Here is a 222,396-nt window from a genome sequence, read left to right on the forward strand (position 1 = left end):
GTCGCCCACGGCACCGCGGTCGCTGCCGCACACCTGCACGTGCGCGATGGCGGCGGCGGCCGCGCGGACCCCCTCCGCCCCCCCCCCCCCCCCGAACCCACGATCCTCTTCCTCCCCACCTGGGTCCCCCCCCGCTTCTCTCATTCCGAGAGCGGCTGCTTGGGGAGGCGGCGCACCTTCGCCCGCCGGCGACGACGCTCGGGGATCATCGAGCGCATCTCATCGAGCTTGCCGAAGCAGAACAGGCGGTCGTCGGCCTCGAGGACCACGTGCTTGCGCGGGTTCGGGATGACGCTGACCCCGCGGTGCAGCGTGAGCACCGTGATGTCGCGTTCCCACAGGCCCGCCTCCCCCAGCGTCTTGCCGACGAGGTCCGCGGCGCCGTGGACCATGAGCTCGGCGACGCCGTACCCCGTGGAGACCGTGAGGCGCTGCCGCACGTCGATCTCCGGGAAGGCGACCTGACCGGCGATGTAGTCGATGATCGCGCCCGCGACGTCGAGCTTGGTCGCGGTCTCGATGCCCTGCAGGCCCGGGGAGGAGTTGACCTCCATCACCAGGGGTCCCTCGTCCCCCTCCAGCATGTCCACGCCGGCGACGCGGAGGCCCATGATCTGGGCCGACCGCACGGCGGCCCGCTCGTAGACCGGGTCGAGCTCGATCGCCTCGACCGAGCCGCCACGATGCACGTTGGAGCGGAACTCGTCTCCGGCCGCCGAGCGGCGCATGGCCGCGACCACGCGGTCCCCGACGACGAGCGCGCGGATGTCCCGCCCCCGGCTCTCGGCGATGAACTTCTGGATGAGCACGTTCTGCTTGGTGGAGTGGAGCGTCTCGATGATGGCCTCGGCCACCTTCACCTGAGGCGCGAGGATGACGCCGATGCCCTGGGTGCCCTCGAGCAGCTTGATCACCACGGGGGCGCCGCCGACGCGCTCGATCGCCGGTCGCACGTCGGCGCGGTTGCGCACGAAGGCCGTCGGAGGCATCGCGATGTTGTGCCGGGAGAGGATCTGGTTCGCCCGCAGCTTGTCGCGCGCGCTCGAGATGCCGTTCGCCGTGTTGGGGGTGTAGACGTCCATCTGCTCGAACTGCCGCACCACGGCGGTGCCGAAGTACGTGATCGAGTTGCCGATGCGGGGCAGGATCGCGTCGTAGTCGCTGAGCTGCCGGCCCCGGTAGTGCAGGTCGGGCTCATCGGAGGTGAGGTCGATCGCGAAGCGCAGCGTGTTGAGCACCTTCACGTTGTGGCCCCGCTGCAGTGCGGCCGCGCGGAGGCGTTGGGTGGAGTACGCCTGCGGCGCACGGGACAGCACTGCGATCTTCACGGGGGATTTCCTGCCAGGATGTATCAGGTGAGTAGGTCTACCCATTCAAACACCCTTACGGGGTGGCGCGAGTGGGTGAGCCTGCCCGATCTCGGCGTCGACTGGATCAAAGCCAAGATCGACACCGGCGCCCGCACCTCGTCCCTGCACGCGTTCGACATCCAGGAGTTCGAGCGCGACGGCGAGGCCTGGGTGCGTTTCCGCGTGAAGCCCTGGCAGGACAGCCAGGAGGACGCGGTCGTCGTGGAGTCCCCCATCCACGATCGCCGGGCCGTCCGGAGCTCGTCCGGGCACGCGCAGGAGCGTCTCGTCGTGCAGTTGATAATCCGGCTAGTCGACCGCGAGGTGATGGCCGAGGTCACGTTGAGCAACCGGGACGAGATGGGATTCCGCATGCTGATCGGCCGGGAAGCGCTGCGTCGCGGCTACGTCGTGGATCCGGCGCGTTCCTTCCTCGGCGGTCGCGCGCCCCGTGAGGCACGTCGGCGCAACCGCGGCCGCGCCTGAGCGTCAGGCGCGGATGAGGACCGTTCCCACGGCCTTGTCGTGCAGGCCACGCTGATCCGGGTCCCACACCACGGCCGGGATCACGATCAGGAGCAGCAGCGTGCGCACGATCGGGCGCCACAGACCGACCCATCCGCCGTCGAGACGGACGACGCGCATACCGAGGATGCGGTGCCCGGGGCTGCCGCCCGCGGTCGGGATGAAGAGGATCTGCACGACCCCGAAGATGAGCAGCGTGGCGAACGGGTCGTACTGGAAGAACGCGACGGAGAGGATGACGGCTGCCGTCCAGTCGATCGCGAGGGCGCCGATCCGGCGTCCAGGGCGACCGATGCTCCCCGGTCCGGACTCCGGGAGTCCGAGTCGCTCACCGGGGTACGTGTTCACAGCATCCGTCACCCCTCCAGCCTACCGAGGCTGTGGATGCCCTCTGATCCTGCTCACGCTGTAACACGGACGAAACAAAGCGGATACCGTGGAGAAATCCCCCGTCCGTACTGTGCAGAGTGGCCCCGAAGCCATCGATCCGCATCACAGGAGTCGTACATGTTCAAAGATTCGTCCGAGGTACTGGCCTACATCAAGGAGAACGACGTCAAATTCCTTGACATCCGTTTCACCGACCTCCCTGGTGTGCAGCAGCACTTCAACATCCCTGCGGCGACGGTCGACGAGGCCTTCTTCACGGACGGACAGCTGTTCGACGGCTCCTCCATCCGCGGCTTCGCCAGCATCCACGAGTCGGACATGCAGCTCATCCCGGATGTGACGACGGCGTACATCGACCCCTTCCGCGAGGCGAGCACCCTCGTGATGATCTTCGACATCTACAACCCGCGCACCGGCGAGATCTACTCGAAGGACCCGCGTCAGGTCGCGAAGAAGGCGGAGAAGTACCTCACCTCCACCGGCATCGCCGACACCGCGTTCTTCGCCCCCGAGGCCGAGTTCTACATCTTCGACGACGTGCGCTACTCCGTGACCGCCGGCGAGAGCTTCTACAAGGTCGACTCCGAGGAGGCCGCGTGGAACACCGGCCGCGAGGAGGAGGGCGGAAACCTCGCCAACAAGACCCCCTACAAGGGCGGCTACTTCCCCGTCAGCCCGGTCGACAAGACGGCCGACCTGCGCGACGACATCACCCTCAAGCTCATCGATGCGGGCTTCATCCTCGAGCGCTCCCACCACGAGGTGGGAACGGCCGGCCAGCAGGAGATCAACTACCGCTTCGACACCATGGTGCACGCGGCGGACGACATCCTGAAGTTCAAGTACATCGTCAAGAACACCGCCGAGGAGTGGGGCAAGGTCGCCACCTTCATGCCGAAGCCGCTGTACGGCGACAACGGCTCGGGTATGCACACCCACCAGTCGCTGTGGAACGACGGCAAGCCGCTGTTCTACGACGAGGCCGGCTACGGTCAGCTCAGCGACATCGCGCGGTGGTACATCGGCGGCATCCTGGCGCACGCGCCGGCACTGCTCGCCTTCACCAACCCGACGCTGAACAGCTACCACCGTCTGGTCAAGGGCTTCGAGGCTCCGGTCAACCTGGTCTACTCGGCCGGCAACCGCTCCGCCGCGATCCGCATCCCGATCACGGGCTCGAACCCGAAGGCCAAGCGCATCGAGTTCCGCGCCCCCGACGCCTCGGGCAACCCGTACCTCGCCTTCGCCGCGCAGCTCATGGCGGGCCTCGACGGCATCAAGAACCGCATCGAGCCGCACGAGCCCGTCGACAAGGACCTCTACGAGCTCCCGCCCGAGGAGGCCAAGAACATCCCGCAGGTGCCGAACTCCCTGCTGGACTCGCTCGAGGCGCTCCGCGCCGACCACCAGTTCCTCCTCGAGGGCGGCGTGTTCACCGAGGAGCTCATCGAGACCTGGATCTCCTACAAGTACGAGAACGAGATCCTGCCGATCGCGCAGCGCCCGCACCCGTTCGAGTACGAGCTGTACTTCGGAGTCTGAGCCGACCGCGGATCGCGAGAGAGCCCGTCCCCATCCGGGGGCGGGCTCTTTCGCCGTCCGGGGGACTGCGCGACTACGGCAGCCTCATTCCTCCGTACTCGTTCGAGGTGATTTCATACACAGATACAGACTTTTCACTGTCCTTTGACTCCGTCTTCGCCTATGCTCGATCCCGCAGCCGGGGGGCTCGCAGGAAGAGGGCGGCATGTCGCAGGACTATGAAGTCGACACGGACGTGTTGCGGGCGATGGCGGCGAAGACGCGGCGCATCATCGCAGACGTCGGGTCGACCGACCTCGCCCCGCCGACGTGCGCCGGCCACGAGTGGGTGGTCGCAGCCTCTGAGCGGTTCGCCGAGGCCTGGTCTGCGGGCCTCGCAGCCCGGGTGACGGACTCCGACGAGTTCACCGAGCGTTTGGCGACGACGGCCCGGGTCTTCGACGAGGGGACGGATGCCGCGAAGGCCGAGGTCGACGCGATGATCTGGGAAGAGTGATGGAGCTCGGGCAGAACCGCTCCGCCGCCGCCCTCATTCCCGGCTCCCCCGGCGAGGTCCGGCAGACAGCCGAAAGGTGGAAGGCACACGGCACGGCTGCAGCACGCGTGCACGACCAACTCGCGACGCTCGACGACGAGGGCACCTGGACGGGCGAGGCCTACGACGCGTACCTGACGCGCTTCGATCGTCAGCTGTTGCATTGGTCGAACGCCGGCGACGGGCTCCGCGAGGGCGCTCACGCCCTGTTCACCTGGGCGGATGCGCTGGAGTGGGCGCAGGAGGAGGCCGCGCGCGCCATCACCCTGTGGGACGAGGCCGAGCAGCAGGCCGCCACGGCACTGGCCGCGCACCGCGCTTACGTCCGCGAGCTTCGGGTCGGGCAGGGCCTACGGCACCCGGAGGCGGAGGTGCCGTTCGTCGACCCGTCCGGTCCGGCGCATGAACAGCCCAGAGAGGTGCTGTTCAACGCCCGGGCGACGCTGGAGGTCTTCGCCCGGGACTGCGCAGTCCGGCTGGACCAGGCTGCAGAGGCCGCGCGCATGCCGCTCACCGAGGCTGAGGCCGCGACCGCAGCGCAGCATGCCGTCACCGAGACGGTGTTCACCCTTGCTGTCGTGCAGCCGTTCCAAGCCACGATGGACATGCTCGCCGTCTCCGCACAGACGCTGTGGGAGCACCCGGACATCATCCTCGAACTCCTCGGCGGGGCTGCAACCTTCATCGGAGGCGCCGCACTCGCTGTCGGTGGCGGAGGTCTGACGGTGACCGGAGTCGGTGCCCTCGCCGGCGCGCCCGCCATCGCCGCCGCAGGCGTCGGCGTCGCCGGCGTCGGTGCAGAACTCATCGGCGATGCAACCGGGCGGTGGTTCCGCGAAACCGACCGAGCCGCCGACTCCCGTAAAGGTGTCGATCGCGGGGATGGGCGCGACACCGGTGGGCGCTATGCGAATGGCCAGGAGATCAGGCCCTGGGTCGACAAGGAGAAAGTCGGACTCGACGAGTATGCCTCTGAGGCAGGGGTCGACGTGATTCGAAGGAAAGTTCACGTCACCTATGAGGGCGCCCCGCAAGCGAGCCGCTCGTACGACGGGTTGGTCAAGAATAATGACGGGTCGAACACCTATACCGGAATCGAGGTCAAGTCCGGCTCGGCTATCGATGAGTATGGCAGGGCATCGAGCACCCAGCGCCAGTTCGACGATGCCGTAAACGCAGGTACGCCCGCGCGCGGCAAACTAGACGGTGATGACATCATCATCACGCGAGTAGAGAGCAGGGATGTCCCATGAGAGCGCCATTTACGCATGGCGAAGAAACACCCAGCGGGCAGCGCGGCTGGATCACGGACAGCTTCCGCCCCATTCCCGCGCATCTGAGGCTCATGCTGGGCCACCTGGACGGCGAGCGAAAGCTGACCTACATAATCTGGCCCGGATCCGATCCCTCCAGCACCGTGGGCTTCCGCGAGCCTGCCGGGGATACCTTCATGCAGGCGGCAGGCTCTGCCGACGCAATGACGGTGGAGGTGAAACTGCCTGGACCTGACGGTGAGAGCCACTTGTATACGGTCGGGCGTGCCGAGCCCGTCGACGGGACGACGACGCTGATCCCGATCAGTCAGACCCGTGCGGTGCGCGTGTTCTCGAACGAGGTGTTCACCGCTGACGAAGCCGCGGTCATCTTCTACACGTACTACCTCACCGACGCCGTCGCTCAGCCGTACGTCCTCCGCGAGCTCGACCTCAGCCAGGAGCTGTCGGAGGAACGATGAGAGTCGCGGTCCGCCACGACGCCATTAGCGACACGGTCGCGCGTCTCGCTCTCACCGTCCGGCGATTCGAAGACGCGCTCGATGCCCTCGACGCGGAGGCCACCCTGCTGCGATCCTCATGGTCCGGTGAGGCCCATGCCGCATACGACCGCGCCCACCACGACTGGGACACCGCCATCCGCGGCATGAAGGCCGCCCTCGCCGAAGCCAATCGACGACTCATCACCGCCAACGCCATCTCCATGGAGACCGCCAGCACCGCCGCCCGCCTCTGGAAGTGACGCTCATACGGTTCGGGATGGAACCCCCGCCCGCGCCAAACCGGACGGCGAAGACATCGTCGTCACACGAGTAGAAACGCAGGTTGTGCCTTGACGTTCAAGCCCACCCACGCCTCGGCCTCTCCCTCGGGACTCTACGGATTCGTCACGGACGCGTACCGTCCCATCCCTGACGAGCTCTGCTTCATGTTGGGACGCCTCGACGGGGAAACGAAGTTCACGTGCAGCATCTGGCGAGCCGAGAACCCTGAGAAGGGATTCGTCACGCCGGAAGACCTGACCGGCTCCTTCATCCAGGCGGCGGGATCAGCCGATGGCATTACTGTCGAAGTCCGACTTCCTGGACCTGACGGCGAGCCCCATCTGTACACGGTCGGTCGTCCCGAGTCTGCCGATGGGACGACGCTGATCCCGATCAATCAGACCCGTGCGGTGCGCGTGTTCTCGAACGAGGTGTTCACCGCTGACGAAGCCGCGGTCATCTTCTACACCTACTACCTCACCGACGCCGTCGCTCAGCCGTACATCCTCCGCGAGCTCGACCTCAGCCAAGAACTGTCGGAGCAAAGATGAGAGTCTTGGAGACCGCCAGCACCGCTGCCCGCCTCTGGCGGTAACGGCGCCCCGGGCGGGGCCCGCGTCAGCGCTCGTCGGCGACGATCTCGGCCTTGAAGCCCGCGGAGTTCTCCAGCCATCCGGCGTAGTGATCCGGCCCACCGGCGTGCGGGTAGCGCTCCGCGTACAAAGGCCGCCAGCCGTGCTCGGGCGCCGCCGCCATGATCGCGTCCACTCGGTCCCGCGGGCCCGCAGCGAAGGCGAGATGGTTCACGCCCGGGGCACGACGATCGTGTTCACTGCCGCTGAGGTTCGGGGATGTCGTGAGGGTGACATACGCGCCACCCGCCTCCCAGGACTCGCCCTCGGGCCACGCGCTGGCGCGGACGAAACCCACCGCACCGAGCAGCCACCCCCACTCCGCTCGCGACGACACGAGGTCGGCGACCCAGACCTCCACGTGGTGAATCCCTGCCATCCGTCCAGTCTCTCAGCTCCCCGTGGATCCTCCATTGCAGGTGTCGGGCTCTACGTCAACCCCAACGCGTCGCTTTTTTTGCGCGGATACGGTGAAGACATCGTCGGGATACCCGGTCCCGCCAGTGGAGGACGCCGTGATCACCCAGGAAGCCCCGCCCACCGCCGCGCTTCTGGACGGCCGCTACCGCCTGGCGGAGGCCGTCGGCATGGGCGGGATGGCGACCGTGTACCGCGCGGAGGACATCGCGCTCGAACGCACCGTCGCGGTGAAGATGTTCCGCGAGTCCGACGATGCCGTACTGTCCGTGGAGCGGGTGCATTCGGAGAAGGCGCTCCTCGCGGGCCTCAACCACCCGGGCCTGGTCACGCTCCTGGACGCGCACCTCGAGCCCGGACGACCGAAATACCTCGTGATGGAGTACGTGCCGGGACCGACGCTGAGCAAGCGCATGGCCCGCGCGACGGTGACCCCGCGCGAGATCGCCACGATCGGGGCGGACATCGCCTCCGCCCTCCACGCCGTGCACAGCGCCGGCATCGTGCACCGCGACATCAAGCCCTCGAACGTCCTGCTCACGCCGCCCTTCGACACGAACGGCAGGTGGAGCGCGAAGCTCGCCGACTTCGGGATCGCCTGCGCCATCGACATGTCCCGTGTCACCACCCCCGGGATCGTCCTCGGGACGCTGACCTACATGGCACCCGAGCAGCTGCGGAACGGCGACATCCGTCCCGCGGTCGACATCTACGCGCTCGGTCTCGTCCTGTTGGAGGCGCTCACCGGCAAGCCTGGGTTCGCCCCCACCCTCAGCGTCGAATCCGCCCTCGCCCGTCTCCACATCGCGCCGGAGATCCCCGCGGAGTTGGGATCGGAGTGGGCCGCACTGCTCACCGCGATGACGGCGATCGAGCCCGAAGCACGGCCGCACGCTCTGGAGGTCGAGAGCGAACTGCGCCGGCTGATCGATCTCCCCGTCACCGAAGAGGTGGCAACGGATGTCACCGTGCCGCTTCCCGCGCCGACCGCAGGCGCCCTCCCCCGGACGCGCGCCGAGGCTCGCGCCCGCCGTCGCGCCGCCGCGGCGCACCCCGCCGCGTCCCCGGCACGGCGTACGCGCCGTCGTCGCGAGTCTCTCCTCATCGCCGCGGTGGTCGTGCTCGGCGTGGTGACCACCGCCTCCGCAGCACTGCTCGGACACGGCGAGCAGGCTCTCGCGAGCTCGGGCGCCGTGTCCGATGGCGCGTCGAGGATCGTCGAGGGCGTCGAGGACCTCGTGCCGGTCGAGCCGGCTCCCGCGGACACCCTCGTCGACTCGGAGCCGGCAGAGACCGTCGCCGTCGAGCCGGTGGCCGCGACCCCTGTGGCACCGACCGCATCGGTCACCGAGGCGGTGCCGGATGCGAGCCTGCCCGAGAACGCCGCACCGCAGGCTCAGGAGAACCGAGGCAAGAGCCCCGGCCGCGACGGCAACAACGGCAAGGGCAACAGCGCCGGCAACAGCGGCAAGGGCAACAGCAGCCACTGATCCGACGCTTCCGACGCCTGCCGAGCCGGCGGGTGTCGCTGAGCAGCGCGCGGGACCGGGTGGAGGATGATCGAGTGTCGAGTATCGACAGAGGGAGGGGACCATGCGTCGCAGGAAGTTGATCGCACCGCCGGATCAGGCACCCAGCGTGTCCGCGCAGCGACGGTCGCCGTCGAGCGTGGTCGCCGGCGCCAGGGCGAACCCGTTCATGTTCGGTCTCCTCGGTGCCCTCGGGGTTCTCGTCGCGCTCATGATCGGCGGCATCGTCGGCCAGCTCGCCACCGTGCTGGTCTACATCGGCGTCGCGCTCTTCCTGGCGCTCGGCCTCGATCCGATCGTGCGGTTCATCGAGCGCAAGCTCCCCCGTCCGGCGGCGGTCGCCGTAGTCGTGATCGGGGTTCTCCTCGCCTTCGCCGGGATCATCCTCGCCATCGTCCCCACCCTCGCGGAGCAGATCGGGAACCTGATCAAAGACGGTCCGAAGATGATCGAGGACTTCACGAACAGCGCCTGGTTCCAGGACGTCAGCGGACAGTTCGGCGGCACGATCAAGGACGCCGTCGACGGCGTGGTCGGCTTCGTGCAGAACCCGGACAACTTCCTCGACATCGGCGGCGGTGTCTTCGCCGTCGGCGCCGGAATCGCCGGCGGCCTGACGGGCATCACGATCGTGGTCATCCTCACGCTCTACTTCATGGCGTCGCTGCGCAGCATGAAGCGGGTGGCTGCCCGGTTCGTCCCGGCGTACCAGCGCGACACGTTCAGCGAGCTCCTGGAGGACGTCTCCAGTGCCGTCGGGCGCTACGTCATCGGTCAGGCGAGCCTCGCGCTCACCAACGGCATCCTGAGCCTCATCTTCCTGACCATCATCGGAGCGCCGGTGCCGGCGCTGCTCGCACTGATCGCCTTCATCGGCTCGATGATCCCGCTCGTCGGAACCCTCTCGGCGTCGATCATCATCTCGCTCATCTGCCTGTTCGTCTCGCCGACGACCGCGCTGATCGCGATCATCTACTACCTGATCTACATGCAGATCGAGGCGTACGTGCTCTCTCCGCGGATCATGAACAAGGCCGTCGACGTCCCGGGCGCACTGGTCGTCATCGCCGCAGTGGCCGGTGGCGCGCTCGGCGGGATCCTGGGTGCGCTCGTCGCGATCCCGGTGGCCGCGAGCATCATCATCATCGTGCAGAAGGTCGTCTTCCCCAACCAGGACAGGAAGAAGACGCCGCCCGCGGTGACCGTCGCCTGATCAGCGGACGAGGACGGCGCCCGGCTGCACGCGCACGGTGAAGGCGTCGATCTCGCCGACCTCCTCGCCGTCGATCTCGAACATCTGCGGCGTGGCGAGCTGCACGCGGATCCGCTCCGCCGACACGTGGGTGGTGGAGTCCGTGCTGACCGCCTGATCGACGTTCCCGATCATGCGACGGATGCCGTTGTCCCAGACGACCGAGCGGACGGTGTCGAGCCACTGCAGCGCGCCGTCGGAGCTGATGAGCAGCATGTCGAGGAGGCCGTCGTCGAGGACGGCGTCCGGAAGCAGGCGGATGCCGCCCTGGAGCATGCCGCAGTTGCCGACGAGCAGCGTGTGCCCGCGCACCTCCTCCGGCTCGTGGTCGTCGAGCTGCAGCGTGATGTCCGTCATCTCGGTGCCGGCCAGTGCGCGCCCCATCGCCTCGACGTAGGCGAGCCAGCCGGCGCGATCCTTGAGGTCGTCGTTGGTCTCCACGAGCATCTGCGCGTCGACCCCGAAGCCGACCATGACGGAGAAGGCATGCTCCTCGCCGTCGAACTCCACCCAGCCGAGGTCGATGCGGTGGGGCTCCGAGTCGCGGATGTGCTCGAGCGCCGGCAGCACGCCCTCCAGCGGCACACCGAGGTTGCGCGCGAGCAGATTGCCCGTGCCCTGCGGCACGATCCCGAGAGCGACATCGGTTCCGACCAGAGCTTCCGCGACGGCGCGGATCGTGCCGTCGCCGCCGACCGCGATGACGAGAGCGCAACCCTCCTCCACGGCCTTCGCCGCGACGCCGCGCCCGGGGTCGTCCGGGGTGGTCTCCCCCCAGCGCACATCGGCTTCCTCGCCGAACGCGAGGGTCACCGCTTCCCCGAGGACATCCCGGTCGGACTTCGTCGGGTTCCAGATCACGCCGATGCGAGGAGAGGTCATACGCTCACTCTGAGCGACGGAGGACGATCGTGCAACTCGACCGGCCGTCTAGCCGTAGAAGAGCTGCTCGAAGGTCCGCCGGGCGCGCCGCGTGACCGCCAGGTAGTCCTCCTCGAGTGGTGTCGCCGACCGGGGCGGATAGCCCAGCAGACGGGCCAGGGCATCCAGCTGACGGCGGTCGGCAGGCAGGACGTCGCTCGTCTGCCCCGTGAGCAGGGTGATGCCCGAACGGAGCCGGCTCGACAGCAGCCAGGCCGCCCGCAAGCGCTCGGCGTCGTCCTCCTCGACGAGCCCGGCTGCGACCGCGGCGTCGAGCGCGTGCAGCGTGGACGTGGTGCGGAGACCCGGGACGTCGGTCGCATGCTGCAGCTGGAGGAGCTGCACGAGCCACTCCACGTCGCTGAGAGTCCCCGGCCCGAGCTTGAGGTGACGACGGGGGTCCGTGCCCTGCGGCAGCCGCTCCCCCTCGACGCGCGCCTTGATCCGCTTGATCTCCCGGAGCCCCTGGAGGTCGACCGCCTCCGGGTACCGGATGCTGTCCGCGAGCTCCATGAACCGCCCGATGAGCTTCGTGCTCCCGGCGACACCGCGCGCCCGCAGGAGCGCTTGCGCCTCCCAGGACAGCGACCAGCGGCGGTAGTAGGCCGCGTAGGCGTCGAGGGACCGCACGATCGGACCGTTGCGCCCCTCGGGCCGCAGACCCGCGTCGAGGTCAAGGGGCAGGCGATGATCCGTCAGATGCTCGCGGAGCCCGGCCACGATCCGCGTCGCGAGCTTCTCCGCTCTGCCCGGGTCGACGCCGTTCGCGTCGTACACGTACAGCACGTCCGCATCGGACCCGAAGCCGAGCTCGGCGCCGCCGAACCGCCCCATGCCGATGACCGCGAAGTCGAGCGCCGTGTCCTCGGGCGGCACGACCTCGCGGAGGACGGCGCGGAGGCCGGCCTGGATCGTCGCATCCGTGATGTCGGTGAGCGCGGTGGCCACCTCCTCGATGGTGACGACATCGAGGACGGCCGCCATCGCCGTGCGCAGGAGCTCGCGACGCCGCAGGGCCCGGACGGCCCGCAACGCGTCGGCGACCGTCTCATGGCGCGTCTGGATTGCTCGGGCCTCGTCGTCGAGCGCCTGCGCGCTCCGTGGACGCAGTCGCTCGGCGCTGTCCAGCCACGCCACCGACTCCGGGATCCACTCCAGCAGCTCGCCGATGTACCGCGAGGACGACAGCAGTCGGGTGAGGCTCTCTGCCGCACCGGAGGAGTCCCGCAGCATGCGCAGGAACCACGAGGTATCCCCCAGCCGCTCGCTGATGCGGCGGAACGCGAGGAGGCCGTAGTCGGGGTCGCTGCCGTCCGCGAACCAGCGCACCATGACGGGCATGAGGTGCCGCTGGATCGTCGCCTTGCGGCTGAGTCCGCGTGTCAGCGCGCCGATGTGGCGCAACGCTCCCGCCGGGTCGCGGAACCCGATCGCGGCGAGCCGGTCGTGAGCCTGCTCCGCGGAGAGGGTGCGCTCCTCCTCGGGCAGTCCGGCCACGGCGCTCAGCAGCGGGCGGTAGAAGAGGCGGGTGTGGATGTCGCGCACCTCGCGGCGGACGCTCTCCCAGCGCGCCCAGACGCCCTCCCCCGTCTCAGCCAGCTTCGTGCTGCGCGCCAGGATGCGCAGGCCGGCCGGCGTCTTGGGCATGAGGTGGGTGCGGCTGAGGTCGCGCAACTGCAGACGGTGCTCCATGAGCCGCAGCACCCGATAGTCGTCCGCGAAGGTGCCCGCATCCGCCCGGCCGATGTAGCCGCCGGCGACCAGGGCGTCCAGGCTCTCCAGCGTGCCACGCGTGCGCAGCGACTCGTCGGTGAGACCGTGTACGAGCTGCAGGAGCTGCACCGTGAACTCGATGTCGCGCAGCCCGCCCGCGCCGAGCTTGAGCTGGTACGGGGCGTCCTCCGGGTCGATGTGCTCCATGACCCGCTCGCGCATGCGCTGGACGCTCTCGACGAACTCCTCCCTGGCGGCACTCGACCACACGCGCCGCTGCACCGCGTCGATGTAGGCAGCGCCCAGGTCGGGGTCGCCGGCCAGCGGTCGAGCCTTCAGCAGAGCCTGGAACTCCCAGCTCTTCGCCCACCGGTCGTAGTACGCGACGTGCGACGCGAGGGAGCGCACGAGGGCGCCCTGCTTGCCCTCCGGGCGCAGCGCCGCGTCGACCTCCCAGAGCGGCGGCTCGACCTCGATGGCGCTGAGGTTGCGCATGGTGTCCCTGGCCAGACGCGTGGCGATGTCGATCGCCTGCGGCTCGGAAAGCGCCTCTTCATCCGCCGTGCCGCCGACGAAGATGACGTCGACGTCGCTGACGTAGTTGAGCTCCCTCGCACCGGCCTTTCCCATGCCGATCACGGCCAGCTGAGTGGCAGCGACGGCGTCCCGACCGGCGGACGGCGCCTGGCGGGTGCGGGCGATCGCGAGCGAGGCCTCGAGCGCGGCGCCGGCGAGATCCGCGAGGGAAGCGGCGACCGCGGCGACGACCTCTTCGGGGCGCGAGTGACCGAGATCGAAGGCGGCGATCTCCGCGAGGTTCCGCCGATACGCGACGCGGAGCGCCACGACCGTCCCGTCGTCCGCCGCGTCGGCGAACCCGTCCTCCGCCCCGACGGCGGCGAGGAGGCGATCGCGCCACACGTCCGCCGTGGGGAGCACGTCGATCGGTGCGGCCAGCACGTCCAGCTCGTCGGGATGCCGCAGGAAGAACTCCGCCAGTCCTACAGAGGCACCAAAGACGCGCCAGACGCGCCGGCGCGTCTCCTCGTCGTCCGCGAGCGCCCGCAGCGGGGCAGGGTCTCGTCGAGCGACCCGCAGCATCCCGCGAACGGCCGCATCCGGGTCCGCCGCGACGGCCGCCTCGAGCAGCATCGCGCGCGGCACGCCGAGCAGGCTCTCGAGCTCCGCCAGCGACGCCGCGGCCTCGCTCAGCTCAGCGAACCCGAGCCGGGCGAGGGCCGAGAGCGAGACGGAGGCGTCGGGGCGAGCCATGCCGCGCTCAGAGGAGCTCGAGGTTGTTCTTCAGCTCCAGCGGCGTTACCTGGCCGCGGTACGCCTCCCACTCCTTGCGCTTGTTGAGCAGCACGTAGTTGAACACCTGCTCCCCCAGCGTCTCCGCGACGAGCTCGGAGGCCTCCATGTACTCCAGGGCGTGGTCGAGGCTGGCGGGCAGGGCGGAGTAGCCCAGCGCCCGGCGCTCGGCGTCGCTCAGCGCCCAGACGTTGTCCTCCGCCTCCGGCGGAAGCTCGTACTCCTCCTCGATGCCCTTGAGACCGGCGGCGAGCATGAGCGCGTACGCGAGATACGGGTTCGCCGCGGAATCGAGCGCGCGGTACTCGACGCGCGAGGACTGCCCCTTGTTCGGCTTGTACATCGGGACGCGGACGAGCGCAGACCGGTTGTTGTGGCCCCACGTGATGAAGCTCGGCGCCTCGTCGCCGCCCCAGAGCCTCTTGTACGAGTTGACGAACTGATTCGTCACGGCGGAGATCTCGTTGGCGTGCTTGAGCAGGCCCGCGATGAAGTGACGGCCCGTCTTGGAGAGCTGGTACTTCGCGCCCTCCTCGTAGAACGCGTTCTGATCGCCCTCGAACAGCGACATGTGCGTGTGCATGCCGCTGCCGGGCTGGCCGCTGAGCGGCTTCGGCATGAACGTGGCGTACACGCCCTGCTCGATCGCGACCTCCTTGATGACCGTGCGGAAGGTCATCACGTTGTCTGCGGTGGTGAGGGCGTCGGCGTAGCGGAGGTCGATCTCGTTCTGGCCGGGGCCACCCTCGTGATGACTGAACTCCACGGAGATGCCGAGGTCTTCCAGCATGCGGACCGAACGGCGACGGAAGTCGTGCGCCGTGCCCCCGGGGACGTTGTCGAAGTAGCCGGCGGAGTCGACGGGGACGGGCCCCTCAGGACCGAACGACGACGACTTGAGTAGGTAGAACTCGATCTCCGGGTGCGTGTAGAACGTGAAGCCCGCATCGGCGGCCTTCGCGAGCGTCCGCTTCAGCACGTGACGGGGATCGGCCACCGCGGGCTGTCCGTCGGGCGTGGTGAGGTCGCAGAACATGCGCGCGGTCGGGTCGATCTCCCCGCGCCACGGCAGCGTCTGGAAGGTCGTCGGGTCGGGCTGGGCGAGCAGATCGGACTCGTACGTGCGGGTCAGCCCCTCGATCGCGGAGCCGTCGAACCCGATGCCCTCGGCGAAGGCTCCCTCGACCTCGGCCGGCGCGATGGCGACGGACTTGAGCGTGCCGATCACGTCGGTGAACCACAGGCGCACGAACTTGACGCCGCGCTCCTCGATCGTCCGGAGGACGAAGTCCCTCTGCTTGTCCATGGCTACTCTGCGCCCTGGCCCTTCTCCGCACCGAAGCCGCTGGACGGCTTCGCGTCCCAGCCCTGCTCCGCGGCTTCTTCCTCGGCCCAGGCACGCGACCGCTCCTTGAGCACCTCGGGGGCGCGACGCGCCTCGGCCTCGGTGTCGAACGGGCCGATGCGGTCGATGGACGGCGACAGCATGCCGAACTCGACCTCGCCCGTGACGGAGTTGTACCAGTACTTGTGATCGCCGTCGGTCATGGCTGCTCCTTCTTCCCGCGAGCGGTTGGGGTGATGTCATCGATCCTACTGGCGTGCACCGTGGTCGCTAAGCTATCGGCCATGGCAAAAGCGATCGGCGTCGACATCGGCGGCACGGGCATCAAAGCGGGAATCGTCGACCTCGAACACGGCACCATGGCCTCGGATCGGGTGCGCGTGCCCACTCCGGCCGGCGCGGCACCGGAAGACGTCCTCGTCGCGGTGCAGACGGTCCTGAAGACGCTCGACGTGCACGAGTCGACCCTGCCGCTCGGCGTGGCGTTCCCCGCGATCGTCAAGCGCGGCAAGACCCTGTCCGCGGCGAACGTCTCGAAGGAGTGGATCGACTTCGACGCCGAGCGCTTCTTCCGCGACGGCCTCGGCCGCAACATCGTCTTCGTGAACGACGCCGACGCCGCCGGTGTCGCGGAGGCCCGCCACGGAGCCGCCCGCGACGTGCTCGGCTTCACGCTCCTGACCACGCTCGGCACCGGGATCGGCTCCGCGTTCCTGTACGACGGCGTGCTGCTCCCGAACACGGAGCTCGGCCACCTGAACTTCCGCGAGTACGAGTCCGTCGAGACCTATGCGGCCACCTCGGCGCGCGAGCGCGAGGGCCTGAGCTGGGAGGAGTGGGCCGAGCGCCTGCAGGCGTTCTACTCCCACATCGAGTTCCTGTTCAGCCCCGACCTGTTCGTGGTCGGCGGCGGCGTGTCGAAGAACGCAGGCGACTTCCTGCCCCTGCTCGACCTGAAGACGCCGATCGTCCCCGCGATCCACCGCAACAACTCGGGCATCATCGGCGCGGCCTCGCTCGCCGGCGACTGACCCTTCGACAGGCTCAGGGACCCAAACGAGGGAGGCCCCGATGACGGGAGTCATCGGGGCCTTCGGCGTTCGAGGCGAATGGGCCGACCTGTACGCCGGGTTCTGTTCCGGGGTTCTTCGCCCCTTCGACGGCCATCTCTCTCGGCGACACGTTGCCGTGCCGCTCCAGCGGTCTACCCGAGGACTCGGCGGGCCGCGTCATCATCCTCTGTCTGACCTTGCTCCGGGCGAGGTTTACCTGGCGGGCCGTGTCACCACGGCCCCCGGTGGTCTCTTACACCACCCTTTCACCCTTACCCCTCGCGGGGCGGTCTGCTCTCTGTGGCACTGTCTCGCGGATCACTCCGGGTGGGTGTTACCCACCGCCCTGCCCTGTGGAGCCCGGACGTTCCTCGGTGCGGTTGCCCGCCACGCGACCGTCCAGTCGACCCATTCGCCCCTCCAGTCTACGGGGCCTCACTTCTCGGCGGAGTCCGCAATGCGCAGATCGAGCGGCACGTCGATCGGGAAGGTGCCGAACAGGCGGGTGGTGGCGACGGCAGCGGCCTCGCGGACGGCGTCGGCCGCGGCCTCCGCGTGCTCCTGCGGTGTGTGCAGGATGACTTCGTCGTGCAGGAAGAACGCCAGGTGCGGCTCCCGGGCGAACGGCCCCGATGCCTCGGCCGCGCCGAAGACCTCGGGAAGCTGTGCCAGGCGGTGACGGATCTCGGCGAGCCAGATGAGCGACCACTCCGCCGCGGTGCCCTGGACGACGAAGTTCCGGGTGAAGCGCCCCCACTCCCGTGCGCGGCGGCGGGCGTGGGAGACAACGGCGGGATCGGCGTCGGCGCCCGTGGCATCAGCCTGCAGCCGCATCCACTCCGTGGGCGGACGCGGCGAGGAGCGACCGAGCCAGGTGGACACGATGCCGCCGTCCTCCCCGACACGCGCCGCGTCGTCGACGAGCGCCATGGCGCGGGGATAGACCTTCCGCAGCCGGGGAACGAGTCGCCCGCTGTCGCCGCTGGTGGCGCCGTACATCGCTCCCAGAACCGCGTACTTCGCCTCCTCGCGGGTCGCGACGGCACCCGACGCGACGACCCCCGCGTAGAGATCGCCGCCGCGTGCCGCGGCCGCCATCGCCTCGTCGGCCGCCATGGCCGCGAGCATCCGCGGCTCGAGCTGGGCGACGTCCGCGACGACGAGGGCCCAGCCCGGATCCGCACGCACAGCGGGGCGGAGGTTGCGCGGCAGTTGCAGCGCGCCGCCGCCGGCCGATGCCCACCGTCCGGTCACGACCCCTCCGGGGATGTACACCGGGCGGAAACGGCCGTCCTGCACCCATTCCGACAGCCAGGTCCAGCCGTTCGCGCTGAGCAGTCGAGACAGCTTCTTGTAGGCGAGGAGCGGTTCGATCACGGGGTGCTCGTGGGCGGACAGCTCCCACTTGCTCGTGGACTCCACCGACACGCCCACGCGGTGCAGCGCCCGCAGCAGCTTCGGCTGGCTGTCCAGGTGCAGCGTGGGGTCGTCGAGCAGGGCTCGAACCTCGTCGCCGCGCTCCACCATCCGTCGGGGCAGCCCGCCCGCGGCAGGACGAGCGCCCAGGGTCTCGGTGAGGATCGCGTCGTGCGCCCCGGCGTCCCACGGGAGCCCCGCGACGCGCATCTCCTCGGCGATCAGCCCGCCGGCCGACTCTGCGGCGCACAGCAGCGTCAGGCGTCCGTCGGCCGCCTCCGCCATCACGCTCCGCTGCGCGCGGTACTGCTCGAGTGCCGCGGTGACCGCGTCCTCACCGGACTCCTCGTCGAGGACGTCGAACAGGGAGGGGGTGGTGTCGACCGGGTCGCGGCGCTCCCACGCCGCGGCGGGTGCCAGCGGCGTGGACGCCATGGCTGTGTCGCGCAGGATCGCGTGACAGAGGACGAGGTCGTGGCTGCGCGTGATCCTGACGCCTTCGCTCAGGAGCAGCGCGTAGATCTCGGCCGCGCTGCGGATGATCCACCGCGGGGCGTCGGCGGCTTCGACCGCCGCCACCCATCCGGCGAGTTCCGCCGCGGGCAGGAGCGTGCGCTGCTGCTCCTCGCCGTGTTCGTCCAGCTCGATCGCGGCGTACTCCCCCGCACCGAGGCCGACCAGCGCGAGGGGTCGCTCCGGGCCCGACGCCGGCGCCGTCACGGGCGGTGCAGGCCGGATGCGCTCATGACGAGAGTCCCGACTCCTCGGTGCGCACGAGGATGCAGCCGCACTCGGGGCACGAGACGACCTCGTCCTCGGGCGCGCGACGGATCTCGTTGAGATCGGTGCCTGGCAGCATCATGCGGCAGCCTTCGCAGGTTCCGCGGGTGAGGAGGGCCGCTCCGGCGCTGTTCGCGGCGCGGCGATCGTACTCCGCGAGAAGCGGCGCGGGAACGGTGGCGGCGACCGCCTCCCGGTCGCGGGCGAGCTGGGCGCCGAGCTCAGTCGCCGCGGCGACGTCGGCCTTGCCCTGCGCGGTGAGGGCACCCCCCTCCGCGGTCGTCGCATCCAGCAGCGCCTGCTGGGCGGCCACGGCGGCGTCGGCTTCCTCGACCCGGCCCATGACGTCGAGCTCCGCGTCCTCCAGGTCGCTCAGACGCTTGGCGAGGCTGGCGAGCTCGTGCTCCAGAGCCTGCGCCTCCTTCGGGTTGGTGGCCGCCGCGAGGCGCTGGGCGTCGCGGTCGCGCCGCTGCTCGGCCAGCGCGACGTCCGATTCCAGCCGCGAGAGCTCGGTGCGGGCGTCGTCCCTGGCGCCGGTCAGGACCGTGAGCTCGCGGAGCTGCTCCTGACGGATGGCGACGAGCTCGGCGATCCGGCCCGCCTGGCTCGGCTGCGTGCGGGCGCGCTCCGCCTGCGCGATGCGCCGGTCGAGGTCCGCGATGTCGAGCAGGGTGCGCTGGTTCTCCGGGGTGGCGTTCACGCTCTCAAATCTAGTCGCTGCCGGGCCGAGGGCCGCATCATCGGATGTCGCCGTCCACGTAGAACCACGTCCGGTCCTCACGGACGAAGCGGCTGCGCTCGTGCAGCGATCCGCGCGTGCTGCCCTGCCGCCAGAACGCCTCGAACTCGACCACGCCCTCCGTGTCGAAAGGGCCGCCCGCCACGCGGTCCACGATCAGCAGACGCCGCCACTCCAGGTCCGCCTCGAAGGTGATCGTCTCCGGTCGCGTCTCCGGGTGCCAGGTGCGGAGCAGGTACGCCCCGTCCTCACGAAAGAACGCGGTGTACCGGGAGCGCATCAGCCGCTCGGCGGTCGGGGCAGGAGCGCCGCCGAGGAGGGGGCCGCAGCACGCGGCGACGGTGTCCCCCGAAGCGCAGGGGCAGCGGAAGGACGCCGTCATGGGAGCGCGACGATCAGGGTCATACCTGCCAGCATTGCGCGGAGGGCCGTGCGGCGCCAACTCGCCCTACGCTGGAGGCACGCCAACGCCAGGAGCACCGATGACCACTGTCCCCACCTTCCGCGCCCACAACGGCTTCGCCCTGCCGGCACTCGGCCTCGGCACGTATCGGCTGAACGGCGACGCCGGAGCGGATGCCGTCGCCCAGGCCCTCCGTGGCGGCTACCGCCTCGTGGACTCGGCGTTCAACTACGAGAACGAGGGCTCCGTCGGGCGCGGCGTCGCGGCCTCCGGCGTCCCCCGCTCCGAGGTCATCGTGACGACGAAGCTCCCCGGGCGGCACCATGCCCGCGCGACGGCGACCGCCAGCATCGAGGAGAGCCGCTCCCGCCTCGGCCTCGACGCGACCGATCTGCACCTCATCCACTGGCCGAACCCGAGCCAGGACGAGTACATCGAGGCGTGGGAGGCGCTCGTGGACGCCCAGTCGCGGGGCGTGGTCCGCCAGATCGGCGTCTCGAACTTCCTCCCCGAGCATCTCGAGCGCATCGAACGGGAGACCGGGGTCCGGCCGGTCGTGAACCAGATCGAGGTGCACCCGTACTTCCCGCAGGAGGAGCAGCTGGCCTACCACCGGGAGCACGGCATCCTCACCGAGGCCTGGAGCCCGCTGGGGCGTGCGCAGGCCCTCCTCGACGAGGACGTCGTCCGCGAGGTGGCCGCCGCTCACGACATCACGCCCGCGCAGACCGTCCTCGCCTGGCACGTGGCCAGGGAGACGGTCGCGATCCCGAAGGCGTCGTCCGCGGAGCACCAGGCCGCGAACCTCGCCGCCGCCGCCGTCGTGCTCGACGACGCGGAGGTCGCCGCGATCACCGCACTCGGACGCGCGGACGGGCGCCTGTTCGACGGCGATCCCGCGGTGCACGAGGAGTCCTGAGCGGGGAGGGCTCAGACGCTCTGCGTACCGAGCACGCGCAGGAACTCCAGCTTCCCGGCCGCCTCGCTCCCCGGCTGCGCCGTCAGGACGATGAGCGCCTGCGACTCGTCCTCGGTGAACAGCGCCTGGCAGTCCACCTCGATCTCCCCGAGCTCCGGATGCACGATCACCTTGTGCTGCTCGAAGCGACGGGCGACCTCGTGGGCCGCCCAGAGCCGCACGAACTCGGGACTCCGTTCCGACAGATCCGCCACGATCTCCCCCGCCCGCGACCGCGCGCCCATGGTGCCGTACGCCGCGCGCAACGCCGCCACCAGCGCCCGTGACTGCCGGGGGTGATCGACCTCCCGGTACCGACGCCGTTCCTCCTCCGGTCGCGCGAACCAGCGATGGATGCCGCTCCGGTCGAACCCGGTCAGACCGCTCGCGTCTCCGATCAGCGCCCGGGAGGCGTCGTTCTGCACCAGCACCTCGTCGAGAGCCGAGACCACGAACGCCGGGGTGTCGTGCAGACGGTCGAGCACGCGGAGGATGCCGCGACGGACGTAGTCGGTGATCACCGCGCGATCGGGAGCGCTGAGCCCGCTGAGCCGGTAGAGGTAGTCGCGCTCGTCCGAGGACAGCCGCAGCGCACGGGCGAGGGCGGCGAGGATCTGCGCGCTCGGCTGCGGGCCGCGACGCTGCTCGAGACGCGTGTAGTAGTCCGTCGACATGGTCGCCAGCTGCGCGACCTCCTCCCGGCGCAGCCCGGCCGTCCGCCGACGAGTTCCCTCGGGCAGACCCACGTCGGCGGGACGGAGCGCCTCCCGACGGCGCAGGAGGAAGTCGGCCAGGGCATCGCGATCCATCCGTGCAGTATCCCCCGGACACGGGACGGGATCCAGGGACCGCCGGTCCCCCGATCAGCCGTCTCTGGAACGGCGCAGGCGCAGCGCCGAGGCTGGGGCCATGGACATCACCGGAAACACCATCTTCATCCCTGGCGCGACGAGCGGGATCGGCCTGGCGCTGGCCCTCCAGCTGAAGGAGCGTGGCAACACCGTGATCGTCGGGGGACGCCGAGAGGACCGGCTGGCCGCGATCGCTGCCGCGCATCCCGAACTCCGCACGATCCGCATCGATACGGCCGACCCGGCGAGCATCGACGAGGCCGCGGCCGCGGTGCTCGCCGCGCATCCGACGCTGAACGTGCTGGTCACGATGGCCGGCATCATGCGGGCGGAGGACTGGACCACGCCGGCCGGCTTCCTGTCCACCGCCGAGGAGACCGTCACGACGAACATCCTCGGCCCGATCCGCCTCATCGCGGCCTTCATCGAGCATCTGCAGGCCCAGCCCTCGGCGACCATCATGACCGTCTCCTCCGGTCTCGCCTTCGCACCCCTGAAGGTCACGCCCACGTACAACGCGAGCAAGGCGGCGATCCACATGTTCAGCGAGTCGCTGCGGCTGCAGCTCGCCGGCACGACCGTCGCGGTGCAGGAGCTCGAGCCCCCGGCGGTGCGCACGGACCTCATGCCCGGGCATGCGGAGAACGAGGCCGCACTGCCCCTCGACGCGTTCATCGACGAGGTCATGACGCTCATCGAGACCCAGCCCGACGCGACCGAGATCCAGGTCGAGCGGGTGAAGTTCCTCCGCTACGGCGAGGCACGGGGCGACTACGACGAGGTCGTCGCGGTGCTCAACCGCACCGATCCGCACGGCCGGTGAGCCCCGGTGGGGCGGACCGCCGCCCCACCCGCCGTCACTCCTGCAGGGATGCGGCGACCGCGGTGAGTGCGTCGGCCGACTGCCGCAGCAGCTCGAGTTCCCGCTCCGAGAACGCCGTCGTGCGGATCGGGACGGCCCCGGCGGCGCTGACGATCGACGGCACGGACAGGGCGACGCCGTCGATCCCGTGGAAGTCGCGGAGAACCGTGCTCACGGGCATCACCGCATGCTCGTCCCGGAGGATCGCCTCCACGATGCGCGCGCTGGAGAGCCCGATCGCGTAGTTCGTGGCGCCCTTCCCCTGGATCACCTTGTAGGCGGCGTCCCGGACGTCGACGGCGATCTCGTCCAGCTCCTCCAGAGTGAAGCGCGGGTGCCCCGGGGTCTCCCAGTCGAGGATCGGGACCGTGCCGATCGTCGCCCGCGACCAGAGCGGGAACTCGGTGTCGCCGTGCTCTCCGATGATGTGGGCGTGCACGCTGGCCGTGGACACGCCCGCCCGCTCCCCCAGCTTCCAGCGCAGCCGAGACGTGTCGAGCACGGTGCCCGACGCGAAGATGCGCTCCGGCGGCAGTCCTGTCTCCTGCTGCGCGATGACGGTGAGCACATCGCACGGGTTCGTGACGATGACGTAGACCGCGTTCGGCGCGACCGACAGCAGCTCCGGCATCATGCGCCGGATGATGCCGGCGTTCACCCCGGCGAGCTCGGTGCGTGTCTGCCCCGGATTCTGCTTCGCTCCCGCCGTGATGACCACAACGTGGGAGCCGGCCGCCACCGAGATGTCGCTGCCGCCGATGATGTCGCTGCTGCCGGTGAACTGCGTGCCGTGCGCGAGGTCGAGCACCTCCGCCTCGACCTTCTCCGTCGCGATGTCGTACAGGGCGACGTGGCGGGCTGATCCCCGGATCAGAGCCGCATAGGCCACGCTCGATCCGACGCTTCCGGCGCCGACGACGGTGAGCTTCGAGTTCTCGATGATCTCCATGCGCCCATCCTGACAGCGCGGTCGCCGTCATGGCAGGGGCCTCGCCGGGAGAATCGCGTCGGCGTCAGACCGCCGCGGCCACCGCATCCGCAGCGGTGCGATGGGTGAAGCGGAAGCCGGACTGCTGCAGCGCCTCAGGCCGCACGTCCGCATCCGGGAGCAGCAAGGACTCGGCCGCATCGCGGAGGGCGAGGCGCAGGGCCCACCGGGGAGCGGGCACCCAGAACGGCCGGTGCATCCGCTGCGCGAGCGCGCGTCCGATGTCGTTCGCCGAGGCCCTCGTGGGTCCGGTGAGGTTGACGGGCCCCACGAGCTTCTCATCGAGGACATGCCGGATGCCGCGCACCTCGTCGTCCAGGGAGATCCACGGCCAGATCTGCGTACCCGGCCCCAGCGGGCCGGCGAGGCCGAGCTTCGTCAGCGTGATCATGGGTCGGAGCACACCCCGGCGGTGGATCACCGGTGCCGTCCGCAGCAGGGCGACCCGCGTGTGGTCCTCCGCTCGTCGCGCGGCCGTCTCCCAGCGCACGGTGAGGTCGGCGAGGAAGGTGCTCCCGGGGCCGGAGTGCTCGGTGAGCACCTCGCCGGGCGCCGATCCGTAGAAGCCCACGGCGGAGGCGGAGAGGAAGGCCGGCGCGTCGGTGCGCAGAGCGCGCAGGGCCGTGGTCAGGGTGTTCGTCGCGTCGAGCCGCGACTCGACGAGCTGACGGCGATATCCTCGCGTCCACGGGAGCCGGCCGACGCTCGCGCCTCCGAGGCCGACGACGGCCTCCGCTCCCGCGAGCGCATCCGGGTCGAGCGCGGTGTCCCCCGGCGACCATTCGATCTCGCCCTCCGCCTGTGGAGGACGCCGCACGAGGGTGCTCACCTCGATGCCGTCCGCCCGCAGGGAGGCGGCGAGGGCGGAACCGATGAGGCCTGAGGCCCCGCTGATGACGATGCGTCGCGCCATTGCCGCTCCCCGCTGCAATCGATACGGGTGGGCCCTGCCGGGATCGAACCGACGACATCCACGGTGGAGTCCCCACGCTTGGCACCCATCGTAAACCTCTTCGCAGCGAGGGCTGCATCGTGAGCGTCCACGCGAGATGCACTGAGCGTTGCCAGCGAATTGCGGGCCTGGTCGAGGCTCACGAGCGCGTGCGGGCGAGGCTCCGGGCCAAGAGGCTGGCCAAGTTGCGCGGCAAGCGCCCCCGGGTCCACACGGTCCCACGAGTGCTGCGTACACCGTAGCGGCCACCGGCTCCCGTAAACGACGCGCTCAGTGAATCGCCGTGATTCCTGGGCGCGTCGGTCGTCGCGCGCGTTTCGAGACGCTCCGTACGGTCATCTCACAGGCTCTGGAGGGGGCCTTCCAACCCGAGGAGAGACACATGCACTTCCAGGACATCACCGCTCTTGAGATGTTCATCGACTACCAGCGCGCGCAGAACCTCGCCGCGACGACGATCCGCAACCGTAGGAGCATCCTGACCACCTTCGCACGGCGGACCGGGACGCTCGTCGACTGTGACGTGTTCACCCTGCGCCGGTACATCGGCCGCGACGACGCCGTGAGCGCCGGCACCCGGCGCACCGAGCGCGGCGCGCTGATCGCGTTCTACACGTTCCTGCAGGACGAGGGCCTGCGCGCCGACAACCCCGCGGCGAAGTTGCCCGTGGTGCGCGTGCCGAAGGGTCAGCCGCGGCCGTTCACGCCCGAGCAGATCGACGCGATGCTGACCTCGGGCGCGTACGCGAAGACGCGCGCGATGATCCTCCTGGGGTACTACCAGGGCTTCCGCGTCTCGTCCATCGCCCGCGTGCACGGCCACGACATCGACCTCGACGGCCGGACCATCGCGACGCTCGTCAAGGGCGGCAAGGAGCGCCGCCTCCCGCTGCACGACGTCATCGCCGACCTCGCGCTCACGATGCCCCGTGACGGGTACTGGTTCCCCGCGCGCGGCGGGCAGGCCGGCCATATCCGGGCATCGTCGGTGACCGACCTCATCACGAAGGCGAAGGTGCGCGCCGGAATCACCGACCCGAAGCTCACGCCGCACTCGCTCCGCCACGCCTTCGGGACCGACCTCGTGGAGCAGGGCGTCGACATTCGCGTCGTCCAAGAGCTACTCGTGCATGAGCACCTGTCGACGACGCAGATATACACCGCGGTCAGCGAGCGCCGGAAGCAGGACGGCATCCGCACGCTCGCGCCGCGCGAGGTGCCCGCACGGTCCGGGAGGGGTGCCGCTAAGATCGCGGCATGACGAAGCAAACCCGCATCATCGTGATCGTCGGCTCGGCCGTGGCCGCACTCCTCATCGCCGCGATCATCGTGGGCGTCGTCATCCTGAACACGCTCCGCGCGCAAGCCGAGAATGAGGCCTACCAGGAGTGCATGGCCCGCCACGGTTACGCCGCGGACGCGCCCGCGCCCGCCGTCGCCGACGAGGACCAGGAGGAGTATCTCCAGGACATCGTGGCGGCGGCGGAGGCGTGCTCGCGCGACTAGCGGCCAGCGCCGGGGCGGTAGACGACGCCGACACCGCCGCCGACGATGCCCATGACTCCCGTCAGGACTCCGCCAGTGGCGAGCACCTGCGGGGCGAGGTCCGGGAACCAGACGCCCGCGACGCCCGAGACGAGCGCCGAGGCCGCCGCGACGCCGAGGGTGGTCCAGTACACCGCGTCGCGGACGCGCGCGGGCACGGCGGGCCGGTAGTCGACCTCCGGCGTTTCGGCGTCCGCGGCGAAGACGGTGGGGTCAGCGAGGTCGGCGATGAGCTTGGCGCGATGCGAGCGCCGCGAGGTGGTAGTCATAGTGTTGGGCCTTTCGTGTCGATGCGGTCGATGCGTGCGGAGAGGTGTCGATGGTCTTGGCGGATACCGCGGATCTCTTCGCGGATACCGCCGATGTCGCGTCGGAGCTCCCGGAACCAGCCGGCGGTTTCGGCGTGGCGTCCGTCGTTCTCCTCGCGGAGGTTCGTGGTGTGGTCGTTCTCGAGCTGCTCCCTCGCGACGGTCGTGTCGCGTCGGACCTTTCCGATGCGGACAGCGATCACGCCGACGAGTGCGACCGTGACAGCTTGGACGCACCCGACGATCGCGATGAGAACGGGGTCGCTCATTCGCCGTTCTACTTCGCGGTCTCGATGTCGTCGAGCGCGGTCGACGTCATCGTGATGTGGGGCAGCTTCTCGCCCGCGGCGGCGTGCGCGGCCTTGATCGCGTCCCAGGTACTCTTGGGGCGCAAGTGCCGCTTGGCGAGGTTGCCGGTGCGGGAGTCCCGAAAGATCATGAAGACGCGACCCTTCTGGGGCTTGGTCCCGTCGGACTGGGTCGCGTAAAACGTGGTGAGCATGTCGTCGTCCTCGTCTGTGAATGGGATGGGTGCGGGGGTGGGTATCGCGCTCCCGCCGGCCGGGGCGGGCGCGCTGATGGGCTGGTCGAAGATGTGATCGGTCCAGCCGAGGTACGGCCGTCCGACCAGGGCGGCACGCTCAGCGATGGTGCAGGTGCCGACGACGCCGTAGCGGGGCTGGTCGGTGGCGACGACGCGCCCACCGCCGAGGCTGATGACGACATCGCCCGCGTCGGAACTGGGCTTCGCGCCGAACCACACCGGCATACCGGCGGGCGGGTTAGCGTCGTAGTGCTTCCCCTCGGTGCGGTGCCAGGCGTCGAGGGCGTCGTAGGCGGAGCGGCTAGTCGCGGCTCCCTGCGCCTTGTACGCCTGCCACACGTAGTAGAGGCACGCGCCGTGATGCTGCAGCGGCCCTTGAGCGAGCAGCCACCGGGCGGCGGCGGTTCCGTCAACGGCCATCGCGGGCCTCCAGTGCGTCGAGGCGCTGCGCGAGCAGGTCCACCGCGTGGTGGAGCTGCGCGTTCTGCGCGATGAGGAGCGCGATGAAGTCGATGGACTCCGGCACCTGCTCGCCGTCGAACTCGCTATAGACGACGAACGGCTCCTGATCGACGTTCTCCGCCAGGCGCTCGGCGATGTAGCCGTACTTCCACGTTCCGTCGCCCTGCCGCATCTGGTAGCGGACGAGCTGCGGCCAGAGGTCGCCGAGCGCGTCCGGGTCGATGTCGCTGATGTACTTCTTGTACCGCTCGGACGACGCGCCCCGAGACAGCCGACCGTCACCGTTGATGTAGGCCACGGAGTAGGCCTGTGTCGCCGGGGCGGCGGCGGGCACGATCAGGTGCGCGCCGTCGATGCCGAGGTTCCCGGTCATCGTGTCGCCGGTCTTCGCGACGCGGCTGCTGAGGTCCGGTGTCGGGATCGCGGCGACCTTCGCGTCGACGTACTGCTTGTTGGCGGCGTGGAGGGGCGCGGTGGGGTCGTTCGTGGCGAGCTTGCCGGTGGAGTTGTAGCGCGGGATCTTGTTCGCGCCGTCGCTCGGATCGGTGTAGGTGTCGGCCTTCGCGACGGTCACCGCGCCATTGGCGATCTGCGCGGTTCCGAAGACGCGCGTCGCCACCATGTCGCGCGTCTTGTTGACCGCAAGGTGGCCCTGGTTGACCTTCTCGGTTCCGTCGAGGACGGGCAGGCCCGCCGCGGCCGCGGCGGTCCCCTCGGTCCCCGTGTAGCTCTCGGGCATGTCAGGATGCTCCAATCCAGGTTTCGGTGCTCGGTACGTCGATCCAGCGCTGCGTGCTCGGGCGGAGCACCCACGCGCCGGCAGGGGTGTCGGTGGTGCGGGAGGTCGCGGTCACGGTGTCCTCGGAGAGGTCGAACCGGATGCTCCCCGCGATGCCCGTCTGAATCGGGGTGCCCTCCAGGAGCACGCTGATCGTCTGGTCGGGGCGTTCGGTCCACGTCGGGATAGCGGAGACCGTGACGGTGCGCCCACGGCCCTGCGCGCGGCGGACGACGTTCTCGGCACGCCCCGGCCCGGGATACGGGGTGTTGGTCACCTCGACCCGGAGAACCTTCGTCGGGTTGGCGGTGAGCGCGAAGGCATCCAGGCGGCGCTGCGCGATCCCGTCCTTGTCCGTCCAGGTGTACTCGTACACGGCCGCGTCGAACCAGTCCTCGCCGTCTCGGGAGAGCTGCTCGTCAGCGGTCTCGATGTTCACGCCGTGGCGGTAGACCTGATCCCCGACCGCCCGGTAGTTCGCGGGGCGGAGGCTCCACCCGCGGCGCTCGTCGCACACGAGGCGGAGCCCGCTCGCGAGGAGCAGGGGGTGCAGGAACTCCATACCGGACACTCCGGCGCGCCACACAAGCGACTCCGGGTCTCGCTCGACGTTCGGCGTGCGGGTCGAGGTGGACGTATAGGGCGCGTCCTCGTAAGCGAACGTGTAGCCGCCGCCGTTGGTGGTCGACCCGTCGAAGAACGGCACAAGCTCCGCGCCCTCGTGGAGCATCATCGCGGAGACGTAGTGATTCTGGTTGGCGGCGTTCACGGTCGTGTTGACGTAGACGCTGACCGTCGTCGCGTTCGGCGGCACGCGCCGCGACCGGCTGATCCGCGTGGGCGCGTCCGTCGTGGTGGACGTGTTCACCGGGTCGGAGTAGGAGTCGAGGATCGTCGCGCCGCTCTGATCCTTGAACCGGAGCATGATGCGCGCCGGCCGCGACGTGCTCGCCGATGCCAGGTAGACACTCGCCGTGATGATCCGTCCCGGCGTCACGCGGACGTCCTGTGCGGGCGTGTTCAGAAAGGCGTTTCCGGCGCCGGTGGCGGTGTACCGGATCGTGGGGAGGCCGAAGATCGTGGGCGAGACGAACCGTGCGACACCGGTCGCGCCGGACCCGGCGACCCACCCGGCGGCGTCCACCCGGGCGGCCGGGTTCACTGCCAGGTTGGTAAGCGGCCAATACGCCGTCACGTCGGCATCGTCGGCCCCGGGCGTGAGCACGCGGTCCCGGTACGGGCCGACCACGGACGCCTGCTCCGTCACAAAGCCGGTCGCGTCGAGCCGAGCACCGACGGGCACGGTGCCGGTCACCCGGAAGATCGGAACCACACGCACCGCGAACGGCAGGCGGGCGACAGTGAGGCTGACCCGCGACCACACACCGGACGGCGCCGCCGCGCTCACGTCCGACGTGCCGAGGAGCACGCCCGCGGCGTCGTACTGCTGCACATACACGCGACCGAGCGGCGTCCCGATGGAAGAGGGCCGCACCCACGCCGAAATCGTGATCGCCGTCCCGAGCGGTTCGGCGAGGATGTTGTTCGCCGCGGTCCCTCGAATGTCGAGATAGGTGCTCGCGGCCGTCGCCTCAGCGCGTAGGAACGTGTCGAGGCCAACCCCGCCGACGTTCATACCTGGGGTGCTCGCCGGCGCCAGGGACGGGGTGCCTGCGGCGGACTGGCTCGCGCTCCACGGCCCCGCGCTCGTGCCTCGCGGGCTCTGAGCACGGTTCGGGGCGATGCCGCTCACGCGCCCGAGAACGTACTCACACACGGCCCGGAGCGAGGACTCGAACCCGCGGGGCCCGTTGTCGTCGACGAGCTGCGCGTAGTCCATGAGCAGCGCCTCGTCCGACGCGAGACGCAACGTCACCTTGCCCTGAGCACGGTCGGGAGTCGCCTCCCGGATGCCGAGGTTGAAAGTGCGCGAGACGGTCCCGCCCGGAAGCTTGCCGGTCACGTCGATCACGACCCGTCGACCGTCGCGCGGGTCGAGCCGGTCCAGGAGCATCGGGTCCTCCACCGCGACGGTGAGGCTTCCCTCGACGTGCGGGATACCCGACGAGTCGAGTCCGATCCACCCCTGCTGGTCCTCGTCCAGCGACAGGGCGACGTCGCCGCCGGCGTCGAGGACGCGGGCGGTGTAGATGTGCTCGGAGAGAGTCGTCATACCGACACCTCCTGGAAGGGCACGTCGAGGAGCCACACCGAACGGGTCTCATCGTCGAGGCGGGGCTCGAGCTCTCCCTCCGGTACGACGAACTTCATCCCGATTTCGGGGTTGTCGGAGTCATCGAAGGTGAACACCTGGCCGACGACGAGCACATCCACGGCCGCCCACGCTGCGGCCCGCGATGCGAACACGAGGGGAAGCGTGCCCGCCCGGAGCCCGGCGGGCCGGAAGGTGATGTCGGGGTCGCGGCGTCCGAGGATGGTGTGGACGCGGGTGCGGGTCTTGATGCGTGCCGCGTAGCCGTCTTGGACGGTGGGAGTGATAACGCCCGACGAGTGCGTGATGGTCGTGCTCATCGGTCCCACCCCATGTTCTGCGCGAACTGCTGGTTGAGGCGCGCGGTGATCGTCATCGTGCGCGGCCGCGTGAGGGCTTCCAGGTCGACGCGCACCTGGTTGAGCCCGTTCACGCGGGCGTTGATTTCCGCGTCGGGGACGTTGCGGGCGGCGTCGCCGACGCGCTGGATGTTCTCGGTCGCGGTCTGCGTGTGGGCGTTGACCGAGAGCTCCTTCTGATCCGGGAGCACGAAGATCGCGTTGCCGAGGGCGTCGACCTCGCCCGTGGCGGTGCCTACCGTCTTGGCGTACTCGTAGAGCGCTCGCTCGTTCAGGCGCGCGGCGTCGGTGCCGCTCATGTAGCCTTCCTCGGTCGCCTTGAGCACGGCCTCGAGTTCCCGGACACGCCCCGACGTGACCGCGGTGGTCATGCCGTTACTCGCGAAAGCTGCGGTGAGTCGGTCGAGCTTGTCGCCGCCCGAGGCCAGCGCGTCGATGACGTCCACCTGGTCCCACCCGGAGACCGTCACGAGGTCCAGGATCTGCTTGTGCTTCTCCGTCTCGCTGGTCCATTCGCGCAGTCGTTCCGTGTAGCCCGCGGCGTCGAGAGAGCCCGCGACGTCGTACGCGAGCTTGAACGCCGAGTCGCGCGCCTCGTCGGCGGCCTCCTGAACCTCGTTGAAGTGGTTCACCATGACGCCGGCCGCGGCGGCGACGGCGAGGCCCGCGGCCGCACCTGCCGGCCCGAAGTCGGCGAACGCGTTCGCGGCGACCTCTTGACCGAGTTCCGCGATGGACTCGAAGGACCCATCGAAGCTCGCCGCCGTCTCACGAGCGGACTGCATCGCCTCATCCTTGAGCCCCTTCACGCCCTCCTCAGCCTTCGCGAAACCGCGCGCTCCGGCGTCGCCGATGTCATCGAACGTGCGATCGGACTGCCGCTTCATGTCCTTGAGAGCGTCCTCGATCCCGTCGAGCGAGCGTTCCCCATCTCGGCCAACGTCCTTGAGCTCGTCGCCGACGCCCTCGACGGCGCGCTCCGCCTGCTTCGCGGAGAGCCCCATCGAGCGGAGGGCGTCCTTGATGTCGTCGTCCGACTTGCCCGCTTTGCGGGACGCTTCGACGAGCTTGGACGCGAAGGAGTCGACGGGGCGGCTGGAGCGGCCTGCCTCCTCGCCGACGCCCTCGACGGCGGCTTCCAGGTCGGAGAGGGCCTTCTGCCCGTCCTTCGCGCCCTTCGCGACGCCGGAGGCGTTCAAGCCGATATCGATCTCGAATCGCTTGCTCATGCTCCTGTGGCTTTCTCGATGGTCTCGGCGACCGTCCGGTAAGCGGTCTGTGCGTAGAGGGACCAGGCCCGCGGGATGAACTCGCGGAGCGCTGGGTAGACGACTCGACCGGCCTTGACGTAGTGCCAGAACTGCCGTTGCGTGCGGCGGGTGACCGAGCCGCGGCGGGTCTGGTAGGTGGCGTAGTCCTCGCGGTAGGCGCCGAACTCGGTCTCGCGGGGGAACTTGCCGTTCGCCCCGGCGATGAGCTTGGCGCCGCGGTCGGAGACGTACACGGTGGCGGGAGCCACGAGGCGCTTGTGAAAGATCGCCTCGCCGGGAGCTTTCTCGGCAAGGACTTTCTTCCACTCGGGGACGATGACGCGCTTGGTCTGCGCGCGGGCCTCCTTCGCAACCTCGCGCGGGATGGTGGCCATGACCTGGACGAGCGCCGTCAGCGTCGGGCTGCGCCGCACGTCGAGCTGCATGGCCACCACCGGCTTAGGCGCCGGTACCCGCGGGCACCGGGCGGGGACGACCCTGGACGCCGTGGGACACGGACGAAGTGGCTACCGTGTTCACCTGCCCACCGATCGAGCCCGGGGCGATGAAGACATCGACCTCCCAGCCGAGACCGCCACGCTTCGGCTCGAACAGGAGTGTGACCATCTCACCCTCGTGCTCGTAGAGGAACATGGAGAGCGAGTCCGCCGTCTCCCAGTCCTGCGCGTAGTCGAGCTGCGTCGCCCACGTCGTCGAGGTCGGGAAGTTGTAGGCGGCGTCGGGGCTCAGCCCGTTGAACGTCACCATGCCGGTGGTCGGCGTGATCGTGACGCCCGAGATTGCCTTCTCGAAGTCGTAGGTGGCGGCGCGGACGAGACAGTCGCGGAGGACGATGGGGGAAACATCGATCTGAGGCATGAGGGTTTACTCCTGAGTGGGGCCGGCCGGAGCCGGCGGGTCGGTGGCGGGGTTGGTCGTGACGACGGTGATGCTCAGCCGCCACCCGAAGTAGGCGTCCCAGAACACCGTCTTGCGGGCGCTGATGCTGTAGAAGCTGTGCGAGGAGAGGGCGGCCTCGTACACCTCGGCGACGGACTCGTCGGCGTCCGCTTCGCCTTTGCGCACGTCGGTGCGGTTCGTCGCGATACAGACGTCCACGGTGGCGGCGATCTTCGCGAGGGGCGCTTCCGGGAGAGGCTCGAACGCGGTGTACTCCAGCCACATGAGCGGTCGAGCGAGCGAGTGCATCTGACTGGGGATGCCGGGGTCGGTCTTCCAGTCGGTGGGCACCAGCGGCTTGAGGACGCCGAACACGTACTCACGGACGGTGGGGGTCTCATCGGACACGAGGGCCTCCGTGCACCGGGCGGATGATCTGCTTGATGGTCTTGTCGAGCGGCCGCGGCGTGAACGTGAACTGCTCCATCCCGGCGTCCCCGCCGCCGGACACGCGCCCGGCGTTCCAAAGGTTGGTGGCCTGCTGGAGCTGCGCGTACACGTAGTTGATCGGCGGGTCGGTCGGGTCGGCGTCGAGCAGCACAAGCACGTCGGCGAGGCGCTCGGCGAGGCCGAACTGGACGAGTGCCAGCTCGACCGCACCCGCGAGCGTGCCGGTCTCGGGAGCGTAGGCGAGGACCTGGACGCGGGCGGTCTCCAGGAGGAATCCGCACACTTCGAGGTTCTCGATGGGGGCATCCGGCCACGCGTCGACGAGACGCTGCTGTGCCTCGTCGCCCGTGGCGGTGTACCACTCAGCCATGCCTACGCTCCCGTCCGGTTCAGGCGTCAGCGACGCCGATGTGGACGACCGCCTCGGGGCGGACGATGAGACGCTGCAGGTAGCCGTGGATCGCCTTGTCGATGCCACCGCGGGCGAGGTCGATCGCGTCGATGTGGAGCGGGCCGTTGGAGAGCTCGTCGAAGTCGACCGCGTTCTTGGTGCCGACGATGACGGACGGGGTGTCCTCGATGCCGGTGTCGCCGACCACGATGCGCAGACCGTCCGCGGTGATGCCCTCGTCGGTGTTGGCACCGAAGTTCACGAACTCGGGCACGAGGTCCTTCGGCGTGTAGAGGATCTCCTCGTATGCCGCCTCGTTGGCGATGGCGAACGTCGGGACGTCGCGGCGGCCGTCGGCCTTCTTGCGCCGCACGGCGAGCACGCCCTGGATGAGCTGGCCCATAGCTCCGGCGTAGTCGTGGCCGTCGACGCCGGGGTAGACCTGGGGGGCGATGGGCGCGCCCGCGACCTGGACCCAGGTGTCGAGTGCGATCTCGTCGGACCAGACGAGGTGGTCCTCGACGATGAGGCGGAGGAACGCCTCGACGACCTCCGCTCCACCGGGCAGGTCGAAGAACTCGCGGGCGATGTCGACGCCGAACGCGAACCGGAACAGCTCCGAAGCGGCCGACTCGGTGAATCCGGTCCCGGACTTGATGGGCTGCTTGTTGCCCGCCCAGGTGCCGTCGAAGTGCTCGACTCGCGCACCGGCGGTGCCCCGCTCCAGGGTGTAGCCCTTCTTGCCGGCGGCGGTGATGTTCGTGCCGAGGTTGCCGAGGGTGATGTACTGCCGCTCGTACGGGATGCCCTGGTAGAGCGGGCCGAGCCAGTTCGGCTGGAGCACTTCGCCACCGGCGGGCAGGGAGCCCGCGCCGCTGATGGTGATGTCCGAGAGAGCGGCGAGGACCGCGGCGGCTTCGGCGGGCGCTTCGCCGCCGAGCTTGAAGGCGTCCTTCGCTGCCGCGAAGGCGGCGAACACGGGCTGGAGGTTCGCCGGCCGCGGCGTCGTGGTGGCGGCCGGGGCACCGTTGCGGTGCGTGGCGGGGATGGCGGTTGCGGACACTTCGTTCTCCTGTTCGGTTTCGACCTCGGCATCCGCTTCGGTCTGTTCCTCGGTGATGGTGGTGGTGATGGTGGTCTCGGTGCCGTTCTCGGTGGCCTCCTCCGTGGTCACGGAGTCGTACACACGGCGGTAGGTGCGACCGTCCTCGTCGGTGTAGATGACCTCGGAATGGTCTTCGGCGACGGTGGCCTCCTCGCCGGTCTCCAGCTCGACGGTCTCGTCGTCGATCTCGGCGTCCGCCGCGAGGACCTGAGCGGACGGGAACGCACCGCGTGCGACCTTGGCGGCGGCGGCGAGCACACCGCCCGTGGCGCGGCCGTTCTTGATGCCGGTCTTGAACTCGGCAGACAGGCACCGCCGGGTGGTGTCGGCGAGGGCGGCGTCCCCGGCGGCCGTGCGGCCGATTGCGAACGTGGCCATGATGCCGGCGGTGGTCTCCCACAGGCGCGTCGCGCGTCCGATGGGACGGAAGCGGTCGTGGTCCTCGTTGATGGACACGACCGAGGGGTCCTCGGGGATCGCGATGTCGCCGGCCATGACCGTGAATCGGCCGACGTTGGTGCGGCCCTCCTCGCCGTAGGGCAGGAGCAGGCCGGTCAGGGTGCGCTCGTCGAGGTTGGCGAGGACCTCGCCACCTTCGATCTGGATGTCGGGCATGGGTCAGTCCTCACTCGTGGGGTTCGTGTTCAGGGCGGGGATCGCGTTCTGCGCTGTCAGGTCGCCGCGGATGGACAGGCCCTCGTCGCACACGTCGTCGAGCGACATCCGCGCCTCGAAGGCGAGCATCATGCCGCGAGCCAGACCGAAGTCCCACAGGTCGGAGCGAGCCCCGCCGTTCGCGACGCCCTGGTAGCGCATCTCGGTGCCGCCTCCGCCGCCTCCCTGCCGGACCGCCTCCAGGATCGATGCGGGAAGCGCGGTGTGGTTCGCGATGTCGAGGCGGGCGGCGTTGCGCCCCGTCTCGTACAGGTCGACCTGCACCTGACCGGGCATCCCGACCTTCACGTAAGACGGGTGCACAGCGGTCGCATGCTTGGTACGGTTCCGGATCCACTGGTCGAGGAACTCATCGATCTCGGGGTCGTCCCACTGGTCGTACACGGCGCCGTCGACTTCGAGGGTCGTCAGCGGGATCGGGTTCTCCAGGCGCTGCTGGTAAACGGCCTCGACGTTGCGGGCCTGCCGGATGGTGTCCGCTCCATCGACCAGCAGACCGTTCTCTCCGTAGCCGAGGGGAATGGCGATGATCTTGGCGGTGTACTCGGCGGGCACGCGCTCGTCGGTGACCTCGATGATGCCGTGCTCGTTGATCTTCCACAGGCCGAACGGGATGTGCAGGCAGTCGGTCATGTCCTCGGTGAAGCCGAACGCGGCCCACCCGTTGAAGAACCAGTCCGACGCGGCGCCGTACATGCGGTGGTACGGGGCGACACCGGACTGCGAGTTCGTCAGCCACTCGGGCTGGTCGTCGGTACGGGCGTCGTTGTCCATCTGGAAGAACGGGATGGACGCGAGCTGCCGACAGATGATGCCGTGCGCGCGCTTCACGCCGGGGAGGCGGAGCGCAATCTCGCGGGTGAGCGGAAGGACGCTGCGGTCGAGGAGCCCGCCCAGGGCGTCGTCGACAGCCCAGGTAACGATGCTGTCCTGCGGCGACCACGGCGAGACGATCGACACCGGAGGCTTCGCGGGAGGCGTGAGCAGCTCGGTCGCGGCGCGCTTGGCGTAGACCTGCTCGATGTTCCGTCCGAAGATTGAGAATCCCACGTGATGAACGATCAGGCGGGTATCCCACAGCCGAAAATCAGACGGCGTGTCGGAGCTTACGGCGCAGCTCCGACAGCGCGTCCTGCGCCTGCGTGTCCCCGGGGTGAGCACGCTTCTCGTGAGCCGCGGCGCGCTCCCACGCCTCGAGCTTCGAGAACGCGAACGCATGCCAGACACCGCATGTCTCGCAGACGATCACGATGCTGATCTGCGTGCAGTCGAGACGAATCATCGGGTGCCTCCGAATCGGAACATGTCGCGCGGGCTCTTGGTATGGGGCACCTCGTCGAGGAACCGGAGCGCGAGCGCCGCCGCCTCGATAGGCGAGGTGTCCAGCTCCGGGTCGGAGTCCGGCGGGCCGAACCGGAACGTGCCGTAGTTGCCGAACTTCTGCCGCTTCACCGCCCGCGCCGCGCGCTCCAGAGCGGGGTGGTAGTAGATCACGAGGTCGTCGTCCTCCAGAGCTTTGAGCATCCCCACCGTGGACTTCGGGATGTCGGCCTGCCGGGTGCCCTCCATCACCGGCCGAGGGCTCGCCTTCGCCAGCGCCCCGGCCACCTGCTCGGTGTAGCCGAAGGCGTCGTACCAGAGCTTCGCGCCCGTGCGACGCAGACGGAGCAACACCTCGCGCTCCAGGTTCGTCGTGCCCTGCTGGTGCCACCACAGCGCGACCGCGCGCTTCCGCCGCGGCTCCTCCTCGCCCGCGATCTCCAGCGCCTCCGTCACCAGGTCACCCGGCTCGTGGTAGTCCCATGCGATAGCGAGCGACCCGCCCAGGCCGAGGTGGTGGACCTTCAGCGCGGCGGCGAACCGCTCGGGGAGCGCCTCGGGGAACGGGAGCTTGCGGAGCGCACGGTCGAGCTGCGCCGGTGGGATCGCGACGTCGGCCGCGCCCTCGGTCCCGAACTGGCCTCCGTACTCGATGAGGAAGTCGTCGAGCGGCCAGCGGTCGAACGACCGGCGCACTGCCTCGACGGGCGTGGTGAATCCGACGCCGGGGTGATGGAGCTCGATGAACTCCCGCATCCGGCCGCCCGTCGCTCCCGTCTTCGGGTGCGGCTGGTCCGGCTCCCACGACCCGAGCTGTGCACGGTCGACAGTCTCCGGGATGCCGTGCCACGCGACCGCCGCATCCTCATCGTGCAGCGCCTCCCACAGCAGGTTCCCGGTCCGCCACTTCTGCCCGGTCCCGGCGAGCACGAACTGGGCGCCGATCTTCGTGTCCATCGTCGGGATGACCGCGCGCGTCACGTCCTCGCCCTGCTCGATGTCGGCCTCCGCCGCCTCGTCGCCGAACGCCATGTCGAAACCGCCCGAACGGAAGCCCTCACCGTTCGGCGTGTACACGTTCAGGTAGGAGCCGGTCGCGGTGAAGTGCAGGTGCTCGGTGCCCTTGCCGACGTTGATCTGGACCGGGCTGTCGCGCCGCGACGGATACAGCCGATCGAGGTGCGACACGATGTCCTTTCGGAACCGCTCCCCCGCCTTCGCCCCGGTCGTGAACATCGTCCACCCCACCTGGTAGTCCTCGCGGTGCCAGCACCGACCGAGCATGACCGCCTGCACCCCCGTCGTCTTCGTGGACCGGCGCGGCTCGAAGATCGCGTTCATGAAGCGGCCGGCGGCGAGGAGGTCCGCCACCATGAGCTGCATCGGCGACGGCCCCTTCCCGCCGTCGCCCGCGCGCTGCCGCTCGTCCAGGCGGAGGAGCCGCGCCCCCGTGATGAATTCCCCGCGCGACTGCTCCGTCGTCACGAGGTCGTCGAGCCGGATCGCGCCGAGGTGCTCGATCTTCGACCGCCACTCCAGCCAGTTCGCTTCGGACCGCAGGTCGGCCAGGGTCGGCGTCGCGCTCATCGCCCGTCCACTTCGAACACGAGCTTGCCGTTGAGCGGCGTAGCCTTCCGGATCGCCTCGAACATATGCGGCACGAACTCGGGGGGAACGCACGCCTTGATCGTGATGGTGACAGTGACGTGGTCGTCGTTCATGAGGTTCTCCAGTTCAGGGGGGGATTTTGCTCTTGGAGCCGAAGGCGGGGGTTGCACGACGACTCAAAAAAAGACGGGCTCACCAGGGCGCGAGGCCTTCGCGAGACGTGGACCGGCGCGGCACCGGCATAGGTCGAGCGGCACGGCCGTTGGTGATCGCGGCACCACGCCGCCCGCCGTCCGAGCGGTTGCACGTCACGCACTCGGGCGCGAGGTTCGACCTCGCGTGTCCCCCGTCCGGGTCGAGGTGCCCCACGTCGAACGGGCGACCCGGCGCGAGCAGCTCGCCCCGTCGCCAGCAGTGGACGTCCTCGCCTCGCCGCCAGGCGGCGCGCACCTGGGAACGCACGATGCGGGCGTTCGCGAGGTACTCGGGGTCGCGGTGCTTGCTGGTCATGTGGTCCTCCCGGTCCAGGTGGTCCAGGCAGTTCGCCTATCTCTTCCTCTTCTCTCCTATGTGTGATGGGTTGGAGAGAGGGTGGACCGCCTGGACCAACCCGCGCCCCCACTGGCATCGCGCCTGGACCAGCGCCTGGACCGCGCCTGGACCCGGGGCTGGACCACCCGCATTCCATCGGCCGAAGGTCTCTAGATGAGGGGCGCGGGGAGCGGGCGCGGGTGGACCGCCCCGCTGCCTGGACCGCCTGCCTGGACCGCATCAGTCGACCGTCGAGAGGGTCACGGCGATGCCCTCGTAATGCCAGGTGCGCGAGGAACCGACGCGGGGGCGGGTGCGGGTGATGCCCATCTGCTTGAGTCGGAGCCCGAAGGGGCCCGACGCGAGCGGTGAGTAGCCGTTGCGGCGGCACCACCCGGAGTACTTGCGGTACACGTCGGCGGTGGGGCTCATGTGCTCAGGGCCGAGGAACACCGCCTCGTCCTCGTCGAGCCACAGCATGAGCGGGTCGGCGGCGTCGTGGAGGCGGGTGGTGGCTTCCTGAGCGGCTTGGGGCGGTGCGAACTTGCCGCGCTGCATGAGGCGGCGAAGGCCCTCCATTGCGTAGCGGAAGATGCCGGGGGCGTCGTCGAAGAGGAGCTGCTCGTCGAAGGGCCCGGAGCCGTCCACCTTCTGCACGAAGTCGATGACCTCCCAGCGTCGGCGCCAGCCGATGGAGTTGTCGGAGGTGCGGAAGAACTCGTTAGACGCGAAGATCGGGACCGCGTAGGGCACGAACTCGAAGGAGTGGCCGAACTTGCGGGATGCGCTGATCGAGTCGCCGCCGGTGATCTCCTTAAGGATCTGGGGGTCGGACAGGAACCGACTGGAGAGGTCGCCGCTGATGTTCGCGGTCTTGCCGTACAGGCCTGAGGTGGCGAAGCGGTCGTCGACGAGCTGGTGCATGCTGATGCTGGAGTAGTTCGCGCGGCCGAGGAGGTAGCGGATGACTCGGAGCATGGTGCCCTTGCCGTTGCCGCCCTCGCCGTACAGCAGGAAGATTTTCTGCAGCGGGTTGCCGGTCATGAGCAGGTAGCCGAGGACCTCCCACATGTGTCGGTGGAGCTCCGGGTCTTCGCCGAGCACCTGCTGGAGCCATTCGAGGAAGGTGTGAGGGATCGCGATGGGGTCATATGCGATCGGGAGCTTGGTCAGCGCTCCGAGGAGTTCGTTGTGCTCGGTGAGCCGGTCCTCTTGCCACCAGTAGATGCCGTTCTCCAGCACGATGTAGTCGAGGTAGCCGCGCGGAAGGTCGGGGAGGCCGACCTCGGGAAGGTCGATGTTGAGCAGGTGCGCTTGGACCTGCCCTAGCACGGTGGTCGAGAACTTGGCGCCGAGGGCCTTCGCGACACGCTTGGTGACGACGTTCTCATCGCGGATGTAGACGCCGTCGCGGTACTCGTACAGGTCGCCTTCGACACCGCGGCCGAGCCGTGTGGGCTCAGCCGCGATGTAGTCAGCGAGGAGGGTGGCGTCAAACTTGCCCGTTTCGGCGTCCAGGAACGATGGGGCGCTCATCCGTCACCTCCTCGGCAATCCTCACGAGGCATCTCGCGCACCGGATGCCGGCGACGACGACCATGCGTCCGCCTCGGACCTCGACCACGCGCACGCGCTCGGGCGAGTGAAGCCCGAACAGGCATCCGAGGCTCACCGGTCGCCTCGGGCTTCGGAGTGGTCATGGACCCAGCAGCCGAGGCGATAGGCGAGGTATGCCCCGGCGATGATGAGCAGGTAGACCCCGTTGACGATCACGACTCGTCCTCCGCTTCGTCGGAGAGGCGAAGGGCGAGCTGCCCCAGGAGCATGCGTGCGTCCTGGAGCTGCACCTGGACGGCCTCGTGGTCGATACCGAGGGTGTTCGGCTTCTCGGGCAGGTAGCCGAGGTAGAACTCGACCTTGCGAATGTTCTCCAGGCATGCGCGCAGGTCACCCCACATCGAGACGATGCGGTGTGTCGGCCGGAGCTTCATGATGCTCACCGCTGCCGCTTCCACGTCGCGGGTCACTTCGTCGTCCTCACGCCGTCCGGCCATAGCCATGCTCCGTTCTCGTCGAGCCCTTGGCTCGCGCGGTGGTAGAACTCCGCGAGTTCTTCGGGGGTGTAGTTCGCTTTCGCGTACCAGTGGTCGCGGTCGACCGTGACCGCGTGTAGCTCGTCGAGCAGGCGCTCCCGCTCGCCGATGAGCCAGAGGTACGCCTCGTGGGATACGTGCGGTCGCTCATGCGGCATCCCAGGGCCCCTGTGCGAGTCGCGCCTCGATGGACGCCTCCAGGTACCGGCGGTGGCTACCCTCGCCACCCGGGCGGATCGCGACGATGACGCCCTTGTCAGCGAGGCGGGAGAGGGTGCGGGGATCGACGCCGAGAGCAGCCGCCGCGACGCCGGGAGTGACCCATCTGTCCTGAGTAGGCTGATTCGTCATACCGGTGAGAGTACAGGACAAAACGGACTAATCAAGCACTTCGGTCAATTCACTTGCCGATGTGTCCGAAATGTCCATATGATGTCGACATGGAGACACAGCAGCAGAATCGAGTCCAGGCCGTCAAGCGTCAGATGGACGCCGAGGTCGGCCGCCGCGTCCACATGCTCATGTGGGACCAGCAGCTCACGCAGACCGCCTTCGGCGCGCGGGTCGGAATCGACCAGAGCGCATTGGCCAAGAAGCTGCGCGGACAGCGCGGCTGGAGCCTCGACGAGGTGGCCACCGTCGCCGCCGAGCTGGGCGTGAGCGTGTCCTACCTGTTCGGTGAGGGTGAGGGTGTGGGCCCTGCCGGGATCGAACCGACGACATCCACGGTGTAAACGTGGCGCTCTACCAGCTGAGCTAAAGGCCCTGGTGCGCTCAGTCTATCCGGGCGCGGATGCGCACCCGTGTCGTGGAAGAGGGATAGGCTGAGGTCGGCGCGCGTTGTGCACGGCCGACAAGGCTGCCCGTGTCGCTTCCCGTTTCCTTGGCATGACCTGCCAGCTTGACGAAAGGTTCCCCCGTGACCGTCCACGACCAGGATCCGTACTCTCAGGGCCCCCTCGACAGCGATCCGGAAGAGACCGGTGAGTGGCAGCAGTCGCTCGACGAGCTGGTGGACGCCAAGGGCCACGGCCGCGGGCGCGAGATCATGCTCAGCCTGCTCAAGCGCTCCAAGGAACTGCACCTGAACGTGCCGATGGTTCCGACCACCGACTACATCAACACCATCGCCCCGGAGAACGAGCCCGAGTTCCCCGGCGACGAGGAGATCGAGCGCCGCTACCGCGCCTGGATCCGCTGGAACGCCGCCATCACGGTGCACCGCGCCCAGCGCCCCGGCATCGGCGTCGGCGGTCACATCTCCACCTACGCGTCCTCCGCGGCGCTGTACGAGGTGGGCTTCAACCACTTCTTCAAGGGAGCGGACCACCCCGGTGGCGCCGACCAGATCTTCATCCAGGGCCACGCCTCCCCCGGCACCTACGCCCGCTCCTTCCTCGAGGGTCGCCTCACCGAGGACCAGCTCGACGGCTTCCGCCAGGAGAAGTCGCACGCGCCGAACGGCATCCCGTCGTACCCGCACCCGCGCCTGATGCCGGAGTACTGGCAGTTCCCGACCGTGTCGATGGGTCTCGGCCCGATCAACGCGATCTACCAGGCGATGTCGAACAAGTACCTCGAGAACCGCGGCATCAAGGACACCTCGCAGTCGCACGTCTGGGCCTTCCTCGGCGACGGCGAGATGGACGAGGTCGAGAGCCGCGGCCAGCTCCAGGTCGCCGCCAACGAGGGCCTCGACAACCTCACCTTCGTCGTCAACTGCAACCTGCAGCGTCTCGACGGCCCGGTGCGCGGCAACGGCAAGATCGTCCAGGAGCTCGAGTCGTTCTTCCGCGGCGCGGGCTGGAACGTCATCAAGGTGATCTGGGGCCGCGAGTGGGACGACCTGCTCGCCCGCGACACCGAGGGCGCACTGCTCAACCTCATGAACGTCACCCCCGACGGCGACTACCAGACGTACAAGGCGGAGTCCGGCGCGTACATCCGCGAGCACTTCTTCGGCCGCGACGAGCGCGCCGCCGCGCTGGTCAAGGACTACTCCGACGACGACATCTGGAACCTCAAGCGCGGTGGCCACGACTACCGCAAGGTCTACGCCGCTTTCAAGGCCGCGACCGAGCACAAGGGCAAGCCGACGGTCATCCTCGCGAAGACCGTCAAGGGCTACGGGCTGGGCCCGCAGTTCGAGGGCCGCAACGCGACCCACCAGATGAAGAAGATGACGCTGGACAACCTCAAGACGTTCCGCGACGCGATGCACATCCCGATCACGGACGCGCAGCTCGAGGAGAACCCGTACCTGCCCCCGTACTACAACCCGGGACCGCAGGACGAGACGATCCAGTACATGCTCGAGCGCCGCAAGGCCCTCGGCGGGTTCCTCCCGGAGCGCCGCTCGACGCACGTCGGCCTGTCCCTTCCCGAGGAGAACGCCTACGCGCTCCCCAAGAAGGGCTCCGGCACGCAGGAGATCGCCACGACCATGGCGTTCGTCCGTCTGCTGAAGGACCTGCTGCGCTCGAAGGAGTTCGGCCACCGCATCGTGCCGATCATCCCCGACGAGGCGCGCACGTTCGGCATGGACGCGTACTTCCCGACCGCGAAGATCTACAACCCCAACGGCCAGCACTACACCTCGGTCGACCGGGAGCTGCTGCTCGCCTACAAGGAGAGCCCGCAGGGACAGATCGTCCACGTCGGCATCAACGAGGCGGGCGCTCTCGCGGCGTTCACCGCCGCGGGCACGTCGTACGCGACGCACGGCGAGCCGCTGATCCCGATCTACATCTTCTACTCGATGTTCGGCTTCCAGCGCACCGGCGACGCCCAGTGGGCCGCCGGCGACCAGATGGCCCGCGGCTTCATCATCGGCGCCACCGCCGGGCGCACCACCCTCACGGGTGAGGGCCTGCAGCACGCCGACGGCCACTCGCACCTGCTCGCCTCGACCAACCCGGCGACGGTCTCCTACGATCCCGCGTACGGCTACGAGATCGCGCACATCATGCGTTCCGGTCTCGAGCGGATGTACGGCGGGCAGCACGAAGACCCGAACGTCATGTACTACCTCACGGTGTACAACGAGCCGATGGTCCAGCCCGCGGAGCCGGCCGACGTGGATGTGGACGGCATCGTCCGCGGCATCCACCGCGTCTCCGTCGGCGAGGGCGACGGCCCCCGCGCCCAGCTCTTCGCCTCCGGCGTCGGCCTGCCGTGGGCGCTCGAGGCCCAGGAGCTGCTGAAGAAGGACTGGGGTGTCGTCGCCGACGTGTGGTCGGTCACCTCGTGGACCGAGCTGCGCCGCGACGGCCTCGCCGCCGACGAGCACAACTTCCTCCACCCGGACCAGGAGCCGCGCACCGCGTACCTCACGCAGAAGCTCCAGGGCGCCGAGGGTCCCGTCGTCGCGGTCAGCGACTTCATGCACGCCGTGCAGGACCAGATCCGCCCGTGGGTCCCGAACCGCTTCGCCACGCTCGGCGCCGACGGCTTCGGCTTCTCGGACACCCGTGCCGCGGCCCGCCGCTTCTTCAAGATCGACGGACCGTCGATCGTCGTGCGCACGCTGCAGGCGCTGGCCGAGGAGGGCAAGGTCGACCGCGGCCTCTCCGCCCAGGCCATCGAGAAGTACCGCCTGCACGACGTGAACGCCGGCACGAGCGGCAACGCAGGCGGCGAAAGCTGAGCCCTCGGTGACAGCTGCCTCCGCCGCCGGCATGGACAAGGCCGCCACGCTCACCTGGCTGCGCCGGATCTCCGGTGACATCGCCACGGTGACGATCAAGCGGCTGGAGGACACCCTCCCCTGGTACGCCGACATGCCACCGGCCCGCCGCTCCGCGGTCGGGCTGGTGGCGCAGGCGGGCATCACCTCGTTCATCCAGTGGTACGACGACCCGACGTCCACCCCGTGGATCGCCGCGGACATCTTCGCCGCCGCTCCCCGTGAGCTGCTGCGGAGCGTGAGTCTGCAGCAGACCCTCCAGCTCATCCGCGTCACGGTCGAGGTGACTGAGGAACGGGTGGCGGGCAAGGGCGAGCACCTTCGCGAGGCCATCCTGCTCTACTCGCGGGACGTAGCCTTCGCCGCCGCCGACGTCTACGCGCGCGCCGCCGAGGCCCGCGGCCTCTGGGACGCGCGGCTCGAGGCGCTCGTCGTCGACTCGATCCTCACGGGCGAGGCCGACGAGGAGCTTCCCAGCCGGATCGCCGCTCTCGGGTGGCACGGCCACGGAGAGGTCGCGGTCCTGGTCGGCACCACGCCCCCGCAGTTCGACGTCGACCTCGTGCGCCGGACGGCGCGGAAGCTCGCGGTCGACGTCCTGATCGGCGTGCAGGGCTCTCGCCTCGTCCTCGTGCTCGGGCGCGCGCGGGTCGAGGGTCAGGAGGGCGAGGACGAGGAGCTCGGGTTCCAGGAGATCGCGGCCCGTCTGGAGCCGTCGTTCGGCCCGGGGTTCGTCGTGCTGGGGCCGGCTGTGGCTGCCCTCGTCGACGCCAGCCAGAGCGCGCGTGCGGCTCTGGCTGGATTCGCGGTGGCCCGCGCCTGGCGGAGCGCACCGCGGCCCGTCGAAGCCGACGACCTGCTCCCGGAGCGCGCCCTCGCCGGCGACCCTCTCGCGAAGCAGACCCTGATCGAGCGCATCTACCGCCCGCTGCAGGCGCACTCGACCGACCTCGTCACGACGCTCTGGAGCTATCTCGACAACGGCCGTTCCCTCGAGGCGACGGCCCGCGAGCTCTTCGTGCATCCGAACACCGTCCGCTACCGCCTGAAGCGGGTGAGCGAGGTCATCGGGTGGGACGCGACCGGGCCCCGCGAGGCGCTCATCCTGCAGACGGCGCTCATCCTCGGCTCCATCGGGGCCGCGGAGCAGGTACGCCGCCGTCCGCCGCTGCGCCGCCCTCCGCGCTGACCCACCCGGTGCATTCTGTGCGCCACACACAAGGGTTCCGCGCAATCTTGTGATGGATCATCCACCGTTCTGCCGCGATCGTTGGCAGACTGGGTGGGTGATTGTCGCCGTCTGCCCTGGACAGGGCTCGCAGACCCCCGGATTCCTCGCCCCCTGGCTCGAGCTCGACGGAGTGGAGGAGCGTCTCGCCGCCTACTCCGAGGCCGCGCAGGTCGATCTCCGCACGCACGGCACCGAGTCGGACGCGGACACCATCCGCGACACCCGGGTCGCCCAGCCGCTGATCGTGGCCGCCTCCCTCGTCGCCGGTGACGCCCTCGTGGCCGCCGCCGGTCGCCGCGCGGACGGCATCGCCGGGCACTCCGTCGGAGAGATCGCGGCGCTCGTCGGCAGCGGCGCGCTGGACGCCGCGACGGGCATGCGCCTCGTCGGCATCCGCGGGCGGGCGATGGCCGATGCCGCCGCCCAGACCCCGACGGGGATGAGCGCGGTCCTCGGCGGCGATGAGGAGACGCTCCTCGGCCGCCTCGCCGAGCTCGGCCTCGCGCCGGCGAACTTCAACGGCGGCGGGCAGATCGTCGTCGCCGGTCCTCTCCCGGCCCTGGCAGCTCTCGCCGAGGAGCCGGTCAAGGGCACCCGCGTGGTGCCGCTCCAGGTCGCCGGAGCGTTCCACACCGACTACATGGCCTCCGCCGTCTCGGCGCTCCGCGACGCGGTCGCCGACGTGCAGCCGTCCGACCCCGAGATCACGCTCTGGACCAACCGCGACGGCTCGGTCGTGACCGACGGAGCGACGGCGCTCGACTACCTCGTCGATCAGGTCTCCTCCCCCGTCCGGTGGGACCTCTGCATGACCTCCTTCGCCGACGCCGGGGTGACCGGCGTCATCGAGCTCGCCCCCGCGGGCGCCCTCGTCGGTCTCGCCAAGCGCGGCCTGCGCGGCGTGCCGACGGTCGCCGTGAAGACCCCCGAAGACCTCGAAGCCGCCGTCGCGCTGCTGAACGGAGAAGCCGCATGACCGCCTCCCTCGCCCAGATCGCCGGGCCCGCCTACACCCGCATCTACGCGTTCGGCGCGGCTCGCGGCGAGAACGCGGTGCCCAACGAAGACCTCATCGGGCCGATCGACTCCAGCGACGAGTGGATCCGTCAGCGCACCGGCATCGTCACGCGCGCCCGAGCCGACAAGGGGACGGACGCCATCGACCTCGCGACCGCGGCGGCAGCCGAGGCCATCGAGAAGTCGGGTGTCCCCGCCGACCAGGTCGACCTCGTCATCGTCGCGACCATCAGCAACCCGAAGCAGACGCCGTCGGTCTCGGCCATCGTCGCCGACCGCGTCGGGGCCAACCCGGCCGCGGCCTACGACATCAACGCGGCCTGCGCCGGCTACGCCTATGCGGTCGCGCAGGCGGACGCGCTCATCAAGGCCGGCGCCGCCCGCCACGCCCTCGTGATCGGCACGGAGAAGCTCTCCGACGTCGTCGACCCGACCGACCGCAGCATCTCGTTCCTCCTCGGCGACGGCGCCGGCGCCGCTCTCATCGGCCCCAGCGACACGCCGGGCATCGCCCCCGCGGTCTGGGGCAGCGACGGTTCCAAGGCCGACGCCGTCGGTATGAACGGCACCCTCACGGACTTCCGCGACGGCGTGGTGCCGTGGCCGACGCTCCGCCAGGAGGGCCCGACGGTCTTCCGCTGGGCCGTGTGGGAGATGGCCAAGGTCGCCCGCGAGGCGCTGGACAAGGCCGGGATCGAGGCCTCCGACCTCGCCGCCTTCATCCCGCATCAGGCCAACATGCGCATCATCGACGAGTTCGCCAAGCAGCTCGGTCTGCCGGAGACCACCGTCATCGCCCGCGACATCGAGACCACCGGCAACACGTCGGCCGCCTCGATCCCGCTCGCCAGCCACCGCCTCATGGCCGAGCACCCGGAGCTCTCCGGTGGCCTCGCCCTGCAGATCGGCTTCGGCGCCGGCCTCGTCTTCGCAGCCCAGGTCGTCGTCCTCCCCTGAAGACGCGTCGACCTTCCCTAGACTGTTCCACGGTTCCGAATACAACCCGCAAGAAAGAGGAAGACCACCATGGCTTTCACCAACGATGAGGTCCTCGCCGGCCTCGCAGAGCTGATCACCGACGAGACCGGCATCAACGCCAGCGAGGTCGCCCTGGAGAAGTCGTTCACGGACGACCTCGACATCGACTCGATCTCGATGATGACGATCGTCGTCAACGCCGAGGAGAAGTTCGGCGTCACCATCCCGGACGACGAGGTCAAGAACCTGAAGACCGTCGGCGACGCCGTCAACTTCATCGTCGCGGGCCAGGAGTAATCCCGGCAGGATGCCACCCTCGCCCCGCGCGGGGCGTGGCATCCTCCGGCCCTGCCCATCCCCCGCACGGACTCGTTTCGACAAGGAACCACACCTCATGACCAAGCGCATCGTCGTCACCGGCATCGGCGCCACCTCCGCCATCGGCGGGACGGCTCCGGAGAACTGGGACAACCTTCTCGCCGGTGCCTCCGGCGCCCGCACGATCGAGCACGACTGGGTGCAGGAGTACGATCTGCCCGTCACGTTCGCCGCCTCCGCGAGCGTCCGCCCGGAAGAGGTGCTGCCCCGCCACGAGGCGAAGCGTCTCGACCCCTCTTCGCAGTTCGCGCTCATCGCGGCGCGCGAGGCCTGGGAGGACGCGGGCTCGCCCGAGGTCGCTCCCGAGCGCCTCGGCGTCGACTTCGCGACCGGGATCGGCGGCCTCTGGACGCTGCTCGACGCCTGGGACACGCTGCGCGAGAAGGGCCCCCGCCGGGTCATGCCGCTGACCGTGCCGATGCTGATGCCGAACGCGGCCGCCGGCAACCTGTCGCTGCAGTTCGAGGCCCGCGCCTATGCGCAGACCGTCGTCAGCGCGTGCGCCTCCAGCACCGAGTCGATCATCCACGCCTTCCACCACCTGCAGGAGGGGCTGGCCGACGTCGTCATCGCCGGCGGCACCGAGTCGGCGATCCACCCGATCACGATGGCCGCGTTCGCGTCCGCGCAGGCGCTGTCGCGCCGCAACGACGACCCGGCCCACGCCTCCCGACCCGGCGCGATCGACCGCGACGGCTTCGTGATGGGCGAGGGCGCCGCGGCCCTCATCCTCGAGACCGAGGAGCACGCCAAGGCCCGCGGCGCGAAGATCTACGGCTACGTCCTCGGCGGTGGCGTGACCGCCGATGCGTACCACATCACCGGAAACGACCCGGAGGGCAAGGGGGCGGCGCGTGCCGTGATCCAGGCACTCGAGGAGGCCGGCATCACGCCCGACCAGGTGACGCACATCAACGCCCACGCGACTTCGACCCCGGTCGGCGACCCCAACGAGTACGTCGCGCTGAAGAACGTCTTCGGCGACCGGATCGACGAGATCCCTGTGTCGGCCACCAAGGCGTCGACCGGACACCTGCTGGGTGGGACCGGCGCGCTGGAGGCGATCTTCTCCCTCCTCGCGCTGCGGGACCGCGTGGCCCCGCCGACGATCAACATGACCGAGCCGGACCCGGAGGTGCCGTTCCGTCTGTCCGGAGAGGCGGCTCCGCTCGGCGACGGCCCGCAGATCGCCATCAGCAACTCGTTCGGCTTCGGCGGACACAACGCCGTGCTCGTGCTGGGCGGCGTCGACTGACCGTTTCCGCGTCCACGATGAAGGCCCCCGGGATGTGATCCCGGGGGCCTTCATCATGCGCGGTCCGCTCCGGCCCTTCGACGGGCTCAGGGACCCAGGGACGCGCTGGCCCCGACGGCGAGGCGCTGCGAACGCTCCCGGCGGCGGCGCTCGATCCGCGGGAGGAACCAGCCGATCAACGGGCCGACGCCGAAGGCGAACAGTACGGTGCCGACGCCCACCGGACCGCCGAGCAGGAAGCCGATCAGCAGCACGGACCCCTCGATGACCGTCCGCGCCAGCCAGACCGGCCATCGGGTCACCCGGACGAGCCCCGTCATGAGTCCGTCGCGCGGTCCGGGGCCGAAGTCCGCCGCGATGTAGAGCCCGGTCGCGAACGCCAGCAGCACGAGTCCGAAGACGAACATGGGCGCCCCCACCCACACGGAGGGCGGAGCCGGCAGCACGAGGAGGGTGAGGTCGGCGAACGGGCCGATGAGCAGCGCGTTGAGCAGGGTGCCGAGACCCACCCGTTGACGGAGCGGGATCCACAGCAGCAGGACGACGATCGAGATCAGCACCGTGACGACCCCGTACCCGAGTCCCGTCCAGCGTGCGACACCCAGCGAGAGCACGTCCCAGGGCGCGACGCCGATCCCGCCGCGCACCATGAAGCCGAGCGCGACGCCGTAGAGGAAGAGCCCGCCCACGAGCTGCGCCAGCCGCTCGGCCAGGTCTCGGCGGCTGGTCGCGGTGAAGGGCAGGAAGACGGCACGGAAGAGCATCTCTCCATCGTGGCCCGCACGAAGGCCGGACGAGGCCGACCACTGAGCGAAAAGTGGTCTGCACATGGAAGGCCACTTTGCGGCAGGCTGGAGGCATGGCCTCCCGTCTCGTCACCCAGCTCGGCACCCAGGACATCGACGACGCCTCAGCGTCGGGCCTGGCCGACCGCATCAGGGCCCTCATCCTCGACGGACGCCTCACGGTCGGCGAGCGACTGCCGAGCGAGCGCGCCCTCGCGCTCGAGCTGCGGCGGTCACGCTCGACCATCACCCGCGCCTACGGCGTTCTCGAGGCCGGTGGCTACGTGTCCCGGCATCATGGCGGAAGCACCAGAGTGACCCTCCCGCACGGCCCGGCGGCCGCCGCCCCCGACGCGGACGACGCGGCGATCGACCTGTCGATCGCCGCGATGGACTCGACCCCCGGCCTGTACGACGCGACCGTGCGCTCCCTCCCCCGACTGGCGGCCCTGCGCGGGACGAGCGGCTACTCGCTGCAGGGCCTTCCCGAGCTCCGAGAAGCCGTGGCCCGCCGATTCACCGAACGCGGCGCGGCGACCTCGGCCGACGAGATCATGATCACCTCGGGCGCCCTGAACGCCGTCAACCTCATCCTCACGGCGATCGGCCGCCGCGGCGAACGCGCCCTCGTGGAGCAGCCGACCTTCCCGCATGCGCTCGAGGCTCTGCACCGGCACGGCTACCGTCTGGTGCCGACGCCGGTCGACACCGATGGCTGGGACGCCCGCCACCTCACCGACACCCTGCGGACAGCGCGCCCGCACGTCGCGTACCTCATCCCGGACTTCCACAACCCCACCGGAGCGACGCTGCCGCAGGAGGAGCGGTCCCGGATCGCGACGACGGCCCGCAACACCGGCACGCACCTGATCGTCGACGAGACGACGGCGGAGCTGGACATCGACCGGGGATGGGCCCCGACGCCGATGGCAGCCGAGGGCCCGAACGTGATCACGGTGGGATCGATGTCGAAGATCGCGTGGGGAGGCATGCGCATCGGCTGGATCCGCGCCGAGCGCTCGGTCATCGCCCGGCTGCTGGCCGTCCGCCCCTCGTTCGAGCTCGGCACGGCCCTCCTCGAGCAGTGCATCGCCGTGGAGCTGCTCGACGACGTCCCGGCACTGACCCAGCACGTCCGGCGACGCCTCACGGCCGGACGGGAGGCCGTAACCGCGGGAATCGCCGGGATCCCGGGGATGCGGATGCCGGAGACGCCCGGCGGCCTCTCCGCCTGGATCGATCTCGGCGCTCCCCTGTCGACGACCCTCTCCCTCGCTGCCCGCGAACGGGGACTCATCCTGCCGCCCGGACCGCGCTTTACGACCGGCGGCGTGCTGGAGCGGCGACTCCGGATCCCGATCACGCTCCCGCCCGAGCGTGCGACGGAGGCGATGACGCGCCTGGCGCAGGCCTGGGCGGACGTGCGCGGCGGTGGAGTGAACACCGTCGACGACCTCGCGCACGCGGCCGTGATCTGACCGGCGCAGACGAAGACCCCGCCCGGTCTCCCGGGGCGGGGTCTTCGTCGAGCGGAGCGCGGATTCGTCTTCTCAGCGTCCGGGATCACTCACCGGAATCCGATACTCACGCCTCCGCGCTCCCGGTATCGACGGTCGGTCAGCCGACCTTGTGGAGCCAGACGACGCGCGCGTCGTCGCTGGCGTGACGGAAGGGCTCCAGCTCCTCGTCCCAGGCGGAGCCCAGGGCGATGTCGAGCTCGCGCTGCAGCTCGACGGCGTTGCCCGCGGCGATCTCCATCGCGTAGCGGATGCGGTCCTCGCCGATGACGATGTTGCCGGCGGCATCGGTCTGGGCGTAGTGGATGCCGAGGTCCGGCGTGTGCAGCCACCGACCGCCGTCACTGCGCGGCGTCGGGTCTTCCGTCACCTCGAATCGGAGGTGCTCCCAGCCCCGGATCGCGGTCGCGAGGGCAGCACCGGTACCGACGGGACCGTCCCAGTAGAACTCGGCGCGGCGCGCGCCGGTCAGCACGGGCTGCTCGGTCCAGTCGAAGTTCACCGCACGCCCGATAGCGCGACCCACCGCCCATTCCAGGTGCGGGCAGAGCGCGCGAGGCGCCGAGTGGATGAACACCACTCCGCGTGCGTAAGCCGTCGCCATGTTCTCTCCGTTTCATCAGGTGCGTCTTCCCCTACGACCTGAACCACGAAGTGGCGAGAGTATGCGGTTGTGCGCCCATTCTCGCCGAGTTCCCGCGAAATCACAAGCGTGTGATTCGACGACGAAGGCCCCGGTCCGTGGACCGGGGCCTTCGGGCGCTTCGACGAGCTCAGCGACCCAGCTCAGGCCTCGCTCATGGCCTGCTTGACCTGCTGGCCCTTCGCGGCGTAGTAGGCCGCGCGAGCGGCGTCCTTGCGGGCCTGCTCGGCGTAGCCGAACTCGAGCACGTCCTGCGGGACCTCGACGTTCGGGACGTCGTCGGTGCCGTGGTACTTCTCGATGTAGGCGTCGAGCTCGGGACCGGAGGTCCACGAGGTGATGAGGCAGTAGCGCGGGTCGGTGCCGTTGTGCGTGGCCGCGTGCCACAGGCGCTGGGTGTCGACGATGAGCTGCGCACCCGCCGGGAGGGCGATGCGGTACTCGATGCTGGGGTCCGTGCGGTTCTCACGCAGGACGAAGTAGCTGTCCTTGTCGTCCGTCAGGTTGAAGAACCCGCGGACGACCCAGCCGGTGCCGTCCGGGTTCAGGCGGTTGTTGTCATCCTGGTGGAGGTTGTAGAGGCAGTCGCCGTACGGGGTCGGCTGCAGCTCGATGACGCGGCAGCGACCGACGTTCGCACCGGGCTCCTGCGCACGACGGGTGAGGTTCGGGGCCTTGGCGGTCTGCTCGTCGATCCAGACGCCGTCCTTGTCGGTGCGCGGCGGCTTGTGGTTCCAGAAGCCGTTGCACTCGATGTCGCCGAAGGCGCTGGCGAGGGGCGCGAACCGGGTGTCACCCGAGGACTTCCAGTCGACGTACTCGATGTCGAGCCATTCCTTGGGGTCGGCCTCCTGGTCGTAGCTGTCGAGGACGACGAAGCCCTTCTCCTCCAGCGCTGCGGACTTGATGTATCCCATGATCGAGTCATGTTCCTTTCATCGGGGGCCAGCACGTTTTAACAGGCCCTGATAAGGCAAGGCTAACAGCGGGACCTGGCCCTCCCCCGGAGGGTCGCCGTGGATAAGCGAATAGACTGGGCGGGGCACCCGGCGCGTCCGTGGCGCCTGTCGCTACGGGAGGACGAGACACCAGCATGAGCACCGCGACCAACGTCGAGGCGACGGCAGTCAACACGATCGAATGGCTCGCGGCGGGACGCACGACCATCGTCGTCCCGGTCTACCAGCGGCAGTACCGCTGGGACATCGGCGGCTGCGAGCGGCTCCTCTCCGACGTCAGGGCGGTGGCGGCGGAAGACGACGCGCATCGCCATTTCATCGGTTCGATCCTCTCCGCCGAGGACGGCTCCGGTCCGGACGCCGACCTCATCCTCATCGACGGGCAGCAGCGCCTCACGACGCTCATGCTCCTCGTCGCCGCGCTGCATCACTCGGTGCGCGACCGCGATCCGGAGCTCGCCGCCGACCTCGCCCGCGTGCTGGTCCGCCCCGACGATCCCGAGCGCACGAAGCTCCGTCCGCACGACGCCTGGGCCGATCTCTACGAGTCGGTCGTGCTCGACCGCCGGGATGACGTCGACCGCGAATCGCGCTTCGACGACAACTACGCGTTCTTCCGCAGCCAGATCCATGCCGACGAGGTGCCGTTCATCTGGCAGGGGCTGCAGCGACTCGAGCACGTCTCGATCACGCTCGGCGCCCAGGCCAACGCGCAGCAGATCTTCGAGAGCCTGAACTCCACCGGCGAGCCGCTGCGGGATCACGAGCTGATCCACAACTACATCCTCATGGGGCTGAACCACGCCGAGCAGATGGATGTGGAAGCGCGGTTCTGGCTGCCGATCGAGCAGCACACGGGCGAGGCGATCGGCGCGTTCTGGCGCCACTACCTCGTGCTCGTGACGGGGCGTGAGGTGGCGGCGAACGGCGAGCACGGCGTGTACAGCGCCTTCCGCCAGTCGTTCCCGCGCGTCGACGTCGCCCACCTCCAGGCCGACGCCGAGACGTGGCGGCACTATGCGGAGATTTACGGCATCCTCCTCGATCCGACGAAGGAGCAGGACCCGGAGATCGCGCGGCAGCTGAAGTACGTGAACACGTTCGGACGCTCCTCCTCCCCGCTGGTCATGAGCGCCTACAGCGATCACGCGCGTGGCCTCATCGACCGGAGTCAGCTCCTCGAGACGCTCGAGTGGCTGCAGGCGATGTTCCTCCGTCGCGCGCTCGTGAACCTTCCCGCCGAACGCCTGATCGCCCGGCTCTGCCGTGCCCGCCGCGACGGACACGACGCCCTCGCCCGCGCCATCGCGCGCATCACCCCGTCGGACGAGCGGGTCAGCGCCGTGCTCAAATACAGCGAGCTGCCGTATCCGGCCTACGTGCTCGGCCGGCTCGAGGGCGTCGACGACGTGGACGGCTTCGACGTCGAGCACATCGTGCCCGCCGTGCCCGGCGACGCCTGGTCCGGCGACGGCGTGCGTCCCTGGAGCGAGTACTCCGAGGACGAGCAGAACAGCCACCGCGCCCTCGCACCCACCCTCGGCAACCTCACGCTCCTGGAGCAGGGGCTGACGGAGCGGGTGTTCGGCGCTTCCTTCCCCGCCAAACGCGATGAGGCCTACGCCCGCAGCGCGGTACCGGCCACCCGCGCCCTCGCCGCGGAGGAATCCTGGGGTACGGCGGCCATCACCGCACGAACAGTGGCGCTGACGGCCGACCTCGTCCGCGTGTGGGCACGACCGGCGCTGCCCGAGATCGACGACGACGGCCTCACCCCGATCCTCGACGCCGTGCGCCGCCGCGGCTGGCCCGCGGGGTGGGAGCGCGAGTTCGACTACGTGGAGTACCGGGGCGAGCGGTGGGAGGTGTACGACGTCAAGCACCTGTTCAACCGCGTGTTCCGTCGCGCCTGGACCGACACGACCGAGGCCGCTCTAGCGTACTGCGCGACCCACGGCGGCCCGATCTACCGCGACAAGGCGTGGAAGGGGCAGTGGGACGACCTCGATGACACGCACTTCCTCTACATGGGCTGGGACTCGAACTACATGATGACGGCCGTCCAGGGCGTCCTCGACGAGTCCGGCATCGCCGCCGAGGTCTTCGTGAAGTACTCCTACATCGGGAATGTGATGTGACCATGACCACTGTCATCCGCCGCCGCCTGCTCGACCTCGCCGTCGAGGAGCACACGCTCACGGTCCCCCTCGTCTGGGACGACCCGGCAGACACCCGCACGATCGACGTGTTCGCCCGCGTCGTCGCACGGGAGGGCGGCGAGGCGCTCCCCTACCTGGTCTTCCTGCAGGGCGGGCCGGGCCACGAGGCGCCGCGCCCCTTCCACTCCTCCACGGCGCCGGCCTGGCTGGATCAGGCCCTCGCGCACTATCGGCTCGTGCTCCTGGACCAGCGCGGCACCGGCCTCTCCTCCCCCGTCGGCGACGGCGACCTCGCGCAGGGCGCCGAAGCCGTCGCCGAGTACCTGACGCACCTGCGTGCCGATGCCATCGTGCGCGACTGCGAGGCACTACGGGAGCATCTGGGGGCATCGACCTGGAGCGTCCTCGGGCAGTCGTTCGGCGGGTTCACGACGCTGGCGTACCTGTCGACCCACGCGGATTCCCTCGACGACGTCTTCATCACCGGCGGTCTCAGCACGGTCGAGCGCGATCCGGACGAGGTGTACGCGCTCTGCTACGACAAGATGCGCACGGCCTCCGAGCGGTACTACCGGCGCTTCCCGGAGCACCGCGACGTCATGCGACGCCTGATCGATCTCGCGGACGCCGGTGAGCTCATCATCCCCGACGGCGAGGTCGTATCGCGTTCCCGCCTCCGCTCCGTCGGCTCCGCTCTCGGCACCGACGACGGCTGGCAGACGGTCTGGTCGCTGCTGGAGCGGGATCCCGCGTCCAACGCCTTCCGGCACGACCTCCAGCACGCCATGCCCTTCGCCGGCCGCAACCCGCTGTACTACGCCTTCCATGAGTCGAGCTATGCGAACGGACACACCACGCGGTGGTCCGCCGAGCGCGTCGAACCGACCGATTTCCGCGACGATCCGACGCTCTTCACGGGCGAGCACATCCGCCGCGAGTGGGCCGACACCGTCCCGGCGCTGCAGCCCTGGCGGGAGGTGACGTCGATCCTGGCGGAGCACCCCTGGCCGCGGATCTACGACACCGCCGCCCTCGCCGCCTCCGGGGCGACGGGCGCGGCCGCCGTGTACGTGAACGACGTGTATGTGCCCGTGGAGTTCTCGCTGGAGACCGCCCGTCTCCTCCCCGGTGTGACACCCTGGGTGACGAGCGAGCACGAGCACAACGGCCTGCGGACGGGGCCCGTGCTGGAGCGGCTGATCGACCTCGCCCACGGACGCCGCCTCCGCTGACCTCCGCCCCGCGACGGGTGCCACCGCCGCGCTCCGCGATCTATCCTGGGGCCATGGAGCATCTGCTCGGGTGGACCACGATCGTCCTCGTGCTCGGCACGGGGCCGGTGCTGTTCTTCGTGGGCATCCGGCATTCCCTCTCCCGTCGTCCGGTCGAGGAGAAGTACGGGCAGGCCGGCTCGGGAGGGCTCGTCGGCGTCTTCGACGCGGTGTGGTCCCCCACCGCGCACGAGGCCGGCCAGGAGCGGGACCGGCAGACCCGGCGCACGGCCCCGGCGCCGACCCCCGGAGATCCGCCGGGCCGCATCGAGCGCGGACGCATCGTCATCGACGTCTGAGCGACTCGTCCACCCCGGACATGACGAAGGCCCCGCACTCCGAGGAGTACGGGGCCCTCGTGGGCGGTCTTACTTGGAGGAGCCGCCGAAGCCCTTGAAGCGCTGGTTGAACTTCTCGACGCGGCCGGCCGAGTCCATGATGCGCTGCTTGCCCGTGTAGAAGGGGTGCGAGGCCGAGGAGATCTCGACGTCGATCACCGGGTACTCCACGCCGTCCAGCTCGATCGTCTTGTCGCTCGTGACGGTGGAGCGGGTGAGGAAGGTCTCGCCCGAACCCAGGTCGCGGAACACGACAGCCTTGTACTCGGGGTGAATGTCAGTCTTCATGGGATTCCTTTGTTGCTGCCCTGGATTGTGCCAGGGACGAGGGAAGTCTGTGGTGCCGAACGCACCAAGGATCGATTCTACCAGTACTTCGACAAGCTCAGTAACCCATCGGGACCGAGCTCAGCGACCCACGGGGACCGAGGTCAGGAGGCGGCGCGGGCGGAGTAGCGCCCGTCCTCGCTGCTGAGCGCGATCGGCATGCCGAAGGTCTCGCCGAGGGCGTCCGCGGTGAGCGTCTCCGCGATCGGGCCCGCGGCGACCACGGCGCCGTCGCGGATCAGCAGCACGTGCGTGAATCCGACGGGGATCTCCTCGACGTGGTGGGTGACCATGAGCATCGCGGGCGTCGTCGGCGCCGACGCATAGCCGCCGAGCAGAGCCAGCAGCTCCTCGCGCGACCCGAGGTCGAGCGAGGCCGTCGGCTCGTCGAGCAGCAGGAGCTCCGGGTCCGTCATGACCGCCCGGGCGATCTGCACGCGCTTCTGCTCGCCGTCGCTCAGCGTGCCGAAGGTGCGGTCGGCGAGGTGCGCGAGACGCCAGTCGCCCAGCACACGCAGCGCACGCCGCTCGTCGATGTCCTCGTAGCTCTCGTTCCAGCGCCCGAGCACGGAGTACGCCGCCGTGAGGACGGTGTTGAGCACCGTCTCGTCGCGCGGGATGCGCTTGGCCATGGCCGACGACGCGAACCCGATCCGCGGACGGATCTCGAAGACGTCCGCGCGTCCGAGCGTTTCGCCGAGGACGGTGACCGTGCCCGAGGTGGGGTGCATCAGCGTGTCGGCGAGCTGCAGCAGGGTCGTCTTCCCCGCACCGTTCGGCCCGAGGATCACCCATCGCTGATCGTCAGAGACCTGCCAGGTCACGTGATCGATGATGTTGCGCCCCTCTCGGCGCACGACGACGTCGGTGAACTCCAGAGCGATCGGCATACCGAAAGCCTATCGGCTCAGGCGGACAGCTCTGCGTAGAGCGCGCGGGTCTCGTCGGCGATCGCGCCCCAGCTGAACTGCGTGCGGGCCCGCTCCCGACCGGCCTCGCCGTACTCCCGCGCCCGCGCCGGATCCGTGGCGACCTCGGTGAGGACTGCCGCGAGATCGGCGACGAAGCGGTCGGGGTCGGTCGGTGTGCCCGTGCCGTCCTGCACCTGCTCGATGGGGACCAGCCGGCCCGTCACGCCGTCGTCGACGACCTCGGGGATGCCGCCGGTCGCGGTTCCCACAACGGCCGCTCCGCACGCCATGGCCTCGAGGTTCACGATCCCGAGCGGCTCGTAGACGGAGGGGCAGACGAAGGTGGTCGCCGCGGCCAGGATCGCCGACAGCTCGTCCCGCGGCAGCATCCGCTCGATCCACACAACGCCCTCTCGGGTCTGCTGCAGCAGCCGCACCCCCTCCTGGACCTCCGCCATGATCTCCGGCGTGTCCGGAGCACCGGCGCAGAGGATGAGCTGGACCTCGGGCGGCAGCAGCCGTGCCGCCTGCAGAAGGTAGGGCAGCCCCTTCTGCCGTGTGATGCGTCCGACGAAGACGACCGAGGGGCGGTCAGGATCCATGCCGATCGAGGAGAGGAAGGCCGGATCCTGCACCGGACGCCAGCGCTCCACATCGATCCCGTTGTGGATCACCCGGACCCGCGCGGGGTCGACCTGCGGATAGCTGCGGAGGATGTCCGCGCGCATGCCGGCGCTCACGGCGATCACCGCGGCGGCGTTCTCGTAGGCGAGCTTCTCGATGCCGCTCGACACGGCGTAGCCGCCCCCGAGCTGCTCGGCCTTCCACGGCCGCAGCGGCTCGAGGCTGTGCGCCGTGAGCACGTGCGGGATCCCATGGAGCTGGGAGGCGAGGTGTCCGGCGAAGTTGGCGTACCAGGTATGGCTGTGCACGACGTCGGCGCCCGCGATGGCCGACACGATCTCCAGGTCCGTTCCGAGCGTCTGCAGCGCCGGGTTGGCGGCGGAGAGACTCTCGGGAGCGCGGTAGGCGAAGGTGCCCTCCTCGTCGCGCGGCGCGCCGAACGCACGCACCGTCACATCGATGTCCCGACGCAGTGCGGAGACGAGTTCGGCGACGTGCACACCCGCGCCTCCGTAGATCTCCGGCGGATACTCCTTGGTGATCATCTCGACTCGCATGCCTAGACGCTATCGAGCGGGTTGTCCAGATGCTAGTTCCCCGCGCCGAACGGGATCTATGGTGGACCCATGTCCGCTCCAAAGAAGGTCTTCGGGATCATCCTCGCCGGCGGCGAGGGCAAGCGACTCATGCCGCTGACGGCCGACCGCGCAAAACCGGCCGTCCCGTTCGGCGGCCAGTACCGCCTGATCGACTTCGCCATCTCGAACCTCATCAACTCCGGGCTGAGACAGATCGTCGTCCTGACCCAGTACAAGTCGCACAGCCTCGACCGGCACATCTCGCAGACGTGGCGGATGTCGGCGCTGCTCGACTCGTACGTCGCCTCGGTCCCGGCCCAGCAGCGGCTCGGCAAGCGGTGGTTCTCCGGATCCGCCGACGCGATCCTGCAGAGCATGAACCTGATCAACGACGAGAAGCCCGACATCGTCGTCGTGATCGGCGCCGACCACGTCTATCGGATGGACTTCCGCCAGATGCTCGAGGCGCACATCGAGTCCGGCGCGAAGGCGACGGTCGCGGGCATCCGTCAGCCGCTCGCCCTGGCGTCCCAGTTCGGGGTCATCGACGCCGATCCGGAGTCCGGACGCATCCGGCAGTTCCTCGAGAAGCCCACCGACGCCACGGGTCTGTCGGACTCCCCGCACGAAGTGCTGGCCTCCATGGGCAACTACATCTTCGACACCGACGCCCTCATCGCGGCGGTCGAGGCCGACGGCGAGCTGCCGACGTCGAGTCATGACATGGGCGGCGACATCGTCCCGTACTTCGTCGACCGCGGCGAGGCCGGCTACTACGACATGAAGCAGAACGAGGTCCCGGGGTCTTCCCCGCGCGACCGCTCGTACTGGCGCGACGTGGGGACGATCGACTCGTTCTTTGACGCGCACCGGGACCTGATCTCGACGCTCCCGATCTTCAACCTCTACAACATGGAGTGGCCGATCCACTCGCAGGCGGTCAACTCCCCGCCGGCGAAGTTCGTCCGCGACTCCGTAGGGCGGATCGGCAACGCGATCGACTCGATCGTCTCGCTGGGGTCGGTGCTCTCCGGCACGCACCTCGAACGCAGCGTCGTGGGGCCGTGGACCCTGGCCGGCGGCGGCTCGACCATCACGGACTCCGTGGTGTTCGATCACGTCCACGTCGGTCAGGGCGCCCGCGTGCACCGCGCGATCCTCGACAAGAACGTCGTGCTTGCCGACGGCGCCACGGTCGGCGTCGACCGCGAACGCGATCTCGCCCGCGGGTTCACGGTCACGGAGTCGGGGATCACAGTCGTGGGCAAGGGCGTGTTCATCGAACGCTGACGCGTCATGCGGCGTGGGCTCCGGTCCCCCGGTCGCTAGGCTCGGGGGGTGACCACCGCGCGATTCCTCGTCGTCCTCGATGCCGATTCCACGCTCATCCGGAACGAGGTGATCGAGCTCCTCGCCGAGGAGGCCGGCCGTCGCACCGAGGTGCAGGCGGCCACGGAAGCCGCGATGCGCGGGGAGATCGACTTCGCGACCAGCCTCCGCTCCCGGGTGGCTGCCCTCGCGGGCGTTCCCGTCGAGGCGTTCGCCCGCGTTCGCGCCCGCGTCGAGCCGACTCCGGGCGTCCGCGACCTCACCGCCGCCGTGCACGCACGGGGCGGCGTCGTCGGCGTCGTCTCCGGCGGGTTCCACGAGATCCTCGACGAGGTCGCGCCGGGACTCGGTGTGGACCGGTGGCGCGCGAACCGCCTCGAGGTCGCGGACGGCGCACTCACGGGGCGGGTGGACGGTGACATCGTCGACGGCGCGGCCAAGGCCTTCTGGCTGCGCACCTGGGCCGAGGAGCTCGGCGTGGCGCCGCACGCGACCATCGCGATCGGCGACGGCGCCAACGACCTCCCGATGATGGCGGTCGCCGGCCTGGGGCTCGCCTTCAACGCCAAGCCCGCCGTCCGCGAGTCCGCGAGCCTGGTCATCGGCCCGGTCGACCTCGGAACGGTCATCCCGCTCCTCCCCTGACCCTGGCCGATGTCCGGGGCCGGGTCCACGGTCGGGTCATGGACATCATCCTCATCCCCGGCCTCTGGCTCGACGCCTCCAGCTGGGACGACGTCGTGCCTGCCCTCGAGCGCGCCGGCCACCGCCCTCATCCGCTGACCATGCCCGGGCTCGACGCGTCTGCGGAGACGGCGGCGGGTATCGGGATCGACGACTGGGTCGCCGCCGCGGCCGCCGCCGTCGATGCCGCGGAGGGCGACGTGGTGGTCGTCGGACACAGCGGCGGAGGCAACGTCGCCTGGGGCGTCGCCGACGTGCGACCGGACCGCGTGACCCGGGTCGTCTTCGTCGACACCGTGCCGCCGCCCCCGGGCTCGGGCATCAGCGAGTTCCCGGTGCAGGACGGCGTCGTCCCGTTCCCGGGCTGGGGCTTCTTCCCCGACGAGGACGTGCACGATCTGGACGACGAGAGCCGCGCGAGGACGGCCGCGCTCACCCACAGCGTGCCCGCGCGCGTGCCGACGGACGAGCTCGCACTGAGCGACCCGGCGCGGTACCGCATCCCGGTCACCCTGCTGATGGGAGGGCTGGACCAGGACGCCTTCGACGCGGTGATCAGCCAGTGGGGTCCGTACGCCGAGGAGTATCGGGCGATCGGCGACGCCGAGGTCGTCCGGATCGGCTCGGGACACTGGCCGCAGTTCTCGGCGCCCGAGCGTCTCGCGGAGCTCCTCGTGCGCGCGATCGATCGCTGACGAGGACCGCTGGGGTCAGTGCCCCATGCCGAGACCGCCGTCGACCGGGATGACGGCGCCCGAGATGTAGCCGGCGTCGTCGCTCGCCAACCAGGTCACGACGCCCGCGACCTCATCCGGCGTCGCGAACCGCCCCGCGGGGATGTTCGCCTTGTACTGCTTCTGCGTCTCCTCGGGGAGCTCCGCCGTCATGTCGGTCTCGATGAAGCCGGGTGCCACGACGTTGGCCGTGATGCCGCGCCCGCCGAGCTCGCGCGTGAGCGAGCGGGCGAAACCGACCAGCGCGCTCTTGGAGGCGGCGTAGTTCGTCTGCCCGGCGGAGCCGTACAGGCCCACGACGCTGGAGATGAGGATGACCCGTCCGAACCGTGCCCGCAGCATCGCCTTCGACGCACGCTTGACGACGCGGAAGGTGCCGCCGAGGTTCGTGGCCACGACGCTGTCGAAGTCGTCCTCGCTCATGCGCATGAGCAGGGTGTCCTTGGTGATGCCGGCGTTGGCGACGACGATCTCCACCGGACCCAGCTGCTGCTCCACCTCGGTGAAGGCCGCGTCGAGAGCGGCGGCGTCCGTGACGTCGGCGCGCACCGTCAGGGTGCCTTCCGGACCCTCTCCGCTGCGAGCGGTCACCGCCACCCGGTAGCCCTCCCGCACGAAGCGCTCGGCGATAGCGCGGCCGATGCCGCGGTTGCCTCCGGTGACGAGGACGACGCGCTCCGCGCTCATGGGACACTCCTGGGTCTGGGGTCGAGGGCCGGGGTTCCGGGCCGTGATCGATCCTAGCGACGTTGCCGTGCCGCCTTCACGACGACGGTTTGACAGACCGGGAGCCTCCTGGGACTCTGAGGGCGACGAAAGGCACCAGCGTGAGCGATCCCCGTATCTCAGGTTCGTCCGGCGAGCAGCCCCCGGCCTTCCCCCCGGCTCCCGGTTCCGCCCCGGCGTACCCGGGGTTCCCGCCGGCACCGCCGGCGAACGCCGCCACGCAGTCGTCTTCGGCGCCTCAGCAGTACTCGGCGCCTCAGCAGTACGGGGCCCCGCAGCAGTACGCGGCCCCGCAGCCGTATGGAGCCGCGCCTGCGCGGCCGTCCAGCGGACTCGCGATCACCTCCCTCGTCTGCGGCATCGCCGGTGTCGTGCTGTTCTGGGCGATCGTGCCGATGCTCGCCTCGATCGCGGCCGTGATCACCGGTCACATGGCGCTCGGACAGATCCGTCGCACTCCCGGTCTCGGCGGCCGCGGCATGGCGATCGCCGGGCTCATCCTCGGCTACGTCATGATCGGCGTGCTGGTCTTCACCATCGTCTCGACGATCATCGGCCTCGTCGTCTTCGGCGCCTTCACCCTGCCGTTCGTCTTCGCGAGCTGACGCCTCGCCCGGGCATGCCGATGTCGCCACGGCGGCGTAGGCTGGAACCATCGTGAAGAACGCACGTCGAGTCCCGGCCGTCACCTCACTGCCGCAGTCCCCGCGGGATGAGGGAGACCATCGTGTGCGCCGGTACGCCCTGACGATGACGATCCGCATCGTCTGCTTCGGGCTGATGTTCTTCGTGCAGCCGTTCGGCTGGTGGACCTGGGTGTTCGCGCTGGCCGCCGCCGTGCTCCCGTACATCGCCGTCGTCTTCGCGAACGCCGGCAGCGACAGCACGGAGACCGCCGCCGAGTCGCCGATGCGCGAGATCGACGCGCCGCCCGCACCGTCGCTCGCTCCGGAGACCGCCCCCGACGTCATCACCATCCGCGAAGGCCGCACCGACCGATGAGCGCGCTCATCTGCTCGCGCGCCGGCTGCCGGAGCGCGGCCACGAGGCAGGTCGTCTGGCGCAACCCGCGTATCCACTCCGCCGATCGCGAGAAGATCTGGCTGGCGTGCGAGGAGCACGTCGGCTTCCTCCACGACTACCTCGCCGCGCGGGACTTCCCGGTGACGGTGCGAGACGGGGCGCCTTCATGAGCAACCGCCTGACCCGCTGGGGCGTGTACGTCCTCATCGCCATCGGCTTCGCGATCGCCTGCGTCTTCCTCTCCAACTGGCAGTTCGAGAGGAACGAATCCCGCGCTGAGCAGATCGCGCTGGTGGAGCAGAACTACAATGCCCCGGCCGTCCCTCTCGCCGACGTGGTCGACGACGAGCTCGACCCCGCGGACGAATGGCGCCCCGTCACGCTGCAGGGCGAGTACCTCGCCGACGAGCAGCTCCTGGTCCGCAACCGTCCCCACGGCGGAACGAGCGCGTTCGAGGTGCTGGTCCCCTTCCGCGACACGGACGGTCGTGTGCTCATCGTCGACCGCGGCTGGGTGGCACCGGGCGAGGGCGAGCTCCCGGACGCTGTCCCCTCTCCACCGTCCGGCGAGGTCACGGTGACCGTCCGCCTGCGTCCCGGCGAGCCGCTTCCCGGGTCCGGACGCGGGGCTCCGGAGGGCCAGGTGCCCACGATCCACCTCCCGTCCATCGCCGACCTCGTCGGCGACGAGGTGATCACCGGTGCTTACGGACGCCTGGTCGAGGAACAGCCCGCCGCGGATGCCGCGCTGGGCGGCTTCGAGTCCCCCACCGATGACCCGGGTCCGCACCTGTCCTATGCGATCCAGTGGATCCTGTTCGCCATCATGGGCTTCATCTTCATCGGGTACATCATCCGCACGGAGATCGTGAAGCACCGCGAAGAGGTCGAGGGGAAGCCGGCACCGGCGAAGGCACCGAAACGCCGCGACCGCGACGCGGACGCCGAGGACGAACTGCTCGACGCGCGCTGACGCACCCGCCGAGCGTCACGCGAGCGCGAGAACGCGCCGGACGCTGCGCTGCCCGGCACCCTTTCGATCCCGGACGGACCGCCCGGCCGACGCAGGATGGGAAACGGGCCTCTTGGACCGTCGGCAGGCACCATTTCGATCCCCGCCTACGGGGCGCCTCCGGTCGTTCTCGATGTCTAGCGCTCGCGAGCAGAGCCCGTGACGGCATGCCGCCATACGCGGCCGACGACGTCATAGACGATCCGGGTGTGGTTCCGGTCGGACGCCCCCTGCCAGAACTCGACCCGCGTCGGAACCACCCGCCACAGCACCCAGTCCCCCGGTCGGAGACCCGCGCGGGCGCTCTCGGAGCGGGCCGCGAGGTCGGCGTCGCTCTCGGCCGCCGACGCCTCGTGCACGGTTCCCCGTACGCGCACGGCACGCCGCTGCGGCTGCCACCAGAGGTTCAGCGCCGCAGCAGGATGCGCGTCGAGCTGCGCGGCCTTCCGGGAGGACCGGGCCCCGGCGAACGCCCAGCCGCGCGCGTCCACGTCCTTGAGGATCAGGGTGCGCGCGTCCGGGATGCCGTCCGTGTCCACCGTCGCCAGCGTCGCCGCATGCGGTTCGGGGACGCCGGCCGCGGCCGCCGCGCGGAGCCACTCCCGGAAGAGCAGCACCGGATCGTCGGGAAGGTCGTCGAGGTGCAGCGGCGGCGCCGTCCCGGTGAGGGTGGGCTGCGCACGCAACCACGCCGCGAGTTCCGAGGGAGGAAGGATCGGGTGCGCCGCCATCCTCCGACTATGCCACGTCCCGCTACGCGAGCTCGATGAGGTCCTGGTACTCCTGGCTCCAGATGTCCTCGACGCCGTCGGGCAGGATGAGGACACGCTCGGGGTTCAGCGACTGCACCGCGCCGGGGTCGTGCGACACGAGCACCACCGCGCCCTCGTAGTGGGCCAGTGCCCCGAGGATCTCCTCGCGGGAGGCCGGATCGAGGTTGTTCGTGGGCTCATCGAGCAGGAGGAGGTTCGCGGACGACACGACGAGCGTCGCCAGCGACAGCCGGGTCTTCTCGCCACCGGACAGCACGCCCGCCGGCTTGAGGACGTCGTCGCCGGTGAACAGGAAGGAGCCGAGGACCTTGCGGGCCTCCGTCTCCGTGATGTGCGGAGCGGCCGACACCATGTTCTCGAGGACCGAGCGGCTGACGTCGAGGTTCTCGTGCTCCTGCGCGTAGTACCCGACCTTGAGACCGTGACCGGGCTCGAGCTGCCCGGTGTCCGGCTTGTCGACACCTGCCAGCATGCGCAGCAGCGTCGTCTTCCCCGCACCGTTGAGACCGAGCACGACGACCTTGGAACCGCGGTCGATCGCGAGGTCGACGTCGGTGAAGATCTCCAGCGAGCCGTACGACTTCGACAGCCCGGAGGCCATGAGCGGGGTCTTGCCGCAGGGGGCGGGCTTCGGGAACCGCAGCTTCGCGACGCGGTCCTCCTGACGCACGTCCTCCAGCCCGGAGAGGAGCTTCTCGGCGCGCGCGAGCATCTGGTGCGCTGCTGCCGCCTTCGACGCCTTCGCTCCGAACCGCGCCGCCTGCTGCTGCAGGGTCGTCGCCTTCTTCTCGGCGTTGGCCCGCTCCTTCTTGCGACGCTCCTCGTCCGCGGCGCGCTGCCGCAGATAGTTCTTCCAGTTCATGTTGTAGATGTCGATGACCTGGCGGTTGGCGTCGAGGTAGAACACCCGGTTGACGGTCTCGCCCACGAGCTCGACATCGTGGCTGATGACGATCAGCCCGCCCTTGTAGTTCTTGAGGAACTCGCGCAGCCACACCACGCTGTCCGCGTCGAGGTGGTTGGTCGGCTCATCCAGGATCATCGTCTGCGCGTCGGAGAAGAGGATGCGCGCGAGCTCGATGCGACGACGCTGGCCGCCGGAGAGGGTCGACAGGGGCTGGTCGAGGATGCGGTCCGGCAGCGAGAGGTTGTGCGCGATCGACGCCGCCTCGGCCTCGGCCGCGTAGCCGCCCTGCGCCTCGAACTTCTCGGTGAGCGCGGCATAGCGCTTCATCGCCTTGGCGGCCACCGCGGGGTCGTCGGAGCCCATGGCGAGCGAGGCCTCCGTCATGCCGAGGTTGAGCTGACCGAGGCCGCGGGCATCGAGGATCCGGGTACGGGCGAGGTCTTCCGGATTGCCCGAACGGGGGTCCTGCGGCAGGTAGCCGAGCTCACCCGACCGGGTGACGGTGCCACCCGAGGGCAGCACGTCGCCGGCGAGCACCTTGGTGAGCGTGGTCTTGCCCGCACCGTTGCGTCCGACGAGGCCGATCTTGTCGCCGTCGGACACACGGAACGAGACGTTCTCCATCAGCAGGCGCGCGCCAACGCGGATCTCGAGGTCGTGCACGGCAAGCACAGCGGACGTCCGTTCGTTCGGGAGGAGGGTGATGGCCGAGCGGCCAGCCAACCAGTATATGCCGCCGCGCCTGTGGCGACGCCCGCCACGGATATCCCTCTCCAGGGTGACCGAGGCGATACCCCGGAGTGATGTCCCTCTCCCCACCCGCTGCTTACGGTGCCGGAGTGGACATCCTCAACGATCTCATCCTGCAGGCGATCGCCTCCCCCTGGCTGTACGCCGTGCTGTTCGCGGTGACCGTGATCGACGGGTTCTTCCCGCCGGTCCCGAGCGAGACGGTCCTCGTCGCCGCGGCGGCGGTGGCCGCGTCCACCGGTGACGGCGACATCGTGCTGCTGGGTGCCGTCGCCGCCCTGGGCGCCGCGATCGGCGACAACATCGCGTTCCTCATCGGCCGCCGACTGGGCACGACGAGATTCGCCTGGATGCGGCGCCCCCGCGTCGCCGCCGCCTTCGCCTTCGCGCAGCACGCCCTCGACCGCCGCAGTGCCACGCTGATCCTCGGCGCCCGCTACATCCCGATCGGACGCGTCGCGGTGAACATGTCCGCCGGAGCGCTCGGGTTCCCCTGGCGGCGGTTCCTCCCGCTGAGCCTCATCGCCGGTGTGAGCTGGAGCGTGTTCAGCCTCGCGATCGGGCTGCTCGCCGGCGCCTGGCTGCACGACCAGCCCGTGCTCAGCGCCGCAATCGGCATCGTCGTCGCGTTGCTCGTCGGTGTGATCATCGACCGGATCGCGGCGCTCCGCCGACGCCGTACGCCGGTCGCGCACCTGGCAGGATGAGACGCATGGCACGCCGCCGAGAGCGCACCCCGCGCCCGCCACGGATGAGCCGTCGCACCGGCGCCCTCGTGGCGCTGACTGCGGCGGTCGTCGTGCTGTACGCGCTCCTCGTCTCCCTGCAGACGGTGCTCTCCGGCACGCCGCTGCCCCTGTCCTTCCTGCTCGGCGCCGCCGTGTGCGGCGCTCCCCTCCTCGTCCCCTCCCGGCCGCGGACGGCGATCGTCGTCTTCGCCGCCGGCGCCTTCCTGCTGCCGCTCCTCGTCGAGCCGGCGCGCGCGATCCACTCCCCCTGGCCCTGGTCGGTACCGGCGCTCCTGGCCTTCGTCCTCCTCGTGGGCGTGATGTCCTTCGTGCAGGGAGCCCGCCTCGGAGGCCTCACCCTCGTGATCGGCGCACTGACCTCGCTGACGGCGCCGCTGCTGCGCCCGGACATGGTCGCGACGCCGGCGAGCTCCGGCAGCGCCACCGCCAATCTCATCGTGACGACCTCGGTCGCTGCCGCGATGCTGCTCATCGCCGTCCTCGTCGCCGGTCGCGTGCGTGTCGCCGCGGAGCTCACGAGGGAGAAGGAGCACAGCGCGCTGGAGGAATCCCGGCGCGCTCTCGTGGAGGAGCGCACCCGGATCGCCAGGGAGCTGCACGACGTCGTGGCGCACAGCATGTCGGTGATCCAGGTGCAGGCGTCGACCGCACGCTACCGGATCGCGGACCTCGACGCCGAGGCCGCCGCCGAGTTCGACGACATCGCCGCCACAGCGCGCACGTCGCTCACCGAGATGCGGCGCATGCTGGGAGTGCTCCGCACCGAGGACCAGCACGCCGAGCTCGCACCGCAGCAGGGACTGGACGACGTTCCGGCCCTCGTCGACACGATCCGCCGGGCAGGGGTGGAGGTCGGCCTCGTGCTGGAGGGGATGGAAGCGGCCTCCGCGGCGGGACCCGGCGTGCAGATCGCCGCCTTCCGCATCGTGCAGGAGGCGCTGAGCAACGCCGTCCGCCACGCGCCTGGTGCCCGCGTCACCGTCCGCCTCCATGCCGACGCCGATGCCCTGCACATCCGTGTGCACAACGCCGCACCGCCGCAGGCGACCGAGAGCCCCTCCGGCGGCTACGGCCTCCGGGGAATGCGCGAGCGCGCCGAACTGCTCGGCGGAAGCCTCGCCGCCGGGCCCTCCGACGACGGCGGCTGGACCGTCGAGGCCGCCCTGCCGCTGTCTGCAACGGCCGTACCGCCCACCCCGACCGCCTCAGCGGAAGACAAGGAGAACCCGTGACGATCAGCGTGCTCATCGCCGACGACCAGGCGATGGTCCGCGCCGGTTTCGCCGCCCTGCTGGACGCGCACGAGGGGATCCGCGTGGTGGGCCAGGCGGCCGACGGCGCGGAGGCCGTGACGCTCGCCGCGCGGCTCGATCCCGACGTCATCCTCATGGACGTCCGCATGCCGGAGCTCGACGGCATCGAGGCCACCCGCCGCATCCTCGGTCCGTCGTACCCTGCCGCGCACGTGCCGCGGATCCTCATGCTCACCACCTTCGACATCGACGACTACGTCTACGACGCCCTCGCCGCCGGGGCCAGCGGGTTCCTCCTCAAAGACGCTCTGCCGGAGGAGCTCGTCCATGCGGTCCGCGTGGTGGCCGGCGGCGATGCGCTCCTCGCCCCCAGCGTGACCCGGCGCATGATCGAGCAGTTCGCCGGACGGCGGCCGGCCTCGCGGCGGTCGGCGACGGCCCTCGCCGAACTCACCGACCGCGAGCGGGAGGTCCTCGTCCTCATCGGCAAGGGCCGGTCGAACACCGAGATCGCCGGCGACCTGTTCATCGCGGAGCAGACCGTGAAGACCCACGTCGGCAAGGTGCTCGCGAAGCTCGGCCTCCGGGACCGCGTGCACGCCGTCATCCTCGCCTACGACACCGGCCTGGTCGAGCCCTCCGCCTGAGTCACCCCTGCGTAGGGGTCAGGACGGCACCACGGAGTGATGTCCCGCCCACCACCGCCTCCATAGCCTCCGAGGACACCGTTCCCAGGAGGACTCATGGTCATCGCCGCGGCTCCACGCCTCAGCACCCCCGCCCCCGCCCCCGCCCCCGCTTCATCCGGCCACGCGGGTCACCGCGACACCGGCATCGACGTCGTGCGCGCCCTCTGCGTGCTCGGTGTCGTCCTGCTGCACGCCGTCATGGTCGGGGTCACGGTGTCCGAGACCGGACCGGTGTTCGAGAATGCGAGCGACGGCACGAGCTGGATCGCCCCGCTGAGTTGGCTGCTGCAGGTGATGCCGCTCTTCTTCGTGATCGGCGGATTCTCCGGGCTCCTCGCGTACCGCCGCCTCCGCGCCCGCGGCGGGAGCGCGACCGCCTTCGTGGCCGGTCGGGTGCACCGGCTCCTGCGCCCGGCCCTGTTCACGGTCGGCGCGGTCGGGGTCGCGCTCGCGGTGCTCACCGTCCTCGGTGTCGCGCCGGATCTCATCGCCGTCGCCGGCTTCCGATACGGACAGCCGCTGTGGTTCCTCGGGGTCTTCCTGCTGTGTCAGGCGCTGCTCCCCGCGCTCGTCGCCCTGCACGAGCGCGCGCCCCTGCGCACGATCACCGTCCTCGCCACCGCGGCCGTGGCGGTCGATGTCCTGCGGGCCGTGACCGGGACGGACGCCGTGGGCTTCCTCAACCTCGCTTTCGTGTGGTTGACGATGCAGCAGCTCGGATTCCTCCTCGCCGACGGCCGCGTGGACGCCCTTCGTCGCCGGACCCGCGTCACGATAGGCATCGGCGCCCTCGGGGTGCTCGTCGTCCTGTTCCTCATCGGCGCGTACTCCCCCGACCTCATCGCCAACATCAACCCGCCCACGTGCGCCCTGCTGCTGGTCGGGCTGATCCACACGATCCTGTTCTCCCTGTACCGGCCGCACATCGGGCGCCTCAGTCTTCGCCGTCCGGTGGCCGCGTTCACCGCCTTCGTCACCCGGCGGACGATGACGATCTACCTCTGGCACATGCCGGTGCTGCTGGCGATGGCCGGGGCGACGGCCCTGGTCGCCCTCCTCGGCGGATTCACTCTGCCCACGCTCGACAGCGCGGAGTGGTGGGCCGCCCGCCCGCTGTGGCTCCTGACGGCTGTCGTCCTCACCGCGCTGGTCGCGGTCCGTGTCGACCGGTTCGAGAATCACCCCTCGCCGCAGGCCACGTCCTCGCGGCGCCGCCTGGCCGTGGGAACCGTCCTCGGTCTCGCCGGAGTGGTGCTGCTGCTCGTCCTCGGCACGACGGTCTCCACCGCCGCCCTCGCGGTGCTGCTCCTGGTCGCGGCGCTGCGGCTTGCTGGTCACACCGGACGCCCCGTCCTGGCGTGACCGTCAGCCGACTCCGCGGGCCGCGAGGGCATCGCCGACCTGATCCGCGTGGCGCAGCGTCAGCACGAGCAGCGGCACCACGCTGCGCACGCCCAGGCGGACTCCTCGTGCGCGCTCCGCGTCCCGCACCCGCTGCGCGAGTCCGGCCACGACGGGAACCATGGTCAGCGTGAGCGACACCGCCATCGACCCCGCCTCCGGATCGACCCCGACGCGCCGCAGCGGACGCAGGAGGCGCTGCAGCACGGCCAGGAGATCGGCCATGCGCGTGGTCAGGGTGAGGAGGGCGGCGAGCAGCAGCAGCACGGCGACCCGCCCGGTGCTCACCCAGGCGGCGACGGGAGACACGAAGACGGCGAGGGCGATCGCGAGCACGAGCAGGACCGCACGCAGCCGCCACAGCTCCGTCACCGCGGCGGAGAGCGGCACCCCCGCGATCGGGTAGAGCGCGAGCACGGTCGCGAGGCAGACCGCGATGATGAGCGGCCCCTGCGGGAACAGCGTCAACGGGAGCGCCGCGATGGCGAGACCCGCCAGCTTCGGACCGGCCGGCACCCGATGCAGCAATCCCGCACCGACCGGGGACGGCACGATCATGCGCACAACCGACGGTAGCGTGCGATGACCGCCTCGGGCTCTCCCTGATCGACGACGCGCCCGCCGTCGAACAGGACGGCGGTGTCGCAGCGGGCCGCGAGCTCGAGATCGTGGGTCACGATCAGCACCTGCGCCTCCTGCGACAGAAGGAGGTCTCCGATGCGCCGCGCGTTGCGCAGGTCGAGGAGCGTCGTCGGCTCGTCCGCCACGATCAGCGCCGGCTCGGCGAGGAGCACCGCGGCGAGGGCCAGCATCTGCTTCTGTCCTCCCGAGAGCGACGACGCCGGGATGTCGGCGTGGGCACCGAGACCGTGGCGCTCCAGGGTCTCCTGAACGCGGGCGGCGATCTCGTCACGGGGCCGCCCTCGGAGCGACAGCGCGAGATCCTCGGCCGGAGTCGGCATCAGGATCTGGGCATCCGGATCGGTGAAGACGAAGCCCACCCGGCGGCGCACGGCGGTCCGCTCCCGGAGCGCGTCGAGGCCGTGGACGGTGACCGTTCCCGTGGTCGGCGTCATGAGGCCGTTCAGCAGCCGGGCGAACGTCGACTTCCCCGAGCCGTTCGCTCCGATCACGGCGATGCGCGGTGCGGTGAGCTCCAGCGTCACGTCGTCGAGGAGCACGCGGTCGTCGACGGTCACGCCCACGCCGTCGAGACGCAGCGTCCCCGGCTCCGCGATCGTCGTCGCGTCCCGCTCCCGCCAGCGCATGCATCCCCCTGAACACCGTTCACCTGAACGCCGTTCACTATAGTGGGGGCATGAGTCCCGAGACGAATCCCGCCCGTCACGATCGGGAGAGCGTCGCACGGACCGCCCTCGCCCTTCTCGACGAGGTGGGGCTGGCCGATCTCTCCATGCGCCGCATCGCGGCCCGGCTCGACGTGCAGCCGAGCGCCCTCTACTGGCACGTCGCGAACAAGCAGGAGCTCCTCGCCGACCTCGCCGATCGGATCACGGCGACCGTCCCAGACGGAGCGGAGGGCGTCCTCGCGACCGCCCGCGCGCTCCGCGACGCCCTCTTCGCCTACCGGGACGGCGCCGAGCTCGTCCTCAGCACGTACGCGCTCCAGCTCGGCTCCGCGCATGCCCGCGACGCCCTGGTCGCCGCCCTCCACGCCGAGGGCGCCACTCACGCCGAGGATCGCGGGGCGGCGATCCTGCACTTCGTGCTCGGCCATGCCACCCTCGTCCAGCAGCGGATGCACGCCGACAGCCATGGCGCACTCCCGGCCTCCGGCGAGGTCGACGTCACCGCGGGCCTGGACCGGGTGTTCGACCTCGGCGTCCTCGCCCTGGCCGGCGAGCTCAGCGCACGGATGACTCCGCGGCGTGCCCGAGCCTGAGCCCGGGGATCACCGCGAGCAGCACCAGCCCGACACCGAGGACGAACACGACGGCGAACGCGTCCGCGCCGCCGCCGAGGGTGGCGACGGCGAGCCCCGCCAGCGCGATGGCCACCGCCGAACCCGTGGCATCCGAGATCGACAGCGCCGAGGAGTTGAATCCCTGGTTCGTCTCGTCCGAGTAGGCCAGCGTCAGCACGGTGAGCCGCGGATACAGCAGCCCCATGCCGCCCCCGGCGAACGCCCACCCGACGATCACGAAGACCGGGGAGGCATCGAACGCCGCTGCGGCCAGGACGCAGAGCATCGCCACGAGCAGTGCGCCGAGGCTGAGCGCCGTGATGCGGTGATTGCCCAGCCGCTCACCGTAGCGGCCCTGCGCAGCCGACGCCCCGGCCCAGGCGAAGGCCGCGAGCATCAAGGCGACTCCGGCCCAGGTCGCGGAGAAGTCGAACTTCCGCATCAGCAGGTACGGGATGTAGGCCTCGGCGGCGAAGAACGCCCCGGCCGCCACCCCACGCATGAGCACGACGCTGGGAAGCCCGGCACCGGCTCGGAGGGTCCGTCGTGGCAGGAGCGGGAGCACGACGACGCCGATCGCGAGCACGGCCCCCAGTGCCACCGGCCACCCGATCGCCGGATCGAGCTCGGCGGACAGTCCGATCACCACCGCGAGCACCGCCACGACGACGGCCAGCAGCAGCCGGGTGAGCAGCGCCCGGCGGTCCTGCGGCTCCCCGCGGCCGAGATCGACACCCCGCAGACGGATCGCGATCATCGAGAACGCGATCGCGGTCAGGACCGCCACGCCGAGGAAAGCCCAGCGCCAATCGAGGTACTCCGCCACCGCTCCCGCGAGGAAGGGCCCGATCATCGACGGGACCACCCAGGCGGCGGCGAACGCCGCGAACACCCGGCCGTGCAGGTGCGGCGGATACAGCCGCGCGACCACGACGTACAGGGCCACTGTCTGCCCACCCGCGCCCAGCCCCTGCACCAGTCGTCCGATCAGGAACTGGGGCATCGTCGTCGCGAACCCGGAGATCAGCAGCCCCAGGATGAAGAGGGCGACGGCGGCGTACAGCGCGCCGCGCGGACCACGCGTGTCCGACCAGGACCCCGCCGCGACCATCCCGATCACGCTGGTCGCGAGCGTGCCGGCGAAGGCGACCGCATACAGCGACTCCCCGTCCAAGGCGTCGCTGACGATCGGCATGACCGTGGTCACCGCCAGGGCCTCGATCGCGGCGAGGAAGATCAGGGCGACGGCACCCAGGGTCACCCAGAACCGGCTGCGGTCCCAGATCGTGGCGGTGGGATCCGCCGCCGTCATCGCTCGACGAGCGCGGCGATGCGCTCGATCGCCTCGGTGAGGACCTCCGGGCTCGTGCCGAAGTTGAGTCGCACGTGCCCGGCCCCTTCTTCGCCGAAGGCCGGGCCGAAGTGCAACGCCACCTTCGCCTCGCGGAGGATCTTCCGGGCGGGGTTGTCTCCCCAGCCGAGGGCGGAGAGGTCGATCCACGCGAGGTATCCCGCGTCCGGAAGGCGATAGCGGGCGGCGGGGAGGTGACGGGCGAGCAGGTCCTCCAGCAGGACACGGTTCTCGTCGAGCGTGCGCAGGAGGCCGTCGAGCCACGCGTCGCTCTCCTCCGAGAACGCGGCGACGGCGGCGAGCAGACCGAACTGCCCCGTCCGCCACTCCACCTCGACCGGCAGGTCGCGCACGACCGCGGACGTCTCCTCCGCGGCGGTGACCATGAGCGCGCACTTCAGGCCCGCGAGGTTGAACGCCTTGCTCGCGCTGACGACCGCATAGCCGATGCGGGCCGCCGCGTCGCTCACGGCGAGGAACGGCGTGAATCCCGCGCCCGGCTGGGCGAGCGGCGCATGGATCTCGTCGGAGACGATCGTCGCGCCGTACTCCTCGGCCAGTTCGGCCAGCGCGGACAGCGTCTCCCGATCGTGCACGGTGCCGGTCGGGTTGTGCGGGTTGCAGAGGAGCATGGCCGTCGCGCCGTCCTCGAAGGCGGCGCGGATCCCGTCGAGGTCGAGCTCCCAGCCGGTCCCCGTGTCGCGCAGCGGGACGCGCTGCACCTCGGCACCGGCCTCGGCGACGAGGTCGTAGAAGGGCGGGTAGACCGGGGGCGTGACGACGACGCGCTCCCCCGGCTGCGTGACGCGACGGAGGATCTCGACGATGCCCATGCTCACGTCCGCCGTGCTGCGCATCCGCGCCGGGTCGGGGCGCCAGCCGAAGCGACGCTCCGCGAAACCCGCATACGCCTCCGCCAGCGGTGTCCGCGAGGCGATGTACCCGGTGTCCCCGAGATCCAGCGCCCGCTGCAGTGCGGCGGTGATCGCCGGGGCGAGCGGGAAGTCCATCTCCGCGACGAAGAGGGGCAGCACGTCCTCGGGATACTCCCGCCACTTCTCGCTGGTGCGCTCGCGCAGCTCCGACAGCGGCAGGGCCTTCACCGACAGCATTCATCCTCCGATTCTCCCCGCGTCGATGCGGAGACGTCGAAGCGGGCGTGCCCGGCACGCCCGCTTCGTCTGGTGGTCAGGTGACCGGAACGCTCAGATCGCGAAACCGAGCGCACGCATCATGTCGCGCCCGTCGTCCGTGATCCGCTCGGGTCCCCACGGCGGCATCCACACCCAGTTGATGCGGAAGCGGTCCACGACGTTGTCGAGGGCCTGCGCCGTCTGGTCTTCGAGGACATCCGTGAGCGGGCAACCCGCGCTGGTCAGCGTCATGTGGATGACGAGAGCGTCGTTCTCGTCATCCCAGGCGAGGTCGTAGATGAGTCCGAGGTCGACGACGTTGATCCCGAGCTCAGGATCCATCACGTCCTTGAGAGCCTCGGTGACCGCGTCGTACTTCTCGTCCGTCAGGGTCGCTGTCATGCGATCAGCCTACGCCTCGATGGGAGCGGAGGGGTCGAGGAATCGGTCGTAGCCCTCGTTCTCCAGACGGTCGGCGAGCTCGGGGCCGCCCTCCTCGACGATCTTGCCCGCGACGACCACGTGCACGTAGTCGGGGCGGATGTAGCGGAGGATCCGGGTGTAGTGCGTGATGAGCAGCACACCGAGGCCGGTGGACTCCTTCGCGCGGTTGACACCCTCGGAGACGATCTTCAGCGCGTCCACGTCGAGGCCGGAGTCGGTCTCGTCGAGCACGGCGAACTTCGGCTTGAGCACCTCGAGCTGGAGGATCTCGTGGCGCTTCTTCTCGCCGCCCGAGAAGCCCTCGTTGACGTTGCGCTGCGCGAACTTCGGGTCCATGCGGAGGTTGGCCATGGACTCCTTGACGTCCTTGGTCCACTGCCGGATCGAGGGCGCCTCGCCGTCGAGCGCGGTCTTCGCGGTGCGCAGGAAGTTCGTCACGGTCACGCCGGGGATCTCGACCGGGTACTGCATGGCGAGGAACAGACCGGCGCGGGCGCGCTCGTCGACGCTCATCGCCAGGACGTCCTCACCGTCGAAGGTGATGGAGCCGGAGGTGACCGTGTACTTCGGGTGGCCGGCGATCGTGTAGGCCAGGGTGGACTTGCCGGAGCCGTTGGGGCCCATGATGGCGTGGGTCTCACCGGTGTTCATGGTGAGGGTGATTCCGTTGAGGATCGGGGTGGTCCCCGCCTCGGTCTCGACCGTCACATGCAGGTCGCGGATCTCGAGAACAGACATTCTTCAGACTTCCTTCGTCACAGCGGGATCGATGAGCACGTCGTCGCCGTCGATCTCGACGACGTAGACCGGGACGGGCTCATATGCGGGGAGATTCTGGGGCTTGCCGGTGATCAGGGAGAAGGCCGAGCCATGGGCCCAGCACTCCACCGTGTCACCTTCCACGAAGCCCTCGGACAGCGAGATGTCGCCGTGGGTGCAGGTGTCGCCGATGGCGTGGATGACGCCCTCGCCGTCCTTGATGACCGTGATCGGCACACCGTCCGGCTCGACGCGCAGCGGCGTGTCCTGCTCCAGCTCGGAGACGCCGCAGACGCGCTGCGCGGTCACGCGTCCACCTCGGCGAGCTCGGCCTCGATGGCGGCCAGCAGCTCCGACTCCAGGTCGGGGATGCCGAGGCGCAGCACGATGTCGGTGAGGAAGCCGAGCACCACCAGTCGGCGGGCCTCGTCCTCCGGGATGCCGCGGGCCTGGAGATAGAAGAGCTGCTCGTCGTCGAAGCGGCCGGTGGCACTCGCGTGCCCGGCGCCGACGATGTCGCCCGTCTCGATCTCGAGGTTCGGGATGGAGTCGGCGCGTGCGCCCTCCGTGAGCACCAGGTTGCGGTTGGCCTCGTAGGAGTCGGTGCCGGTGGCCTCCGCCCCGATCAGCACGTCGCCGATCCACACGCTGTGGGCGCTCTCGCCCTGCAGCGCGCCCTTGTAGAGCACGTCGCCGGTCGTGTGCGGGCCCTTGTGGTGCAGGTACACCTGGCTCTCCAGGTGCTGACCGGAGTCGGCGTAGGAAAGCCCGTAGAGGTAGCCCTCGGAGCCGGCGCCGGCGAGCTCGACGCTCGGGTTCACGCGCACCACGCCGCCGCCGAAGCTCACGACGAAGTGCTTGAGGGTGGCGTCGGCCGCGACCCGCGCCTGGTGGGCGGCCGCGTGCACGGCGTCGTCGTCCCACTGCTGCACGGAGACGACGGTGAGCTTCGCCCCGTCGCGGACGATGATCTCGACGTTCTGGGCGTACTGCGCCGAGCCCTTGTGCTGCAGCACCACCGTGGCGGCGCTGTGCTCGAGGGCCTCGATCACGATGTGGGCGTCCGCCCGGCGGTCGGCACCGGCGCCCGTGAGCGACAGGAAGATCGGCGCCGCGACCTCCTCCTCGCGCGGGATGCGGATGTGCAGGGCCTCGGAGGCGCCCTGCCACGCGACGGCGGCGGTGATGTCCTCGGCGAGGAAGACCTCACCGCGCGGAGCGGTGCCCGCCGTGAGCGGTGCGGCGACGTACTGCTCGCCGGACGTGAAGGAGTACTGCACGCCGTCCTCGCCCTCCGCAGTGCGGAACAGCGGCGTGAGCGCGGCCACCGGCGTGTGCTTCCAGTTCACCTCGCGACCGGTCGGCGTGCCGAAGTCGTCCGGGTCGAACGAGTGCGGACGCTCGGAGCGGGTCTGCACCGGGACGAATCCGGCGTCCGCCACCTGGGCGGCCGGGTCGATGTGCGCGTTCGTGTGCTGCGCCTCGCTGGGCGCTGTCGTCGAGGCCGCCATTTAGCCGACCGATCCTTCCATGCCCATCTCGATGAGCTTGTTCAGTTCCATCGCGTACTCCATCGGCAGCTCGCGCGCGATCGGCTCGATGAAGCCGCGCACGATCATCGCCATCGCCTCGTCCTCGGGCATGCCGCGGGACTGCAGGTAGAAGAGCTGCTCCTCGCTGACCTTGGAGACCGTGGCCTCGTGGCCGAGCTGCACGTCGTCGACACGGATGTCGATCGCCGGGTAGGTGTCGGACCGGGACTTGGTGTCGACGAGCAGCGCGTCGCAGCGGACGGTGTTCGCCGAGTGATGGGCGGCGGCGTCGACACGGACCTCGCCGCGGTAGCCGGCACGGCCACCGCCGCGGGCGATCGACTTCGAGACGATCGACGACTGCGTGTACGGCGCCATGTGGATCATCTTCGCGCCGGCGTCCTGGTGCTGGCCGGGGCCGGCGAAGGCGACGGAGAGGGTCTCGCCCTTGGCGTGCTCACCCATCAGGTAGATCGACGGGTACTTCATCGTCACCTTGGAGCCGATGTTGCCGTCGACCCACTCCATGGTCGCGCCCTCGTGCGCCACGGCGCGCTTGGTGACCAGGTTGTAGACGTTGTTCGACCAGTTCTGGATCGTCGTGTAGCGCACGCGGGCGTTCTTCTTCACGATGATCTCGACGACGGCCGAGTGCAGGGAGTCCGACTTGTAGATCGGGGCCGTGCAGCCCTCGATGTAGTGGACGTAGCTGTCCTCGTCGGCGATGATCAGGGTCCGCTCGAACTGGCCCATGTTCTCGGTGTTGATCCGGAAGTAGGCCTGCAGCGGGATCTCGACGTGCACGCCCTTGGGGACGTAGACGAACGAGCCGCCCGACCAGACGGCGGTGTTCAGCGCGGCGAATTTGTTGTCGCCCGCGGGGATGACCGTGCCGAAGTACTCCTCGAAGAACTCGGGGTGCTCGCGCAGGGCGGTGTCGGTGTCCATGAAAATGACGCCCTGGGCCTCCAGGTCCTCGCGGATCTGGTGGTACACGACCTCGGACTCGTACTGCGCGGCGACGCCGGCGACGAGGCGCTGACGCTCGGCCTCGGGGATGCCCAGGCGCTCGTACGTCTCGCGGATCTCCTCGGGGAGGTCTTCCCAGCTCTGCGCCTGCTTCTCGGTGGAGCGGACGAAGTACTTGATGTTGTCGAAGTCGATGTCGCTGAGGTCGGCACCCCAGGTCGGCATCGGCTTGCGGCCGAAGAGCTGATAGCCCTTGAGACGGGTCTTCAGCATCCATTCCGGCTCGTTCTTGAGGGCCGAGATCCCGCGGACGACCTCTTCCGAGATCCCGCGTTTCGCGACGGCACCCGCGGCATCCTCATCGTGCCAGCCGAATTCGTACACCCCCAGACCATCGAGCTCCGGGCGGTCGATCAGCACATCCGACATGCAACACTCTCCTCACAGGTCCCAAACGGTGTCATCCGCCCCGACACACCTGATCCCCGTCGAGTCTGCGGGAGCGGGTGCCGTTGGTGGGGCCCTCATCACGGGCGCTTCCATCGCGCCTAAACTGTTGACGATGCTTCAGCGCTGTCAGCGCTCATCGCAACAATCCGATTCTACAGGTTCCGCCTGACGGACGGGCCGTGCGCCACGTCTTCGACGGGCCGGAGGACTTATGCCCGAGACGACCATCCCCGCCCCCTCGACGACCGGGGCGACCGCCTCCCCCCGCTCCGCGGTGTGGGGTCGTGCGCTCACCGTCTTCGCGTGGCTGTCGTTCCTCAGCGAGACGATCATCATCGGCACCGGCGGCGCCGTGCGGCTGACTGGATCCGGCCTCGGCTGCACCGAGTGGCCGCTGTGCACGCCCGAGTCGCTCGTCCCGATCGTCGAGGTGCAGGGCATCCACGGGATGATCGAGTTCGGCAACCGGCTGATGACCGGCGTCGTCGGGATCATCGCGATCGCCGTCGTCCTGCTCGTCCTGCACACCATCAGCGGCCGCCGGGCGCTCATCGACGCCCTGTGGTTCGCCGTCGGCGGTCTCGCCGGCGCGGCCGTCGCCTTCGCCCTGGTCTCGCTCACCGACTTCCCGGCGTTCCCCGTCGCGTCCGCCGTCCTCCTGGTCGCGGTGATCGCGGCGGCGGTCCACTCGGTGCGCACGACGCCCGCCCGGCGGGATCTCGTCCTCCTCGCCTGGCTCGTGCTGATCGGCGTCGTCGCACAGGCCCTGGTCGGCGGCATCACCGTGCTCACCGGCCTGAACCCCTTCATCGTCGGGTTCCACTACACGTCGTCGCTCCTGCTCGTCTGCATCACCGCCGCGTTCCTCGTGCGGCTGGCGACTCCGGAAGGACCGCGCGAGCGGGCCGTCCCTATCTCGTTCGCGATCGTGACGCACGTCACCGGCCTCGCCCTCGCCGTGACCATCCTGTTCGGCGTGCTGACGACCGGATCGGGCCCGCACTCGGGCGACGCCGACGTGCTTCGCCGCGGCTTCGACGCCACGGTCCTCGCCCACGTCCACTCCTGGCCGGGCTACATCCTGGCCGCCCTCGTGCTCTTCCTGACGGTGTCCGCCTGGGTCCTGCGCCTCGAGCCCCGGCGGTGGCTGCTCGTGCTCGTCATCGCGATCCTCGTGCAGGTGGCCGTCGGCGTCTGGCAGGCGCGGGAGGGGCTGCCGCCCGTGCTCGTGGGCATCCACATGGTCCTTGCATCGCTGTCGGCCGCGACCTACACGGTCGTCGTGCTGCACCTCAAGCGCACCGCGTCCGTCGTACCCGCCCCCGTCGATTGACCTGCCGCACAGACGATCCATAGCGCGCGCACCGGGCGCTCATCACCGCATCGACCATCGTGGTCGACATGAACAAGACACTCACCCGCAGCGCCGGGTTCTGGCTCCTCATCGTCGTCTCCCTCGCCGCGGTCGGGGTCGGCGGCTGGATGATCGCCGGACAGGTCGGCACGATGACCACGACCCTGATGGACGGCACCGCCACCGGTGTCGAGGTGTACGTCGGTCAGTCGCTCGTCGTCGTCGGCGCGGTCGTCCTCGGCGCGGGCCTGGTGGGCCTGCTCCTGTCGCTCGGCCTCGTCGCCGCGCGCACGCTCGTCGCCACCCCCGTCACCGCCGCGCCGGTCGTCGAGCACGAGGCGCCGAGCATCCAGGACGAGACGATCGAGACGGTCTCAGTCCCGCGCGACGAGCCCGCTCTCCGGACCGCCGATGCCGAGTTCGCAGAGCCGCAGGTCGATGCGGAGCCTCAGGCTGACGAGCCCCAGGCCGACGAGGATCAGAAGGGCAGCAGCGGGTCGATCGCCACGGCGACGAACAGCAGCGTCAGGTAAGTGATCGAGGCGTGGAAGACTCGCATCGGCCGCGCCTCGGTCCCCCGCACTGCCTGGTTATACAGGCGGTGCGACTCATAGATGAACCAGCCGCCGAACACCAGGGCGGAGACGGTGTAGACGAGGCCCATGCCGGCGATCGGCACGAGCAGCAGCGAGCAGGCGACCGTGGCCCACGCGTACAGGATGACCTGCAGGCCGACCTGCGACGCGTTGCGGGTGACGCCGAGCATGGGCACGTCGACATCGTCGTAGTCGTCCTTGTACTTCATGGACAGCGGCCAGTAGTGCGGCGGCGTCCAGAGGAAGACGAGCAGGAAGAGGATGAAGGCCGGCCAGTCGAGCGAACCGGTGACGGCGGACCAGCCGATGAGGACCGGGAAGCACCCCGCGATTCCGCCCCAGATGATGTTCTGCTCGGTGCGGCGCTTGAGGATCATCGTGTAGATCACGACGTAGAAGAAGATCGCGGAGGCCGACAGGATCGCCGTGAGCGGGTTCGTGGTGAACCAGAGCCACACGGTCGACACGATCGCGAGCGTCCACGAGAAGATCAGGGCGCCACGCGGGCTGACCTCGCCGGTCACGAGCGGCCGGTTCTCCGTGCGGTGCATGTGCGCGTCGATGTCGCGGTCGAGGTACATGTTGAACGCGCCCGCCGAACCGGCGCTCATCGATCCGCCGATGACCGTCGCGAGGACCAGCCAGAGATCGGGCAGTCCGCCCTGCGCGAGGAACATGACCGGAACGGTCGAGACGAGGAGGAGTTCGAGGACCCGGGGCTTCGTCAGAGTGACGTAGGCGCTCACCGTGCGACCGATGGACGACTTCCGTACGGTCTGATCAGACATCGTCGAGATCTCGATCGCCTCCTCCGCGCGCGTTACCGGACAACCTCTCCAGTGTATGACACGCCGTGACGCGTTCCGCGCCTTCCACCCCTCAGTCGCCGGGACCGTCCCCGCTATGCTGAGAGCACTCGCGCGCCCGGTGCTGCGCACAACCCCGCCCGTCTCCCGGACGATGCGGGATGCGCCAGGGAAGTTGCGGATGCGCCAGGGAATACCGGCGCCCTCGAAACTGTCGGAAAGGGCATGAACGTGTCGGAATTGCAGTGGGACGAGATCGATCGACGCGCGGTGGACACCGCCCGGATCCTGGCGGCCGATGCGGTCGAGAAGGTCGGCAACGGTCATCCCGGCACGGCGATGAGTCTGGCTCCCGCCGCCTATCTGCTCTACCAGCGGGTGCTGCGGCATGACCCGACCGACACCGACTGGCTCGGCCGCGACCGCTTCATCCTGTCGGTCGGCCACTCGTCGCTGACGCAGTACGTGCAGCTCTACCTGGGCGGTTTCGGGCTCGAGCTCGACGACCTCAAGGCACTCCGCACCTGGGGCTCGAAGACCCCCGGCCACCCCGAGTACGGCCACACCAAGGGCGTCGAGATCACCACGGGCCCGCTGGGCCAGGGCCTCGCCTCGGCGGTCGGCTTCGCGTACGCCGCCCGGTACGAGCGCGGCCTCTTCGACCCCGAGGCCGCAGCGGGCACGAGCCCGTTCGACCACTTCGTCTACGTGATCGCGGGCGACGGCGACCTGCAGGAGGGCGTCACCAGCGAGGCCTCCTCGCTCGCCGGCCACCAGCAGCTCGGCAACCTCATCGCGATCTACGACTCGAACCAGATCTCCATCGAGGACGACACGAACGTCGCCTTCACCGAGGACGTCGCCGCTCGCTACGAGGCCTACGGCTGGCATGTGCAGACCGTGGACTGGAAGAAGACCGGCGAGTACGTGGAGGACGTCGCCGAGCTCCACGCCGCGATCGAGGCGGCCAAGGGCGAGACCGACAAGCCGTCGCTCATCATCCTCAAGACCATCATCGGCTGGCCGGCTCCCGGCAAGCAGAACACCGGGAAGATCCACGGATCGGCGCTCGGAGCCGACGAGCTCGCCGCCACCAAGAAGGTCCTCGGGTTCGACCCGGAGCAGACCTTCGTCGTCGCCGACGAGGTGCTGGAGCGCACGCGCGGCCTCGCGGAGCGCGCCGCCGAGGCCCGCGCCGCCTGGCAGGAGTCGTTCGATGCCTGGGCGGCCGCCAACCCCGAGCGCAAGGCCCTGCTCGACCGTGTCGAGGCCCACGAGCTCCCCGCCGACATCGCCGACGCGCTCCCCGTCTTCGAGGCCGGCAAGGACGTCTCGACCCGCGCCGCGTCCGGCCAGGTCATCAACGCGCTGGCCGCGCAGCTCCCCGAGCTCTGGGGCGGCTCCGCCGACCTCGCCGAGTCGAACCTCACGACGATCAAGGACGCGCCGTCGTTCATCCCCGCCGAGTGGTCGACCCACGAGTGGTCGGGCACCCCGTACGGCCGGGTGCTGCACTTCGGCATCCGTGAGCACGCCATGGGCGCGATCGTCAACGGCATCGTGCTGCACGGGCCCACGCGCGCCTTCGGGGGCACGTTCCTCATCTTCAGCGACTACATGCGTCCGGCCGTGCGCCTGGCCGCGCTGATGAACGTGCCGAGCGTCTTCGTCTGGACGCACGACTCCGTCGCCCTCGGCGAGGACGGCCCGACGCACCAGCCGATCGAGCAGCTCGCGACGCTGCGCGCGATCCCGAACCTGGCCGTCGTCCGCCCGGCGGACGCCAACGAGACCGCCGCCGTGTGGCTCGAGATCCTCCGGCGCCACGAGGGCCCGGCCGGCATCGCGCTGACCCGCCAGAACATCCCGGTGTTCCCGCGCGGCGAGGGCGAGGCCTCGGGCGACACCTTCGCCTCCGCCGCCCAGGCCGCCAAGGGCGCCTACGTCCTGGCCGAGGCGCCGAACGGCACTCCGGACGTCATCATCGTGGCCACCGGCTCCGAGGTGCAGCTCGCGGTGAACGCCCGCGAGGTGCTCGCCGGCGAGGGCGTGAACGTCCGCGTGGTCTCCGCCCCCTCGCTGGAGTGGTTCGCGGAGCAGGACGAGGCCTACCGCGAGAGCGTGCTGCCGTCGTCCGTCACCGCCCGCGTCTCGGTCGAGGCCGGTTCCGTGCTCACGTGGCGCGGCATCGTCGGCGACCGCGGCCGGTCGGTCGGCATCGACCACTTCGGCGCCTCCGCCGACTACAAGACCCTCTTCGAGAAGTTCGGCATCACCACCGAGGCCGTCGTCGCGGCCGCCCGCGAGACCATCAAGGAGAACGCATGAGCACCCCCACCGCCCAGCTCGCCGCCGCCGGCGTCAGCATCTGGCTCGACGACCTCTCGCGCACCCGGATCTCCTCCGGCAACCTCGCCGAGCTGATCGCGTCGCGCAACGTCGTGGGCGTCACCACGAACCCGACCATCTTCGCGAACGCGATCACGGACAAGAACGACACGTCCTACGACGCGCAGGTCACCGAGCTCGCCGCGTCCGGAGCCTCGGCCGAGGACGCGGTGTTCGCCGCGACGACCCAGGACGTCCGTGCCGCGCTCGACGTCTTCCGCCCGGTGTGGGAGGAGTCCGGCCACGTCGACGGACGCGTGTCGATCGAGGTCTCCCCCGACCTCGCCCACGACACCGACGGCACCGTGGCGCAGGCCAAGGAGCTCTGGGACCGGATCGACCGCCCCAACCTCCTCGTGAAGATCCCGGCGACCAAGGCGGGGCTCCCGGCCATCACCGAGGCGATCGCGAACGGCATCAGCGTCAACGTGACCCTCATCTTCAGCCTGGAGCGCTACGCCGAGGTCATCGAGGCGTACCTCACGGGACTCGAGCGCGCCAAGGAGGCGGGCATCGATCTGTCCACCATCCACTCCGTGGCCTCGTTCTTCGTCTCCCGGGTCGACACGGAGACGGACAAGCGCCTGAGCGCGATCGGAACGGACGCGGCCGCCGCACTGAAGAGCAAGGCGGGCCTCGCGAACGCCCGACTGGCTTACGAGCTCTTCGAGAAGACGTTCGCCGAGAAGCGCGCGCAGGATCTCCTCGCCGCCGGCGCCAACGTCCAGCGCCCGCTGTGGGCGTCCACCGGCGTCAAGGACCCGAACCTCCCCGACACGCTGTACGTGACCGAACTGGTCGCGGACGGCGTCGTGAACACGATGCCGGAGAAGACCCTCGAGGCGACGTTCGACCACGCCGTCGTCACCGGAGACACCATCACCGGCGGCTACGAGGAGGCCCGCGAGGTCTTCGCCGGGCTCGCCGAGGTGGGCGTCGACTTCGACGCCGTCACCGAGGTGCTCGAGAAGGAGGGGGTCGCGAAGTTCATCGACTCCTGGCACGACCTGCTGGCGCAGGTCACCGAGGCTCTGGAGGCACAGCGATGACCTTCGCCATCCATGCATCGGGCGCGGCGCGCGTCGCCATCGAGGAGACCGTGCCGGCCCTGGTCCACGACCTCGTCGCCTCCCGCATCACCGGTGGCGACGCCACGCTCTGGGGTCCGGCCGCCGAGGCCGAGGCGTCGGTCCGGCTCGGCTGGGTCCAGGCTGTCTCGGTCTCCCGCCCGCTGGTCGCGGAGATCGTCGCACTGCGCGAGGAGCTCGCGGCGAAGGGCGTCACGCGCGTGGTCCTCGCGGGGATGGGCGGCTCCTCGCTCGCTCCCGAGGTGATCGCGCAGACGTCCGGCGTCCCGCTCACGATCCTCGACTCCACCGCCCCGGGACAGGTCCTCGCCGCGCTCGACGAGGGTCTCGCCGAGACGGTCCTCGTCGTGTCCTCGAAGTCGGGCTCCACGGTCGAGACCGACTCGCAGCGCCGCACCTTCGAGGCCGCCTTCCGCGACCTCGGCATCGACCCCACCGAGCGGATCGTCGTGGTCACCGATCCCGGTTCGCCGCTCGACGCCTCCGCGCGCGAGGCCGGCTACCGGGTCTTCAACGCCGACCCGAACGTGGGCGGCCGCTACTCGGCGCTGACCGCCTTCGGCCTCGTGCCGTCGGGACTCGCCGGCGTCGACATCGACGAGCTCCTGGACGAGGCCGAGGCCTCCCTGCTCGAGGTGGCCGTGGACTCCGCCGACAACCCCGCGCTCCGTCTCGGGGCCGCGATCGCCGCCACGAGCCCCCGCCGCGACAAGCTGGGCCTGATCACCGACGGCACGCACATCAAGGGGCTGCCGGACTGGATCGAGCAGCTGATCGCCGAGTCCACGGGCAAGGAGGGCACCGGCATCCTCCCGGTCGTCCTGCTCCCGGTCTCGCCGGAGCTCGACCCGGTCCCCGCCGACCTCCAGATCGTGCGCCTCGTCGACGACGCCAACGAGTTCCACCTGCACGAGCGGCACGAGGGCGAGATCCTCGTCAGCGGCACGCTCGGCGCGCAGTTCATCGTCTGGGAGTACGCGACGGCCATCGCCGGGCACCTCCTCGGCATCAACCCGTTCGACCAGCCCGACGTCGAGTCGGCCAAGGTCGCCGCCCGGGGCCTGCTCGACGCCCGCCCGGAGCCGACGGCGCCCGCGTTCGTCGAGAACGGCGTCGAGGTGCGGGTCTCCGATCCCGCCCTCGCCGTCTCGGGCACGGTCGAAGGCGTGCTAGACGCCCTCTGGGCCCAGCTCCCCGCCGACGGCTACGTGTCCATCCAGGCCTACGTCAACCGCCTCGAGGTGCCGCAGCTCCAGGGCCTGCGCGAGCTGGTCGCCGCCGACTCGGGGCGTCCGACCACGTTCGGATGGGGACCGCGCTTCCTGCACTCCACGGGCCAGTACCACAAGGGCGGGCCCGCACAGGGCGTGTTCCTGCAGATCCTGGAGCGCACGGACGTGGATCTCGAGATCCCCGACCGCCCGTTCACGTTCGGGCAGCTCATCCAGGCGCAGGCGGCCGGTGACGCGGGTGTGCTCGCGGATCACGGACGGCCCGTCGTCTCGCTGACGATCACCGAGTCCTCGGATGACGTGCTCGCCCTCTTCGAAGCCGCACAGAAGTAACCGCAGGAGAGCCCCCACCGATGTCTGTACCCATCTCGCGCGGGCACAACCCGCTGCGCGACCCCGACGATCGTCGTCTCAACAGGATCGCGGGGCCCAGCGCCCTCGTGATCTTCGGCGTGACGGGTGATCTGTCCCGCAAGAAGCTCATGCCGGCGGTCTACGACCTCGCGAACCGGGGGCTCCTGCCTCCGGGGTTCGCGCTCGTGGGCTTCGCCCGCCGCGACTGGGAGGACCAGGACTTCGCCCAGGTCGTCTACGACGCGGTGAAGCAGCATGCCCGCACGCCGTTCCGCGAGGAGACCTGGACACAGCTGCTCCAGGGCATCCGGTTCGTCTCCGGCGAGTTCGACAACCCCGACTCCTTCCGCAAGCTGCGGGAGACCGTCGAGAAGCTCGACGTGGAACGCGGGACCATGGGCAACCACGCCTACTACCTCTCGATCCCACCGAAGGACTTCCCGCTCGTCGCGAAGCAGCTCAAGGACTCGGGGCTCGTGGGCGAGGACGCGGACGACGACGAGCGCTGGCGGCGCGTCGTGATCGAGAAGCCCTTCGGGCACGACCTCGAGTCGGCGCGCGCTCTCAACGCGGCCCTCGAAGTGGCGTTCCCCGCCGACTCGATCTTCCGCATCGACCACTACCTCGGCAAGGAGACGGTGCAGAACATCCTCGCGCTGCGCTTCGCGAACGAGCTGTACGAGCCGATCTGGAATCGCAACTACGTCGACCACGTGCAGATCACGATGGCCGAGGACATCGGCGTCGGCGGTCGTGCCGGATACTACGACGGGATCGGCGCCGCACGCGACGTCATCCAGAACCACCTGCTCCAGCTCCTCGCGCTCACGGCGATGGAGGAGCCCATCAGCCTCTCCGCCGAGCATCTGCGGGCCGAGAAGGAGAAGGTCCTCGCGGCGGTGCACGTGCCGGAGGATCTCTCCCTCGCCACGGCGCGCGGACAGTACGCCGGGGGCTGGCAGGGCGGCGAGAAGGTCACCGGCTTCCTCGACGAGGAGGGGATGAACCCCGAGTCGACGACGGAGACCTACGCGGCCATCAAGCTGGAGATCGACACCCGTCGCTGGGCGGGCGTGCCGTTCTACCTGCGGACGGGCAAGCGCCTCGGCCGTCGCGTGACGGAGATCGCGGTGGTGTTCAACCGTGCGCCGCAGCACCTGTTCGGCCGCGGCAACGCCTCGGAGCTGGGGCAGAACGCCCTCGTGATCCGCGTCCAGCCCGACGAGGGCGTCACGATCCGCTTCGGTTCGAAGGTGCCGGGCAACGGCACGAACGTCCGCGACGTGACGATGGACTTCGGCTACGGCCACGCGTTCACGGAGGCGAGCCCGGAGGCGTACGAGCGTCTGATCCTCGACGTCCTCCTGGGCGACCCGCCGCTGTTCCCGCGGCATGAGGAGGTCGAGCTCTCCTGGAAGATCCTCGACCCGGTGGAGAAGTACTGGGCCGCCCAGGGCGGTCCGGTGGAGCAGTACGCGCCCGGCTCGTGGGGACCGGCCTCGGCCGACGACCTGCTGGCCCGCGACGGACGAGTCTGGAGACGCCCGTGATCATCGACCTTCCCGACACGACCGTCAGCCAGGTCGCCAAGCAGCTCGTCAAGGTGCGCGAGGAGGGCGGCGCCGTCGCCCTCGGCCGCGTCCTCACCCTGGTCATCGCCGCGCGCAAGGGCGTCGCGGAGGCCGCGATCGACGCCGCGAACGATGCGTCGCGCGAGCACCCGATGCGCGTGATCGTGCTGACCACCGGCGACGGCGAGTCCCGTCTCGACGCGCAGATCCGCGTGGGCGGAGACGCCGGAGCCAGCGAGGTCGTCGTGCTGCACGCGCACGGCGACGCCGCGAGCAACGAGGAGAGCCTGCTGACCGGCCTGCTCCTCCCCGACGCCCCGGTCGTGGCCTGGTGGCCGGACGAGGCCCCCACCTCTCCCGCGACCTCCCCGCTCGGCCGCATCGCCCAGCGCCGGATCACCGATGCCGCCACCTCGCCCGACGTCCGCGACCGGCTCGCCCTCCTCGGACGCACGCACGCCCCTGGTGACACCGATCTCGCCTGGACGCGCCTGACGCACTGGCGCGAGCAGCTCGCCGCGGTGCTGGACCAGCCGCCGTACGAGACCATCACCGCCGTCGAGGTCCGGGGCGGGAGCGCCTCGCCCTCCACCGCGCTGCTCGCCGCGTGGCTGCAGATGGCACTGGACGTCCCGGTGCGGTGGTCGTACGAGGACCCGGAGCACTGGCAGGAGGGCATCAAGTCGGTGCGCCTCACCCGGGAGTCCGGCGACATCCTCCTCGAGCGCCCCTCGCCCGGCGTCGCCGTGCTCACCCAGCCGAACCAGCCCGACCATGACCTGCACCTGCCGCGGCGGACGCTGCGCGAGTGCCTCGCGGAGGAGCTGCGCCGGCTCGACCCCGACGTCCTGTACGGTCGAGTGATCACGGAGGGCTGGGAGAAGCTCGGTCCGCCCGAGACAGGAGAGTGATCTCGATGCCGGGATCGTCCGCAGAGAAGCGAGTCGTGGTCGAAGCCACCCCGACCGCCCTCGCCCTCCGGGTCGCCGATCGCTTCCTCACCCGCGTCCGCGCGCGCACGCGCAACGGGCGGTTGGCCCACATCGCGCTGACGGGCGGGTCGATGGGCGGTGCCGTCCTGCGCGCCGTCCGGGACAACCCGCGGTCCGCCGAGATCGACTGGTCCCTCGTGCACTTCTGGTGGGGGGACGAGCGGTACGTGCCGCGGAACGACGCGGACCGCAACGCCCTCCAGTCCCGGGAGGCACTGCTCGACCACATCGACGTCCCCGCGGAGAACGTGCACGAGGTCGCCGGCTCCGACAGCGGTCTCGAGCTCGATGAGGCCGCCGCGGCGTACGCCGCCGAGCTCGCCCGTTTCGGCACCGACGACCACCCCTGGCCGTCATTCGCCGTGTGCTTCCTCGGCGTCGGACCGGACGGCCACATCGCCTCGCTGTTCCCGGACCGCGAAGAGGTCACCGTGACCGATGCCGCGGCGCTCCCGGTGCGGGACTCCCCCAAGCCCCCGCCCGAGCGGGTGACCCTCACCCGCCCGGTGCTGAACGCCTCCAAGCGGGTCTGGCTCGTGCTCACGGGCGCCGACAAGGCGTCGGCGCTGGGCCTCGCCCTCGCCGGTGCCAGTTACACGAGCGTTCCCGCGGCCGGCGCCAAGGGGCGCAAGCGGACGGTCTTCTTCGTCGACGAGGCCGCGGCATCCGAGGTCTCCCCCGACCTCATCGACCAGGCCTACTGAGCGTCGGGGTCGCGCCTCTCGGGCGTGTCCGGGTGCTCCGGCGCGCTCGGCGCCGGCGAGGTCGGAGGGGCCACCGGGTCGCTGCCCCGGGTGATCCCGAGGTCCTGGCTCTCGCTGAGGACCTGCGGATGGAAGCGGGCGAGTCCGACCACACCCCAGACCGCGATGCCGCCGGCGACGCCGAAGATGATGAAGACCCACCAGGGCGCCGCGGCGGCCTCACCGAGCACGAGCATGCCGATGAGAACGGCCACCATGGGGTCGACCACCGTCAGGCCCGCGATGACGAGGTCGGGCGGACCGGAGCTGTATGCGGTCTGCACGAAGTACGCGCCGACGGCACCCGCCGAGAGCAGCGCGAGCAGGCAGACCGCGGTGATCCACTCGAACTGGCCCGCCTCGATGCGCTTGATGATGACCTTCGCGAGGGTGGCGACGAAGCCGTAGAGGATGCCGGCGCCGATGATGTAGAACAGCGCGCGCATCCGATGCCGGAGGATGAGCCAGCACGCCCCGAGCACGATGATCACGACGAGCAGGATCGCGAGGATGACGAACAGCTCGCGGTCCGTGACCTCCTTCTCCGTGGCGTAGATCGCAGCGAAGAACACGAAGAGGAAGATGCCGCCGACGCAGGCGATGATCGCGGTGAGGGACTGCCTCGTGGGGGCGTGACCGGAGATGCGGGCGTTGAGGAGCGTCGTGATGACCAGGGCGATGGCGCCGAGCGGCTGCACCACGATCAGCGGCGCCTTGACGAGCGCTGCGAGCTGGCAGACGATCGCGAGGCCCAGCATGAGCGTCCCGATCACCCAGGACGGTCGCGTGAACAGGCGCTTGAGCTGATCGAGGCTGAGACCGGCCGCGCCGTCGGAGCCGCTGAGCCGCTCGACCTTCTCCACGCCCCGGTGCTGGTACTGCGCGCCGAGCGACATGAACACCGCACCGGCGAGGGCCAGCGGGATCCCCAGGAGGAGGCCGGGGTTCTGGAACGCTCCGACCAGCTGGTCGCCGACGTCCTCGACCGTCCCCATCCACACCCCTGCGCTCACAGTACGACCCTACCCGGAGAGTGCCGCCGACTAGGGTTGTGACGTGGCTGTCCTTCCGATTCGCATCATGGGCGATCCCGTCCTGCACTCCCCCGCCTCCCCCGTCGAGGCGATCACCGACGAGATCCGCACCCTCGTCGCCGACATGTTCGAGACCATGGATGCCGCGCCCGGCGTCGGCCTCGCCGCCCCTCAGGTCGGCGTGCCGCTGCGGATCTACACGTACTCCTACGTCGACGACGACGACCAGCCCTGGCGCGGTGTGCTCATCAATCCGGAGCTGTGGATGACGCCCCCGGAGCCGGGCGCGCCCGACCCCGAGCTGGAGTCGGAGGGCTGCCTGTCCTTCCCGGGCGAACGGTTCCCGTTGCGTCGCTCCGATCGCGTCCGCGTGACGGCGACCGATCTGGACGGCGGCCCGGTCACGCTGGAGGTGGACGGCTGGCGCGCTCGCATCATGCAGCACGAGTTCGACCACCTCGACGGCGTGCTCTACATCGATCGCCTCTCGGACTCCGACTGGAAGACCACGCAGAAGATCGCCCGCAAGCGGGGCTGGGGGCGCCCGGGGGCCAGCTGGCTGCCCGGCGTCGACGACCTCGAAGGCTGATCGCGTTCAGCCGGCGCACAGCATCCTTCAAGTTGCATCATAGACTCCGGGCACTATAGCGTGTTCGCGGCGGGGATATTCAGCATGCCCCGCGTCACGCTCTGAAGGGGAAATCCATGATGAAGTCGCGCACCCGTCGCGCACTCGTGCTCACCGGTTCGGCCGTCGCCGTCTCGCTCGCTCTCACCGGTTGCAGCGCGATCAACAGCATTCTCGGCGGCGGTCGCGCCGACGCCGACCGCGACGAGGAGACCGGCCAGGTCACCGAGAGCGCGAACATCGACGTCTTCTCCGTGAAGCTCGGCGACTGCATGCTCGAGACCGGCTCCGGGATGCTCACCGACGCGAACGTCGTGCCGTGCTCCGAGCCGCACGACGAAGAGGTCTTCTACGAGATCAAGATGGACGACGGCGAGTACTCGGAGGACGCCATCAGCGCCGCGTCCGAGGAGTGCATCGGCGACGCGTACACGTCCTTCGTCGGCGTCTCGTACCAGGACTCCGCTCTGGACGTGACCACGCTCACCCCCAGCCAGGACTCGTGGGAGCAGGCCAACGACCGCGTGATCCAGTGCATCATCGTCGACCCGGCCGGCCAGGTCGAGGGATCGCTCAAGGGCGCCGCGCGCTGATCCGACCGCGTCTCCACGAAGGGCTCCGCCGCAAGGCGGGGCCCTTCGTCGTCCCGGTGGCTCGTCAGCCGTCGGAGGCGCGGAGGGCGAGCCACGCGGCGACGCGGTCGTCCGGATCGGAGAGGGAGAGCCCGGTGAGATCCTCGATCCGTCGGACGCGGGTCGTCAGCGTCTGTCGGTGGATGCGCAGCCGCGCCGCGCTCTCGCTCCACGCCCCATTGCACGCGAGGAACACCCGGAGGGTGTCGAGGAGCTCGGCGGGCCGCTCGGCCGCGCGCAGGGGGTCGAGCAGACGCGCGAGGCGAGTGGTCTGATCCGGGTCCAGCGCCCCGAGCACGAACGACACCGTCGGAATGGCCTCGTAGCGGACCACGCGTTCGCCGCCGGTGCGCGCGGCCTCGCAGGCGTGCCGCGCCTCGTCGATGCTGCGGGCGAGGGCATCCGTGCCCGCCGGTCGGCCGAGACCGAGATAGAGCGTCGATGCGAACGCCCGGGCGCGATGCGCGATCTGCTCGGCGTGGTCTTCGCGAACGACACCCTGGACGATTCCCCGTTGTGACGTGAAGACGTGCTCCGCACCGAGCTCGTCGAGCCAGAGGCCGAGCAGATGCTCGACGTCGACACCGCTGGTGCGGGAGGCGAGGGCGAAGCCCACCAGCACGCGCTCGTGCACGCCCCAGCGGCGGAGCAGACGAGCGGCCTCCTCCCCTCCCTCGCGCACGGTCTCGAACATCATGGAGCGGCCGAGGCGCTCCAGCTGACTGCTGTCCCGGGTGCGCATCAGGAGATCGAGCAGCGCCGCGGCCTGCGAGCTCAGTTCCCGACCACGGCCGGAGCTGTCGTTGCGCGGAGCGGTCACGAGCTGCGCGGTGATGTCCTGGCCCGGACCGACCGGGTGCACCTGCAGAGCGCGATGCCGCACGCGCACCGGGCGGCCGACGGCGACGGCGATCGCGTCGTCGATGTGCAGGCTTCCGGCACCGGCCGTGGTGATGACCTCGCCGTGCCGATCCAGGAGCACCGCCCACCCGTCGATGCGGTGCGCCAGCTCCGCGATGACGCCGGTGATGCCGCTGCGCCGCGCCGCCAGGGTGAGCACCCGCATCGCCGAGGTGATCGCGCGGGCCTCCGCCGCCTGATCGACCGCGAGGAGCGAGGTCAGCGTCGGGACGAGCAGCGACGGCGGCATCGGCGCCCCGACGATCGCCGTGATCCCCGCGTCCCGCACGGCTTCGCGAAGACGGGGGCCGTCGTCGCTGGTGACCACCACGGTCTCCCCCAGCGCGGCACCGCGGTCGCCGTCGACACCGAGGAGCGCGGCCTCTTCGGCCACGACGAGCGTCGCATGGAGCGGATCCACCGGCGGACCGAAGTCGTCGAGGGGAAGGACCGCGTTGACCGGCCGCGCTCCGGGGACAGCGCCCGGCAGCAGTTCCGCACGGAGATACCTGGCCACGGAGGCGACGTCACGAGCCACCTTCCGATCATACAGATTGTCGAAGAGCGCTCACTCTGTTCACCCTTCTGTCGGATGCCGAGGGCTTCCGCTCTCTCCTAGCATCGTGCGCATCCCCACTTCCCGAAGGATGTCATGAAAGCTGTTGTCTTCCGCGACCCCCAGTCGCCCATCGAGTTCGTCGACGTCGACCTCGCTCCGCCCCGCGCCGGTGAGGTGCGCGTGCGCATCGCCGCCGCCGGTGTCTGCCACTCCGACCTGCACGTCAAGCGCGGCGAGTGGGATGCCGCCGCTCCCCTGGTCATGGGCCACGAGGGCTCCGGCGTCGTCACCGAGCTGGGCGAGGGCGTCACCACGCTTGCTGTCGGCGACTACGTCGTGCTGAGCTGGGTGCCGCCGTGCGGCGAGTGCCGCTACTGTCGCGCAGGTCACGAGGCGCGCTGTCAGAAGGTCGCCACCGTGGTCGCTCCCCTCGGCGTGCTCTTCGACGGCACATCCCGGCTGAGCCGCGACGGCGAGCAGCTGCACCACTACCTGGGCGTCTCGTCCTTCGCGGAGGAGGTCGTCGTCCCCGCATCCGGAGCCGTGAAGGTCCGCGACGACGCGCCCCTCGACGTCATCGCCGTGGTCGGCTGCGCGGTCGCGACCGGTGTCGGCGCCGTCCTGAACACCGCCGCCGTGGAACCGGGGTCGACGGTCGCCGTCATCGGCTGCGGTGGCGTGGGCCTCAACGTCGTCCAGGGCGCACGGCTCGCCGGTGCCGAGCGCATCGTCGCGATCGACGTGCGGCCGGAGAAGACGCAGATGGCCCTGCAGTTCGGGGCCACGGACCGCATCGACGCCTCCCAGGGCGATGCCGTGGCCCAGCTGCGCGAACTCATCCCGGACGGCGTCGACTATGCCTTCGACGCGATCGGACGCACCTCCACGACCGAGCAGTCCATCCAGATGCTCGGACTCGGCGGCGCCGCCGTCATCGTCGGGCTGCCGCCCACGGGAGCCCGTGCCTCGTTCGAGCCGCTCGTCCTCGCCGAGGCCGACCAGCGCATCCTCGGCTCGAACTACGGCTCGGTGCGGCCGTCGATCGACGTCCCCGCGCTCGTGGACCGCTACATGGACGGGCAGCTGAAGATCGATCCGCTGATCTCCGGTCGCCGTCCGCTCTCCGAGGCCGCCGCCGCCCTGGACGACCTCGACGGCGGCTCGGCACTGCGCACCCTCCTCATCCCTTGACCGCCACGCGCGGCCCCCATCCCTGAAACCCGAATCCAGGAGAACCATGTCAGACACCGTCGTCGCCCCGCCCGGCGCCCCGCAGGATGCCGGGCTCCGCACCGGCGTCATGAGCGGACCCGAGCTCGCCGCCCAGGCCATCGCCAACATCGCCCCCAGCGCCGTCATCGCCTTCACGGCCGCCGCCATCTTCCTCGGCGCCGGGAACGGCACCATCTACGCCTTCGCACTGGCCACCATTGTGATCCTGTGCGTCGGCTACTGCGTGGTGGTGTTCGCCCGCAAGCACGCCTCCGCAGGCTCGCTGTACACCTACGTGTCGAAGGGCCTCGGCCCGTTCGGCGCCTTCCTCGCCGGCGTGACGCTGCTGATCGGCTGCTTCGGCATCGCGGCGGCCTCCCTCAGCGGCTCGGTCAGCTACATGGGGCAGTTCCTGAGCATGCTGGGCCTCCCCGCCCAGGGACTCGGCTGGGACATCGGCCTGGCGATCGTGCTCGGCGGGCTGGCGACGCTGTTCACCATCCGCGGCATCCGGCTCTCCGCCCGGGTCTCGCTCGTCCTCGAGCTGCTCTCCGTCGGCATCATCCTCGTGCTCCTCATCGCGGCGCTCGCGTGGGCGGGCCCCTCCGCCTGGGACCCCGCGCAGGTGCTCGCGACCGGCTCGTCGTTCCAGGGCATCGCGTCCGGCATGGTCCTGGGCATCCTGGGCTTCGTCGGCTTCTCCTCTGCGGACGCCCTCGGGCGCGAGGCCAAGGAGCCGTACAAGGCGATCCCCCGCGCCATCATGTGGAGCGCCCTCGGCGTCGGCGTGCTCTACGTCTTCGCCGCCTACACGCAGATCGCGGTCCTCGGCGACGACCTCGCCACCGCCGCGAGCCCGCTGGAGAGCATGTCCGCCCTCATCGGCATGCCGGGCTGGTTCGCGGCCGTGCTCACGTTCGGTGTCTCGGCGTCGTTCTTCGCGGTCGTCGTCGCCCCGCTCAACGTGATCGGCCGCATCGTCTACGTGATGGGCAAGGAAGGCGTCGTTGCGGAGCGCTTCGGCCGCACGCACGAGCAGCACCTCACGCCGCACCGCGTGCTCATCCTCGCGGGCGCCGCGGCGATCACCGTCGACATCGTGCTGCTGGTGGCGGGGGCGGCGACGGGCGACATCCTCGTCTGGGTCAACACCTGGGGCACCTACGGCTACATGGTCGCCTACGCCCTCGTCGCCATCGCCTGCGTGGTCTACACGCAGCGGGCGAAGATGCGGAACGGCCTCGTGAAGGTGTGCGCCACGGTCGCGGTCGTGACGATGGCGTACGTCTTCTTCGCGAACGTGTGGCCCGTGCCTGCCTTCCCCTACAACGTGATCCCGTACGTGTTCCTCGTGACCGTCGCTCTCGCGCTCACCCGCTACGCCTACCTCGCCCGTCGTCGCCCTGACGTCATCGCCCGGATCGGCAACACCGAGACGAGCGCCATGGAGGGCGTCGGCTGAACCGTCCTCCCCGCCAGGAAGAGCCCCTCCGCGAGGAGGGGCTCTTCCTGTGTCCCGCGGCGCAGACGAGCGGTTCGGGAACGAGAGAAGCCCCCTCCGTGGAGGGGGCTTCTCTCGTTGGCTCCCCGGCTTGGACTCGAACCAAGAACCTGCCGGTTAACAGCCGGCTGCTCTGCCAATTGAGCTACCGAGGAATGTGCGCCGCGGTGCGGGCAACTCGTCAAGCTTAGCAAACTCGAGACGCTGTTCGTGACACCGGGGCGCCTTCCGCGACCGTCGGGCGTGTCGCGCTCAGCGGCGGGAATCCGACTCCGCATTCGGCACCCAGAGCAGGTCCTTGCCGACGCCCCGCGCGACGACGTGACCCCCGCGCAGCATGAGCGTCTCCGCGTTCAGCTCGCGGATGAAGTCCGCGTCGTTGGTGACGAGGAGAGCCGCCATCCCCTCCTCCTTGCGGCGCCGGGTGATGGCGTCGAAGACGACAGGTCGAACCTCCAGATCGAGGTTCGCGAGGATCTCGTCGGCGATGAGCACCCGCGGCTCCAGCACGAAGGAACGGGCGATCGCGACGCGCTGTCGCATGCCCGCGCTGAGCTCGTAGGGGAACTTCGCGGCGGTCCCGAGCGGCAGGTGGAGCTCGTCGAGGAGCGTCGCCACCCGGATGGAGAGCGCCCGGGTGTTGACGCGCTTCTCCCGGATGAGGATCGGCTCGGCGATGACCTCGTTGACCGTCAGCTGCGGCGGCAGGTCCGCCCCGGCACCCTGCGGCACGAAGCCCGTGCGGTAGGTGAGGATGCGGTGCTTGCGACCCGGACGACGGATGTCGATGCCGCAGACCTGCGCCCGGCCGCCGACGACCCGCACCGAGGGATCGGTGGAACCCGCGAGCGCGGCGACGAGGGTCGACTTGCCCGAGCCGGTCGGCCCCGCGACGCAGATGAGCCCGCCGGGGGCGAGCGAGAACGTCACGCCGTCGACCGCGCGATTGGGCGTGCCGTGGCCGATCCGGTCGATGACCAGATCGGAGCACTCGATCGCATTCGAGGATTCGGGCGTGCGGGGCATATGTCCATCCTGCCGTCTCGTCCGGGACCGTTCCGGTTACGACTCGGCGAAGAACCGCTGCCGCTCCACGTCGATGTCCCGCAGCCGTACCCGCAGCGCGCGCCCGCCATCGGAGTCGGCAGGGACGCGCTGGACCGCACCCAGCAGCTCCTGCTTCTCGTGCTCGAGCTGCCGCACCACCAGTCGTCGGGCGAGATCCGTCGCCGACGCCACCGCGCCGGCCTCGTCTCGTGCCGGGAACGGCGTCATCAGCAGCTCGCCCGCGAGCGAGCGGTACGGCTCGCGCACGCTGTTCACCGCGTCCGTCACCCAGCCGGGACGGCTGCGATCGGGGGCGGCGGCGACCGCCTCGCGCACGGCATCGAGGCCGGGGGTGCGGAACGGTTCCGCGAGCGCTCGCGTCAGCAGCGCCGCATCGATCTGGTGACCGTACTGCAGGGCGCCCATGAGCGCATCGCGCTCCACGGCGACGTCGGGTGAACGGGGCAGGCTGGCGAGCGTCACGGCCGCGACGACCGGCCCGCCCGTGGCGGGATCGACCCGCGGCGCGGCCTCCCGACGCGCCTGAGGAGCGGCCGCCTGCGCACCGCGCGCGGCGCGCTCGACCTCCCCATGCACCTCGGTCGGGTCCATGCCGAGTCGGCGTGCGAGTACCCGCTCGTAGCCGGGGCGCAGCAGGCGGTCGCGGATCTCCGCCACGATCGGGGCCGCGGCACGGAGGGCGCCGACCCGGCCCTCGACCGTGGAAAGGTCGAAACCCGCGAGCTTGCGGTCGATGGCGAACTCGAACATCGGCTGCTTCGCGTCCATGAGGCCGCGCACCGCCGCGTCCCCGCGCTGCAGCCGGAGGTCGCACGGGTCGAGGCCGTCCGGGGCGACCGCGACGAAGGTCTGCGCGTTGAACCGGTCGTCCTCCGTGAACGCCCGCAGCGCGGCCTTCTGTCCCGCCTCGTCGCCGTCGAAGGTGAACACCACCTCACCGGACGCGTTGTCGTCGCCCATGACCCGGCGGAGCACCTTGATGTGCTCGGCGCCGAACGCGGTGCCGCAGGTCGCGACCGCGGTCGTGAGCCCGGCGAGGTGGCAGGCCATCACATCGGTGTAGCCCTCGACGACCACGACCCGGCGCGGGTCGCCGCGGGCGATGTCGCGCTTGGCGAGGTCGAGCCCGTAGAGCACCTGGGCCTTCTTGTAGATCGGGGTCTCGGGGGTGTTGAGGTACTTGGGCCCCTGGTCGTCATCGAACAGCTTGCGGGCGCCGAAGCCGATGGTCTGCCCCGACACGTCCCGGATCGGCCAGACGAGGCGGCCGCGGAACCGGTCGTACACACCGCGCTGTCCCGTGGAGACGAGTCCTGCGGTGCTCAGCTCCTCGCGCGTGAAGCCCTGGGCGGTCAGCGCCTTGAGCATGCCGTCCCATCCCCGAGGGGCGAAGCCGACGCCGAAGTGCGCAGCCGCCCCGGCGTCGAAGCCGCGCTCCCCGAGGAACCGGCGGGCCGCCTCCGCATCCGGCGACAGGAGCTGGGATCGGAAGAACTCCGCCGCGGCCGTGTTCGCCGCGTACAGCCGGCTGCGGCCACTTGTCTCCGGCGCCGCCCCTCCGTCTTCGTAATGCAGGGTGTAGCCGATGCGGCCCGCGAGCCGCTCGACCGCCTCCGTGAAGCTCACGTGGTCCATCGCGCGGAGGAAGGAGTACACGTCGCCCGACTCCCCGCAGCCGAAGCAGTGGTAGTAGCCGACCTGCTGACGCACGTGGAAGCTGGGGCTCTTCTCGTCGTGGAACGGGCACAGTCCCTTGAGGGACCCGACCCCCGCCGATTTGAGGGCGACGCGCTCCCCCACGATGTCCGCGATGTTGGTGCGGGCCTTGACCTCGTCGACGTCGGCCTGCCGGATGCGGGGCATCAGCGGGCGCCTTCTGCGACGGGCCGCCTCTCGACAGGCGTGCGCGCGCCGGGGCGCGCATGACGCGGCGTCCAGATGCCGACCTCCGCCGGGTCGATCTCCCCGACCAGGCGGTTGTGCCAGTCGATCGCACTCTGATCGGTCAGGCTCGCGATCTGATCCACGACGACCCGCGCCCGCTCCGCGTCGCTCTCGGCGGCGACGAAGTCGGCGGCGAACGCGGGCTCCAGCACGTCGGCGCCGGCCGACCACAGGGTGTCGGTCGACCACAGGGCGTCGGCCAAGCGCTTCAGCACTCGGCGCTGCTCCTTGTAGACGCCCTTCCTGGCATCGATCGTGACGATCGCCTGACCCATGATCCCCTTGAGAACCGCGATCTCGACCTCGACGACGCGAGGCACGATCACGTGCGCGTTGTAGCGGACCAGGCGCGTGCCCCCGAAGGCCTCCCGGGTGGCCGCGACCGCCGCGCGCGCGAACCGGCCGATGAGGTCGCTGGTGAGGTTCTTGAGCCGGGCGAGATCCTGTCGGGAACGATCGAAGGACGCGAGCCACATCGGCTGCGAGGCGAGCCGGTAGAGGGCGTCGGCGAGTTCGTCGCGCGTGAAGTCGTAGCCGACCCACTGCTGGATCCGGCTGAGCAGGGCCTCGTGCGCCGCCGGGTCGGCGAGCTGCGCGACGTCGACGTAGCCGTTGACGATCGCGTCCTCGAAGTCGTGCACCGAGTAGGCGATGTCGTCGGAGAGGTCCATGATCTCGGCCTCGATGCAGCGCAGCCGCCCTGGTGCTCCGTCGCGCATCCAGCGGAACACGGCCTCGTCCTCCGGGTACACGCCGAACTTGAGCCGACCCCCCGGGTCGGGGACGGGGCTGTCGACGGTCCACGGATACTTGCAGGTCGCGTCGAGACTCGCCCGCGTGAGGTTCAGGCCGACGGAGGAGCCTTCGGCGTCGAGCACCTTCGCCTCCAGCCGGGTGAGGATGCGCAGCGACTGGGCGTTGCCCTCGAAGCCGCCGATGGCCGCCGCCCACTCGTTCAGCGCCCGCTCGCCGTTGTGACCGAACGGCGGGTGGCCGAGGTCATGGCTCAGACACGCGGTGTCCACCACGTCCGCGGAGACCCCGAGCGCCGCGGCGAGCTCCCGGCCGACCTGCGCGACCTCGAGCGAGTGGGTCAGACGGTTGCGGGCGAAGTCGGCCGTGCTGGCGGGGCTGAGCACCTGCGTCTTCGCGGCGAGCCGCCGCAGAGCCGCCGAGTGCAGCACGCGCGCGCGGTCGCGGGCGAAGTCGTCCCGCTCGGAACGATGGGTCTCCGCGATGAAGCGCTCCGCGTCGCGCGGGTCGTAGCCGTCGGCGCGCGCGCCGACCCGGGGGTCATCCGCCACTGTTCTCGATCTCCGCTCCACGCATCATCTCCGACGCCGACGAGGCGAGCTCGCGCGACTCCAGCCACTTCTCCGGAAGAGCCGTCTTCTTCGGGTGTCCCGCGCGGCCGCGCTGCCCTTCGGCGTCCGCGCCGGGGTACGGAGCCGCACGGTCGAGTCGGCCCAGGAGGTCGTCGATCTCCTGCAGGCTCGACGCGGTGGCGAGGCCCGTGCGGATGTCGCCGCCCACCGGGTAGCCCTTGAAGTACCAGGACACGTGCTTGCGGATGTCGCGGCAGCCGCGGTCCTCGTCCTCGAAGAACTCGACGAGCAGCTCCGCGTGCCGGCGGAAGGCGTCGGCGACGAAACCGAGGGTCGCGTCGACCGTCTTGCCCTCTCCCCCGAAGGCGAGAGCCAGCTGTCCGAACAGCCACGGGCGGCCCAGGCACCCGCGGCCGACGACGACCCCGTCGCAGTCGGTCTCCGCCATCATGCGCACGGCGTCGTCGGCCGACCAGATGTCGCCGTTGCCCAGCACGGGAATGCTGGTCACGGCCTGCTTGAGCTCACCGATCGCACTCCAGTCGGCGTGACCGGAGTAGAACTCGCTCGCGGTCCGGGCGTGCAGAGCCACGGCGGCGGCTCCGGCATCCTCCGCGGCACGTCCGGCGTCGAGGAAGGTGAGGTGGTCCCGGTCGATGCCCTTGCGCATCTTGACCGTGAGCGGGATGTCGCCGGCGGCCTTGACGGCCTGATCGACAATGTCGGCGAAGAGCTTCGACTTCCACGGCAGCGCCGCACCGCCGCCCTTGCGCGTGACCTTGGGGACCGGGCAGCCGAAGTTGAGGTCGATGTGATCGGCGTGGTCTTCCGCGACGATGATGCGGACGGCCTCGGCGATGGTCTTCGGATCGACGCCGTAGAGCTGGATGGAGCGTGGCGTCTCGGACTCATGGTGCCGGATGAGACGCATCGTGGTCTCGTTGCGTTCGACCAGCGCGCGCGAGGTGATCATCTCGCTCACGTAGAGGCCGGCCCCGTACTCCCGGCACAGGCGTCGGAAAGCCGTGTTCGTGATCCCGGCCATCGGCGCGAGGACGACCGGCACGTCGAGGTCGATCGGGCCGATGCGGAGGGGGCGGGCGGGGGCGGTGGCGACAGTCATGGCGTGTCCATTCTCCCAGACCCGGAGCCGGTGGGGATGCGGCGACCTAAGCTGTGCATATGACCGATCCCGCCCTCCGTTCCATCCCCTTCACCGACGCCCAGGGCCAGCAGAAGACTCTGGACGATCTCGGCGCCGACGTGGTGCTCGTGGTGAACGTCGCCTCGAAGTGCGGGCTCACCCCGCAGTACGAGCAGCTGGAGGAGCTGCAGCGGCGCTTCGGCGACCGCGGCTTCACCGTTGTCGGCTTCCCCTGCAACCAGTTCTTCGGCCAGGAGCCCGGTTCGGTCGACGAGATCCTCGAGTTCTGCTCCACGACGTACGGCGTCTCCTTCCCGGTGAACGACAAGGTCAAGGTCAACGGCAAGAACGCCGCCGAGCTGTACAAGGCTCTCAAGGAGGCGCCGGATGCCGGCGGCAAGGCCGGCCGCGTCGAGTGGAACTTCGAGAAGTTCCTGGTGCTCCCGGACGGGGATGTGCTGCGCTTCCGCCCGAAGCAGAAGCCCGATGCGCCGGAGATCGTCCAGGCGATCGAGGCCGCGCTCCCCCGCTGAGCGTCGTTCACCTCCGCGTCACGCGCGCACCGCGTCCCGGCGCTCGACGAGGCCGCCGTCGTTCACCGTCCGGTCTCTCCGCGGACATCTGGCGTCCCTAGTCTCACCGCGGCGACACGCGCCGAAGACGAAGGAGACCACGAATGCCCGACCGACTGCCCCTCAGCCGGCGAACTGTCCTCACGGCCGGAGCGCTCGGCGCGCTCGGCACCGCCCTCCCCCTCGGAGCCGCTCCTGCCGCCGCCGTGACCGTCCCGGCATCGCCCGGCGCGGCCCACGCGCGCAACCTGCGCTTCCGCGCGGACGGCACCTTCAAGGTCGTGCAGTTCAACGACACGCAGGACGACGAGCTCACCGACCGCCGCACCGTCGAGCTGATGGAGAAGGTGCTCGACCAGGAGAAGCCGAACTTCGTGGTCATCAACGGCGATGTGATCACGGGCGGGTGCGAGACGCGGCTGGCGGTGAAGCAGGCGATCAACAACGTCGTCATGCCGATGGAGTCCCGTCGCATCCCGTGGGCGGTCACCTACGGCAACCACGACGAGGACTCGCTGCCGCAGTCCGGCGTCGATGAGGCGGGGATGCTGCAGATCTACCGGTCGTACGAGTACAACGTGAACGCCGAGAACACGCGCGGCGTGACGGGCACGAGCAACACGATCGTGACGATCGGCTCCGCCGCGAAGAAGAACCGGGAGGCGTTCGCGCTCTGGCTGATGGACTCGGGCCGCTACGCGCCGGACGCCATCGACGGCCAGGACTTCGCCGGCTACCCGGCATGGGATTGGCTGCGCATGGACCAGGTCGCCTGGTACCGCGACCAGTCGCAGCGGCTGGAGCAGCGCCGAGGGCGCAAGGTCCCGGGCCTCATGTTCCTCCACATCGCCCTGTGGGAGCACCGCTTCATGTGGTGGGGCGGTGTGGACACCCGCACGGCGGCCGATGCCGCCCGTGGCAGGGCCCGCCACGGCATCGTCGGGGAGCGCAACGAGGACGAGTGCCCCGGGCCGTTCAACTCGGGGATGTTCAACGCGATCCTCGAGCGCGGCGACGTGAAGGGCGTGTTCGTCGGCCACGACCATGTCAACGACTACATGGGCGACTACTACGGCGTGATGCTCGGATACGCTCCCGGCACCGGCTTCGGCGCCTACGGTCTGGCCGGCGCGGAGCGCAATCGCCTCCGGGGCGGCCGGGTGTTCGAGCTGACGGAGGCCGGCGAGGAGGTCACGATCGCCACGCGCGTCGTCTATGCGCGGGACCTCGGCATCGACCTGACGGCCAACGATCAGCCGATGGAGCCGCTCCCCCTCGGACCGCGCCAGCAGCGCCTCTGAGCCCGGGCAGCAGAACGGCGGGGACCCCGACCCGGGGTCCCCGCCGTCGTCTGTCGATGCGGGTCAGGCCTCGACGGCCGCGCTGCGCTGCGCCCAGAGATCGCGGATCACGTTCTCGAACGCCGCCGGTGGCTGCGCGCCGCTGATGCCGTACTGACCGTCGACCACGAAGAACGGCACCCCCTGGATCCCGTAGGCGCGAGCCTGCGCCTGGTCCTGCCGGACGTCGGCGAGGTACTGCTCGCTCTCGAGTGCGGCGCGGGCGCGATCGGCATCGAGGCCCACCTCGGCGGCGAGGGCGACGAGATCGTCGATGCGTCCGACGTGCTTGCCCTCGGTGAAGTAGGCGGACATGAGCCGCTCCTCCATCTCGTGCTGGCGGCCCACGGCCTTCGCGAAATGCAGCAGCTCGTGCGCCTTCACGGTGTTCGTGTGCTGCAGCAGGTCGAACCGGTACTGCAGGCCCGCGTTCGCGGCGACGTTCGTGACGTTGGCGAGCATCTGCTCGACCTGCGTGCGCGGCATCCCCTTGTGCCCGGAGAGGAAGTCGATCTCGTCGCCGTCGAAGTCGACCGGGGTGTCCGGGGAGAGCTCGAACGAGTGGAAGGTGACCGTGACCTGCGGAGCGTCCTCGTCGGCGGAGACCGCCTCCAGCCCCTTCTCGAGGTTGCGCTTGCCGATGTAGCACCAGGGGCAGGCGATGTCGGACCAGATGTCGATGGAGATGGGTTCAGTCACACCGTGATCAACCGCTCGGGCGTCCGACGTATTCCGTCAGTAGAATCCTCGGATGCTCTCCGCCGACGATCCCCTGCCCTTCCGGCCCGCTCGGGTGCTCGTCGCGGGCGTCACCGGGTCGGGGAAGACGACTCTGTCCCGACGGCTCGCCGCCCTCTGGGACCTCCGTCACGTGGAGATCGACGGCCTGTTCCACGGGCCGGACTGGACCCCGCGGGCGGAGTTCCTCGACGACGTGCGCGCCTTCGCCGCGGAGGAGCGCTGGGTGACCGAGTGGCAGTACACGAGCAAGGGCACCGACGAGATCCTGACCCCGAGAGCGCAGCTCGCGCTCTGGCTCGACTACCCGTACCGCGTGGTGCGGTCGCGTCTGCTCCGGCGCACCCTCAGCCGCAGCATCCTCCGCACCCGGATGTGGAACGGCAACGTCGAGAAGCCGATCTGGCGGATGCTGGGGGCCCCGCCGGAGGAGAGCATCCTGGCCTGGCAGACGAAGACGCTGCGAACCTGGTCCGAGCGCTTTCCCGCGGTGCAGGCGCGCTTCCCCCACCTCACGATCGTACGACTCACGCATCCGCGCGAGACGGAGCGCTGGCTGCGGGCTCAGGCCGAGGTCGGGGTGTCCACGGCGCCGCCGAAGCGTCGGTCGCGGGAGAGGTAGACCCCGATCGCGCGCCAGAGCTCCTCGCGCGAGAAGTCCGGCCACAGGGTGTCGAGGAACACCATCTCGGCGTAGGCCGACTGCCACAGCAGGAAGTTGGAGGTGCGCTGCTCCCCCGAGCTGCGCAGGAACAGGTCCACGTCCGGCATGTCGGGCACGTAGAGGTGACGACGGATCATCTTCTCGCTGATCGCGTTGGGCTTCACCCGCCCGGCCGCGACATCGGCTGCGATGGCCCGCATCGCGTCGACGAGTTCGACCCGACCGCCGTAGTTGACGCACATGGTAAGGGTGAGCACGTCGTTGTCGCGGGTGAGCTGCTCGGCGTACTGCAGCTCCTTGATGACGCTGCCCCACAGGCGCGGCTTGCGCCCCGCCCACCGCACACGCACACCCCACTCGTTGAGCTGATCGCGGCGGCGGTGCAGCACATCGCGGTTGTACCCCATGAGGAAGCGGACCTCCTCGGGGGAACGGGCCCAGTTCTCGGTGGAGAACGCATAGACGGAGAGGTGCTTCACGCCGGCCTGGATCGCGCCGGCGACGACGTCGAGCAGCACCTCCTCCCCGGCCTTGTGGCCCTCGATGCGGTTGAGGCCCCGGCGGTTCGCCCAGCGCCCGTTGCCGTCCATGACGATGGCGACGTGCTCCGGGACGGCCGGGAACGCGGGCGGGTACACGCCGGTCCAGTCGATCGGCCGATACGGCACGGCGTCTTTGTGCGTGTAGGGCTTCGGGCTCACCGTGCTCCTTCTCCGGGGGTGGACGACACGTGCGCGAGCGAGCGGATGCCCCGCTCCAGGTGCCACTGGGCGTACGCCGCGACGAGACCCGAGGCGGCGGCGGTGTCAGCGTGCGGCGCCGCGTCGATGAGGTCCCAGTCGCCGCGGATCAACGCGCGCAGCAGTGTCAGGGTCTTCTCGGCGATCCGCGGGCTCCCGGCGGGTGCATCGGCGTGGCAGACCAGGCCGCCCAGCTGGGCGACGAAGACGGAGTGCGGCCCCGGAGCTCCGCAGCGCGCGCAGTCCTCGAGGGACGGCGCCCACCCCGAGAGGGACATGACCCGCAGCAGGTACGAATCGAGGATGCTGCGCGGGGCGTGCTCGCCGCGGGACAGCGCCCGCAACCCTCCGACGAGCAGGAGGTACTGCTCCGGGGTGGCCTCGGCGTCGCTGAGCCGATCCGCCGTCTCGACCATGGCGTTCGCGGCGGTGAACCGGTCGTAGTGTGCGGCGATGTCCGTGCCGTAGGCTCCGAGCGACTCAGCCTGCTGCACGATGTCGAGCGAGCGGCCTTCGTAGAGCTGCACGTCGGCGACCATGAACGGCTCGAGGCGGGAGCCGAACTTCGACGAGGTGCGCCGCACGCCCTTGGCCACCGCGCGCACCTTGCCGTGCCGCCGGGACAGCATCGTGACGATGCGATCCGCCTCGCCCAGCTTGTGGGTGCGCAGGATCACCGCTTCGTCTCGGTAGGTGGGCACCCTTCGATTATCCTCCGTGCGCGACAATGGACGCGTGACCGAACCGCTCTTCACCATTCCGCTGTGGGCGGACCTCCTCGGCGTCGGCCTCGGCGGAGTGCAGGGCGCGATGTTCGCCGCCGGATTCCAGGGCCAGCGCCGGCTCGACTGGCTGGGCGTCGCGATCATCGGGATCATGATCGGCATGGGCGGCGGTCTCATCCGCGACATCCTGCTCGGACAGACGCCCGCCACCCTGCAGAACCAGTGGTACCTGGTCACGGCCGCGGGTGCCGCCCTGCTCGGCATGCTGCTGGCCGGACTCTTCACGCGGCTCAACACCGCGATCGTGGTGCTGGACGCCGTTGTGATCGGCATGTTCGGCGCCTTCGGGACGAGCAAGGCCCTCGCCTTCGGCATCCCCGAAGTGCCCGCGGTCTTCATCGGGGTCTGCGCCGCGGTCGGCGGGAGTGTGCTCCGCGACATGCTGATGGGCCTGCCGACGGCGATCATGCACGTCGGCTCGCTGTATGCCGTGGCCGCGGCCGCCGGATGCACGTTCATCGTCGTCGCGAACGCCGTCGGGATGCCCATCCCCCTCGCGGCCGTCATCGGCATCGTCGTGACCGCCGTGATCCGGATCCTCGCCGTGACGTTCGACGTCTCGCTTCCGGAGCAGCGCCGTCTCTACCGCCGCAAGGTCGCCGCGGAGACCGGTGCCATCCCGATCGTGAAGCCCCAGGACTGACTTCGAATCGCCCGATTGGCTCCATCCCGCCGCTGAATACGACCAATCGCGCGATTCGAACGACGATCAGGTGGCGGCGAGCCCGTCGATCACGCGCGCGAGGCCGAACTCCCACGCTGTTCGAGCGTCATAGGGCGCGCCCAGGGCTTCCCCGGCAGCCTGGCCCACCGACCGGGCGAGCGGCAGGTCGTCACCCAGGTAGGCCGCCAGACGCGGTGCCGCTTCCGCCCACGAGGCGGCGAACGACTCCGCACTCTGCTGCTCGCGCATGCGCGCCGCCGCGGAGAGGGTGAAGTCCAGCACGAAGCTCAACGCCGCGTCGCGCTCCACGGCGCCGAGGCCGAGGCCGTCGAAGGCGTGGAGCTCCCGGTCGTACTTGGCGATGGTGCCGGGGCCGAGTGCGACCCGCGGATCCCGGACATCGATGAGCCACGGGTGGGTGCGGAAGAGGCGCAGGTTGTCCTCGGCGATCGCCCGAACCGCCGCACGCCATCCGGAGGCCTGCGCAGGCGCGACCAGCATCCTGGCGTGCATCGCGTCCGCCATCAGGACGAGCAGGTCGGCGCGGCTGTTGACGTGCGTGTAGATCGACATCGGCGTCAGGTCGAGGCTCTGCGCGAGAGACCGGATGGTCACCGCGCCGAGCCCGTCGGCGTCAGCCAACACGACAGCGCGGTCGACCACGTCATCCGTCGAATGACGCGCCTTCGGTCCGCGCTGTGGGGTCGCGGGAGCCACGGGGCTGTGCCGCCAGAGCAGATCGACGAGGTTCTTGGTCATCGGGAATAGCCTAGACCGCTCGCGCCTTAACACTGTACGCTGTACAGACTTTCGATAAGGAGAACCGTGAACATCACGCAGACCGCCCTCTCGCTCAACGTCCCCGACGTCGCCGCCTCCGCCGCCTTCGCCATGACGCACTTCGGGTTCGAGGAGGCGATGTCCGCGGAGGGCTTCGTCTCGTTGCAGCACCCGGGGCCGGTGCCGAACGTCATCTTCCTCGAGACGGGGCTGTCGACGTTCCGCCCGGAGGAGATCGCCGGATCCGCCGGTCAGGGAACTCTGATCGTCTTCGTCGTCGACGAGATCGACCAGGAGTTCGCCCGGATCGCCGCCGCGGGCGCTCGCGTGGTCACCCCTCCCGAGACCGAACCCTGGGGCGAGCGGTACTGCCAGTTCGCCGACCCCAACGGCCTCATCTGGCAGCTGGTGCAGTGGGTGGACTGACCCTCCACTTCGAATCGCGCGATTGGCCCCATCCGGCGGCCGGAGACGACCAATCGCGCGATTCGAACGAGGATCAGACGGCGGCCAGCTCCTGCTGACGGCTGCGGATCGACCGGTTCACACCGGACACGATCGCCTTGAGCGATGCGGTCGAGATGTCGCCGTCGATGCCGACCCCCCACAGGCGCTGATCGCCCACCTGCAGCTCGACGTAGGCCGCGGCCTGCGCGTCCCCACCGGCACTGAGAGCGTGCTCCACGTAGTCGTAGACCGTGATGTCGAAGCCCTGACCACGCAGCACCTCGACGAACGCGGCGACCGGACCGTTGCCGTTACCCGACACGGAGACCTCCTGGTCGTCGTCCCGCAGCACGACGTCGAGCACGACGTCGCCGGACATGTCGCTCCGGGTCTGCGTGGCGAGCAGTTCGAAGCGCCCCCACTTCGCCTCGGTGTCCACGGCGGGCAGGTACTCGTCGGTGAAGATCGACCAGATCTGCTCGCTGGTGACCTCTCCGCCCTCGGCATCCGTCTTGGCCTGCACGACCCCGGAGAACTCGATCTGGAGCTTGCGCGGCAGGTCGATCGCGTGGTCGGACTTGAGCAGGTACGCGACGCCGCCCTTGCCCGACTGGGAGTTCACGCGGATGACGGCCTCGTAGGAGCGACCGAGGTCCTTCGGGTCGACGGGCAGATACGGCACGGCCCATTCGATCTCGTCGACCGTCACGCCCGCCGCCTCGGCTCTGGCGGCCATGGCCTCGAAGCCCTTCTTGATGGCGTCCTGGTGCGAGCCGCTGAACGCCGTGAAGACGAGGTCACCGGCCCACGGGCTGCGCTCGGGCACCGGCAGCTGGTTGCAGTACTCGACCGTACGCTTGACCTGGTCGATGTCGCTGAAGTCGATCTGCGGATCGATGCCCTGCGTGAACATGTTGATGCCGAGCGCGACGAGGTCGACGTTGCCCGTGCGCTCCCCGTTGCCGAAAAGGCACCCCTCGATGCGGTCGGCTCCGGCCATGTACCCCAGCTCGGCCGCGGCGATCGCGGTACCGCGGTCGTTGTGCGGGTGGAGCGACAGGATCACGTTCTCGCGGTGGTTCAGGTGACGACTCATCCACTCGATGGAGTCGGCGTAGACGTTCGGCGTCGCCATCTCCACCGTCGCGGGGAGGTTGATGATGACCTTGCGGTCCGGCGTGGGCTCGAAGATCTCGATGACCTGGTTGCAGACGTCGACCGCGAACTCCAGCTCGGTGCCGGTGTAGCTCTCCGGGGAGTACTCGTAGTACACCTGCGTGTCCGGGATCGTCTTCTCGAACCGGCGGCACAGCCGGGCGCCCTCGAGCGCGATGTCGATGATGCCCTGCTTGTCGGTGCGGAAGACGACCTCGCGCTGCAGAACGCTCGTGGAGTTGTACAGGTGCACGATGGCCTGCTTCGCACCGGCGATGGCCTCGTAGGTGCGGGCGATCAGGTGCTCGCGCGCCTGCGTCAGGACCTGGATCGTGACGTCATCCGGGATGAGGTTCTCCTCGATCAACTGACGCACGAAGTCGAAGTCGGTCTGGCTCGCCGAGGGGAAACCGACCTCGATCTCCTTGTAGCCCATGCCGACGAGCAGCTCGAACATGACGCGCTTGCGCTCGGGCGACATGGGGTCGATGAGAGCCTGGTTGCCGTCGCGGAGATCGACCGCGCACCAGCGGGGCGCCTCGGTGATGCGGGCGTCGGGCCAGGTGCGGTCAGGCAGGTGGACGGCGATCTGCTCGTGGAACGGCCGGTACTTGTGGATCGGCATCGCGGACGGGCGCTGGGTGTTCTGCATGATGGGGCTTCTTCTCTTCGTCACAATGAACGGGCCAACACAAGCGCCGCGACGAGGAAGGCCCTAGCTCTAGGACTCGTCGCGGCAGCTAAGAAGAAGCAGACCGCCGAAAGGCATGTGGTCATGCTAGCACCTGAGACGATCCGTGCACGCGCGACACTGGTCGGTATGAGGTCCTTCCGCGATCGCTCTCCCCTCGTCGTCGGCGTCGCGACGGCTCTGCTGCTCCTGGCCGGCTGCACCACCGCGCCGGGAGCGTCCGCACCGCCGACGAGCACGACGGTGCCGTCAGACACGCGCTGGGAGGAGGCGGAGCCCGCGCCACCGACAGGACCCGTGGTCGGCACCGGAACCGTGCTCGACGAGTCCGGGGATGTCCGGCTGTGCCTCGGCGCGATCCGCGAGTCGTATCCCCCGCAGTGCGACGGTGTGCCGCTCGACGGGTGGAGCTGGGACGGCGTTGACGGCCGCGAGACGTCCGGAGAGACGCAGTGGGGGGCCTATGCGGTCACCGGTGCCTGGGACGGCGAGCGGTTCACGGTGACCGGGCCGCCTGCTCTCCTCGCGCTCTACGATCCGATGGCGCCGGAGGACCCCACCGGCGGCGTGGACGGCACCAGCACGGCGGAGGAGCTCGACCGCGTGCAGAACGACATCGCCGGCCGCCTCGGTGCGGAGGCTCTCGCACTGTCCATCGATCGCGGCTACGTCTGGCTCCAGGTCGTCTGGGATGACGGTTCCATGCAGAACGTCGCGGATGAGGAGTACGGCGAGGGCGTCGTCATCGTGACCTCGGCACTGCAGGAGATCGGCTAGCCCTCGGGGATCAGCGCGAGCTTGCCGCCCGGGTGCCCGGTGGCGAGGAGGCGATGGGCCTCCGGCGCCTCGGCCATCGGGTAGGTCTGTGCCACAGGGACCACGAGGTCGCCGTTCTGCGCCAGAGCGAGGAGTTCGCTGCGCACCTCGTCGCGGAACCGGGCGCTGTCCGGCATCGACCCGGCGATCGCGAGGAAACCCTCGGCGGACGCCCGTGACGGGTTCGCGATCGTGACGATCCTCCGGCGGTCCGCCACCAGGCTCAGGGAGACGTCGACGGCTTCGTCGGTCCCCACCGCATCGAGAGCCGCGGCGACCGGACCGTCCGCCAGCGCGCGCACCCGCTCCGCGAGCCCGGCACCGTAGGCCACGGGGATGCCGCCGAACCGCCGCACCTCGTCGAAGCGCTCAGGGCTCGCCGTACCGATCACCCGGACGTCCCGCAGCCGGGCCTGCTGCAGCACGCTGACCCCCACCGCACCGGACGCTCCGTGCAACAGGATCGTCTCCCCCGGGGCCGCCCCAGTGACGGCGAGCATCTCGGCAGCGGTCGTGCCGACGAGCAGGAGGTTCGCCGCCTCGGGGTGCGCGAGCGTCGTCGGCTTCGCGAAGACCGTGGCAGCCGGCACCGTGAGCTCCGTCGCGTACCCGCCCCGGACGCGGAAGGCCACGACCTCGTCGCCGACCCCGGCGTCGCCCGAGCCGATGCGGGTCCCGGGGCCGATCGCCACGAGCTCACCCGAGACCTCGTACCCGATGGCGACCGGGAACTCGAGCCCCGGCCGAGCGGCCGCCACATGCTTCGCGTCGGCCGGATTCACCCCGGCGGCGCGCACCCGGATCGTGACCTCGCCCTGGCGCGGCGGCGCGGGCACGTACTCCTCGAAAGCCCACGACTCGGGAGGCCCGGCCGTCGTCGCCACCCAGTGCTTCGCCATGCCCTCGCCCCTCATCGTCTCCTGTACCGGCCCGCCCCGGCTCTCAGAGGAAGCAGCGGATGTTGGTCGCGGAACCCGAGACGTTGCCCCAGGCATTGGCGTTGACGGTCGCGAGCACCGAGGCCCCGTTACGCACCTGCATGTACCCCGAGGTCCGCGCGTTCGCCGCGGAACGTGTGGCGAACGACGACGGGATGGTGATGGTGGTGCAGCTCCCCCAGCTCAGCATGCCACCGCCGAGGTTGGAGGCGTTGTACGCGCAGATCCGCCCGGTCGCGCAGGAGCCGACGGAGCGCGCCGCGACCCGCGACGACGCCGGGGCCGGTCGGTACTCCATGTCGAGTTTCGGCCAGACGGCGCTGCCGCCGTCGGTCACCACACCGCCGGGAACCTCTTCGAGCAACTGGGAGAGCTGGGGATCGACGGGCTCCTCGGCTGCCGCGACGGTGGGGCCGCCGGTCACGACGAGAGCCAGGGCCACGAGAACCGCGGTCAGCGGGCGCGAGTGCTTCATTGCACGACCTCCTCAGGGATGTCCCACATCCGGTAGTCCACGACCGCACCGGCCGGGAAGACGCCGTCGTCCTTCAGGACGGTTCGCTCGATGCCGACGATGCGGCCGGTGTCGAGGGACACCAGAAGGTCGTCGCTCACGATGCCGTCCGCGGACAGCACGCGGATACCGGCGACAGGACGCCCGAGGCGGTCGGTGGACTCGCCGAGCGCCTGCGCTCCTCCGGAGGCCTCGATGAGCGTCAACACCTCGGCGTGCTGCGCGTTGGTGAGCGTCCACTGACCGAAGACCGAGGTGAGGGCGGTCACCACCTCGAAGGCCGTCGGGTCGTTCGGCATGTCGAATGCCTCCAGGAGCGCCCGCACGTCGGCGGCGGACTCCCCCGGCGCGGCGACGACCGGGGTCTCGAACTCGCCGGGGGCGAAGGTCACGCGCGAGGCCACCTCGCCGCTGCTCACGATCTCGGAGTCGCCGTTCGCGACCGCGTCCTCGGGATCGTAGGGGACGCCGTTGATGGCGAGGGCTTCCCCGGAGAGGTCTTCCCGCCAGGTGAACGTCGAGAACTGCGGCATGACCTCGGTGCGCCCCGTGTCCATCTCCGCGTTGAACGACCAGGACGCGGTCCGCACCGAGCGCTCCGGGTCGGCGGGCGGCGCGAACACCGTCAGCTCGGTCTCCGCGTCGGCCACGATGTCGCTCAGCGAGCCGGTGCTCTCGAAGACCAGCGGCGACGGAGTACCCGCGACGGCGGACTGCGGCGGAGTGAGGGCCGCGAAGGCGATGGCGACCGCCGCGGCGGCGGCGGTCAGCCCTGCGGCCCAGCCGATCGTCCGGGTCCGCCGGCGGCGCTGCGGCGCGGGAGCGGACCGGATGATGCGGTCGCGCGCGGCGATCGCGCGCGCGTCCGGCTCGGCGTCGCGCGGCGTGCGCGCGGGATCGGCCTCGACGAGCACGCGCTCGAGCAGGGCATTCTCAGGCATCACGCACTCCCCGTCTCCTCCAGTCCTAGCGTGGCGCGCAGCCGTTCCTCGGCCCGCGCCAGCGTCTTCCGCACCCGGGACTCCGAAGCGCGCAGCAGCTCCGCAATCTCCCCCACCGCGAGTCCATCCCAGTACGTGAGCATGATGATACGCCGTTGCCCGGGAGTGAGGACACCCAAAGCTCGGAGGACTTCGCTGCGGCCGAACCCGCCGAGGGTCTCCGGGTCGCCGGAGAGCCCCGCGTGCACGGCATCGATCGCACCGTGCGCGGTGGGAGAACGCCGAGCGCGGGCACGAAGGTGGCGGTCCGTCTGTCGGAGCAGCCAGACCTTCCCGGGGGGACGGGTCGGGCGCAGTCGTGACCACGCGACGAGGAACACCTCCGACACGATCTCACTGACCTCGTCGTCATCGGGGACGACGCCCTCGATGTGGTGGCGCACCGTCGCCCAGTGCTCGTCGAACACTCGTGTGAAGACCTCGTTCCGCAGCGAGCTCGGGTCTTCGCCGCGGCCGATCATGTCGGTGGGGTCGGCGGTCGGCCCGCCGCCTCCGACGTCCTGCTGCCCGGCATGTCAGAACCCGAGCCGCCCGAGCTGCTTCGGATCGCGCTGCCACTCCTTCGCGACCTTGACATGGAGCCCGAGGAAGACGCGGGTCCCGAGCAGTTCCTCGATGCCGGCGCGGGCGCGCGCTCCCACGTCGCGGAGGCGCTTGCCCTTGTGGCCGATGATGATCGCCTTCTGGCTGTCCCGCTCCACGACGATGGAGGCATGCACGTCGGTGAGGTCGCTGTCCTCGCGCGGGGCGATGTCATCGACGACGACGGCGATCGAGTGCGGGAGCTCGTCGCGCACGCCGTCGAGGGCGGCCTCGCGGATGATCTCCGCGATCCGGTCCTCGGCGGACTCGTCGGTGGTGACGCCCTCGGGGTAGAGCGCGGGCCCCTCCGGCATGAGCTGCAGGATCTCGTCCGCCAGCACCTCGAGCTGATCCCGCGTCAGCGCCGACAGCGGGATCACCGCCGCCCAGTCCTCGCGGAGGGAGTCCACCTCCATGAGTCGTTCGGTGATCTCATCGCGCCCGGCAGCATCGGTCTTCGTGACGATGGCGATCTTCTGCGCCCGCGGGTAGCCGTCCAGCGAGGCGGCGATCCGGCGGTCGCCGGGACCGACCTTCTCGGTGGCGGGCACGCAGAAGCCGATCACGTCGACGTCGCCCAGGACCTGCTCGACAAGATCGTTCAGCCGCTCGCCGAGGAGTGTGCGCGGCTTGTGGATGCCGGGGGTGTCGACGATGACGAGCTGCCCGTCCGGACGGTTGAGGATGCCGCGGATCGCGCGGCGCGTGGTCTGCGGCTTCTCGCTGGTGATGGCGATCTTCTCGCCGACCAGGGCGTTGGTGAGCGTGGACTTGCCCACGTTCGGCCGCCCGACGAAGGTCACGAACCCGCTCCGGGTGTCTTCAGTCATCGCGCCGCTCTCCTTCATCCTGCACTTCTTCGGGCTCTGCTGCCCTTTCCACGAACACCGTCGCGATCCCGCGCCCCCGGCCGCGCGACGCGCCTCCGGTGAGCACGAGCCCGTGGACGGTCGCCGTCGCACCGGGCTGCGGGACCTGGCCGAGCGTCTTGCCGAGCAGGCCGCCGATGGAGTCGACGTCCTCGTCCTCGAGCTCCAGACCGAACAGATCGCCCACGTCCTCCAGCGAGAGCCGGGAGCTCACGCGATAGCGGCCGTCGCCCAGGTCGACGAACTCGGCGGACACCTGATCGTACTCGTCCGAGATCTCCCCCACGAGCTCCTCGATGAGGTCCTCCAGCGTCACCAGGCCGGAGATCCCGCCATGCTCGTCGATCACGAGGCAGACGTGCACGGCGTCGCGCTTCATCTGCTGCAGCAGCGTCTCCGCGCGCATCGACTCGGGGACGAACGTGGCCGGCCGGGCGATCGGACGGATGGAGGCCGCGCGCCAGGCGCTGTCGTCCCGGTACGCGAACTGCACGAGGTCCTTGAGGTACAGCACCCCGACGACGTCGTCGGCCTCATCGTCGACGACGGGCATGCGGGACACCCCGCGATGAAGGAAGAGCGACATGGCCTCGTCAGTCGTCGCCTCCGCACCCACGGTGACCATCTCGGTGCGCGGCACCATCACCGCCCGGACGAACTGGTCGGTGAAGTCGAACACCGAGTGGATGAGGTCGCGGTCGTCCTCCTCGATGAGGTCGTTGGACGCGGCCTCGTCGACCATGCTCAGCAGCTGGTCCTCGCTGGAGAACGAACTGCGTCCGGTCCCCGGCGTGACACGGTTGCCGAGGACGACGAGCCCCTGGGCGATGGGGCCCAGGATGATCCGGAGTCCGCGCACGATGGCCGCGCTCCCGCGGATCATGCTCTCGGCGTGCTGGTGACCGAACGTCCGCGGACTCGCCCCGACGAGGACGAAGGTGATGCCGGTCATCAGGATGGCGGCGGCGAGCATCGCCCACCAGATGTTCTCGAAGACGATCGTGAACGCCACGGTGACGAGCACGGCGGCCGTCACCTCCGCGAGGACACGGATGAAGGCGACGGCGTTGACGTGCGCGTCGAGGTCGGCGGCGATGCGCCCGAGGGCCTTCGCACGGCGTCCCTCGGTGGCCATGTCCTCCAGCCCAGCGCGCGAGGTCACGCCGTATGCCGCGTCGATCGCGGCCATGAGGCCGCCGAACGCCACCAGCAGCACCGCGGCGACGAGCAGCAGCAGCTCCGTCATCGCCGACGGCGCTCGGACGCGGCGAAGCCCTGGATGAGCTGCTTCTGCAGCCCGAACATCTCCCGCTCCTCATCCGGCTCGGCGTGGTCGAACCCGAGCAGGTGCAGCAGTCCGTGCGTCGTGAGCAGGATGAGCTCGTCCATGAGGGTGTGGCCGGCGGCCTGCGCCTGCGTCTCCGCGACCTGCGGGCAGAGGACGATGTCGCCGAGCAGCCCGGGAGGCGTCGGACGGTCCTCGGTGCCGGGCCGGAGCTCGTCCATCGGGAAGCTCAGGACGTCGGTCGGCCCCGGCTCGTCCATCCACTGCACGTGCAGCGCCTCCATGGCGCCCTCGTCGACGAGCACGATGGCCACCTCGGCGTCCGCGCTGACGTGGAGCTGCGCGAGGTTGAAGTCCGTCAGCCGCTGCAGCACGGTCTCGTCGACATCGATGGCCGACTCGTTGTTGATCTCGATCATGAGAGCCCTCGTTTCGGCATGCGGTCGCGTGGTCCGGGTCGCTGGGCGCCGCGGCGCTCGGCGCGGTTGGCGAACTCGTGCGCCTGCTCGCGCTCGGCCCGCTGCGCCACGCGCCGCTCGTCGTACTCGCTGTAGGCGTCGACGATGCGCCCCACCAGGGAGTGCCGGACCACGTCGTCGCTGGTGAGACGGGAGAAGTGGATGTCGTCGATGCCGTCGAGCACCCGGGTGACCAGGCGGAGGCCGGAGGCGCCCTGCGGAAGGTCGACCTGGGTGATGTCGCCGGTGACGACCATCTTCGTGCCGAACCCGAGACGCGTGAGGAACATCTTCATCTGCTCGGGCGTGGTGTTCTGCGCCTCGTCGAGCACGACGAAGGAGTCGTTGAGGGTGCGTCCGCGCATGTACGCGAGGGGCGCGACCTCGATGGTGCCCGTCGCCATCAGGCGCGGCACGATCTCCGGATCCATCATCTCGTTGAGCGCGTCGTAGAGCGGCCGCAGGTACGGATCGATCTTGTCGGTGAGCGTGCCGGGGAGGAACCCGAGGCGCTCCCCCGCCTCGACCGCCGGACGGGTGAGGATGATGCGGGTGACCTCCTTGCGCTGCAGCGCCTGGACGGCCTTCGCCATCGCGAGGTAGGTCTTGCCCGTTCCGGCCGGACCGATGCCGAACACGATCGTGTTCTCCTCGATCGCGTCGACGTACTCCTTCTGACCGAGGGTCTTCGGCCGGATCACCTTGCCCCGCGTGGAGAGGATCGCCTCGCCCAGCACCTCGCTGGGCCGCGGGCCGCCGTCCTGACGCAGCATGCGCGCCGAGCTGGACACGTCGCTCGGGGCGAGATCGTGCCCGGCCTTGGTCATCGTGAGGAGCTCGTCGACGAGGGTCTTAGCCTCGGCGACGGCCTCGCGCGCGCCCGTGAGCGTGATCTCGTTGCCGCGGACGAGCACCTGCACGTCGCGGTGCTCGCGCTCGAGCATCCGCAGCAGCCGGTCCTGCGGACCGAGCAGCTGCACCATCGCGACGCCGTCGGCGTAGAGCCGTTCGGTGACGTTTTCCTGATCGTCAGAAGCCAACGAGCTTGTTCTCCTCGAGGTTGCCGAGCACATGGGCGTGCACGTGGAAGACGGACTGCGCGACGCTCGCGCCGTTGTTGAAGATGAGGCGGTACTCGCCGTTGGCGTGTTCCTCCGCGATGCGCTTGGCGGCGGCGACCATCTCGGCCAGCAGCGTGGGATCCCCGGCCGCGAGCTCGGTCACGTCGCGGTACTCCTCGGTCTTGGGGATGACGAGCACATGGAGCGGCGCCTGCGGATCGATGTCGCGGATCGCGAAGACGCGGCCCGTGTCGAGCAGGATCTCCCCGGGGATGTCCCCGGTGAGGATGCGCGTGAAGATCGAGGGTTCGCTCATGCTCTCAGCTTACTGGGGGGACGCGCGGCGCGGCCGGTCACCAGCGCCCGAGGGCCGCGGAAAGCACAGCGATGGCCGCGGGGCCCGCCGTGGACGTGCGCAGCACGGTGTCGCCGAGCAGCACGCGTTCGGCGCCCGCGGCGGTGAGCTTCTCGAGCTCCTCCGGAGCGATCCCGCCCTCCGGACCCACCACGAGCACCAGGTCACGGTCATCCGGCACCAGGGCGGAGAGCCGCGCGGTCGCGGTCGGGTCGAGCAGGAGCACGCGCTGCGTCGCCGCGCGGGTCGCGAGCTGTGCGGTCGTCTCCGGGGCGGCCACCTCGGGCACCCAGGCACGGTGCGCCTGCTTCGCGGCCTCGCGGACGATCGTCGCCCACCGCTCACGTCCCTTCACCGCCTTCGGCCCCTCCCAGCGCGACACGCTGCGACCCGCCTGCCACGGCACGATCTCGTCGACGCCCAGTTCGCACGCGGCCTGCACGGCGAGCTCGTCGCGGTCGCCCTTCGCGAGCGCCTGCACGAGCACGAGGCGCGGGCTCGCCGGCTCGTGCTCGACGCGCGCGGTGATCCGGACATCGACGCGCGACGGCGACACCGCTTCGGCCACGCCGGTCAGCCAGATGCCCCGACCGTCACCGACCGTGACGGCCTCGCCGACGCGCAGCCGCCGGACGACGGCCGCATGCTTCGCCTCGGTCCCGGTCAGGGAGACGAGGCCGGCCACCGCGGCATCACCCGCGGATTCGACGAGGAAGTGCAGCGCCACGATCAGTGGGCGCGGAACCGGTCGCGCAGCTTGGAGAACAGGCCCTGCTGGAACTGCGCGAGCTGCGGGCCCGGCGCCTTGTTCTTCTTGGCGAAGTCCTCGATGAGCTTGCGCTGCGCGGAGTCGAGCTTGGTGGGGGTGACCACCTGCACGCCGACGCGGAGGTCGCCGCGCTGGGTGCCGCGCAGCGGCGTGATGCCTCGGCCCTTGATGGTCAGCACGTCACCGGACTGCACGCCGGCGCGGATCTCCAGGTCGACCTCCCCGTCGAGTCCCTCGATCGAGGTCTCGGTGCCGAGGATGGCGTCGGTCATGGACACCTCGAGCGTGGCGAGCAGGTCGTCGCCGTCACGGCTGAAGGCGGGGTGCGGGTTGACCGTGACCTCCACGTAGAGGTCGCCGTTCGGGCCGCCCGCGCGGCCGACCTCGCCGGAGCCGGGGAGCTGCAGCCGCAGTCCGGTCTCGACGCCCGCCGGGATGTCGAGGGACACCGTGCGGCGCGAGCGGACGCGTCCCTGCCCGCCACAGGTGCCGCAGGGGTACGGGATGGTCGTGCCGTAGCCCTCGCAGGTGCCACATGGCTGGGAGGTGACGACGTTGCCGAGAAGGCTCCGCACCTGACGCTGCACGTGCCCCGTGCCGCCGCAGATGTCGCAGGTGACGGGCGACGTGCCCTCCTGGCAGCACGAGCCCTGACAGGTCTCGCAGAGCACGGCCGTGTCGACCTCGATGTCGCGGTGCGCACCGAAGACCACATCGCCGAGATCGAGGGTGACCCGGACGAGCGCGTCCTGACCGCGCTCTCGCCGCGATCGCGGACGGGCGCCGCGTCCGCCACCCTGTGACGCGCCGAAGAACGTCTCGAAGATGTCGCCGAAGCCTCCGAAGCCGCCGAAGTTGTTCGCGCCGTCACCTCCGCCCATGTCGTACCGGCGGCGCGACTCCTCGTCGCTGAGCACGTCGTAGGCGTGCGTGACGAGCTTGAACTTCTCCGCAGCCTCCTCCCCCGGATTCACGTCCGGGTGGAGCTGCCGCGCCAGGCGCCGATACGCCTTCTTGATCTCGTCGGTGGAAGCGTCCCGGGACACCCCGAGAACCTCGTAGTGGTCCGCCACAATCGCCTTTCTGCGTGTGATTTCCGTGGGGCCGCGTCAGCGGCCGGCCTCGTCGTCGTCGAGCATGCGCGACAGGTAGCGGGCGACCGCCCGCGCTGCCGCGAGGTTGCTCGGATAGTCCATCCGGGTCGGTCCCATGACGCCGACCCGTGCGGTCCCCGAAGGCGCCGCGTAGTTGCTGGCGACGATCGACGCCTCGCCGAGCCCGAAGGAGGCGTTCTCGGTGCCGATGCTCGCCGCGAGGCCGTGCTCGTCCGGCACCATCTCGCTCATCAGCCGCAGCAGCGTGACCTGCTCCTCGATGGCCTCGAGGAGGGGGTGGATGCTGCCGCGGAAGTCCTGTTCGCGCCGCGCCAGGGTCGCCGCTCCGGCCATCACGAGCCGCTCCTGCCGGAAGCCGCCGAGTTCGTCGATCACGACGCCGGCGAGGGTGCGGAGCACGCGATCCTGCGGCGTCTCCTCCGTGGCGAGCAGCGCCTGAAGCCGGTCGGAGGCCGCCGCGATCGCCTGCCCCGTGATGAGGGCGGACAGCCGCGCGCGCAGCACGGCGAGGTCGGCCTCGTCGATCGCGTCCGGCAGAGCGGTGATCCGCTGCGACACCCCACCGGCGTCCGTCACCAGGACCGTGAGGAGCCGGTTCGGGGCCAGCGTCACGAGCTCCACGTGGGCCACGTGCGCCCGCGCGAACGACGGATACTGCGCCAACGCGACCTGGCCGGTGAGCTGCGTGAGGACGCGGACGGTCCGGACCATCAGGTCGTCGAGGTCGGCCGGGTCGGCGAGGAACGACTCGATGGCGGAACGCTGAGCGGTGGAGAGAGGACGGAGCTGGGCGAGGTGATTGACGAACACCCGGTAGCCCTTGTCCGTGGGGACGCGCCCGGACGACGTGTGCGGAGCCGTGATCAGCTCCTCGTCCTCCAGCTGCGCCATGTCGTTGCGGATGGTCGCGGCCGAGACCCCGAACGAGTGCCGGTCGACGATGGAACGGCTGCCCACGGGCTCGTGCGTCTCGACGTAGTCCTGCACGATCGCGCGGAGGACCTGCAGCCCTCGCTCTGTGACCATGGCTTCCCCTTCCCGCCGACCGGATGCTGGCACTCTGCTGCCCTGAGTGCCAATCCTACCTCCTGCGACCGGGAGATCTCCGAAGGCGGGCAGCGCCGGTGGAGCCGCTCAATCCGTCAGTTCGCGCACGACGGCGTCGGCGAGGAGGCGGCCGCGGAGCGTGAGCTGCATGCGCCCGCGGATCGCCGCCGGCGCATCGATGAGCCCGTCGGCGATGAGGCCGGCGATGCGGTCCCTGTTCCGCTCCGGGACGTCGGTCACCGCGATCCCCTCACGGATGCGGCTGAGGAGGAGGATGCGCTCCAGGGTCCGCGCCTCCGGGTCCGGACGTTCGCGCCCGGCCGCCGGCGAGGACGAGGCGGCCAGTCGCTGCGCGTAGGCCGCCGGGTGCTTGACGTTCCACCACCGGAGTCCGGCGACGTGGCTGTGGGCGCCGGGGCCGAAACCCCACCAGTCGCTCCCCCGCCAGTACGCGAGGTTGTGCCGCGACCGCTGCCCTTCGCTGCGGGCCCAGTTGCTGACCTCGTACCACTCGAACCCGGCGGCGGCGAGGCGCTCGTCCGCCAGCTCGTACATGTCCGCCTGCAGGTCGTCGTCCGGGGTCGGCACCTCACCGCGACGGATCTGTCGCGCGAGCTTCGTGCCGTCCTCGATGATGAGGGCATACGCGGAGACGTGGTCGGACTCCAGGGCGAGGGCGGCGTCGAGCGAGGCCTCCCAGTCGGCGAGGCTCTCCCCCGGTGCGCCGTAGATGAGGTCGACGCTGACTGCGAGTCCTGCCTCCTTCGCCGCGGCGACGGCGGTGCGGACGTTCTCGGGCCGGTGCGTCCGGTCGAGCGCGGCGAGGACGTGCGGGACGGCGGACTGCATGCCGATGGACAGCCTCGTGACCCCCGCTTCGGCGAGGATGCGCGCGACCTCCGGGGTCACGGTGTCGGGGTTGGCCTCGACCGTGACCTCCGCGCCCGGTGCGAGTCCGAACGCCGCGGTGGCCGCTCCCAGCATGCGGGCGAGGTCTCCCGCGGGAAGCAGCGTGGGCGTGCCGCCGCCGAAGAACACCGTGTCCATCGGGCGCAGCGCCCCGGCCTCGTCCAGCACCGTACGCGCGAGGGCGATCTCCCCGATGAGGGTGGACGCGTAGTCCTCCTGCTTCGCCCCGCGGAGCTCACCGGACGTGTACGTGTTGAAGTCGCAGTAGCCGCAGCGCACGCGGCAGAACGGGATGTGCAGGTAGGCGGAGAACGGCGTCTCGGCGGAGATCGGGAGATCGGCGGGGAGTCGCCCGTCCGCGGGCGCCGGCTCCCCGAGCGGAAGTAGTCCCGCCATCACACCGGAGTCGCGTAGAGCGGGGAGATCGCGCGGAGGTAGCGCGCGAACAGCTCGCGACGGCGGCGCTTCATCAGGGCGGGGACGAGCCGATAGAGCAGCGTGTTCGGGGCGTCGAAAGCCCGGACCGTGAACCAGACCTCGTCGTTGTCCTCGCGCCAGTCCACGTCGAACGACTCCTCGCCGCTCACAACGGAGCCCCCGACCGTGCCCAGCACGAAACCGATTCGCCGGGTCTCCTCGGTGACCGAGATCACACGCAGCTCGGAGTCGGCGCGCATGCCGCCGACGCGACCGCGGAGGTGGAGTGTCATGCCCGCGCCCACGAAGGGCATCCCCTCGGCGTCGTAGCGCGGCTCCACATCCCGCTTGCTCGGCGCGATCGGATTGCCCTCGGCGTCGAAGCTCACGCCCGCATAGGCGGGGCCGGGAGCAGGGCGGACGTCTTCCACGGACAGCCCGGCCGCACGCTGCGCCGTCCACGACAGCAGGGCTTCGCCGGCCGTCTGGAAACGCTCCTCGCCACTGCCGATCCGCCAGGATTCCTCCGCCGGGATGCTGCGCTCCGGCGGGTACTGCATCAGATCGGGGGCGTGGGTCGCACCCACGGCCGCATAGTCCACCGTGTCGTCTCGGAAAGTCCCGCGCCGCATGAGATCCAGCCTACTTCGGGTTCCCTGAGCGAACACCCCCCGCGCCGCACGCCGTCACATCCCCGGGAGGGCTGGGCCCCTGATGCTGGGTCCCTGAGCCTGTCGAAGGGTGGGTCCCTGAGCCTGTCGAAGGGTGAGTCCCTGAGCCTGTCGAAGGGTGGGTCCCTGAGAACCGCGCGCTTCGACAAGTTCAGCGGGGTGGGCTACTTCTTGTCCTTGGTCTCGACGTCGCCGGAGAGCGCGGCGATGAACGCCTCCTGCGGAACCTCGACGCGGCCCACCATCTTCATGCGCTTCTTGCCCTCCTTCTGCTTCTCGAGGAGCTTGCGCTTGCGGGTGATGTCACCGCCGTAGCACTTGGCGAGCACGTCCTTGCGGATCGCGCGGATCGTCTCCCGGGCGATGATGCGCGCACCGATCGCGGCCTGGATCGGCACCTCGAACTGCTGGCGAGGGATGAGCTTGCGCAGCCGCTCCGCCATCATCGTGCCGTAGGCGTAGGCCTTGTCCCGGTGCACGATCGAGCTGAACGCGTCGACCTTCTCGCCCTGCAGGAGGATGTCGACCTTGACCAGGTCGGCCTCCTGCTGCCCCGACGGCTCGTAGTCCAGGGAGGCGTAGCCCTGCGTCTTGGACTTGAGCTGGTCGAAGAAGTCGAACACGATCTCACCGAGGGGCATGTTGTAGCGCAGCTCGACGCGCTCCTCGGAGAAGTACTCCATGCCCAGCAGCGTGCCGCGCCGTGACTGGCACAGCTCCATGACGGTGCCGACGTAGTCCTTGGGAAGCAGGATCGCCGCCTTCACCATCGGCTCGGACACCGAGCCGATACGGCCGTCGGGGTACTCGCTCGGGTTCGTCACGGTCACCGTCTCGCCGGTGTCGCTCGTCACGACCTCGTAGATCACGCTCGGGGCGGTGGTGATGAGGTCGAGGCCGAACTCGCGCGAGAGGCGCTCGGTCACGATCTCCAGGTGCAGCAGGCCGAGGAAGCCGCAGCGGAACCCGAAGCCGAGCGCCACGGAGGTCTCCGGCTCGTACTGCAGCGAGGCGTCGGAGAGCTTGAGCTTGTCCAGCGCCTCGCGCAGTTCCGCGTAGTCGCTGCCGTCGATCGGGTAGATGCCCGAGAACACCATCGGCTTCGGGTCCGTGTAGCCGGGAAGCGCCTCCGCCGCGGGCTTGCGCGCGTTCGTGATCGTGTCACCGACCTTCGACTGCCGCACGTCTTTCACGCCGGTGATGAGGTAGCCCACCTCGCCGACGCCGAGCCCCTTGGTCGGAGTGGGCTCCGGGCTCGACACGCCGACCTCGAGGGCCTCGTGGTTCGCGCCGGTGGACATCATCTGGATGCGCTCGCGGGGCGAGAGGCTGCCGTCGACCATCCGCACGTAGGTGACGACGCCGCGGTAGGCGTCGTACACGGAATCGAAGATCATGGCCCGCGCGGGTGCGTCCGCATCCCCCACCGGAGCCGGGATCTCCTCGACGATCCGGTCGAGCAGATCCTCGACCCCCATGCCGGTCTTCCCGGACACGCGCAGCACGTCCTCCGGCTTGCCGCCGATGAGCGAGGCGAGCTCCTTCGCGTACTTCTCGGGGTCTGCGGCGGGGAGATCGATCTTGTTGAGGACCGGGATGATGTGGAGGTCGTTCTCCAGCGCGAGGTAGAGGTTGGCCAGCGTCTGGGCCTCGATGCCCTGCGCGGCGTCGACGAGGAGGATGGCGCCCTCGCACGCCGCCAGCGACCGGGACACCTCATACGTGAAGTCGACGTGACCGGGGGTGTCGATCATGTTGAGCGCGAAGACCTCGTCCGGGCCCTGTGCCTGCCCCAGAGCCCACGGCATCCGCACCGCCTGGCTCTTGATCGTGATGCCGCGCTCCCGCTCGATGTCCATCCGGTCGAGATACTGGGCGCGCATGTCCCGCTCCGCGACCACGCCGGTGATCTGGAGCATGCGGTCGGCCAGGGTCGACTTGCCGTGGTCGATGTGGGCGATGATGCAGAAGTTACGGATCTGCGCAGCCGGCGTCGCGGCAGGCTGAAGCGGGGTGAGAGCGCGTGGGGACATGTCCCGTCGATTCTACGGTGAGGGTCCTCATAATCCCCATTCGTGCGTATCGGTGATAGTCTCCCGAAGTTGCCCGGGATCAATCCGTGACACCGGATCCCGTAAGCGATACGACTCCGTCACAGACTCCGTGAGGGCTGTCGCGTCGCGCGGAACGGCGGATGAAACCCGATCATCCGCCCGGCTCAGCGTTGCGTCGGCAGACCCCGAGCGCGTCTGGAGAAGAGAAAGACAAATCCCCCTTGATCAAGTACCTCGCGCGCCGTGCCCTCGGCTGGCTGCTCATGATCGTGGTCGCGACGAACCTCACCTACTTCCTCGCGTGGGGCTTCCTCGATCCGCGCAGCAACTACGTGGGTCGTCGCCCTCCGCTCACCGAAGAGCAGATCGTGAACACCCTCGCTCCCCGCAACCTGAGCGACACCGTCCCGCTAATCGAGCGGTGGTGGACGTGGCTCACCGGCATCCTGCTCCGCTGGGACTGGGGCGTGAGCCCGACGGGCGGATCCGTCAACGAGCAGGTCGCCTACCGCATGTGGGTCAGCGCGGAGCTCGTCCTCGGCGCGACGATCCTCACGACGGTCCTCGGCATCGCGCTCGGCGTGTACACCGCGTCTCGGCAGTACAAGCTCGCCGACCGCATCGGCCAGGCGACGAGCATCATCACCCTGAACATCCCGATCGTCGTCGCGGCGTTCGCGATCGTCCTGCTCGCGATCGGCCTGAACAACGCCACCGGCACCCGCATCTTCTACGTGACCGGTAACGCCAGCCAAGGGGTCGAGGGCTTCTTCCCCACCCTCATAGACGTGCTGCAACACCTGACGCTGCCGACGATCGCGCTGGTGCTCACCGGGTACGCGAGCATCCACTTCCTGCAGCGGTCGCTCCTGCTGGACAACATCAACGCCGATTACGTCCGCACGGCCCGCGCGAAGGGCCTGACCAAGCAGCAGGCCATCCGCAAGCACGCGCTCCGGACATCGCTCATCCCCGTCGCCACGCAGGTCGCCTTCACGATCCCCGCGATCTTCACCGGAGCGGTCCTGACCGAGACGATCTTCGCGTGGAACGGCATGGGCCGGTACTTCATCGAGACCATCACCAAGAACGACATCCACGGAACCGTCGCGATCGCCGCCTTCGGTGCGGTCCTCACGGCGATCGGCGCCATCCTCGCCGACATCGCCGTCGTCGTCCTCGACCCGCGCGTGAGAGTGAGCTGACATGAGCACCGACATGCTCGACCCGACCATCCACCCGGAGCCGGAGACCGCCGGCCCCGAGACCACCCGCGTCGCCACCAAGCGGCTGTCGAAGTGGACGCTGTACTGGCGACGCTTCTCCCGGAACCGCGGAGCCCTCATCGGCCTCGTGATCTTCGTCGTCCTCGTGCTGTTCGCCATCGTCGGGCCCTTCATCGCCCGGTACGACCACATCGAGCTCGACTTCCTGAACCTCAGCACTCCCCCGTCCGCGGAGCACTGGTTCGGCACGAACAACGCCGGAAACGACCTCTTCGCCCAGGTCGCCGTCGGCTTGCAGCGGTCGCTCATGATCGCCATCACCGTCTCCGTCGGCGTCACGATCGTGTCCGCGCTCGTCGGCACGGCCGCGGCCTACTTCGGCGGCTGGACGGAGCGCATCTCGCTCCTGGTCATCCACTTCATGATGGTGATCCCGAGCTTCCTCATCCTCGCGATGATCTCGAACAAGGCCGGCGGCGACTGGCGCGTCATCGCCCTCATCATGATCTTCGTGATCGGGTGGTACTTCCCCGCCCGCGTCATCTGGACGATGGCCCTGTCGCTCCGCGAGCGCGAGTACGTCAGCGCCTCCCGGTACATGGGCGTCGGCGGCATGCGCATCGTGCTCCGCCACCTCCTGCCCAACATCGGCTCGCTCCTCGTCATCAACTTCACCCTCGGCGTCGTCAACGCCGTGGTGACGGAGACGGGCCTGTCCTTCCTCGGCTTCGGCGTCAAGATCCCCGACGTGTCGCTCGGTGCCCTCATCGGCGCCGGCTCGAGCTCGCTGACCACCGCGCCCTGGCTGTTCTACTTCCCGGCGGCGGCGCTGACCCTGCTCACCGTGTCGATGGCGCTCATCGCCGACGGCCTGCGCGACGCCCTCGATCCCACCTCGGCTGCTGGAGGCCGCGCATGACCAACGTCCTCTCCGTCCGCGACCTCAAGGTCAGCTTCGCCTCCGAGGCCGGCCGCGTCGACGCCGTCCGCGGCGTCTCCTTCGACCTGGAAGCCGGCAAGACCCTCGGCATCGTCGGCGAATCCGGCTCCGGCAAGTCCGTGACCTCGCTCGCGATCATGGGTCTCCTCGACGAGAACGCCAAGGTCACCGGCTCGATCACGTACGACGGGCAGGAGCTCGTCGGCATGAGCGACAAGCAGCTGTCGGTCATCCGCGGCAACGGCATGTCGATGGTCTTCCAGGACCCGCTGACCTCGCTCACGCCGGTCTACACGGTCGGCGATCAGCTCATCGAGGCCCTCACGGTCCACCGCGGCCTGTCCAAGAAGGACGCCTGGGACCGCTCCGTCGAGCTGCTCAAGCTCGTCGGCATCACCGAGCCCGAGCGCCGGATGAAGTCCTTCCCGCACGAGTTCTCCGGAGGCATGCGGCAGCGTGTCGTCATCGCCATCGCGATGGCCAACGATCCGAAGCTCATCATCTGCGACGAGCCCACCACGGCCCTCGACGTCACCATCCAGGCGCAGATCCTCGACCTCATCGAGAAGGCGCAGGACGAGACCGGCGCCGCGGTGATCATGATCACGCACGACATGGGCGTGGTCGCCCGCACCGCCGACGACGTGCTCGTGATGTACGCCGGCAAGCCCGTGGAGCACGCGCCCGTGCGCGAGCTGTTCCACAAGACCCGCATGCCGTACTCGATCGGTCTGCTCGGCGCCATCCCCCGCGTGGACAAGGCCGAGAAGGAGCCGCTGACCCCCATCAAGGGCAACCCGCCGCTGCTCATCAACCTGCCGGACGCCTGCCCGTTCGCCGACCGCTGCCCGATCGTCATGGACGCCTGCCGCGCCAAGGAGCCGGAACTGCTCCCCGTGCCGACGGGCTCGGGCGACCTGCACCAGGCCGCCTGCATCCGCGCGCACGAGATCGAGGACGGCGGCCTCCTCGGGGGCCTGCCCGTCTACCCCGTCCGCCCCGTCCCGGAGAGCGACCTCACACGGACGCCCCGCGAGGAGCGGCCGATCACGCTCGAGGTGAAGAACCTCCGCAAGACGTTCCCGTTGGTGAAGGGCGCGTTCCTGAAGCGCAAGGTCGGCGAGGTCCAGGCGATCACGGGCATCAGCTTCGACGTGCGCGAGGGCGAGACGATGGCCATCGTCGGCGAGTCGGGCTCGGGCAAGACGACGACGCTGCTGCAGATCATGGACATGGTCAAGCAGACCGACGGCGACATCGTCATCGCCGGCACCAGCGTCAACGACATCCACAGCCGCAAGGTCGAGCGCGCCCTGCGCCGCGACATCCAGATCGTCTTCCAGGACCCGATGGGAGCCCTCGACCCGCGCATGACGGTGGCCGACATCATCTCGGAGCCGCTCTTCGCGATCGGCACGCCGAAGGAGGAGGCGCACCGGCGGGTGGACGAGCTCATGGACCTCGTCGGGCTCAACCCCGCGCACAGCGACCGCTTCCCGCAGGCGTTCTCCGGCGGTCAGCGGCAGCGCATCGGCATCGCCCGGGCCCTGTCCACGAACCCCAAGATCGTCGTGCTCGACGAGCCGGTCTCCGCGCTCGACGTGTCGATCCAGGCCGGCGTCATCAACCTGCTCGACGAGCTCAAGACCAAGCTCGGGCTGTCGTACCTCTTCGTCGCGCACGACCTCTCGGTGGTGCGTCACATCGCCGACCGGGTGGCCGTGATGTACCTCGGCGAGTTCGTGGAGCACGGCGACGTCGACCAGGTGTTCGACGACCCGCAGCACCCGTACACGAAGGCGCTGCTGTCGGCGATCCCCGTGCCGGATCCCGACATCGAGCGCACCCGCGAGCGGGTGGTCTTCGACGCTGAGACGATGTCGACGAAGCCCGCGACGGTCTGACCCGGATCCCATGCGCGCGTTCCTGGTCACCGTCCGATAACGGTTAGGCGGCATTCACCGCAGCGCCGTGTTCCGGGATACAGCGCGAACTAGTCTTCCCTTTATGAAACGCCGAAAGGCGAAAGGAGCACCATGAAGAACAAGAAGTTGCTGGGGGCGGTCGCGGTCGGCGGCGCCCTCGCACTCGCCCTCGCGGGTTGCGCGAGCGGTTCCGGGAACAACGGCGGCGGAGACAACGGCGGCGAGAAGGTCGAGACCAAGACCGCCGACTACAACCCGCAGGACCGCAGCAACCTCCAGGAAGGTGGCGAGGTCAACTTCCCCATCAACGAGATCCCGGAGCAGCTGAACGGCTTCAACAGCGATGCCAGTGCTGACACCGCTCGCCTGTGGTCGTGGTACATGCCGCAGATCCTCCTGGTCTCGCCGGAGGGCGAGGTCACGAAGAACGACGCCTACCTCGACGCGTACGAGATCGGCGAGGAGGATGGCAACACGACCATCACCTTCACGTTCAAGGACGAGGCGCACTTCAACGACGGCACCGACATGGACTGGACGTCCATCGACGCCACGTGGAAGGCCAACCGCTCCTACGACGAGGGCTTCAACCCGAACGCGACCGACGGCTACAAGCAGATCAAGACCGTCGAGCAGGGTGACACCGCGAAGACCGCCGTCGTGACGTTCGACGGCATCTACGCCTGGCCGTCCATGGCGTTCCTCACGGGTGGCGTCCTGCACCCGGACATCGCCGACCCGGCCGTGTTCAACGAGGCCTTCATCGGCAACATGCACCCCGAGTGGGGCGCCGGCCCGTACACCGTCGACACGTTCGACGCGAACGGCGGCTTCGTCTCGTTCAAGCCGAACCCCGAGTGGTGGGGCAACGCGCCGCTGCTCGACACGGTCACCTTCACGGCCATGGAGCCCGACGCCTCGATCAACGCCTTCAAGAACGGCGAGATCGACATGGTGGGCGCCAACACCAACGACCGCCTGAAGCAGGTCCAGGAAGTGGACGACACCGTCGTCCGCCGCGCACAGCAGACCGCCAAGACGGTCCTGCTCGTCGACGCCGACAAGCCGCAGTTCGAGGACATCGACGTGCGCAAGGCGTTCTTCCTCGGCGTGAACGTCGACCAGCAGAAGCAGATCGCGTGGAACGGCCTCGGCTACGAGGAGCCGGTCGCCGGTTCGCTCAACCTGTACTCGTTCCAGGACGGCTACAAGGACTCGTTCGCCGAAGCCGGTCTGAAGCACGACGTCGAGGGCGCCAAGAAGCTCCTCGACGACGCCGGCTGGACCGAGGGCGAGGACGGCATCCGTGAGAAGGACGGCGAGAAGCTCTCCGTCACCTTCCCGATCTTCGGTGAGGACCCGACCATCGAGGCCCTCGCGAAGTCGCTGCAGGCGCAGCAGAAGGAGATCGGAATCGACCTCAAGATCGATGTCCGTGCCTCCGCCGACTTCTCCAGCGACTTCACCACGAAGAACTGGGACGTCGTCTCGCTCCGCTTCACCGACTCCGACCCGTTCGGCCCGGCCTGGTTCTGCCAGCTCTACTGCTCCGACAGCGGTCTGAACCTGTCGGCGACCGGCACGGAGGAGATCGACCAGCAGATCGCCGACGAGGTCGAGAGCCAGAAGGACGCGGAGTCCTGGACCACCGCGGCGATGGACCTCGAGCCGAAGATCATCGAGCAGACCTGGGGCCTCATCCCGCTGTACAGCGGCCCCTCGATCTACGTGGTCAAGAACGGCCTGGCGAACCTCACGCCGGAGCCCTACGTCGGTCTCGACCTGTTCGGCGTCACGCCGGTCGAGAACGTCGGCTGGGAGAAGTAACATCCTCTGACACCTCGTGTCGAAGCGGGGTCGGTGGTCCATCCACCGGCCCCGCTTTCCTTATGCTGAAGGCGTGACCGTCCAGACCGTCCTCGTGCACGGCATCCGCACGTCGGCCACCATGTGGCGGTCGCAGATCGAGTACCTGGGGGCACGCGGGCTCCCCGTCACCGCCGTCGACCTCCCCGGCCACGGCAGCCGGATGGACGAGGACTTCACCCTCCACGAGGCGCTGCACACGATCGATGCGGCCGTCCGCGCCGCGGCCGAGACGGGCCCCGTGCTGCTGGTCGGCCACTCCATGGGCGGGCTGCTCTCGCTCGCGTACACCGGTGGCGCTGAGCCTCCGCCCGTCGACGGACTCGTCGCCGCCGCATGCACCTCGCTTCCCCGCGGCGCCGGGCTACGCGCGTACCGCCTGTTCGCCCGGGCGGTCGACTCCCTGCCCGACCGTGGCATGTGGCTGACGCAGCGCATGCTCGCCGCGACGATCCCCGAGGAGAATCGCGGAGACTTCGCCGCCGGCGGGTACGCCCTCGACATCCAGGACCAGACGCTGCGCAGCCTCGCCGCCCTGGATGTGGCGGCCGCCGTCCCCCGCATCCAGGTGCCCCTCTGGTTCGTGAACGGCCAGTACGATCAGCTCCGGCTGAACGAACCCCTGTTCCGGCGCCTGGCCCCGGAGGCGGAGCTCATCGTCGTGCCACGGACCACGCACCTGATCACGGCCATGCGCCCGCGGGTGTTCAACGCCGTCCTCTCCCTCGCGATCGCGACGATCGAGCAGCGCACGGCGTCAGGCTGAGAGCACCCGAGGCCGCGCGGCGGCGGTGAGCGCTCCGCCGACGAGCGACAGGACGGCTGCCACGAGGAAGACGAGCCAGAACCCGCCGGCCAGCGCGACGAGCCCCGCCCCGAGCACGGGACCGATGAGCTGTCCGAGGGCGGCGGTGACGTTCACGATGCCGAGGTCGCGCGCGTGATCCTGCTCATCCGGGAGGAGATCGGCTGCGAACGCGAGACCGACCGTCGAGAAGGCGCCGTAGCCGACGCCCATGAGCGCGGCGGCGACCATCGTCATCTCGAAGGTGGGCAGAGCCACGATCACGACGCCCGACGCCGCCTGCACGATCGTGGCCCCCACGGCGAGCCGGCGCCGCTCCCCGGTGCGGTCGGAGATGATCCCGGTGATCACGGAGGCGAGCACCACGAAGACCGTGTAGACGACGATCAGCAGGAGGAGGTTGTCCTGTGCGGTCGTGCTCTCCTGTCCGAGACCGTGGAGGAGGAAGAAGAGGAACAGCGCCGTGCCGAGGGCGTTGCCGATGTTGGTGACGAGCCGGCCCGAGAGCATCCAGGCGAAGTCGCGGTCGCGGAGCGACGCCAGGCGGGGCCGCCCGATGCGCTGGGGACGCAGCGCCTCCGTGCTCGGGGGGTCCGGCAGCAGCAGCGCCGCCGCGACGCCCACCACCGCGATGATGCCGGCGAGGAGCAGATACCCGGCGACGATGCCGAGGCCGAGCAGCACGACCAGCCCCACCCCGAGCACGATCCCGACCGCCTGGCTCGACCCGACCGCGGCGGATGCGGCACCGCGCTGCGTCGTCGGGAGCTGGTCGGCGATGAGCGCGGTGAACGCGGCGGAGGAGACGGCGACGCCGATCGAGACGCCGACCCAGCCGGCGCCGACCGCCCACGGGCCGTCGGCGAATCCGGTGAGGACGAGACAGGCGGCCGTGAGCGCGACCCCTCCCAGAGCCCACGGCCGCCGCCGGTGTGCGCCGGCGCGGGCGCGGTCCGAGAGCGCCCCGGCGAGCGGCCCGGCGACGACGCCGGCGAGGCCACCCACTCCGAGCACGATCCCGGAGGAGACGACGCCGCGGATCCAGTCGTCCTCCGGAGTGTCGAGCTGCAGCGGGAGGAGGAGCTGGACCGGGGTGAGCTGGACGGTCCAGATCGCGAGCCAGGCGAGGGTGAACAGCGACATCCAGCGCAGGCCCGCTCGGTGGGTGCCGAGGCCCGGGGTCGCGCTCATGCGCGTGCCGCCTCGGCGTCTTCGGCTGCGCGCGCACCCGCGATGAGGTCGCGGTACCAGCCGTAGGAGGCCTTCGGGGTGCGCTCCCCCGTCGAGAAGTCCACGTGCACGAGGCCGAACCGCTGCGTGTAGCCGTCCGTCCACTCCCAGTTGTCGAGCAGCGACCAGACCGTGTACTCCTCGACGGGGACGCCGGCGTCGATGGCCTCGCCCACCGCGTCGATGTGCGCGGAGAGGTAGGCGATCCGATCCGTATCCTCCACAGGGCCGGCGACGTCGGGCTCCGGGAAGGATGCCCCGTTCTCCCCGATGATGATCGAAGGCATGCTCGGGTGGCGGCGGTGCAGATCGATCAGGAGGTCGCGCAGCGCGGACGGCATGATCGGCCACTCGGGACCGAACCCGGTGACGGGCACTCCGGGAGTCGGAACGATCTCGAACGGGATGTCGTCCTCGGCGGCGGCGGCGGTGACCGTGGTCGGGTTGTAGAAGTTCACGCCGTAGAAGTCGATCGATCCCGCGATGCGTGCGAGGTCGTCACCGAGGACGGGCAGCGGCGGGAGCCCGAGGACCTCCAGGTCCGGTGTCGTCCCGGAGAGGAGCGGCTCGCTGAACAGCCGGTTGTGCAGGAGGTCGTACACCGCGGCCGCGGCCTGATCCTCCTCGGTGTCCCGCAGCGGCAGGACCCAGGTGTGGTTGTTGACGAGTCCCACGCTCGCCGCGCCACGGGCATGCAGCGCCTCGGCGGCTCGGGAATGGGCGAGCAGCTGGTGATGTGCGGTCGGAAGGGCGCCGTAGAGGAGCTGCCTTCCGGGTGCGAGCGCGCCGACGGCGTAGCCCTGCAGAGTGGTCATCGCGGGCTCGTTCAGCGTGTACCAGGACGACACCCGGTCTCCGAGGCGTGCGGCGACGAGGGCGGCGTACTCGCCGAAGCGCTCGACGGTATCGCGGGCCAGCCAGCCGCCGTCGGCCTCGACAGCGCTCGGCAGCTCCCAGTGATAGAGGGTCGGGAACGGGGTGACGCCGGCCGCCAGCAGACCATCGACGACGCGCGCGTAGTGGTCCAGCGCCGCGACGTTCCCGGGGCCGCGTCCGTCCGGCTGCACGCGCGCCCAGGGGATCGAGAACCGATACCGATCGAGCCCGAGACCGGCCACCAGGGCGAGGTCATCCGCCACGCGGCGATAGCTGTCGCAGGCCGGCTCCGCCGTCGAGCCGTCCCGGATGCGTCCCGGCTTGGCGATCTCGTCGTCCCAGATCGACCGGCCCGCGCCGTCGGCGCGGCGGGAACCCTCGATCTGGACGGACGAGGTGGCGGCGGACCAGCGGAGCCGCGCACGCGCGGCCGGGTCGGTGCTGAGGGGGGTCATCGGGCTCCTGACGTCGTCGTCGTTGTGGATGATTCTGCACCCGGTCCCACCTCCCGCGCGACGGCGTCTCGCCCGAGTGGCGTCGTTTCGCACGATCCCGCCCGGTACTGGTAGACTCGACTCTTGGCTTGCGTGTGGGTTCTTCCCTCACGACCGCCGTGCAGCAGCCCTCTTCTGCTGCCGGCACTCCGAATCACTCCTGTACAGAAAGCGTCCACACGTGGCAAACATCAAGTCGCAGATCAAGCGCAACAAGACCAACGAGAAGGCTCACGAGCGCAACAAGGCCGTGAAGAGCGAGCTGAAGACTCTCGTCCGCCAGACCCGCGAGGCCGTCGCCGCCGGCGACAAGGCCGCCGCCGAGAAGAGCCTGAAGAAGGCCTCGGTCAAGCTCGACAAGGCCGTCAGCAAGGGTGTCCTGCACAAGAACCAGGCGTCGAACCGCAAGTCGGCGATCGCCAAGCAGGTCTCGGCTCTCTGAGCTTCTGACTTCCGAAGGCCCGTCTCCTCGTGAGGCGGGCTTTCTGCTTTCCCGGGAGGCGGGTGCCCTAGCCTCCGAACGGCTCACGGGTGGCGATGACCGTCACCATGCGCTCGAGCGCGAAGATGGGGTCGCGCGCCGCACCCTTGACCTCGGCGTCGGCGCGCGCGGTCGCCTGGATCGCCATCCCCAGGGAGCGCTCGTTCCAGCCCGCCAGGTCGCGACGCGCGCGGTCGACCTGCCAGTCCTTCATTCCGAGGCGCTGGGCGAGCTGTCTGCTGGGCTCACGGTTGCCGGCGACGCGCGCCATCGTGCGCAGCTTCATCGCGAACGCGGCGACCATCGGCACCGGGTCCGCGCCGGAGGACAGGGCATGGCGGAGCGCCACGAGAGCCTCGCCGTAGCGTCCGGCGATGGCGGTGTCGGCGACGACGAATGCCGACACCTCGACCCGGCCGCCGTAGTACTTCGTGACGACCTCTTCGGTGATGTCGCCCTCGACGTCGCCGATGAGCTGCTGACAGGCGGCGGCGAGCTCGGTGAGGTCGTCGGCGAAGGCCGAGACGAGCGCTCGGAGTGCCGGCGGGGCGATGCGCTTCTTCGCCGCCTTGAACTCCCCCGCCGCGAAGTCGACCCGGTCGCCGTCGCGCTTGATGGCGGGGCACGCGATCTCGATCCCGCCGCCCGTCCCCGCGCGCAGCGCATCGAGGAGCTTCTTCCCGCGGACGCTGGCGCCCGTGTGGCGGAGCACGACCGTGGCCCCCTCCTGCGGGTTCTCCAGATACCCGATGGCCTCCTGGAGGAAGGCGTCAGAGCACTTCTCCACGCCGGACACGCGAACCAGGCGCGGTTCTCCGAACAGCGACGGCGAGGTCAGGGAGAGCAACGTGCCGGGAGCGTAGTCGTCGGCACGGACGTCGCTGACCTCGAGCGCCGGATCCTCCGCACGGAGGTAGTCGCGCACCCCGGCGATCGCGCGCTCGGCGCAGACCTCTTCCGGGCCCGAGACGAGCACCAGCGGCGCGGGGTGCGGCTCCCGCCACGACACCTGCGGGATCTTCGTGGCCTTCGCGCCGCCGCGGGAGGGAGGACGGGAAGCTGCCATGGGACCAGCCTACCGGCGGTGTCGGACACCCGACTCAGGGCGGCGCGACATCGGTCCAGACGCGGAGGGCATGGTCCTCGATGCCGAGCAGGGTGCGACCGTCGCGGTCGGTGCGGTAGACGTGCGCGCCGAGAGCCGACAGCAGCTCCAGGGTCTCCCGACGCGGGTGTCCGTAGTCGTTGCCCGCGCCGACCGTGATGAGCGCCACGCTCGGCTGCAGAGCCTCGTACAGAGCGGGCTCCTGATCAGTGCTCCCGTGGTGGGCGACCTTGACCACGTCGTATCGTGTCAGCGGCGTATCGCGGAGCAGCGCGCGTTGCGGGGCCGCGGAGAGGTCGCCCAGCAACAGGGCGCGCGGCACTCCTCCCCCGGCGAACTCGGTGACGACGCTCGCATCGTTGCCCGGCGGGAAGGCGACGCTGTCCTTCCTCGGCCAGAGCACCCGCCACGATGCTCCGCCGAGAGTGCCCCGGTCTCCGGCACCGACCGCGCGGAGGGCCGCGCCCGCCCGCGCCAGGCCATCGAGCACGCGCGCATCGGCATCGTCGGCGGGTGGTCCGTGCAACACGGTGTCCACTCGCCCTTCGAGCACGGCCGCACCACCGACGTGGTCCGCGTCGAAGTGCGTGAGCACGAGCAGGTCGATGCGGTCGATGCTCAGCGAGCGGAGGCAGGCGTCGAGCGCCCCGGGGTCCGGACCGGTGTCGATGAGGGCGATCGCGTCCTGCGAACGCACCAGGATCGCGTCGCCCTGGCCCACGTCGCACGCGGCGATCGCCCACCCGTGCGGCGTCACCAGCGGGGCGAGCGGACCGTCGACCAGCACGCGGGAGGCGCCAATGGACGCCACGGCGATGAGAACGCCGGCCGCCACGCATCGGACGATGGTGAGGACGCCGCCGGACATCGAGGGCCCCGGCCGACGAGACCACACCGTCACGACGTCCGGGCGCGTGACGTCCCGTAGGCGCGGCCTTCCGCGGCAGCACACGATGGCGATCGCGACGCTCACCAGCGCGACCAGGGCAGCGCTGCCGAGCCCCGCGGGGAGGAGCACCTGAGCGCCGGGGAGCCCGGAAGTGACATGCGCGACGGTCGCGATCCACGCAGATGGCAGCCAGGCGCACGCGGTGAGCAGATCCGCGACGGGTGGGAGAGGCGCAGCGAGACAGGCGACGAGCCCGATCACCGTGGCGACCGGCGCGGCCGGCTCGGCGAGGAGGTTCGCGACGACCGAGACGAGCGACTGCTGCCCCGCGAACAGCGCGATGACGGGCGCGCACGCGAGCTGCGCCGCCAGAGGGACGGCGATCGCGAGGGCCAGCGGACCGGGCAGCCAGCGAGCAATTCCGTTCGCCAGCGCCGGGGCGAGCAGGATGAGGGCCCCGGAGGCCACGGCGGACAGCGCGAACCCCGGCGTCGATGCGAGCCAGGGATCGGCGACGAGGAGCGCGCCCACGCACAGGGCCAGGATCCCGGCGCCTGCGCTCGGCCGCCCGACGAGGATCGACAGCATGCCTGCCGCGGCCATCGTGGCGGCCCGGATGACGCTCGGCTCCGGCGTCACGAGCACGACGAAGGCCGCCAGCGCGAGGGCCGCGAGCACGACCCGCAGCGCTCGCGTCCCGCCGCTCAGCGCCGCGATCGCGAACACCGCGGCGACCACGATCGCGCAGTTCGCCCCGGACACGGCGGTGAGGTGGCTGAGGCCGCTCGTACGCATGTCGGCGTCGACTGCGGCAGGCACAGCGGTCGTGTCGCCCACCGCCAGCCCCGGAAGGAGCCCGGCGCCGGGTTCCGGGAGCCGCGTCGCGCGCTCCACGAACGACCGGCGGAGGTCGGCAGCGAATCCGAAGACGCCCGGTGCGGACCGTTCCACCGTTCCCGCGGTGACGAAGACGACGAGGGCCGCCCGCTCCCCCGCATCCGTTTCCGCACTCTCTCCGGTCACCCGCACCTGCGCACCGAGGACGAACCCCTCCCCTTCCTCGATGCCGATGCGCACCGGACCGGCCGCCGGCGCCACGGCCCCGGGCGCACCGATGCCGCTCAGCTGCACGTCCATCCACAGACGCCCATCGCGTCCCACGGACGCCGACGACGCGACTTCACCGACCGCTTCGACGGCTCTGCCTCCCCACGCGTGCACGGCGTCACGGCCCGCGGACTGTGCGAACACGGTGAACGCCACGGCCGCCGCCGTCGCGAGAACCACGATGACCAGTCCCCCGATCGTCGCGACTGCGCGGCGCCGGATCGCCAGAGCGGCGCCGATGATCCCCGCGGCCGCCAGGCATCCACCCGCCACCCACGCCGCCGCTCCCGGCACGAACACGCAGACCAGGGCCACACCCCAGGCACCGACCGCCACCGGCAGTAGGCGCAGATCGCCCGTCACGCCGATCCCTTCTCGGGCCCCAGGGACGAACGCTGCCTCTCATGCATCGGATCACCCTAGAGTCGCGCCGGCGCCCACTCCGCCCGCCGCGACCGCCGCCGCACGAGCGGAGGACAACGACCCCGGAGGTCAGGGTGTGGAGGAGCACTTCTCCGATGAGGAGACCGCCGGCGTCGGACGCGGTGACGACCTCGTCGGAAGCGATTGAGTAGCCTGGGTACTGGCGCGCGGCGGACGCTGCCGCGACGAGGAGGAGAGCGTATGAGTGTCCCGGCTGGGTGGTACGACGATGGTTCCGGGCGCCAGCGGTGGTGGGACGGAGCACGGTGGACCGACGCCTACGCTCCCCCTTCGGCTCCGACGAATCCCTCGCTGCCTCATCCCGAGGCGCCGACATACGGGTCGGCCGCCCCGGCGCAACAGGTCCCTGACGCTGCTTCTCGGCCGACGCCGGTCCTCGGGTTCATCGGGCTGGGCCTGGCCGTCCTCGGCGCCGTTCTCGCCTTCATCCCCGTGTTGTTCGTGGTCGGCGCGGTGATCCTGTTCGCCGGGTTCGTCGTGTCGCTGATCGGGTTGTTCACGAAGAACCCCGCGAAGTGGCCGTCGATCGTCGGCATGGTCGTTTCGGTCGTCGGCGCCGTGATCGGGGTCATCGTGCTCATCGTGTCGCTCGTGCTGGCCTCGTCGGCGCTGAACGACTCGTTGCCCGCCGAAAGCGCGCCCCCGGCCAGCGCCCAGCCATCGGACCCGCCGAGCAGCGCCAGTGAGAGCCGTCCGACACCTGAGGAGATCGGCGCGTCCGCGGAGGAGATCAACCGGTCGAACGGCCTGACCACCTATGACGATATGCCGGACTTCTATCCCTGCGTCGGGCAGTACGTCTACGACTCCGCGTTGTCCGATGAGAGCGTCCAGCTCCTGGTCGACGGACGCGATCCGCTCGAGTCCGAGCGGGAGCTGGCGACCCAGGTGATCACGGATGCCACGCTGACCTGCGATCCCCAGGGGTAGGCGACTCTCACACGCGCACCCCGTCTCGCAGCCCCTCCAAGACCTTCTCCCCGATCCCCGGCACCGCCAGGAGATCGTCGACCGTGCGGAACCGACCGTTGTCCTCGCGCCACGCGACGATGCGCTCGGCCAGCGCCGGTCCGATTCCCGGGAGCTCTTCCAGAGCCGCCTGATCCGCGGTGTTCAGATCGACGGTCCCGTCTCCGGATGGCGGCGCCGACGGGTCGGCGACAGCACCCACGACCGGAACCAGGATCTGCTCACCGTCCTCGACCCGGCGGGCGAGATTGACCCCCGCGAGTTCGGCGGCGTCCGTCGACCCGCCGGCGGCCGCGAGAGCGTCGACGACCCGGGAGTCGGCGCGCAGGACGTACAGGCCCGGGCGCTCGACCGCCCCGAGCACATGCACGTAGATCTCCGCGGGCGCGGGCTCGACCGACGCCGAGCTCTCCGCGAGCGGAACCGCCTCGACGGACGACGGTTGACCCCGCACCAGCCCGAGGCCGACGGCCGTGGAGAGCGCGACGATCGCCAGCACGACCGCCGCGCCGAGTCCGAGGCGGAGCCTCCGACGGGGCGGAGGAGGTGGAGGCGGGGACGAGGTCATCCGGTCACCCTAAGCTCCGCGCCCACCGCCTCCCGGCTCCGGACACAGCGACCGTGGAGAGACGCTCAGACGGGACTCGTCGTGGAGGACGGCCGTTCCCGGTCGCGACGTGATCCGGGCATCATCCCTTCGCACCGGGGGAGGCGGAACCGCGGAGCACGCCGAGGACTCAGCCCTTGACGACGATGCTGACGATCTTCGGGGCCCGCACGACGACCTTGACGATCTCCCGATCGCCGATCGACCGGATGACGCGCTCATCGGCGCGCGCCAGCGCCTCGAGCTCGGCCTCGCCGATGCGTGCCGGCACCTCGAGCTGCGCGCGGACCTTGCCGCCGATCTGCACGACCGCGGTGACGGTGTCCTCGACGAGCAGCGCCGGATCGGCGGAGCGCCACGACACGAGGCCGACGGACGGCTCGTGTCCCAGGATCTCCCACATCTCCTCCGCGGTGTGCGGGGCGATGAGGTCGAGCATGACGGCGATGGTCTCCGCCGCCTCACGGACGGCGGGGTCGGCAGCACCGGCAGCGCCGTCGATCGTCTTCCGGGTCACGTTGACCAGCTCCATCAGACGGGCGACGAGCACGTTGAACTTCGTCTGCTCGACCAGCGCGGGCGCCTCGGCGAGCAGCTTGTGCGTCGCACGGCGCAGCGCCGCGTCGCCCCCGTCGAAGACGACGTCGACGGGGCTGGCGACCTCGTGCGCGATCCGCAGGGCGCGCGCGAGGAACTTCTGCGCACCGGTGGTCGACACGTCTGCCCAGTCCTTGTCGTCCTCCACCGGACCGGCGAAGGCCAGACCGACGCGGAGCGCGTCGGCACCGTGGGCGTCGAGCTCCTCCTGGAACAGCACCAGGTTGCCCTTGCTCTTCGACATCTTCTGTCCGTCGAGCAGCACCATGCCCTGGTTGATCAGGTTGGAGAACGGCTCGGTGAAGTCGATCAGCCCCATGTCGAAGAGCACCTTGGTGATGAAGCGTGCGTACAGCAGGTGCAGGATCGCGTGCTCGACACCGCCGATGTACGAGTCCACCGGGGCCCAGCGCGCCGCCTGGGCCGGGTCGAACGCCACCGTGTCGCTGTTCGGCGACAGGAACCGGAGGAAGTACCAGGAGCTGTCGACGAAGGTGTCCATCGTGTCCGGATCGCGCAGCACCGGGTCGCCGGTCTCCGGATCCGTCGTGCGCACCCAGCTCTCGGCGCCGCCCAGCGGGGACGTCCCCTTCGGCTTGAGGTCGAGGCCCTCGACGCTCGGCAGCTTGACCGGCAGCCGGTCCTCCGGCACCGGGACGATGCGGCCGTCCTCGGTGTGGAGCATCGGGATCGGCGTGCCCCAGAACCGCTGACGCGAGATCAGCCAGTCGCGCAGGCGGTAGTTCTTCGCCGCCCGGCCCGTCCCCGTGGCCTCCAGCTGCTCGATGGCGCGTGCGATCGCGTTGCGCTTCGACAGTCCGTTCAGCGGACCGGAGTTGATCATGCGCCCCTCCCCGGTGAGCGCGACGCCGGTCTTCGCCGGGTTCTGCTCGTCGAGCGCGGCGTCGGCGTCGATCGGGACGCCGTCCTCGTCCACCTCGATGACCGGCATGGCACCGGTGACCGGAGCGGTGGTGTCGACGACGACCTTGACCGGCAGGTCGAACGCGCGTGCGAAGTCGAGGTCGCGCTGGTCGTGTGCCGGGACCGCCATGACGGCGCCGTGCCCGTAGTCGGCCAGCACGTAGTCGGCCGCCCAGATCGGCAGCTTCTCGCCGTTGACCGGGTTGATCGCGTAGCGGCCCAGGAACACGCCCGTCTTGGGACGGTCGGTGGACTGCCGATCGATGTCGGTGGTCTTCTGCACCTCGGCCAGGTAGGCCTGGAAGCGCTCGCGCACCTCGGGCTCAGCGTCCGCCGCGATCTCGGCGGCCAGGTCACCGTCGGGCGCCACGACGAAGAACGTCGCACCGTGCAGGGTGTCGGGGCGCGTCGAGAACACCGTCACCGGCTCCTCGCGCCCCTCGATGCGGAAGTCGACGTCGGCGCCGACGGAGCGGCCGATCCAGTTGCGCTGCATCTGCAGCACCTTGTGCGGCCAGAACCCCTCGAGCTGGTTCAGGTCGTCGAGCAGGCGGTCCGCGTAGTCGGTGATGCGGAAGTACCACTGGGTGAGCTTCTTCTTGACGACCTCGTAGCCGCAGCGCTCGCAGCGCCCGTCCACGACCTGCTCGTTGGCCAGCACCGTCTGGTCGTTCGGGCACCAGTTGACCGGGCTCTTCTTCCGGTACGCCAGGCCCCGCTCGTACATCTTCAGGAACAGCCACTGGTTCCAGCGGTAGTACTCGGGGTCGGACGTGTGCAGCACCCGGCTCCAGTCGAACGAGACGCCGTACTGCTGGAAGCCCACCTTCTGCTGCGCGATGTTCTGGTACGTCCACTCGCGCGGGTCGGCGCCCTGGCGGATTGCGGCGTTCTCCGCCGGCAGCCCGAAGGAGTCCCACCCGATCGGGTTCAGGACGTTGTGGCCCCGGTGACGCCAGAAGCGGGCGACGATGTCGGAGTAGAGGTAGTTCTCCGCGTGCCCCATGTGCAGGTCGCCGGAGGGGTACGGGAACATGGCCAGCACGTAGCGCCGCGGCCGGGTGTCGTCGTCTCCGCCCGTGAGGAACGTCTCGTGCTCCGCCCAGTACTTCTGCCACTTGGCCTGGATGGCGTGCGGCGAGGAGAACTCCTCGTCGACGGGAGCGGTGGACATGTTCTCGGACAACGAACGCACGACCAATCTGAAGGGAAAAACGGGATCAGTTCAGGATATCGGAACGCCAGGTGGCGGGCATTTCCGCGCCCAGCGCCGCGAGCGGGGCTCGGGCCTTCGTGGCGACCTCACGCACCTCGGCCGCGGGCACCGATCCCCACGTGATCCCGCCACCGGCGCCGACGAACGCCGCCTCCTCGTCCACGACGATGCTGCGGATGACCATCGCGAGATCAAGAGCACCGTCGACGCCGATGTAGCCGAAGCAGCCGGCGTAGATGTCGCGAGGGGCGCCCTCGAGGTCGCGCAGCTGTGTCATCGCCGACAGCTTCGGTGCTCCGGTCATGCTCCCGGCGGGGAACGCCGCCTCCAGCAGCGCCCCGACCGTGATCCCCTCCGCGGCCGTGCCGCTGACCGTGCTGACGAGCTGATGCACGGCCGGATAGCTCTCGACCTCCCAGAGACCGTCGACCCGGATCGACCCCGGGACGCACACCCGGGAGAGGTCGTTGCGCATGAGGTCGACGATCATGACGTTCTCGGCCCGCTCCTTCGGATCCGCGGCGAGCTCTGCGGCGAGCGCGGCATCGGTCGCGGCATCGGCGCCCCGAGGACGCGTGCCCTTGATGGGACGGGTGCGGATGACCCCACCGCCGGCGTGGAGGAACTGCTCAGGGCTGGCACTGAGGAGCGCACGTCCCCCGATCCGCAGGAATCCCCCGTGGTGCGCCGGCGTCGCCGCCCGGAGCCGCTCGTACACGGCGACGGGGTCGTGGGCCCCGGGCACGGTGAACCGCGTCGTGAGGCAGAGCTGGTAGGCGATCCCGGCGTGGATGAGGTCGCGGCAGCGGTCGATGAGCTGCTCGTACGCGGCGGGTGTATGGCGGGCCTCGGCGACGTGTCGGTCTTCCACCGCCCGCGGCGCCGGCACCTCGGGGCCGGCGTCGCGAAGAAGAGACTGCAGCCAGCGCTCCGCCTCACCGGTCTCCTCCTCCGGCGCCAGCAGCCACAGGCGGTGCGCGGCGTGATCGACCGCCACGGCCGTGGTCACGCGCAGCCACGTCCGGGCTTCCGGCTCCGGGTCGATGGCGACCGGAGCTCCCGCGCGCGCGGCTCCGCTCTCGTAGTCGCGCCAGCCGACCCATCCCCCGCGGAACGGCGGCATCCCGGCCTCGACGGACCCGGCATCCAGGCGCACGTCCTCCGGAAGCGGTTCCGCGACCCCGGTGCCGAGGAAGCTCCATCCCTCGACGGCGTCAGCGCCCGCATCGAGCCAGAACACGTCCGCCTGCTGCTGCGCGAGCACCCGGAAAAGTCGCTCCGGCGCCGCCCAGGACGGCAGGGCTCGGGGGGTCAGGCGGTCGGGCACCTTTCCAGCCTAGGACCGGGCTGCTCCCGTATCCTCATGGGGTGGACGACCTCCTGCTCTGGCTCCTCGACACCGTGCAGTCGATCGATCCGGTCACGCGCACCTTGGTCGCAGGTCTCGCCGTCATGCTGGAGACGAGCATCCTCATCGGCCTCATCGTCCCCGGCGACACGATCGTCATCATCGCCTCGATGGGCGTCGCCACTCCCCTCGAGGGCATCGCGATGGGCGTGGCCGTCGTCGTCGGCGCCCTCATCGGCGAGAGCGTCGGCTTCTGGCTCGGCCGCTGGCTGGGCCCCTACATCCGTGCCTCCTGGCTCGGACGGCGGATCGGCGAGCACAACTGGGTGCGCGCGGAGAACTACCTGGCCCGACGCGGCGGCATCGCCATCTTCCTCTCCCGTTTCCTCCCCGTCCTCCATTCCCTCGTCCCCCTCACGGTGGGGATGAGCGAGTACCCATACCGGCGCTTCCTGGCCTGGACGACCCCGGCCTGCATCATCTGGGCCTCGGCGTACGTGAGCGTCACCTCGCTGGCGGCCGGGAGCTTCCGCGAGCTCGTCGACCGCGTGCACTTCGCGGGCTACCTCTTCGTCGGGGTCATCGCCCTGTTCCTCGTGCTCGCCTACCTGGGCAAGCGGCTGCTGCACCGTCTCGAAGCTCGTCATCTGGAGGCCCCGGCGGCGGAGTCCGACGCCGACGTGAAAGACTGAGGCAATGGCCCCCGCACCCCCGGCGCCCAGGATCCACTGGTTCGCCCGTCTCGAGCACCGCCTGCACGTGTGGCGCGAGGGACGAGCGCGCCGCCGCGGCCGGAGCGCCACCGTGCTGCCCTTCCCGGGCTACGGCGGCCCCGGGTGGGTCCGTGTGCTCGGTCGCGTGCTGATCGTCCCGCCGCAGCGCCGAGGCCGCGACGGGGAACCGGCGAGCATCCGCGGCTGGCGCAGCTTCGTCGGCATCCCGGTGGGTTTCGCCTCGGTCGACGTTCATGTCGGCGACAGCACACATCGGGTGGTCGCCGACCGCGGCGGCGTCATCGACACCGTCATCCGCGCCGACCTCGAACCCGGCTGGCAGACCTTCACGATCACCGTCGAGGGACAGGAGCCGATCGAGGCGCGCGCCTTCGTCGTCGCGGAGAGCACCCGGTTCGGCGTCGTCTCCGACGTCGACGACACGGTCATGGTCACGGCGCTCCCCCGGCCCTTCATCGCCTTCTGGAACTCGTTCGTCGTCGACGAGCACGCCCGCATCCCGGTCCCGGGGATGGCCGTGCTGCTCGACCAGCTGCTCCGGCAGCACCCGGGGGCCCCGATGGTCTACCTTTCCACCGGCGCCTGGAACGTCGCCCCCACGCTGTCGCGGTTCCTCGGTCGTCACCTCTTCCCCGCCGGCTCGCTGCTACTGACCGACTGGGGCCCCACGCACGATCGCTGGTTCCGCAGCGGGCGCGACCACAAGCTCACGAACCTCCGGCGACTGGCCACCGAGTTCCCCGACGTCAAGTGGCTCCTGATCGGCGACGACGGCCAGCATGACGAGGCGATCTACACGCAGTTCCAGGAGGAGCACCCGGATTCGGTCGCGGGTGTCGCGATCCGGCGGCTGCTGCCTGCCGAGGCGGTGCTCGCCGGCGGCCGTGCCGAGATGGAATCCCATGACGCGGACGAGGTGCCGTGGGTGAGCGCCGAGGACGGCGCGGGCCTGCGCGACCAGCTCGGCGACGCCGGCATCCTGCACTGACATGATCCTCACCCGTGACGACTGGCTTCGGCGCGAGGACGCGCATCGGGAGCGGGCCGACGCGCTGACCGCCTCGCACCGAGACCGTGTGGCGCGCGGCGAGAAGCACCCGGTGTGGGACTTCCTCTTCACCTACTACGGCTACAAGCCCGCGCAGCTCCGCCGCTGGCATCCCGGAGCGGGTGTGGAGCTGGCGGACGCGTCCGAACGAGCGGCCTGGCGCTGGTACGCCCCCGGGACGACACCGGACGGCGTGACGCCGGATGCCGAGCGCTTCGCCGCCGAGAAGCCCGAGCTCGCTCGCCTCGTCTCGCTGATGCTGCGCCGTACCGGTTCCCGGCCCGGGCAGTTCGGCTGCTTCGGTCTGCACGAATGGGCGATGGTCTACCGCGCCGCAGAGCATCGGCATGCCGTCCCCCTCCGGCTGGGGCAGGCGGGCACGGATGCCGTGGTGGAGGCGCACGATCTCCGCTGCACGCACTTCGACGCCTTCCGGTTCTTCACTCCGGAGGCGGTGCCTCGCAACCGGGCGGCGTTGACGAGAGAGGATCAGCCCCTCCTCGAACAGCCCGGCTGCCTGCACGCCGGCATGGACCTGTACAAGTGGGCGATGAAGCTCGGCCCGCTCGTTCCCGGAGAGCTGCTGCTGGACGCGTTCGAGCTGGCGCGCGACATCCGGCTGCTCGACATGCAGGCCGCCCCGTACGACCTGTCGGCGTGGGACGTCGAACCGGTACGCATCGAGACGCCGGAGGGCAAGGCCGAGTACGTCCGGCGCCAGCGTGGTTTCGCGGACCGCGGCGCCGCCCTCCGCGCTTCCCTCCTCACCGCCTGGCTCGGCCCGGACGAGCGCGCCGCCGCCTGAGCGTCAGCCGGCGGCGCAGTCCCCGCAGACGCCCCACGACGACGACGCTGCGGCGAGCTGCAGACGCAGGGTGAGCACCCGGGTCGCCGCGTCCTCCAGCCGCTCGGCGGGCAGCGTCCCGGCGTCGACCGTCGCGGCGATCCCCGCGGCCATGTCGGTCGCGGTCTGCGCGGTGGACCCCGCGATCATGAGCACGAGGTCGTTGCCGGCCGCGACTGCGGCGACACCGTTCGCGACCGGGTCGGCGTACGCCGGGTCCCCCGAGGACAGCAGCATGCCGAGGTCGTCCGTCACGGCCACGCCCTCGAAGCCGAGCTCCTCCCGCGCGATGCGATGCCACTCCGCGGAGAGCGACGCCGGTCGGGAGTCCACGGCGGTGTACGCGAGATGGCCGTACATGAGCACCGAGGCACCGGCGTCGATACCGGCGGCGAACGGGACGGCGTCCGTTTCGCGCCAGGCGGCCTTCGTCATGCCGGTGCTCGGGATCGCGTGATGGGAGTCGCCGGGCGCCGCTCCGTGCCCGGGGAAGTGCTTGAGCGTGGACGCGACGAAGCGCTCCTGGGCCGTGGTCGCCGCCGCGGTGCGGTCGGCGGCATTCTTTGGATCGGTGCCGAGTGCCCGCCCGAAGATGAACGAGCCGGGGTCGGAAGGGACGTCGGCGACCGTGCCGAAGTCGACGGTGATCCCCGCGCGGGCGACGAGCGCGCCGCGGGCCGCGAAGGCTGCCGAGGTCTCGGCGACCGGACGGCTCTTCAGGGTCGTCGACGCCGGGAAGGTGTCCCAGGGCAGGCGCGAGACGATGCCGCCCTCCTGGTCCACGGCGATGAGCGGCGGGAGGGCGGGGTCGACGGTCAGCGCGGCCGTCAGCGCGCGGAGCTCTTCCTCCGTGGCCGGGATGTTCCCGCCCATGAGGATGAATCCGCCGAGCCCCGACTGCATATAGGCACGCAGCACCGCCGGATCGGTCCCGCCGATGTGTCCCATCACGATGGACGATGCCTGCTCCGCGGTACTCATGTCCGCGACGAGAGCGGCGGCCTGCTGTCGGAGCTCGCCGGGCTCTGCGGCCTGCACCGATACCGCCTCAGCGGGCTCCGTGCTGGACTGGGCAGCCGCCGACGCGCAGGCACCTCCCACGAGGACGATCAGGACGAGCGCGGCGGCGGCACCTCGCCGTGCCCGGCGCCCGAGGGACCGACTCCACTTCATCGCCCTCAGCGCGCGAGCGCCTCGGCGATCGGCACCGAGGTCTCCTCGTCGCCGTTGCCGAAGCGGATCGTGCGCCCGATCGTGCCCGGGTCCTCCAGGGTCGCGACGATGACCGCCGCGACGTCGGCGCGGGAGACCTCGCCGCGCCCCTCCGGATCGATGCGGATGCGACCGGTCGGGTCATCGAAGGTCAGCGTGCCGGGGCCGAGGATCGTCCCGTCGAGGTCGGAAGCGCGCAGGTGCTCGTCTGCGGCCCACTTCGCGTCGGCGTACGGGAAGAAGGAGTCGTCCTCCGGGACGCCGTGATCGGCCGTGGAGCCGATCCACGACACCATGACGTAGCGCCGCACGCCCGCGCGCTCCGCCGCGTCCATGGTCCGCTCCGCCGCGTCGCGGTCGACGGCGTAGGTGCGCTCCGGGCTCCCGCCTCCGGCACCCGCCGACCACACCACGGCATCGTGTCCGCGGATGATCTCGGTGAGGGCGTCGACGTCCATGGTCTCGATGTCGGCGACGAGCGCGATCGCGCCGCCGTCCTCCACCTCCGTCACGTGATCGGGGTTCCGGATCACCCCCGTGACCTCGTGACCGCGGGCGACGAGGAGCGGGGCGAGCAGCAGGGCGATGCGGCCGTGGCCGCCGAAGACGAGGATGCGCGACATGTCTTCACCCTACGCGCCCCGACTGACGTCAGCCCGGGCTCTGCGAACTGTCGATGACGAAGGCCTGCGGATGCGAGGGGAGGTACCGCACGACGACAGGCGTCCCGGTCGGGATCCACGCGTCACGGTCCGGGTACACGGCGGGGGTGAAGAAGTCGCTCTCCAGCGTGTACTCGGTGCCGTCGGCCGCCGTGAACGTCACCCAGTCCCCGTCGACCGTGCCCGTGGTGGGACGACCGTTCTCGTAGATGTACGCGCGGGTCACCGGGACACCGGTCAGGCTCAGGATCCCGATGATGAGGGAACCGAGCATCACGAAGGCCAGCACCCGGAAGAACACGCGGATCACGGAGCCGCCGATGTTCCCCCTGGATCGCGTGCCCGCCGAAACAAGGCCTTCCCGCTCACGGACAGCCCGCAGCGAGCCGCCTCCGGTCGTGCCTCGCGCGGAGACCGCGAACAGCCCGAGGATCGAGAACGCCGCGATGAAGACCATCGCATAGCCGTGCGCGGCGGGGAAGTTCACCAGCCACATCAGCGTGTCGAGGGGGTTCATCGTGCCGCCTCCTTCTCGATGGTGACGGCGACCGTGTGCGGGTCCTCCCGCCGGTAGAACGCCCAGATCGGTGCCCCGACCTGCAGGCGCGACACGGCCTGCGGGTAGACGAACACGGTGGTGTCGGCCTCCCACGGCTCTGCTCCCTCGGGGGCCACGAGCACCTTCAGCGCGAGTTCGCTCTGCCCCTCACGGCGCCGTCCGGTCGGACGCACCTCGACGACGGACGCGGGCACCTGGGTCCCCGTCGTACGCGCGCGGACCTGGGACGGGTCGATGAGGCCCCGGCCGATGCGCCACTGGAGCATCGCCTCTCGGACGCTCGGGTCGCTGAGGTCGGCGAGCTCGACCGTGTCGGGGTCGTCGACGTTGTAGCGGACCGGGACGGGCTGCCCCACCTGCAGCGCTCCGACGTCACCGGCGTCGAGCAGCATGCGCAGCTGTCCGATGAAGTCGTCGCCAACGCTGGGGCTGACCCGGATGAACAGGTCGTACTGGGGCACGTCGTTCACGGTCACGCCGGTGCGCGACATCTCGACGACGGTGCCGACGCCGATCTGCGTCGGCCCGCGGACCTTCTTGCGCCGCGCCAGACCCGACATCGATCCGCCGAAGGTGAGCAGCAGGCCCCAGGCGACGCCGATCACGATCGGTCCGCCCAGGCCGTCACCGCTCGCGAAGGGGAGGATCGACTCCCGCTGGTTCACGCCGAACAGGCCTTCCCCCACCCACACCACGAGCCACGCGGAGAGCAGCAGCCAGACGACGGTCAGGACGATGCGCAGCATGCCTCCCAGCGTATCCACAGGAAGCTCCGGACGACGAAACGGTCAGGACGAAACCACGGCTCCCGTCTTCGCGAGCGCCCGGACGACACCGGCCGCAGCGGCCCTCCCCGCCCGGTTCGCGCCGATGGTGCTCACGGAGGGGCCGTACCCGACGAGCTGCACCCGGGGGTCGGCCACCGCCGTCGTACCGCGGCCGCCGCGGTCGAGCTGGATCCCACCCGCGGCACTGCGCAGGTGGAGCGGGGCGAGGTGGCCGATGGCCGGCCGGAACCCCGTCGCCCACAGGATCACGTCCACCCGCTCGAACGATCCGTCGACCCAGCGCACGCCGTCGGGCTCGATGCGCTGGAAGAGCGGTCGACGGTCGGCGTACGCGCCCAGGCGCTCCGCTTCCCGTTCCTGGGGGCGCAGCATGAGACCCGTGACACTGACCACGCTCTCCGGGGGCAGCCCGGCCGCCACCCGCTTCTCGACGAGCGCGACGGCGGCGGCACCGGCCTCCGGTGTGAAGTCGTCATCGCGCCAGACCGGCGGGCGTCGGGTGACCCACAGGGTCTCGGTGAGGGGAGCGAGGGCACCGAGGAACTGCACGGCGGATGCACCGCCGCCGACGACCAGCACCCGCTTGCCGCGGAAGTGCTCCGGACCCGGGTAATCGACGGTGTGGAACTGCTCCCCGAGGAACGTCTCCATCCCCGGATAGTGCGGGAGGAAGGGCTGCGTCCAGGTGCCGGTCGCGTTGACGAGGGTGCGGGTGCGCCACTCCCCCTGGTCGGCCTCGACGACCAGGACGCCGTCGTCATCGTGGACCCGGCGGACGTGCACCGGCCGCAGCACCGGCAGCTCGTGGGCCTTCTCGTACGCGGCGAAGTACTCCGGTACCGCGATGTTGGCCCGCCGCTCGTCCCGCGGCGGCGCGGTGTCGCCCGGGAGCTCGGCGACCCCGTGCACGTCGCGCATCGTGAGGGCGTCCCATCGGTGCTGCCACGCTCCCCCGGCGCGAGCATCGGCATCCAGGACGACGTGCTCGATCCCGCGGCGGCGCAGGTGGAACGACGCGGACAGCCCGGCCTGGCCGGCGCCGATCACGATGCTGTCGAGAGTGCTCACGATGGATCGAACGCCGTCGCTCCTCCGGATGTTCCTCGCGCCCCGACGCGCCCGGGCGGCCCGTCCCGATTGGTGCGGATGCGGATTCGTGTAGTAGTGTTTTCACGTTGCCCGGAGCACTCCGGAACAGCGTCTGGGCCTGTGGCGCAGCTGGTAGCGCACCTGCATGGCATGCAGGGGGTCAGGGGTTCGAGTCCCCTCAGGTCCACGAAAAACCCTCGGTTCGCCGGGGGTTTTCGTGTTTCCGCGGCGTGCTGCATCACGCGGGATCAGGCGCCCGCGCTCCATCAGGCATTCACCGCCCTCCCTGCCTGATGCCGCGCCATCGCCTGACGGAGGAGCATACGAAGACGAAACAGTCGTCACGGTAGCGTGTTACATATGCACGCTTCCGTCGCGCGACGCCGTCGCCGCTTCGCTCCCGTGATCCTCGGTGTTCTCGCCGTCCTCGCGCTCGGGATCGGCGGGGTGATCGCCTGGCGCCTCCTCGCTCCCACCCCGTCGGACTACGAGGGCCTCGACGCCACCGACAAGGAGATGCTCACGCAGCTGTCGGAGCAGTACGACGTCGCAGCCGCACATGCGGCGGAGATCTGGACGGACGCCTACCGGTATGAGGACCAACCGCTGGTTCTGCTGCGCACGGACGGGGAGAAGAGCTCCTTCTGGTCGCACGCGATCCTCGTCAACATGAGCGGTGTCACGGACACCTCCGGCATGACGAAGCTCGACGTTCCCGGGGCCACCCACCTCGATGACGTCCGCATCAGCCGGACGTTCGCCGTCGGGGACGCGCTGCTGTACGCCCCGTCCAACTTCGGTGTGATCGAGGTGGGCGGCGATGATGTCCTCGCGTTCAAGTACAACCAGACGATGCTCGACACCGAGACCACGACCTCGCAGGGTTTCGCGCGCTTCTCCCTGCACGAGAACTTCCACGTCACGAAGCAGGGGCTCGATCCGGAAGCGCCCGACGCCTGGCCCTGGGTGGCCGGTGGGCTCATCCCCGACTACCCGCACACGGAGGCGCAGTACGAGCTGCTCCGCGTCGAGGCGCGGATCTTCGACAAGGTCGAGACCGAGACGGACCCGCAGGCGCTGGCCACCCTCGCATCCGACCTCGCCACGGTGCGCATGGCGCGCCACACGACGTGGCCGACTCTGGAGTTGGAGATCGAGGTGGAGGCCATCGAAGGGACGGCGACCTACGTCGAGCGGGCTTTCGACAAGGCACGAGGCCTCACGCCCGTACAGACCACCTTCACCGACGGCCTCGACGCTCTGATCGACGACCCGGATCAGCAGACCGTCCTGGAACGCGACTACTCCTACTTCACGGGTGCCCAGCTCGGCCTCCTCCTCGACCGCATCGCTCCCGACTGGAAGACGCAGATCGAGCCGGCTCCCGTCGGGTCCGCGTCGACCCCGTTCGCGACGCTGCAGCGCGTGACCGGCGTGACCACGGCACCCGACGAGGCACAGCTCCGCACGATCGTGGACCGCTATCTCCCCTGATCCCGCTCAACCTCAGGCATTCGCGCGACAACAGGCTCCGATGTGCGAGGTCGCCTGATCCCCCGGGCGGGCCTGAGGCGGCGTCCCGGACGTCGCCCGGAAAAACATGGTGTGGCGTGGCCGCGGCTCCATCGTCATAGGAAGGACATCGACAGATCATAGGGCCGCCACCGGTCCCCTTCCTACCGTGGAGGCATGAACACGACATCCTCTCCCGCACAGAAGCGCCTCGCCTGGCTCTCGGGCCTCGTCCTCGCGGGCGGCCTCGTCTTGAGCGGCTGCGCCGCAGCCACGACCGCCGAACCGACGACCTCTGCCTCGTCGTCCGCCTCGGCTTCCGCCGCCGCCTCGACGGATGCCGGAACGACCGCGGGGACGATCGCCGACACGTCCGCCGCCGCCGAGGCTTTCCTCGCAACGCTGACCGACGAGCAGAAGGAGACCGTGCTCTACGACTTCGACGACGAGACGAAGACGACGTCGTGGTCGAACTTCCCGGTGACCTTCGTGCAGAGGGCAGGACTGAACCTCACCGATCTGACCCAAGAGCAGCGGACGGCGGCGCTCGCCGTGCTGGAGGCTCTACTGAGCGACGAGGCCTACGCCACCGTCACCGGGATCATGGGGGGCGACGAGTACCTCGCCGAGAACAGCAGCAGCACCGAGGATTCCCTCGGGCAGTACTACATCGCCTTCTTCGGCGATCCGACGGCGACCGACAGCGCCTTCGAGGTGCAGTTCGGCGGGCACCACCTCGGGATCAACGCCACGCTGGACGGCAGCACCGACGCGATCACGTTCGCGCCCACGCACCTCGGCGTCCAGCCCGCCGTCTACACGAACGAGGACGGCGAGGAGGTGCAGCCGTTCGACGGGATCTACACGGACGCCTTCGCGTTCTTCGAAAGCCTCACCGCCGACCAGCAGGCCACGCTGACCTCCGGCGATGTGAGCATGTGCGCACCGGGCGACACGTGCGATTTCGTCAGCGGAGCCGGGCTGTCCGGGGCCGACCTCTCCGACGAGCAGCGGGACCTGCTGCTCCAGCTCATCGCGAACTGGGCCGGGATGAGCGACGAGGAGACCACGGCGTCCACGCTGGCCGACATCGAGGAGACGCTGGATGACACCGTCATCGCCTGGTCCGGGGCGACGACGTACGACATGAGCACCGGGAACGGCATCGACTTCTCGATCTCCGGCCCGAAGGTGTACGTCGCGTTCCAGGCGCAGCAGGGCTCTGCGGGCGCCGACGTCGACGGCGTGACCACGTCGGGCTGGGGGCACGTGCACACCATCTACCGCGATCCGACCAACGACTATGCGAACAGCGTCACCCAGCAGGCCGCGTCCGGCATGGGCGGCCCGGGAGGCGGCGGCACGCCCCCTGCTTCCTGAGGTCGGAGCCGGCTCCGTAGCCGCCCCCGCCACGGCCCGTCAACGGTCTCCCCAGGGTGCGCATGCCGGCGTAGACAGAGGGCATCCGACGAAAGGAGACGACATGTCCAACACGACTCCCCCGATCCCGCCTCTCCCGCCGATCGCCGACGGGGACGCCGACGACGTCCCGACGCGCGAGGTGGACGGCGAAGAAGTGCTCGACGAGGATGCGGACGACGCCCAGATCGACAGTGCGGAGGCCGACCGCGCCGCCGTCGCCGGCGACGACGACTGATCCGGACACAGGAAAGGGCACCGCCTCCTCACGGAGGGGTGCCCTTTCTCACGCGGAGCCGGCTCAGGTGGCCAGCAGCGGCGGTCGATGCGGGATCGCGATGGGACGCGTCGCCCGGCTCGCCCCCTGCATCCGCTCGACCTCCTCCAGCACCTCGAACGCCGTGCCGTATCGGATCGCGAGCGGAAGATCGCGCAGCCACGTCACCTCGACTTCGGTGTCGGCGAGCTCGTACACGCAGGCGACGACATGGCGCGGGTCGTTCGGGGGATAGCGCAGATCGTTGATCACCCACTCCGACGGCGTGATGCGGTGAAGCACGAAACGGGGATCAGGAACTTCTGACATCAGTCGGCCCTCCAGGACTCTCTGATGACGAGCCTCCGATACCCCGCCAGGGAAGGGAAGGGCCTTGACACCCTCACGAGGAGGTGCAGGAGAATGGTGTGATCGGCTCGTTCAGCCTTGGGGACGCACCGTGAGATCCGTGAGGTGGGCGTCCCGCGGCAGGTCGAGCGCGGTGAGGATCGTCGTCGCCACCGCCTCCGGCGTGATGAACCGCGTCGCGTCGTACTCCTGGCCTTCCTGCCGGTGCACCCGCTCCTGCATGGGCGTCGCCGTCCGCCCCGGATACACCGAGGTCACGCGGATACCGTGCTCGGCCTCCTCCTGCCGCAGCGCGTCAGCGAGAGCCCGCAGGCCGTGCTTCGAGGCCGCGTAGGCCGACCACCCCGGGCTCGCCCGGAGCCCGGCGCCGGAATTCACGAACACGACGTGCCCCCGCGAGACCCGGAGCACGGGCAGCAGGAGACGGGTGAGCTCCGCCGGGGCGACGAGATTGACGGCGAGCTGCTGGTCCCAGAGCGCCGGGGTGAGCTCCCCCACCGTCCCGAGATCGACGACGCCGGCCGCGTGCACCAGGGAGTCGATGCGATCCGGCAGACTCTGCTTCGAGAGCGCCCACGAGAGGCGTCCCGGCTGGGCGAGGTCGCCGACCAGGGTCGAGACCCCCGGCAGCTCCTCGGCGATCTGTCGCGCGCGTCCCGCGTCGCGCGCGAGCACCACGACGTCGTCGCCGCGCTCCACGAGCCGTCGGGCGAGGACCGCGCCGATGCCCGACCCCGCACCGGTCAGTAGGTGCGTGGCCATGTCAGGCGTTGTCAGCCGACGCTTCGGCGACTTCGAGCGGGATGACCGGGCAATCCTTCCACAGACGCTCCAGGCCGTAGTAGACCCGCTCCTCCTGGTGGAAGACGTGGACGATGAGGTCGCCGAAGTCCAGCAGCACCCAGCGCGCCTCGGCACGCCCCTCCCGGCGCACGCGCTTGTGTCCGGACTCGACGAGACGGTCCTCGATCTCGTCGGCGATCGCGGCGACGTTCCGCTCGCTGTTGCCGGTCACGAGGAGGAAGATGTCGACGAGCGGAAGCGGCTCGGAGACGTTCAGTGCGACGAGGTCCTCACCGCCCTTGGCCACGGCGGCGTCGGCGGCGATGCGCAGCATCTCTTCGGCGGTTTCGGGTGATTGCATCAGAAGACGTTTCCTGTGAAGGCGATGACCAGGGCCGTGCCCAGGCCCAGCGCGAGGGCGCCCGCGACGATGGCGGCGATCAGCATCAGCCGGTTGCCCTTCTCGGGTGCCGGCGGACGGATCACCTCGCCGGCGGGCTTGATGGTGCTGACCGCGGAGCTCGCCGCGATCGGAGTCGGGGACGACGCGGGCGGGAGTTCCCCGTCGATGAGGACGGCGTCGACCTCTTTGCCGTCCGTGGTGCCGTGAGCGTGCCCCTGCGAACCGAGCCCCTTGGGCAGTTCGTAGGACCCCGTGACGAGGATCTCGCCCGTGGAGGCCACCGGCCCGGACAGCGAACCCTCGCCGGCCGACGGCGTGAAGATCAGGGCGTTCGGTGCCGAGTGCTGGGTGCCCCCGGAGTCGTTCGAGGTGAGCAGCTCGTCGAACGAGGGACGGAACGGCGCGGGCTCGGCGGGTGCATCCTCCTGGAGCACCCCCTCCCCGAACGTCGGGCTCACGGTCGGGCGCTCGCCCGCCTCGATGTCGTCGTCGACCTCCTCCTCGAGGAGATCCTCGTCCGAGGCCTCGTCCTCCGCGGAGACGCCGAGTACCTCCGACAGATCCTCCGGAGCCGACTCCGTCTGCGCACCCTCGTCCTCGACGAGGGGCACCGTGCCGACGGTATCGGCGACGTCGGCGGCGCTGACGGGCTCCGCGGCGACCTCGTCATCGACGACGTCGTCCTCCTCCGTCGGTGCCGCCGGCTGCTGATCCGCCGCGACGTCGTGCCCGGCCTGATCCTCCGCGCCGTGGACCGGGACCGAGGCGGTCTTGATCTTCTCCTGCTCCCGCGCCTGGCGGCGGGTCAGCGGAGCGGCGCCGGGCTCGACGGGGCCTTCGGCGACCGGCGCCGGGGGGACGACGACGGGCTCGGCGGCGCGGGGCAGCGGCTGGGCGGGAGGAGCGGACTCCGCGGCGGCCTTGGCCTCTTCCTCGCTGATGATCGGGGTGGATCCCGTCAACCGGATCTCCCGCAGCTGCTTCCGCGTCAGCGGACCTCGCTGATCCGATGTGCTCATGCCTTGCTCCGATACAGATGATGCTTCGCGATGTACTGGACGACCCCGTCGGGGACGAGGTACCAGACCGGTTGATCGTCACGGACACGCTCACGACAGTCCGTCGACGAGATCGACAGCGCCGGCACCTCGAGCTGGCTGACGTCGTCGCTCGGGAGGCCGTCGATGCTCAGAACGTGTCCTGGGCGGGAGACCGCGACGAAGTGGGCCAACTCCCACAGTTCATCATGGTCTCTCCAACTGAGAATTTGCGCCACGGCATCGGCGCCACTGATGAAGAACAGCTCGGCGTCCGGACGCTGGGCCTTGAGATCGCGGAGGGTGTCGATCGTGTACGTCGGTCCCGCGCGGTCGATGTCGACTCTGCTCACTGTGAACTGCGGATTGGACGCCGTGGCGATCACGGTCATCAGGTAGCGGTGCTCGCTGGGCGTCACGTCCGCCTTCTGCCACGGGCGACCCGTCGGGACGAACACCACCTCGTCGAGATCGAACGAGTGCGCGACCTCGCTGGCGGCGACCAGGTGGCCGTGATGGATCGGATCGAAGGTGCCGCCCATCACGCCGATGCGCGGTGCGCGCGTGGTCGCGGTGCTCATGAGGGCCTAGTGGCCGTGTCCCGCCTCGTGGTCCTTGCCGTGCTTGGCCGCCCAGGCCTCGGCCTTCGCCGAGTGACGGTTCGCGACGTTCTTGTACGACAGCGTCACGATCCCGAGCGCGGCGAACACGATCGCGGCGATGACTCCGAAGATCAGGGTGTCGAGGGCCACGTTGCCGTGGTGCTCGGTCTCTGCGGCGGCCATCGCGATCTGTGCGACGAGGTTCATCCTGACTCCGTTCGTGGCGTGCTGTCTCGGGGGTCCTGTGGGGATACAGCGTCCCCCAGTCTAGCCCTCACCCGCGCGTCTGACCGGCCCCACGCGCGAGCCATTTCGTACTGGTCAGTTCGGCGAGCCCCATCGGACCGCGCGTGTGCAGCTTCTGCGTCGAGATCCCGACCTCGGCGCCGAAGCCGAACTCGGCCCCGTCGGTGAACCGGGTCGAGGCGTTGGCCATCACGACCGCGGAGTCGACTTCGGCCAGGAAGCGTTCCGCGTTGCGCGCGTCGGTGGTGATGATCGACTCCGTGTGACCCGTGCTGTAGCGGCGGATGTGGTCGAGAGCGTCGTCGAGGCTGTCGACCACCTTCATGGCGACGTCGAGGCTGAGGTACTCGGTGGCCCAGTCCTCCTCCGTGGCCGGGATCACGTTGGCGACGAGGCCCGCCACGACATCGTCGCCGTGGATCGCCACGCCCTCGCTCATGAGCGCGCTCGCGACGAGGGGGATCAGCCGCGGGGCGGCCTGCCGGTGCACGAGGACCGTCTCGACCGCGTTGCACACGCTCGGCCGCTGCACCTTGGCGTTCACGACGATGTCGCAGGCCCAGTCGTCCGGGGCGCTCTCGTCGAGCAGGATGTGCACGTTCCCCGCACCCGTCTCGATGACCGGCACGGTCGACTCCGTCACGACGGTCTCGATGAGACCGGCGCTGCCGCGCGGCACGAGCACGTCGATGAAGCCGCGGCCGTGCATGAGCGCCTTCGCCCCGTCGCGCCCGAAGTCGTCGACGGTCTGGATCGCCTCCGGCGTCACGCCCGCCGTCCCGACGGCGGCGCGCATCACGTCGACGAGCACCGTGTTCGAATCGCGCGCGGCGCTGCCTCCGCGCAGGACCACGGCATTGCCGGATCGCAGCGCGAGAGCCGCGATGTCGACGGTCACGTTGGGACGCGCCTCGTAGATCGCGCCGACCACCCCGAACGGGACGCGCACCTGCTCGAGGGCCACGCCGTTGGGCATCCGATGGCCACCCACCACCCGGCCGACGGGATCGGGCAGCGCGGCCACCTGCCGGACGGCGGCTGCGAGAGCCGACACCCGCTTCTCGTCGAGGCGGAGCCGATCGATGAGGGACTCGCCGATGCCGTCGTCACGCCCGCGCGCGACGTCGCGCTCGTTGGCCTCGATGATCCGGGCGGCGTTCGCCTCGAGGGCGACGGCGACGGCTTCCAGCGCCCGCGCCTTGTCGTCGCTGGTGAGGGCGGCGGTCTCCCGCGAGGCCTCCTTGGCCCGCTCCAGGCGCGTCTGAGGGGTGAGGTCGGTCATCCGCCCAGTCTAGGAGGTGGCCGGCTCGAACCAGGTTCCGATGTCGGCACCCGCGAGCGCCTGGGCGACGAGGTCCGCGCTGGTCACGAGGACGCCGATGCCGGAAGCCGCGGCCAGCCGGGCGGCGGAGACCTTCGTGGCCGCTCCCCCGGTGCCGACGCTGTTGACGACGGTGGCGCCGAACTCCAGCCCGGAGAGATCGGCGTCGGGGGCCACGATGTCGATGGGCTCCGCGCCGGGATCGCTCGGCGGGCGCGTGTACAGCGACTCGATGTCGCTGAGGAGGATGAGCGCGTCGGCCTCGATGAGCTGGGCGACGAGAGCGCCGAGCCGGTCGTTGTCGCCGAAGCGGATCTCCTGCGTCGCGACGGTGTCGTTCTCGTTCACGATCGGCAGGATGCGCAGCCCCAGCAGACGCTCCATGGCGCGACGCGCGTTCGACCGCGACGTCGGGTTCTCGAGGTCTCCGGTGGTGAGCAGCACCTGACCGGCGACGATGTCGAAGGGCCGCAGGGCCTCCTGATACCGGTAGACGAGGATGTTCTGGCCGACCGCGGCCGCGGCCTGCTGCGTGGCGAGGTCGGTGGGCCGCGCGTCCAGGCGGAGGAAGGGGATGCCGGACGCGATCGCTCCCGACGACACGAGCACGACCTCTGCTCCGCGGGCGTGCGCCGCGGCCAGCGCCTCGACGAGCACCGGGATGCGCCAGGACGACTCGCCGCTGATGGACGACGAGCCCACCTTCACGACGATCCGCGTCGCCGTCGCGAGGTCGGCGCGCGTGCGTGCGGTCACGCCTCGTCCTCGCGGTAGGTGGCCAGGCGCTCGGCCTCCAGCTCGGCGCGCGCCTGCGCCTTGGCGTCCATGCGCTCGTAGTACTGCTCGCGCCGCTCGGACGTGGTGCGGCGGGCGTTCGGCGCCAGACGCGGGTCGGTGCCGCGGGGCGCGGTCATGAGCTCGGCGGCGGAGCTCATCGTCGGCTCCCAGTCGAAGACGATGCTGTCGCCTTCGCCGATGACGACGGTCGAACCCTGCACGGCGCCGAGGCGGAAGAGCTCGTCCTCGACGCCCAGCTTCTCCAGGCGGTCGGCGAGGTAGCCCACGGCCTCCTCGTTCTGGAAGTCGGTCTGCTGCACCCAGCGCACCGGCTTCTCGCCGAGGATGCGGTAGATGTTGCCGTAAGTGCCGCCCTCGACGCGGATCGTGAACGGCTTCACGGAGCCCTTCGGCCGGATGACGACGCGCTCGCGCGGCGCCTCGACCGCGGTCTCCTTGCGGTGCTGCTCGACCAGCTCGCCGAGGGCGAGCGTGAGGGGGCGCAGGCCCTCGTGCGAGACCGTGGAGATCTCGAACACCCGGAAACCACGGGCTTCCAGGTCAGGACGCACGAGGTCGGCGAGGTCACGGGCCTCCGGCACGTCGACCTTGTTCAGCGCCACGAACTGCGGGCGCTCCAGCAGCGGCGTCTGCCCCTCCGGCACCTCGTACGCGGCCAGCTCGGCGAGGATGACGTCGAGGTCGGAGATGGGGTCGCGGTTCGGCTCCAGCGTCGCGCAGTCGAGCACGTGCAGCAGGGCGGAGCAGCGCTCCACGTGCCGCAGGAACTCGAGTCCGAGCCCGCGGCCCTCGCTGGCGCCCTCGATGAGGCCGGGCACATCGGCGACGGTGTAGCGGAAGTCCTCCACCTGGACCACACCGAGGTTCGGGTGCAGCGTCGTGAAGGGGTAGTCGGCGATCTTGGGCCGTGCGGCCGAGATCGCGCCGATGAGGCTCGACTTGCCCGCGGAGGGATAGCCCACGAGGGCCACGTCGGCGACGGTCTTGAGCTCGAGCACGACATCGCCCTCGAAGCCCGGGGTGCCGAGCAGAGCGAACCCGGGAGCCTTGCGCTTGGGGGTCGCCAGGGCCGCGTTGCCCAGTCCGCCCTGACCGCCCGCGGCCACGACGAAGCGCTCGCCCGGCTCGATCATGTCGATCAGGACGTCGCCGTTCGGGTTCTTGACCACGGTGCCGACCGGGACGGGAAGCTCCAGGGTCTCGCCGTCGAAGCCGGAGCGGTGGTCGCCCATTCCCGGTCCGCCGTTGCCCGACGAGCGGTGCGGCGAGTGGTGGTACGACAGCAGCGTGCCGGTCTGCGTGTCGGCGACGAGCACGATGTCGCCGCCGTCGCCGCCGTTGCCGCCGTCCGGACCGCCCAGGGGCTTGAACTTCTCCCGGTGCACGGAGACGCAGCCGTTGCCGCCCTTGCCTGCACGCAGGTGCAGAGTGACGGTGTCGACGAACGTGACCATGTGCGAGTCCTTCGGTTGCTCAGGGTGCCTGACGGCAGATACACGGACGGGGCGAGCCGAAGCCCGCCCCGAACCGGATGTTTAGCGTGGTGCTGTGATCACTCAGCAGCAGCGACGATGTTGACGACCTTGCGGCCGCCCTTCGCGCCGAACTCGACCGCACCGGCGGCCAGAGCGAACAGCGTGTCGTCGCCACCACGGCCGACGTTGGCGCCGGGGTGGAAGTGGGTGCCGCGCTGGCGGACGATGATCTCGCCGGCGAGGACCTGCTGACCGCCGAAGCGCTTCACGCCGAGGCGCTGTGCGTTGGAGTCACGACCGTTACGGGTGGAGCTTGCGCCCTTTTTGTGTGCCATGTCCTGGTCTCCTCGGTCTTACTTGATGCCGGTGATCTTGACGCGCGTGAGCTCCTGGCGGTGGCCCTGACGCTTCTTGTAGCCGGTCTTGTTCTTGTACTTCTGGATGACGATCTTCGGGCCGCGGAGGTTGCCGACGACCTCAGCCGTGACGGTGACCTTCGCCAGCGCGTCGGCGTCGGTGGTCACCGTGGAGCCGTCGACGAGCAGCACGGCGGGCAGCTGGATCTTGTCGCCCTGGGCAGCCTGAACACGGTCGAGCTGAACGATGGTGCCGACCTCGACCTTCTCCTGCCGGCCACCGGCGCGCACTACTGCGTAAACCACTTCATACCTGTTTCGTTGGGGAGCACGCGGCTCCGAGAATCTCACGGGAAGACTGTTGCTTGCATGCGTCGCTGGTACGACGGGCGCGAATGCAAGACTCTCCGCTTCGGCCGTCGAGGACGAGGCGGCATGCGCACCAAGGGACTACTTTACCGGATGCCGGACGACCTCGCAAAGTGAGCCGCGTGACGGGGCCGGTCGTAGGCTGACGGAGTGACCGTACTCGTCGACGACCCCCGCTGGCCCGCCCACGGACGCCTGTGGGCGCACCTGGTCAGCGACGACAACCTCGACGAGCTGCACGCGTTCGCGCGCAGCCACGGGATCCCGGCGCGGGCCTTCGACCTCGATCACTACGACGTCCCTGAGGACGCGGTCCCCCGGCTCATCGCCGGCGGTGCACAGCACGTCTCCGGCAGGGAGCTGGTGACCCGCCTGATCGCGTCAGGCCTCCGGGTCCGCGGACGCGACCGGCGCCGCTGACGCCTCCGAGCTCACGGACACCGGCGTGCCGGACAGCGCGGCAGTGGTGACCCGACGCCGTCCACGACCCTGACCCGGCGCCTTGGGCTCCGGGAGCGCGTCCAGGACCGAGTCGAGAAGCTCCTCGGTCGGCGTCTTCGGCCCCTTGCGGTCGCCGCGCTTCTTCCGGGCCTTCTTCGGGCGCTCGGACGCGGGAGCCGGTGCGGGCTCGGCGGCGGGAGCCTCGGCGACCGCGTCACCGGCAGGCGCGATCGTGGATGCGGCGATCTGCGCGAGGGCCGACTTGGCCCCCTCGGTGATGCTGTGGGTCACCGGCGGGGCGGCGGGGGCGGAGTGGTTTCCGCCGCCGTTCCCGTTGCCGTTGCCGCCGTTGCCGCGCTGGCGGCGTCCGCCGTTGCCGTTGCCGCCGTTGTTGTTGTTGTTGCCGTTGCCGTTCGCGCGGTGCTTCACGACCGGGTCGTGGTGGACGATCACGCCGCGACCCGCACACACCTCGCACGCCTCGCTGAAGGTCTCCAGCAGGCCGAGGCCGAGCTTCTTGCGCGTCATCTGCACGAGACCGAGCGAGGTGACCTCGGCGACCTGGTGCTTCGTCCGGTCGCGGCTCAGGCACTCGATGAGTCGACGCAGCACGAGGTCGCGGTTGGACTCCAGCACCATGTCGATGAAGTCGACGACGATGATGCCGCCGATGTCCCGCAGACGCAGCTGGCGGACGATCTCCTCCGCGGCCTCGAGGTTGTTCTTGGTGACGGTCTCCTCGAGGTTTCCGCCAGAGCCGACGAACTTGCCGGTGTTGACGTCGACGACCGTCATGGCCTCGGTGCGGTCGATCACGAGCGAGCCGCCGGAGGGCAGCCACACCTTGCGGTCCAGCGCCTTCTCGATCTGCTCGGTGATGCGGAACGCGTCGAAGGGGTCGACGTCGTCCTCATAGGCCTCGACGCGCTCGAGCAGGTCGGGCGCGACGCTCTCCAGGTACGCCCGGATCGTGCGCTGCGACTCCTCGCCCTGGATGAGCATCTTCGTGAAATCCTCGTTGAAGACATCACGGACGATCTTCACGAGCAGGTCGGGCTCGGCGTGCAGGAGCGCGGGGGCCTGCTGGCTCTCGACCTGCTTCTGGATGTGCTCCCACTGCGAGGTGAGGCGCTGCACGTCGCGGGTCAGCTGCTCCTCGGTGGCGCCCTCGGCCGCCGTGCGGACGATCACGCCGGACGACTCCGGCAGCACCTCCTTGAGGATGCGCTTGAGTCGCGCGCGCTCGTTGTCGGGCAGCTTGCGGCTGATGCCGTTCATCGAGCCGCCGGGCACGTACACCAGGTAGCGGCCGGGCAGCGAGATCTGGCTCGTGAGGCGGGCGCCCTTGTGACCCACGGGGTCCTTGGTGACCTGGACGAGCACGCGATCGCCCGGCTTGAGCGCCAGTTCGATGCGACGGGGCTGGTTGCCGGTCTCGACGCCGTCCCAGTCGACCTCGCCCGAGTAGAGCACGGCGTTGCGGCCGCGACCGATGTCGACGAACGCGGCCTCCATGCTGGGAAGCACGTTCTGCACGCGACCGAGGTAGACGTTGCCGATCAGCGAGGCGTCCTGGTTGCGGGCGACGTAGTGCTCCACGAGCACGCCGTCCTCCAGCACGCCGATCTGCGTGCGGCCGTTCTTGGAGCGCACGACCATCTTGCGGTCGACGGACTCCCGGCGTGCGAGGAACTCGGCCTCGGTCACGACCGGACGACGACGACCGGCGTCGCGGCCGTCACGACGGCGCTGCTTCTTGGCCTCGAGGCGCGTCGAGCCCTTGATCGCCTTCGGCTCGGTGATGTACTCGACGACGCGCTGACGCTGCCGCGGCTCGTCGCGCTGCTGGTCGTCGCCTTCGGAGCCGCCACGGCGACGACGCCCCCGGCGGCCTCCCCCGGACTCGTCCTGGTCGCGCTCCGGCGCACGGTCGTCGCGACCGGGGCGAGCAGGAAGCGGGACGATCTCCGGTGCGTAGAAGTGCAGCTGGGTCGACACCTGCGACACGAAGACCTCGGGCAGCAGTCCGAGCGACACGGCGGTGACCGGCGCGGGCTTCTCCGGCTGCGCAGGGACCTCGGGCTCGGCAGGAGTTTCGGACTCCGCGGGAGTTTCGGACTCCGCAGGAGCCTCGGACTCCGCAGGGGCCTCGGGCTCGGCAGGAGCCTCAGACTCCGCGGGAGTTTCGGACTCCGCAGGGACGTCCTCGGACAGAGCCTGCGCTGCGGGAGCCTCGCTCTCCGCCTCGAGCTCTGCGGCGTCGGTGGGCGCCGTCAGCGGCTCCGCGGCATCAGCCGGGGCGTCGAGGGCGGGGGCGTTGTTGTCATTGTTCTCATCGGCCATCTCTGGCGTGCTCCCTGGCACGGTCCACTGCGTGTCCCGTGAAATCTCATGCGGCACCCGCGGGTGCCGCGAACTCAATCGGCCTGCGACCGGCTCATGGCTCTGGTCGCGTGGGGCATGGGCCCCGAAGTCTGCTCGACGCGTGTCGCGGCAACGCCGTTCATCGCATCACAGGTCATTATCGCACCAAGTCGGTCCGATCGCGGCATCCCGTCGCTCACCACCCGTTTTCTCCGGGCGGTTCTCGCCCTTTCCATAGCCGTCGCTGGGATAATCCTGAGCATGAGCGAGCAGCGCACCCGCCCCGTCGTCTATGCCGTGTGGTTGATCATCGCGAGCGTCATCGGCTGGTACGCCGCCTTCCAGCTCACCGTCGAGAAGTTCGCACTGCTGGAGAAGCCGCAGGAAGCGCTCGGGTGCGATCTCAGCCCGTTCATCCAGTGCAGCGTCAACCTGCAGTCGTGGCAGGGATCGGTGTTCGGCTTCCCGAACCCGATCATCGGTCTCACCGGCTGGATGGCGCCGCTCGTCGTCGGCGTCGCGATCCTCGCCGGGGCGCGGTTCCCGCGGTGGTTCTGGGCGGCGTTCGGGGCGGGCATCACCTTCGCCTTCGGCCTCGTGTGCTGGTTGATCGCGCAGAGCCTGTACAGCCTCTTCGTGCTCTGCCCCTGGTGCATGGTCACCTGGGCCGTGACGATCCCCACCTTCTTCGCCACGACGGTCCATCTGGCCCGCAACGGCACCTTCACAAGCAACGCGAAGGTCCGAGCGCGCGCCGAGAAGCTCATGCCGTGGGTGCCGCTGGCGACCGTCATCGCGTACGCGCTCATCATCTTCCTCGCGCAGCTGCAGGGACTCGACTTCCTCGGCGAGATGGCGAAGATCCTCTTCTGATCTCTCCGTGAGAACGACGAAGCCCGTCCGCCATTCCGGCGGACGGGCTTCGTCGTGAGGATCGGGATCAGTCGAACCAGATGCCCAGCTCGCGGGCGGCCGACTCGGGGCTGTCCGAGCCGTGCACGAGGTTCTGCTGCACCTTGAGGCCCCAGTCGCGACCGAAGTCACCACGGATGGTGCCGGGCGCGGCGGTCGTGGGGTCGGTCGTGCCGGCGAGAGAGCGGAAGCCCTCGATGACACGGTTGCCGGCGAGACGGATCGCCACCGAGGGGCCGGACATCATGAACTCGAGCAGGGGCTCGTAGAACGGCTTGCCCTCGTGCTCGGCGTAGTGTGCGGCGAGCAGGTCGCGGTCGGGCTCGACGAGGCGGATGTCGACGAGCGCGTAGCCCTTCGCCTCGATGCGAGCGAGGATCGTGCCGGTGAGGCCGCGGGCGACACCGTCCGGCTTGACGAGGACGAGGGTTTCTTCGGTGGCCATGTCATTCACTCTCTGTGTCTGCGTTCTGCGCGGTCGGAGCCCCGCTCGGGCGTCGTGCGTCCAGGCGGGCCCCCATGATGGTCGCATACGCCCACATGCCGCCGAAAATCAGGACGACGAGAAGCACCGCAGGGACGGCGATGGCCGACAACGCGACCACGATCTGCACGATCCACCCGGCGGGGATCGCCCAGGGCTTCGTGATCATGCCCGCGATGACGACGCAGGCCACGGCCACGACGGCACCGCCCACGATCCCCCACCACTGCTCGATGCCCGCCGGCAGAGCCTTCAGGCCGAAGATGGTGAGGCCGACGAGGAAGACGACGATCGCCTCGAAGCCGAGCACCACCGGGGCGAGCTTCTGCACGAGGGTGCGCGGGGCGCGCGGTCGACGCGGGGCGGCGGCACTCATGCGCGCCACCCCGACTTCCAGTCCTCCTCTTCGGAGAGCGCGATCGCCTCGCCCGCGAGCACGACGGAGCCGGCGATGACCACGGCCCGACGATCCGACGAGGCCGCCCATTCCCGGGCCGCGTCCGCGGCGTCTGCGAGGGACGGGTGCACGGTGGCGCGCTGTCCGGCCTGTTCGACGAGATCGGCGATGAGGTCGGCATCGCTGGCGCGGTCCGACTCCGGCGCGGTCGCGAAGACGTGAGCGGCGGCCGGCGCGAGCCGCGCGACGATCCCCGCCGCGTCCTTGTCCGCGAGGACGCCGAGCACCAGGCCCCACTCGTCGAAGTCGAAGCTGTCGTCCAGCGCCTGGGCGAGCGCCGCGGCGCCGTGCGGGTTGTGCGCGGCGTCGACGATGACGGTGGGAGCGATGCCGAGGAGCTGCAGGCGGCCGGGAGACGTGCTGCCCTGGAGTCCGTCGGAGATCACTCCGCCGGCGATCGCCTGGCCGGCGCCGCCGATGAGCGACTCGACGGCGGCGACGGCCAGCGCGGCGTTGTGGCCCTGGTGCGCGCCGTACAGCGGCAGGTACTCCTCCTCGTACTGCCCCGCGAGGCCCCGGATGGTGAGGAGCTGACCGCCGACGGCGAGCTTCTGCTCGGCGAGCCCGAAGTCCTCGCCTTCGAAGGCGATGGTGGCATGGCGCTCCGCGGCTACGCGGCGCAGCACCTCGGCGGCCTCGGCCGGCTGCTGGGCGGAGACGACCGCGGCGCCCTCCTTGATGATGCCGGCCTTGACCTGGGCGATCTCGGCGATCGTGCTTCCCAGGCGGTCCGCGTGGTCGATGTCGATCGGAGCGAACACCGCCACGTCGCCGTCCGCGGTGTTCGTCGAGTCCCACTCGCCACCCATGCCGACCTCGAGGACGAGCACGTCGACGGGCGCGTCGGCGACCGCGACGAAGGCGAGGACCGTGAGCAGCTCGAAGAACGTCAGGGGGGCCTCCCCTGCCGCCTCGAGCTCGGCGTCGACGATCCCCACGAAGGGCTCGATCTCGTCCCAGGCGTCGGCGACGGCCTCATCGGAGATCGGCTCGCCGTCGATCATGATGCGCTCCGTGAAGCGCTCCAGGTGCGGGCTCGTGAACAGGCCGGTGCGCAGGTCATGGGCACGCAGCAGGCTCTCGATCATCCGCGCGGTCGACGTCTTGCCGTTGGTGCCGGTGATGTGGATGACGCGGTAGGTGCGCTGCGGATCGTCGAGGTACTCGAGGATCCGCGCCGTCCGCTCCTTGCGTGGCTGCACCCAGCGTTCCCCGGCACGGCTCAGCAGCGTCTCGTAGACGGCGTCGGCCCGGTCTCTCGCACTCATGCGCCCACCTTCTCCAGGTTCGTGTCGATCGTGACGAGGAGCGGCGCCTTCCCGGCCCCGAGGGCCTTCGCCCCGCTCCGATGCACGCCGTCTCCGGGGCTGGTGACCTCGTCGACGAGCCGGTCGAGGTCGTCGGTCGGCTGCACGGCGAACGCCACGGCGAGCGTCTCGGCGGCGATGAGGTCGGCATGGGTCTCCAGCGCCGCCGCCTCCGCGGGAGCGGCGTTGAGGGCCAGCACGATCCGGTCGCTGACGTCGAGCCCGGCGTTCTTGCGCGCCTCCTGCACGACGCGGATGGCGTCGCGGGCGATGCCCTCGGCCTCCAGCTCCGGCGTCGTGTCGGTGTCGAGCAGGACGAACCCTCCGGAAGGGACGATGGCCAGGGCCTCCCCCTCGGGGCGACCCGTGGTCTCGAGGACGAGGTCGTACTCGGCGGGCTCCAGCGCGATGCCGCCGGCGGTCACGACGCCGTCGGTCTCGGACCAGTCACCCGAGCGCGCGGCCTGGATGGCCTTCTGCACGTCCTTGCCGAGGCGCGGACCCGCGGCGCGGGCGTTCACGCTCAGCCGGTGGCTGATGCCGTACTCCCCGGCTGCCTCATCGGTCAGCGGGACGAGCTCCACGGTCTTCACGTTGAGCTCTTCGCGGAGGATGTCCTCGAACTGACCGAGGTCGGCCGCGAGCGGAGAGACCACCGTGAGCCGTGCGAGCGGCAGGCGCACGCGCAGCTTCTCCTTCTTGCGCAGCGCGTTGCCGACGCTCGACAGCTCACGGACGGCATCCATGGCGTCGCGGATCTCGTCGGCGGCGGGGAACTGATCCGCATCCGGCCAGTCCTGCAGGTGCACGCTGCGCCCGCCGGTGAGCCCCTGCCACACGCGCTCGCTGATGAGCGGGACGAGCGGCGCGGCCACGCGGCACAGCGTCTCCAGCACGGTGTACAGGGTGTCGAACGCCTCGCGGCTCTTCGGGTCGTCCGTCACGCCCACCCAGAACCGGTCGCGCGAACGGCGGATGTACCAGTTCGTCAGCACCTCGGCGAAGTCGCGCAGTCGCGCGGACGCGGTGGTCGAGTCCAGACCCTCCAGATCGGCCCGGACCTCGCGGACGAGGTCGCCCAGCCGCGCGAGGATGTACCGGTCGAGGACGTCGGTCGAGTCGGTGCGCCACGATGCCTCGTACCCGCCTCCCTGGGTTGCTGAGCCTGCTCCTCCCTGGGTTGCTGAGCCTGTCGAAGCATTCGCATACGTCGCGAAGAAGTACCACGAGTTCCACAGCGGCAGCAGGAACTCCCGCACGCCGGACCGGATGCCCTCCTCGGTGACGATGAGGTTGCCGCCGCGGAGCACTGCGCTCGACATCAGGAACCAGCGCATCGCGTCAGACCCGTCGCGGTCCAGAACCTCGGACACGTCGGGGTAGTTCCGCAGCGATTTCGACATCTTGTAGCCGTCGCTGCCGAGCACGATGCCGTGGCAGCTGACGCCCGTGAACGCCGGGCGGTTGAACAGCGCCGTCGAGAGCACGTGCATGACGTAGAACCAGCCGCGGGTCTGGCCGATGTACTCCACGATGAAGTCCGCCGGGGAGTGCGAGTCGAACCACTCCTGGTTCTCGAACGGATAGTGCACCTGGGCGTACGGCATCGAGCCGGAGTCGAACCACACGTCGAAGACGTCGCCGATGCGCCGCATCGTGCTCTTGCCCGTGGGGTCGTCGGGGTTCGGCCTGGTCAGATCGTCGATGTAGGGGCGGTGCAGGTCCACCTCGCCCTCCGGGTTGCGCGGCAGCGTGCCGAAATCGCGCTCCAGCTCCTCCAGCGAGCCGTAGGCGTCTACGCGCGGGTACTCCGGGTCGTCGCTCTTCCAGATCGGGATGGGCGAGCCCCAGTAGCGGTTGCGGCTGATCGACCAGTCGCGGGCGCCCTCGAGCCACTTGCCGAACTGCCCCTCCTTCACGTTCTCCGGCACCCAGGTGATCTGCTCGTTGTTCGCGAGGAGGTCGTCCTTGATGTCGGTGACCCGGATGAACCAGCTCGACACGGCCTTGTAGATGAGGGGGTTCCGGCAGCGCCAGCAGTGCGGGTAGGAGTGCTCGTAGCTCTGCAGCCGGACCAGACGGCCGTTGTCGCGGATGATCCGCACGAGCGGGGTGTTCGCGTCCATCCACAGCTCGCCCGCGACATCCGTGACGTTCGGGAGGAAGCGCCCGCCGTCGTCGAGCGACAGGATCGTCGGGATGCCCGCGGCGCCGGCGACGCGCTGGTCGTCCTCACCGTAGGCGGGTGCCTGGTGGACGATGCCGGTGCCGTCGGTGGTGGTGACGTAGTCGTCGACGAGGATGCGCCAGGCGTTCCCCGTGCCGTAGGTCTCCTCGTCCGCGTAGTAGTCGAACAGGCGGTCGTAGGTGACGTCCGCCAACTCTGCACCGCGCAGCGTGGCGTCGACCGCGGCGAGCGCGTCCTCCGGGCTCTCGTAACCGAGGTCCTTGGCATACCCGCCGAGCAGATCCTTCGCGAGCAGGTAGCGGTGCGCGGAGGCCTCGACCGCGAGCTGGTCGGCCGAGGGAGCGGCGCGTCCCTGGTGCACGTCGGAGGCGCCGGCGGGACCGGCGGGCAGCACGACGTACTCGATGTCCGGCCCCACGGCGAGCGCGAGGTTGGTCGGCAGGGTCCAGGGGGTCGTCGTCCAGGCGAGGGCGCGCACGCCGGTGAGCCCGAGCGCCTCGGCCTTCGCGCCGGTGAGCGGGAAGGTGACCGTGACCGACGGGTCCTGTCGCATCTGGTAGACGTCGTCGTCCATGCGCAGCTCGTGGGCGGACAACGGCGTCTCATCGCGCCAGCAGTACGGGAGCACACGGTACCCCTCGTAGGCGAGCCCCTTGTCGTACAGGGTCTTGAAGGCCCAGAGCACGCTCTCCATGTAGCCGAGGTCGAGCGTCTTGTAGCCGCGCTCGAAGTCCACCCACCGGGCCTGGCGGGTGACGTAGTCCTCCCACTCCCGCGTGTACTTCAGGACCGAGGAGCGCGCCTTCTCGTTGAAGACGTCGATCCCCATCTCCTCGATCTCGCTCTTCTCGGTGATCCCGAGCTGCTTCATCGCCTCGAGCTCGGCGGGGAGCCCGTGGGTGTCCCATCCGAAGACGCGGTCGACCTTGTGCCCGATCATGGTCTGGAAGCGCGGGAACACGTCCTTCGCGTAGCCCGTGAGCAGGTGGCCGTAGTGCGGCAGACCGTTCGCGAAGGGAGGGCCGTCGTAGAACACCCACTCGGGGGCACCCTCGCGCTGCTCGATGGAGGCGCGGAAGGTGTCGTCGGTCTTCCAGAAGTCGAGCACCTCCTCCTCGATCTGCGGGAAGCGGGGGCTCGGCGCCACAGTGGTGGCCTGGTCGGCAGCGGGGCCGAAGGAGGAGCGCGGGTAGGTCATGGTCTCTCGCAGTGGTCGTCGTGGCGGATGCTGCTGCGAGGACGATCCTCGCGGACCGCGGTACCACCTCGCGTGCCCCTGCGTCCCCTCGACAAGCTCAGAGACCCACGGACCACTCTCACTGCGGCTGTGACGGGCCTGCCCCGCTCGGTTCTACTGAGTCCGTCGCCGGACCGTTCTTCCGAGAGCTCCCCGGTGATGGCCGGATCGATGCTCGTGTGCCCATTGTACGCGTGCTCCTCCTCCCGCGGATTCTCTTCGACGTCGCAGGATCTGGAGACATCCCTGCGACCCGGGGCGGGATCTGCGACATCACGCCGTGCGAGCACGATGCAGTCCCTGGGCGACGGCGCGCATGAGGAGGTCCTGCACCGCGGGCCACTCGTCCATCACCTGGTGATAGCCCAGACGGATGACGTGGTAGCCGCGCAGCTTCAGCTCCGCATCGTGACGGTTGTCCTGGTCGCGCTGGGCTCCGACATGCGTGCCGCCGTCGATCTGCAGCACGAGCCGCTCGCCGATCAGGGCGTCCACTCGGTGCCCGGCGATCCACGTCTGGAAGCGCAGCGGCAGCCGGAGCCAGCGCAGTCGCACGCGCAGGTAGGTCTCGAGCCCCGCATCCGCGAACGGCAGCGCCTCGGCCAGGAGCCGCCGCCCGCGCGGTCCCCAGCGGAGTCGGAGCAGCCTCTCTCGGTCGACGAGCCCCTTGTTCAATGCCGACTCCCAGGTCGCGAGCGCCTGTTCGTACGGCTCGCACGTGGAGACCAGGCTCAGCACGTTCTCGATCGGGTCCTCCAGGGCATCGGGGTGTCGCGGGACCAGGGGCCGAGCCCAGTGCACGCGGGCCTCCGGCGGCTTCCCGCCCCGGCTGCCCGGGCTGGCCGCGAGGTGAAGGCGCGGTCTCTCGTCGTGCACCCAGATGCCCAGCCGCCGCGCCTGCGTCACGCACGTCAGCAGAACACCGTGCTGCGCCGCGGTCACCCGACGCGGATCGGCATCGGGCAGCGCCACCCACCCGACTCGCACCCGCTGGATCATCCGCTCCGCGACCGCCATCTCGAGGTCGTATCGGCTGACCCCGCGATCCCGCAGCCGCTCGACCCGTGCGACTCCGTCGACCTCGCGCATCGCCTGCAGCAGCCGTGCCCGCCTCATCCCGTTCATGCCCTCGATGCTGCTCCCCCCGCCCCTCCCTCGTTCCCCGACTCAGCCGGCTCCTCCCACCCTCTGTGCACAACTCCCCCACTCCCTCTCCTGTGCAGCCCGAGTCCCTCTGCTCCGTACCCCCGCTCGATGTCGCAGATTCACGCCCCCGTCGGAGGAACCTGCCGAGGGCCTGCGACGCGGCGCAGATCAGCGATCTCTCGCAGGCTGAGGCCCGGAGCCACGGAGCTGGGTCAGGGCCGGGGTGGGCCGGGGCCAGGTCGCAGATTGGGACTCCTGTCGCAGGGGCTGCGCGAGAGGGGGCGACATGGTGAGGATCTGCGACCTGGCACCGGAGCAGGAGCACGGAGGGGCGGGGGTGTCGGAGGGAGGACATAGCCTCGGAGGATGCCGAACTCCCCGACCGCACCCCGTGTGTCCGCGCCCGACCTCCCGCCCGTGCTGGAGCCGCGTGAAGCCGCGCGCCGCGCCGACCTCCTCGCCGCCGCGCTGGAGCTCACGGGCACCGTCGACCTCGCGTACGCCACGCTCGAGCAGTGCGCGGTCCAGGCGGACGCCGACAGCATCGACCTCACCGGGGCCACGCTCCTCGACGTCGACCTGCCCGAACCGCGCATCGCGTCGCTCCGGCTGCGGAACGCGAGCATCCGTCGACTCCGGATCACGGGCGGCCGCATCGGGACCCTTGACCTCGGTGACGCCCGCGTGGCCGAGCTCGAGCTGCGGGACGTGCGCATCGACTACCTGAACCTGGGCGCCGCCCGCGCTGAAGACCTCGACGTCGTGGGATGCGCCATCCGCACGATCGACATCCCGCAGGCCGAACTGACGCGCGTCCGGTTCCAGGCCTCGCGCAGCGACGAGGTCGACCCCCGGGGCCTGCGCGCGAAGGACGTGGACCTCCGCGGCCTCGACGCGCTCTCCTACCTCGACGTCCAGAGCCTGCGCGGCACCACGCTCTCGTCGGTGCAGGTGCAGCAGCTCGCCCCGGTGATGGCGACGGGCCTCGGGATCACCGTCACGGACTGACGGGGCCGCTGGCCGCGAGCAGCTCCCGGGTGAACGGATGCTGCGGCGCCGCGAACACCGCCGCCGTGGGCCCCTGCTCGACGATCCGGCCGTCCTGCATGACCAGGACGTCGTCCGCGACGGCGCCGACGACGTCGAGGTCGTGGGAGACGAAGACCATCGTGAGCCGCCGCTCCTCCTGCACCCGCGCGAGGAGCCGGAGCACCCGCTCGCGCACGGAGGGGTCGAGGGCCGAGACGGGCTCGTCCAGCACCAGCACGTCCGGGTCCGCCGCGAGCGCTCGCGCGAGGGCCGCCCGCTGCCGCTGCCCGCCCGACAGCGCCGCCGGCCGTCGCGCCGCCAGACTCGCATCGAGCCCGACCTCCGCGAGCAACGCCGCCACCCGCGTCCGACGGGCACCACGCGGCACCCCTCCCGCCTCCAGCGCCTCCTCCAGCGACCGCCCCACCGTCCACCGCGGGTCGAAGGCGCCGAGCGGGTTCTGGTGCACGAGCTGCACGCGCGGCGTTCCGGTCCAGCGCAGCACTCCGGTGTCCGGCCTCTCGACGCCCACCAGCATCCGGGCGAGGGTCGTCTTGCCCGATCCGGATTCGCCGACGATGCCCAGCGTCCGACCGGCAGACACCGTGAACGAGGCGTCGACGACGGCGGCCACCCCGCCGAACGCCTTGGACACCTCCTCGGCGACGACCACGACGTCCGAGGACGCCGCACGCTCCTCCCGCGGCTCATGCATCGTCGCCGCGATGAGCTGCCGCGTGTACGGGTGCTGGGGGGCGGCGAGCACCTCCGCGACCGGGCCGGACTCCACGATCCCGCCGTCCTTCATCACGAGCACGCGATCCGCCACCCGCCGCACGGCCGCGAAGTCGTGACTGATGAACACCACGGCGGTGCCGTCGTCGGCGATCTCCCGCAGCAGCACGAGGATCCGGGCCTGCACGGTCGCGTCCAGGGCCGTGGTGGGCTCATCCGCGACGAGCACCGCGGGGTTCCCGGCGAGTGCCGAGGCGATGAGCGCGCGCTGCCGCAACCCTCCGGAGAGCTCCTGCGGACGCTGCCGTGCACGGCGGTCGGGGTCGGGCATCCACACCCGTCCGAGAAGCTCCCGCACCCGCGCAGCGAGGGCCGCGCGTCCGCGCACGAGGCGGTGCAGCCGCAGCGGCTCGGCGATCTCGTCCGCGATCCGTCGCAACGGGTCCAGTGACACGAGGGCGTCCTGCGAGACGAGGCCGATCCTGGTCCCCCGGAGCCGCCGCCAGCCGCGCTCGGTCAGGGGGGCGGCGTCCACCCCGTCGATGCGGAGCCGGTCGACGGCGACGTCTGCCGTCGACGGCGTGAGGCCGAGCAGAGCGCGGGCCGAGAGCGACTTCCCCGCCCCCGACTCCCCCACGATCGCCACGCACTCGCCGGCGTCCACCGTGAACGAGACGTCCTCCACGACGGGAGTCCCCGCGAAGGCGATCTGCAGTCCCTCGACCTCCAGCGCCGCACTCATGCGTCCCTCCCGTCCGCCCGCGCCCGGAGGATGCGTCCGACCACCGTCGCGCACACCACCGTCAGCGTGATCGCGAGTCCGGGGAAGACCGACACCCACCAGGCCTGTCCGAGCACATTGCGCCCGCCGGCGAGCATGAGGCCCCACTCCGGGGTCGGCTCGGACGGCCCGAGACCCAGGAAGCTCAGTCCGGCCGCGGCCAGGATGCTCGACCCGATGCCGATGGTCGCCAGCACGCTCAGCGCACCCAGCACCCCGGGCACGACATGGCGTCGGAACGCCCGCAGCGGCGGCACGCCGAGGATCCGGGCGGCCTCGACATGCTCGGCCACGCGCAGCGTCCTGGTCTGCACGCGGGCGAGGCGCACGTACACGGGTGCGGCGGCCAGCGTCACCGCGATGGTGATGTTCACCGTTCCCGGACCCAGCACGGCCACCACGACGAGCGCCACCAGGAACTCCGGGAACGCCATGAGCACGTCGTTGATGCGCATGAGCGTGACGTCCACACCCCGAGGCGACATGCCGGCGAGCGCCCCCACGAGCAGGCCCGCGGCGAGGGCGATGGCGGTGGCGAGAAGCCCGATCCCGACCGAGCGCCCCGCGCCGAACACCACGCGGGAGTACACGTCGCGGCCGCTCTGATCGGTGCCGAAGAGGTGCTCGACACTCGGCGGCAGCAGAGCGGCCCGGACCTCGGTCTGCAGCGGATCGTGCGTGGCGAGCAGCCCCGGCCACAGGGCGGCGACGGCGACCACGACCAGCACGACCGCGGCGGAGCCCAGCAGGATCCGCCGCCCCCGACTCATCGGACGACTCCGGGTCGGGAGGAGGCGGCGACACGGGGGTCGATCAGCGGATGCACGAGCTCCACCACCACGTTGATGACGACGAACACGAGAGCGCTCAGCAGGATGATCCCGGTGAGGACGGGGAGATCGCGGTCGTTGATGGCGGCGAGGGTGACCCGCCCCAGGCCGGGCCGGGCGAACACGGTCTCGACGAGAACCGCGCCCCCGAGGACCGAGCCGGTGAGATAGGCCGCGAGGGTGACCGCCGACGCGGCGCCGTGCCGCACCCCGTGCCGCAGCGTGAACCAGGTCGGCCCGGCGCCACGCGCACGGACCGTCTCCGCGAACGGCATCCGCTCCGCCTGCATCAGCCCATCCCGCAGCACCTGGCTGAGCAGCGCCGCCACCGGGAGGGCGAGCGTGATCGCCGGCAGGACGATGGTCGCCGGATTGCGGGTGCCCGAGACGGGGAACCAGCCGAGACCGAACGCGAAGACGCTGAGCAGCAGCAGCCCGATCCAGAACACCGGCGAGGAGAGCACCACGAGCTCGACGCCGGCGGCCACCGTGCGCCCGACACGGCCCCGCACGAAGACCGCGACAACGAGGGCGAGGACGACGGCGATCCCCAGCGCCAGGGCCGAGAGCTGCACGGTCGCGCCCAGTTGCCGTCCGATGACCTCGGTCACCGGCAGCCGCAGCTGGTACGACTCGCCGAGGTCACCCCGGGCGAGCTGCCCGATGAAGCCGACGTACTGCTCCAGCGGCGGGCGGTCGAGACCGAGATCGGCGCGGATGCCGTCCTTCACCGCCTCGCTCACCTGCGCCTGCGGCCCCAGCATCACCGAGACCGGGTCGCCGGGGATCACCCGGAAGGCCAGGAACGCCACCGTCGCGGCGCCCCACAGCACGATGACCACCGAGGCGAGGAGCCCGAGGGCGCGGCCGAGCACCGCTGTCACGGTTCGATCACTCCGCCCGCTCCCTCGAAACGACGGCCGCCGGATGTCAGCCGAGGCTCACATCGTAGAAGAGCGGCCGCCCGTAGAGGTCGTAGTCCAGACCCTGCACGCGCTCGCCGACCGCTGTGATCGCCGAGGGGCTGTAGAGCGGGACGATCGCGGTGTACTCCGCGTTCCACTGCTGCAGCTGCGTGTAGAGCTCGTTGCGGGCGTCCTGATCACTCGACGCGACGGCCTCTTCCAGGAGCGCGTCGATCTCCGGGTCGCTCACCTGCGAGGCGTTCTGGAAGCCGTCGGTGTGCAGGTGCGCACGGAGGAAGTCGGCGTCCACGCCGGAGAAGCCCCAGTCGGTGAGGTCGAACGTCTTGGGCTCGTACTGGGCGTTGTAGGCACCGGGCTCCAGCTCCTCGCGCTGCACCTCGAAGCCGATGGCCTTGAGATCCGACTGGATCGCGTTGGCCAGCGCCGCGCGGTCGTCGGGGACCGGGGTCCAGGCGATCCATCGCACGGACAGGCGCTCGCCGTCCTTCATGCGGATGCCGTCCGCGTCGCGCTCCGTCCAGCCGGCCTCGTCGAGCAGGGCGTTCGCGGCGTCCTGATCGAACGGCCAGGAGTCCTCCAGCGACGCGTCGTAGCCCGGGGTCGTGCTGCCGAGGACGCTCCACGCCCGCGGGAACTGCCCGAAGTAGATCTCCTCGACCGCCGCGTCGACGTCGATGCCGCGGGCGAACGCCTGCCGCACCTTCTCGTCGGCGAAGACGCCGTACTTCTCGTTCAGGTAGAGCGAGTAGGGCAGTCCGGGGTACTCCACCGAGTCGACCGTGACGCCGGCGTCGTCCAGACCGGCGACCTGGTTCGGCGGGATGTTGCTGGCGAGGTCGGCTTCGCCGCTCTCGATCACTCCGGTGCGCACCGACGCCTCCGGCTGGATCTGCACGCGCAGCGTCTCGAACGCCGGCGCCTTCGTCTCGTGCGGACCCCAGGCGTAGTCGTCGTTGCGCGTATAGACGATCTCCTGGTCGGCGGTGTACTCGGTGAGCACGAAGGGTCCGGTGCCGACCGTGACGTCGGGGCCGCCCGCCTTGAGCTTGTCGGCCGACTCGGCGAGCACGGCCGGCGAGTAGAAGCCGAGCTGCGGGGTGCTGGCCGCCTGCAGGAACGGCGCATACGGCTGCGTGAACGAGACCTTCACCGTGTGGTCGTCGACGACCTCGGTTCCGGCGTAAAAGTCCGCACCGAGCATGCTCGCCGCCTGGGCCGAGGCGGTCTCCGGGTCGACGATCCGGTCGAAGTTCGCCTTCACGGCCTCCGCATCGAACGACTCGCCGTCGGTGAAGGTCACGTCGTCGCGCAGCGTGAAGGTGTACTCCGTGCTGTCCGGCGAGACGTCCCAGCTCTTCGCGAGCCACGGGCTGAACGTGCCGTCATCCTCCTGGAACACCAGGGAGTCGAGCACCGCGCGCTGCACCATGCCGGAGACGTCGAGCTGGCTCACCTGCGGGTCCATGTGCCCCGCAGACAAGTTCGCGCCCTCGATCGACCACACGAGCTCACCGCCGTCGCTCTCCGTGGACGGGCCGGCGCACGCGGTCAGCACCAGGGCGGTGGCGGCGGCGAGCGCGGCGAAGGGCAGGAGGCGACGCACAGGGGTGGCGGGCATGGGGATTCCTCAGAACGGACGGGTCTGGATGTCTCCATCCTAGGGCGGTTTTTTGGACCCGGTCGATCTGTGCGACCCGGGATCAGGGCGACGGCAGGATGATCCGGTGTCGCTCTGCGGCCCCGACCCCTTCCCCCTCGACACGCGTCTGTCCCGGCGCGACCACCGCCGCGCCCAGCCCCTGTACCCGAGGCTCCGGAAGCCCGACCAGCCGCATGTCGACGAGGAGGTCGCCGCGGTTCCCCACGATCCGCCAGCGCAGCTCGGCCTCGGTCGCCGCGGCCACCACGCGGTCGGGGAACGGGTCCTGGTCCGCGCGGAATCCGCCGATCTCCTGGACCTGTGCCTCCAGCCGGGCATCGCGGACGTCGGCCGGGATGTCGTCGAGCACATGGTCGGCGAGGAACGGGTACGTGGCGGCGGGCCGTCCCGAGCGGATCGCGGCGTCGAGAGCCTGCGCGGCGGCGACCGTCTCCGCCCACGGGTGCAGGACCGCGGAGGGGGCGTCCGTCCGTTCGAGCAGCTGCTGGAGCGCGGCGCCTGCGATCCGCCGGGCGCCGAACTCGTCGGAGTTCCCGAAGGCGACGACGCCGATGCCGCTGGCCGCGTGCCAGCGCATGTGCGCCGAGAATCCGGGAAGACCGCCGGAGTGCTGCACGATCCGCCCGAACTGCCGGTCGTCCTCCACGAAGAGGCCGTAGCCGTAGCCGGCCCCCGCGAGGTCGCGCCCGTCGAACATCGCCGACGGCACCGGGATGGGGGTGCGGGCCTGCTGCAGCTCCCGTCGCGACGCCGGAGCCAGCACGGCGGGCGCCAGCGGGTCGTCGGTGAAGGCCGAGCCGAGGAACCACATCCATCTCGCGATGTCGTCGACGGTGCTGAACATGCTGCCGATGCAGCCGAGCGCGCCGGACCCCACGAACGGCTCGGGGCGGAACGTGGTGCCGTCGTCGAACGTCCGGAACCCGCCGGCCAGCGTCTCCGGCGCGTAGCCGTCCGACACGTGCGCCGTCCGGCGCAGCCCGAGGGGCTCGAGCAAGGTCTCCCGGATCACGTCCTCCACGGCCCGGTCCGTCACCGCTTCCACGACGCGGCCGAGCAGCGACTGGCCGAGGTTGGAGTACTGGTAGACGGTTCCCGGCGCGGCCGCGAGGTGCACCCCACCCGCGAACAGGGCGGCGATCTCCGCACGGGAGGCGCCGAGATGCCGGTCCACCCAGGCGTTGTCCTCCCCCAGACCGGACCGGTTCGAGAGCAACAGGTCGCCGGTGACCTCGACGTCCGCACCCCGATGCCGCAGCCGGACCTCCGGCAGATAGGTGCGGATCGGCGCGTGGAGGTCGAGCAGGCCGCGGTCTCGAAGGGAGAGCACGGTGGCGGCCAGGAAGCTCTTGGACATCGAGGCGATGCGGAAGACCGTGTCCCGCGTCGTCGGGGCCTCATCGGCGCGAGGATGGCCGTGGGTGAGCACTGCGCGGACCCTTCCCCGTTCGGCCACCGCGGCGATGGCGGCCGGAGCGGCACGACGCGCGCGCTCGTCCAGGCCGTGGCGGAGTGCCTCCGCGGCGGACTCGGCCATGACGAGGAAATCCGCATCCTGCCCGGTCATACGGGGACCCCGGCGCGCACCTCGTCGGCGAAGGCCTCGATGAGCGCGCGGCTGGCCGCGGTGTTGTGGTCGTGCACGCGCTCGGCGGCGGCGATGAGGGCGGGAAGCGAGCGTCCCTCTCCCCGCAGTGCCGCGTCGTCCCAACGGGCGAGGTCGGCCGCGGAGGCCTCGGGATGGAACTGCACCCCGCGCACCCGCGCCCCCAGCCGGAAGGCCTGGTTCTCGACGGCGGCGCTCGTCGCCAGCAGCACCGCCGCGGATGGCAGCCGCGTGATCATGTCCTGATGGTTCTCGATCATCGGAGCCTCATCGCCGAGGGCCGCGAACAGGGTGTCGGCACGTCCCGCCGCAGTGGGGCGGATGGGGGTCGCGCCGCGTTCGATGGGTCCGGTCTTCTCGGCGACCTCGCCGCCGGCCACGTGGGCGAGCAGCTGACCGCCCAGGCAGATGCCGAGGGTGGGGAGGTCACGGTCGATGGCCTCCGCGGCGAGCGCCCGCTCTGCCGCGAGCCACGGCGCGCGGTCATCGTCGTCCGGCATGAGCCCGCCGCCCAGCATGACGAGTCCGGCGTATCCCTCCAGGGAGGCGGGCAGCGGCTGCTCGGCTCCCACGACCTCGTCGACGTCGATCGCCTTCTCCCGTAGCCAGGTGCCGAGGCGGCGCGGGCCGGAGCTCGCGGAGTTCACGATCACGAGGACGCGCGGGTTCACAGCGCCCCCTCCCGCGCCGTCGTGTCGACCGCCGGCACGAGCGCGGCCGCGGCGGGCTCTCCCGCGCGGCCGGCGAGGAAGGCCTCGTGGTCGGGGTCCGACGCCTCCAGCACGCGGAGGACGTTCTCGTGCGCCGCCGCCCGGAGGTCGTCCTCCGACCAGCCGCGATGCCGCAGCTCGGCGAACAGCGCCGGGTACCCCGAGACGTCGCCGAGACCGTCCGGCATCGCATCGGACCCGTCGTAGTCGGCACCGATCCCGACCGCCTGCGCGCCGGCCACGCGACGCACGTGGTCCAGGTGATCGGCGACGTCCGCGACGCCGACGCGCGGCGCCTCTCCCTCTCCCCCGGCCTCCCACCAGTCGCGGCGGGCCTGCGAGACGAACGTGGGGACGAAGGGCACCATCACGACGCCGCCCTGCGCGCCGATCGCGGCGAGCACGTCGTCCGGCACGTTGCGGGGGTGGTCGCACAGAGCGAGGGCGCCGGAGTGGCTCACCATCACCGGGCGGGTCGTGACCTCCAGGGCATGCCGCATGGTCGTCGGAGCGACGTGCGAGAGGTCGACGAGCACGCCGATGCGGTTCATCTCGCGCACCACCTCGCGTCCGAAGTCCGTCAGACCACCGTGGCGCGCCTCGTCGGTCGCCGAATCCGCCCAGGCGATCGTCCGCGACCAGGTGAGGGTGAGATACCGCGCGCCGAGCCGCGCGAACTGCCGCAGCACGGCCAGCGATCCGCCGAGCTGGTCGCCGCCCTCGATGCCGATGAGCGAGGCGATCCTCCCCTCCGCCATCGCCGCACGCGCGTCGGCCGCCGTCCGAGCGATCGCGAAGCGCTGCGGGTGGGCGTCGACGAGGCGGTGCACGAAGTCGATCTGCTCGAGCGTGGCCACCACCTGCTCCGCCCCTTCCAGCACGGGATCGACCCAGACCGACCAGAACTGGCCGGCGACCCCGCCCGCGGTCAGTCGCGGCAGATCCGTCTGCGTGGCCGCCACCGGGCCGGAGAGCTCCGCGACCCGGTAGCCGAGCAGCGTCCTGCTCGCCCAGGCGAGGTCGTTGTGGCCGTCGATCACCCGATCGATCGGCAGGTCCGCGTCGACCATCTCAGTCCTCTCGTCCATCCAGCACCGTGTTCATCCGCGCGGTGAGCACCGGGTCCATGGCGCGCGCGACGCCGTCCAGCTCCCGCACGGGCACCGCACCGCGGGTGCTGGAGCAGAGCCAGAGGGCGTCCGCCCGCTCCAGATCGTCCCGCATCATCGGACCGACGCGGGAGGGCACCTCGGCGAGTCCCGCGAAGACGTCGGCCTGGGTCGTCCCGGGGAGCACCCCGTACTCGGGCGGTGGCGTGACCAGCGCCCCGTCGAGCCGCGCGATCAGCGTCGACCGCGGCCCTTCGAGGACGAACCCGTCGGCGCTGACGAAGACGACATCGTCCGCACCCCGGCTCCGTGCCTCCCGCAGGGCCGCCTGGTTCACGGCGTAGGCGAGGGACTTCGCTCCCTGCAGCAGCCAGGGCGCCGTCTCCATGACGTCGTGCCGGTACCCGCGGTCGAGCACCACCGCGGAGACGCCCCGCGCGCGGACGGCCTCCGGGTCCTCTCCCGCGAAGCCGAGCACCCACCCCGTCGGTCCGGCCGGGTCGATCTCGTCCCCGCGGGTCATCGCGAACTTGATCGAGGCGATCTCCCCGTCGCGGAGCACTCCGGGGCGGGAGACCTCGGCGGCCGCGCGGCGCACCGCCCGCGCCCACCGCTCGCGGCCTGGCGCGGGCAACCCTAGGAGCTGCGCCGAACGCTCCATCCGCACGAGATGCGCCTCCAGGGCCTGCGGCCTTCCTCCGCGCACCACGGCGGTCTCGAAGACGCCGTCGCCGCGGGTGACGCCGAGGTCCGTCGCCCGGATGATCGGCTCCCGCGGATCGACGGCATGGATCCCGTCCTCCGCCGCCTCGGCGGCGAGATCGAGCCGGTACAGCAGCAGTGCGCGCATGGGATTCCGCTCTCGCAGGGTTCGGGGGCCGGTCAGCCCGCGGTCAGGACGGCCTCAGGGGCCTCGGCCGCGGAGGAGTCGAAGACGCGGGACGCGTCACGGGCGATGCGCTCGGCGAGCACCTCGTGTCCGATCCCCGGTCCGGTGGGGACCGTGACGCGACCGGCGACGGCGGTCACCGGAGGCGCGATGATGTCCGACTCGTAGTACTTGTCCGAGCCCGACACATCCGACGGCAGCAGGAAACCGGGGAGCGAGGACAGCGCGACGTTCGCAGCCCGCCCGACGCCGAACTCGTGCATCCCGCCGCACCACACGGGGATGCCCGCGTCCCGCGCCACGTCGTGCGCGGCGCGGGCGACGGTGAGCCCGCCCATCCGCGACACCTTGATGTTGAGGACCCGCCCCGCCCGCAGCCGGATCATGGTCCGCAGGTCGCCGAGGTCGACGACCGACTCGTCCAGGCACACGTCCGTGCCGAGCCGCGCCTGCAGATCGGCGTGGGCCACGAGATCCCGCGGCGCGAAGGGCTGCTCGATCATGGTCAGCGCCTCGCGATCCAGGCGTGCGAACACCGCGGCCGCCCGCTCGTCATCGGCATACGCGCCGTTCGCGTCCACGTGAAGGTCGAGGTCGGGGTAGGCGCCGCGCACCGCACGCACCGGCTCCACATCCCAGCCCGGAGCGATCTTGAGCTTGACGCGGGGGTAGCCGGCGGCGCGCTGCAGCTCCACCTGGGCCAGCAGCTCATCGATCGACGGCTCGATGCCCAGCGACACCCCCGCGACGACCTCGTCGCGCGTCCCGCCGAGGGCCGCGGCGAGCGCGATCCCCCGCCTCCGGGAGACCAGGTCCCACACCGCGCCGGAGAACCCGGCCTTCGCGAACTCGTGCCCGCGGACCCGTGCCCACGACGCCTCCAGCTCCGCCGGCTCCTCCCCCTCGGCGCGGAGCAGCGCGGGCACCAGGTAGCGGGTCGCGATCTCCCACGCGGTGACCGTGGTCTCCGCTCCGTAGAACGGATCGGACGGCGACGCGATCTCCCCCCACCCCGTCTGGCCGTCGGCATCGGTGACCTCGACGAGCACGTGCTCGATGCCGGACTTGCGGTGCGAGCTCGTCTCGAAGCTGTGACGCAGCGGCTGACGCAGGGCGAACAGCCGGACGCGGACGACCCTCACGCGTCCTCCTCCGGGCGGGGCCGCGCGGTCTCGGGGCCGTAGAGACCCAGGCGCGCCACCAGCCGGTCGCGTTCGGCGAGCCGCCGTCGCGCTCCCTTCGCGCTCGCCGTGGTGAGCGCGCTCAGCAGGTGGCACACCGCCGCGACCGGGGTCGGCGAGTCGGCGTACGACGCCGATCCCGTGCGCACCCGGATGAGCGAGGTCGCGATGGATGCGAGCGGGGCGTCCTCGCTGTCGGTGATCACGACGAGCTGACCGCCCGCCTCGTGGAAGAGCCGCCCGAGCCGCACGGTCTCCTCCCGGTAGCGCCGCAGGGAGAACGCGATGAGCACGTCGCTGGCCCGGACGTCGGTGAGCACGGTGAGCGGCTGCAGCGCGTGCCCGTCCACGAGGAAGACGTTCGACAGCGTCGCCGAGAGATCCGCGTTGAGGAGCTGCGCGTACGCCGCCGCCTTGCCCTCGCCGGCGACGTACCGTCGCCGGGCACCGAGCAGCAGCGCCGCGGCCTGCGGCACCTGGGCCGAGCGGCTGAGCTCCTCGAAGGTCTGGGCGAGCGTGCGCTGCTCCGTCTCGATGATCCGCGCCTGGATGCTCTCGGCGGAGAGGTTGGTGCGGATGCGCTCGCCGTAGCGGTCCCGCGGAGAGACGAGGTCGCGATCCTCCTGGTCGTGGTCGTTCATGCCGTGCCCTCCCGAGGTGTCGCGCGGTAGACCGCCGTGTCGTGGTCGAGGCGCGTGGCCCCGACGAGGACGTCTCCGCGGCGGAATGCCGCGGTCATCGTCCGCTCCAGATCCCGCCGCAGCACCGCGCGCTCCTCGGCGTCGAGGGCGCCGGGTCGCGTCGGGATCGCGATCCAGGTGCCGCCGTCCGCCGCCACGGCCCGCCCCCAGTCGTCCGGCCCGAGCACGGGAGGGACGGGGAGCGACCGACGGGTCGGACGATCGGCGACGTCCAGGTCCCAGGAGACCACCAGACGGTCGGTGTCGGGGCGGGCGTAGTAGTCGCGCTCGTACGCGATGCCGACGGCCCCGAGAGAGCTCAGGTTGAAATGGGCGTTGCGCGAGAGCAGCGGATCGAACGTCCACCGCATCGTCCGCTGCCCCCAGCGCAGGGCCACGGCACGCTGCGCGAGCTTGAGCGCCTGGCCGACGCCGCGTCCCTGGTGCGCGGCATCGACGGCGGCCGCCTGCGAGTAGTGGAAGGACGCGCCGGTGGTGTCACAGCCGGCGAACCCGTACGCGAACCCGATCAGCTCCCCGTCGTCGGCGAAGGCGCCGACCGCGGAACCGCCGTTGCGGGCGAGGGCGGTGAGCAGGTTGGCGTTGAGGGCGTACTCGTTCTCCGTGTACGCGAAGACGCGGGCGTACAGCGCGGCGGCCTCACGGAACTCGGTGTACCGGGTGAGTTCGCGGCAGCCGTGGGCGACACCGGCGGCCACCGAAGAATGAGGCACGATACGTTTCCTAAGATCGAGGAGTCCTGCTGCTGAGAGCGATGCTATCGGCGGGTTGCGGGGTGATCAAGGGGCAAGATACGGTTCGTAACCGTGACGACTCTCTCGGCAGTGCGCGACGGGGACCATCCTTCCGACGACATCATCGCACTCGTGCGCGAACTCGTGCTGATCGAGACGCCGAGCCGCGACACGGAGGCGAGCGCCCGCATCGCCGACCTGCTGTCCGCCTGGTTCGCCGGCGTCGGCGGCAGCGTCCAGCGGATCCCGCACGAGCTCGGGACGGATCTCGTCATCGACGTCCCCGGTACCGGAGACCCGGTTCTCCTCGTCGGCCACACCGACACCGTCTGGCCGGCGGGCACGCTGTCGGACGACCTGCCGTGGGCCGAGGACGGCGATGTCGTGCGCGGCCCCGGTGCCTACGACATGAAGGCCGGCATCGTGGTGATGCTCGAGGCCCTGCGGCACCTGCAGTCCGTGCCGCTCGCACAGCGGCGCGCCGTGCGGATCGTGCTCGTCGCGGACGAGGAGATCGGCTCCCCCGTCTCGGGCCCCCAGCTCGCGGAACGGGCCAGGGGCGCGGCCTGCGCCATCGGATTCGAGTCCCCGCATCCCGACGGCGCCCTCAAGGTCGGCCGCCGCGGCAGCGCCCGGGTGCGCATCGCCGTCACCGGCCGCGCGGCCCACGCCGCCCTCGACCCCGAGCATGGCGTCTCCGCGATCGACGAGCTCGTCGACCAGCTCCTCCTGGTCCGCACGATCGTGGCCGACCCGGAGCTTCCGAGTCCGGTGCTGTGCAACGTCGGCGTCATCGACGGCGGCGCGAGGACCAATGTGGTGCCGGCGCACGCGGCCGCCGAGATCGGCCTCCGCTTCCAAGACCCGGACAGCGAGCAGCGCGTCCTCAGCGCCCTCCAGGAGCTGGCACCGGTGCGCCCCGGCGCCCGCCTCGACGTCGCCGTGCTGAGTGCCCGGCCCGCCTGGCAGGCCTCGGCGGAGGACACCGACCTCCTCGCCCGGATCGCCGCGGCCGGTGCTGCGCTCGGCCAGCAGGTCGACGGCCGCCCCGCGGCCGGCGCGGGCGACACGAACCTCCTCGGCGGACAGGGTCTGCCGACCGTCGACGGCTTCGGCCCCCGGGGCGGCGGTGCGCATGCGCTGGACGAGCACTTCCTGCGCTCCTCCCTGCACGAACGCATCGCGCTCCTGCGTGCCGTGCTCACCGTCCCGGCGGAGTGACGATACGATTCCGGTTCCCGTGCCCGACCCGAACCGGCCCGAGATACGTTCCGGATGTCCGCGTCGAGGTGTCATCCTTTGCTCCCCTCGTTCCGATGCGCGCATCCTGGCATCCGCGTGTTTCCGCCGTGTTACACCCGCTCGACGGCCGGCGATCTTTCCGGTCTGCGCGATTTTTCTTCCGCGATACGCATCGAATGTCTTGACCACGGGGCCGTCTTCCGCTTGCATGGTCAGCACCGACCCGGCTTCACTGTGGATCCGGGCGGCGCCCGAAGGGACCTTCCATGCGTCTTGCCCCCCGCTCCAGAACCGTGCGAAGTCTGACCGCCGCCGCGATCGCCTCCGCGCTCCTCCTCGCCGCTCCGGTCGGTGCCGCTCAGGCGCAGTCCGTCAGCGCCGCCACCGAATCGCCGGCCTCCGACACGACGCTCCGGATCGCCACCTCCGGATTCGTGGACACGTTCAACCCGTTCATCTCGATCTACCTGACGCCGACGAACATCATCCGGTACGTCTACGAGTCGCTCGTGCAGAACGACGCCGAGGACGGCTCCCCCACGAAGGGCCTCGCCGACAGCTGGGAGGCGACCGACGGCGGCCAGACGTGGACCTTCACCCTCCAGGACGACCTCGTCTGGTCGGACGGCGAGCCCATCACCTCCGCCGATGTGAAGTACACGTACGACCAGATGATGACGGTTCCCGCGCTCGGTACCGCCAACGGCAACCTCGTCTCCAACTTCGACACCGTCGAGACCCCGGACGACAAGACCGTCGTGATCACCCTGAAGACCCCGCAGGCCCCGAACCCCGGCTCGGAGATCCCGATCGTCCCGAAGCACATCTGGGAGAAGGTCGACGACCCGACGACCTTCACCAACGACGCCGACGTGGTCGGCTCCGGCCCGTTCGTCCTCGACAGCTACTCGGCCAACCAGTCCATCGTGCTGAAGGCGAACGAGAACTTCTGGCGCGGCGCCCCCAAGATCGACGCGATCCAGTACGTGTACTACACGAACTCGGACGCCCAGGTGCAGGCGCTCAAGGCGGGCGACGTCGACCTCGTCACCGGCCTCACCCCCACCCAGTTCTCGGCACTCGAGGGCGTCGACGGCATCACCACGCACTCCGGTGAGGGCCGCCGCTACCACTCGATCAGCATCAACGTCGGTCAGCAGACCCGCGACAACGTGCCCTACGGCACCGGCAACGCCGCGCTGAAGGAGCTCGAGGTGCGCCAGGCCATCCGTCTCGGCACCGACACGGCCACCCTCCTCGACAAGGTCCTGGACGGCGAGGGCACGCTCGCGACGAGCTTCATCCCGGCGTCCTTCCCGAAGTGGCACCTGTCCGACGACGACGACGTGATCGTGGGCTTCGACCCCGAGGCTGCGCAGGCGAAGCTCGACGAGGCGGGCTGGGTCCCCGGCGCCGACGGCATCCGCGAGAAGGACGGCCAGCGCCTGAGCCTGCGCCTGCTGACGGACGCGGACGACGCGAACGAGCAGTCCATCTCCGACTTCTTCGTCCCGTGGATGAAGGACATCGGCATCGAGATCACGGTCGAGTCCACCGACTCCGACACGATCAGCGCGAAGGCCACCTCCGGCGACTACGACCTGTACTTCAGCGGCTGGTCGGTCAACCCCGACCCGGACTACCAGCTGGGCATCAACACCTGCATGAACCTGCCGACCGCGACCGACGGCACCGGCGGCACCACGCAGGACGGGTACTGCAACCCGGAGTTCGACGAGATGTACGCCGCGCAGCGCTCCGAGATCGACGCCGAGAAGCGTCAGGAGATCGTGCACGACATGCTCGCGCTGAACTACACCGACACCGCGCAGGTCGCCACCTGGTACGCCAACTCGCTGGAGGCCTACCGCTCCGACCGCTTCACGGGCTTCACGCTGCAGCCGAAGGACGGCGGCATCATCGCCAACCAGGCCGGCTACTGGGGCTACCTCACCGTCGAGCCCGTCGAGGGCGCGACCGCCGGCGGCACCGGCACGAACACCGGACTCCTCATCGGAGGCATCGTCGTGGGGGTGGTCATCATCGGAGGGCTCATCTTCTTCCTGATCCGTCGCCGCAACATCGCCGACGTCGAATGAGTCCGGCGAGACGCCGCGGGTGGCGGGCCTCCGCCCCCGCGGCGTCTCCCGGTCCGCTGTAAGGAGACCCCATGTCCAACGCGGTACCCCCGTCCACCTCCGCCATCGCGACGAGCGCCGCGGCCGAGGAGCAGCCGAAGGGCGTCGGCGCCCTCCGCTACTTCCTGGTCAAGCTCGGCGGCGCGGCCATCAGCCTGGCGATGGTGATCCTCCTCGGATTCTTCGCCTTCAAGATCCTGCCGGGCGATCCGGTGGCCTCGATCGCCCGCGAGCGCGGGATGAGCGCCGAGCAGGCCGACCAGCTGCGCGAGCAGCTCGGTCTGAACAAGCCCCTGTGGCAGCAGTTCATCGACTACCTCGGCAACGTCTTCACCCTGAACTTCGGCACGAGCTACGTCTACCGCACGTCGGTGTCCGACCTCATCGGCCAGTACTTCTGGAACACGATCCTCCTCACCGGCACGGCGGCGATCATCGCGATCGCCCTCGGCCTCTGGCTCGGACAGAAAGCGGCCTGGAAGCACGGCTCCACCTTCGACCGCGTCGTCTCCGGCACGTCGCTCGTGTTCTGGTCGGTGCCGACCTTCTGGCTGGCCCTGCTGCTCCTGATGGTCTTCGGAGGCACGCTGCACTGGTTCCCGACCGGAGGCATGGTCTCCCCCAACCCGCCCACCGATCCGGTCGGCGCGGTCCTGGACGTGATCTCGCACATGGTGCTCCCGGTGATCACGATGGTCGCGGTCGTGTACGCGCAGTACCTCATGGTGATGCGCAGCTCGCTCCTCGAGGAGATGGGCGCCGACTACCTCACCACCGCGCGGGCCAAGGGCCTCCGGGAGGACCTCGTCCGCCGTCGGCACGCCGTCCCCAACGCCCTGCTGCCGACCGTCACCCTCGTCTTCATGCACATCGGCGGTCTCATCGCCGGGGCCGTCACGGTGGAGACGGTGTTCTCCTGGCCCGGGCTCGGGAAGCTCACCTTCGAGGCCATCTCCGGCCCCGACCTCCCGCTCCTGCAGGGCACGTTCGTGGTGTTCTCCACGATCATCATCGCGATGAATCTCATCGCGGACCTCATCTACCGGCAGCTCGACCCGAGGGTGAGGCGCGCATGACCACGGCATCCCCGACCATCCGTTCCCCCCGCGCCCTGGCGTGGCACCGCCGCGGCACGGCCTTCGTCGACTTCTGCCGGCAGTTCGCCCAGCACCGAGCGGGCATGGTGGGCCTCGTCTTCCTCGTGATCGTGGCGCTCATCGCGATCTTCGCCCCCGTGATCGCCCCCGCTACCATGCTCGACGTCACGAACCTCGTCGACGTGCAGCGCTTCGCCCCGCCGTCCTGGGAGCATCCCCTCGGTACCGACCATCAGGGTCGCGAGATCTGGGTCCGCATGGTGTGGGGCGCCCGGGTGTCCCTGCTCGTCGGCCTCGCCGCCACGGCGATGTCGATGATCATCGGCACCCTCGTCGGTCTCTCGGCCGGCCACTTCACCGGCTTCTTCGGCGGGCTGATGATGCGCATCATCGACTTCTTCCTCGTGCTGCCGTCGCTGATCCTCGCGATCGTGCTGTCGTCGGTGCTGAGCCGCGGCGTCTGGACGATCATCATCGCGATCGGCCTGACCTCCTGGGCCGGCACCGCCCGCGTCGTCCGCGCGCAGACCCTGTCCGTCGAATCGCGCGACTACATCGAGCGCTCGCGGGCCCTCGGCGCCGGGCACTGGCACATCATCATGAAGCACCTCCTCCCCGGGGTGCTCCCGCTCGTGCTCGCCAACACGACCCTCACGGTCGGCTCGGCGATCATCTCCGAATCCACCCTGGCGTTCCTCGGCCTCGGCGACACCACGCTGCAGTCGTGGGGCTCGATCCTGAAGAACGCGATGGACGTCTCCGCCGCGACCAGCGGTTACTGGTGGTACGTGCTCGTGCCCGGCATCGCCATCGTCCTCGTCGTGCTGTCGTTCACCCTGATGGGCCGCGCCGTCGAGAACATCACCAACCCGACGCTGAGGAGCCGCTGAGATGCCCGATCTGATCTTCGACGACGTCTCCATCACGTACCGCACCTCGGGGCGGTCGGGTCGGGACGAGGTGGCGGCCGTGCGCGACGTCTCGCTCACCCTCCCCGCCGGGCAGACGCTCGGCATCGCCGGCGAGTCCGGCTCCGGCAAGTCCACTCTCGCCATGAGCGTCCTCCGGCTCCTGCCGCGCAACGCCCGGCTCAGCGGCCGCGTGCTGCTCGGCGACCGGGACGTCGCCACGTTGTCCTTCGGGCAGCTGCGCGCCGTGCGCTGGGCGCAGACGTCCATCGTGTTCCAGGGCGCGATGCACTCGCTCAACCCGGTCCGCACGGTGGGCTGGCAGCTCCTGGAGGCGCTGGAGCTGCACGCCTCGGACCGATGGAAGGGCGAGAAGGCGCGCAAGGAGCGGGTCCGGGAGCTGCTCGACATCGTCGACCTGCCGCAGCAGAAGAGCGAGTCGTACCCGCACGAGCTCTCCGGCGGCCAGAAGCAGCGCGTGATGATCGCGATGGCCCTCGCCTGCGATCCCGAGGTCATCATCGCGGACGAGCCGACCACCGCGCTCGACGTGATCGTGCAGAAGCAGATCCTCGACATGATCTCGCGTCTGGTGGCGGAGCGCGGCATCTCGATGCTCATGATCAGTCACGACCTCTCGGTGCTCGCCACGGCGTGCGACCGGATCGCCATCATGCGCGACGGCGAGCTCGTCGAGGTCGGCGAGAGCTACGCGGTCTGCACGACCCCGCAGGAGGCGTACACGCGACAGCTCGCCGACGCCTTCCCCACGATCGGCGACCCCGCCTCGCGGATGGCCCCGGTGACGCGGCACGGCCGCGATGCGGACGAGGTGCCGGAGATCACCCACGGCGACGAGGTGCTGCTGGAAGCGCGCGGAGTCAACGTCACCTACCGCTCCGGCGGGCGCCCCGTGCATGCGGTCCGCGACGTCGACCTCTCGGTGCGTAAGGGCGAGATCGTCGCGCTCGTCGGCCAGTCCGGCTCCGGCAAGTCGACCCTCGCCCGCGCGCTCATGGGACTCCAGCCCGCCGACCCCGGGTCGCAGATCCTCTTCGATGGCGCACCGATCCCGTCGAAAGGTCGCGACCTCGCGCGGTTCCGCTCGCAGGTGCAGCTCGTGCTCCAGGACCCGTGGGCCGCCCTGAACCCCAAGCACAGCGTCTACGAGTCCGTCGCCGAGGGGCTGCGCGTGCAGCGCTTCCCCGGCGACGAGCGCGAACGCGTGGCACAGAGCCTCGCCGACGCGGAGCTCACCCCGCCGGAGCGCTACTTCGGCGCCATCCCGCAGGAGCTCAGCGGCGGGCAGCGGCAGCGCGTCGTCATCGCCGGTGCGCTCGCCGTGCAGCCGCAGCTGCTCATCGCGGACGAACCCGTCGCCTCGCTCGACGCGTCCGTGCGCGGAGAGATCCTCGGACTCCTGCTGGAGCTGCGCCGCCGCCTCGGGCTCTCCGCCCTCGTCATCACGCACGACCTCGGTCTCGCCTGGAACATCGCCCACACGGTCGCGGTGATGTACCACGGACAGATCGTCGAGCACGGACCCACCGAAGAGGTGCTGCTGAACCCGCAGCACGAGTACACCCGGCACCTGCTGTCCGCGGCGCCGCGCATCGAGGAGAAGACGGCATGAGCACCCTGACGGAGGCGGCGGTGTCGCCGTATCTCGACACGGCTCCCCTGCAGCCCGGCGACACGGTGGCGATCGTCTCGCCGTCCGGTCCCGGCAACGAGGAGAACACGCAGCGCGCCGTCGGCTACTACGAGTCCTGGGGGCTGAACGTCCGGGTGGGTGAGCATGTCCTCACGCCCCACCCGCGCGCGTCGTACCTCGCGGGGCCGGACGACCTCCGCCGCGCCGACCTCGTCGACGCCTGGCTCGATCCGGACGTGGACGCCGTCGTCACGGCTCGCGGCGGCTACGGTGCCCTGCGCCTCCTCGACGGCATCGACTGGGCCGACATGCGCCGCGGGGCGCTGCGCCGGGACGGGCGGCCGAAGCTCCTCACGGGCTCGTCCGACGTGACCGCCCTGCACGAGACGTGGCGCGCGCACCTCGAAGTCGCGACGCTCTTCTGCCCGATGGCAGGGAACAACGTCTTCCGCGATTCGGAGCAGGTGCGCGACGACGTGCAGCGCTGGCTCTTCGAACCCTGGCGCGGGCGGGAGCTCATCGGCCCGAAGACCGAGATCATGACGCCGGGCCGCGCCGAAGGGCGCTTCACGGGCGGCAACCTCAGCCTGCTCGCCGCCGGACTCGGCGCCCCGGAGGCGGACGTCCCCTCCCCCGGCATCCTGTTCCTGGAGGACATCACCGAGGAGCCGTACCGCCTGGACAGCTTCGTCACGCAGCTCCGGCGCGCGGGCCGTCTCGCCCAGGCGACGGGCATCGTGCTCGGCTCCTGGCACGAGTGCGGCGACCTCGACCTCGTCCACGCGCTCATGCGGGACGAGTTCCAGGACGCCGGGGTCCCCGTGCTGTGGGAGCAGGGCTTCGGCCACGACCCGCACGCCCTGACCATCCCGCTCGGTGTCGACGGGGTGCTGGACGCGACCGGCGACGAACCCCGCCTCACGGTGGGACGGCCATGATCGCCCTTCCGCCCCTCGATCCCCGCGTCACCTGGTCGATCCGGCTCGTCGACGCCGGCACCGGGGAGACCCTGGCCGAGCACGAGCCGCACACGCAGTGCGAGACCGCGAGCATCGGCAAGATCTTCCTGCTCCTCGAGGTCGCTCGACGGCTGGAGGCGGGCGCGCTCGCCGAGGACGACCGGATCGAGATCCCGGACGAGCACCGCGTCGAGGACTCCGGGCTGCTGTACCGCATGCACGATCAGCGCATCACGGTCCACGACGCGGCGCTCCTCGTCGGGGCGGTGAGCGACAACCTCGCCACGAACGCCCTGATCCACCTCTGCGGTCTGGAGGAGGTGCGGGCCGTCGCTCCGGCACTCGGATACCGCGACACCGCCCTGCACGACTACATCCGCAACGAGCGCACCCCCGACCTGCCCTGGACGCCGTCGTTCGGCACCGCGGCCGAGCTGTCCGACGTGATGCGCCGACTCGGGGCGGGCGAGGCGTTCTCCCCCGCGGTGAGCGCCCGGGTGCTGGACTGGCTCGCCGCCGACACCGACACGTCGATGACCGCCGACGCCTTCCTCCTCGACCCCCTCGCCCACGTCGAGGCCGAGTATCAGGGCATGGTGCTGCGTCACAAGACCGGCAGCGTGAGCTTCGCCCGCGTCGACGTCGGGCTGCTGCGGGGCCCGAGGGCCGCCGTCGCGTATGCGGTCGCGGCGAACTGGAAGGACTCCGCGGCCGATCTCCGCGCGCCCGTGCTCGACGGCATGCGCGCGGTCGGCGAGCTCATCCGCGCGCACGTCACCGGACGCGCACGAGACGAGGAGGACGCATGAGCGCGATCGACGTGGAGCTCCCCGACGAGAACGGCACGGTGTGGTCGATCCTCGTCCAGGACATCGACTCCGGCGAGGTGCTGCTGCGCCATGACCCGGAGACGGTGCAGGACACGGCGAGCGTCGGCAAGATCTTCCTCCTGCACCGCCTCCTCGCCGAGGTCGACGCTGGCACGCGGACTCTCGACGAGCGCGTGACCCGACGGCCGGTCGAGGCGATCGAGGACTCCGGCCTCTGGTACCTGCTGCAGGCGTCCGAGCTGTCGCTGTACGACGTGGCCGCGCTCATCGGGGCCGTGAGCGACAACGCCGCGACCAACACGCTAGGCCGCGTCATCGGCATCCCGACCGTGCAGGAGCACACGCGCGCGCTCGGCTACACGGCCTCGGCCCTCGACGACATCGTGCGGTGGCCGATCCCGCCCGGTGCCCCGAAGACGCTGTCGCACGCGAACGCCGCGGAGCTCGTGCTCTTCATGTCGCGCCTGGCCGACGGGACCGATCTCTCCCCCGCCTCGGCCGACACGCTGCGCCGCTGGCTGGGCGCGGGCATGGACCTGTCGATGGTCGCGTCGGCCTTCGACCTCGACCCGCTCGCGCACTGGGGCTTCGATCGCGGCGTGTGGCTGCTGAACAAGACCGGCACGATCTCCCGCGTCCGCGCCGACACCGGGATCGTCATGTCCCCCACCCGCCGGATCGCCTACGCGGTCTTGGCGAACTGGGACCGGGGCGCCGACGGACGCGGACCGGTGCTGGCCGCCATGCGCCGCATCGGCGAGGGCATCCACGCCGCGCTCGCCGACTGACCTCGGTTCACAACTCAGGACATCCGGCGGCGGTCGGTACGACGCGCCGCTCCCGCGGCGCCGCCGACCCGGTTTCTCCTGAGTTGTGAACGCGGCTCAGACGACCCCGGCGCGGGCCAGGCGTTCCCGCACCCGGTCGATCGGCACCGCGTGCGCCGTCCGCCCCTCGGGGCCCACGATGGTCTCCGCGGCGAGCACCGAGTTGACCAGGGCTTCCTCGACCGCGTCCATCGTCGCGGCGAAGAGCGGCGAGAGCTCGTCGTCCGCCGCCGTACCGCCGTCCGCCGGGTCGTGCACCGAGAAGGCGATCGCGTAGTCGCCGCTGCCCTGCGCATAGTCGGCGCCGACACCGCGCATCGCGAACACGGCCCGGTTGGCCACGCGGCCGAGCTGCCGCCCGTCGACGGGGGCGTCCGTCGCGACGACGATCATGCAGGAATTGCCGACGGGCTGTGCCGGAGCATCGGCGAGGAGCTCCTCCGCGGGCAGCGGGACGCCCGCGATCCGCAGCGTGCCGCTGAAGTTCGTCTGCACGAGGACGCCGACCGTGGCCGACCGCCCCGCGACCTCGACCAGCCGCGATGCCGTGCCGATGCCGCCCTTGTACCCGAGGGCGACGGTCCCGGCACCGGCGCCCACACCTCCCTCGGCGACCGCTCCCGGAGCGGCCGCGGCCAGGGCCGCCGCCACCTGCTCCTCCCCCACGGCTCGGCGACGGATGTCGGAGAGGAATCCGTCGTTCGTCTCGCCCACCACCGGGTTCAGCGTGGTCGTCCGTGCGTGCGCCGGCGTCGCCAGCAGATGCCCGAGCAGCGCGTCCGCGACGCGGAACACGGACAGCGTCGAGGTCAGCAGGATCGGCGTCTCCAGCGCCCCGAGCTCCCGGAGCTGTGTGGCGCCGACGAGCTTGCCGTAGCCGTTGCCCACGGAGAGGTTCGCGGGAAGGCTCCGACGCTCGGCGGTGAGGGCGTCGGGGACGATCGCCGTCACTCCCGTGTGCAGACCGTCGCCGTGCAGCGTGGCATGCCCCACCCGCACACCGGGGACGTCGGTGATCGCATTCTCCGCGCCGCGCGGGAAGGCTCCGGACGGCACACCGAGGTCGGCGAGACGGGGACGGGAGGACGAGGACGACGGCGGTGTCATGCTCCGATCCTTCCAGCGTCGGAGGGACCGACCGCAGCGCCGCGCCGGAGGCTCCGCCGGGTCGAGCGCCCCGCCCGTGCGCTCGATAGACTGGGCGGCACCACCCACACTCAGGCACGCTCACACAGTGCCGCATACATCGCTCGAGGAGACCTCCATGTCCGCCATTCCCGACAAGCCCGCACTCGAAGGTCTCGAAGCGAAGTGGGACGCCGCCTGGGCGGAGCAGGGCACATACCTGTTCGACCGTCTGCGCGCCGCCGAGCTCGGTCGTGAGGGCGTCTACTCGATCGACACCCCGCCGCCCACCGCCTCGGGCAGCCTCCACATCGGTCACGTGTTCTCCTACACGCACACCGACGTCAAGGCTCGGTATGAGCGCATGCGCGGCAAGACCGTGTTCTACCCGATGGGCTGGGACGACAACGGCCTGCCCACCGAGCGCCGCGTGCAGAACTACTACGGCGTGCGCTGCGACCCCTCGCTCCCCTACGACGCCGACTTCACCCCGCCGTTCGAGGGCGGCGACAACAAGTCGAGCCGGGCCGCCGACCAGCAGCCGATCAGCCGCCGCAACTTCATCGAGCTGTGCGAGCGCCTCACGATCGAGGACGAGAAGCAGTTCGAGGCGCTGTTCCGTCAGCTCGGGCTGAGCGTGGACTGGACGCAGACCTACCGCACCATCTCCGACGACACGATCCGGCAGAGCCAGCTCGCCTTCCTCCGCAACATCGAGCGCGGCGAGGCGTACCAGGCCCTCGCGCCGACGCTGTGGGACATCGACTTCCGTTCCGCGATCGCGCAGGCCGAGCTCGAGGACCGCGACCAGCAGGCCGCGTACCACACGATCGAGTTCCCCTTCGCGGACGGCTCCGGCTCCATCGCGATCGACACCACGCGCCCGGAGCTCCTCCCCGCGTGCATCGCGATCGTGACCCACCCCGAGGGACCGCACAAGCACCTCATCGGCACCAAGGTCCGCACGCCCTACTTCGGCGCCGAGATCGAGATCCACGGCCACCACCTCGCCCAGCCCGACAAGGGCACAGGCGCGGCCATGGTCTGCACCTTCGGCGACGTGACCGACATCATCTGGTGGCGAGAGCTGCGCACCGCCGCCGGCGAGTCCCTGCCGAACATGACGACGATCGGTCTCGACGGCCGCTTCCTGGCCGAAGCCCCGTCGATCGTGACCGACGCCGACGCACGCGCCTGGTACGCGGAGAACGTGGCGGGCAAGACCGTCTTCAGCGCCCGCAAGGCGATCGTGGAGAAGCTGCAGGAGACCGGCGACATGACCGCCGTCGGCAAGCCCTTCCAGCACGCCGTGAAGTTCTTCGAGAAGGGCGACCGCCCGCTCGAGATCGTCTCGACCCGACAGTGGTACATCCGCAACGGCGCCCGCGACGGGGAGCTGCGCGATCAGCTCCTCGCGCACGGTACCGAGCTGGCGTGGCACCCCGACTTCATGCGGGTCCGCTACGAGAACTGGGTCGGCGGCCTCACGGGCGACTGGCTCGTGTCCCGGCAGCGGTTCTTCGGTGTGCCGATCCCGCTCTGGTATGCGCTGGACGAGAACGGGGAGCGCGACTACGACCGCGTGCTCACCCCGGATGCGGCCGCGCTGCCCATCGACCCCACCACGGATGTGCCGTTCGGCTACACCGAGGCCCAGCGCGGCGTGCCGGGCGGGTTCGACGCCGAGGCCGACATCCTCGACACGTGGGCGACCTCGTCGCTGACCCCGCAGCTCGCGGGCGGCTGGCAGCGCGACGAGGAGCTGTGGCAGCTCACCGCTCCGTTCGACCTGCGCCCGCAGGGACAGGACATCATCCGCACCTGGCTCTTCTCGACCATGCTGCGCTCCACGCTCGAAGACGGCCGCGCCCCGTGGAAGAACGCCGCCATCTCGGGCTTCATCGTCGACCCCGACCGCAAGAAGATGTCGAAGTCGAAGGGCAACGTGGTCACCCCGGCCGACGTGCTCGACGCCCACGGCTCGGACGCGGTGCGGTACTGGGCGGCGTCGAGCCGCCTCGGCATGGACGCGGCCTTCGACCCGCAGAACCCGACCCAGGTGAAGATCGGCCGGCGTCTCGCGATCAAGGTGCTCAACGCCGCCAAGTTCGTGCTGTCGTTCCCGGTGCCCGAGGGAGCCCAGGTGACGCACGCGCTCGACGCCTCGATGCTCACGGCACTCGACGGCGTGGTGGCCGAGGCGACCGCGGCCTTCGACCGGTATGACGCGGCGCGGGCGCTGGAGCTGACCGAGGCGTTCTTCTGGACGTTCTGCGACGACTACCTGGAGCTCGTGAAGGAGCGCGCCTACAACCAGAACGACGTGGGCCAGGCCTCGGCCGCCCTCGCGCTGCGTCTGGCGCTGTCCACGCTGCTCCGGCTGCTCGCACCGGTGCTCTCCTTCGCCACCGAGGAGGCCTGGTCGTGGTTCGAGGAAGGCTCCGTGCACACCGCAGCGTGGCCCGAGAAGCTCGGCATCGAGGGCGACCCGGCCGTGCTGGCCGCCGCGAGCGAGGCGCTCATCGGCATCCGGCGCGCGAAGACCGAGGCGAAGGCATCGCAGAAGAACCCGGTCTCCCGTGCCGCCATCGCCGCTCCCGCCGCGAAGGTCGAGGCCCTGCGCGCCGCAGCGGACGACCTCCGCGCGGTCGGCCGCATCGCCGAGCTCGAGATCACCGAGGCGGAGGAGTTCGCGGTCACCGCGATCGAGCTCGCCCCGGTCGAGGCCTCCTGATGCAGCTCGGCACGCGCTGGGCCACGGGTGCACAGCCGCCCGCGTCGGTCCCCGAGGCGCTGCGTCCCGCCATCGCCGAGGTCGAGTCCCAGGGCCTCACCGGCCACTGGACCCTCACCTGGCTCGAGGGCCGCGCGATCGCCGAGCTCGACGCCGGCTGGGAGGTCCTCCAGACCCCCTCCGGCGAGGTCATCGCCCGCCCCTTCTGATCGCCGAGACCCCGCTTCATCGTCGAGACCCCCTCCTTCCCGCGCGGGAAGGAGGGGGTCTCGACGCGTACCCGGGGTCCCGGGTCAGCGGCGCGGGGCTCCGAGCTGCGCGAGGAGATGATCCACGGCGTGCGGGTCGTGGCGGCGGGCCTGCTGTTCGCGGAGGAGCTCGAGGGCGAGGGTCCGCCGCTGTGCGCGACGCTCGATCCGGTGCTCGATCATGGCGGTGACCCGGTCGGCGAGGCGCAGCAGGCCGCGCTCCGTCCGCGTGGGACGGACGAGGTGCAGGGTCGCGGCGGTCATGATGCCTCCATCGTCTCGGTCGTGGCCGCACCATCCGGTGTCGGCAGATCGAAGATCTCGGCACGGAGGGAGACGCGGCGCACGTCGGGCCCCTCCTGACCGCGGTACTGCGCGATCGCCTTCTCCACGACCGCTTCCAGCTCGGCCCGCAGCGACATCGCCTGCTCCGCGGTCATGTCCAGGTGCGTGGTGATCGTCACGCCCACGTCGCGCCAGCCCTCGGGGACCTCGGACTCCGGGCGGTTGAGGTACCGCATCAGCGTCTCGTGCCGGAGTCGGAAGAACTCCGAGGTCACGATCTGCGCCGCAGCGCGGTTCGCCGGCGACATCTGCTCGTCCGGCCCCGGCACGTCGATCCGGCCCTTCGGACGCTCCCACCATCGCTCCCGTGCCGTGCCCCGGCCTTCCACCTCGCGGATGAGGTCGTGGGCGGCGAGGGCGCGGAGGTGGTAGCTGGTGGATCCCGAGGTCTCCCCCACGAGCGCCGCGAGAGAGCTGGCCGTCTGAGGACCGCGAGAGGCGAGCAGATCGAAGATCCTGACCCGCAGCGGATGGGCGAGCGCCTTGAGCGCCCCCGCATCCAGCGTCCGTACCTGCGTCTCGTTCGTCATGAATGCAAAGATACTCTTGCAAACAACTCTTTGCAAGCATTTCTTTGCATCCGATCAGCTCACGGACTCCCGGGCCGCGACGAAGGCCGCCACGCACCGCTCCACCTGGTCGGGGGTGTGCGCGGCGGAGAGCTGCACCCGGATGCGCGCCTTGCCCCGCGGCACCACGGGGAAGCTGAACGCGGTCACGTACACGCCCTGGTCCTGCATCGCCGTGGCAATTCGGGCTGTGAGACCGGCATCGCCGAACATGACGGGCACGATCGGGTGCTCCCCCGGAAGCAGGTCGAACCCCTCCTCCGCCATCCGGGCGCGGAACAGGGCCGCGTTGTCGCGCAGCCGCGCCCGGAGGTCGGCCGATCCCTCGACCAGGTCGAGCGCGGTCAGCGTGCCGGCCACGATGGCCGGAGCGAGGGTGTTCGAGAACAGGTACGGGCGGGAGCGCTGACGCAGCAGCGCGACGATCTCCGCGTGCGAGGCGACGTACCCGCCGGAGGCGCCGCCCAGCGCCTTGCCGAACGTGCCGGTGTAGATGTCCACGCGATCTGCGACGCCGCACAGCTCCGGCGTCCCGCGTCCGTTCTCGCCGACGAAGCCGACCGCGTGCGAATCGTCCACGAAGACGAGCGCGTCGTAGCGCTCCGCCAGGTCGCAGATCTCGGTCAGCGGGGCGATGTAGCCGTCCATAGAGAAGACACCGTCGGTCACGATCACGCGGAACCGGGCATCGGCGGCCTCCCGCAGCTGCTCCTCCAGATCCGCCATGTCGCGATTGCGGTACCGGAGCCGGCGCGCCTTGGACAGCCGGATCCCGTCGATGATGGACGCGTGGTTCAACTCGTCCGAGATGATCGCGTCCTCGGCGGAGAACAGCGTCTCGAAGACACCGCCGTTCGCGTCGAAGCAGGAGGAGTAGAGGATCGCGTCATCGGTGCCGAGGAAATCCGCGAGCCGACGCTCGAGTTCGAGGTGCTGCTCCTGCGTGCCGCAGATGAAGCGGACGCTCGCGAGCCCGTACCCCCACTCGTCCAGGGCCGTCCGGGCCGCAGCGAGGATTCGTGGGTCGTCGGCCAGCCCCAGGTAGTTGTTGGCGCAGAAGTTGAGCACCTCGGCGCCGTCGGCCGTGATCTCCGCCCGCTGCGGTCCGCGGATGCCGCGCTCGCGCTTGGTGAGCCCCGCCTCCTCGATTCCCGCCAGCTCCTGCGCCACATGGTCCTTGAAGGTCGCGTACATCACAGCTCCGTCCAGTCGAGGATGATCTTGCCCGTGCCGGCGGACTCCGCCGCCGCGAATCCGCGCTCCCAGTCGCGCGCCGGTACGACCTCGGCGATCACCCGGCCGATCGCTTCGCGCAACGTCGCACTCGTCTGGAGCATCGCGCCCATGGCGTTCCACGTCTCGAACATCTCCCGGCCGTAGATCCCGGTGATCGTGAGCATGTGCGTGACGAGCTTGCCCCAGTCGATGTCGAACCCGGTCGACGGCAGCCCGAGCATGGCGATGCGTCCGCCGTGGTTCATGTTGTCGATCATCGCCGGGAGCGCCGACGCCGCGCCGCTCATCTCGAAGCCGATGTCGAAGCCCTCGCGCATGCCGAGCGCCCGCTGCGCGTCGCGGATCTCCTGGCGGGAGACGTCGACGACCTCGTCGGCTCCCATCCCGCGCGCCATCTCCAGGCGCGGCGCGCTCACGTCGGTCCCGACGATGAAGCGGGCGCCCGCATGCCGGGCGACGGCGATCGCCATCAGGCCGATCGGACCGCACCCGGTGACGAGCACGTCCTCACCGACGAGCGGGAAGCGGAGGGCGGTGTGCACGGCGTTGCCGAGCGGGTCGAAGATCGCGCCGAGCTCCGGGGTGACCTCGGCGTGGTGGACCCACACGTTCGTCGCCGGCAGCGAGAGGTACTCGGCGAAGGCGCCGTCGCGCTGCAGCCCGAGTCCGATCGTGCGGATGCACATCTGCCGCCGTCCGGCGCGGCAGTTCCGACAGGTGCCGCAGACGATGTGTCCTTCGCCGGACACCCGGTCGCCGACCGCGATGTCGTGGACGAGCGGCCCGACCTCGACGACTTCCCCGTAGAACTCGTGTCCCGGGATGAGGGGCGCGGCGATCGCGGAGGCCGCCCAGTCGTCCCATCGCCGGATGTGCAGATCGGTTCCGCAGATGCCGGTGCGGAGGACACGGATGACGACCTCGCCGGGACCCGCGACGGGGTCGGGACGCTCCACGAGCGCGAGGCCGGCGCCGGGTTCCTCCTTGAACAGAGCTCTCATGCTCTGATCTCATCGCATCCGTTGCTGTAGAACAATCGGCATCTTCTGCATCCGCCCTGTAGAGGGAACTAAACTGTCGTCGTGGAACTCCACCAGCTCCAGATCCTCCGCGAACTCGGAGCGCTGGGAAGCGCGACCGCCGTCGCCGAGGCGCTGCGGGTCACCCCCTCCGCGGTCTCGCAGCAGCTCGCCGCACTGCAGCGCTCCTTCCCGGCCCCGCTCACCCGTCGCCAGGGCCGTACCCTCGTGCTGACCGCCGCCGGCGAGGTCCTGGCAGCAGCCGGAGCCGAGGCCATCGACGCGATGGCGGCGGCGCGCCACGCCCTGGACGACTTCGAGGACGCGGCGACGGGAGAGGTGAGCATCAGCGGCTTCCACAGCGTCGGTCAGGCACTCTTCGGCCCGCTCGTGCGGGAGCTGTCCGGCAAGGAGCACGCCCCGACCGTGCGTCTCACGGACGAGGACGTCGCGCAGAGCGAGTTCCCCGGGCTCACCGCGCGGTACGACCTCGTCCTCGCCCATCGGATGGAGCACTCCGCGCCGTGGCCGACCGAGGGTGTCCGCGCCGTGGGTCTCGTCCGCGAGCCTCTGGACGTCGCCGTCTCCGCCGAGCACCCTCTCGCCGGTCGCCGCACCCTCTCGCCGGACGAGATCGCCGACGAGCAGTGGGTGACGAGCCGTGTGGGGTACTCCCCCGACGACGTGCTCCGCGCCGTCGCCGCCGTCGCCCGCCGCCCGGTCGAGGTCCGGCACCGTATCAACGACTACGGTGCGGTGTCGGCGGTGGTCGCGGCCGGTGGTGTCGTGGGGATGCTCCCCCGGTTCACCTCGCGCAGCGTGGACGATCGTGCCATCGTGCGCATCCCGCTCCGAGGCGTGAGCACGCACCGCATGATCGACGTCCTCGCGCGCCCGGAGAACCTGCGCCGCCGCTCGGTCCGTGTCGTCGTCGACGCCCTGCGAGAGGTGATGACCCGTCTGAGCGCGGAGCGTTCCGGGGACGGCGATGGCTAGGCTCGGAGGATGAGCGACGCCACGAACCCGCTGCTGCAGCCGTCGACCCTCCCCTTCGGGCTCCCGGACTATCGGGCCATCCGTCCGGAGCACTACCTCCCCGCCTTCCGCGCCGGGTTCGCGGAGCAGCTCGCCGAGGTTGCGAACATCACCCGCGTGCGGTCGATGCCGACGTTCGAGAACACCCTCGAGGCACTGGAGAGGTCCGGCGCGCTCCTCGACCGGGTGGCGCACGCGTTCTACACGGTGAGCTCCGCCGATGCCACGCCGGAGATCCAGGCGATCGACGAGGAGCTCGCGCCGCTCATGGCTGCCCATCAGGATGCGATCACGCTGGATGCGGCCCTCTACGCGCGCGTGGCCCACGTGTACGAGCAGCGCGAGGCGCTCGACCTCGATCCTGAGCAGCGGTATCTCGTGGAGCGCCACCACCGCGAGATGACGCATGCCGGCGCCGCGCTCGACGACGAGGCGAAGGCGCAGCTCACGGCTCTGAACCAGAAGCTGTCGGTGCTCACGAACACGTTCGAGCGGAACCTGCTGAGCGATACGAACGACCTCGCCGTGGTCTTCGACGCCGCGGCCGACCTGGAGGGCCTGAGCCCGGGTGAGCTGTCCGCCGCCGCACGCGCCGCGGCCGACCGCGGGCTCGACGGCCGCTACCTCCTCACCCTGCCGCTGTTCACCGGCCATCCGGCGCTCGCCCGGCTCGCGGTGCGGGAATCCCGCCGCCGGATCATGGCGGCGTCCCGCGCGCGGGGCTCGCGGGACAACGGCAACGACAACCGTCCGGTGCTGCGCGAGATCGTGCGCCTCCGCGCCGAGCGCGCGCGCCTCCTCGGCTACGCCTCGCACGCCGCCTACGTCACCGCCGACGAGACGGCGGGCTCCCCCGAGGCCGTCGAGCGGATGCTGCGACGACTGGCCGCGCCGTCCGCCCGCAACGCCCGCGCCGAACGGGACGCGCTCCAGGCCATCGTCGACGAGACCGAACCGGAGCCCTTCCCCGTGGAGGCCCACGACTGGGCGTTCTACACCGAGCGCGTGCGCACCGCCCGCTACGACATCGACACCGCCGCCCTGCGCCCCTGGTTCGAGGCGGAGCGCGTGCTGCAGGATGGCGTGTTCTTCGCGGCGACCTGCCTGTACGGGGTGACCTTCCATGAACGGCACGACCTCGCGGCCTACCACCCGCAGGCCCGCGTCTTCGAGGTGCGCAACGCCGACGACTCCCCGCTCGGGCTCTACGTGCTCGACCTCTACACCCGCGACTCCAAGCGCGGCGGCGCCTGGATGAACGCGATCGTCAGCCAGTCCCGTCTGCGCGGCAGCGCCCCGGTCGTGGTCAACAACCTCAACGTCCCGCAGCCCGGGGACGGCGAGCCCACGTTGCTGACGCTCGACGAGGTGACGACGCTGTTCCACGAGTTCGGGCACGCTCTGCACGGCCTGTTCGCCACGGTGACCTACCCGCACTTCGCCGGGACCAACGTGTTCCGCGACTTCGTCGAGTTCCCCAGCCAGGTGAACGAGATGTGGGTCCTCTGGCCCGAGGTCCTCGACCACTACGCCCGGCACCACGAGACCGGTGAGCCGCTGGATCCCGCCATCGTGGAGCGGCTGCGAGCGACCGCGACCTTCGACCAGGGGCACGCGACCAGCGAGTACCTCGCCGCGGCGTGGCTGGATCAGGCGTGGCACCGGCTCTCCGCCGAGGACACAGTGGACGATGTCGCCGGCTTCGAGGCGGCCGCGCTGGCGGACATCGGCCTCGACGACCCCGCCGTCCCGACCCGGTACTCCTCCACCTACTTCGCCCACGTCTTCTCCGGCGGCTACAGCGCCGGGTACTACTCGTACATCTGGAGCGAGGTGCTCGACGCCGACACCGTGGAGTGGTTCCGGGAGAACGGCGGCCTCACCCGCGCCAATGGGGACCGCTTCCGCGACTTGCTGCTCGGTGTCGGCGGCTCGAAGGACCCGCTGGCCGCCTACCGCGACTTCCGCGGTCGGGACGCCGAGATCGAGCCGCTCCTGAAACGCCGTGGACTGGATTCCTGAGTCGTGAGACCCTGAGCGCATGGACGCATTCCCTGACGCTCCCTTCGGCCCGACGGACAGCCTGGAGCTGGAGGCCGTTCCCCTGGCCGTCATCCGCCGCGAGGGCATCCGGATCGCCGACCTCCGCGATGCCTTCGACTCCGGATACGCGGCGATCGGTGCAGCCTTCGCCGCCGGCACGCTGATCCCCGCCGGCCCGGCACTCGCGATCTATCACGGCGATCCGATGGGCGTGTTCGACCTGGAGCTGGGCTTCCCCGTGCAGGCCCCGCCATCCGACCCGATCGCCACCGGCGACGGGGCCGCCATCATCGCCGCGACCCTGCCGAGCGGGCAGGCCGTCGCGAGCAGCGTCTTCGGTTCCTACGACGGTCTCGGTGCCGGGTGGGCCGGGCTGGTCGCGCGCGCCGCGGAGGCGGGGCTGCACCCGCGCGGCGTCTGGATCGAGGTCTACGTCTCGGACCCCGGTGTCGATCCCGACGAGCTCCGCACGGACCTGCTCATGCCCGTGGCCTGAGCAGGCGTTCAGGCGCTCTTGCGCTTGCGCTCCATCACGATGGTGGGCGGGGCGCCCTCGTCGACGGCGGCACGGGTGATGATCACCTTCGCGACGTCTTCGGCGGACGGGATCTCGAACATCACCGGACCGAGCACGTCCTCCAGGATGGCACGGAGTCCGCGGGCACCGGTCTTGCGCTCGACGGCGAGGTCGGCGATCGACCGTAGCGCGTCCTCCTCGAACTCCAGCTGGACGCCGTCGAGCTCGAACATGCGCTGGTACTGCTTCACGAGGGCGTTGCGCGGACCGGTGAGGATGTCGATGAGGGCGGCCTGGTCGAGCGGTGACACGTTCGTCACGACGGGCAGACGACCGATGAACTCCGGGATGAGACCGAACTTGTGGAGGTCTTCCGGGAGCACCTCGCTGAACAGGTCGAGGTCCTTGCCCTTGTCGTGCAGCGGAGCACCGAAGCCGACACCGTGCTTGCCGACGCGCGCCGAGACGATGTCCTCCAGACCGGCGAAGGCGCCGGCCACGATGAAGAGCACGTTCGAGGTGTCGATCTGCAGGAACTCCTGGTGCGGGTGCTTGCGACCACCCTGCGGCGGCACCGAGGCGACCGTGCCCTCGATGATCTTCAGCAGCGCCTGCTGCACGCCCTCGCCCGACACGTCGCGGGTGATCGACGGGTTCTCGGCCTTGCGGGCGATCTTGTCGACCTCGTCGATGTAGATGATGCCCTGCTCGGCGCGCTTCACGTCGTAGTCGGCGGCCTGGATGAGCTTGAGGAGGATGTTCTCGACGTCTTCGCCGACGTAGCCCGCCTCGGTCAGTGCCGTCGCGTCGGCGACGGCGAACGGCACGTTGAGGCGCTTGGCGAGCGTCTGCGCCAGGTAGGTCTTGCCGCAGCCCGTGGGTCCGATGAGCAGGATGTTGCTCTTGGCGATCTCGACCTCTTCGGCCTTCTGCTCAGCAGGCTGCAGGGTGCCGTGAGCGCGCACGCGCTTGTAGTGGTTGTAGACGGCGACGGACAGCGCACGCTTCGCGGGCTCCTGTCCGACGACGTACTCCTCGAGGAACGTGAAGATCTCGCGGGGCTTCGGCAGCTCGAACTCGGCGACGCCCTCGGCAGACGACTCCGCCATGCGCTCTTCGATGATCTCGTTGCAGAGCTCGACGCACTCGTCGCAGATGTACACGCCGGGTCCGGCGATGAGCTGCTGCACCTGCTTCTGGCTCTTTCCGCAGAAAGAGCACTTGAACAGGTCAGCGCTTTCACCGATGCGGGCCATGCGCGTCCTCCTCGGGGGGATCAGGATCGTTCTTCGAGCCTAACCGCTGCATACGACACCGGGCCGCATTGGCGACGAGTCGTTCGGCGGGTCCGGCGGACGACGGTGCCTCCACCGTCATTCCGCGGGGAGGCAGCCGCCGTCCATGATGTATCCGCCGACCTCGACACGGACCTCGTCGGGACGCAGTTCCCCGAAGACACAGCCGCCCTCCGGACCGTCTGCCCCGAACGCCACCGCGCGCGCATCTCCCCGGGCGACGTGATGGACGAGGCCGGCCTCGCGCAAGGCGTCCTGGACCGCGATCACGGAGATCGCGCTCTCCGTGCGCAGCGCTTCGAGACGCACGCGGAGATCCGCCACCGGCTGCTCGGCGGCCGCCCGTGCCTCGGCCGACATGTCCATCCGCTCACGATGTCGGTCGTTCTGCTCCATCGCGTGTTCCGGGTCGTACGGCGCGCACTCCGGCGGAAGCTCGGCGCCGTCCACCTGCGGGCAGGCAGCGGTGGGCGTCACGGTCGGCGTCGGCTCTCCGGCGGCGACGTCGGCCGGCGCCGCAGCGCAGCCGCCGAGAAGCAGGATCGCCGCCAGCACGAGCGTCACACGCCCGGGGCGGGCGCGAACGCCGGAGGTCGCCATCATCCGGCCATGAAACCACAGCACCGGCGTCACCCGCACACTGCTCACACAACGAGGGCCCCGCCGCGCGGTGCGCGACGGGGCCCTCGGTCATCCTGACGTGTCGTCAGACCATGCTCTTGGTGTGCCAGACCGTCTTGACCTCGGTGAATGCGGCGATCCGCTCCGGCGAGGCGACCACGTCGCCGGGGGCGAGCACGCGCTTCAGCGTCTCCGCCGCGGCGATCTGCATGTCGACCCACTCCAGCGCGCCCGCACCGGCGAGATCGAGGGCGTTCACATCCTGGTGCGAGGCGAGCCACGGCGCGATCTCCGCCGGCGAGCCGGTGAGCACGTTCACCACGCCCCCTGGCACGTCACTGGTCGCGAGCACCTCGGCGAGACTGATCGCGGAGAGCGGGTACTGCTCGCTCGCGACCACGACGACGGTGTTCCCGGCGACGAGGGCCGGGGCGACCACCGACACCAGGCCGAGCAGCGCCGAGTCCTGCGGGGCCACGATGGCGACCACACCGGTGGGCTCGGGCACCGAGATGTTGAAGTACGGACCGGAGACGGGGTTCGCGTTTCCCGCCACCTGGGCGTACTTGTCGCACCAGCCGGCGTACCAGACCCAGAGATCGATCGCCTCGTCGATCTGCGCCGTGGCCGCCGAGGACGAGATGCCCTCCTGCGCCACGATCTCGTCGACGAACTGCGCGCGACGCCCTTCCAGGACCTCGGCGACCCGGTAGAGCACCTGGCCGCGGTTGTAGGCCGTCGCCCCCGACCAGCCCTTGACGGCGGCGCGCGCGGCGACGACCGCATCGCGGGCGTCCTTGCGGGAGGCCTTGGCGGCGTTGGCGAGGAAGGCGCCCTTGCGGGAGACGACCTCGTACGTGCGTCCGGACTCGCTCCGGGGGAAGGCTCCGCCGATCGCGAGCTTGTAGGTCTTCGGAACGGTCAGTCGCTTGCTCATGCTGCGGCTCCCTTGAGATAGGCGGTGAGGCCCTGGCGACCGCCCTCGCGGCCGTACCCGGACTCCTTGTAGCCCCCGAACGGGCTCGACGGGTCGAAACGGTTGAACGTGTTCGCCCACACGACGCCCGCTCGCAGCCGGTCGGCGACCGCGAGGATGCGCGAGCCCTTGTCCGACCAGATGCCGGCGGAGAGACCGTACGGGGTGTTGTTGGCCTTGGCGATCGCCTCAGCGGGCGTCCGGAAGGTGAGGACCGACAGCACCGGCCCGAAGACCTCGTCGCGGGCGATGCGGTGCGAGGCCTCGACGCCGGTGAAGATCGTCGGAGCGAACCAGAAGCCCTGCTCCGGGATCGCGCAGTCGGCGGTCCAGCGCTCGGCACCCTCGGCCTCGCCGATGTCGCTGAGCTCACGGATACGGGCGAGCTGCGCGGCGGAGTTGATCGCGCCGATGTCGGTGTTCTTGTCGAGCGGGTCGCCGAGACGCAGCGTCGACAGCCGGTTCTTCAGCCGGTCGACGACCTCGTCATGGATCGACTCCTGCACCAGCAGGCGGCTGCCCGCACAGCACACGTGGCCCTGGTTGAAGAAGATGCCGTTGACGATGCCCTCGACCGCCTGATCGATCGGCGCGTCGTCGAACACGATGTTCGCGGCCTTGCCGCCCAGCTCCAGCGTCAGCTTCTTGTCCGTCCCCGCCACGGCGCGGGCGATGTCGCGACCCACACCCGTCGAGCCGGTGAAGGCGACCTTGTCGACGTCCGGGTGACGGACCAGGGCGGCACCGGTCGCCCCGGCTCCGGTGACGATGTTCACCACACCGGCGGGAAGATCAGCCTGCTGCAGGATCTCGGCGAAGATCAGTGCCGTCAGCGGCGTGGTCTCGGCCGGCTTGAGCACGACCGTGTTCCCGGCCGCCAGCGCGGGCGCGAGCTTCCACGCGAGCATCAGCAGCGGGAAGTTCCACGGGATGACCTGACCGGCGACGCCCAACGCACGCGGGTTCGCGCCCAGACCGGCATAGTCGAGCTTGTCAGCCCAGCCCGCGTAGTAGAAGAACCAGGACGCGACGAGGGGCACGTCCACGTCGCGGCTCTCCTTGATGGGCTTGCCGTTGTCGAGGCTCTCGGCGACGGCGAGCTCGCGGGCGCGCTCCTGCACGAGGCGGGCGATGCGGAACAGGTACTTGCCCCGGTCGCGGCCGCTCATGCGCGACCAGACCTTGTCGTAGGCGCGACGGGCCGCGGCGACGGCGCGGTCGATGTCCGCGTCGTCGGCGGAGGCGATCTCGGCGATCTCCTTCTCCGTCGCCGGGGAGATGGTGCGGAAGGGGGTGCCGGAGCCGTCGACGAACTCACCGTCGATGAACAGCCCGTAGCTGTCCTTGAGGTTCAGCACCGCCGTGGACTCCGGAGCCGGAGCGTATTCCAGGAATGACATGTCGGGTGTCCTAGTCGATCGTGACGTAGTCGGGGCCGGAGTAGTGGCCGGTGGTGAGCTTCTGGCGCTGCAGGAGCACGTCGTTGAGCAGGCTCGAGGCGCCGAAGCGGAACAGGTGCGGCTGGAGCCACTCCTCCCCCACGGTCTCGGCGACGGTGACGAGGTACTTGACCGCGTCCTTCGACGAGCGGATGCCGCCGGCGGGCTTCACGCCGATGCGCTCCCCCGTCCCGCGATACCAGTCGCGCACCGTCTCCAGCATGAGCAGCGTGGTCGGCAGCGTCGCCGCCGGCTGCACCTTGCCCGTCGAGGTCTTGATGAAGTCGCCGCCGGCGAGGATGCCGAGCCAGGAGGCACGCTTGATGTTGTCGTACGTGTTCAGCTCGCCGGTCTCGAGGATCACCTTGAGCGAGGCGTACGAGCCGTCCTCACGGCGGCACGCCTCCTTGACCTGAGCGATCTGATCGAACACCAGCCCGTAGCGGCCGGACAGGAACGCACCACGGTCGATGACCATGTCGATCTCGTCCGCACCCGCGGCGACCGCTTCCGCGGTGTCGGCGAGCTTGATCGCGAGGGAGGACCGGCCGCTCGGGAAGGCGGTGGCCACCGCGGCGACCGAGATGAGGCCGTCGTCGGGGTCGCCGTGCAGGCTGCCGAGAGCCTCGACCGCTCCGGCGACCATGTCGCCGTAGACGCACACGGCCGCCACCCGAGGCGTGGACGGATCCGCCGCATCCGGGTTCTTCGCCTTGGCGACGAGCGAACGGACCTTGCCAGGGGTGTCCGCCCCCTCCAGCGTGGTCAGGTCGATCAGCTTGATGATCGTGTCGAGTGCCCATGCCTTCGACGTCGTCTTGATGGAGCGGGTGCCGAGGCCGGCAGCGCGCTGCTCCAGCCCGACGGCGTCCACACCGGGGAGGCCGTGCAGGAAGCGACGGAGGGTCGCGTCGTCCGGCTCACCGCCGAGGACGTCCACCGCCGTCCTGCGGCTGAGTTCTGTCGTCGTCACTGTTCCTCCAACAATGCTCGTGCTGTGGTCTCATCGGTCACCAGGACCCCGCACAGGCCGCTGGTCACGACCGTGCGCGCGATGTCGTGCTTGGCGGGGCCCGCCGTCACGAAGATGGCCCGCGCGGCGCCGCGCAGGCGGTCGAGCGAGACGCCGACCGTGCGGGCGTCCAGCTGCGGGTCGACGATGTTGCCCTCGGCGTCGACGTAGCGCCCGAGGACGTCGCCGACGGCGCCGCGACGTGCCAGCTCCTCCACATCGGCGGCCGTGAGATAGCCGTTCTCGACGTGGGCGGAGGTCGCATCGCACGGTCCGGCGGTGAACAGAAACGCCTGGGCGTCCGCCGCCTCCTCCAGCACGGCCGCGACGGTGCGGTCGCCTTCGATGGCCTGCTTCGTCTCGACGTGCTCCAGGATCGCGGGGCTCGGCAGCAGCGAGACCTGACCGGACGCGCGCTGGGCGATGGTCACTGCGAGTCCCGCGGCCCCTCCCGAGCGCCGGTTGAGGCTGACACCGCCGTTGAGCTGCACGACGGTGACGCCGTTCGCCCAGCCGTCGGGCAGGGCCTCGGCCACGGCGCGGAGGGTCTTGCCCCAGCTCACGCCGAGCGTGCGCGGAACCGGACGGAGGGCGGTCAGGAAGTCGGCCGCCGCCTGAGCGACGCGCTCCAGGGTGCCCTCGTCGCCCTCCGGCGAGGGGACGACCACGGCGTCGGTCAAGCCGAACCGCTCCACGAGCTCGCGTTCGAGGCCGAGCCGACGGGCGCGCGGGTGGACGATCTCGATGCGGACGATGCCGCGCTGCCGCGCCTGCGTGAGGAGGCGCCCGACCTTCCAGCGGGAGATCTTCAGGAGACCACCGATCTCGTCCTGCGTCTTGTCCTCGTCGTAGTACAGCTCGGCGACCCGGACCATGAGCAGATCTTCTTCCACGGTGTCCTCCTTCCTCCTCCAGGGTAGGCCGGATTCAGCGTTCGCGCACCCATCTGCTCATATGCGCAGTCCCGCCATCCTCCCGCGCGCATTCGCCGGAGACGCGAGAAGGACGCCCGTCGATTCGACGGGCGTCCTTCTCTGCGGATGCGGACTACGCGCGCTTGCGCGAGGTGAGCACCTGGTCGACGATGCCGTACTCCAGCGCCTCGTTGGCCGAGAGGATCTTGTCGCGATCGATGTCGCGGTTGACCTGCTCGACCGGCTTGCCGGTGTGACGGGCCATGGTCTCCTCGAGCCAGGTGCGCATGCGGAGGATCTCCGCCGCCTGGATCTCGATGTCGGAGGCCTGACCGTGGCCGGCCTCCCCCATCGCGGGCTGGTGCATCAGCACGCGCGCATTCGGCAGGGCGAGACGCTTGCCGGGGGCACCGGCCGCGAGCAGCACGGACGCGGCCGAGGCCGCCTGGCCGAGCACGACGGTCTGGATCTGCGGCGCGACGTACTGCATCGTGTCGTAGATCGCCGTCATCGCGGTGAACGAGCCACCGGGCGAGTTGATGTACATGGTGATGTCGCGCTCGGAGTCCTGGCTCTCCAGGACGAGGAGCTGTGCCATGACGTCGTCGGCCGACGCGTCGTCGACCTGCACGCCGAGGAAGATCACGCGGTCTTCGAACAGCTTGTTGTACGGGTCCTGGCGCTTGAAGCCGTAGGCGGTGCGCTCCTCGAACTGCGGCAGCACATACCGGCTGGAGGGCAGGTTTCCGGCGGACTGGAACGTGGGTGTGTACATGGTGTCCTCTCGAATCCTTACTCGACGCCCGTGCCGCCGCCGCCGGTGACGTCGCTGGCGTGCTCGCGGATGTGGTCGACGAAGCCGTACTCGAGGGCCTCCTCCGCCGTGAACCAGCGGTCGCGGTCGCCATCGGCGTTGATCTGCTCGACGGGCTTGCCGGTCTGCGACGCGGTGATCTCGGCGAGGCGCTTCTTCATCGACAGGATGAGCTGCGCCTGGGTCTGGATGTCGCTCGCGGTGCCGCCGAAGCCGCCGTGCGGCTGGTGCAGCAGCACGCGGGCGTTCGGCGTGATGTAGCGCTTGCCCTTGGTGCCGCTCGTCAGCAGCAGCTGGCCCATGGACGCGGCCATGCCGATGCCGACGGTGACGATGTCGTTCGGCACGAACTGCATCGTGTCGTAGATCGCCATGCCCGCGGTGATCGAGCCGCCGGGCGAGTTGATGTAGAGGTAGATGTCCTTCTCGGAGTCTTCGGCGGCGAGAAGGAGGATCTTCGCGCAGATCTCGTTGGCGTTGTCGTCTCGCACCTCCGAGCCGAGCCAGATGATGCGGTCCTTCAGCAACCTGTCGAAGACGCTTGTCGCGACGAGGGGTTCAGCCATGTCAGCTCCTGCTTCCGTGTTTCAGTGATTCGAATCTACCGGCGCTCGCACAGCCCCTAGGTCGTGTTCGCCGTCGGCATATCAGGTGTCGCTGCCCGCGATCTCGTGCGCGTACGCCGTCATCGACCGGTGATAGCGCGGCAGGTGCGGGACGAGCGCGAGGATGGCCACCGACAGGCCCTGCGCGGGCCGGCCGGCACTCGCGAGGATGAGGGCGTGCACCACCGCGACCGCGTCCCGATACGGCCCGTCCGCCGCGATCTCCTCCTCGGCGCGGATCACCCGCAGCGCCTCGTCGTAGTCACCGAGGTTGCGCAGCGAGCTCGCGAGCTGGATCACGCACTGCGGGCGGTGCTCCTCGTCGAGGCCGAGCGCCAGGGCGCGGCGGTACAGCTCCACGGCCTCCGCCGGGCGCCCGGCGGAATCGCGAGCACCGGCGCGCTCGAACTCGGCCCTCGCGTCGTCCGCACCCCGTTCGGCGGCGAGGGCGTCGATGCGCGCGATCGTCTCGTCGCCGACCTCCTCTCCGGAGGCCTCCGCCCACACCTGCTCGATGCGGTCGTCCCAGCTCGTCATCCCGTCGTCCTTCCCTCGATGAGAAAGAGGGCGGATGCCGCAGCACCCGCCCTCTTCACTCGACCGTGCCGATCACTCGGCGGTGTCGGCGTCCTTCTTGGCCGGAGCCTTCTTCGCCGCCGGCTTCTTGGCGGCGGGCTTCTTCTCCGCAGCGGGCTTCTCGTCCGCGTCGGCATCCTTCTTGGCGGCCGCCTTCTTGGCGGGGGCCTTCTTCTTCGCGGCCGGCTTCTCCTCGGCCTCGGCGGGCTTCTCGTCCTCGGACTCGGCCTCGTCGTCGGTCACGACGAAGTCGGAGAGGTCGACGGCCTTGCCGTTGGTGTCCACGACCTTGACCTTGCCCAGGGCGATCGCGAGCGCCTTGTTCCGGGCGACCTCGCCGACCAGCGCGGGGAGCTGGTTCGAGGACTGCAGCGCCTCGACGAACTCCTGCGGCGCCATGCCGTACTGCGCGGCGGACTGGATGAGGTACTGCGAGAGCTCCTCCTGCGAGACCTGCACGTCGGCCTGCTCGGCGATCGTGTCGAGCAGCACCTGCGTGCGGAACTGCTTCTCGCTGGCCTCGGTCACCTCGGCGCGGTGCACGTCGTCCTCGAGACGGCCCTCGCCCTCGAGGTGGTTGTGCACCTCGTCCTCGATGAGCTGCGGCGGGACCGGGATCTCGATCTGCGCGAGCAGCGTCTCGACGAGCTTGTCGCGGGCGGCGGAGCCCTGCGTGAAGACGCCCTGCTGCTCGACGCGCTCGCGCAGGCTGTCGCGCAGCTCGGCGATCGTGTCGAACTCGCTCGCGATCTGCGCGAACTCGTCGTCGGCCTCGGGAAGCTCGCGCTCCTTGACGGCCTTGACGGTGACGGAGACCTCCGCCTCCTTGCCGGCGTGGTCGCCGCCGACGAGGGCGGAGCGGAAGGTGGTGTCCTCACCGGCGGTGAGCGACTCGATCGCGTCGTCGATGCCCTCGAGGAGCTCGCCGGAGCCGATCTCGTAGGAGACGCCCTCGGCGCGGTCGATCTCGGCGCCGTCGATGGTGGCGACGAGGTCCAGCTCGACGAAGTCGCCCTTGGCCGCGGGGCGGTCGACGGGGATGAGCGTGCCGAAGCGGGCGCGCATGTTCTCGAGCTCGGCGTCGAGGGCGGCCTCGTCGGCCTCCACGGCGTCGACCTCGAGGGTGATGCCCGCGTAGTCGGGGAGCTCGATCTCCGGCCGCACGTCGACCTCGACGTCGACGAGCAGGTCGCCCGAGAAGTCCTTCTCGTTCGGCCACTGCGTGATCTCGGCCGACGGGCGGCCGACGATGCGGAGCTTGTGCTCGGCGGTCGCCTCGCGGAAGAACTTGTCCAGGCCCTCGTTCACGGCGTGCTCGATGACGGCGCCGCGGCCGATGCGCTGGTCGATGATCGGAGCGGGCACCTTGCCCTTGCGGAAGCCGGGGATCTGGACGTCCTGCGCGATGTGCTCGTAGGCGTGCGCGATGCTGGGCTTGAGGTCGTCCGGGGTGACCGTGATGGTGAGCTTGACCCTGGTCGGGGTCAGCTTCTCGACGGTGCTGTTCGCCATGCTGGTGTGTTCTCCTTGTGGTTTCCGCGCAGAACGCGGCTGGAAGGTCGTGGGGTCGAGTCGGGGCGACAGGAGTTGAACCTGCGACCTCCCGCTCCCAAAGCGGGCGCTCTACCAAGCTGAGCTACGCCCCGGGGAATCCGCACGCAGATTCAGCCCCACCGAGTCTAACGGACAGGAGCATGCCCGACCGTCCGCTATGATCGATGGAGTCCGGACTCCGGTTCCGGGGGTGTAGCTCAATGGTAGAGTCTCAGTCTTCCAAACTGATTGCGCGGGTTCGATTCCCGTCACCCCCTCCACGTTGTCACCTCGGTCGAATACGCTGACAGGATCAGCTCCCGACCGGAAGGCCTGCCGAGATGAGCGCCTCGTGACCGCCCCTCCGCCGTCGGTTGCCGCGACCGCCATGGTGCCGGCTCCGGGTGGGCATCGCCTCCCGGCCGTCCTCTCCTCGCCGTCCGGCGTCCCCCGGCCGCCGCGCGACCGGCGATCGCTCAGGGGCGTCCTCGCCGGCACCGTCGGCACGGTCGCGGTGTTGACGGGTCTCGGCATCACGCAGCTCGTCGCGAACCAGGGGTACGACGAGGCCGCCAGCGGGGTCGAGGACGCCACTCGATCGGTGACCGCCCAGCAGACGGAACTCCGGCAGCGGACCGCCGATCTGATCGCGGCGACGGATGCCGGCCATGTCATCATCGACACCGGCGCGCCTGCCCTCGCCGTTCCGGAGGGCCTCTGGGCGGCCCTGGACTCCGCCGTGGCGGAGGGCGAGACCACCGGCGGCGAGGCCGAGGACGTCCTCGCGACGCGGCTCCCAGCCGACGAGACGAAACCCGGCTGGTTCTGGGACCTCTTCGCCGCGACGAGCCGTCTCGCCGAGGACCAGAGCATCCTGCGCGACGTCGCCGAGTCGATGGACAGCGCCTCCGCGTCCGCCGCCGCGAGCGTGGACGCGGTGCGGACGACCGGCGTGTCCGTGCTCACCGCCGCGGCCGAGGCCGCGGGCGCCTTCGAGACCGCGCATCCGTCCACTCGCAACGCCGCCGTGATCGCTCTGCGCGGAGCCGCATCCGACGCTCTCGCCGTCACCGAGGTCGACGACGCGGCCGCGGCCGCCTATGTCGCCCTGCAGCAGGCCGCCACCGAGGTCGTCTCCGCGGAGAACGCCGAGCTCGCGGAGAAGGCCGGTCCGCTGCAGAACGCCCGCCTCGAGGTGGAGGCGTTCGCGCGGTCTCTCGCGCCCGGCGTCCTGCTGGAGTTCGACTGGGCCCCGCTCGTCAACGGCGCCGGGTACAACGGCAGCATGGGCGGGTACACCACCTGGTGGTGGGACGATCCGGGGCGCGCGGTCATCCAGCTGTCGGACTCGGTGGCGGAGCAGTGGCCCGCCGAACGCAGCCGCGCGCTCGTCGCCCATGAGGTGGGCCATGCCATCAGCGTGAAGTGCGAGGGCATGTACGACTCGTCCACCCAGGACAGCATCGAGAAGTGGGCGACGGCCTGGGCGATCAGCATGGGCTTCACGGACGACGCCAACGGGGTTTGGGCCTACGGGTATCCCCCGCAGAACTACATCGACGCGGCGGCCGGCTGCCGCTGAGACGGAAGAAGCCGCCGTGGTCACCACGGCGGCTTCTCCTCTCGCTCAGTCGGCGGTCACTGACCCCGACGCTCGCGAAGCTGGGTGAGGGCGTCCTCCAGGAGCTGGACGGCCTCCTCGTCCGTGCGACGCTCCTTCACGTAGGCCAGGTGCGTCTTGTACGGCTCGGCCTTGGCGACGGCAGGAGGGTTCTCCTTGTCGCGCCCGGCCGGAAGACCGGACTGCGGGTGATCGATGATCTCCGGGATCTCCTCCTCGGGGAGACCGGCGGCGAAGTAGCGGACCGTCTCGTTGCCGAGACCGTCCCAGTACGACACCGCGATGCGGTCGGCGTGGTAGCCGTGGTCCTGCTCCCCCATGGGACCGGAACCGACGCGGGTACCGCGGATCGCGTTTCCACCGGTAGCCATCAGATCACCTCGAACTTCGTGATGAGGCCGAGCGCCACGATGGCGATGAACCACGTGAGCGCCAGGACGACGGTGAAGCGGTTCAGGTTCCGCTCCGCGAGACCGGAGGAGCCGACCGCAGTGGTCATGCCGCCGCCGAACATGTCGGACAGGCCGCCGCCGCGACCCTTGTGCAAGAGGATGAGGAGAGTCAGCAGGACGCTGGTGATGCCCAGCACGACCTGCAGGACGAACTCGAGAATTGCCACGGAAAGAGCCTTTCGCTGGGGCCGGAGCGCCCCCGTAACGGTCAAGTATACGGTGCAGCGGGGCCGGAGCCCCGCCGCACTCACACGCCGACGTGCTTCTCGAAGCGGATGATCGCCGCGAACTCGTCGACGACGAGGCTCGCGCCGCCGACCAGAGCGCCGTCCACGTCAGGCTCGCGCATGAAGCTGGCGATGTTCGCCGCCTTGACCGATCCGCCGTAGAGGATGCGGGTGCGGGCCGCCGCCTCGTCGCCGAGGACCTTCGCGATCACGCCGCGGAGCGCCGCGCAGACGTCCTGCGCCTGTTGCGGGGTGGCCGCCTGGCCCGACCCGATGGCCCAGACGGGCTCATACGCCACGACGATGTCGGCCGACGGGGAGACGCCCTGAAGGGCGGCTTCGAGTTGTCCGGCCGGAACGGCGCTGGCACCGAACTTCTCCAGGTCCTCCGCCGTCTCGCCCACGCAGATCACCGGGGAGAGGCCGTGCTTGAGCGCAGCCTTCACCTTGCCGGCCACGATCTCGTCGGACTCGGCGTGGTACTCGCGACGCTCGGAGTGTCCGATGATGACGTACTTCGCGTCGAGCTTCGCCAGGAACGCCCCGGAGATCTCGCCGGTGTACGCACCGGAGTCGTGCGCCGAGACGTCCTGCGCACCGAACGCGAACGGGATCTTGTCCGCGTCGATCAGCGTCTGCACGCTGCGGATGTCGGTGAAGGGCGGGAAGACCGCCACCTCCACGGACCCGTCCTCGTGCTTGGCGTCCTTCAGCGTCCAGTGCAGCTTCTGCACGAACGCCACCGCCTGCAGGTGATCCAGGTTCATCTTCCAGTTGCCCGCGATCAGCGGGGTACGGGAGCTCACGCCCATCCGAGGACCTCCAGCCCAGGTAGTTTCTTGCCCTCGAGGAATTCGAGGCTCGCGCCGCCGCCGGTCGAGATGTGCCCGAACTGATCGTCGGTGAATCCGAGCTGGCGGACGGCCGCGGCGGAGTCGCCGCCGCCGACCACGCTGAGGCCGTCGACCTCGGTCAGTGCCTGCGCGACCGCCTTGGTTCCCGCAGCGAAGGCCGGGAACTCGAACACGCCCATCGGGCCGTTCCAGAACACGGTCTTCGACCCGCGGATGACCTCGGCGAAGCGCGCCGCGGTCTCCGGCCCGATGTCGAGGCCGATGCCCGACGAGCCGAATGCCGTCTCCTCGATCGCGTCCGCGGCGGCCACCTCGTGGTCCGCGCCCGCACCGAAGGAGGCGGCGACGACCACGTCGGTCGGGAGCACGAGCTCCACGCCGCGCTCGGCCGCCTCGGCGATGTAGCCGCGCACGGTCTCGAGCTGGTCCTCCTCGAGGAGACTCGACGCGACGGCGTGCCCCTGTGCCTTCAGGAAGGTGAAGAGCATGCCGCCACCGACGAGGATGCCGTCCACCCGCGGCAGCAGGTGCGAGATGACTCCGAGCTTGTCGCTCACCTTGGACCCGCCGAGCACCACCGCGTACGGCCGCTCCGGGTTCTCCGTGAGGCGATCGAGCACATCGAGCTCGGTCGCGATCAGGAGCCCCGCCGCCGAGGGCAGCAGCTTCGCGAGGTCGTAGACGCTCGCCTGCTTGCGGTGCACGACGCCGAAGCCGTCGGAGACGAGCACGTCGCCGAGCTCCGCGAGCTGCGCCGCGAAGGCACCGCGCTCGGTATCGTCCTTCGACGTCTCCCCCGGGTTGAACCGGAGGTTCTCGATCACGACGACCTGACCGTTCTCGAGGGACGCCACGGCGTCCTTCGCGGCCTCGCCCACGGTGTCGCCGGCGAAGGCGACCGGGGCGCCGAGCAGCTCGGACAGCCGCTGGGCGACCGGCTCGAGGCTGTACTGCGGGTCGGGCGCGCCGTCGGGGCGGCCGAGGTGCGAGCAGACGACGACGCGGGCGCCCGCGTCGATGAGGGTCTTCAGGGTCGGCAGCGAGGCGCGGACACGGCCATCGTCCGTGATGACCCCGTCCCGCAGGGGGACGTTCAGATCACAACGGACGATGACGCGCTTGCCCTCGAGCGAACCCAGTGAGTCCAGGGTGCGCAGAGTCATGTGTCGGAGCTCAGATGCGCTCGGCGACGTACTCGGTCAGGTCGACGAGACGGTTGGAGTAGCCCCACTCGTTGTCGTACCAGCTCGAGACCTTGATCAGGTTGCCGCTGACGTTGGTGAGCGTCGAGTCGAAGATCGACGAGTGCGGGTTGTGCACGATGTCGCTCGACACGATCGGGTCCTCGTTGTACTGCAGGTACCCGGCCAGACGCCCCTCGGCCGCAGCCTTCTTGTAGGCCTCGTTGACCTCGTCCACCGTGAGGTTCTCGCGGTCCGTGATGAGCGTCAGGTCGACGATCGAGCCCGTGGGAACCGGCACGCGGTAGGAGGAACCGCTGAGCTTGCCGTTCAGCTCCGGGAGGACGAGGCCGATGGCCTTCGCGGCACCCGTCGAGGCCGGCGTGATGTTGATCGCGGCGGCGCGGGCGCGGCGGAGATCCTTGTGGGGACCGTCCTGCAGGTTCTGGTCGGCGGTGTAGGCGTGGGCCGTCATCATGAAGCCGCGGTCGATGCCGAAGGCGTCGTTGAACACCTTGGCCAGCGGCGCGAGGCAGTTCGTGGTGCAGGAGGCGTTGGAGATGATGTGGTCCGTCTCCGGGTTGTACGTCTCCTCGTTCACGCCC

At 70.2% G+C, this 222,396-nt stretch carries 224 protein-coding genes, 5 tRNA genes and 1 other RNA gene (1 of these 230 cut by a window edge); 87 read left to right on the forward strand and 143 right to left on the reverse strand.

All coding sequences use genetic code 11. From position 1 onward, the window contains the following. Positions 1-140: 140 nt before the first annotated feature. Complete coding sequence (locus ACFU8V_RS11380) at positions 141-1,328, reverse strand: RimK family alpha-L-glutamate ligase (RefSeq protein WP_025103589.1); 1,188 nt, start codon at positions 1,326-1,328, stop codon at positions 141-143. A gap of 18 nt (positions 1,329-1,346) precedes the next feature. On the opposite strand from ACFU8V_RS11380, the gene ACFU8V_RS11385 reads away from it, so the two are divergent. Further along, the gene (locus ACFU8V_RS11385) at positions 1,347-1,835 is read left to right on the forward strand and encodes an ATP-dependent zinc protease (RefSeq protein WP_378871169.1); all 489 of its coding nucleotides are present in this window, start codon (positions 1,347-1,349) and stop codon (positions 1,833-1,835) included. Positions 1,836-1,838: 3 nt separating this feature from the next. On the opposite strand, the gene ACFU8V_RS11390 is transcribed toward ACFU8V_RS11385, so the two are convergent. Further along, complete coding sequence (locus tag ACFU8V_RS11390; RefSeq protein ID WP_025103591.1) at positions 1,839-2,234, reverse strand: RDD family protein; 396 nt, start codon at positions 2,232-2,234, stop codon at positions 1,839-1,841. Positions 2,235-2,381: 147 nt separating this feature from the next. Here ACFU8V_RS11390 and glnA (ACFU8V_RS11395) point away from each other — a divergent pair, with 147 nt between their 5' ends. The 6 genes from glnA (ACFU8V_RS11395) (at position 2,382) to ACFU8V_RS11420 (ending at position 6,930) form a co-directional block, all read left to right on the forward strand. Beyond that, positions 2,382-3,806 carry a type I glutamate--ammonia ligase gene (glnA, locus tag ACFU8V_RS11395; protein ID WP_025103592.1) on the forward strand — a complete coding sequence of 475 codons (1,425 nt, stop codon included), beginning with the start codon at positions 2,382-2,384 and terminating at the stop codon, positions 3,804-3,806. Positions 3,807-4,011: 205 nt separating this feature from the next. After that, a complete protein-coding gene (locus tag ACFU8V_RS11400) occupies positions 4,012-4,302 on the forward strand; it encodes a hypothetical protein (protein ID WP_378871173.1) in 291 nt (96 codons plus the stop codon). Beyond that, positions 4,302-5,594, forward strand: coding sequence for a WXG100 family type VII secretion target (locus ACFU8V_RS11405; RefSeq protein WP_378871176.1), 1,293 nt, complete (start codon positions 4,302-4,304; stop codon positions 5,592-5,594). Before ACFU8V_RS11400 ends, ACFU8V_RS11405 begins: the two co-directional genes overlap by 1 nt. 92 nt (positions 5,595-5,686) lie before the next feature. After that, a complete protein-coding gene (locus tag ACFU8V_RS11410; protein ID WP_025103595.1) occupies positions 5,687-6,076 on the forward strand; it encodes a hypothetical protein in 390 nt (129 codons plus the stop codon). Continuing rightward, a complete protein-coding gene (locus tag ACFU8V_RS11415) occupies positions 6,073-6,357 on the forward strand; it encodes a WXG100 family type VII secretion target (RefSeq protein ID WP_338566155.1) in 285 nt (94 codons plus the stop codon). Before ACFU8V_RS11410 ends, ACFU8V_RS11415 begins: the two co-directional genes overlap by 4 nt. A 90-nt stretch (positions 6,358-6,447) precedes the next feature. Next, positions 6,448-6,930: a hypothetical protein gene (locus ACFU8V_RS11420; RefSeq protein WP_378871180.1), complete on the forward strand. Its 483-nt coding sequence runs from the start codon at positions 6,448-6,450 to the stop codon at positions 6,928-6,930. Positions 6,931-6,997: 67 nt separating this feature from the next. On the opposite strand, the gene ACFU8V_RS11425 is transcribed toward ACFU8V_RS11420, so the two are convergent. Then, complete coding sequence (locus tag ACFU8V_RS11425; RefSeq protein ID WP_338566156.1) at positions 6,998-7,390, reverse strand: VOC family protein; 393 nt, start codon at positions 7,388-7,390, stop codon at positions 6,998-7,000. 136 nt (positions 7,391-7,526) lie between these two features. Between ACFU8V_RS11425 and ACFU8V_RS11430 the strand changes: the two genes are divergently transcribed. Together ACFU8V_RS11430 and ACFU8V_RS11435 are read left to right on the forward strand one after the other, a co-directional pair. Then, entirely contained in the window at positions 7,527-8,918 is a 1,392-nt protein-coding gene (locus ACFU8V_RS11430; protein WP_378871184.1) for a serine/threonine-protein kinase, read from the forward strand. Positions 8,919-9,066: 148 nt separating this feature from the next. After that, a complete protein-coding gene (locus ACFU8V_RS11435; RefSeq protein WP_374460143.1) occupies positions 9,067-10,170 on the forward strand; it encodes an AI-2E family transporter in 1,104 nt (367 codons plus the stop codon). On the opposite strand, the gene ACFU8V_RS11440 is transcribed toward ACFU8V_RS11435, so the two are convergent. Genes ACFU8V_RS11440 through ACFU8V_RS11455 form a run of 4 tightly spaced genes read right to left on the reverse strand, consistent with a single transcriptional unit; the run spans position 10,171 to position 15,702 of the window. Beyond that, on the reverse strand, positions 10,171-11,091 hold the full coding sequence (locus tag ACFU8V_RS11440) for a diacylglycerol kinase family protein (RefSeq protein ID WP_025103601.1): 921 nt from the start codon (positions 11,089-11,091) through the stop codon (positions 10,171-10,173). 48 nt (positions 11,092-11,139) lie between these two features. Continuing rightward, entirely contained in the window at positions 11,140-14,115 is a 2,976-nt protein-coding gene (locus tag ACFU8V_RS11445; RefSeq protein ID WP_378871189.1) for a bifunctional [glutamine synthetase] adenylyltransferase/[glutamine synthetase]-adenylyl-L-tyrosine phosphorylase, read from the reverse strand. A 7-nt stretch (positions 14,116-14,122) separates the two neighbouring features. Next, the gene (glnA, locus tag ACFU8V_RS11450; protein ID WP_025103603.1) at positions 14,123-15,460 is read right to left on the reverse strand and encodes a type I glutamate--ammonia ligase; all 1,338 of its coding nucleotides are present in this window, start codon (positions 15,458-15,460) and stop codon (positions 14,123-14,125) included. A 2-nt stretch (positions 15,461-15,462) separates the two neighbouring features. Continuing rightward, positions 15,463-15,702 carry a hypothetical protein gene (locus ACFU8V_RS11455; protein ID WP_025103604.1) on the reverse strand — a complete coding sequence of 80 codons (240 nt, stop codon included), beginning with the start codon at positions 15,700-15,702 and terminating at the stop codon, positions 15,463-15,465. An 81-nt stretch (positions 15,703-15,783) separates the two neighbouring features. Between ACFU8V_RS11455 and ppgK the strand changes: the two genes are divergently transcribed. Continuing rightward, the gene (gene ppgK, locus ACFU8V_RS11460) at positions 15,784-16,530 is read left to right on the forward strand and encodes a polyphosphate--glucose phosphotransferase (RefSeq protein WP_025103605.1); all 747 of its coding nucleotides are present in this window, start codon (positions 15,784-15,786) and stop codon (positions 16,528-16,530) included. Between the two features lie 75 nt (positions 16,531-16,605). Here the strand turns inward: ppgK and rnpB are convergent. From rnpB to ACFU8V_RS11480, 4 genes are all read right to left on the reverse strand, one after another. Continuing rightward, positions 16,606-16,962: RNase P RNA component class A (gene rnpB / locus ACFU8V_RS11465), an RNA gene on the reverse strand. Between the two features lie 24 nt (positions 16,963-16,986). Beyond that, complete coding sequence (locus tag ACFU8V_RS11470; RefSeq protein ID WP_378871195.1) at positions 16,987-18,687, reverse strand: bifunctional 3'-5' exonuclease/DNA polymerase; 1,701 nt, start codon at positions 18,685-18,687, stop codon at positions 16,987-16,989. A gap of 22 nt (positions 18,688-18,709) precedes the next feature. After that, positions 18,710-19,447: a zinc ribbon domain-containing protein gene (locus tag ACFU8V_RS11475; protein ID WP_378871198.1), complete on the reverse strand. Its 738-nt coding sequence runs from the start codon at positions 19,445-19,447 to the stop codon at positions 18,710-18,712. A gap of 37 nt (positions 19,448-19,484) precedes the next feature. Then, positions 19,485-19,868: a YchJ family protein gene (locus ACFU8V_RS11480; RefSeq protein ID WP_378871201.1), complete on the reverse strand. Its 384-nt coding sequence runs from the start codon at positions 19,866-19,868 to the stop codon at positions 19,485-19,487. 100 nt (positions 19,869-19,968) lie between these two features. Here ACFU8V_RS11480 and ACFU8V_RS11485 point away from each other — a divergent pair, with 100 nt between their 5' ends. Continuing rightward, the gene (locus tag ACFU8V_RS11485) at positions 19,969-20,808 is read left to right on the forward strand and encodes an aldo/keto reductase (RefSeq protein WP_378871204.1); all 840 of its coding nucleotides are present in this window, start codon (positions 19,969-19,971) and stop codon (positions 20,806-20,808) included. An 11-nt stretch (positions 20,809-20,819) separates the two neighbouring features. Here the strand turns inward: ACFU8V_RS11485 and ACFU8V_RS11490 are convergent, their stop codons facing one another. Further along, complete coding sequence (locus ACFU8V_RS11490) at positions 20,820-21,656, reverse strand: helix-turn-helix transcriptional regulator (RefSeq protein ID WP_378871207.1); 837 nt, start codon at positions 21,654-21,656, stop codon at positions 20,820-20,822. A 100-nt stretch (positions 21,657-21,756) separates the two neighbouring features. Here ACFU8V_RS11490 and ACFU8V_RS11495 point away from each other — a divergent pair, with 100 nt between their 5' ends. Next, positions 21,757-22,521 (forward strand): SDR family oxidoreductase, encoded by a 765-nt coding sequence (locus tag ACFU8V_RS11495; RefSeq protein ID WP_378871210.1) that lies wholly within the window; start codon positions 21,757-21,759, stop codon positions 22,519-22,521. Positions 22,522-22,555: 34 nt separating this feature from the next. On the opposite strand, the gene ACFU8V_RS11500 is transcribed toward ACFU8V_RS11495, so the two are convergent. After that, the gene (locus ACFU8V_RS11500) at positions 22,556-23,509 is read right to left on the reverse strand and encodes an L-lactate dehydrogenase (protein ID WP_378871213.1); all 954 of its coding nucleotides are present in this window, start codon (positions 23,507-23,509) and stop codon (positions 22,556-22,558) included. Between the two features lie 64 nt (positions 23,510-23,573). After that, positions 23,574-24,461, reverse strand: coding sequence for a TIGR01777 family oxidoreductase (locus ACFU8V_RS11505; protein WP_378871216.1), 888 nt, complete (start codon positions 24,459-24,461; stop codon positions 23,574-23,576). A gap of 421 nt (positions 24,462-24,882) precedes the next feature. Between ACFU8V_RS11505 and ACFU8V_RS11510 the strand changes: the two genes are divergently transcribed. Together ACFU8V_RS11510 and ACFU8V_RS11515 are read left to right on the forward strand one after the other, a co-directional pair. Further along, entirely contained in the window at positions 24,883-25,761 is an 879-nt protein-coding gene (locus tag ACFU8V_RS11510) for a tyrosine-type recombinase/integrase (RefSeq protein WP_378871219.1), read from the forward strand. Next, on the forward strand, positions 25,758-26,006 hold the full coding sequence (locus ACFU8V_RS11515) for a hypothetical protein (protein ID WP_378871222.1): 249 nt from the start codon (positions 25,758-25,760) through the stop codon (positions 26,004-26,006). Before ACFU8V_RS11510 ends, ACFU8V_RS11515 begins: the two co-directional genes overlap by 4 nt. Here the strand turns inward: ACFU8V_RS11515 and ACFU8V_RS11520 are convergent. From ACFU8V_RS11520 to ACFU8V_RS11620, 21 genes are all read right to left on the reverse strand, one after another. Next, a complete protein-coding gene (locus ACFU8V_RS11520; protein ID WP_378871225.1) occupies positions 26,003-26,314 on the reverse strand; it encodes a hypothetical protein in 312 nt (103 codons plus the stop codon). The two genes, ACFU8V_RS11515 and ACFU8V_RS11520, sit on opposite strands and share 4 nt — an antisense overlap. Then, positions 26,311-26,622, reverse strand: a complete 312-nt coding sequence (locus ACFU8V_RS11525; RefSeq protein ID WP_378871228.1) for a hypothetical protein — start codon at positions 26,620-26,622, stop codon at positions 26,311-26,313. The genes ACFU8V_RS11520 and ACFU8V_RS11525 overlap by 4 nt, the downstream gene beginning before the upstream one ends. Before the next feature lie 8 nt (positions 26,623-26,630). Further along, positions 26,631-27,317, reverse strand: a complete 687-nt coding sequence (locus ACFU8V_RS11530) for a hypothetical protein (protein WP_378871231.1) — start codon at positions 27,315-27,317, stop codon at positions 26,631-26,633. Next, on the reverse strand, positions 27,307-28,098 hold the full coding sequence (locus ACFU8V_RS11535; RefSeq protein WP_378871234.1) for a hypothetical protein: 792 nt from the start codon (positions 28,096-28,098) through the stop codon (positions 27,307-27,309). Before ACFU8V_RS11535 ends, ACFU8V_RS11530 begins: the two co-directional genes overlap by 11 nt. Position 28,099: 1 nt before the next feature. Beyond that, entirely contained in the window at positions 28,100-30,310 is a 2,211-nt protein-coding gene (locus ACFU8V_RS11540; RefSeq protein ID WP_378871237.1) for a hypothetical protein, read from the reverse strand. Beyond that, positions 30,307-30,669: a hypothetical protein gene (locus ACFU8V_RS11545; protein WP_378871240.1), complete on the reverse strand. Its 363-nt coding sequence runs from the start codon at positions 30,667-30,669 to the stop codon at positions 30,307-30,309. The genes ACFU8V_RS11540 and ACFU8V_RS11545 overlap by 4 nt, the downstream gene beginning before the upstream one ends. Next, positions 30,666-31,937, reverse strand: coding sequence for a hypothetical protein (locus tag ACFU8V_RS11550; RefSeq protein WP_378871243.1), 1,272 nt, complete (start codon positions 31,935-31,937; stop codon positions 30,666-30,668). Before ACFU8V_RS11550 ends, ACFU8V_RS11545 begins: the two co-directional genes overlap by 4 nt. Next, positions 31,934-32,413 (reverse strand): hypothetical protein, encoded by a 480-nt coding sequence (locus ACFU8V_RS11555; RefSeq protein WP_378871246.1) that lies wholly within the window; start codon positions 32,411-32,413, stop codon positions 31,934-31,936. The genes ACFU8V_RS11550 and ACFU8V_RS11555 overlap by 4 nt, the downstream gene beginning before the upstream one ends. 4 nt (positions 32,414-32,417) lie before the next feature. Continuing rightward, the gene (locus ACFU8V_RS11560; RefSeq protein ID WP_378871249.1) at positions 32,418-32,837 is read right to left on the reverse strand and encodes a hypothetical protein; all 420 of its coding nucleotides are present in this window, start codon (positions 32,835-32,837) and stop codon (positions 32,418-32,420) included. 6 nt (positions 32,838-32,843) lie between these two features. Then, a complete protein-coding gene (locus ACFU8V_RS11565; RefSeq protein WP_378871252.1) occupies positions 32,844-33,266 on the reverse strand; it encodes a hypothetical protein in 423 nt (140 codons plus the stop codon). Beyond that, complete coding sequence (locus ACFU8V_RS11570; protein WP_378871255.1) at positions 33,256-33,678, reverse strand: hypothetical protein; 423 nt, start codon at positions 33,676-33,678, stop codon at positions 33,256-33,258. The genes ACFU8V_RS11565 and ACFU8V_RS11570 overlap by 11 nt, the downstream gene beginning before the upstream one ends. A 19-nt stretch (positions 33,679-33,697) precedes the next feature. Beyond that, positions 33,698-35,419: a hypothetical protein gene (locus tag ACFU8V_RS11575; protein WP_378871258.1), complete on the reverse strand. Its 1,722-nt coding sequence runs from the start codon at positions 35,417-35,419 to the stop codon at positions 33,698-33,700. A gap of 3 nt (positions 35,420-35,422) precedes the next feature. Continuing rightward, a complete protein-coding gene (locus ACFU8V_RS11580; protein WP_378871261.1) occupies positions 35,423-36,529 on the reverse strand; it encodes a hypothetical protein in 1,107 nt (368 codons plus the stop codon). A gap of 37 nt (positions 36,530-36,566) precedes the next feature. Then, on the reverse strand, positions 36,567-36,761 hold the full coding sequence (locus ACFU8V_RS11585) for a hypothetical protein (RefSeq protein ID WP_217316396.1): 195 nt from the start codon (positions 36,759-36,761) through the stop codon (positions 36,567-36,569). Continuing rightward, positions 36,758-38,386 (reverse strand): hypothetical protein, encoded by a 1,629-nt coding sequence (locus ACFU8V_RS11590; protein WP_378871264.1) that lies wholly within the window; start codon positions 38,384-38,386, stop codon positions 36,758-36,760. The genes ACFU8V_RS11585 and ACFU8V_RS11590 overlap by 4 nt, the downstream gene beginning before the upstream one ends. Beyond that, positions 38,383-38,520 carry a hypothetical protein gene (locus ACFU8V_RS11595; RefSeq protein WP_378871267.1) on the reverse strand — a complete coding sequence of 46 codons (138 nt, stop codon included), beginning with the start codon at positions 38,518-38,520 and terminating at the stop codon, positions 38,383-38,385. Before ACFU8V_RS11595 ends, ACFU8V_RS11590 begins: the two co-directional genes overlap by 4 nt. 79 nt (positions 38,521-38,599) lie before the next feature. Then, the gene (locus tag ACFU8V_RS11600; protein ID WP_378871270.1) at positions 38,600-38,917 is read right to left on the reverse strand and encodes a hypothetical protein; all 318 of its coding nucleotides are present in this window, start codon (positions 38,915-38,917) and stop codon (positions 38,600-38,602) included. A 261-nt stretch (positions 38,918-39,178) separates the two neighbouring features. Then, positions 39,179-40,474 (reverse strand): phage/plasmid primase, P4 family, encoded by a 1,296-nt coding sequence (locus ACFU8V_RS11605; protein ID WP_378871273.1) that lies wholly within the window; start codon positions 40,472-40,474, stop codon positions 39,179-39,181. A gap of 233 nt (positions 40,475-40,707) precedes the next feature. After that, complete coding sequence (locus ACFU8V_RS11610) at positions 40,708-40,965, reverse strand: hypothetical protein (protein WP_378871276.1); 258 nt, start codon at positions 40,963-40,965, stop codon at positions 40,708-40,710. Next, complete coding sequence (locus ACFU8V_RS11615; protein ID WP_217316402.1) at positions 40,962-41,189, reverse strand: hypothetical protein; 228 nt, start codon at positions 41,187-41,189, stop codon at positions 40,962-40,964. The genes ACFU8V_RS11610 and ACFU8V_RS11615 overlap by 4 nt, the downstream gene beginning before the upstream one ends. Next, positions 41,179-41,382 (reverse strand): helix-turn-helix domain-containing protein, encoded by a 204-nt coding sequence (locus tag ACFU8V_RS11620; protein WP_217316403.1) that lies wholly within the window; start codon positions 41,380-41,382, stop codon positions 41,179-41,181. Before ACFU8V_RS11620 ends, ACFU8V_RS11615 begins: the two co-directional genes overlap by 11 nt. A 170-nt stretch (positions 41,383-41,552) precedes the next feature. Here ACFU8V_RS11620 and ACFU8V_RS11625 point away from each other — a divergent pair, with 170 nt between their 5' ends. Beyond that, entirely contained in the window at positions 41,553-41,765 is a 213-nt protein-coding gene (locus tag ACFU8V_RS11625; RefSeq protein ID WP_367997129.1) for a helix-turn-helix domain-containing protein, read from the forward strand. On the opposite strand, the gene ACFU8V_RS11630 is transcribed toward ACFU8V_RS11625, so the two are convergent. Continuing rightward, positions 41,725-41,797: transfer RNA gene (locus ACFU8V_RS11630), tRNA-Val, on the reverse strand. The genes ACFU8V_RS11625 and ACFU8V_RS11630 overlap by 41 nt on opposite strands. 153 nt (positions 41,798-41,950) lie before the next feature. Between ACFU8V_RS11630 and aceE the strand changes: the two genes are divergently transcribed. The 6 genes from aceE (at position 41,951) to ACFU8V_RS11660 (ending at position 49,575) form a co-directional block, all read left to right on the forward strand. Then, the gene (aceE, locus tag ACFU8V_RS11635; RefSeq protein WP_025103614.1) at positions 41,951-44,677 is read left to right on the forward strand and encodes a pyruvate dehydrogenase (acetyl-transferring), homodimeric type; all 2,727 of its coding nucleotides are present in this window, start codon (positions 41,951-41,953) and stop codon (positions 44,675-44,677) included. A gap of 31 nt (positions 44,678-44,708) precedes the next feature. Beyond that, positions 44,709-45,905 carry a CdaR family transcriptional regulator gene (locus tag ACFU8V_RS11640; RefSeq protein WP_025103615.1) on the forward strand — a complete coding sequence of 399 codons (1,197 nt, stop codon included), beginning with the start codon at positions 44,709-44,711 and terminating at the stop codon, positions 45,903-45,905. Between the two features lie 97 nt (positions 45,906-46,002). Next, the gene (locus tag ACFU8V_RS11645; RefSeq protein WP_378871281.1) at positions 46,003-46,923 is read left to right on the forward strand and encodes an ACP S-malonyltransferase; all 921 of its coding nucleotides are present in this window, start codon (positions 46,003-46,005) and stop codon (positions 46,921-46,923) included. Further along, a complete protein-coding gene (locus ACFU8V_RS11650) occupies positions 46,920-47,921 on the forward strand; it encodes a beta-ketoacyl-ACP synthase III (protein WP_085607669.1) in 1,002 nt (333 codons plus the stop codon). The genes ACFU8V_RS11645 and ACFU8V_RS11650 overlap by 4 nt, the downstream gene beginning before the upstream one ends. 69 nt (positions 47,922-47,990) lie before the next feature. After that, the gene (locus ACFU8V_RS11655; RefSeq protein ID WP_017202249.1) at positions 47,991-48,239 is read left to right on the forward strand and encodes an acyl carrier protein; all 249 of its coding nucleotides are present in this window, start codon (positions 47,991-47,993) and stop codon (positions 48,237-48,239) included. Positions 48,240-48,336: 97 nt separating this feature from the next. Next, positions 48,337-49,575, forward strand: a complete 1,239-nt coding sequence (locus tag ACFU8V_RS11660) for a beta-ketoacyl synthase (protein WP_025103618.1) — start codon at positions 48,337-48,339, stop codon at positions 49,573-49,575. Positions 49,576-49,661: 86 nt separating this feature from the next. On the opposite strand, the gene ACFU8V_RS11665 is transcribed toward ACFU8V_RS11660, so the two are convergent. After that, the gene (locus ACFU8V_RS11665; protein ID WP_378871285.1) at positions 49,662-50,339 is read right to left on the reverse strand and encodes a YitT family protein; all 678 of its coding nucleotides are present in this window, start codon (positions 50,337-50,339) and stop codon (positions 49,662-49,664) included. Between the two features lie 95 nt (positions 50,340-50,434). Between ACFU8V_RS11665 and ACFU8V_RS11670 the strand changes: the two genes are divergently transcribed. Then, entirely contained in the window at positions 50,435-51,838 is a 1,404-nt protein-coding gene (locus ACFU8V_RS11670; protein ID WP_378871288.1) for a PLP-dependent aminotransferase family protein, read from the forward strand. Positions 51,839-51,977: 139 nt separating this feature from the next. Here ACFU8V_RS11670 and ACFU8V_RS11675 read toward each other — a convergent pair whose 3' ends face one another. Further along, positions 51,978-52,481: a DUF3145 domain-containing protein gene (locus ACFU8V_RS11675; protein ID WP_025103621.1), complete on the reverse strand. Its 504-nt coding sequence runs from the start codon at positions 52,479-52,481 to the stop codon at positions 51,978-51,980. A 182-nt stretch (positions 52,482-52,663) separates the two neighbouring features. After that, a complete protein-coding gene (locus tag ACFU8V_RS11680; RefSeq protein WP_025103622.1) occupies positions 52,664-53,437 on the reverse strand; it encodes a hypothetical protein in 774 nt (257 codons plus the stop codon). A 176-nt stretch (positions 53,438-53,613) separates the two neighbouring features. Between ACFU8V_RS11680 and ACFU8V_RS11685 the strand changes: the two genes are divergently transcribed. The 3 genes from ACFU8V_RS11685 to ACFU8V_RS11695 are packed head-to-tail and all read left to right on the forward strand — an operon-like array spanning position 53,614 to position 57,208. Then, the gene (locus tag ACFU8V_RS11685) at positions 53,614-55,617 is read left to right on the forward strand and encodes a DUF262 domain-containing protein (protein WP_126893092.1); all 2,004 of its coding nucleotides are present in this window, start codon (positions 53,614-53,616) and stop codon (positions 55,615-55,617) included. Then, on the forward strand, positions 55,614-56,870 hold the full coding sequence (locus tag ACFU8V_RS11690) for an alpha/beta fold hydrolase (protein WP_378871292.1): 1,257 nt from the start codon (positions 55,614-55,616) through the stop codon (positions 56,868-56,870). The genes ACFU8V_RS11685 and ACFU8V_RS11690 overlap by 4 nt, the downstream gene beginning before the upstream one ends. A gap of 53 nt (positions 56,871-56,923) precedes the next feature. Next, on the forward strand, positions 56,924-57,208 hold the full coding sequence (locus ACFU8V_RS11695) for a hypothetical protein (RefSeq protein ID WP_378871295.1): 285 nt from the start codon (positions 56,924-56,926) through the stop codon (positions 57,206-57,208). Between the two features lie 69 nt (positions 57,209-57,277). Here ACFU8V_RS11695 and ACFU8V_RS11700 read toward each other — a convergent pair whose 3' ends face one another. The 3 genes from ACFU8V_RS11700 to glgA all read right to left on the reverse strand — a co-directional run bounded on the left by ACFU8V_RS11700 (position 57,278) and on the right by glgA (position 59,666). After that, positions 57,278-57,535 carry a type B 50S ribosomal protein L31 gene (locus ACFU8V_RS11700; RefSeq protein ID WP_025103626.1) on the reverse strand — a complete coding sequence of 86 codons (258 nt, stop codon included), beginning with the start codon at positions 57,533-57,535 and terminating at the stop codon, positions 57,278-57,280. Positions 57,536-57,678: 143 nt separating this feature from the next. Next, complete coding sequence (locus ACFU8V_RS11705) at positions 57,679-58,464, reverse strand: ABC transporter ATP-binding protein (RefSeq protein ID WP_025103627.1); 786 nt, start codon at positions 58,462-58,464, stop codon at positions 57,679-57,681. A 17-nt stretch (positions 58,465-58,481) separates the two neighbouring features. Next, positions 58,482-59,666, reverse strand: a complete 1,185-nt coding sequence (gene glgA / locus ACFU8V_RS11710; protein ID WP_085607679.1) for a glycogen synthase — start codon at positions 59,664-59,666, stop codon at positions 58,482-58,484. A 69-nt stretch (positions 59,667-59,735) separates the two neighbouring features. On the opposite strand from glgA, the gene ACFU8V_RS11715 reads away from it, so the two are divergent. The 3 genes from ACFU8V_RS11715 to ACFU8V_RS11725 are packed head-to-tail and all read left to right on the forward strand — an operon-like array spanning position 59,736 to position 62,395. Continuing rightward, positions 59,736-60,977 (forward strand): glucose-1-phosphate adenylyltransferase, encoded by a 1,242-nt coding sequence (locus tag ACFU8V_RS11715; protein ID WP_025103629.1) that lies wholly within the window; start codon positions 59,736-59,738, stop codon positions 60,975-60,977. A gap of 48 nt (positions 60,978-61,025) precedes the next feature. Further along, complete coding sequence (serB, locus tag ACFU8V_RS11720) at positions 61,026-61,661, forward strand: phosphoserine phosphatase SerB (protein WP_085607682.1); 636 nt, start codon at positions 61,026-61,028, stop codon at positions 61,659-61,661. A 38-nt stretch (positions 61,662-61,699) separates the two neighbouring features. Further along, positions 61,700-62,395, forward strand: a complete 696-nt coding sequence (locus tag ACFU8V_RS11725; RefSeq protein ID WP_378871302.1) for an alpha/beta fold hydrolase — start codon at positions 61,700-61,702, stop codon at positions 62,393-62,395. A 15-nt stretch (positions 62,396-62,410) separates the two neighbouring features. Here ACFU8V_RS11725 and ACFU8V_RS11730 read toward each other — a convergent pair whose 3' ends face one another. Continuing rightward, positions 62,411-63,121 (reverse strand): beta-ketoacyl-ACP reductase, encoded by a 711-nt coding sequence (locus tag ACFU8V_RS11730; RefSeq protein WP_025103632.1) that lies wholly within the window; start codon positions 63,119-63,121, stop codon positions 62,411-62,413. A 140-nt stretch (positions 63,122-63,261) separates the two neighbouring features. Here ACFU8V_RS11730 and ACFU8V_RS11735 point away from each other — a divergent pair, with 140 nt between their 5' ends. Genes ACFU8V_RS11735 through ACFU8V_RS11750 form a run of 4 tightly spaced genes read left to right on the forward strand, consistent with a single transcriptional unit; the run spans position 63,262 to position 65,156 of the window. Continuing rightward, a complete protein-coding gene (locus ACFU8V_RS11735) occupies positions 63,262-63,765 on the forward strand; it encodes a DUF4190 domain-containing protein (protein ID WP_378871305.1) in 504 nt (167 codons plus the stop codon). A 52-nt stretch (positions 63,766-63,817) separates the two neighbouring features. After that, a complete protein-coding gene (locus ACFU8V_RS11740) occupies positions 63,818-64,162 on the forward strand; it encodes a DUF3099 domain-containing protein (RefSeq protein WP_025103634.1) in 345 nt (114 codons plus the stop codon). Continuing rightward, the gene (locus tag ACFU8V_RS11745; protein WP_315106969.1) at positions 64,159-64,353 is read left to right on the forward strand and encodes a hypothetical protein; all 195 of its coding nucleotides are present in this window, start codon (positions 64,159-64,161) and stop codon (positions 64,351-64,353) included. The genes ACFU8V_RS11740 and ACFU8V_RS11745 overlap by 4 nt, the downstream gene beginning before the upstream one ends. Beyond that, on the forward strand, positions 64,350-65,156 hold the full coding sequence (locus ACFU8V_RS11750; RefSeq protein WP_378871310.1) for an SURF1 family protein: 807 nt from the start codon (positions 64,350-64,352) through the stop codon (positions 65,154-65,156). The genes ACFU8V_RS11745 and ACFU8V_RS11750 overlap by 4 nt, the downstream gene beginning before the upstream one ends. 176 nt (positions 65,157-65,332) lie before the next feature. Here the strand turns inward: ACFU8V_RS11750 and ACFU8V_RS11755 are convergent, their stop codons facing one another. Together ACFU8V_RS11755 and ACFU8V_RS11760 are read right to left on the reverse strand one after the other, a co-directional pair. After that, positions 65,333-65,926: a pyridoxal 5'-phosphate synthase gene (locus tag ACFU8V_RS11755; RefSeq protein WP_249521814.1), complete on the reverse strand. Its 594-nt coding sequence runs from the start codon at positions 65,924-65,926 to the stop codon at positions 65,333-65,335. A 22-nt stretch (positions 65,927-65,948) separates the two neighbouring features. Continuing rightward, entirely contained in the window at positions 65,949-67,547 is a 1,599-nt protein-coding gene (locus ACFU8V_RS11760; protein ID WP_025103638.1) for an ABC-F family ATP-binding cassette domain-containing protein, read from the reverse strand. A 131-nt stretch (positions 67,548-67,678) separates the two neighbouring features. On the opposite strand from ACFU8V_RS11760, the gene ACFU8V_RS11765 reads away from it, so the two are divergent. The 4 genes from ACFU8V_RS11765 (at position 67,679) to ACFU8V_RS11780 (ending at position 71,678) form a co-directional block, all read left to right on the forward strand. Further along, the gene (locus ACFU8V_RS11765; RefSeq protein WP_378871314.1) at positions 67,679-68,332 is read left to right on the forward strand and encodes a DedA family protein; all 654 of its coding nucleotides are present in this window, start codon (positions 67,679-67,681) and stop codon (positions 68,330-68,332) included. 5 nt (positions 68,333-68,337) lie between these two features. Continuing rightward, positions 68,338-69,606, forward strand: a complete 1,269-nt coding sequence (locus ACFU8V_RS11770) for a sensor histidine kinase (protein WP_338566191.1) — start codon at positions 68,338-68,340, stop codon at positions 69,604-69,606. Continuing rightward, a complete protein-coding gene (locus ACFU8V_RS11775) occupies positions 69,603-70,274 on the forward strand; it encodes a response regulator transcription factor (RefSeq protein ID WP_085607696.1) in 672 nt (223 codons plus the stop codon). Before ACFU8V_RS11770 ends, ACFU8V_RS11775 begins: the two co-directional genes overlap by 4 nt. A gap of 96 nt (positions 70,275-70,370) precedes the next feature. Then, positions 70,371-71,678 carry an acyltransferase gene (locus ACFU8V_RS11780; RefSeq protein ID WP_025103642.1) on the forward strand — a complete coding sequence of 436 codons (1,308 nt, stop codon included), beginning with the start codon at positions 70,371-70,373 and terminating at the stop codon, positions 71,676-71,678. A 3-nt stretch (positions 71,679-71,681) separates the two neighbouring features. Here the strand turns inward: ACFU8V_RS11780 and ACFU8V_RS11785 are convergent, their stop codons facing one another. Next, a complete protein-coding gene (locus tag ACFU8V_RS11785) occupies positions 71,682-72,275 on the reverse strand; it encodes a CbiQ family ECF transporter T component (RefSeq protein ID WP_378871318.1) in 594 nt (197 codons plus the stop codon). Further along, entirely contained in the window at positions 72,272-72,985 is a 714-nt protein-coding gene (locus ACFU8V_RS11790) for an energy-coupling factor ABC transporter ATP-binding protein (protein WP_025103644.1), read from the reverse strand. The genes ACFU8V_RS11785 and ACFU8V_RS11790 overlap by 4 nt, the downstream gene beginning before the upstream one ends. 50 nt (positions 72,986-73,035) lie before the next feature. Between ACFU8V_RS11790 and ACFU8V_RS11795 the strand changes: the two genes are divergently transcribed. Continuing rightward, positions 73,036-73,620, forward strand: coding sequence for a TetR family transcriptional regulator (locus tag ACFU8V_RS11795; RefSeq protein ID WP_126893079.1), 585 nt, complete (start codon positions 73,036-73,038; stop codon positions 73,618-73,620). Here the strand turns inward: ACFU8V_RS11795 and ACFU8V_RS11800 are convergent. The 7 genes from ACFU8V_RS11800 to sufB all read right to left on the reverse strand — a co-directional run bounded on the left by ACFU8V_RS11800 (position 73,583) and on the right by sufB (position 80,258). Then, on the reverse strand, positions 73,583-74,953 hold the full coding sequence (locus ACFU8V_RS11800) for an MFS transporter (protein ID WP_085607703.1): 1,371 nt from the start codon (positions 74,951-74,953) through the stop codon (positions 73,583-73,585). The two genes, ACFU8V_RS11795 and ACFU8V_RS11800, sit on opposite strands and share 38 nt — an antisense overlap. Beyond that, positions 74,950-76,104 carry a MalY/PatB family protein gene (locus tag ACFU8V_RS11805; protein ID WP_085607705.1) on the reverse strand — a complete coding sequence of 385 codons (1,155 nt, stop codon included), beginning with the start codon at positions 76,102-76,104 and terminating at the stop codon, positions 74,950-74,952. Before ACFU8V_RS11805 ends, ACFU8V_RS11800 begins: the two co-directional genes overlap by 4 nt. Positions 76,105-76,197: 93 nt before the next feature. Then, positions 76,198-76,527 carry a metal-sulfur cluster assembly factor gene (locus ACFU8V_RS11810; protein WP_017202280.1) on the reverse strand — a complete coding sequence of 110 codons (330 nt, stop codon included), beginning with the start codon at positions 76,525-76,527 and terminating at the stop codon, positions 76,198-76,200. A 9-nt stretch (positions 76,528-76,536) separates the two neighbouring features. Further along, positions 76,537-77,307 (reverse strand): Fe-S cluster assembly ATPase SufC, encoded by a 771-nt coding sequence (gene sufC, locus ACFU8V_RS11815; protein WP_025103648.1) that lies wholly within the window; start codon positions 77,305-77,307, stop codon positions 76,537-76,539. A 3-nt stretch (positions 77,308-77,310) separates the two neighbouring features. Next, positions 77,311-77,637 (reverse strand): non-heme iron oxygenase ferredoxin subunit, encoded by a 327-nt coding sequence (locus tag ACFU8V_RS11820; RefSeq protein ID WP_025103649.1) that lies wholly within the window; start codon positions 77,635-77,637, stop codon positions 77,311-77,313. Further along, positions 77,634-78,839 carry a Fe-S cluster assembly protein SufD gene (sufD, locus tag ACFU8V_RS11825; protein WP_062634313.1) on the reverse strand — a complete coding sequence of 402 codons (1,206 nt, stop codon included), beginning with the start codon at positions 78,837-78,839 and terminating at the stop codon, positions 77,634-77,636. Before sufD ends, ACFU8V_RS11820 begins: the two co-directional genes overlap by 4 nt. Next, positions 78,840-80,258 carry a Fe-S cluster assembly protein SufB gene (gene sufB / locus ACFU8V_RS11830; RefSeq protein ID WP_025103651.1) on the reverse strand — a complete coding sequence of 473 codons (1,419 nt, stop codon included), beginning with the start codon at positions 80,256-80,258 and terminating at the stop codon, positions 78,840-78,842. A 232-nt stretch (positions 80,259-80,490) separates the two neighbouring features. Here sufB and ACFU8V_RS11835 point away from each other — a divergent pair, with 232 nt between their 5' ends. Together ACFU8V_RS11835 and ACFU8V_RS11840 are read left to right on the forward strand one after the other, a co-directional pair. Then, positions 80,491-81,612: a heme A synthase gene (locus ACFU8V_RS11835; RefSeq protein ID WP_378871326.1), complete on the forward strand. Its 1,122-nt coding sequence runs from the start codon at positions 80,491-80,493 to the stop codon at positions 81,610-81,612. Between the two features lie 68 nt (positions 81,613-81,680). Continuing rightward, entirely contained in the window at positions 81,681-82,166 is a 486-nt protein-coding gene (locus ACFU8V_RS11840) for a hypothetical protein (RefSeq protein WP_025103653.1), read from the forward strand. Here ACFU8V_RS11840 and ACFU8V_RS11845 read toward each other — a convergent pair. Beyond that, entirely contained in the window at positions 82,112-83,017 is a 906-nt protein-coding gene (locus ACFU8V_RS11845) for a heme o synthase (protein WP_029989291.1), read from the reverse strand. The two genes, ACFU8V_RS11840 and ACFU8V_RS11845, sit on opposite strands and share 55 nt — an antisense overlap. Before the next feature lie 249 nt (positions 83,018-83,266). Between ACFU8V_RS11845 and tkt the strand changes: the two genes are divergently transcribed. From tkt to pgl, 6 genes are read left to right on the forward strand one after another with little or no spacing between them, the layout of a single operon-like run. After that, positions 83,267-85,363, forward strand: a complete 2,097-nt coding sequence (gene tkt, locus ACFU8V_RS11850; RefSeq protein WP_025103655.1) for a transketolase — start codon at positions 83,267-83,269, stop codon at positions 85,361-85,363. Continuing rightward, positions 85,360-86,472, forward strand: a complete 1,113-nt coding sequence (tal, locus tag ACFU8V_RS11855; protein ID WP_025103656.1) for a transaldolase — start codon at positions 85,360-85,362, stop codon at positions 86,470-86,472. Before tkt ends, tal begins: the two co-directional genes overlap by 4 nt. Beyond that, positions 86,469-88,076, forward strand: coding sequence for a glucose-6-phosphate isomerase (locus ACFU8V_RS11860; RefSeq protein ID WP_378871332.1), 1,608 nt, complete (start codon positions 86,469-86,471; stop codon positions 88,074-88,076). The genes tal and ACFU8V_RS11860 overlap by 4 nt, the downstream gene beginning before the upstream one ends. Positions 88,077-88,096: 20 nt before the next feature. Further along, positions 88,097-89,647, forward strand: a complete 1,551-nt coding sequence (gene zwf / locus ACFU8V_RS11865) for a glucose-6-phosphate dehydrogenase (protein ID WP_025103658.1) — start codon at positions 88,097-88,099, stop codon at positions 89,645-89,647. Next, on the forward strand, positions 89,644-90,579 hold the full coding sequence (locus ACFU8V_RS11870; protein ID WP_025103659.1) for a glucose-6-phosphate dehydrogenase assembly protein OpcA: 936 nt from the start codon (positions 89,644-89,646) through the stop codon (positions 90,577-90,579). Before zwf ends, ACFU8V_RS11870 begins: the two co-directional genes overlap by 4 nt. A 5-nt stretch (positions 90,580-90,584) precedes the next feature. Next, complete coding sequence (gene pgl, locus ACFU8V_RS11875; RefSeq protein ID WP_025103660.1) at positions 90,585-91,364, forward strand: 6-phosphogluconolactonase; 780 nt, start codon at positions 90,585-90,587, stop codon at positions 91,362-91,364. Here the strand turns inward: pgl and ACFU8V_RS11880 are convergent. Continuing rightward, positions 91,358-92,398 (reverse strand): DMT family transporter, encoded by a 1,041-nt coding sequence (locus ACFU8V_RS11880; RefSeq protein WP_051582195.1) that lies wholly within the window; start codon positions 92,396-92,398, stop codon positions 91,358-91,360. The two genes, pgl and ACFU8V_RS11880, sit on opposite strands and share 7 nt — an antisense overlap. A 61-nt stretch (positions 92,399-92,459) precedes the next feature. On the opposite strand from ACFU8V_RS11880, the gene def reads away from it, so the two are divergent. Further along, positions 92,460-93,026, forward strand: a complete 567-nt coding sequence (def, locus tag ACFU8V_RS11885; RefSeq protein WP_025103662.1) for a peptide deformylase — start codon at positions 92,460-92,462, stop codon at positions 93,024-93,026. 116 nt (positions 93,027-93,142) lie between these two features. Then, a complete protein-coding gene (locus ACFU8V_RS11890) occupies positions 93,143-93,658 on the forward strand; it encodes a septum formation family protein (RefSeq protein WP_025103663.1) in 516 nt (171 codons plus the stop codon). 64 nt (positions 93,659-93,722) lie between these two features. Here ACFU8V_RS11890 and ACFU8V_RS11895 read toward each other — a convergent pair whose 3' ends face one another. After that, positions 93,723-95,135, reverse strand: a complete 1,413-nt coding sequence (locus ACFU8V_RS11895; protein WP_025103664.1) for a CdaR family transcriptional regulator — start codon at positions 95,133-95,135, stop codon at positions 93,723-93,725. Between the two features lie 114 nt (positions 95,136-95,249). On the opposite strand from ACFU8V_RS11895, the gene ACFU8V_RS11900 reads away from it, so the two are divergent. Both ACFU8V_RS11900 and ACFU8V_RS11905 read left to right on the forward strand, forming a co-directional pair. Then, positions 95,250-96,347: an alcohol dehydrogenase catalytic domain-containing protein gene (locus ACFU8V_RS11900; protein WP_378871340.1), complete on the forward strand. Its 1,098-nt coding sequence runs from the start codon at positions 95,250-95,252 to the stop codon at positions 96,345-96,347. A gap of 46 nt (positions 96,348-96,393) precedes the next feature. Continuing rightward, positions 96,394-97,830 carry an APC family permease gene (locus ACFU8V_RS11905; RefSeq protein ID WP_071329494.1) on the forward strand — a complete coding sequence of 479 codons (1,437 nt, stop codon included), beginning with the start codon at positions 96,394-96,396 and terminating at the stop codon, positions 97,828-97,830. A 118-nt stretch (positions 97,831-97,948) separates the two neighbouring features. Here ACFU8V_RS11905 and ACFU8V_RS11910 read toward each other — a convergent pair. The 5 genes from ACFU8V_RS11910 to dusB all read right to left on the reverse strand — a co-directional run bounded on the left by ACFU8V_RS11910 (position 97,949) and on the right by dusB (position 103,329). Then, positions 97,949-98,024, reverse strand: a tRNA-Asn gene (locus ACFU8V_RS11910). Positions 98,025-98,121: 97 nt separating this feature from the next. Beyond that, a complete protein-coding gene (locus ACFU8V_RS11915; RefSeq protein ID WP_025103667.1) occupies positions 98,122-98,895 on the reverse strand; it encodes an ATP-binding cassette domain-containing protein in 774 nt (257 codons plus the stop codon). A 36-nt stretch (positions 98,896-98,931) separates the two neighbouring features. After that, on the reverse strand, positions 98,932-100,800 hold the full coding sequence (gene dnaG, locus ACFU8V_RS11920; RefSeq protein ID WP_025103668.1) for a DNA primase: 1,869 nt from the start codon (positions 100,798-100,800) through the stop codon (positions 98,932-98,934). Beyond that, positions 100,800-102,185 carry a deoxyguanosinetriphosphate triphosphohydrolase gene (locus ACFU8V_RS11925; protein ID WP_378871345.1) on the reverse strand — a complete coding sequence of 462 codons (1,386 nt, stop codon included), beginning with the start codon at positions 102,183-102,185 and terminating at the stop codon, positions 100,800-100,802. Before ACFU8V_RS11925 ends, dnaG begins: the two co-directional genes overlap by 1 nt. Continuing rightward, positions 102,175-103,329 carry a tRNA dihydrouridine synthase DusB gene (gene dusB, locus ACFU8V_RS11930; RefSeq protein WP_303708713.1) on the reverse strand — a complete coding sequence of 385 codons (1,155 nt, stop codon included), beginning with the start codon at positions 103,327-103,329 and terminating at the stop codon, positions 102,175-102,177. Before dusB ends, ACFU8V_RS11925 begins: the two co-directional genes overlap by 11 nt. A gap of 59 nt (positions 103,330-103,388) precedes the next feature. Between dusB and ACFU8V_RS11935 the strand changes: the two genes are divergently transcribed. Together ACFU8V_RS11935 and ACFU8V_RS11940 are read left to right on the forward strand one after the other, a co-directional pair. Beyond that, entirely contained in the window at positions 103,389-103,883 is a 495-nt protein-coding gene (locus ACFU8V_RS11935) for a glutathione peroxidase (RefSeq protein WP_378871349.1), read from the forward strand. A 143-nt stretch (positions 103,884-104,026) separates the two neighbouring features. After that, the gene (locus ACFU8V_RS11940; RefSeq protein WP_378871352.1) at positions 104,027-105,223 is read left to right on the forward strand and encodes a metallophosphoesterase family protein; all 1,197 of its coding nucleotides are present in this window, start codon (positions 104,027-104,029) and stop codon (positions 105,221-105,223) included. Between the two features lie 63 nt (positions 105,224-105,286). Here the strand turns inward: ACFU8V_RS11940 and ACFU8V_RS11945 are convergent, their stop codons facing one another. Then, positions 105,287-105,961: a DsbA family protein gene (locus ACFU8V_RS11945; protein ID WP_378871355.1), complete on the reverse strand. Its 675-nt coding sequence runs from the start codon at positions 105,959-105,961 to the stop codon at positions 105,287-105,289. A gap of 52 nt (positions 105,962-106,013) precedes the next feature. Here ACFU8V_RS11945 and ACFU8V_RS11950 point away from each other — a divergent pair, with 52 nt between their 5' ends. Beyond that, complete coding sequence (locus ACFU8V_RS11950; protein ID WP_378871359.1) at positions 106,014-106,622, forward strand: AAA family ATPase; 609 nt, start codon at positions 106,014-106,016, stop codon at positions 106,620-106,622. Here the strand turns inward: ACFU8V_RS11950 and ACFU8V_RS11955 are convergent. Together ACFU8V_RS11955 and recO are read right to left on the reverse strand one after the other, a co-directional pair. After that, complete coding sequence (locus ACFU8V_RS11955; protein WP_025103675.1) at positions 106,565-107,365, reverse strand: isoprenyl transferase; 801 nt, start codon at positions 107,363-107,365, stop codon at positions 106,565-106,567. The genes ACFU8V_RS11950 and ACFU8V_RS11955 overlap by 58 nt on opposite strands. Beyond that, positions 107,362-108,105 (reverse strand): DNA repair protein RecO, encoded by a 744-nt coding sequence (gene recO / locus ACFU8V_RS11960; RefSeq protein ID WP_025103676.1) that lies wholly within the window; start codon positions 108,103-108,105, stop codon positions 107,362-107,364. The genes ACFU8V_RS11955 and recO overlap by 4 nt, the downstream gene beginning before the upstream one ends. Before the next feature lie 34 nt (positions 108,106-108,139). On the opposite strand from recO, the gene ACFU8V_RS11965 reads away from it, so the two are divergent. Continuing rightward, positions 108,140-108,832 carry a trimeric intracellular cation channel family protein gene (locus tag ACFU8V_RS11965; protein WP_025103677.1) on the forward strand — a complete coding sequence of 231 codons (693 nt, stop codon included), beginning with the start codon at positions 108,140-108,142 and terminating at the stop codon, positions 108,830-108,832. Positions 108,833-108,898: 66 nt separating this feature from the next. Here ACFU8V_RS11965 and ACFU8V_RS11970 read toward each other — a convergent pair whose 3' ends face one another. Beyond that, entirely contained in the window at positions 108,899-109,612 is a 714-nt protein-coding gene (locus tag ACFU8V_RS11970) for a TetR/AcrR family transcriptional regulator C-terminal domain-containing protein (RefSeq protein ID WP_025103678.1), read from the reverse strand. Positions 109,613-109,678: 66 nt separating this feature from the next. Here ACFU8V_RS11970 and ACFU8V_RS11975 point away from each other — a divergent pair, with 66 nt between their 5' ends. Continuing rightward, entirely contained in the window at positions 109,679-110,059 is a 381-nt protein-coding gene (locus tag ACFU8V_RS11975) for a glyoxalase/bleomycin resistance/extradiol dioxygenase family protein (protein WP_126893065.1), read from the forward strand. A gap of 73 nt (positions 110,060-110,132) precedes the next feature. Here the strand turns inward: ACFU8V_RS11975 and leuA are convergent, their stop codons facing one another. Continuing rightward, positions 110,133-111,887 carry a 2-isopropylmalate synthase gene (leuA, locus tag ACFU8V_RS11980; protein WP_378871365.1) on the reverse strand — a complete coding sequence of 585 codons (1,755 nt, stop codon included), beginning with the start codon at positions 111,885-111,887 and terminating at the stop codon, positions 110,133-110,135. A gap of 168 nt (positions 111,888-112,055) precedes the next feature. Between leuA and ACFU8V_RS11985 the strand changes: the two genes are divergently transcribed. Next, complete coding sequence (locus ACFU8V_RS11985; protein WP_378871368.1) at positions 112,056-112,703, forward strand: hypothetical protein; 648 nt, start codon at positions 112,056-112,058, stop codon at positions 112,701-112,703. On the opposite strand, the gene ACFU8V_RS11990 is transcribed toward ACFU8V_RS11985, so the two are convergent. From ACFU8V_RS11990 to lepA, 15 genes are all read right to left on the reverse strand, one after another. Then, positions 112,700-113,641, reverse strand: coding sequence for an NADP-dependent oxidoreductase (locus ACFU8V_RS11990; RefSeq protein WP_338566222.1), 942 nt, complete (start codon positions 113,639-113,641; stop codon positions 112,700-112,702). The genes ACFU8V_RS11985 and ACFU8V_RS11990 overlap by 4 nt on opposite strands. A gap of 43 nt (positions 113,642-113,684) precedes the next feature. Beyond that, positions 113,685-114,155, reverse strand: coding sequence for a hypothetical protein (locus ACFU8V_RS11995; RefSeq protein ID WP_085607737.1), 471 nt, complete (start codon positions 114,153-114,155; stop codon positions 113,685-113,687). Further along, positions 114,152-115,135, reverse strand: a complete 984-nt coding sequence (locus ACFU8V_RS12000) for a hypothetical protein (protein WP_085607739.1) — start codon at positions 115,133-115,135, stop codon at positions 114,152-114,154. The genes ACFU8V_RS11995 and ACFU8V_RS12000 overlap by 4 nt, the downstream gene beginning before the upstream one ends. Next, on the reverse strand, positions 115,135-115,656 hold the full coding sequence (locus tag ACFU8V_RS12005; RefSeq protein WP_025103685.1) for an RNA polymerase sigma factor: 522 nt from the start codon (positions 115,654-115,656) through the stop codon (positions 115,135-115,137). The genes ACFU8V_RS12000 and ACFU8V_RS12005 overlap by 1 nt, the downstream gene beginning before the upstream one ends. 54 nt (positions 115,657-115,710) lie before the next feature. Then, entirely contained in the window at positions 115,711-116,607 is an 897-nt protein-coding gene (gene era, locus ACFU8V_RS12010) for a GTPase Era (RefSeq protein WP_062635160.1), read from the reverse strand. Continuing rightward, the gene (locus tag ACFU8V_RS12015) at positions 116,600-117,892 is read right to left on the reverse strand and encodes a hemolysin family protein (protein WP_025103687.1); all 1,293 of its coding nucleotides are present in this window, start codon (positions 117,890-117,892) and stop codon (positions 116,600-116,602) included. Before ACFU8V_RS12015 ends, era begins: the two co-directional genes overlap by 8 nt. Further along, positions 117,889-118,350, reverse strand: a complete 462-nt coding sequence (ybeY, locus tag ACFU8V_RS12020; protein WP_025103688.1) for an rRNA maturation RNase YbeY — start codon at positions 118,348-118,350, stop codon at positions 117,889-117,891. Before ybeY ends, ACFU8V_RS12015 begins: the two co-directional genes overlap by 4 nt. After that, positions 118,347-119,372 carry a PhoH family protein gene (locus ACFU8V_RS12025; RefSeq protein ID WP_374460152.1) on the reverse strand — a complete coding sequence of 342 codons (1,026 nt, stop codon included), beginning with the start codon at positions 119,370-119,372 and terminating at the stop codon, positions 118,347-118,349. Before ACFU8V_RS12025 ends, ybeY begins: the two co-directional genes overlap by 4 nt. Before the next feature lie 46 nt (positions 119,373-119,418). After that, positions 119,419-119,766, reverse strand: coding sequence for an HIT domain-containing protein (locus tag ACFU8V_RS12030; RefSeq protein ID WP_378871375.1), 348 nt, complete (start codon positions 119,764-119,766; stop codon positions 119,419-119,421). 37 nt (positions 119,767-119,803) lie between these two features. Further along, positions 119,804-120,532: a 16S rRNA (uracil(1498)-N(3))-methyltransferase gene (locus ACFU8V_RS12035; RefSeq protein WP_378871378.1), complete on the reverse strand. Its 729-nt coding sequence runs from the start codon at positions 120,530-120,532 to the stop codon at positions 119,804-119,806. Between the two features lie 2 nt (positions 120,533-120,534). Next, on the reverse strand, positions 120,535-121,647 hold the full coding sequence (gene dnaJ / locus ACFU8V_RS12040; RefSeq protein WP_025103692.1) for a molecular chaperone DnaJ: 1,113 nt from the start codon (positions 121,645-121,647) through the stop codon (positions 120,535-120,537). Between the two features lie 36 nt (positions 121,648-121,683). Further along, positions 121,684-122,715, reverse strand: a complete 1,032-nt coding sequence (gene hrcA / locus ACFU8V_RS12045) for a heat-inducible transcriptional repressor HrcA (RefSeq protein WP_378871382.1) — start codon at positions 122,713-122,715, stop codon at positions 121,684-121,686. Positions 122,716-122,823: 108 nt separating this feature from the next. Beyond that, on the reverse strand, positions 122,824-124,041 hold the full coding sequence (hemW, locus tag ACFU8V_RS12050; RefSeq protein ID WP_378871385.1) for a radical SAM family heme chaperone HemW: 1,218 nt from the start codon (positions 124,039-124,041) through the stop codon (positions 122,824-122,826). Beyond that, complete coding sequence (locus ACFU8V_RS12055; protein ID WP_025103695.1) at positions 124,041-124,694, reverse strand: DUF1990 family protein; 654 nt, start codon at positions 124,692-124,694, stop codon at positions 124,041-124,043. The genes hemW and ACFU8V_RS12055 overlap by 1 nt, the downstream gene beginning before the upstream one ends. A gap of 203 nt (positions 124,695-124,897) precedes the next feature. Further along, positions 124,898-126,766: a translation elongation factor 4 gene (lepA, locus tag ACFU8V_RS12060; RefSeq protein ID WP_025103696.1), complete on the reverse strand. Its 1,869-nt coding sequence runs from the start codon at positions 126,764-126,766 to the stop codon at positions 124,898-124,900. 242 nt (positions 126,767-127,008) lie between these two features. On the opposite strand from lepA, the gene ACFU8V_RS12065 reads away from it, so the two are divergent. The 5 genes from ACFU8V_RS12065 (at position 127,009) to ACFU8V_RS12085 (ending at position 133,510) form a co-directional block, all read left to right on the forward strand. Further along, complete coding sequence (locus tag ACFU8V_RS12065; protein ID WP_025103697.1) at positions 127,009-127,992, forward strand: ABC transporter permease; 984 nt, start codon at positions 127,009-127,011, stop codon at positions 127,990-127,992. A gap of 1 nt (position 127,993) precedes the next feature. Then, entirely contained in the window at positions 127,994-128,932 is a 939-nt protein-coding gene (locus ACFU8V_RS12070; RefSeq protein WP_025103698.1) for an ABC transporter permease, read from the forward strand. Beyond that, positions 128,929-130,857 carry a dipeptide ABC transporter ATP-binding protein gene (locus ACFU8V_RS12075; protein WP_378871391.1) on the forward strand — a complete coding sequence of 643 codons (1,929 nt, stop codon included), beginning with the start codon at positions 128,929-128,931 and terminating at the stop codon, positions 130,855-130,857. The genes ACFU8V_RS12070 and ACFU8V_RS12075 overlap by 4 nt, the downstream gene beginning before the upstream one ends. Before the next feature lie 132 nt (positions 130,858-130,989). Further along, positions 130,990-132,705: an ABC transporter family substrate-binding protein gene (locus tag ACFU8V_RS12080; protein ID WP_062766639.1), complete on the forward strand. Its 1,716-nt coding sequence runs from the start codon at positions 130,990-130,992 to the stop codon at positions 132,703-132,705. 73 nt (positions 132,706-132,778) lie between these two features. After that, the gene (locus tag ACFU8V_RS12085) at positions 132,779-133,510 is read left to right on the forward strand and encodes an alpha/beta fold hydrolase (RefSeq protein WP_126892957.1); all 732 of its coding nucleotides are present in this window, start codon (positions 132,779-132,781) and stop codon (positions 133,508-133,510) included. Here the strand turns inward: ACFU8V_RS12085 and ACFU8V_RS12090 are convergent. Further along, positions 133,502-134,740: an MFS transporter gene (locus ACFU8V_RS12090; RefSeq protein WP_378871396.1), complete on the reverse strand. Its 1,239-nt coding sequence runs from the start codon at positions 134,738-134,740 to the stop codon at positions 133,502-133,504. The genes ACFU8V_RS12085 and ACFU8V_RS12090 overlap by 9 nt on opposite strands. Beyond that, a complete protein-coding gene (locus ACFU8V_RS12095; RefSeq protein ID WP_025103703.1) occupies positions 134,737-136,110 on the reverse strand; it encodes a glycoside hydrolase family 1 protein in 1,374 nt (457 codons plus the stop codon). The genes ACFU8V_RS12090 and ACFU8V_RS12095 overlap by 4 nt, the downstream gene beginning before the upstream one ends. A gap of 220 nt (positions 136,111-136,330) precedes the next feature. Between ACFU8V_RS12095 and rpsT the strand changes: the two genes are divergently transcribed. Further along, positions 136,331-136,591: a 30S ribosomal protein S20 gene (gene rpsT, locus ACFU8V_RS12100; protein WP_025103704.1), complete on the forward strand. Its 261-nt coding sequence runs from the start codon at positions 136,331-136,333 to the stop codon at positions 136,589-136,591. Positions 136,592-136,658: 67 nt separating this feature from the next. Here rpsT and holA read toward each other — a convergent pair whose 3' ends face one another. Together holA and ACFU8V_RS12110 are read right to left on the reverse strand one after the other, a co-directional pair. Continuing rightward, positions 136,659-137,696 (reverse strand): DNA polymerase III subunit delta, encoded by a 1,038-nt coding sequence (gene holA / locus ACFU8V_RS12105; RefSeq protein WP_025103705.1) that lies wholly within the window; start codon positions 137,694-137,696, stop codon positions 136,659-136,661. Positions 137,697-137,730: 34 nt separating this feature from the next. After that, complete coding sequence (locus ACFU8V_RS12110) at positions 137,731-140,094, reverse strand: ComEC/Rec2 family competence protein (RefSeq protein ID WP_378871401.1); 2,364 nt, start codon at positions 140,092-140,094, stop codon at positions 137,731-137,733. Positions 140,095-140,355: 261 nt separating this feature from the next. On the opposite strand from ACFU8V_RS12110, the gene ACFU8V_RS12115 reads away from it, so the two are divergent. After that, entirely contained in the window at positions 140,356-141,105 is a 750-nt protein-coding gene (locus ACFU8V_RS12115; protein ID WP_378871404.1) for a DUF2510 domain-containing protein, read from the forward strand. Between the two features lie 7 nt (positions 141,106-141,112). Here ACFU8V_RS12115 and ACFU8V_RS12120 read toward each other — a convergent pair whose 3' ends face one another. The 3 genes from ACFU8V_RS12120 to ACFU8V_RS12130 all read right to left on the reverse strand — a co-directional run bounded on the left by ACFU8V_RS12120 (position 141,113) and on the right by ACFU8V_RS12130 (position 145,815). Then, positions 141,113-141,712: a helix-hairpin-helix domain-containing protein gene (locus ACFU8V_RS12120; RefSeq protein ID WP_378871407.1), complete on the reverse strand. Its 600-nt coding sequence runs from the start codon at positions 141,710-141,712 to the stop codon at positions 141,113-141,115. Positions 141,713-141,881: 169 nt separating this feature from the next. Continuing rightward, the gene (gene leuS / locus ACFU8V_RS12125; protein WP_029989824.1) at positions 141,882-144,446 is read right to left on the reverse strand and encodes a leucine--tRNA ligase; all 2,565 of its coding nucleotides are present in this window, start codon (positions 144,444-144,446) and stop codon (positions 141,882-141,884) included. A 46-nt stretch (positions 144,447-144,492) separates the two neighbouring features. Continuing rightward, positions 144,493-145,815, reverse strand: coding sequence for an anthranilate synthase component I family protein (locus ACFU8V_RS12130; protein WP_378871410.1), 1,323 nt, complete (start codon positions 145,813-145,815; stop codon positions 144,493-144,495). A 41-nt stretch (positions 145,816-145,856) separates the two neighbouring features. On the opposite strand from ACFU8V_RS12130, the gene ACFU8V_RS12135 reads away from it, so the two are divergent. Genes ACFU8V_RS12135 through ACFU8V_RS12145 form a run of 3 tightly spaced genes read left to right on the forward strand, consistent with a single transcriptional unit; the run spans position 145,857 to position 148,423 of the window. Further along, the gene (locus tag ACFU8V_RS12135) at positions 145,857-146,528 is read left to right on the forward strand and encodes a DedA family protein (protein ID WP_249521154.1); all 672 of its coding nucleotides are present in this window, start codon (positions 145,857-145,859) and stop codon (positions 146,526-146,528) included. 4 nt (positions 146,529-146,532) lie between these two features. Further along, entirely contained in the window at positions 146,533-147,558 is a 1,026-nt protein-coding gene (locus tag ACFU8V_RS12140; protein ID WP_062634229.1) for an App1 family protein, read from the forward strand. Between the two features lies 1 nt (position 147,559). Next, entirely contained in the window at positions 147,560-148,423 is an 864-nt protein-coding gene (locus ACFU8V_RS12145; RefSeq protein ID WP_366215521.1) for a 3-methyladenine DNA glycosylase, read from the forward strand. A gap of 3 nt (positions 148,424-148,426) precedes the next feature. Here the strand turns inward: ACFU8V_RS12145 and ACFU8V_RS12150 are convergent, their stop codons facing one another. The 5 genes from ACFU8V_RS12150 to ACFU8V_RS12170 are packed head-to-tail and all read right to left on the reverse strand — an operon-like array spanning position 148,427 to position 152,751. After that, positions 148,427-149,635, reverse strand: a complete 1,209-nt coding sequence (locus ACFU8V_RS12150; RefSeq protein ID WP_378871415.1) for a glycoside hydrolase family 3 N-terminal domain-containing protein — start codon at positions 149,633-149,635, stop codon at positions 148,427-148,429. Positions 149,636-149,640: 5 nt separating this feature from the next. Continuing rightward, positions 149,641-150,297, reverse strand: a complete 657-nt coding sequence (locus ACFU8V_RS12155) for an SDR family oxidoreductase (protein WP_025104957.1) — start codon at positions 150,295-150,297, stop codon at positions 149,641-149,643. 28 nt (positions 150,298-150,325) lie between these two features. Beyond that, the gene (locus ACFU8V_RS12160; protein ID WP_378871418.1) at positions 150,326-150,853 is read right to left on the reverse strand and encodes a hypothetical protein; all 528 of its coding nucleotides are present in this window, start codon (positions 150,851-150,853) and stop codon (positions 150,326-150,328) included. Continuing rightward, a complete protein-coding gene (locus ACFU8V_RS12165) occupies positions 150,850-151,641 on the reverse strand; it encodes a hypothetical protein (RefSeq protein ID WP_378871421.1) in 792 nt (263 codons plus the stop codon). Before ACFU8V_RS12165 ends, ACFU8V_RS12160 begins: the two co-directional genes overlap by 4 nt. Positions 151,642-151,683: 42 nt before the next feature. Next, positions 151,684-152,751: a flavin-containing monooxygenase gene (locus tag ACFU8V_RS12170; protein ID WP_378871424.1), complete on the reverse strand. Its 1,068-nt coding sequence runs from the start codon at positions 152,749-152,751 to the stop codon at positions 151,684-151,686. 135 nt (positions 152,752-152,886) lie between these two features. On the opposite strand from ACFU8V_RS12170, the gene ACFU8V_RS12175 reads away from it, so the two are divergent. The 4 genes from ACFU8V_RS12175 (at position 152,887) to ACFU8V_RS12190 (ending at position 155,941) form a co-directional block, all read left to right on the forward strand. Continuing rightward, a tRNA-Ala gene (locus tag ACFU8V_RS12175) sits at positions 152,887-152,959 on the forward strand. A 173-nt stretch (positions 152,960-153,132) separates the two neighbouring features. Next, positions 153,133-154,266 (forward strand): hypothetical protein, encoded by a 1,134-nt coding sequence (locus ACFU8V_RS12180; RefSeq protein ID WP_378871427.1) that lies wholly within the window; start codon positions 153,133-153,135, stop codon positions 154,264-154,266. A 195-nt stretch (positions 154,267-154,461) separates the two neighbouring features. After that, positions 154,462-155,664: a DUF3500 domain-containing protein gene (locus ACFU8V_RS12185; RefSeq protein WP_378871430.1), complete on the forward strand. Its 1,203-nt coding sequence runs from the start codon at positions 154,462-154,464 to the stop codon at positions 155,662-155,664. Between the two features lie 103 nt (positions 155,665-155,767). Then, positions 155,768-155,941 (forward strand): hypothetical protein, encoded by a 174-nt coding sequence (locus ACFU8V_RS12190; protein ID WP_164498152.1) that lies wholly within the window; start codon positions 155,768-155,770, stop codon positions 155,939-155,941. A gap of 63 nt (positions 155,942-156,004) precedes the next feature. Here the strand turns inward: ACFU8V_RS12190 and ACFU8V_RS12195 are convergent, their stop codons facing one another. The 11 genes from ACFU8V_RS12195 to rplU form a co-directional block, all read right to left on the reverse strand. After that, entirely contained in the window at positions 156,005-156,262 is a 258-nt protein-coding gene (locus tag ACFU8V_RS12195) for a hypothetical protein (protein WP_164498151.1), read from the reverse strand. A 138-nt stretch (positions 156,263-156,400) separates the two neighbouring features. Then, positions 156,401-157,090, reverse strand: a complete 690-nt coding sequence (locus ACFU8V_RS12200) for an SDR family oxidoreductase (protein WP_025104964.1) — start codon at positions 157,088-157,090, stop codon at positions 156,401-156,403. A 1-nt stretch (position 157,091) separates the two neighbouring features. Then, entirely contained in the window at positions 157,092-157,472 is a 381-nt protein-coding gene (rsfS, locus tag ACFU8V_RS12205; protein WP_025104965.1) for a ribosome silencing factor, read from the reverse strand. Beyond that, complete coding sequence (locus ACFU8V_RS12210) at positions 157,472-158,533, reverse strand: hypothetical protein (RefSeq protein WP_025104966.1); 1,062 nt, start codon at positions 158,531-158,533, stop codon at positions 157,472-157,474. Before ACFU8V_RS12210 ends, rsfS begins: the two co-directional genes overlap by 1 nt. Beyond that, positions 158,530-159,132 carry a nicotinate-nucleotide adenylyltransferase gene (gene nadD, locus ACFU8V_RS12215; protein ID WP_029989831.1) on the reverse strand — a complete coding sequence of 201 codons (603 nt, stop codon included), beginning with the start codon at positions 159,130-159,132 and terminating at the stop codon, positions 158,530-158,532. Before nadD ends, ACFU8V_RS12210 begins: the two co-directional genes overlap by 4 nt. A 6-nt stretch (positions 159,133-159,138) precedes the next feature. Continuing rightward, complete coding sequence (locus ACFU8V_RS12220) at positions 159,139-159,360, reverse strand: hypothetical protein (protein WP_025104968.1); 222 nt, start codon at positions 159,358-159,360, stop codon at positions 159,139-159,141. 67 nt (positions 159,361-159,427) lie between these two features. Then, on the reverse strand, positions 159,428-160,681 hold the full coding sequence (locus tag ACFU8V_RS12225) for a glutamate-5-semialdehyde dehydrogenase (RefSeq protein ID WP_025104969.1): 1,254 nt from the start codon (positions 160,679-160,681) through the stop codon (positions 159,428-159,430). A gap of 9 nt (positions 160,682-160,690) precedes the next feature. Beyond that, positions 160,691-161,476: a glutamate 5-kinase gene (gene proB, locus ACFU8V_RS12230; protein ID WP_025104970.1), complete on the reverse strand. Its 786-nt coding sequence runs from the start codon at positions 161,474-161,476 to the stop codon at positions 160,691-160,693. Next, positions 161,473-162,972: a GTPase ObgE gene (obgE, locus tag ACFU8V_RS12235; RefSeq protein WP_025104971.1), complete on the reverse strand. Its 1,500-nt coding sequence runs from the start codon at positions 162,970-162,972 to the stop codon at positions 161,473-161,475. Before obgE ends, proB begins: the two co-directional genes overlap by 4 nt. 98 nt (positions 162,973-163,070) lie before the next feature. After that, positions 163,071-163,328 carry a 50S ribosomal protein L27 gene (gene rpmA / locus ACFU8V_RS12240; protein WP_025104972.1) on the reverse strand — a complete coding sequence of 86 codons (258 nt, stop codon included), beginning with the start codon at positions 163,326-163,328 and terminating at the stop codon, positions 163,071-163,073. Between the two features lie 18 nt (positions 163,329-163,346). Next, positions 163,347-163,655 carry a 50S ribosomal protein L21 gene (rplU, locus tag ACFU8V_RS12245; RefSeq protein WP_025104973.1) on the reverse strand — a complete coding sequence of 103 codons (309 nt, stop codon included), beginning with the start codon at positions 163,653-163,655 and terminating at the stop codon, positions 163,347-163,349. Between the two features lie 213 nt (positions 163,656-163,868). Between rplU and ACFU8V_RS12250 the strand changes: the two genes are divergently transcribed. Next, positions 163,869-164,138: a DUF4031 domain-containing protein gene (locus ACFU8V_RS12250; RefSeq protein WP_062766684.1), complete on the forward strand. Its 270-nt coding sequence runs from the start codon at positions 163,869-163,871 to the stop codon at positions 164,136-164,138. On the opposite strand, the gene ACFU8V_RS12255 is transcribed toward ACFU8V_RS12250, so the two are convergent. After that, positions 164,100-166,502 (reverse strand): Rne/Rng family ribonuclease, encoded by a 2,403-nt coding sequence (locus ACFU8V_RS12255; RefSeq protein WP_378871443.1) that lies wholly within the window; start codon positions 166,500-166,502, stop codon positions 164,100-164,102. The genes ACFU8V_RS12250 and ACFU8V_RS12255 overlap by 39 nt on opposite strands. Positions 166,503-166,784: 282 nt before the next feature. Here ACFU8V_RS12255 and ACFU8V_RS12260 point away from each other — a divergent pair, with 282 nt between their 5' ends. Then, complete coding sequence (locus tag ACFU8V_RS12260; protein ID WP_378871446.1) at positions 166,785-167,396, forward strand: vitamin K epoxide reductase family protein; 612 nt, start codon at positions 166,785-166,787, stop codon at positions 167,394-167,396. 67 nt (positions 167,397-167,463) lie between these two features. Here ACFU8V_RS12260 and ndk read toward each other — a convergent pair whose 3' ends face one another. The 5 genes from ndk to ACFU8V_RS12285 all read right to left on the reverse strand — a co-directional run bounded on the left by ndk (position 167,464) and on the right by ACFU8V_RS12285 (position 174,233). Continuing rightward, positions 167,464-167,880, reverse strand: coding sequence for a nucleoside-diphosphate kinase (gene ndk / locus ACFU8V_RS12265; RefSeq protein ID WP_071329548.1), 417 nt, complete (start codon positions 167,878-167,880; stop codon positions 167,464-167,466). Between the two features lies 1 nt (position 167,881). Beyond that, positions 167,882-168,295 (reverse strand): DUF4233 domain-containing protein, encoded by a 414-nt coding sequence (locus tag ACFU8V_RS12270; protein WP_231729450.1) that lies wholly within the window; start codon positions 168,293-168,295, stop codon positions 167,882-167,884. Further along, positions 168,292-169,644, reverse strand: a complete 1,353-nt coding sequence (locus ACFU8V_RS12275; RefSeq protein WP_062766693.1) for a folylpolyglutamate synthase/dihydrofolate synthase family protein — start codon at positions 169,642-169,644, stop codon at positions 168,292-168,294. The genes ACFU8V_RS12270 and ACFU8V_RS12275 overlap by 4 nt, the downstream gene beginning before the upstream one ends. After that, positions 169,641-173,069 carry an isoleucine--tRNA ligase gene (ileS, locus tag ACFU8V_RS12280; RefSeq protein WP_249521166.1) on the reverse strand — a complete coding sequence of 1,143 codons (3,429 nt, stop codon included), beginning with the start codon at positions 173,067-173,069 and terminating at the stop codon, positions 169,641-169,643. The genes ACFU8V_RS12275 and ileS overlap by 4 nt, the downstream gene beginning before the upstream one ends. Before the next feature lie 312 nt (positions 173,070-173,381). Beyond that, a complete protein-coding gene (locus tag ACFU8V_RS12285) occupies positions 173,382-174,233 on the reverse strand; it encodes an endonuclease domain-containing protein (RefSeq protein WP_378871451.1) in 852 nt (283 codons plus the stop codon). 387 nt (positions 174,234-174,620) lie between these two features. Here ACFU8V_RS12285 and ACFU8V_RS12290 point away from each other — a divergent pair, with 387 nt between their 5' ends. Beyond that, positions 174,621-175,262, forward strand: coding sequence for a pentapeptide repeat-containing protein (locus ACFU8V_RS12290; RefSeq protein WP_378871454.1), 642 nt, complete (start codon positions 174,621-174,623; stop codon positions 175,260-175,262). Here ACFU8V_RS12290 and ACFU8V_RS12295 read toward each other — a convergent pair. The 11 genes from ACFU8V_RS12295 to ACFU8V_RS12345 form a co-directional block, all read right to left on the reverse strand. Next, the gene (locus ACFU8V_RS12295) at positions 175,252-176,760 is read right to left on the reverse strand and encodes an ATP-binding cassette domain-containing protein (protein ID WP_378871457.1); all 1,509 of its coding nucleotides are present in this window, start codon (positions 176,758-176,760) and stop codon (positions 175,252-175,254) included. The genes ACFU8V_RS12290 and ACFU8V_RS12295 overlap by 11 nt on opposite strands. Beyond that, complete coding sequence (locus tag ACFU8V_RS12300) at positions 176,757-177,569, reverse strand: ABC transporter permease (RefSeq protein ID WP_378871460.1); 813 nt, start codon at positions 177,567-177,569, stop codon at positions 176,757-176,759. The genes ACFU8V_RS12295 and ACFU8V_RS12300 overlap by 4 nt, the downstream gene beginning before the upstream one ends. After that, positions 177,566-178,513, reverse strand: a complete 948-nt coding sequence (locus tag ACFU8V_RS12305; protein ID WP_378871463.1) for an ABC transporter permease — start codon at positions 178,511-178,513, stop codon at positions 177,566-177,568. The genes ACFU8V_RS12300 and ACFU8V_RS12305 overlap by 4 nt, the downstream gene beginning before the upstream one ends. Positions 178,514-178,559: 46 nt before the next feature. Next, positions 178,560-180,173 carry an ABC transporter substrate-binding protein gene (locus ACFU8V_RS12310; protein ID WP_378871466.1) on the reverse strand — a complete coding sequence of 538 codons (1,614 nt, stop codon included), beginning with the start codon at positions 180,171-180,173 and terminating at the stop codon, positions 178,560-178,562. Between the two features lie 82 nt (positions 180,174-180,255). Next, entirely contained in the window at positions 180,256-181,782 is a 1,527-nt protein-coding gene (locus ACFU8V_RS12315) for a serine hydrolase domain-containing protein (RefSeq protein WP_378871469.1), read from the reverse strand. Beyond that, positions 181,779-182,492 (reverse strand): type 1 glutamine amidotransferase, encoded by a 714-nt coding sequence (locus ACFU8V_RS12320; RefSeq protein ID WP_062766718.1) that lies wholly within the window; start codon positions 182,490-182,492, stop codon positions 181,779-181,781. The genes ACFU8V_RS12315 and ACFU8V_RS12320 overlap by 4 nt, the downstream gene beginning before the upstream one ends. Continuing rightward, positions 182,489-183,601 carry a dipeptidase gene (locus tag ACFU8V_RS12325; protein ID WP_338566261.1) on the reverse strand — a complete coding sequence of 371 codons (1,113 nt, stop codon included), beginning with the start codon at positions 183,599-183,601 and terminating at the stop codon, positions 182,489-182,491. The genes ACFU8V_RS12320 and ACFU8V_RS12325 overlap by 4 nt, the downstream gene beginning before the upstream one ends. 1 nt (position 183,602) lies before the next feature. Beyond that, the gene (locus ACFU8V_RS12330) at positions 183,603-184,490 is read right to left on the reverse strand and encodes an aminotransferase class IV (RefSeq protein ID WP_338566262.1); all 888 of its coding nucleotides are present in this window, start codon (positions 184,488-184,490) and stop codon (positions 183,603-183,605) included. Positions 184,491-184,522: 32 nt separating this feature from the next. Next, positions 184,523-185,671 (reverse strand): o-succinylbenzoate synthase, encoded by a 1,149-nt coding sequence (menC, locus tag ACFU8V_RS12335; RefSeq protein WP_378871474.1) that lies wholly within the window; start codon positions 185,669-185,671, stop codon positions 184,523-184,525. Next, positions 185,668-186,351 (reverse strand): MurR/RpiR family transcriptional regulator, encoded by a 684-nt coding sequence (locus ACFU8V_RS12340; protein ID WP_126892937.1) that lies wholly within the window; start codon positions 186,349-186,351, stop codon positions 185,668-185,670. The genes menC and ACFU8V_RS12340 overlap by 4 nt, the downstream gene beginning before the upstream one ends. Next, on the reverse strand, positions 186,348-187,124 hold the full coding sequence (locus tag ACFU8V_RS12345) for a GNAT family N-acetyltransferase (RefSeq protein WP_378871477.1): 777 nt from the start codon (positions 187,122-187,124) through the stop codon (positions 186,348-186,350). Before ACFU8V_RS12345 ends, ACFU8V_RS12340 begins: the two co-directional genes overlap by 4 nt. A 93-nt stretch (positions 187,125-187,217) precedes the next feature. Between ACFU8V_RS12345 and ACFU8V_RS12350 the strand changes: the two genes are divergently transcribed. The 8 genes from ACFU8V_RS12350 (at position 187,218) to ACFU8V_RS12385 (ending at position 196,761) form a co-directional block, all read left to right on the forward strand. Then, on the forward strand, positions 187,218-188,366 hold the full coding sequence (locus ACFU8V_RS12350; RefSeq protein ID WP_378871480.1) for a M20/M25/M40 family metallo-hydrolase: 1,149 nt from the start codon (positions 187,218-187,220) through the stop codon (positions 188,364-188,366). Between the two features lie 314 nt (positions 188,367-188,680). Next, positions 188,681-190,486 carry an ABC transporter substrate-binding protein gene (locus ACFU8V_RS12355; RefSeq protein ID WP_378871483.1) on the forward strand — a complete coding sequence of 602 codons (1,806 nt, stop codon included), beginning with the start codon at positions 188,681-188,683 and terminating at the stop codon, positions 190,484-190,486. A gap of 71 nt (positions 190,487-190,557) precedes the next feature. Beyond that, positions 190,558-191,601 carry an ABC transporter permease gene (locus tag ACFU8V_RS12360; protein ID WP_025104996.1) on the forward strand — a complete coding sequence of 348 codons (1,044 nt, stop codon included), beginning with the start codon at positions 190,558-190,560 and terminating at the stop codon, positions 191,599-191,601. Then, complete coding sequence (locus ACFU8V_RS12365; RefSeq protein ID WP_378871487.1) at positions 191,598-192,512, forward strand: ABC transporter permease; 915 nt, start codon at positions 191,598-191,600, stop codon at positions 192,510-192,512. The genes ACFU8V_RS12360 and ACFU8V_RS12365 overlap by 4 nt, the downstream gene beginning before the upstream one ends. 1 nt (position 192,513) lies before the next feature. Then, the gene (locus tag ACFU8V_RS12370; protein WP_378871490.1) at positions 192,514-194,163 is read left to right on the forward strand and encodes an ATP-binding cassette domain-containing protein; all 1,650 of its coding nucleotides are present in this window, start codon (positions 192,514-192,516) and stop codon (positions 194,161-194,163) included. Beyond that, positions 194,160-195,122 carry an LD-carboxypeptidase gene (locus ACFU8V_RS12375; RefSeq protein WP_085607808.1) on the forward strand — a complete coding sequence of 321 codons (963 nt, stop codon included), beginning with the start codon at positions 194,160-194,162 and terminating at the stop codon, positions 195,120-195,122. The genes ACFU8V_RS12370 and ACFU8V_RS12375 overlap by 4 nt, the downstream gene beginning before the upstream one ends. Next, a complete protein-coding gene (locus ACFU8V_RS12380; protein WP_062766742.1) occupies positions 195,119-195,952 on the forward strand; it encodes a serine hydrolase in 834 nt (277 codons plus the stop codon). Before ACFU8V_RS12375 ends, ACFU8V_RS12380 begins: the two co-directional genes overlap by 4 nt. Continuing rightward, on the forward strand, positions 195,949-196,761 hold the full coding sequence (locus tag ACFU8V_RS12385) for a serine hydrolase (protein ID WP_126892933.1): 813 nt from the start codon (positions 195,949-195,951) through the stop codon (positions 196,759-196,761). The genes ACFU8V_RS12380 and ACFU8V_RS12385 overlap by 4 nt, the downstream gene beginning before the upstream one ends. A gap of 96 nt (positions 196,762-196,857) precedes the next feature. Here the strand turns inward: ACFU8V_RS12385 and ACFU8V_RS12390 are convergent, their stop codons facing one another. After that, positions 196,858-197,907: a P1 family peptidase gene (locus ACFU8V_RS12390; RefSeq protein WP_126892932.1), complete on the reverse strand. Its 1,050-nt coding sequence runs from the start codon at positions 197,905-197,907 to the stop codon at positions 196,858-196,860. Positions 197,908-198,064: 157 nt separating this feature from the next. Between ACFU8V_RS12390 and valS the strand changes: the two genes are divergently transcribed. Together valS and ACFU8V_RS12400 are read left to right on the forward strand one after the other, a co-directional pair. Beyond that, positions 198,065-200,659, forward strand: coding sequence for a valine--tRNA ligase (valS, locus tag ACFU8V_RS12395; RefSeq protein ID WP_378871496.1), 2,595 nt, complete (start codon positions 198,065-198,067; stop codon positions 200,657-200,659). After that, positions 200,659-200,868, forward strand: coding sequence for a hypothetical protein (locus ACFU8V_RS12400; protein WP_025105004.1), 210 nt, complete (start codon positions 200,659-200,661; stop codon positions 200,866-200,868). The genes valS and ACFU8V_RS12400 overlap by 1 nt, the downstream gene beginning before the upstream one ends. A gap of 84 nt (positions 200,869-200,952) precedes the next feature. On the opposite strand, the gene ACFU8V_RS12405 is transcribed toward ACFU8V_RS12400, so the two are convergent. From ACFU8V_RS12405 to tdh, 4 genes are read right to left on the reverse strand one after another with little or no spacing between them, the layout of a single operon-like run. After that, positions 200,953-201,171 carry a hypothetical protein gene (locus tag ACFU8V_RS12405; RefSeq protein ID WP_378871499.1) on the reverse strand — a complete coding sequence of 73 codons (219 nt, stop codon included), beginning with the start codon at positions 201,169-201,171 and terminating at the stop codon, positions 200,953-200,955. Further along, positions 201,168-201,782 (reverse strand): ArsR/SmtB family transcription factor, encoded by a 615-nt coding sequence (locus ACFU8V_RS12410; protein ID WP_378871502.1) that lies wholly within the window; start codon positions 201,780-201,782, stop codon positions 201,168-201,170. Before ACFU8V_RS12410 ends, ACFU8V_RS12405 begins: the two co-directional genes overlap by 4 nt. A 54-nt stretch (positions 201,783-201,836) precedes the next feature. Further along, complete coding sequence (locus tag ACFU8V_RS12415) at positions 201,837-203,015, reverse strand: glycine C-acetyltransferase (protein ID WP_378871505.1); 1,179 nt, start codon at positions 203,013-203,015, stop codon at positions 201,837-201,839. Then, a complete protein-coding gene (gene tdh / locus ACFU8V_RS12420; RefSeq protein WP_062634086.1) occupies positions 203,015-204,058 on the reverse strand; it encodes an L-threonine 3-dehydrogenase in 1,044 nt (347 codons plus the stop codon). Before tdh ends, ACFU8V_RS12415 begins: the two co-directional genes overlap by 1 nt. An 81-nt stretch (positions 204,059-204,139) precedes the next feature. On the opposite strand from tdh, the gene ACFU8V_RS12425 reads away from it, so the two are divergent. From ACFU8V_RS12425 to ACFU8V_RS12435, 3 genes are read left to right on the forward strand one after another with little or no spacing between them, the layout of a single operon-like run. Continuing rightward, positions 204,140-205,072, forward strand: coding sequence for a LysR family transcriptional regulator (locus tag ACFU8V_RS12425; RefSeq protein ID WP_085607818.1), 933 nt, complete (start codon positions 204,140-204,142; stop codon positions 205,070-205,072). 9 nt (positions 205,073-205,081) lie between these two features. Continuing rightward, the gene (locus ACFU8V_RS12430) at positions 205,082-207,133 is read left to right on the forward strand and encodes a M3 family metallopeptidase (RefSeq protein WP_378871510.1); all 2,052 of its coding nucleotides are present in this window, start codon (positions 205,082-205,084) and stop codon (positions 207,131-207,133) included. 19 nt (positions 207,134-207,152) lie between these two features. Next, a complete protein-coding gene (locus tag ACFU8V_RS12435) occupies positions 207,153-207,650 on the forward strand; it encodes a GyrI-like domain-containing protein (RefSeq protein ID WP_378871513.1) in 498 nt (165 codons plus the stop codon). Between the two features lie 8 nt (positions 207,651-207,658). On the opposite strand, the gene clpX is transcribed toward ACFU8V_RS12435, so the two are convergent. From clpX to ACFU8V_RS12490, 11 genes are all read right to left on the reverse strand, one after another. Then, positions 207,659-208,927 (reverse strand): ATP-dependent Clp protease ATP-binding subunit ClpX, encoded by a 1,269-nt coding sequence (clpX, locus tag ACFU8V_RS12440; protein WP_025105011.1) that lies wholly within the window; start codon positions 208,925-208,927, stop codon positions 207,659-207,661. Between the two features lie 117 nt (positions 208,928-209,044). Further along, positions 209,045-209,569 (reverse strand): hypothetical protein, encoded by a 525-nt coding sequence (locus ACFU8V_RS12445; RefSeq protein ID WP_378871517.1) that lies wholly within the window; start codon positions 209,567-209,569, stop codon positions 209,045-209,047. A 103-nt stretch (positions 209,570-209,672) separates the two neighbouring features. After that, positions 209,673-210,524, reverse strand: coding sequence for an aldehyde dehydrogenase family protein (locus tag ACFU8V_RS12450; protein ID WP_378871520.1), 852 nt, complete (start codon positions 210,522-210,524; stop codon positions 209,673-209,675). Beyond that, positions 210,521-211,963, reverse strand: coding sequence for an aldehyde dehydrogenase family protein (locus ACFU8V_RS12455; RefSeq protein WP_374460175.1), 1,443 nt, complete (start codon positions 211,961-211,963; stop codon positions 210,521-210,523). Before ACFU8V_RS12455 ends, ACFU8V_RS12450 begins: the two co-directional genes overlap by 4 nt. A 10-nt stretch (positions 211,964-211,973) precedes the next feature. Further along, positions 211,974-212,975: a deoxyribose-phosphate aldolase gene (gene deoC / locus ACFU8V_RS12460; RefSeq protein WP_025105015.1), complete on the reverse strand. Its 1,002-nt coding sequence runs from the start codon at positions 212,973-212,975 to the stop codon at positions 211,974-211,976. Beyond that, positions 212,972-213,907 carry a sugar-binding transcriptional regulator gene (locus ACFU8V_RS12465; RefSeq protein ID WP_060921184.1) on the reverse strand — a complete coding sequence of 312 codons (936 nt, stop codon included), beginning with the start codon at positions 213,905-213,907 and terminating at the stop codon, positions 212,972-212,974. Before ACFU8V_RS12465 ends, deoC begins: the two co-directional genes overlap by 4 nt. A 154-nt stretch (positions 213,908-214,061) precedes the next feature. Then, positions 214,062-214,703: an ATP-dependent Clp protease proteolytic subunit gene (locus ACFU8V_RS12470; protein ID WP_025105017.1), complete on the reverse strand. Its 642-nt coding sequence runs from the start codon at positions 214,701-214,703 to the stop codon at positions 214,062-214,064. A 17-nt stretch (positions 214,704-214,720) separates the two neighbouring features. After that, entirely contained in the window at positions 214,721-215,308 is a 588-nt protein-coding gene (locus ACFU8V_RS12475; RefSeq protein WP_025105018.1) for an ATP-dependent Clp protease proteolytic subunit, read from the reverse strand. Positions 215,309-215,389: 81 nt separating this feature from the next. Continuing rightward, the gene (locus tag ACFU8V_RS12480) at positions 215,390-215,884 is read right to left on the reverse strand and encodes a tetratricopeptide repeat protein (RefSeq protein ID WP_025105019.1); all 495 of its coding nucleotides are present in this window, start codon (positions 215,882-215,884) and stop codon (positions 215,390-215,392) included. A gap of 72 nt (positions 215,885-215,956) precedes the next feature. Next, positions 215,957-217,435: a trigger factor gene (gene tig / locus ACFU8V_RS12485; RefSeq protein WP_085607830.1), complete on the reverse strand. Its 1,479-nt coding sequence runs from the start codon at positions 217,433-217,435 to the stop codon at positions 215,957-215,959. Positions 217,436-217,495: 60 nt separating this feature from the next. Then, positions 217,496-217,569: transfer RNA gene (locus ACFU8V_RS12490), tRNA-Pro, on the reverse strand. Between the two features lie 94 nt (positions 217,570-217,663). On the opposite strand from ACFU8V_RS12490, the gene ACFU8V_RS12495 reads away from it, so the two are divergent. Both ACFU8V_RS12495 and ACFU8V_RS12500 read left to right on the forward strand, forming a co-directional pair. Continuing rightward, positions 217,664-217,737: transfer RNA gene (locus tag ACFU8V_RS12495), tRNA-Gly, on the forward strand. Between the two features lie 71 nt (positions 217,738-217,808). Next, positions 217,809-219,038 carry a hypothetical protein gene (locus ACFU8V_RS12500; protein ID WP_303708651.1) on the forward strand — a complete coding sequence of 410 codons (1,230 nt, stop codon included), beginning with the start codon at positions 217,809-217,811 and terminating at the stop codon, positions 219,036-219,038. Between the two features lie 56 nt (positions 219,039-219,094). On the opposite strand, the gene ACFU8V_RS12505 is transcribed toward ACFU8V_RS12500, so the two are convergent. The 5 genes from ACFU8V_RS12505 to gap form a co-directional block, all read right to left on the reverse strand. Further along, positions 219,095-219,448, reverse strand: coding sequence for an RNA polymerase-binding protein RbpA (locus ACFU8V_RS12505; protein ID WP_025105022.1), 354 nt, complete (start codon positions 219,446-219,448; stop codon positions 219,095-219,097). Then, positions 219,448-219,696 carry a preprotein translocase subunit SecG gene (gene secG / locus ACFU8V_RS12510; RefSeq protein ID WP_025105023.1) on the reverse strand — a complete coding sequence of 83 codons (249 nt, stop codon included), beginning with the start codon at positions 219,694-219,696 and terminating at the stop codon, positions 219,448-219,450. The genes ACFU8V_RS12505 and secG overlap by 1 nt, the downstream gene beginning before the upstream one ends. Positions 219,697-219,776: 80 nt before the next feature. Then, complete coding sequence (gene tpiA / locus ACFU8V_RS12515) at positions 219,777-220,568, reverse strand: triose-phosphate isomerase (protein WP_025105024.1); 792 nt, start codon at positions 220,566-220,568, stop codon at positions 219,777-219,779. Then, entirely contained in the window at positions 220,559-221,773 is a 1,215-nt protein-coding gene (locus ACFU8V_RS12520) for a phosphoglycerate kinase (protein ID WP_378871530.1), read from the reverse strand. Before ACFU8V_RS12520 ends, tpiA begins: the two co-directional genes overlap by 10 nt. 10 nt (positions 221,774-221,783) lie before the next feature. Further along, a protein-coding gene (gene gap / locus ACFU8V_RS12525) for a type I glyceraldehyde-3-phosphate dehydrogenase (RefSeq protein WP_025105026.1) crosses the window boundary here: on the reverse strand, positions 221,784-222,396 show its 3' portion. The gene runs 398 nt beyond the window's last position; the window shows 613 of its 1,011 coding nt (coding positions 399-1,011); its start codon lies beyond the right edge, outside the window — the gene reads right to left on this strand; its stop codon occupies positions 221,784-221,786.

Origin of the sequence: Microbacterium sp. NPDC057658, assembly GCF_042799975.1 — a bacterium.
In the GTDB taxonomy this organism is placed as follows: domain Bacteria; phylum Actinomycetota; class Actinomycetes; order Actinomycetales; family Microbacteriaceae; genus Microbacterium.

Bases quoted from the DNA above. Each gene is read 5' to 3' on its own strand.
- ACFU8V_RS11695 (WP_378871295.1), top strand. From the start codon at position 56,924: ATGGAGCATCTGCTCGGGTGGACCACGATCGTCCTCGTGCTCGGCACG.
- ACFU8V_RS12455 (WP_374460175.1), bottom strand. From the start codon at position 211,963: ATGTCATTCCTGGAATACGCTCCGGCTCCGGAGTCCACGGCGGTGCTG.
- ACFU8V_RS12145 (WP_366215521.1), top strand. From the start codon at position 147,560: ATGATCCTCACCCGTGACGACTGGCTTCGGCGCGAGGACGCGCATCGG.
- ACFU8V_RS12275 (WP_062766693.1), bottom strand. From the start codon at position 169,644: ATGAGTGCGAGAGACCGGGCCGACGCCGTCTACGAGACGCTGCTGAGC.
- ybeY (WP_025103688.1), bottom strand. From the start codon at position 118,350: ATGATCGAGATCAACAACGAGTCGGCCATCGATGTCGACGAGACCGTG.
- ACFU8V_RS11800 (WP_085607703.1), bottom strand. From the start codon at position 74,953: ATGACGGCGGCGGATCCCACCGCCACGATCTGGGACCGCAGCCGGTTC.
- ACFU8V_RS11990 (WP_338566222.1), bottom strand. From the start codon at position 113,641: ATGGCGAAGCACTGGGTGGCGACGACGGCCGGGCCTCCCGAGTCGTGG.
- ACFU8V_RS11765 (WP_378871314.1), top strand. From the start codon at position 67,679: ATGTCCCTCTCCCCACCCGCTGCTTACGGTGCCGGAGTGGACATCCTC.
- ACFU8V_RS11995 (WP_085607737.1), bottom strand. From the start codon at position 114,155: ATGAAGCACTCGCGCCCGCTGACCGCGGTTCTCGTGGCCCTGGCTCTC.
- ACFU8V_RS12340 (WP_126892937.1), bottom strand. From the start codon at position 186,351: ATGAACGACCACGACCAGGAGGATCGCGACCTCGTCTCTCCGCGGGAC.
- valS (WP_378871496.1), top strand. From the start codon at position 198,065: ATGTCCGCCATTCCCGACAAGCCCGCACTCGAAGGTCTCGAAGCGAAG.
- ACFU8V_RS12255 (WP_378871443.1), bottom strand. From the start codon at position 166,502: ATGGCCGATGAGAACAATGACAACAACGCCCCCGCCCTCGACGCCCCG.
- ACFU8V_RS12210 (WP_025104966.1), bottom strand. From the start codon at position 158,533: ATGAGCACATCGGATCAGCGAGGTCCGCTGACGCGGAAGCAGCTGCGG.
- ACFU8V_RS11650 (WP_085607669.1), top strand. From the start codon at position 46,920: ATGACCGCCTCCCTCGCCCAGATCGCCGGGCCCGCCTACACCCGCATC.
- ACFU8V_RS11575 (WP_378871258.1), bottom strand. From the start codon at position 35,419: ATGCCCGACATCCAGATCGAAGGTGGCGAGGTCCTCGCCAACCTCGAC.
- ACFU8V_RS11715 (WP_025103629.1), top strand. From the start codon at position 59,736: ATGTCCGCTCCAAAGAAGGTCTTCGGGATCATCCTCGCCGGCGGCGAG.
- ACFU8V_RS11705 (WP_025103627.1), bottom strand. From the start codon at position 58,464: ATGCCGATCGCTCTGGAGTTCACCGACGTCGTCGTGCGCCGAGAGGGG.
- ACFU8V_RS11455 (WP_025103604.1), bottom strand. From the start codon at position 15,702: ATGACCGACGGCGATCACAAGTACTGGTACAACTCCGTCACGGGCGAG.
- ACFU8V_RS11730 (WP_025103632.1), bottom strand. From the start codon at position 63,121: ATGAGCGCGGAGCGCGTCGTCCTCGTCACCGGAGGCAACCGCGGCATC.
- ACFU8V_RS12190 (WP_164498152.1), top strand. From the start codon at position 155,768: ATGTCCAACACGACTCCCCCGATCCCGCCTCTCCCGCCGATCGCCGAC.
- ACFU8V_RS11660 (WP_025103618.1), top strand. From the start codon at position 48,337: ATGACCAAGCGCATCGTCGTCACCGGCATCGGCGCCACCTCCGCCATC.
- ACFU8V_RS11485 (WP_378871204.1), top strand. From the start codon at position 19,969: ATGACCACTGTCCCCACCTTCCGCGCCCACAACGGCTTCGCCCTGCCG.
- ACFU8V_RS11415 (WP_338566155.1), top strand. From the start codon at position 6,073: ATGAGAGTCGCGGTCCGCCACGACGCCATTAGCGACACGGTCGCGCGT.
- ACFU8V_RS11905 (WP_071329494.1), top strand. From the start codon at position 96,394: ATGTCAGACACCGTCGTCGCCCCGCCCGGCGCCCCGCAGGATGCCGGG.
- ACFU8V_RS11500 (WP_378871213.1), bottom strand. From the start codon at position 23,509: ATGGAGATCATCGAGAACTCGAAGCTCACCGTCGTCGGCGCCGGAAGC.
- ACFU8V_RS11805 (WP_085607705.1), bottom strand. From the start codon at position 76,104: ATGCTGTCGGTGAAGGCCCTGCCGCTGTCGGAGCTGCGCGAGCGCACC.
- ACFU8V_RS12055 (WP_025103695.1), bottom strand. From the start codon at position 124,694: ATGCGGCGCGGGACTTTCCGAGACGACACGGTGGACTATGCGGCCGTG.
- ACFU8V_RS11655 (WP_017202249.1), top strand. From the start codon at position 47,991: ATGGCTTTCACCAACGATGAGGTCCTCGCCGGCCTCGCAGAGCTGATC.
- tpiA (WP_025105024.1), bottom strand. From the start codon at position 220,568: ATGGGCGTGAGCTCCCGTACCCCGCTGATCGCGGGCAACTGGAAGATG.
- ACFU8V_RS11440 (WP_025103601.1), bottom strand. From the start codon at position 11,091: ATGACCTCTCCTCGCATCGGCGTGATCTGGAACCCGACGAAGTCCGAC.
- ACFU8V_RS12115 (WP_378871404.1), top strand. From the start codon at position 140,356: ATGAGTGTCCCGGCTGGGTGGTACGACGATGGTTCCGGGCGCCAGCGG.
- ACFU8V_RS12505 (WP_025105022.1), bottom strand. From the start codon at position 219,448: ATGGCTACCGGTGGAAACGCGATCCGCGGTACCCGCGTCGGTTCCGGT.
- ACFU8V_RS11745 (WP_315106969.1), top strand. From the start codon at position 64,159: ATGAGCGCGCTCATCTGCTCGCGCGCCGGCTGCCGGAGCGCGGCCACG.
- ACFU8V_RS11605 (WP_378871273.1), bottom strand. From the start codon at position 40,474: ATGAGCGCCCCATCGTTCCTGGACGCCGAAACGGGCAAGTTTGACGCC.
- hemW (WP_378871385.1), bottom strand. From the start codon at position 124,041: ATGGCGGGACTACTTCCGCTCGGGGAGCCGGCGCCCGCGGACGGGCGA.
- ACFU8V_RS12140 (WP_062634229.1), top strand. From the start codon at position 146,533: ATGGCCCCCGCACCCCCGGCGCCCAGGATCCACTGGTTCGCCCGTCTC.
- ACFU8V_RS11860 (WP_378871332.1), top strand. From the start codon at position 86,469: ATGACCTTCGCCATCCATGCATCGGGCGCGGCGCGCGTCGCCATCGAG.
- hrcA (WP_378871382.1), bottom strand. From the start codon at position 122,715: ATGGTCACAGAGCGAGGGCTGCAGGTCCTCCGCGCGATCGTGCAGGAC.
- ACFU8V_RS12120 (WP_378871407.1), bottom strand. From the start codon at position 141,712: ATGACCTCGTCCCCGCCTCCACCTCCTCCGCCCCGTCGGAGGCTCCGC.
- ACFU8V_RS11970 (WP_025103678.1), bottom strand. From the start codon at position 109,612: ATGACCAAGAACCTCGTCGATCTGCTCTGGCGGCACAGCCCCGTGGCT.
- sufB (WP_025103651.1), bottom strand. From the start codon at position 80,258: ATGTCGGATGTGCTGATCGACCGCCCGGAGCTCGATGGTCTGGGGGTG.
- ACFU8V_RS11750 (WP_378871310.1), top strand. From the start codon at position 64,350: ATGAGCAACCGCCTGACCCGCTGGGGCGTGTACGTCCTCATCGCCATC.
- sufC (WP_025103648.1), bottom strand. From the start codon at position 77,307: ATGTCTGTTCTCGAGATCCGCGACCTGCATGTGACGGTCGAGACCGAG.
- ACFU8V_RS11550 (WP_378871243.1), bottom strand. From the start codon at position 31,937: ATGAGCAAGCGATTCGAGATCGATATCGGCTTGAACGCCTCCGGCGTC.
- ACFU8V_RS12380 (WP_062766742.1), top strand. From the start codon at position 195,119: ATGATCGCCCTTCCGCCCCTCGATCCCCGCGTCACCTGGTCGATCCGG.
- rpmA (WP_025104972.1), bottom strand. From the start codon at position 163,328: ATGGCACACAAAAAGGGCGCAAGCTCCACCCGTAACGGTCGTGACTCC.
- ACFU8V_RS12095 (WP_025103703.1), bottom strand. From the start codon at position 136,110: ATGACCCCCCTCAGCACCGACCCGGCCGCGCGTGCGCGGCTCCGCTGG.
- ACFU8V_RS12200 (WP_025104964.1), bottom strand. From the start codon at position 157,090: ATGGCCACGCACCTACTGACCGGTGCGGGGTCGGGCATCGGCGCGGTC.
- ACFU8V_RS11795 (WP_126893079.1), top strand. From the start codon at position 73,036: ATGAGTCCCGAGACGAATCCCGCCCGTCACGATCGGGAGAGCGTCGCA.
- ACFU8V_RS12360 (WP_025104996.1), top strand. From the start codon at position 190,558: ATGTCCAACGCGGTACCCCCGTCCACCTCCGCCATCGCGACGAGCGCC.
- ACFU8V_RS11595 (WP_378871267.1), bottom strand. From the start codon at position 38,520: ATGAACGACGACCACGTCACTGTCACCATCACGATCAAGGCGTGCGTT.
- ACFU8V_RS11755 (WP_249521814.1), bottom strand. From the start codon at position 65,926: ATGGCGGCGCACCCGATCCTTCCTCCCTCGGAACTCGCGGCGTGGTTG.
- ACFU8V_RS12070 (WP_025103698.1), top strand. From the start codon at position 127,994: ATGAGCACCGACATGCTCGACCCGACCATCCACCCGGAGCCGGAGACC.
- ACFU8V_RS11940 (WP_378871352.1), top strand. From the start codon at position 104,027: ATGCCCGACCGACTGCCCCTCAGCCGGCGAACTGTCCTCACGGCCGGA.
- ACFU8V_RS11790 (WP_025103644.1), bottom strand. From the start codon at position 72,985: ATGCGCTGGCGGGAGCGGGACGCGACGACGATCGCGGAGCCGGGGACG.
- ACFU8V_RS12375 (WP_085607808.1), top strand. From the start codon at position 194,160: ATGAGCACCCTGACGGAGGCGGCGGTGTCGCCGTATCTCGACACGGCT.
- tig (WP_085607830.1), bottom strand. From the start codon at position 217,435: ATGGCGAACAGCACCGTCGAGAAGCTGACCCCGACCAGGGTCAAGCTC.
- ACFU8V_RS12315 (WP_378871469.1), bottom strand. From the start codon at position 181,782: ATGACCGGGCAGGATGCGGATTTCCTCGTCATGGCCGAGTCCGCCGCG.
- ACFU8V_RS11445 (WP_378871189.1), bottom strand. From the start codon at position 14,115: ATGGCTCGCCCCGACGCCTCCGTCTCGCTCTCGGCCCTCGCCCGGCTC.
- ACFU8V_RS11405 (WP_378871176.1), top strand. From the start codon at position 4,302: ATGGAGCTCGGGCAGAACCGCTCCGCCGCCGCCCTCATTCCCGGCTCC.
- ACFU8V_RS12270 (WP_231729450.1), bottom strand. From the start codon at position 168,295: ATGAGTGCCGCCGCCCCGCGTCGACCGCGCGCCCCGCGCACCCTCGTG.
- leuA (WP_378871365.1), bottom strand. From the start codon at position 111,887: ATGCAGAACACCCAGCGCCCGTCCGCGATGCCGATCCACAAGTACCGG.
- ACFU8V_RS12415 (WP_378871505.1), bottom strand. From the start codon at position 203,015: ATGTACGCGACCTTCAAGGACCATGTGGCGCAGGAGCTGGCGGGAATC.
- ACFU8V_RS12015 (WP_025103687.1), bottom strand. From the start codon at position 117,892: ATGACGGAGCTGCTGCTGCTCGTCGCCGCGGTGCTGCTGGTGGCGTTC.
- ACFU8V_RS11935 (WP_378871349.1), top strand. From the start codon at position 103,389: ATGACCGATCCCGCCCTCCGTTCCATCCCCTTCACCGACGCCCAGGGC.
- ACFU8V_RS12260 (WP_378871446.1), top strand. From the start codon at position 166,785: ATGAGCGAGCAGCGCACCCGCCCCGTCGTCTATGCCGTGTGGTTGATC.
- ACFU8V_RS12225 (WP_025104969.1), bottom strand. From the start codon at position 160,681: ATGACCGACCTCACCCCTCAGACGCGCCTGGAGCGGGCCAAGGAGGCC.
- ACFU8V_RS11985 (WP_378871368.1), top strand. From the start codon at position 112,056: ATGAGGTCCTTCCGCGATCGCTCTCCCCTCGTCGTCGGCGTCGCGACG.
- ACFU8V_RS11835 (WP_378871326.1), top strand. From the start codon at position 80,491: ATGCCCGAGACGACCATCCCCGCCCCCTCGACGACCGGGGCGACCGCC.
- ACFU8V_RS11700 (WP_025103626.1), bottom strand. From the start codon at position 57,535: ATGAAGACTGACATTCACCCCGAGTACAAGGCTGTCGTGTTCCGCGAC.
- obgE (WP_025104971.1), bottom strand. From the start codon at position 162,972: ATGGTCACGTTCGTCGACACCGTCACTCTGCACCTGCGTGCAGGCAAG.
- ACFU8V_RS11890 (WP_025103663.1), top strand. From the start codon at position 93,143: ATGATGAAGTCGCGCACCCGTCGCGCACTCGTGCTCACCGGTTCGGCC.
- ACFU8V_RS11590 (WP_378871264.1), bottom strand. From the start codon at position 38,386: ATGAGCGCGACGCCGACCCTGGCCGACCTGCGGTCCGAAGCGAACTGG.
- ACFU8V_RS11385 (WP_378871169.1), top strand. From the start codon at position 1,347: ATGTATCAGGTGAGTAGGTCTACCCATTCAAACACCCTTACGGGGTGG.
- clpX (WP_025105011.1), bottom strand. From the start codon at position 208,927: ATGGCCCGCATCGGTGAAAGCGCTGACCTGTTCAAGTGCTCTTTCTGC.
- ACFU8V_RS11625 (WP_367997129.1), top strand. From the start codon at position 41,553: ATGTGGGACCAGCAGCTCACGCAGACCGCCTTCGGCGCGCGGGTCGGA.
- glgA (WP_085607679.1), bottom strand. From the start codon at position 59,666: ATGCGAGTCGAGATGATCACCAAGGAGTATCCGCCGGAGATCTACGGA.
- ACFU8V_RS11490 (WP_378871207.1), bottom strand. From the start codon at position 21,656: ATGGATCGCGATGCCCTGGCCGACTTCCTCCTGCGCCGTCGGGAGGCG.
- ACFU8V_RS12470 (WP_025105017.1), bottom strand. From the start codon at position 214,703: ATGTACACACCCACGTTCCAGTCCGCCGGAAACCTGCCCTCCAGCCGG.
- glnA (WP_025103603.1), bottom strand. From the start codon at position 15,460: ATGGACAAGCAGAGGGACTTCGTCCTCCGGACGATCGAGGAGCGCGGC.
- ACFU8V_RS11675 (WP_025103621.1), bottom strand. From the start codon at position 52,481: ATGGCGACGGCTTACGCACGCGGAGTGGTGTTCATCCACTCGGCGCCT.
- ACFU8V_RS12390 (WP_126892932.1), bottom strand. From the start codon at position 197,907: ATGACACCGCCGTCGTCCTCGTCCTCCCGTCCCCGTCTCGCCGACCTC.
- ACFU8V_RS12285 (WP_378871451.1), bottom strand. From the start codon at position 174,233: ATGAACGGGATGAGGCGGGCACGGCTGCTGCAGGCGATGCGCGAGGTC.
- ACFU8V_RS11570 (WP_378871255.1), bottom strand. From the start codon at position 33,678: ATGGCTGAGTGGTACACCGCCACGGGCGACGAGGCACAGCAGCGTCTC.
- pgl (WP_025103660.1), top strand. From the start codon at position 90,585: ATGCCGGGATCGTCCGCAGAGAAGCGAGTCGTGGTCGAAGCCACCCCG.
- ACFU8V_RS11670 (WP_378871288.1), top strand. From the start codon at position 50,435: ATGGCCTCCCGTCTCGTCACCCAGCTCGGCACCCAGGACATCGACGAC.
- ACFU8V_RS12480 (WP_025105019.1), bottom strand. From the start codon at position 215,884: ATGACGAGCTGGGACGACCGCATCGAGCAGGTGTGGGCGGAGGCCTCC.
- ACFU8V_RS11425 (WP_338566156.1), bottom strand. From the start codon at position 7,390: ATGGCAGGGATTCACCACGTGGAGGTCTGGGTCGCCGACCTCGTGTCG.
- ACFU8V_RS11520 (WP_378871225.1), bottom strand. From the start codon at position 26,314: ATGACTACCACCTCGCGGCGCTCGCATCGCGCCAAGCTCATCGCCGAC.
- ACFU8V_RS11600 (WP_378871270.1), bottom strand. From the start codon at position 38,917: ATGACCAGCAAGCACCGCGACCCCGAGTACCTCGCGAACGCCCGCATC.
- ACFU8V_RS12150 (WP_378871415.1), bottom strand. From the start codon at position 149,635: ATGAAGTGGAGTCGGTCCCTCGGGCGCCGGGCACGGCGAGGTGCCGCC.
- ACFU8V_RS12410 (WP_378871502.1), bottom strand. From the start codon at position 201,782: ATGACGAACGAGACGCAGGTACGGACGCTGGATGCGGGGGCGCTCAAG.
- ACFU8V_RS12165 (WP_378871421.1), bottom strand. From the start codon at position 151,641: ATGCTGCGCATCGTCCTGACCGTCGTCTGGCTGCTGCTCTCCGCGTGG.
- ACFU8V_RS12290 (WP_378871454.1), top strand. From the start codon at position 174,621: ATGCCGAACTCCCCGACCGCACCCCGTGTGTCCGCGCCCGACCTCCCG.
- ACFU8V_RS12180 (WP_378871427.1), top strand. From the start codon at position 153,133: ATGCACGCTTCCGTCGCGCGACGCCGTCGCCGCTTCGCTCCCGTGATC.
- ACFU8V_RS11615 (WP_217316402.1), bottom strand. From the start codon at position 41,189: ATGCCGCATGAGCGACCGCACGTATCCCACGAGGCGTACCTCTGGCTC.
- ACFU8V_RS12405 (WP_378871499.1), bottom strand. From the start codon at position 201,171: ATGACCGCCGCGACCCTGCACCTCGTCCGTCCCACGCGGACGGAGCGC.
- ACFU8V_RS11535 (WP_378871234.1), bottom strand. From the start codon at position 28,098: ATGCCCGAGAGCTACACGGGGACCGAGGGGACCGCCGCGGCCGCGGCG.
- ACFU8V_RS12450 (WP_378871520.1), bottom strand. From the start codon at position 210,524: ATGAGCAAGCGACTGACCGTTCCGAAGACCTACAAGCTCGCGATCGGC.
- ACFU8V_RS12185 (WP_378871430.1), top strand. From the start codon at position 154,462: ATGAACACGACATCCTCTCCCGCACAGAAGCGCCTCGCCTGGCTCTCG.
- ACFU8V_RS11480 (WP_378871201.1), bottom strand. From the start codon at position 19,868: ATGACGGCGTCCTTCCGCTGCCCCTGCGCTTCGGGGGACACCGTCGCC.
- ACFU8V_RS11725 (WP_378871302.1), top strand. From the start codon at position 61,700: ATGGACATCATCCTCATCCCCGGCCTCTGGCTCGACGCCTCCAGCTGG.
- ACFU8V_RS12445 (WP_378871517.1), bottom strand. From the start codon at position 209,569: ATGATGGCGACCTCCGGCGTTCGCGCCCGCCCCGGGCGTGTGACGCTC.
- ACFU8V_RS11915 (WP_025103667.1), bottom strand. From the start codon at position 98,895: ATGCCCCGCACGCCCGAATCCTCGAATGCGATCGAGTGCTCCGATCTG.
- ACFU8V_RS12430 (WP_378871510.1), top strand. From the start codon at position 205,082: ATGAGCGACGCCACGAACCCGCTGCTGCAGCCGTCGACCCTCCCCTTC.
- rsfS (WP_025104965.1), bottom strand. From the start codon at position 157,472: ATGCAATCACCCGAAACCGCCGAAGAGATGCTGCGCATCGCCGCCGAC.
- ACFU8V_RS11530 (WP_378871231.1), bottom strand. From the start codon at position 27,317: ATGGCCGTTGACGGAACCGCCGCCGCCCGGTGGCTGCTCGCTCAAGGG.
- ACFU8V_RS11495 (WP_378871210.1), top strand. From the start codon at position 21,757: ATGGACATCACCGGAAACACCATCTTCATCCCTGGCGCGACGAGCGGG.
- ppgK (WP_025103605.1), top strand. From the start codon at position 15,784: ATGGCAAAAGCGATCGGCGTCGACATCGGCGGCACGGGCATCAAAGCG.
- ACFU8V_RS11680 (WP_025103622.1), bottom strand. From the start codon at position 53,437: ATGGGATACATCAAGTCCGCAGCGCTGGAGGAGAAGGGCTTCGTCGTC.
- ACFU8V_RS11685 (WP_126893092.1), top strand. From the start codon at position 53,614: ATGAGCACCGCGACCAACGTCGAGGCGACGGCAGTCAACACGATCGAA.
- ACFU8V_RS12310 (WP_378871466.1), bottom strand. From the start codon at position 180,173: ATGCCCGCCACCCCTGTGCGTCGCCTCCTGCCCTTCGCCGCGCTCGCC.
- ACFU8V_RS11540 (WP_378871237.1), bottom strand. From the start codon at position 30,310: ATGACGACTCTCTCCGAGCACATCTACACCGCCCGCGTCCTCGACGCC.
- ACFU8V_RS11810 (WP_017202280.1), bottom strand. From the start codon at position 76,527: ATGACAGCGACCCTGACGGACGAGAAGTACGACGCGGTCACCGAGGCT.
- ACFU8V_RS12005 (WP_025103685.1), bottom strand. From the start codon at position 115,656: ATGATCGGCCGCGGCGAAGACCCGAGCTCGCTGCGGAACGAGGTCTTC.
- lepA (WP_025103696.1), bottom strand. From the start codon at position 126,766: ATGTCCCCACGCGCTCTCACCCCGCTTCAGCCTGCCGCGACGCCGGCT.
- ACFU8V_RS11545 (WP_378871240.1), bottom strand. From the start codon at position 30,669: ATGAGCACGACCATCACGCACTCGTCGGGCGTTATCACTCCCACCGTC.
- ACFU8V_RS11840 (WP_025103653.1), top strand. From the start codon at position 81,681: ATGAACAAGACACTCACCCGCAGCGCCGGGTTCTGGCTCCTCATCGTC.
- ACFU8V_RS11410 (WP_025103595.1), top strand. From the start codon at position 5,687: ATGCTGGGCCACCTGGACGGCGAGCGAAAGCTGACCTACATAATCTGG.
- ACFU8V_RS11640 (WP_025103615.1), top strand. From the start codon at position 44,709: ATGGACAAGGCCGCCACGCTCACCTGGCTGCGCCGGATCTCCGGTGAC.
- ACFU8V_RS11515 (WP_378871222.1), top strand. From the start codon at position 25,758: ATGACGAAGCAAACCCGCATCATCGTGATCGTCGGCTCGGCCGTGGCC.
- ndk (WP_071329548.1), bottom strand. From the start codon at position 167,880: ATGGCCACCGAAGAAACCCTCGTCCTCGTCAAGCCGGACGGTGTCGCC.
- ileS (WP_249521166.1), bottom strand. From the start codon at position 173,069: ATGACCTACCCGCGCTCCTCCTTCGGCCCCGCTGCCGACCAGGCCACC.
- tdh (WP_062634086.1), bottom strand. From the start codon at position 204,058: ATGAGAGCTCTGTTCAAGGAGGAACCCGGCGCCGGCCTCGCGCTCGTG.
- dusB (WP_303708713.1), bottom strand. From the start codon at position 103,329: ATGACTGTCGCCACCGCCCCCGCCCGCCCCCTCCGCATCGGCCCGATC.
- ACFU8V_RS12330 (WP_338566262.1), bottom strand. From the start codon at position 184,490: ATGCGCGCACTGCTGCTGTACCGGCTCGATCTCGCCGCCGAGGCGGCG.
- tal (WP_025103656.1), top strand. From the start codon at position 85,360: ATGAGCACCCCCACCGCCCAGCTCGCCGCCGCCGGCGTCAGCATCTGG.
- ACFU8V_RS12220 (WP_025104968.1), bottom strand. From the start codon at position 159,360: ATGAACCTCGTCGCACAGATCGCGATGGCCGCCGCAGAGACCGAGCAC.
- zwf (WP_025103658.1), top strand. From the start codon at position 88,097: ATGTCTGTACCCATCTCGCGCGGGCACAACCCGCTGCGCGACCCCGAC.
- ACFU8V_RS11585 (WP_217316396.1), bottom strand. From the start codon at position 36,761: ATGATTCGTCTCGACTGCACGCAGATCAGCATCGTGATCGTCTGCGAG.
- ACFU8V_RS11785 (WP_378871318.1), bottom strand. From the start codon at position 72,275: ATGATCGTGCCGTCCCCGGTCGGTGCGGGATTGCTGCATCGGGTGCCG.
- sufD (WP_062634313.1), bottom strand. From the start codon at position 78,839: ATGGCGGCCTCGACGACAGCGCCCAGCGAGGCGCAGCACACGAACGCG.
- ACFU8V_RS11665 (WP_378871285.1), bottom strand. From the start codon at position 50,339: ATGCTCTTCCGTGCCGTCTTCCTGCCCTTCACCGCGACCAGCCGCCGA.
- holA (WP_025103705.1), bottom strand. From the start codon at position 137,696: ATGGCAGCTTCCCGTCCTCCCTCCCGCGGCGGCGCGAAGGCCACGAAG.
- ACFU8V_RS11560 (WP_378871249.1), bottom strand. From the start codon at position 32,837: ATGCCTCAGATCGATGTTTCCCCCATCGTCCTCCGCGACTGTCTCGTC.
- ACFU8V_RS12075 (WP_378871391.1), top strand. From the start codon at position 128,929: ATGACCAACGTCCTCTCCGTCCGCGACCTCAAGGTCAGCTTCGCCTCC.
- ACFU8V_RS11400 (WP_378871173.1), top strand. From the start codon at position 4,012: ATGTCGCAGGACTATGAAGTCGACACGGACGTGTTGCGGGCGATGGCG.
- ACFU8V_RS11845 (WP_029989291.1), bottom strand. From the start codon at position 83,017: ATGTCTGATCAGACCGTACGGAAGTCGTCCATCGGTCGCACGGTGAGC.
- ACFU8V_RS11525 (WP_378871228.1), bottom strand. From the start codon at position 26,622: ATGAGCGACCCCGTTCTCATCGCGATCGTCGGGTGCGTCCAAGCTGTC.
- ACFU8V_RS12300 (WP_378871460.1), bottom strand. From the start codon at position 177,569: ATGAGTCGGGGGCGGCGGATCCTGCTGGGCTCCGCCGCGGTCGTGCTG.
- ACFU8V_RS12090 (WP_378871396.1), bottom strand. From the start codon at position 134,740: ATGAGCGCGACCCCGGGCCTCGGCACCCACCGAGCGGGCCTGCGCTGG.
- ACFU8V_RS12160 (WP_378871418.1), bottom strand. From the start codon at position 150,853: ATGAACCCCCTCGACACGCTGATGTGGCTGGTGAACTTCCCCGCCGCG.
- ACFU8V_RS12400 (WP_025105004.1), top strand. From the start codon at position 200,659: ATGCAGCTCGGCACGCGCTGGGCCACGGGTGCACAGCCGCCCGCGTCG.
- leuS (WP_029989824.1), bottom strand. From the start codon at position 144,446: ATGTCCACCGCTCCCGTCGACGAGGAGTTCTCCTCGCCGCACGCCATC.
- ACFU8V_RS12365 (WP_378871487.1), top strand. From the start codon at position 191,598: ATGACCACGGCATCCCCGACCATCCGTTCCCCCCGCGCCCTGGCGTGG.
- ACFU8V_RS12025 (WP_374460152.1), bottom strand. From the start codon at position 119,372: ATGGTGCAGCTGCTCGGTCCGCAGGACCGGCTGCTGCGGATGCTCGAG.
- ACFU8V_RS12155 (WP_025104957.1), bottom strand. From the start codon at position 150,297: ATGTCGCGCATCCTCGTCTTCGGCGGCCACGGCCGCATCGCCCTGCTG.
- ACFU8V_RS12295 (WP_378871457.1), bottom strand. From the start codon at position 176,760: ATGAGTGCGGCGCTGGAGGTCGAGGGACTGCAGATCGCCTTCGCGGGG.
- ACFU8V_RS12000 (WP_085607739.1), bottom strand. From the start codon at position 115,135: ATGCCTGAGAATGCCCTGCTCGAGCGCGTGCTCGTCGAGGCCGATCCC.
- ACFU8V_RS11620 (WP_217316403.1), bottom strand. From the start codon at position 41,382: ATGACGAATCAGCCTACTCAGGACAGATGGGTCACTCCCGGCGTCGCG.
- nadD (WP_029989831.1), bottom strand. From the start codon at position 159,132: ATGAGCACCGCGACCACGCGCGCACCGCGCATCGGCGTGATGGGCGGC.
- ACFU8V_RS12030 (WP_378871375.1), bottom strand. From the start codon at position 119,766: ATGAGCGAACCCTCGATCTTCACGCGCATCCTCACCGGGGACATCCCC.
- ACFU8V_RS11770 (WP_338566191.1), top strand. From the start codon at position 68,338: ATGGCACGCCGCCGAGAGCGCACCCCGCGCCCGCCACGGATGAGCCGT.
- glnA (WP_025103592.1), top strand. From the start codon at position 2,382: ATGTTCAAAGATTCGTCCGAGGTACTGGCCTACATCAAGGAGAACGAC.
- ACFU8V_RS12520 (WP_378871530.1), bottom strand. From the start codon at position 221,773: ATGACTCTGCGCACCCTGGACTCACTGGGTTCGCTCGAGGGCAAGCGC.
- ACFU8V_RS11900 (WP_378871340.1), top strand. From the start codon at position 95,250: ATGAAAGCTGTTGTCTTCCGCGACCCCCAGTCGCCCATCGAGTTCGTC.
- dnaG (WP_025103668.1), bottom strand. From the start codon at position 100,800: ATGCCCCGCATCCGGCAGGCCGACGTCGACGAGGTCAAGGCCCGCACC.
- ACFU8V_RS11505 (WP_378871216.1), bottom strand. From the start codon at position 24,461: ATGGCGCGACGCATCGTCATCAGCGGGGCCTCAGGCCTCATCGGTTCC.
- ACFU8V_RS12080 (WP_062766639.1), top strand. From the start codon at position 130,990: ATGAAGAACAAGAAGTTGCTGGGGGCGGTCGCGGTCGGCGGCGCCCTC.
- ACFU8V_RS11510 (WP_378871219.1), top strand. From the start codon at position 24,883: ATGCACTTCCAGGACATCACCGCTCTTGAGATGTTCATCGACTACCAG.
- ACFU8V_RS12370 (WP_378871490.1), top strand. From the start codon at position 192,514: ATGCCCGATCTGATCTTCGACGACGTCTCCATCACGTACCGCACCTCG.
- ACFU8V_RS12435 (WP_378871513.1), top strand. From the start codon at position 207,153: ATGGACGCATTCCCTGACGCTCCCTTCGGCCCGACGGACAGCCTGGAG.
- ACFU8V_RS12475 (WP_025105018.1), bottom strand. From the start codon at position 215,308: ATGGCTGAACCCCTCGTCGCGACAAGCGTCTTCGACAGGTTGCTGAAG.
- ACFU8V_RS12325 (WP_338566261.1), bottom strand. From the start codon at position 183,601: ATGGTCGACGCGGACCTGCCGATCGATCGGGTGATCGACGGCCACAAC.
- ACFU8V_RS11880 (WP_051582195.1), bottom strand. From the start codon at position 92,398: ATGGGGACGGTCGAGGACGTCGGCGACCAGCTGGTCGGAGCGTTCCAG.
- ACFU8V_RS11780 (WP_025103642.1), top strand. From the start codon at position 70,371: ATGGTCATCGCCGCGGCTCCACGCCTCAGCACCCCCGCCCCCGCCCCC.
- era (WP_062635160.1), bottom strand. From the start codon at position 116,607: ATGACTGAAGACACCCGGAGCGGGTTCGTGACCTTCGTCGGGCGGCCG.
- ACFU8V_RS11950 (WP_378871359.1), top strand. From the start codon at position 106,014: ATGCTCTCCGCCGACGATCCCCTGCCCTTCCGGCCCGCTCGGGTGCTC.
- ACFU8V_RS12385 (WP_126892933.1), top strand. From the start codon at position 195,949: ATGAGCGCGATCGACGTGGAGCTCCCCGACGAGAACGGCACGGTGTGG.